At 72.4% G+C, this 226,796-nt stretch carries 207 protein-coding genes, 3 tRNA genes, 4 pseudogenes and 1 riboswitch (2 of these 215 cut by a window edge); of the genes and pseudogenes, 128 read left to right on the top strand and 86 right to left on the bottom strand.

Features of this window, described 5'->3' with window-relative positions:
* Positions 1-347: the 5' end (the start) of an SIS domain-containing protein gene (locus OIE51_RS11345; RefSeq protein WP_326597418.1), read on the bottom strand. Its footprint begins 409 nt before the window's first position; 347 of the gene's 756 nt are visible here — the first part of the coding sequence; its start codon is at positions 345-347; its stop codon lies beyond the left edge, outside the window.
* A 182-nt stretch (positions 348-529) separates the two neighbouring features.
* Here OIE51_RS11345 and OIE51_RS11340 point away from each other — a divergent pair, with 182 nt between their 5' ends.
* Positions 530-1,222 (top strand): metal-dependent transcriptional regulator, encoded by a 693-nt coding sequence (locus OIE51_RS11340; protein WP_326597416.1) that lies wholly within the window; start codon positions 530-532, stop codon positions 1,220-1,222.
* A 280-nt stretch (positions 1,223-1,502) separates the two neighbouring features.
* Entirely contained in the window at positions 1,503-2,372 is an 870-nt protein-coding gene (locus OIE51_RS11335; protein WP_326597414.1) for an alpha/beta fold hydrolase, read from the top strand.
* A 171-nt stretch (positions 2,373-2,543) separates the two neighbouring features.
* On the opposite strand, the gene OIE51_RS11330 is transcribed toward OIE51_RS11335, so the two are convergent.
* Positions 2,544-3,212 (bottom strand): bifunctional DNA primase/polymerase, encoded by a 669-nt coding sequence (locus OIE51_RS11330; protein WP_326597412.1) that lies wholly within the window; start codon positions 3,210-3,212, stop codon positions 2,544-2,546.
* Positions 3,213-3,384: 172 nt separating this feature from the next.
* Here OIE51_RS11330 and OIE51_RS11325 point away from each other — a divergent pair, with 172 nt between their 5' ends.
* Positions 3,385-4,791 (top strand): transcriptional regulator, encoded by a 1,407-nt coding sequence (locus OIE51_RS11325; protein WP_326597411.1) that lies wholly within the window; start codon positions 3,385-3,387, stop codon positions 4,789-4,791.
* A 12-nt stretch (positions 4,792-4,803) separates the two neighbouring features.
* Here OIE51_RS11325 and OIE51_RS11320 read toward each other — a convergent pair whose 3' ends face one another.
* Positions 4,804-5,055 carry a hypothetical protein gene (locus OIE51_RS11320; protein WP_326597410.1) on the bottom strand — a complete coding sequence of 84 codons (252 nt, stop codon included), beginning with the start codon at positions 5,053-5,055 and terminating at the stop codon, positions 4,804-4,806.
* Between the two features lie 4 nt (positions 5,056-5,059).
* On the bottom strand, positions 5,060-5,473 hold the full coding sequence (locus tag OIE51_RS11315; RefSeq protein WP_326597409.1) for a hypothetical protein: 414 nt from the start codon (positions 5,471-5,473) through the stop codon (positions 5,060-5,062).
* Between the two features lie 129 nt (positions 5,474-5,602).
* Between OIE51_RS11315 and OIE51_RS11310 the strand changes: the two genes are divergently transcribed.
* From OIE51_RS11310 to purU, 6 genes are all read left to right on the top strand, one after another.
* Positions 5,603-6,451: a helix-turn-helix domain-containing protein gene (locus tag OIE51_RS11310; protein ID WP_326597407.1), complete on the top strand. Its 849-nt coding sequence runs from the start codon at positions 5,603-5,605 to the stop codon at positions 6,449-6,451.
* Complete coding sequence (locus tag OIE51_RS11305) at positions 6,448-6,792, top strand: DUF397 domain-containing protein (RefSeq protein ID WP_326597405.1); 345 nt, start codon at positions 6,448-6,450, stop codon at positions 6,790-6,792. The genes OIE51_RS11310 and OIE51_RS11305 overlap by 4 nt, the downstream gene beginning before the upstream one ends.
* A gap of 165 nt (positions 6,793-6,957) precedes the next feature.
* Complete coding sequence (locus OIE51_RS11300) at positions 6,958-7,992, top strand: DUF1259 domain-containing protein (protein ID WP_326597403.1); 1,035 nt, start codon at positions 6,958-6,960, stop codon at positions 7,990-7,992.
* 386 nt (positions 7,993-8,378) lie between these two features.
* A complete protein-coding gene (locus OIE51_RS11295) occupies positions 8,379-9,890 on the top strand; it encodes a hypothetical protein (protein WP_326597402.1) in 1,512 nt (503 codons plus the stop codon).
* 50 nt (positions 9,891-9,940) lie between these two features.
* Entirely contained in the window at positions 9,941-10,387 is a 447-nt protein-coding gene (locus OIE51_RS11290) for an SCO4402 family protein (protein ID WP_326597400.1), read from the top strand.
* Positions 10,388-10,412: 25 nt separating this feature from the next.
* Entirely contained in the window at positions 10,413-11,285 is an 873-nt protein-coding gene (purU, locus tag OIE51_RS11285) for a formyltetrahydrofolate deformylase (protein WP_326597398.1), read from the top strand.
* 64 nt (positions 11,286-11,349) lie between these two features.
* Here the strand turns inward: purU and OIE51_RS11280 are convergent, their stop codons facing one another.
* Both OIE51_RS11280 and OIE51_RS11275 read right to left on the bottom strand, forming a co-directional pair.
* On the bottom strand, positions 11,350-12,558 hold the full coding sequence (locus OIE51_RS11280; RefSeq protein WP_326597396.1) for a zf-HC2 domain-containing protein: 1,209 nt from the start codon (positions 12,556-12,558) through the stop codon (positions 11,350-11,352).
* Positions 12,559-12,728: 170 nt separating this feature from the next.
* A complete protein-coding gene (locus OIE51_RS11275; protein WP_442811906.1) occupies positions 12,729-13,274 on the bottom strand; it encodes a sigma-70 family RNA polymerase sigma factor in 546 nt (181 codons plus the stop codon).
* 339 nt (positions 13,275-13,613) lie between these two features.
* On the opposite strand from OIE51_RS11275, the gene OIE51_RS11270 reads away from it, so the two are divergent.
* Positions 13,614-13,988 (top strand): STAS domain-containing protein, encoded by a 375-nt coding sequence (locus OIE51_RS11270; RefSeq protein ID WP_326597395.1) that lies wholly within the window; start codon positions 13,614-13,616, stop codon positions 13,986-13,988.
* A 185-nt stretch (positions 13,989-14,173) separates the two neighbouring features.
* A complete protein-coding gene (locus OIE51_RS11265) occupies positions 14,174-14,659 on the top strand; it encodes an ATP-binding protein (protein WP_326597393.1) in 486 nt (161 codons plus the stop codon).
* Between the two features lie 206 nt (positions 14,660-14,865).
* Here OIE51_RS11265 and OIE51_RS11260 read toward each other — a convergent pair whose 3' ends face one another.
* Positions 14,866-16,014: a flavin-containing monooxygenase gene (locus OIE51_RS11260; protein WP_326597392.1), complete on the bottom strand. Its 1,149-nt coding sequence runs from the start codon at positions 16,012-16,014 to the stop codon at positions 14,866-14,868.
* Between the two features lie 112 nt (positions 16,015-16,126).
* A complete protein-coding gene (locus tag OIE51_RS11255) occupies positions 16,127-16,777 on the bottom strand; it encodes a TetR/AcrR family transcriptional regulator (RefSeq protein WP_326597390.1) in 651 nt (216 codons plus the stop codon).
* A gap of 228 nt (positions 16,778-17,005) precedes the next feature.
* Here OIE51_RS11255 and OIE51_RS11250 point away from each other — a divergent pair, with 228 nt between their 5' ends.
* Positions 17,006-19,453, top strand: a complete 2,448-nt coding sequence (locus tag OIE51_RS11250) for a serine/threonine-protein kinase (protein ID WP_326597389.1) — start codon at positions 17,006-17,008, stop codon at positions 19,451-19,453.
* Between the two features lie 383 nt (positions 19,454-19,836).
* Here OIE51_RS11250 and OIE51_RS11245 read toward each other — a convergent pair whose 3' ends face one another.
* Positions 19,837-20,457, bottom strand: a complete 621-nt coding sequence (locus OIE51_RS11245; protein ID WP_326597387.1) for a hypothetical protein — start codon at positions 20,455-20,457, stop codon at positions 19,837-19,839.
* Between the two features lie 31 nt (positions 20,458-20,488).
* Here OIE51_RS11245 and OIE51_RS11240 point away from each other — a divergent pair, with 31 nt between their 5' ends.
* A complete protein-coding gene (locus tag OIE51_RS11240; protein WP_326597386.1) occupies positions 20,489-20,755 on the top strand; it encodes a hypothetical protein in 267 nt (88 codons plus the stop codon).
* A gap of 112 nt (positions 20,756-20,867) precedes the next feature.
* On the opposite strand, the gene OIE51_RS11235 is transcribed toward OIE51_RS11240, so the two are convergent.
* Entirely contained in the window at positions 20,868-21,611 is a 744-nt protein-coding gene (locus tag OIE51_RS11235) for a glucose 1-dehydrogenase (RefSeq protein WP_326597384.1), read from the bottom strand.
* 110 nt (positions 21,612-21,721) lie between these two features.
* Between OIE51_RS11235 and OIE51_RS11230 the strand changes: the two genes are divergently transcribed.
* Positions 21,722-22,750, top strand: a complete 1,029-nt coding sequence (locus OIE51_RS11230; protein WP_326597383.1) for a hypothetical protein — start codon at positions 21,722-21,724, stop codon at positions 22,748-22,750.
* 30 nt (positions 22,751-22,780) lie between these two features.
* Here the strand turns inward: OIE51_RS11230 and OIE51_RS11225 are convergent, their stop codons facing one another.
* The 5 genes and pseudogenes from OIE51_RS11225 to OIE51_RS11205 all read right to left on the bottom strand — a co-directional run.
* Positions 22,781-23,422 (bottom strand): NADPH-dependent F420 reductase, encoded by a 642-nt coding sequence (locus OIE51_RS11225; RefSeq protein WP_326597382.1) that lies wholly within the window; start codon positions 23,420-23,422, stop codon positions 22,781-22,783.
* 428 nt (positions 23,423-23,850) lie between these two features.
* Positions 23,851-24,030 carry a hypothetical protein gene (locus tag OIE51_RS11220; RefSeq protein WP_326597381.1) on the bottom strand — a complete coding sequence of 60 codons (180 nt, stop codon included), beginning with the start codon at positions 24,028-24,030 and terminating at the stop codon, positions 23,851-23,853.
* 196 nt (positions 24,031-24,226) lie between these two features.
* Complete coding sequence (locus tag OIE51_RS11215; RefSeq protein WP_326597380.1) at positions 24,227-24,595, bottom strand: hypothetical protein; 369 nt, start codon at positions 24,593-24,595, stop codon at positions 24,227-24,229.
* 174 nt (positions 24,596-24,769) lie between these two features.
* Complete coding sequence (locus tag OIE51_RS11210; RefSeq protein WP_326597378.1) at positions 24,770-27,706, bottom strand: AfsR/SARP family transcriptional regulator; 2,937 nt, start codon at positions 27,704-27,706, stop codon at positions 24,770-24,772.
* A 47-nt stretch (positions 27,707-27,753) separates the two neighbouring features.
* A pseudogene (locus OIE51_RS11205) lies at positions 27,754-28,715 on the bottom strand (CehA/McbA family metallohydrolase); the annotation flags it as partial.
* Between the two features lie 11 nt (positions 28,716-28,726).
* On the opposite strand from OIE51_RS11205, the gene OIE51_RS11200 reads away from it, so the two are divergent.
* Together OIE51_RS11200 and OIE51_RS11195 are read left to right on the top strand one after the other, a co-directional pair.
* Positions 28,727-31,327 (top strand): bifunctional FO biosynthesis protein CofGH, encoded by a 2,601-nt coding sequence (locus tag OIE51_RS11200; protein ID WP_326597376.1) that lies wholly within the window; start codon positions 28,727-28,729, stop codon positions 31,325-31,327.
* A 20-nt stretch (positions 31,328-31,347) separates the two neighbouring features.
* Complete coding sequence (locus tag OIE51_RS11195) at positions 31,348-32,442, top strand: ADP-ribosylglycohydrolase family protein (RefSeq protein ID WP_326600597.1); 1,095 nt, start codon at positions 31,348-31,350, stop codon at positions 32,440-32,442.
* A gap of 674 nt (positions 32,443-33,116) precedes the next feature.
* Here OIE51_RS11195 and OIE51_RS11190 read toward each other — a convergent pair.
* Positions 33,117-33,335 carry a hypothetical protein gene (locus tag OIE51_RS11190; protein WP_326597375.1) on the bottom strand — a complete coding sequence of 73 codons (219 nt, stop codon included), beginning with the start codon at positions 33,333-33,335 and terminating at the stop codon, positions 33,117-33,119.
* 122 nt (positions 33,336-33,457) lie between these two features.
* Here OIE51_RS11190 and OIE51_RS11185 point away from each other — a divergent pair, with 122 nt between their 5' ends.
* The 6 genes from OIE51_RS11185 (at position 33,458) to OIE51_RS26930 (ending at position 36,938) form a co-directional block, all read left to right on the top strand.
* Positions 33,458-33,946 (top strand): LOG family protein, encoded by a 489-nt coding sequence (locus OIE51_RS11185; protein WP_326597374.1) that lies wholly within the window; start codon positions 33,458-33,460, stop codon positions 33,944-33,946.
* Between the two features lie 597 nt (positions 33,947-34,543).
* Entirely contained in the window at positions 34,544-34,723 is a 180-nt protein-coding gene (locus tag OIE51_RS11180) for a TM2 domain-containing protein (protein WP_326597373.1), read from the top strand.
* Between the two features lie 10 nt (positions 34,724-34,733).
* Complete coding sequence (locus OIE51_RS11175; protein WP_326597372.1) at positions 34,734-35,132, top strand: DUF2752 domain-containing protein; 399 nt, start codon at positions 34,734-34,736, stop codon at positions 35,130-35,132.
* 197 nt (positions 35,133-35,329) lie between these two features.
* On the top strand, positions 35,330-36,268 hold the full coding sequence (locus OIE51_RS11170) for a S1 family peptidase (RefSeq protein ID WP_326597370.1): 939 nt from the start codon (positions 35,330-35,332) through the stop codon (positions 36,266-36,268).
* Between the two features lie 63 nt (positions 36,269-36,331).
* Positions 36,332-36,610, top strand: coding sequence for a SelT/SelW/SelH family protein (locus OIE51_RS11165; RefSeq protein ID WP_326597368.1), 279 nt, complete (start codon positions 36,332-36,334; stop codon positions 36,608-36,610).
* A 10-nt stretch (positions 36,611-36,620) separates the two neighbouring features.
* Positions 36,621-36,938, top strand: a complete 318-nt coding sequence (locus tag OIE51_RS26930) for a response regulator transcription factor (protein ID WP_442811905.1) — start codon at positions 36,621-36,623, stop codon at positions 36,936-36,938.
* A gap of 916 nt (positions 36,939-37,854) precedes the next feature.
* On the opposite strand, the gene OIE51_RS11155 is transcribed toward OIE51_RS26930, so the two are convergent.
* The 3 genes from OIE51_RS11155 to OIE51_RS26925 all read right to left on the bottom strand — a co-directional run bounded on the left by OIE51_RS11155 (position 37,855) and on the right by OIE51_RS26925 (position 41,385).
* Positions 37,855-38,304 (bottom strand): MarR family winged helix-turn-helix transcriptional regulator, encoded by a 450-nt coding sequence (locus OIE51_RS11155; RefSeq protein ID WP_326597367.1) that lies wholly within the window; start codon positions 38,302-38,304, stop codon positions 37,855-37,857.
* Between the two features lie 428 nt (positions 38,305-38,732).
* A complete protein-coding gene (locus OIE51_RS11150; RefSeq protein WP_442811904.1) occupies positions 38,733-40,616 on the bottom strand; it encodes a multicopper oxidase family protein in 1,884 nt (627 codons plus the stop codon).
* A gap of 262 nt (positions 40,617-40,878) precedes the next feature.
* Positions 40,879-41,385, bottom strand: coding sequence for an SGNH hydrolase domain-containing protein (locus tag OIE51_RS26925; RefSeq protein ID WP_442811903.1), 507 nt, complete (start codon positions 41,383-41,385; stop codon positions 40,879-40,881).
* Here OIE51_RS26925 and OIE51_RS11140 point away from each other — a divergent pair.
* Entirely contained in the window at positions 41,384-42,367 is a 984-nt protein-coding gene (locus tag OIE51_RS11140; RefSeq protein ID WP_326597363.1) for a glycosyltransferase family 2 protein, read from the top strand. The two genes, OIE51_RS26925 and OIE51_RS11140, sit on opposite strands and share 2 nt — an antisense overlap.
* On the top strand, positions 42,364-43,707 hold the full coding sequence (locus tag OIE51_RS11135) for a polysialyltransferase family glycosyltransferase (protein WP_326597361.1): 1,344 nt from the start codon (positions 42,364-42,366) through the stop codon (positions 43,705-43,707). The genes OIE51_RS11140 and OIE51_RS11135 overlap by 4 nt, the downstream gene beginning before the upstream one ends.
* A 13-nt stretch (positions 43,708-43,720) precedes the next feature.
* On the opposite strand, the gene OIE51_RS11130 is transcribed toward OIE51_RS11135, so the two are convergent.
* From OIE51_RS11130 to OIE51_RS11120, 3 genes are all read right to left on the bottom strand, one after another.
* On the bottom strand, positions 43,721-44,188 hold the full coding sequence (locus OIE51_RS11130; protein ID WP_326597359.1) for a Pycsar system effector family protein: 468 nt from the start codon (positions 44,186-44,188) through the stop codon (positions 43,721-43,723).
* A 636-nt stretch (positions 44,189-44,824) separates the two neighbouring features.
* Positions 44,825-46,009, bottom strand: coding sequence for a GDSL-type esterase/lipase family protein (locus OIE51_RS11125; protein ID WP_326597357.1), 1,185 nt, complete (start codon positions 46,007-46,009; stop codon positions 44,825-44,827).
* Between the two features lie 99 nt (positions 46,010-46,108).
* Positions 46,109-46,678: a TetR/AcrR family transcriptional regulator gene (locus tag OIE51_RS11120; RefSeq protein ID WP_326597355.1), complete on the bottom strand. Its 570-nt coding sequence runs from the start codon at positions 46,676-46,678 to the stop codon at positions 46,109-46,111.
* A 461-nt stretch (positions 46,679-47,139) separates the two neighbouring features.
* Between OIE51_RS11120 and OIE51_RS11115 the strand changes: the two genes are divergently transcribed.
* The gene (locus OIE51_RS11115; RefSeq protein ID WP_326597354.1) at positions 47,140-47,370 is read left to right on the top strand and encodes a FitA-like ribbon-helix-helix domain-containing protein; all 231 of its coding nucleotides are present in this window, start codon (positions 47,140-47,142) and stop codon (positions 47,368-47,370) included.
* Positions 47,367-47,771 (top strand): type II toxin-antitoxin system VapC family toxin, encoded by a 405-nt coding sequence (locus tag OIE51_RS11110; RefSeq protein WP_326597352.1) that lies wholly within the window; start codon positions 47,367-47,369, stop codon positions 47,769-47,771. Before OIE51_RS11115 ends, OIE51_RS11110 begins: the two co-directional genes overlap by 4 nt.
* Positions 47,772-48,258: 487 nt before the next feature.
* Here the strand turns inward: OIE51_RS11110 and OIE51_RS11105 are convergent, their stop codons facing one another.
* The 5 genes from OIE51_RS11105 to OIE51_RS11085 form a co-directional block, all read right to left on the bottom strand.
* Positions 48,259-48,786, bottom strand: a complete 528-nt coding sequence (locus OIE51_RS11105; RefSeq protein ID WP_326597351.1) for a RipA family octameric membrane protein — start codon at positions 48,784-48,786, stop codon at positions 48,259-48,261.
* A gap of 57 nt (positions 48,787-48,843) precedes the next feature.
* Positions 48,844-51,225: a P-loop ATPase, Sll1717 family gene (locus OIE51_RS11100; protein WP_326597350.1), complete on the bottom strand. Its 2,382-nt coding sequence runs from the start codon at positions 51,223-51,225 to the stop codon at positions 48,844-48,846.
* A 486-nt stretch (positions 51,226-51,711) separates the two neighbouring features.
* A complete protein-coding gene (locus OIE51_RS11095) occupies positions 51,712-52,002 on the bottom strand; it encodes a hypothetical protein (RefSeq protein WP_326597348.1) in 291 nt (96 codons plus the stop codon).
* Positions 51,999-52,406, bottom strand: coding sequence for an ATP-binding protein (locus OIE51_RS11090; protein ID WP_326597347.1), 408 nt, complete (start codon positions 52,404-52,406; stop codon positions 51,999-52,001). Before OIE51_RS11090 ends, OIE51_RS11095 begins: the two co-directional genes overlap by 4 nt.
* 58 nt (positions 52,407-52,464) lie before the next feature.
* Entirely contained in the window at positions 52,465-52,872 is a 408-nt protein-coding gene (locus OIE51_RS11085; protein WP_326600595.1) for an NUDIX hydrolase, read from the bottom strand.
* A gap of 114 nt (positions 52,873-52,986) precedes the next feature.
* Here OIE51_RS11085 and OIE51_RS11080 point away from each other — a divergent pair, with 114 nt between their 5' ends.
* The 10 genes and pseudogenes from OIE51_RS11080 to OIE51_RS11035 all read left to right on the top strand — a co-directional run bounded on the left by OIE51_RS11080 (position 52,987) and on the right by OIE51_RS11035 (position 59,866).
* On the top strand, positions 52,987-53,775 hold the full coding sequence (locus tag OIE51_RS11080; protein ID WP_326597346.1) for a GntR family transcriptional regulator: 789 nt from the start codon (positions 52,987-52,989) through the stop codon (positions 53,773-53,775).
* Between the two features lie 203 nt (positions 53,776-53,978).
* A complete protein-coding gene (locus OIE51_RS11075; protein ID WP_326597344.1) occupies positions 53,979-54,329 on the top strand; it encodes an SCO3933 family regulatory protein in 351 nt (116 codons plus the stop codon).
* Positions 54,330-54,334: 5 nt separating this feature from the next.
* Positions 54,335-55,672: an FtsK/SpoIIIE domain-containing protein gene (locus tag OIE51_RS11070; RefSeq protein ID WP_326597343.1), complete on the top strand. Its 1,338-nt coding sequence runs from the start codon at positions 54,335-54,337 to the stop codon at positions 55,670-55,672.
* Between the two features lie 94 nt (positions 55,673-55,766).
* Positions 55,767-56,357: a DUF2637 domain-containing protein gene (locus OIE51_RS11065; protein ID WP_326597342.1), complete on the top strand. Its 591-nt coding sequence runs from the start codon at positions 55,767-55,769 to the stop codon at positions 56,355-56,357.
* Positions 56,358-56,372: 15 nt separating this feature from the next.
* Positions 56,373-56,564, top strand: coding sequence for a hypothetical protein (locus OIE51_RS11060; protein ID WP_326597340.1), 192 nt, complete (start codon positions 56,373-56,375; stop codon positions 56,562-56,564).
* Positions 56,564-56,755 (top strand): mobile element transfer protein, encoded by a 192-nt coding sequence (locus OIE51_RS11055; RefSeq protein WP_326597339.1) that lies wholly within the window; start codon positions 56,564-56,566, stop codon positions 56,753-56,755. The genes OIE51_RS11060 and OIE51_RS11055 overlap by 1 nt, the downstream gene beginning before the upstream one ends.
* A 16-nt stretch (positions 56,756-56,771) precedes the next feature.
* A complete protein-coding gene (locus tag OIE51_RS11050; RefSeq protein ID WP_326597338.1) occupies positions 56,772-56,966 on the top strand; it encodes a hypothetical protein in 195 nt (64 codons plus the stop codon).
* Between the two features lie 139 nt (positions 56,967-57,105).
* Positions 57,106-58,419, top strand: a pseudogene (locus OIE51_RS11045) (replication initiator).
* On the top strand, positions 58,416-58,628 hold the full coding sequence (locus OIE51_RS11040; RefSeq protein WP_326597336.1) for an excisionase family DNA-binding protein: 213 nt from the start codon (positions 58,416-58,418) through the stop codon (positions 58,626-58,628). Before OIE51_RS11045 ends, OIE51_RS11040 begins: the two are co-directional and overlap by 4 nt.
* Positions 58,625-59,866, top strand: a complete 1,242-nt coding sequence (locus tag OIE51_RS11035; RefSeq protein ID WP_326597335.1) for a site-specific integrase — start codon at positions 58,625-58,627, stop codon at positions 59,864-59,866. Before OIE51_RS11040 ends, OIE51_RS11035 begins: the two co-directional genes overlap by 4 nt.
* A 110-nt stretch (positions 59,867-59,976) precedes the next feature.
* Here OIE51_RS11035 and OIE51_RS11030 read toward each other — a convergent pair.
* The 7 genes from OIE51_RS11030 to galU form a co-directional block, all read right to left on the bottom strand.
* A tRNA-Ala gene (locus OIE51_RS11030) sits at positions 59,977-60,050 on the bottom strand.
* Between the two features lie 57 nt (positions 60,051-60,107).
* The gene (gene sepX, locus OIE51_RS11025; RefSeq protein ID WP_326597333.1) at positions 60,108-61,022 is read right to left on the bottom strand and encodes a divisome protein SepX/GlpR; all 915 of its coding nucleotides are present in this window, start codon (positions 61,020-61,022) and stop codon (positions 60,108-60,110) included.
* Between the two features lie 112 nt (positions 61,023-61,134).
* Entirely contained in the window at positions 61,135-61,761 is a 627-nt protein-coding gene (locus OIE51_RS11020; RefSeq protein WP_326597332.1) for a GNAT family N-acetyltransferase, read from the bottom strand.
* Entirely contained in the window at positions 61,758-62,261 is a 504-nt protein-coding gene (locus OIE51_RS11015; RefSeq protein ID WP_326597331.1) for a MogA/MoaB family molybdenum cofactor biosynthesis protein, read from the bottom strand. The genes OIE51_RS11020 and OIE51_RS11015 overlap by 4 nt, the downstream gene beginning before the upstream one ends.
* Positions 62,258-62,737, bottom strand: a complete 480-nt coding sequence (moaC, locus tag OIE51_RS11010; RefSeq protein ID WP_326597329.1) for a cyclic pyranopterin monophosphate synthase MoaC — start codon at positions 62,735-62,737, stop codon at positions 62,258-62,260. Before moaC ends, OIE51_RS11015 begins: the two co-directional genes overlap by 4 nt.
* A gap of 22 nt (positions 62,738-62,759) precedes the next feature.
* Positions 62,760-64,034: a molybdotransferase-like divisome protein Glp gene (gene glp / locus OIE51_RS11005; RefSeq protein ID WP_326597328.1), complete on the bottom strand. Its 1,275-nt coding sequence runs from the start codon at positions 64,032-64,034 to the stop codon at positions 62,760-62,762.
* Positions 64,027-64,938 (bottom strand): UTP--glucose-1-phosphate uridylyltransferase GalU, encoded by a 912-nt coding sequence (gene galU / locus OIE51_RS11000; protein ID WP_326597327.1) that lies wholly within the window; start codon positions 64,936-64,938, stop codon positions 64,027-64,029. Before galU ends, glp begins: the two co-directional genes overlap by 8 nt.
* A 131-nt stretch (positions 64,939-65,069) precedes the next feature.
* Between galU and OIE51_RS10995 the strand changes: the two genes are divergently transcribed.
* The gene (locus OIE51_RS10995; RefSeq protein ID WP_326597326.1) at positions 65,070-65,681 is read left to right on the top strand and encodes a 5-formyltetrahydrofolate cyclo-ligase; all 612 of its coding nucleotides are present in this window, start codon (positions 65,070-65,072) and stop codon (positions 65,679-65,681) included.
* Between the two features lie 125 nt (positions 65,682-65,806).
* Here OIE51_RS10995 and OIE51_RS10990 read toward each other — a convergent pair whose 3' ends face one another.
* Positions 65,807-68,593, bottom strand: coding sequence for a penicillin acylase family protein (locus OIE51_RS10990; protein WP_326597325.1), 2,787 nt, complete (start codon positions 68,591-68,593; stop codon positions 65,807-65,809).
* Between the two features lie 208 nt (positions 68,594-68,801).
* On the opposite strand from OIE51_RS10990, the gene OIE51_RS10985 reads away from it, so the two are divergent.
* The 5 genes from OIE51_RS10985 (at position 68,802) to OIE51_RS10965 (ending at position 73,124) form a co-directional block, all read left to right on the top strand.
* Positions 68,802-70,280, top strand: a complete 1,479-nt coding sequence (locus OIE51_RS10985) for a potassium/proton antiporter (RefSeq protein WP_326600594.1) — start codon at positions 68,802-68,804, stop codon at positions 70,278-70,280.
* A gap of 97 nt (positions 70,281-70,377) precedes the next feature.
* Positions 70,378-70,755: an FmdB family zinc ribbon protein gene (locus tag OIE51_RS10980; RefSeq protein ID WP_326597324.1), complete on the top strand. Its 378-nt coding sequence runs from the start codon at positions 70,378-70,380 to the stop codon at positions 70,753-70,755.
* Positions 70,752-71,600 (top strand): S-methyl-5'-thioadenosine phosphorylase, encoded by an 849-nt coding sequence (locus tag OIE51_RS10975; protein WP_326597322.1) that lies wholly within the window; start codon positions 70,752-70,754, stop codon positions 71,598-71,600. Before OIE51_RS10980 ends, OIE51_RS10975 begins: the two co-directional genes overlap by 4 nt.
* A gap of 180 nt (positions 71,601-71,780) precedes the next feature.
* Positions 71,781-72,392, top strand: coding sequence for an RcpC/CpaB family pilus assembly protein (locus OIE51_RS10970; protein WP_326597320.1), 612 nt, complete (start codon positions 71,781-71,783; stop codon positions 72,390-72,392).
* Positions 72,393-72,545: 153 nt separating this feature from the next.
* Positions 72,546-73,124, top strand: a complete 579-nt coding sequence (locus OIE51_RS10965) for an MscL family protein (RefSeq protein WP_326597318.1) — start codon at positions 72,546-72,548, stop codon at positions 73,122-73,124.
* A gap of 10 nt (positions 73,125-73,134) precedes the next feature.
* Here the strand turns inward: OIE51_RS10965 and OIE51_RS10960 are convergent, their stop codons facing one another.
* Positions 73,135-73,824 carry an AMP-binding protein gene (locus tag OIE51_RS10960; RefSeq protein ID WP_326597316.1) on the bottom strand — a complete coding sequence of 230 codons (690 nt, stop codon included), beginning with the start codon at positions 73,822-73,824 and terminating at the stop codon, positions 73,135-73,137.
* A 90-nt stretch (positions 73,825-73,914) separates the two neighbouring features.
* Between OIE51_RS10960 and OIE51_RS10955 the strand changes: the two genes are divergently transcribed.
* Positions 73,915-75,012: a P1 family peptidase gene (locus OIE51_RS10955; protein ID WP_326597315.1), complete on the top strand. Its 1,098-nt coding sequence runs from the start codon at positions 73,915-73,917 to the stop codon at positions 75,010-75,012.
* 355 nt (positions 75,013-75,367) lie between these two features.
* Here OIE51_RS10955 and OIE51_RS10950 read toward each other — a convergent pair whose 3' ends face one another.
* From OIE51_RS10950 to OIE51_RS10925, 6 genes are all read right to left on the bottom strand, one after another.
* Complete coding sequence (locus tag OIE51_RS10950; RefSeq protein ID WP_326597313.1) at positions 75,368-77,395, bottom strand: PTS fructose transporter subunit IIABC; 2,028 nt, start codon at positions 77,393-77,395, stop codon at positions 75,368-75,370.
* Positions 77,392-78,387 (bottom strand): 1-phosphofructokinase, encoded by a 996-nt coding sequence (gene pfkB / locus OIE51_RS10945; RefSeq protein WP_326597311.1) that lies wholly within the window; start codon positions 78,385-78,387, stop codon positions 77,392-77,394. Before pfkB ends, OIE51_RS10950 begins: the two co-directional genes overlap by 4 nt.
* The gene (locus tag OIE51_RS10940) at positions 78,384-79,145 is read right to left on the bottom strand and encodes a DeoR/GlpR family DNA-binding transcription regulator (RefSeq protein ID WP_326597310.1); all 762 of its coding nucleotides are present in this window, start codon (positions 79,143-79,145) and stop codon (positions 78,384-78,386) included. The genes pfkB and OIE51_RS10940 overlap by 4 nt, the downstream gene beginning before the upstream one ends.
* Before the next feature lie 165 nt (positions 79,146-79,310).
* Complete coding sequence (locus tag OIE51_RS10935) at positions 79,311-80,840, bottom strand: MFS transporter (RefSeq protein WP_326597308.1); 1,530 nt, start codon at positions 80,838-80,840, stop codon at positions 79,311-79,313.
* An 83-nt stretch (positions 80,841-80,923) separates the two neighbouring features.
* Positions 80,924-81,604 (bottom strand): TetR/AcrR family transcriptional regulator, encoded by a 681-nt coding sequence (locus tag OIE51_RS10930; RefSeq protein ID WP_442812051.1) that lies wholly within the window; start codon positions 81,602-81,604, stop codon positions 80,924-80,926.
* Positions 81,605-81,845: 241 nt separating this feature from the next.
* Complete coding sequence (locus OIE51_RS10925; RefSeq protein ID WP_326597305.1) at positions 81,846-82,859, bottom strand: sigma-70 family RNA polymerase sigma factor; 1,014 nt, start codon at positions 82,857-82,859, stop codon at positions 81,846-81,848.
* Positions 82,860-83,403: 544 nt separating this feature from the next.
* Here OIE51_RS10925 and OIE51_RS10920 point away from each other — a divergent pair.
* The 16 genes from OIE51_RS10920 (at position 83,404) to OIE51_RS10845 (ending at position 99,322) form a co-directional block, all read left to right on the top strand.
* Positions 83,404-85,062 (top strand): FtsW/RodA/SpoVE family cell cycle protein, encoded by a 1,659-nt coding sequence (locus OIE51_RS10920; RefSeq protein WP_442811902.1) that lies wholly within the window; start codon positions 83,404-83,406, stop codon positions 85,060-85,062.
* Between the two features lie 19 nt (positions 85,063-85,081).
* Positions 85,082-86,269, top strand: coding sequence for a M20 metallopeptidase family protein (locus OIE51_RS10915; RefSeq protein ID WP_326597301.1), 1,188 nt, complete (start codon positions 85,082-85,084; stop codon positions 86,267-86,269).
* A gap of 102 nt (positions 86,270-86,371) precedes the next feature.
* The gene (gene egtA, locus OIE51_RS10910) at positions 86,372-87,769 is read left to right on the top strand and encodes an ergothioneine biosynthesis glutamate--cysteine ligase EgtA (protein WP_326597299.1); all 1,398 of its coding nucleotides are present in this window, start codon (positions 86,372-86,374) and stop codon (positions 87,767-87,769) included.
* Positions 87,766-89,091: an ergothioneine biosynthesis protein EgtB gene (gene egtB, locus OIE51_RS10905; protein ID WP_326597297.1), complete on the top strand. Its 1,326-nt coding sequence runs from the start codon at positions 87,766-87,768 to the stop codon at positions 89,089-89,091. Before egtA ends, egtB begins: the two co-directional genes overlap by 4 nt.
* Entirely contained in the window at positions 89,091-89,813 is a 723-nt protein-coding gene (gene egtC / locus OIE51_RS10900) for an ergothioneine biosynthesis protein EgtC (protein ID WP_326597296.1), read from the top strand. The genes egtB and egtC overlap by 1 nt, the downstream gene beginning before the upstream one ends.
* Positions 89,814-89,825: 12 nt before the next feature.
* A complete protein-coding gene (gene egtD / locus OIE51_RS10895; protein WP_326597294.1) occupies positions 89,826-90,800 on the top strand; it encodes an L-histidine N(alpha)-methyltransferase in 975 nt (324 codons plus the stop codon).
* Between the two features lie 60 nt (positions 90,801-90,860).
* Positions 90,861-90,933, top strand: a tRNA-Arg gene (locus tag OIE51_RS10890).
* Between the two features lie 313 nt (positions 90,934-91,246).
* Positions 91,247-91,780, top strand: a complete 534-nt coding sequence (locus OIE51_RS10885; RefSeq protein ID WP_442811901.1) for a lamin tail domain-containing protein — start codon at positions 91,247-91,249, stop codon at positions 91,778-91,780.
* 266 nt (positions 91,781-92,046) lie between these two features.
* Positions 92,047-92,175 carry an LPFR motif small protein gene (locus OIE51_RS10880; protein ID WP_326597292.1) on the top strand — a complete coding sequence of 43 codons (129 nt, stop codon included), beginning with the start codon at positions 92,047-92,049 and terminating at the stop codon, positions 92,173-92,175.
* Between the two features lie 195 nt (positions 92,176-92,370).
* Positions 92,371-93,405 carry a LacI family DNA-binding transcriptional regulator gene (locus tag OIE51_RS10875; RefSeq protein ID WP_326597291.1) on the top strand — a complete coding sequence of 345 codons (1,035 nt, stop codon included), beginning with the start codon at positions 92,371-92,373 and terminating at the stop codon, positions 93,403-93,405.
* 52 nt (positions 93,406-93,457) lie between these two features.
* Complete coding sequence (locus OIE51_RS10870; RefSeq protein WP_326597289.1) at positions 93,458-93,868, top strand: hypothetical protein; 411 nt, start codon at positions 93,458-93,460, stop codon at positions 93,866-93,868.
* Between the two features lie 144 nt (positions 93,869-94,012).
* Positions 94,013-95,320, top strand: coding sequence for an ABC transporter substrate-binding protein (locus OIE51_RS10865; RefSeq protein WP_326597288.1), 1,308 nt, complete (start codon positions 94,013-94,015; stop codon positions 95,318-95,320).
* A 79-nt stretch (positions 95,321-95,399) separates the two neighbouring features.
* The gene (locus OIE51_RS10860; protein WP_326597287.1) at positions 95,400-96,281 is read left to right on the top strand and encodes a carbohydrate ABC transporter permease; all 882 of its coding nucleotides are present in this window, start codon (positions 95,400-95,402) and stop codon (positions 96,279-96,281) included.
* Entirely contained in the window at positions 96,278-97,123 is an 846-nt protein-coding gene (locus tag OIE51_RS10855) for a carbohydrate ABC transporter permease (RefSeq protein WP_326597285.1), read from the top strand. Before OIE51_RS10860 ends, OIE51_RS10855 begins: the two co-directional genes overlap by 4 nt.
* An 80-nt stretch (positions 97,124-97,203) precedes the next feature.
* Entirely contained in the window at positions 97,204-98,325 is a 1,122-nt protein-coding gene (locus tag OIE51_RS10850; protein WP_326597284.1) for a glycoside hydrolase family 172 protein, read from the top strand.
* 28 nt (positions 98,326-98,353) lie between these two features.
* Positions 98,354-99,322, top strand: coding sequence for a glycosyl hydrolase family 32 (locus OIE51_RS10845; protein WP_326597282.1), 969 nt, complete (start codon positions 98,354-98,356; stop codon positions 99,320-99,322).
* 48 nt (positions 99,323-99,370) lie between these two features.
* Here OIE51_RS10845 and OIE51_RS10840 read toward each other — a convergent pair whose 3' ends face one another.
* Both OIE51_RS10840 and OIE51_RS10835 read right to left on the bottom strand, forming a co-directional pair.
* Entirely contained in the window at positions 99,371-99,733 is a 363-nt protein-coding gene (locus OIE51_RS10840) for a hypothetical protein (protein WP_326597280.1), read from the bottom strand.
* The gene (locus OIE51_RS10835) at positions 99,730-100,164 is read right to left on the bottom strand and encodes a hypothetical protein (protein ID WP_326597278.1); all 435 of its coding nucleotides are present in this window, start codon (positions 100,162-100,164) and stop codon (positions 99,730-99,732) included. Before OIE51_RS10835 ends, OIE51_RS10840 begins: the two co-directional genes overlap by 4 nt.
* A 144-nt stretch (positions 100,165-100,308) precedes the next feature.
* Here OIE51_RS10835 and OIE51_RS10830 point away from each other — a divergent pair, with 144 nt between their 5' ends.
* Positions 100,309-101,205 (top strand): DUF72 domain-containing protein, encoded by an 897-nt coding sequence (locus OIE51_RS10830; RefSeq protein WP_326597277.1) that lies wholly within the window; start codon positions 100,309-100,311, stop codon positions 101,203-101,205.
* Here OIE51_RS10830 and OIE51_RS10825 read toward each other — a convergent pair.
* Positions 101,186-102,121 (bottom strand): lysylphosphatidylglycerol synthase transmembrane domain-containing protein, encoded by a 936-nt coding sequence (locus tag OIE51_RS10825; RefSeq protein ID WP_326597276.1) that lies wholly within the window; start codon positions 102,119-102,121, stop codon positions 101,186-101,188. The genes OIE51_RS10830 and OIE51_RS10825 overlap by 20 nt on opposite strands.
* A 328-nt stretch (positions 102,122-102,449) precedes the next feature.
* Here OIE51_RS10825 and OIE51_RS10820 point away from each other — a divergent pair, with 328 nt between their 5' ends.
* The 6 genes from OIE51_RS10820 (at position 102,450) to OIE51_RS10795 (ending at position 115,054) form a co-directional block, all read left to right on the top strand.
* The gene (locus OIE51_RS10820) at positions 102,450-103,448 is read left to right on the top strand and encodes a purine-nucleoside phosphorylase (RefSeq protein WP_326597275.1); all 999 of its coding nucleotides are present in this window, start codon (positions 102,450-102,452) and stop codon (positions 103,446-103,448) included.
* Positions 103,445-104,884 (top strand): NCS2 family permease, encoded by a 1,440-nt coding sequence (locus tag OIE51_RS10815; protein ID WP_326597273.1) that lies wholly within the window; start codon positions 103,445-103,447, stop codon positions 104,882-104,884. The genes OIE51_RS10820 and OIE51_RS10815 overlap by 4 nt, the downstream gene beginning before the upstream one ends.
* Before the next feature lie 132 nt (positions 104,885-105,016).
* Positions 105,017-106,558 (top strand): MFS transporter, encoded by a 1,542-nt coding sequence (locus OIE51_RS10810; protein ID WP_326597272.1) that lies wholly within the window; start codon positions 105,017-105,019, stop codon positions 106,556-106,558.
* A gap of 330 nt (positions 106,559-106,888) precedes the next feature.
* Positions 106,889-112,780 carry a type I polyketide synthase gene (locus OIE51_RS10805; protein ID WP_326597270.1) on the top strand — a complete coding sequence of 1,964 codons (5,892 nt, stop codon included), beginning with the start codon at positions 106,889-106,891 and terminating at the stop codon, positions 112,778-112,780.
* A gap of 99 nt (positions 112,781-112,879) precedes the next feature.
* Positions 112,880-114,436 carry an MFS transporter gene (locus OIE51_RS10800; RefSeq protein WP_442811900.1) on the top strand — a complete coding sequence of 519 codons (1,557 nt, stop codon included), beginning with the start codon at positions 112,880-112,882 and terminating at the stop codon, positions 114,434-114,436.
* Between the two features lie 465 nt (positions 114,437-114,901).
* Positions 114,902-115,054 carry a hypothetical protein gene (locus OIE51_RS10795; RefSeq protein WP_326597269.1) on the top strand — a complete coding sequence of 51 codons (153 nt, stop codon included), beginning with the start codon at positions 114,902-114,904 and terminating at the stop codon, positions 115,052-115,054.
* A 36-nt stretch (positions 115,055-115,090) separates the two neighbouring features.
* On the opposite strand, the gene OIE51_RS10790 is transcribed toward OIE51_RS10795, so the two are convergent.
* The 3 genes from OIE51_RS10790 to OIE51_RS10780 all read right to left on the bottom strand — a co-directional run bounded on the left by OIE51_RS10790 (position 115,091) and on the right by OIE51_RS10780 (position 119,136).
* Positions 115,091-115,822 (bottom strand): phosphatase domain-containing putative toxin, encoded by a 732-nt coding sequence (locus OIE51_RS10790; protein WP_326597268.1) that lies wholly within the window; start codon positions 115,820-115,822, stop codon positions 115,091-115,093.
* A 166-nt stretch (positions 115,823-115,988) separates the two neighbouring features.
* Positions 115,989-116,930: a hypothetical protein gene (locus OIE51_RS10785; RefSeq protein WP_326597266.1), complete on the bottom strand. Its 942-nt coding sequence runs from the start codon at positions 116,928-116,930 to the stop codon at positions 115,989-115,991.
* A gap of 4 nt (positions 116,931-116,934) precedes the next feature.
* The gene (locus tag OIE51_RS10780; protein ID WP_326597264.1) at positions 116,935-119,136 is read right to left on the bottom strand and encodes a PEP/pyruvate-binding domain-containing protein; all 2,202 of its coding nucleotides are present in this window, start codon (positions 119,134-119,136) and stop codon (positions 116,935-116,937) included.
* A gap of 161 nt (positions 119,137-119,297) precedes the next feature.
* Between OIE51_RS10780 and OIE51_RS26920 the strand changes: the two genes are divergently transcribed.
* Complete coding sequence (locus OIE51_RS26920) at positions 119,298-119,756, top strand: zinc-binding dehydrogenase (RefSeq protein ID WP_442812050.1); 459 nt, start codon at positions 119,298-119,300, stop codon at positions 119,754-119,756.
* Here the strand turns inward: OIE51_RS26920 and OIE51_RS10775 are convergent.
* On the bottom strand, positions 119,744-119,956 hold the full coding sequence (locus OIE51_RS10775; RefSeq protein ID WP_326597263.1) for a hypothetical protein: 213 nt from the start codon (positions 119,954-119,956) through the stop codon (positions 119,744-119,746). The two genes, OIE51_RS26920 and OIE51_RS10775, sit on opposite strands and share 13 nt — an antisense overlap.
* Positions 119,957-120,161: 205 nt before the next feature.
* On the opposite strand from OIE51_RS10775, the gene OIE51_RS10770 reads away from it, so the two are divergent.
* From OIE51_RS10770 to OIE51_RS10760, 3 genes are all read left to right on the top strand, one after another.
* Positions 120,162-120,788 carry an HNH endonuclease family protein gene (locus OIE51_RS10770; RefSeq protein ID WP_326597262.1) on the top strand — a complete coding sequence of 209 codons (627 nt, stop codon included), beginning with the start codon at positions 120,162-120,164 and terminating at the stop codon, positions 120,786-120,788.
* 217 nt (positions 120,789-121,005) lie between these two features.
* Positions 121,006-121,386: a VOC family protein gene (locus tag OIE51_RS10765; RefSeq protein WP_326597260.1), complete on the top strand. Its 381-nt coding sequence runs from the start codon at positions 121,006-121,008 to the stop codon at positions 121,384-121,386.
* 211 nt (positions 121,387-121,597) lie between these two features.
* Positions 121,598-121,996 (top strand): transposase, encoded by a 399-nt coding sequence (locus tag OIE51_RS10760; protein WP_326597258.1) that lies wholly within the window; start codon positions 121,598-121,600, stop codon positions 121,994-121,996.
* Here the strand turns inward: OIE51_RS10760 and OIE51_RS10755 are convergent.
* Positions 121,878-122,123, bottom strand: coding sequence for a hypothetical protein (locus OIE51_RS10755; protein WP_326597256.1), 246 nt, complete (start codon positions 122,121-122,123; stop codon positions 121,878-121,880). The genes OIE51_RS10760 and OIE51_RS10755 overlap by 119 nt on opposite strands.
* A 117-nt stretch (positions 122,124-122,240) precedes the next feature.
* Here OIE51_RS10755 and OIE51_RS10750 point away from each other — a divergent pair, with 117 nt between their 5' ends.
* Positions 122,241-123,080 (top strand): helix-turn-helix domain-containing protein, encoded by an 840-nt coding sequence (locus tag OIE51_RS10750; protein ID WP_326597255.1) that lies wholly within the window; start codon positions 122,241-122,243, stop codon positions 123,078-123,080.
* A gap of 65 nt (positions 123,081-123,145) precedes the next feature.
* Here the strand turns inward: OIE51_RS10750 and OIE51_RS10745 are convergent, their stop codons facing one another.
* The gene (locus OIE51_RS10745; protein ID WP_326597253.1) at positions 123,146-123,640 is read right to left on the bottom strand and encodes a GNAT family N-acetyltransferase; all 495 of its coding nucleotides are present in this window, start codon (positions 123,638-123,640) and stop codon (positions 123,146-123,148) included.
* Positions 123,641-123,698: 58 nt separating this feature from the next.
* Here OIE51_RS10745 and OIE51_RS10740 point away from each other — a divergent pair, with 58 nt between their 5' ends.
* Together OIE51_RS10740 and OIE51_RS10735 are read left to right on the top strand one after the other, a co-directional pair.
* A complete protein-coding gene (locus tag OIE51_RS10740) occupies positions 123,699-124,505 on the top strand; it encodes an exodeoxyribonuclease III (RefSeq protein WP_326597252.1) in 807 nt (268 codons plus the stop codon).
* A gap of 99 nt (positions 124,506-124,604) precedes the next feature.
* Complete coding sequence (locus tag OIE51_RS10735; protein WP_326597251.1) at positions 124,605-125,105, top strand: DUF3224 domain-containing protein; 501 nt, start codon at positions 124,605-124,607, stop codon at positions 125,103-125,105.
* On the opposite strand, the gene OIE51_RS10730 is transcribed toward OIE51_RS10735, so the two are convergent.
* Both OIE51_RS10730 and OIE51_RS10725 read right to left on the bottom strand, forming a co-directional pair.
* Positions 125,072-126,199: an LLM class flavin-dependent oxidoreductase gene (locus OIE51_RS10730; protein ID WP_326597250.1), complete on the bottom strand. Its 1,128-nt coding sequence runs from the start codon at positions 126,197-126,199 to the stop codon at positions 125,072-125,074. The two genes, OIE51_RS10735 and OIE51_RS10730, sit on opposite strands and share 34 nt — an antisense overlap.
* 85 nt (positions 126,200-126,284) lie before the next feature.
* A complete protein-coding gene (locus tag OIE51_RS10725) occupies positions 126,285-126,491 on the bottom strand; it encodes a hypothetical protein (protein WP_326597249.1) in 207 nt (68 codons plus the stop codon).
* Positions 126,492-126,567: 76 nt separating this feature from the next.
* Here OIE51_RS10725 and OIE51_RS10720 point away from each other — a divergent pair, with 76 nt between their 5' ends.
* The gene (locus OIE51_RS10720) at positions 126,568-127,320 is read left to right on the top strand and encodes a Mut7-C RNAse domain-containing protein (RefSeq protein ID WP_442811899.1); all 753 of its coding nucleotides are present in this window, start codon (positions 126,568-126,570) and stop codon (positions 127,318-127,320) included.
* A 193-nt stretch (positions 127,321-127,513) separates the two neighbouring features.
* Here OIE51_RS10720 and OIE51_RS10715 read toward each other — a convergent pair whose 3' ends face one another.
* From OIE51_RS10715 to OIE51_RS10705, 3 genes are all read right to left on the bottom strand, one after another.
* Positions 127,514-127,723 (bottom strand): DUF397 domain-containing protein, encoded by a 210-nt coding sequence (locus OIE51_RS10715; RefSeq protein ID WP_326597245.1) that lies wholly within the window; start codon positions 127,721-127,723, stop codon positions 127,514-127,516.
* A gap of 179 nt (positions 127,724-127,902) precedes the next feature.
* Positions 127,903-128,775, bottom strand: a complete 873-nt coding sequence (locus OIE51_RS10710) for a helix-turn-helix domain-containing protein (protein ID WP_326597243.1) — start codon at positions 128,773-128,775, stop codon at positions 127,903-127,905.
* A gap of 209 nt (positions 128,776-128,984) precedes the next feature.
* A complete protein-coding gene (locus tag OIE51_RS10705) occupies positions 128,985-129,791 on the bottom strand; it encodes a GOLPH3/VPS74 family protein (protein WP_326597241.1) in 807 nt (268 codons plus the stop codon).
* 410 nt (positions 129,792-130,201) lie between these two features.
* Here OIE51_RS10705 and OIE51_RS10700 point away from each other — a divergent pair, with 410 nt between their 5' ends.
* The 5 genes and pseudogenes from OIE51_RS10700 (at position 130,202) to OIE51_RS10685 (ending at position 134,608) form a co-directional block, all read left to right on the top strand.
* Positions 130,202-132,289, top strand: a complete 2,088-nt coding sequence (locus OIE51_RS10700; RefSeq protein ID WP_326597240.1) for a D-alanyl-D-alanine carboxypeptidase — start codon at positions 130,202-130,204, stop codon at positions 132,287-132,289.
* A 125-nt stretch (positions 132,290-132,414) separates the two neighbouring features.
* A complete protein-coding gene (locus OIE51_RS26915) occupies positions 132,415-132,507 on the top strand; it encodes a hypothetical protein (protein WP_436747949.1) in 93 nt (30 codons plus the stop codon).
* Positions 132,485-132,667, top strand: a complete 183-nt coding sequence (locus OIE51_RS10695; protein WP_326597238.1) for a hypothetical protein — start codon at positions 132,485-132,487, stop codon at positions 132,665-132,667. Before OIE51_RS26915 ends, OIE51_RS10695 begins: the two co-directional genes overlap by 23 nt.
* 152 nt (positions 132,668-132,819) lie before the next feature.
* The gene (locus OIE51_RS10690) at positions 132,820-134,211 is read left to right on the top strand and encodes a GH1 family beta-glucosidase (protein WP_326597237.1); all 1,392 of its coding nucleotides are present in this window, start codon (positions 132,820-132,822) and stop codon (positions 134,209-134,211) included.
* A gap of 16 nt (positions 134,212-134,227) precedes the next feature.
* Positions 134,228-134,608: pseudogene (locus OIE51_RS10685) on the top strand (hypothetical protein).
* 262 nt (positions 134,609-134,870) lie between these two features.
* Here OIE51_RS10685 and OIE51_RS10680 read toward each other — a convergent pair.
* Complete coding sequence (locus OIE51_RS10680; protein WP_326597236.1) at positions 134,871-135,800, bottom strand: ABC transporter permease; 930 nt, start codon at positions 135,798-135,800, stop codon at positions 134,871-134,873.
* A 260-nt stretch (positions 135,801-136,060) separates the two neighbouring features.
* Between OIE51_RS10680 and OIE51_RS10675 the strand changes: the two are divergent.
* Positions 136,061-136,645, top strand: a pseudogene (locus tag OIE51_RS10675) (TetR/AcrR family transcriptional regulator); the annotation flags it as partial.
* A gap of 268 nt (positions 136,646-136,913) precedes the next feature.
* Here the strand turns inward: OIE51_RS10675 and OIE51_RS10670 are convergent.
* Positions 136,914-137,702, bottom strand: coding sequence for a MerR family transcriptional regulator (locus OIE51_RS10670; protein ID WP_326597235.1), 789 nt, complete (start codon positions 137,700-137,702; stop codon positions 136,914-136,916).
* Positions 137,703-137,824: 122 nt separating this feature from the next.
* Between OIE51_RS10670 and OIE51_RS10665 the strand changes: the two genes are divergently transcribed.
* The 3 genes from OIE51_RS10665 to OIE51_RS10655 all read left to right on the top strand — a co-directional run bounded on the left by OIE51_RS10665 (position 137,825) and on the right by OIE51_RS10655 (position 141,123).
* On the top strand, positions 137,825-139,291 hold the full coding sequence (locus OIE51_RS10665) for a flavin-containing monooxygenase (RefSeq protein ID WP_326597233.1): 1,467 nt from the start codon (positions 137,825-137,827) through the stop codon (positions 139,289-139,291).
* A complete protein-coding gene (locus OIE51_RS10660; RefSeq protein ID WP_326597232.1) occupies positions 139,284-140,150 on the top strand; it encodes an alpha/beta fold hydrolase in 867 nt (288 codons plus the stop codon). Before OIE51_RS10665 ends, OIE51_RS10660 begins: the two co-directional genes overlap by 8 nt.
* Before the next feature lie 85 nt (positions 140,151-140,235).
* Positions 140,236-141,123 (top strand): SDR family oxidoreductase, encoded by an 888-nt coding sequence (locus OIE51_RS10655; protein WP_326597231.1) that lies wholly within the window; start codon positions 140,236-140,238, stop codon positions 141,121-141,123.
* Between the two features lie 354 nt (positions 141,124-141,477).
* Here the strand turns inward: OIE51_RS10655 and OIE51_RS10650 are convergent, their stop codons facing one another.
* The 4 genes from OIE51_RS10650 to OIE51_RS10635 all read right to left on the bottom strand — a co-directional run bounded on the left by OIE51_RS10650 (position 141,478) and on the right by OIE51_RS10635 (position 147,371).
* Complete coding sequence (locus tag OIE51_RS10650) at positions 141,478-142,845, bottom strand: HEAT repeat domain-containing protein (protein ID WP_326597230.1); 1,368 nt, start codon at positions 142,843-142,845, stop codon at positions 141,478-141,480.
* Positions 142,846-142,881: 36 nt separating this feature from the next.
* Positions 142,882-143,394: a pyridoxamine 5'-phosphate oxidase family protein gene (locus tag OIE51_RS10645; protein ID WP_326597228.1), complete on the bottom strand. Its 513-nt coding sequence runs from the start codon at positions 143,392-143,394 to the stop codon at positions 142,882-142,884.
* A 149-nt stretch (positions 143,395-143,543) separates the two neighbouring features.
* Positions 143,544-143,720, bottom strand: coding sequence for a hypothetical protein (locus OIE51_RS10640; protein WP_326597227.1), 177 nt, complete (start codon positions 143,718-143,720; stop codon positions 143,544-143,546).
* 132 nt (positions 143,721-143,852) lie between these two features.
* Positions 143,853-147,371, bottom strand: a complete 3,519-nt coding sequence (locus OIE51_RS10635) for a S41 family peptidase (protein WP_326597225.1) — start codon at positions 147,369-147,371, stop codon at positions 143,853-143,855.
* Between the two features lie 187 nt (positions 147,372-147,558).
* Between OIE51_RS10635 and OIE51_RS10630 the strand changes: the two genes are divergently transcribed.
* The 5 genes from OIE51_RS10630 (at position 147,559) to OIE51_RS10610 (ending at position 153,651) form a co-directional block, all read left to right on the top strand.
* Positions 147,559-149,811 carry an MMPL family transporter gene (locus OIE51_RS10630; protein WP_326597224.1) on the top strand — a complete coding sequence of 751 codons (2,253 nt, stop codon included), beginning with the start codon at positions 147,559-147,561 and terminating at the stop codon, positions 149,809-149,811.
* A gap of 246 nt (positions 149,812-150,057) precedes the next feature.
* A complete protein-coding gene (locus OIE51_RS10625) occupies positions 150,058-151,146 on the top strand; it encodes an energy-coupling factor ABC transporter permease (protein WP_326597223.1) in 1,089 nt (362 codons plus the stop codon).
* A 184-nt stretch (positions 151,147-151,330) separates the two neighbouring features.
* Complete coding sequence (gene cbiQ, locus OIE51_RS10620; RefSeq protein ID WP_326600591.1) at positions 151,331-152,089, top strand: cobalt ECF transporter T component CbiQ; 759 nt, start codon at positions 151,331-151,333, stop codon at positions 152,087-152,089.
* Positions 152,086-152,844 (top strand): energy-coupling factor ABC transporter ATP-binding protein, encoded by a 759-nt coding sequence (locus OIE51_RS10615; protein ID WP_326597222.1) that lies wholly within the window; start codon positions 152,086-152,088, stop codon positions 152,842-152,844. Before cbiQ ends, OIE51_RS10615 begins: the two co-directional genes overlap by 4 nt.
* A 75-nt stretch (positions 152,845-152,919) precedes the next feature.
* Positions 152,920-153,651, top strand: a complete 732-nt coding sequence (locus tag OIE51_RS10610) for a hypothetical protein (protein WP_326597221.1) — start codon at positions 152,920-152,922, stop codon at positions 153,649-153,651.
* A gap of 74 nt (positions 153,652-153,725) precedes the next feature.
* Here the strand turns inward: OIE51_RS10610 and OIE51_RS10605 are convergent, their stop codons facing one another.
* The 3 genes from OIE51_RS10605 to OIE51_RS10595 all read right to left on the bottom strand — a co-directional run bounded on the left by OIE51_RS10605 (position 153,726) and on the right by OIE51_RS10595 (position 157,766).
* Entirely contained in the window at positions 153,726-154,676 is a 951-nt protein-coding gene (locus OIE51_RS10605; protein WP_326597220.1) for a ribose-phosphate diphosphokinase, read from the bottom strand.
* A gap of 59 nt (positions 154,677-154,735) precedes the next feature.
* Complete coding sequence (locus OIE51_RS10600) at positions 154,736-156,388, bottom strand: penicillin-binding transpeptidase domain-containing protein (RefSeq protein ID WP_326597219.1); 1,653 nt, start codon at positions 156,386-156,388, stop codon at positions 154,736-154,738.
* 151 nt (positions 156,389-156,539) lie between these two features.
* Positions 156,540-157,766 carry a helix-turn-helix transcriptional regulator gene (locus OIE51_RS10595; protein ID WP_326597218.1) on the bottom strand — a complete coding sequence of 409 codons (1,227 nt, stop codon included), beginning with the start codon at positions 157,764-157,766 and terminating at the stop codon, positions 156,540-156,542.
* 199 nt (positions 157,767-157,965) lie between these two features.
* On the opposite strand from OIE51_RS10595, the gene OIE51_RS10590 reads away from it, so the two are divergent.
* The gene (locus OIE51_RS10590) at positions 157,966-158,235 is read left to right on the top strand and encodes a hypothetical protein (protein WP_326597217.1); all 270 of its coding nucleotides are present in this window, start codon (positions 157,966-157,968) and stop codon (positions 158,233-158,235) included.
* A 528-nt stretch (positions 158,236-158,763) separates the two neighbouring features.
* Here OIE51_RS10590 and OIE51_RS10585 read toward each other — a convergent pair.
* On the bottom strand, positions 158,764-159,282 hold the full coding sequence (locus tag OIE51_RS10585; RefSeq protein ID WP_326597216.1) for a DUF6879 family protein: 519 nt from the start codon (positions 159,280-159,282) through the stop codon (positions 158,764-158,766).
* 49 nt (positions 159,283-159,331) lie between these two features.
* Complete coding sequence (locus OIE51_RS10580) at positions 159,332-159,637, bottom strand: hypothetical protein (RefSeq protein WP_326597214.1); 306 nt, start codon at positions 159,635-159,637, stop codon at positions 159,332-159,334.
* A gap of 808 nt (positions 159,638-160,445) precedes the next feature.
* Here OIE51_RS10580 and OIE51_RS10575 point away from each other — a divergent pair.
* Entirely contained in the window at positions 160,446-160,964 is a 519-nt protein-coding gene (locus tag OIE51_RS10575; protein ID WP_326597213.1) for a DUF6879 family protein, read from the top strand.
* Between the two features lie 5 nt (positions 160,965-160,969).
* Positions 160,970-161,839: a helix-turn-helix domain-containing protein gene (locus OIE51_RS10570; protein WP_326597212.1), complete on the top strand. Its 870-nt coding sequence runs from the start codon at positions 160,970-160,972 to the stop codon at positions 161,837-161,839.
* Between the two features lie 267 nt (positions 161,840-162,106).
* Here the strand turns inward: OIE51_RS10570 and OIE51_RS10565 are convergent, their stop codons facing one another.
* Positions 162,107-163,822, bottom strand: coding sequence for a dolichyl-phosphate-mannose--protein mannosyltransferase (locus OIE51_RS10565; RefSeq protein ID WP_442811898.1), 1,716 nt, complete (start codon positions 163,820-163,822; stop codon positions 162,107-162,109).
* Between the two features lie 78 nt (positions 163,823-163,900).
* On the opposite strand from OIE51_RS10565, the gene rsmI reads away from it, so the two are divergent.
* The 15 genes from rsmI to OIE51_RS10490 all read left to right on the top strand — a co-directional run bounded on the left by rsmI (position 163,901) and on the right by OIE51_RS10490 (position 179,592).
* The gene (rsmI, locus tag OIE51_RS10560; protein WP_326597211.1) at positions 163,901-164,758 is read left to right on the top strand and encodes a 16S rRNA (cytidine(1402)-2'-O)-methyltransferase; all 858 of its coding nucleotides are present in this window, start codon (positions 163,901-163,903) and stop codon (positions 164,756-164,758) included.
* 428 nt (positions 164,759-165,186) lie between these two features.
* The gene (locus OIE51_RS10555) at positions 165,187-166,035 is read left to right on the top strand and encodes a TatD family hydrolase (RefSeq protein ID WP_326597210.1); all 849 of its coding nucleotides are present in this window, start codon (positions 165,187-165,189) and stop codon (positions 166,033-166,035) included.
* Positions 166,036-166,049: 14 nt separating this feature from the next.
* Positions 166,050-166,901, top strand: a complete 852-nt coding sequence (gene rsmA / locus OIE51_RS10550; RefSeq protein ID WP_326597209.1) for a 16S rRNA (adenine(1518)-N(6)/adenine(1519)-N(6))-dimethyltransferase RsmA — start codon at positions 166,050-166,052, stop codon at positions 166,899-166,901.
* 116 nt (positions 166,902-167,017) lie between these two features.
* A complete protein-coding gene (locus OIE51_RS10545) occupies positions 167,018-167,974 on the top strand; it encodes a 4-(cytidine 5'-diphospho)-2-C-methyl-D-erythritol kinase (RefSeq protein ID WP_326597208.1) in 957 nt (318 codons plus the stop codon).
* Positions 167,967-169,766, top strand: a complete 1,800-nt coding sequence (locus OIE51_RS10540; protein ID WP_326597207.1) for an ABC-F family ATP-binding cassette domain-containing protein — start codon at positions 167,967-167,969, stop codon at positions 169,764-169,766. Before OIE51_RS10545 ends, OIE51_RS10540 begins: the two co-directional genes overlap by 8 nt.
* 261 nt (positions 169,767-170,027) lie before the next feature.
* Positions 170,028-171,593 (top strand): outer membrane protein assembly factor BamB family protein, encoded by a 1,566-nt coding sequence (locus OIE51_RS10535; RefSeq protein WP_326597204.1) that lies wholly within the window; start codon positions 170,028-170,030, stop codon positions 171,591-171,593.
* Positions 171,594-171,677: 84 nt separating this feature from the next.
* Positions 171,678-172,355: a response regulator transcription factor gene (locus tag OIE51_RS10530; protein ID WP_326597203.1), complete on the top strand. Its 678-nt coding sequence runs from the start codon at positions 171,678-171,680 to the stop codon at positions 172,353-172,355.
* A 292-nt stretch (positions 172,356-172,647) separates the two neighbouring features.
* Complete coding sequence (gene galE / locus OIE51_RS10525) at positions 172,648-173,637, top strand: UDP-glucose 4-epimerase GalE (protein WP_326597202.1); 990 nt, start codon at positions 172,648-172,650, stop codon at positions 173,635-173,637.
* A complete protein-coding gene (gene galK / locus OIE51_RS10520) occupies positions 173,634-174,779 on the top strand; it encodes a galactokinase (protein ID WP_326597201.1) in 1,146 nt (381 codons plus the stop codon). Before galE ends, galK begins: the two co-directional genes overlap by 4 nt.
* A gap of 240 nt (positions 174,780-175,019) precedes the next feature.
* Positions 175,020-175,670, top strand: a complete 651-nt coding sequence (locus tag OIE51_RS10515) for a response regulator transcription factor (RefSeq protein WP_326597199.1) — start codon at positions 175,020-175,022, stop codon at positions 175,668-175,670.
* 119 nt (positions 175,671-175,789) lie between these two features.
* Positions 175,790-176,617 carry an SAM-dependent methyltransferase gene (locus OIE51_RS10510; RefSeq protein WP_326597197.1) on the top strand — a complete coding sequence of 276 codons (828 nt, stop codon included), beginning with the start codon at positions 175,790-175,792 and terminating at the stop codon, positions 176,615-176,617.
* Positions 176,618-176,750: 133 nt separating this feature from the next.
* Positions 176,751-176,993: a hypothetical protein gene (locus tag OIE51_RS10505; protein ID WP_326597196.1), complete on the top strand. Its 243-nt coding sequence runs from the start codon at positions 176,751-176,753 to the stop codon at positions 176,991-176,993.
* Positions 176,965-177,489 (top strand): DUF6879 family protein, encoded by a 525-nt coding sequence (locus tag OIE51_RS10500; RefSeq protein WP_326597195.1) that lies wholly within the window; start codon positions 176,965-176,967, stop codon positions 177,487-177,489. The genes OIE51_RS10505 and OIE51_RS10500 overlap by 29 nt, the downstream gene beginning before the upstream one ends.
* A gap of 21 nt (positions 177,490-177,510) precedes the next feature.
* Positions 177,511-178,362, top strand: coding sequence for a helix-turn-helix domain-containing protein (locus OIE51_RS10495; RefSeq protein WP_326597193.1), 852 nt, complete (start codon positions 177,511-177,513; stop codon positions 178,360-178,362).
* 96 nt (positions 178,363-178,458) lie between these two features.
* The gene (locus OIE51_RS10490; RefSeq protein ID WP_326597191.1) at positions 178,459-179,592 is read left to right on the top strand and encodes a methyltransferase domain-containing protein; all 1,134 of its coding nucleotides are present in this window, start codon (positions 178,459-178,461) and stop codon (positions 179,590-179,592) included.
* Positions 179,593-179,629: 37 nt separating this feature from the next.
* On the opposite strand, the gene OIE51_RS10485 is transcribed toward OIE51_RS10490, so the two are convergent.
* Positions 179,630-180,127, bottom strand: a complete 498-nt coding sequence (locus OIE51_RS10485; protein WP_326600589.1) for a MarR family winged helix-turn-helix transcriptional regulator — start codon at positions 180,125-180,127, stop codon at positions 179,630-179,632.
* A gap of 103 nt (positions 180,128-180,230) precedes the next feature.
* On the opposite strand from OIE51_RS10485, the gene OIE51_RS10480 reads away from it, so the two are divergent.
* From OIE51_RS10480 to OIE51_RS10470, 3 genes are all read left to right on the top strand, one after another.
* Positions 180,231-181,058 (top strand): trans-aconitate 2-methyltransferase, encoded by an 828-nt coding sequence (locus OIE51_RS10480; RefSeq protein ID WP_326597190.1) that lies wholly within the window; start codon positions 180,231-180,233, stop codon positions 181,056-181,058.
* Complete coding sequence (locus tag OIE51_RS10475) at positions 181,055-181,453, top strand: glyoxalase (RefSeq protein WP_326597189.1); 399 nt, start codon at positions 181,055-181,057, stop codon at positions 181,451-181,453. Before OIE51_RS10480 ends, OIE51_RS10475 begins: the two co-directional genes overlap by 4 nt.
* 107 nt (positions 181,454-181,560) lie before the next feature.
* A complete protein-coding gene (locus tag OIE51_RS10470; RefSeq protein WP_326597188.1) occupies positions 181,561-181,962 on the top strand; it encodes a rodlin in 402 nt (133 codons plus the stop codon).
* Between the two features lie 153 nt (positions 181,963-182,115).
* Here the strand turns inward: OIE51_RS10470 and OIE51_RS10465 are convergent, their stop codons facing one another.
* Complete coding sequence (locus OIE51_RS10465) at positions 182,116-182,793, bottom strand: TetR/AcrR family transcriptional regulator (RefSeq protein ID WP_326597187.1); 678 nt, start codon at positions 182,791-182,793, stop codon at positions 182,116-182,118.
* A gap of 7 nt (positions 182,794-182,800) precedes the next feature.
* Positions 182,801-183,829 (bottom strand): acyl-CoA desaturase, encoded by a 1,029-nt coding sequence (locus OIE51_RS10460; protein WP_326597186.1) that lies wholly within the window; start codon positions 183,827-183,829, stop codon positions 182,801-182,803.
* A 245-nt stretch (positions 183,830-184,074) separates the two neighbouring features.
* Here OIE51_RS10460 and ppc point away from each other — a divergent pair, with 245 nt between their 5' ends.
* Positions 184,075-186,825, top strand: a complete 2,751-nt coding sequence (gene ppc, locus OIE51_RS10455; protein ID WP_442812049.1) for a phosphoenolpyruvate carboxylase — start codon at positions 184,075-184,077, stop codon at positions 186,823-186,825.
* A gap of 215 nt (positions 186,826-187,040) precedes the next feature.
* Here ppc and OIE51_RS10450 read toward each other — a convergent pair whose 3' ends face one another.
* A complete protein-coding gene (locus OIE51_RS10450; RefSeq protein ID WP_326597183.1) occupies positions 187,041-188,057 on the bottom strand; it encodes a GlxA family transcriptional regulator in 1,017 nt (338 codons plus the stop codon).
* A gap of 44 nt (positions 188,058-188,101) precedes the next feature.
* On the opposite strand from OIE51_RS10450, the gene OIE51_RS10445 reads away from it, so the two are divergent.
* Positions 188,102-189,454, top strand: coding sequence for an MFS transporter (locus tag OIE51_RS10445; protein ID WP_442811897.1), 1,353 nt, complete (start codon positions 188,102-188,104; stop codon positions 189,452-189,454).
* 57 nt (positions 189,455-189,511) lie between these two features.
* On the opposite strand, the gene OIE51_RS10440 is transcribed toward OIE51_RS10445, so the two are convergent.
* The 8 genes from OIE51_RS10440 to OIE51_RS10405 all read right to left on the bottom strand — a co-directional run bounded on the left by OIE51_RS10440 (position 189,512) and on the right by OIE51_RS10405 (position 198,636).
* The gene (locus tag OIE51_RS10440; protein ID WP_326597181.1) at positions 189,512-190,261 is read right to left on the bottom strand and encodes an LPXTG cell wall anchor domain-containing protein; all 750 of its coding nucleotides are present in this window, start codon (positions 190,259-190,261) and stop codon (positions 189,512-189,514) included.
* 181 nt (positions 190,262-190,442) lie between these two features.
* Positions 190,443-191,030 carry an aminoacyl-tRNA hydrolase gene (gene pth, locus OIE51_RS10435; protein WP_326597180.1) on the bottom strand — a complete coding sequence of 196 codons (588 nt, stop codon included), beginning with the start codon at positions 191,028-191,030 and terminating at the stop codon, positions 190,443-190,445.
* A gap of 22 nt (positions 191,031-191,052) precedes the next feature.
* The gene (locus tag OIE51_RS10430) at positions 191,053-191,667 is read right to left on the bottom strand and encodes a 50S ribosomal protein L25/general stress protein Ctc (protein ID WP_326597178.1); all 615 of its coding nucleotides are present in this window, start codon (positions 191,665-191,667) and stop codon (positions 191,053-191,055) included.
* 201 nt (positions 191,668-191,868) lie between these two features.
* Positions 191,869-192,846, bottom strand: coding sequence for a ribose-phosphate diphosphokinase (locus tag OIE51_RS10425; protein ID WP_326597177.1), 978 nt, complete (start codon positions 192,844-192,846; stop codon positions 191,869-191,871).
* Positions 192,847-192,915: 69 nt separating this feature from the next.
* Positions 192,916-194,379: a bifunctional UDP-N-acetylglucosamine diphosphorylase/glucosamine-1-phosphate N-acetyltransferase GlmU gene (gene glmU, locus OIE51_RS10420; protein ID WP_326597175.1), complete on the bottom strand. Its 1,464-nt coding sequence runs from the start codon at positions 194,377-194,379 to the stop codon at positions 192,916-192,918.
* 73 nt (positions 194,380-194,452) lie between these two features.
* Positions 194,453-195,358, bottom strand: coding sequence for a cellulose-binding protein (locus tag OIE51_RS10415; protein ID WP_326597174.1), 906 nt, complete (start codon positions 195,356-195,358; stop codon positions 194,453-194,455).
* Positions 195,359-195,520: 162 nt separating this feature from the next.
* Positions 195,521-197,656, bottom strand: a complete 2,136-nt coding sequence (locus OIE51_RS10410) for an SUKH-4 family immunity protein (RefSeq protein WP_326597172.1) — start codon at positions 197,654-197,656, stop codon at positions 195,521-195,523.
* 5 nt (positions 197,657-197,661) lie between these two features.
* On the bottom strand, positions 197,662-198,636 hold the full coding sequence (locus OIE51_RS10405) for an SMI1/KNR4 family protein (protein WP_326597171.1): 975 nt from the start codon (positions 198,634-198,636) through the stop codon (positions 197,662-197,664).
* Between the two features lie 80 nt (positions 198,637-198,716).
* Here OIE51_RS10405 and OIE51_RS10400 point away from each other — a divergent pair, with 80 nt between their 5' ends.
* Complete coding sequence (locus OIE51_RS10400; RefSeq protein ID WP_326597170.1) at positions 198,717-199,670, top strand: SUKH-3 domain-containing protein; 954 nt, start codon at positions 198,717-198,719, stop codon at positions 199,668-199,670.
* 63 nt (positions 199,671-199,733) lie between these two features.
* On the opposite strand, the gene OIE51_RS10395 is transcribed toward OIE51_RS10400, so the two are convergent.
* From OIE51_RS10395 to OIE51_RS10385, 3 genes are all read right to left on the bottom strand, one after another.
* On the bottom strand, positions 199,734-200,783 hold the full coding sequence (locus OIE51_RS10395) for a nucleoside triphosphate pyrophosphohydrolase (RefSeq protein ID WP_326597168.1): 1,050 nt from the start codon (positions 200,781-200,783) through the stop codon (positions 199,734-199,736).
* Positions 200,780-201,451, bottom strand: coding sequence for a SurA N-terminal domain-containing protein (locus OIE51_RS10390; protein ID WP_326597166.1), 672 nt, complete (start codon positions 201,449-201,451; stop codon positions 200,780-200,782). The genes OIE51_RS10395 and OIE51_RS10390 overlap by 4 nt, the downstream gene beginning before the upstream one ends.
* 78 nt (positions 201,452-201,529) lie before the next feature.
* A complete protein-coding gene (locus OIE51_RS10385) occupies positions 201,530-202,831 on the bottom strand; it encodes a DUF6716 putative glycosyltransferase (protein WP_326597165.1) in 1,302 nt (433 codons plus the stop codon).
* 297 nt (positions 202,832-203,128) lie between these two features.
* Here OIE51_RS10385 and OIE51_RS10380 point away from each other — a divergent pair, with 297 nt between their 5' ends.
* The 3 genes from OIE51_RS10380 (at position 203,129) to hemC (ending at position 207,668) form a co-directional block, all read left to right on the top strand.
* On the top strand, positions 203,129-203,863 hold the full coding sequence (locus OIE51_RS10380) for an ABC transporter ATP-binding protein (protein ID WP_442812048.1): 735 nt from the start codon (positions 203,129-203,131) through the stop codon (positions 203,861-203,863).
* On the top strand, positions 203,860-206,451 hold the full coding sequence (locus OIE51_RS10375) for an ABC transporter permease (protein ID WP_326597163.1): 2,592 nt from the start codon (positions 203,860-203,862) through the stop codon (positions 206,449-206,451). The genes OIE51_RS10380 and OIE51_RS10375 overlap by 4 nt, the downstream gene beginning before the upstream one ends.
* A gap of 278 nt (positions 206,452-206,729) precedes the next feature.
* Entirely contained in the window at positions 206,730-207,668 is a 939-nt protein-coding gene (hemC, locus tag OIE51_RS10370) for a hydroxymethylbilane synthase (protein WP_326597161.1), read from the top strand.
* Between the two features lie 281 nt (positions 207,669-207,949).
* Here the strand turns inward: hemC and OIE51_RS10365 are convergent, their stop codons facing one another.
* Complete coding sequence (locus OIE51_RS10365) at positions 207,950-208,624, bottom strand: HNH endonuclease family protein (RefSeq protein WP_326597160.1); 675 nt, start codon at positions 208,622-208,624, stop codon at positions 207,950-207,952.
* 402 nt (positions 208,625-209,026) lie between these two features.
* On the opposite strand from OIE51_RS10365, the gene OIE51_RS10360 reads away from it, so the two are divergent.
* Positions 209,027-209,518: an OsmC family protein gene (locus OIE51_RS10360; RefSeq protein WP_326597158.1), complete on the top strand. Its 492-nt coding sequence runs from the start codon at positions 209,027-209,029 to the stop codon at positions 209,516-209,518.
* Between the two features lie 55 nt (positions 209,519-209,573).
* On the opposite strand, the gene OIE51_RS10355 is transcribed toward OIE51_RS10360, so the two are convergent.
* Entirely contained in the window at positions 209,574-210,218 is a 645-nt protein-coding gene (locus OIE51_RS10355) for a peroxiredoxin-like family protein (protein ID WP_326597156.1), read from the bottom strand.
* Between the two features lie 72 nt (positions 210,219-210,290).
* Here OIE51_RS10355 and OIE51_RS10350 point away from each other — a divergent pair, with 72 nt between their 5' ends.
* Positions 210,291-210,890, top strand: a complete 600-nt coding sequence (locus tag OIE51_RS10350) for a TetR/AcrR family transcriptional regulator (RefSeq protein WP_326597154.1) — start codon at positions 210,291-210,293, stop codon at positions 210,888-210,890.
* Positions 210,891-211,085: 195 nt separating this feature from the next.
* Positions 211,086-214,649 carry a transcription-repair coupling factor gene (gene mfd, locus OIE51_RS10345; protein ID WP_326597153.1) on the top strand — a complete coding sequence of 1,188 codons (3,564 nt, stop codon included), beginning with the start codon at positions 211,086-211,088 and terminating at the stop codon, positions 214,647-214,649.
* A 283-nt stretch (positions 214,650-214,932) separates the two neighbouring features.
* On the opposite strand, the gene OIE51_RS10340 is transcribed toward mfd, so the two are convergent.
* Positions 214,933-215,004, bottom strand: a tRNA-Gln gene (locus tag OIE51_RS10340).
* A 177-nt stretch (positions 215,005-215,181) separates the two neighbouring features.
* On the opposite strand from OIE51_RS10340, the gene OIE51_RS10335 reads away from it, so the two are divergent.
* The 10 genes from OIE51_RS10335 to OIE51_RS10290 all read left to right on the top strand — a co-directional run.
* Positions 215,182-216,495: a sensor histidine kinase gene (locus OIE51_RS10335; RefSeq protein ID WP_326597151.1), complete on the top strand. Its 1,314-nt coding sequence runs from the start codon at positions 215,182-215,184 to the stop codon at positions 216,493-216,495.
* Positions 216,488-217,744 carry a cytochrome P450 family protein gene (locus OIE51_RS10330; RefSeq protein WP_326597149.1) on the top strand — a complete coding sequence of 419 codons (1,257 nt, stop codon included), beginning with the start codon at positions 216,488-216,490 and terminating at the stop codon, positions 217,742-217,744. Before OIE51_RS10335 ends, OIE51_RS10330 begins: the two co-directional genes overlap by 8 nt.
* A 96-nt stretch (positions 217,745-217,840) precedes the next feature.
* A complete protein-coding gene (locus OIE51_RS10325; RefSeq protein ID WP_326597148.1) occupies positions 217,841-218,773 on the top strand; it encodes a transglycosylase family protein in 933 nt (310 codons plus the stop codon).
* Positions 218,774-219,100: 327 nt separating this feature from the next.
* Positions 219,101-219,234: riboswitch (cyclic di-AMP (ydaO/yuaA leader) on the top strand.
* Positions 219,235-219,237: 3 nt separating this feature from the next.
* Entirely contained in the window at positions 219,238-219,915 is a 678-nt protein-coding gene (locus tag OIE51_RS10320; protein WP_326597146.1) for a transglycosylase family protein, read from the top strand.
* A gap of 228 nt (positions 219,916-220,143) precedes the next feature.
* Positions 220,144-221,424: a phosphopyruvate hydratase gene (gene eno / locus OIE51_RS10315; protein ID WP_326597145.1), complete on the top strand. Its 1,281-nt coding sequence runs from the start codon at positions 220,144-220,146 to the stop codon at positions 221,422-221,424.
* A gap of 133 nt (positions 221,425-221,557) precedes the next feature.
* Complete coding sequence (locus tag OIE51_RS10310; protein ID WP_326597144.1) at positions 221,558-222,070, top strand: FtsB family cell division protein; 513 nt, start codon at positions 221,558-221,560, stop codon at positions 222,068-222,070.
* 39 nt (positions 222,071-222,109) lie between these two features.
* Positions 222,110-222,631, top strand: a complete 522-nt coding sequence (locus OIE51_RS10305; RefSeq protein WP_326597143.1) for a DUF501 domain-containing protein — start codon at positions 222,110-222,112, stop codon at positions 222,629-222,631.
* Entirely contained in the window at positions 222,628-223,605 is a 978-nt protein-coding gene (locus tag OIE51_RS10300) for a Ppx/GppA phosphatase family protein (RefSeq protein WP_326597141.1), read from the top strand. The genes OIE51_RS10305 and OIE51_RS10300 overlap by 4 nt, the downstream gene beginning before the upstream one ends.
* Positions 223,606-223,920: 315 nt before the next feature.
* Positions 223,921-225,312, top strand: coding sequence for an NAD(P)/FAD-dependent oxidoreductase (locus OIE51_RS10295; RefSeq protein WP_326597139.1), 1,392 nt, complete (start codon positions 223,921-223,923; stop codon positions 225,310-225,312).
* Between the two features lie 210 nt (positions 225,313-225,522).
* On the top strand, positions 225,523-226,796 hold the 5' portion of the coding sequence (locus OIE51_RS10290; protein ID WP_326597138.1) for a cyclopropane-fatty-acyl-phospholipid synthase family protein. 28 nt of this gene lie beyond the right edge of the window; the window shows 1,274 of its 1,302 coding nt (coding positions 1-1,274); its start codon is at positions 225,523-225,525; the stop codon falls past the right edge of the window.

Below are 226,796 nucleotides of genomic sequence, written 5' to 3'. Positions count from 1 at the left end.
ATCAGCAGGTCGCCCGCGTCGGCCGGGCTGGCGTCGAGGGTGGCGGGGGCGAGGCCGGCGACGTGTTCGAGGGCGCTGCCGAGGGTGGCGGGAGAGATGTCGACGCCGGTGGTGCCGGGCACGGAGAGCAGGTTGACCAGAGCCAGGCCGCCCGCCCGGTAGACCAGGTCCTGGGCGGGGAGCGCGGAGTGGCCGGCGCCGTGGGCGAAGAGCTTGCCGCCCGCCGCCACGGTGTCCGCGATCAGGGCGGCGGCCTCCGCGATGCGCGGCGCCTGCCGCTCCCGGGCCGTCCGCAGCAGGCCGATGGCCGCGTCGAAGAAGCGGTCGGCCAGCGTGATCTCGCTCATGTGCTTCTGGATCCCCTTGCTGGCCGCGGCGGGCCGGTGGCGGTTGCGCCCGGCCCACCGTAGTGGTCTGGACCAATGTGGTGTCAATACGCGAGTGCTTGGTTACACGGAACGGGATCGGTTGTCACTGGCGTGCGTCAGAATTGGATCCGGGCCACCGCACGAGACATCGAGGGGCACTTATGTCCGGACTCATCGACACCACCGAGATGTACCTCCGCACCATTCTGGAGCTGGAGGAGGAAGGCGTGGTCCCGATGCGTGCCCGGATCGCCGAGCGGCTGGAGCAGAGCGGCCCGACGGTGAGCCAGACCGTGGCGAGGATGGAGCGGGACGGCCTGCTGAGCATCGCGGGCGACCGGCACCTGGAGCTGACGGACGAGGGGCGCAGGCTGGCGCAGCGGGTGATGCGCAAGCACCGTCTCGCGGAGTGTCTGCTGGTGGATGTGATCGGCCTGGAGTGGGAGCAGGTCCACGCGGAGGCGTGCCGGTGGGAGCACGTCATGAGCGACGCGGTCGAGCGCCGCGTGCTGGAGCTGCTGAACCATCCGACGGAGTCCCCCTACGGGAATCCGATCCCCGGCCTGGCCGAGCTGGGGGAGACGGGCGAGGCGGACCCGTTCATCGGTGAGGGCATGGTCGCGCTCACGGATCTGGACACCGACGGCGGCAAGACGGTCATCGTCCGCCGCATCGGCGAGCCCATCCAGACCGACTCGCAGGTGATGCACACGCTGCGCCGCGCGGGCGTGCAGCCGGGGGCCTCGGTCAGCGTGACCGCGGGCGCGGGTGGCGGGGTGCAGGTCGGCAGCGGTGGGGAGGCGGCGGAGCTCGCCCATCACATCGCGATGCACGTCTTCGTGGCGAAGGGCTGAAACGGGAGGGGTCCGGGCTGAGACGGGAGGGCCGGCCACCCGTGGCGGCCGGCCCACACCCACCCCGGGAGGCTGACGTGGAGCCCCGAGCTCCCCGGGTCGGTCTCCCTGTCCTGTCACGGGTTTTCCCGGGGGTGGAGCGGGTGACTCTCTGACACAACATCACTCAAACGAGCGTTCTTGGGCAGTAATCGCGCGGTGTTCGAATATCTATTCGATATCGTGGTCTCTGGTAGGGGCGGGGGCCGTGACTGGGGCCGGAGAAAGGGGGACGGAGCGCATGGCGCGTCGCGTCCACGTTGTTGGGCAGGGCGGAGTGCGGCTGGCCGCCTGGGAGTTCGGCGAGCCGCCGAGGGAGAAGCGGGCGGACGGCCGGGCGGAGCGGCCGGGTGTCCTGCTGCTGCACGGATTGCTGGGCCGCGCCTCGCACTGGGCGGACACCGCCCGCTGGCTGTCGGCCCGCTGGCGCGCGGTCGCCCTGGACCAGCGCGGCCACGGCCGCAGCGACAAGCCGGCCGCGGGTCCGTTCGACCGGGACGCCTTCGTGGCGGACGCGGAGGCCGCCGTCGAGCAGCTCGGCCTGGGCCCGGCCGTGCTGATCGGGCACGCCATGGGCGCGCTGACGGCATGGCAGCTCGCCGCCCGCCGCCCGGATCTGGTGCGCGCGGTGGTGATCTGCGACATGCGGGCGGCGGCGCTCGGCGTCCGCTCGCGGCAGGAGTGGAGCGCGTGGCTGGCCTCGTGGCCGGTGCCGTTCGCCACGCTGGCGGACGTGCGGCGCTGGTTCGGCGAGGAGGATCCGGCGCTGGACCGCCCGCGCCCCGCCCGGGGGGACTTCTTCGCGGAGGTGATGGCCGAGCGGGCCGACGGCTGGCGGCCGGGCTTCTCGCGCCCGCAGATGCTGGCCGCCCGAGAGGGCTGGGTCCGTGAGGCGCACTGGGACGAGCTGGCCCTCGTCCAGAGCCCGACCCTGGTCGTGCGCGGCCTCGACGGCGAGCTGGGCCGTGCCGAGGCGCACGAGATGGTCCGCGTGCTGCCGCGGGGCCGCTATGCCGACATCCCCGACGCCGGCCACCTGGTCCATCTCGAACGCCCGGCGGAGTGGCGGGAGATAGTCGAGGGCTTCCTGAGAGACGAGGGCCTGTGGTGACACATCCCTGACCCCTGCCCCTCTGTCGCCCCGGCCCGCCCCCATGGCTCAGGCCCGGCTGACCGCCGCCAGGATCTCCGGGAGTCGGCGGGCGGTCAGCGGCGCGGCCAGGGGCAGGGCCCTACGAGCGGAAGTGTCACGGCGGGGAGAGCGCGGTGCGCCCGGCGCCCTTCAACGCTCCTGGGCGCAGGCGTAGGCGAGTGTGGGCAGGAGCTGTTCGGCGTCGGGCAGCCAGCGGTTCGTCGTGGTCGGCCGCCGCGCCCACTGCACCGAGCCGCGCGTCCCGATCCGCGTCGGCGGCGCGGCCACGAAGTCGCCCTCGCCGCGCGGGACCAGGTCCATGGTGGCCGGCTCCCAGCCGAGCCGCCGCAGCGTCCCCGGCACCTTGGTCGCGCCGCCCGGCAGCACGAAGAACTGCAGCCGCCCGGTCGGCGTCCCCGCGACCGGCCCCAGCTCCGTGCCGGTCCGCTCCATCCGCGCCAGGGCCAGACAGCCGGCCGTCTCCGGCACGTCCAGCACGTCGAACGTCCGCCCGGTCGGCAGCAGGATCGCCGCGCGCGGCTCCCGCTCCCACAGCCGCCGTGCCTCGACGGCACTGCCCGTCGCGTGCGCCGGCCAGTCCATGCGGGTCGGATGCGCGCCGGGCGCGTAGCACGTCTCGACCGCGCACGAGCAGCGGGCCACGCCCTTGTCGTATGCCAGCCACGTGCCGGGCAGCACGTCCCAGTGCCGCTCCTCGGCGTATCGGACGGCGTGTTCGAGCAGCGGATCGTCGTGCTGCCGAGGGTTCGTCTGGGTGGTCACGGCTGAGGTGACGGCGATGGTCTCATCCACATCCATGACAACTCGATTCCACCAAACGGGTTACGGGCCGGTGCGCCCCGGTGTGCGGAAGGACGCCCGCACGCGGGGCGCATCGGAGCATCGGCCGGTGCACACGGGATGGACCCGTCAGCGGCCGGGCATTGATCTGCGGGGATCTTCCCGGGCCCGTCAGCAAGGGAGCCGCTTGATGACTGCCAGACCACTGATCGCCCGCCAGCCCAACGAGCGCCTGCTGTCCCTCATCCGCGAGGCCGGCTGCTCCAACGCGGGTCTGGCCCGGCGCGTCAACTTGTGTGCCGCCGAGCACGGCTTCGACTTCCGGTACGACAAAACGTCCGTCGCCCGCTGGATCCGTGGCCAGCAGCCGCGCGGCCGGGCGCCCGAGGTCATCGCCGAGGCGCTCGGCCGCAAGCTGGGCCGCCCGGTGACCGTGGACGAGATCGGCATGGGCACCACCCGCCAGCTCACCTCTTCGGTGGGCCTGCACTTCGCGGCCGGGCTCGCGGAGAGCCTGGAGCAGGCGACCGAGCTGTGGCGCTCCGACGTGGCCCGCAGGGAGAGCGGTGACGGCCAGAACCCGTACGCCCCCGGCGGCTCCAGCGTGGCCCCGGCCGCGCTGGTCGAGCCCAGCCGCGACTGGCTGATCACCCCGGCCGACACCGAGGTGGCCCGCGCGACGGGGGCGCGCGTCGGCACGGCGGACGTGGGGGCCGTCGTCGCGACCACGGCCGCGCTGGTCGCTCTCGACCGCCGCTGGGGCTCCGGCCACGTGCGCCCGGTCGTCGTCCACTACCTCAACAGCGTCGTCGCCGGCCTCCTGGACGGCTCGTACCGGGAAACGATCGGCCGCGAGCTGTTCGCCGCCGCCGCCCGGCTCACCGAGCTGGCCGGGTACATGGCGGTGGACAGCGGCCTGCCCGGCCTGGCCCAGCGGTACTACATCCAGGCCCTGCGCCTCGCCCAGGCGGCCGGCGACCGGGGCTTCGGCGGCTATGTGCTGGCGGCGGGCATGAGCCACCTCGCCGCCGAGCTGGGGAACCCGCGCGAGGTGATCCAGCTCGCCCGCGCCGCCCAGGAGGGCTCCCGGGGCCGCGTCACGCCGCGCGCGCAGGCGCTCTTCCTGGCCGCCGAGGCACGTGGCTACGCTCAGCTCGGCGACCAGGAAGGCTGCCGCCGGACGGCGTCCGAGGCCCTGGCCGCGCTGGAGCGCTCGGACGCCGACTCGGGCGACGAGCCCGCGTGGATCGCCCACTTCGACGCGGCCTACCTCGCGGACGAGCTGGCCCACTGCCACCGCGACCTGGGCCAGGGCCGGGCGGCACAACAGCGCGCGATCGAAGCCCTGTCGGGCCACCCGGAGACCCGGGCGCGGCGCCGCGCGATAGGTCTTCTCATCCTGGCCACCGGCCAGTTGCAGGAAGGCGAGCTGGACGCCGCCTGCCACACGGCTTCTGAGGCGGGCACCCTGCTGGACGGCCTGCGCTCGGGCCGGGGCGGCGACTACTTCGAGGACTTCCGCTCCCGCCTGGCCCCCCACCGCAACGAACCGACGGTCCGCGAATTCGCCGCCCGCTGGCCCCAGCGCGCGGCGTGAGCGCCTCGCGCCTCACCGGTTGAACCGCTGCACCGGCCGGATCACCTGGGCCGCCTCGGGGGCGTCGCGCGTATCGATCCCCCATTCCGTGAACCGACGCCGGACCGTCGTCTGCGACACCTGGAAGGACCGGGCGAGCGAGGCGAGCGATTCGCCTTCCTCGTAACGGGCGATGGCGGCGGCCTTCGGAATCGCCACCCGGCGCGACGGCAAATAGATCTGCGCCCCGCGGAACGCGCAGAACTTGGCGCCGTGCCGTTCCACGAGTTCAGGGTGCCTGCACCGTGTCATGGCCTGCCTTTCCCTCTCTGGCGTCCTCGATTTCCCCGATGCGAGCCGTTCGCAGCCGGTGCGGAGTGGAGAGCCACTCGTACGGGGTGTGCAGCGAACGCAGCCGGACGTTGGGGCCCACGGCTGAAATCACCTCGCCGACTCGGCGTTCACCGCCGTCCCATACGGCGATTCCCGCCGAGGGCCACGGCACGATGCCCTTGACCATGAGATCCGCGATCAGCGAGGGGAGTTCGGCCGATGTCGCGGTGACGCGCACGACGGTTCGCCCCTCGTCGTCCCTTTCCAGCCGGACCTCGACCTGCCCGGCCCCCACCAGCTCCAGGACATCCCGTATGCGGTCACGGGCATGCCGCGCCGTCAGATCTCGCTCGTCCTGAGGAACCGTCATCAGAATTCCGCTCCCTTGTCCCGGCCCATCCGGCCCACTTACACCCCGAGGGAACGCGCAGTAGTGTCGCCAGAGCAGAGAGCGATACAAGCAGCGTTGTTGTGCTGGGGAGTTACAGGGAGCAAGGCAATGGGCAAGGCCATTCGCAGGAGCCAGTTCGCGCAGTTCCGTGGCGGTTGGAAGTTCTTCGGCGCCGAGTTGAAGCGCCGCAGGGAGGTCGCCGGGATGACGCAGGCGGACTTGGGGCTCCTGGTCTTCTGCTCGGCCGGTTACATCGGCCTGTTCGAGCAAGGCATCCGCAGGCCCAAGCAGGACCACGCGCAGCGGTTCGATGCCGCCCTACAAACCGATGGTTTTTTCGAGCGGATGTGGAAAGAGCTGATCAAACAGCAGCCGTTCGCCGAGTTCTTCAGCGACGCGGCGGAGCATGAGCCGCTGGCCCTGACCATCTGCGACTGGGCGCCGCTCCTCGTCCCCGGTCTGCTCCAGACCGAGGGATATGCCCGCGCGGTCTTCGGCGCCCACAGCCCGCTGATGCCCGAGGAGGAGATCAAGAACCGCGTCGCCAACCGCCTGGCGCGCGCCGACATCCTGAAGCCCGCCGAGGGCACTACAGCGCCCCTGTATTGGTCGGTCCTGGACGAGAACATCCTGCGTCGCCCGGTCGGTGGCCGGGCCGCGATGGGCGAACAGCTCACTCACATCGCGCGGACCGTCAAAGAGCGCCGCGCCCTGGTCCAAATCCTTCCCTACGCGGTGGGCGCGCACGCGCTCATGGAAGGGTTCGTCACACTGATGACGTTCGGGGAGGCCCCGCCGCTGGCCTACGTCGAAGGCCCGCACATCGGCCAGTTGATCGATGATCCGGCGCTGTTTGCCCAGTACCAGATGTCCTACGATCTGCTTAGGGCTTCGGCGTTGCCGCATGAAGAGTCCCTATCCCTGATCGAATCGGCGGCAGAGGACTTCATGAAATGACCACTTACGACCTCAGCACGGCCCGGTGGCGGAAGAGCAGCTACAGCGGCGGCAGCAACGGATCGTGCGTCGAGGTGGCGGACAACATCCCCGGCGTCGTCCCCGTCCGTGACTCCAAGGTGCCCGGCGGCCCGGCGCTGGTGATCCCGGCGGCGAGCTGGTCGTCGTTCATCGCGGGGGGCTGGCGGAAGAGCAGCTACAGCGGCGGCAGCAATGGGGACTGCGTCGAGGTGGCGGACGGCGTTCCCGGCGTCGTCCCCGTCCGTGATTCCAAGGCCCCGGAGGGTCCGGCGCTGGTGATCCCGGCGGCGAGCTGGTCGTCGTTCATCGCCACGCTCTAGCAACCGGGGACGGCGCTCGCCACTCCGAAGCGGCGGCCGGAGTACCCGTTGATCGGCTGATGCGCCTATCGGATGTAGCTCTAACGAGTGGCCCTGACGCTCACGATTCGTTCGTCGGGCCGAAATGTCCGGAATAAGCCGATTTTTCATGCTCAGATTCCAGGCATGACTGTAGACCGAGAGCGGGACACGCTCACACGGGGTACCACGCCGCGACGGCAGCTGATGGCCGCGGCGGCGCTGGCGCCGGTGCTGGCCGGAGCGGGCGCGGGCATCGCCCGCGCGGACTCCGGCGGGATGTCCAGCGGGGGCGGGCTGCTCCAGCCGCTGCCCACCGTCGAGTCGGACTGGAGCGATGTCGCGACGGCCCTGGGCCGACCGGGCGGCATCCGCCGCAAGATGCTCTACCACACGGACTTCACCCGAAGAGACCTGCGCGTCGTCTCCTACGGCATCACCATCACCCCGGCCTTCGCGCTGGGCACGCACGTGGCCTTCGTCCGTTACTCCGACGACAGCACACTGCTCATGGGCGACCTGGTGGTCACCGAGAGGGAACTCCAGCGGGTCAGCGACGCCCTCCACTCGCACGGGATCGCCCAGACGGCGATCCACAAGCACCTCCTTTCCCAGACTCCCGACATCTGGTGGACCCACGTCCACGCCCACGGCCACGACCCGGTCGCCCTCGCGCGCGGCATCAAGGCGGCCATCGACTGCACCACGACACCGCCCCCGCCCCCGGAGTCGGAGCCGGATGAGCCGGCGGTCGACCTCGACACGGCGGCCATCGACGACGCGATGGGCACCCCCGGGATCGACTCGGAGGGCGTCTACAAGTGCATCTTCCTCCGCCGCGAGACGATGAACCACGACGGCCGTGTCCTTCCCCCGGGCCTCGGCGCCACGACGGCCCTCAACTTCCAGCCCCTGGGCGGTGGCAAGGCCGTCCTGAACGGCGACATCGCCATGATCGGATCGGAGGTCCAGAACGTCCTGGTGGCCCTGCGCAAGGGCGGTATCGGCCTCGTCACCCTCCACAACCACGGCCTGATGGACGAACCGCGCCTGTTCTTCTTCCACGTCTGGGCGGTGGGCGACGCGGTCCAGATCGCCAAGGCCCTCCGCCCGGCCGTGGACGCGACGGACGCGGTCGCGGTCGGCAGCCAGGGAAGCGGCGGCCCTCAGCGGGAGGTGTGACCGTCCCCAACCGGTGACCAGCCGACCAGGGCCGGGCCCTCCCGCCCCGGCCCTGGTCGGCTCCCTGACACCCGCCGACCTGACGTTCGGTGTGGCCGCGCGCACGCCGCGCGGAGCCGAGGGGGGACACAGAGATGACACGGGCCCGGGAAGCCGACCCGGCCACCTCGTTCGTCAGGAGGCCGGGCACGTCGGCGGGCCGCGCGGACGCGGGAGGCGGGAGGCCGGAGGCGGGCGAACGGCGGATGGCCGGGCCTGGGGCCGCGAGGCGGGGTTGGGGGTTGGCGCTGACCTGGGGGGCTTGACGGGTGGGAGGCGGCGCGGCGAACCTCCTGGGGAGCGGGTAGCGTGGCCCGGCGAATGGCGAGCAGTAACGAGGAGCCTCGGTGACCAGCCACAGCGGACGCGACGACGAGCCCCGCGAGGGCGTGATTCTGCCGTCGGGTGAGGGCGGTCCGAACGCGGATCCGGCGATCGGTGTTCCGGCCCCGGGCCAGCCCTGGGGGCAGCCGTGGGGGCCGGAGGCGACGCCTGCTCAGCCACCGGGGCCACCGCAGTCGCCCCCGCCCGCGCAGCCGCCCGCCGAGCCTCCCGTTGTTCGCCGGGGGCGGCACTCGCTGCCGCCGGAGCCCACGCCGCCTCGGCCCCAGGCGCCGCCGCAGGTGTCGGTGGACGAGGACGCCACCGCCTACATACCAGCCGTGGAGGCCACCGCCCAGATCCGGCGGCTGCCCAGTCGGCCCACCCCGGAGCGGCCCTCGACGCCGCCCGTGGACAGTGAGGGCGCCACGCAGCTCATCCCGCCGGTGCGCCCGGGCGACGATGAGGCGGCCACGCGGTTCATCCCACCCGTGCCGGCTGTGGACGATGAGGCGGCCACGCGGTTCATCCCACCCGTGCCGGCTGTGGACGACGCGGCGGCCACGCGGTTCATCCCACCCGTGCCGGCTGTGGACGACGAGGCGGCCACGCGGTTCATCCCACCCGTGCCGCCTGTGGACGACGAGGCGGCCACCCGGGTCATGCCGCCCGTACCGGACGCCGGCCGGGACCCGGAGGCGACCACGCGGTTGCGCGCGGTCCGGCCCGGCCCGCCCCGGCGGTCCGCCCCGGCGCCGACGCCGCCGCCCGGGTTCGACAACCTCTTCCGTTCCGCCGCCACGCACACGCCGCAGGACGACCTGCCGCCGCCGTACTACGACGAGGACCGCGAGCCGAGGCGGCGTAACCCCGCGCTCGTCGTCATGGCCGTCGTCGTCGGCTGCGCCATCGTCGGCCTCGGCGCCGGCGCCGCCCTCAGCGGCGGAGGAGGCGGGGACGGTGGCGGGCCCGCCGAGGTCTCCCAGGGCGTGACGCCCGAAGAGACGGAGGGCGAGGCCGAGGACGGACAGAACGAGACGGAGCCCGAAGCCGCGCCGCGGGAGGCAGAGAACGACGCCGAGGCCGCCGCCCAGGCACAGGACCTCTCCTCGCTGCTGGACGACAGCAACGACAGCCGGGACAGCGTCATCGCGGCCGTCGCCGACATCCGCCAGTGCAAGCACCTGAACCGCGCCGCCACCGACCTGCGCGCCGCCGCCCAGCAGCGCAACGGCCTCGTCACCCGGCTCGAGGGGCTCCCGATCGACGCCCTGCCGCAGGGCGACGCCCTCGTCCAGTCCCTCACCGAGGCGTGGCGTGCCTCGGCCGAGGCCGACGAGCACTACGCGGCGTGGGCCGACCAGGCCAGCCAGGACCGGCAGGTCTGCGACGGCGGCCAGGCCCAGCACACCGACCGGGCCACGCAGGGCGACAGCGCCAGCGGCCGGGCCACGCAGGCCAAGGAGCAGGCGGCCGGGCTGTGGAATCCGGTCGCCCGGGATCACGGCCTTCCCGAGCGGGCGGCGACCGAGCTGTGACGGCGGAGATGCCCGGTACCCCTTCCCGTCAGACCCGCCGGTCCTCCACCATGGCAGGCATGCCGCTCAACGACATGCCCTGGTGGCGCTGGCGAGCCAACGTGCGCTCGGCCCTGCACATGCTCTCCGATCCCGCGTTCCATCAGAACTGCTGGGCGGCCGGTGCGCCCGGCTACGGGGACGTGACCGACGCCGTCTACCGCCTGGTCGAGGACACCTGGCTGGACAACTGGTCGGCCGAGAAGTACGTCGGGACCGTCTTCCGGGACAGCCAGGAGGCGGCCCTGGTGGACGTCGTCGTGCTGCGGGTGCTGCGGATCATGCACCAGGTCGGCGCCGACGCGCCCGTCACCGCCTACCTCCAGCACCACGGCTGGCCGGAGGCCGTCCGCGCGGCGCGCGAGGCGCACACCCGGCTCGCGTTCAACGACGGTGACGACCCTGACACCCGCCCGCGCACCCTGGACGAGCTGGCTGCGGCGCTGCACACGATCTGACGGGGATGTGCCACCCTAGAGCACCATGACCCCCGAGCAGTCCGCCCAGACCGACGACTACGTGCTGACCCTGTCCTGCCCGGACAAGCCCGGAATCGTGCACGCGGTCTCCAGCTTCCTCTTCATGACCGGCTGCAACATCGTGGACAGCCAGCAGTTCGGCGATCGCGACACCGGACTCTTCTTCATGCGGGTGCACTTCTCGGCCGTCGAGCCGGTCACCCTGGAGAAGCTGCGGGCCAGCTTCGCGGCCATCGGGGACACCTTCCAGATGGACTGGCAGCTTCACCCGGCCGACCGGAAGACGCGCGTTCTGCTGATGGTCAGCAAGTTCGGCCACTGCCTCAACGACCTCCTCTTCCGCTCCCGGATCGGCGCGCTGCCGGTCGAGGTCGCGGCCGTCGTCTCCAACCACACCGACTTCGCCGAGCTGTCCGCGTCGTACGGCATCCCGTTCCACCACATCCCGGTCACCGCCGACACCAAGGCGGAGGCCGAGGCGCGGCTGCTGCGGATCGTCGAGGACGAGGAGGTCGAGCTCGTGGTGCTGGCCCGCTACATGCAGGTCATCTCGGACGATCTGTGCAAGCGGCTGCCGGGCCGGATCATCAACATCCACCACTCCTTCCTGCCGAGCTTCAAGGGCGCGCGCCCCTACCACCAGGCGCACGCGCGGGGCGTGAAGGTCATCGGGGCGACGGCGCACTATGTGACGGCCGAGCTGGACGAGGGCCCGATCATCGAGCAGGAGGTGGAGCGGGTCGGGCACGAGCTGACCCCGCAGCAGCTGGTGGCGGTCGGCCGTGACGTCGAGTGCCAGGCGTTGGCCCGTGCGGTGAAGTGGCACAGCGAGCGCCGGGTGCTCCTCAACGGGCGCCGCACCGTCATCTTCGCCTGAGCCCGGCAGGGCCGGCGAGAGCCCGGCACGGGGCTCGGCACGGGGCCCGGCACGGGGCCCGGGATCACAGCCGGGAGAGGGCCGCCGCCGCGAAGAGCACATCCCTTATCACCGCGGGATCGCCCTCGCCGCCCGAGGCCGCCTCCTCCGGGGTTATTCGACCCGCGGCGAGCTGGCAGAAGACCACGTCGTCCAGCGCCACATGGGCCACCGCGCTCCGCGTCTCGGTGCGGGCGACGGCGGCGGTCGGCGAGTCGAGCGGTATGTACCAGTGGCCGCCGCCCGCGCCCTCCACCTCCAGATGGATCGTGCGGCCCGTCGCGCCGGCCGTCGTCAGCCGCCCGGGCGAGGTGGCGAGCCCGGCCCGCCGCCGTCCGGCGATGCTGCCGGGCAGCCGCCGCGCGGCCAGATCGACCAGCAGCCGCAGGTGGGCGCCGTACGGCGGCCCGTACGGATATTCGACGGCCGCCGCGATGTCCCCGGCGTGCACCCAGCAGGCGAACGCCCGGCCCAGGTAGTCGTCGGGGAGGGCCGTCTCGCGCCGCCCGGCCGCCGCGCGTACCAGCGCGCGGGTCTGCTCCCGCCACGGCAGCCAGGGGGCGCGCGGCTCGGCGCGCGGCTCGGGAGCCGCGCGCCAGCGGGCCAGGGTGCGGGCGACCGGGTCGTGACCGGGAACGGGAACGGGAAGCGGACCGGGAACGGGCCCGTCGTCATCGCCGTCACCGGCGAGCGGGTCCGGCAGGCCGACCGTCCTGGCCAGCAGCCCGTCCACGGCCAGCAGGTGGTCCAGCACACCGGCCACCGTCGTCGCCCGGACGTGCCACCGGTCGTCCTCGAACCAGCGCAGCTCGACGGTCGCGCGCCACTCGTCCTCGGCCATGTCGTTCAGCAGCGCGTCCAGGCGGGCGGCCTCCGCGTCGAGCGGCGCGGCCCAGGGCGGCACCGGCACCGCGGCGGGGCGGCGGGTGAGGCAGCCCTCCAGCACGCGCACCCGCAGCCGGGGGTCGAGATCGAGGCTGCGCTGCGGTTCGAGGAAGGTGACGGCCTCGCGTAGCCGCAGCGCCTCCTCGGCGCACCGGCCGCAGTCGGTGAGATGGGCCTCGACGCGCTCAGCCTCCTCGGGGGAGCAGGCCGACAGCGCCCAGGCGCCGAGCAGGGACATGAGGTCGTGGTGGGTGGACATCGGCTCGCTCGCCTCCGGCTGCCGGGTGGGGGCCGTCGCGGTGTCCTCCGCGCCCGGCGGCGGCAGGCCCGCCCGCGCGAACGACTCCACGAAGTGCGTGAACCTGTTCCGGGGGCGCGGCACACGTGGATCGCCACCGGAACGCGTCCCGTCCGGACCGGGAACGTCCGGCGTCCGGTCCTCGGGGCCGGAACCGGGACCGCGAGCGTGATGGGGACCGGGGTCATCCGGTCCCCATCCGTCGTGCGCGTGCGGCGTGGTCACAGGTCCTCCGCGTCGTACTGGGTGGCGGTGGACAGCAGTTGCAGACCCAGGCGCAGTCGGCGGCGGGCCTCCGCCTCGGTGATGCCGAGCCGTTTCGCCATCCGCCGGTAGTCCCGCCGCTGGAACCGGGTGAGTTCGAGCGCCTCGCGCAGCGGCGCGGGCATCGCGGTGACGATGTAGTCGGCCCTGGCGGCCGTGGACGCCGCACGCGCCTGCTCGGCCGCCTCCGCCCGTTCGGCCGCGCTCGCCCGGCCGTCGAGGTCGGCGCGCAGCCGCTGGACGGCGAGCCGGTGGGCGAGGCCGGCGATCCAGGAGCGCATCGGTCCGGTGTCCGGGGCGAAGTCCCGCGGCGATTCCCAGATGACGGCGAACACCTCGCGGGTCACCCGCGCGGTGGCGTTCTCGTCGTTGAGCACCCGCTGGGCGATGCCGTAGACCAGCGACGCGAAACGGTCGTACAGCTCGGCGAGCGCGGCGGCCTCTCCGCGCTCAAGCCGCTGAGCCGTGCTCCGGTCCCAGCACGGCGGTGTCTCGTGCGCCATCAGGCCCCCAATTCCCGCTCCCCGCCCGCCTTGCGACAACCTTCGGCCCCGTGCGTAGCGTCAAATGTAGTGCGCGGCGCCGTTCGTGCGCGCCCCGTGTGGTGATTGCGCCCCCGGAACGCGACCGGGCGCGCCTGAGGAGAGGTGATGCGTGGCGACGAGGAAAGTGGGCAGGTCGCTCGGAGAGAAGCGGTTTTTCCGGCGGAGAGTGAGCACCGGCGGACAACAGAGCGCACGAAGTCGACAGATCAGCGACAACAATGACAACAATGACAACAACGACGACGACAACAACGACGACAACAACGACAACGACGACGGCAGAAGGGTCCCAGCGACGTGGCGTTGAGGGTGCACGGAGAGCAGCGAGGGGAGTGGGCCGTCCTGCGGGTCGTCGGTGAGCTGGACCTGGCGACCTCGCCGGCCGTCCGCCATCAGGTGCACGACGCGGTCGCGGACGGCCGCAGGCAGGTCGTGCTCGATCTGTCCGAGGTGATGTTCTGCGACTCCAGCGGGGTCGGAGTCCTCGTGGCCGCGCGCCGGTTGATGCGCTCGTGCGCCGGAGAGCTCCGGCTGATCCTGCCCGCGCGCGGCGCGGAGGACGGCTCGCACGTCAACCGGGTGCTGGCCGCGCTCGGTGTGCGGCGGCTGTTCGACTGCTATCCCGACCTTGAGTCGGCCGCGGGCGGCGCCGGGACGCCGCTGTCCGCCTGAGCCCTGCCTAAGTAATGTTCGAGTGAGCCGCTCGGCGTTCGCACAGGTCAGCGTGCGCTTACTCCTTTGCGCCGGAATATTCCTGAAGCACTTGTTGTCCGACTCGCCCGTCAATCATGCTGGCCCCCACCGAGATTGTGCTCGGTGTGAGGGGATTTGTCCGCCCGGTTCGGATGGTGTGAACGGTGCAGGAGCTGGAAAAGCAGTTGGATGTCGCCCCCGAGCCCTCGGAAGTGGGCCGTGCCCGGCGGTGGGTTCGGGCGCAGCTCGGGAGGGGGCAGCCCTGTCCGGCCCGTCCTGACGAGTCGCAGACGGACACGTTGGTGCTGCTCGTCTCCGAGCTGGTGACGAACGCGGTGGTGCACACGGGCCGTCCGGCCGTGCTGCGGCTGGCCGTCCGACGGGTGGCGGCCGGGCGGGACGTGCCGGTCCGGCTGGAGGTGGTGGACGACAGCAGCCGCGCGCCCCGGCCCAGACATGCCGAGGGCGAGGACACCGGCGGGCGCGGACTGGAGTTGGTGGAGGTGCTCGCCGACCGCTGGGGCTGGCAGCGCGAGGAGCAGGGCAAGCGGGTCTGGTGCGAGCTCGATTGCTCGCCGGCCGGTTCGCCCAGGGGTGAAGAGGCTTCAGAGCCGTCGGAGCCGGGCAGAAGAGTTCCGGCCGGCTATTGACGTTCCGTGCCTATCTGATCACCTAGAGAGAGGATTCCGCTCAGTCCGTTGGAGGCCGGGTTGGGCGGGATGGGGTGATGCGCTGCGAGGGGACGTCGAGGCCCCGCCCCCGTGGCGGGCGTGCTCGGCGAGTGCGGATCACCCTGCCGGGCCCCCTCCCCTTATGGGGAGGGGTGTCCCTTCGGACGACGATCGCTCGTTTCGGATCATGGCCTCCGACCGCCGACGGCGTGCCGTTGGGCGATGGCGGCGGCGATCTTCGGGGCGTCGCGCGCCAGTTCGCGCAGGTTGCCGCTGATCGGATTCGTGTAGCCGATGAAGTACAGCCCGGCGGCGGCCGGATGGGTCTCGGCGCCGTGCACCAGCGGACGGCCGTCGCCGTCCAGCACCCCGAGATAGCCGACGAGCGGGCCGAGCCCGCTGCGGTAGCCGGTGGCCGCTATGACGACATCGGGACCGATGGTCTCGCCGTTCGCCAGCACCACCTTGCAGCCGTCGAACGACTCGACCGCGGCGACGGGTTGGACCAGGCCGCGGCGCACCGCGCGGACAAGTCCCGCATCCAGCACCGGGATCGACCCCTCGCGGGCCCGCGAGTACAGTCCCTGCTCCGGCCGGGGCAGGCCGTACCGGGCCAGGTTGGGCAGCTGCCGCGCACCGAGCCGGATCAGCCGGTCCGTCAGGACGACCGGCAGTCCGCGGCACAGGATCGCGTTGGCCTGCGTGGGCCAGCCCAGCGTCGCGCGCCGCAGGATGTGCGGCGCGGTCCGCACCGCCAGCCGCACCCGCCCGGCACCACCGGACGCCAGGTCCGCGGCTATCTCGGCGCCGCTGTTGCCGCTGCCGACGACCAGCACGTCCCGGCCCCGGAACGGCTCGGGGGTGCGGTACGCGCTCGCGTGCAGCAGCTCGCCCGCGTAGTCGTCCAGGCCGGGCCAGTCCGGCAGCTTCGGCGTGTGGCCGGTCGCCACCACGACGGCGGCGGCGCGCAGCCGGCGCCCGCCGGTCGCGTGCAACAGCCAGTCGCCGGTCCCCGGTTCAGGCCGCTCGACGCCGAACACCTCGACCCCGGCGGCCAGATCGATTCGGTGGTGCCGCGCGTAGGTCTCCAGGTAGCGCACGAAGTCGTCCCGACGCACCCAGCGTCCGGCCGACCTCGGGATCGGCAGTCCGGGCAGCGAGGACCAGCGGCGGGTGGTGTGCAGCCGCAGCCGGTCGTAGTGCGCGCGCCAGGACGCCCCCACATCACTGGACTTCTCCACCACGACGGCCCGGACCCCCCGGCGCGCGAGCGAAGCGGCGACGGCGAGCCCGGCCGGACCGGCCCCGATGACGTGTACAGGGGACGTAGGCATGTCCATGAGCATACGCAGACGACCCGCCTCCCTCACAGAGGGTGGCGGGTCGTGAACGCGACGGAGCGCGCGCCGTGCCAGGGACAGGAACCGGGCGGCGGCGCCCGTCCTGTTACTTCGCGGGCTTGCGGCCGGTGACGCCCAGATGCACCAGCAGCGCCAGCGTCGGCTTCAGCTCGGCCTGCTTGGCGCCCAGCGCCTGCAGGCTCTTCGGCTGCGCCGAGACCGCCGCCAGCATGGTGACCAGGGAGCCCGCCAGCGCGGCCGGGGTGACCTCCTCGTTGGCCGCCCGGCCCTTGCTCCGGAGGCTCTCGATGGCCTCGGCCAGCGGCTTCACCACCGCGCCCTGCACGCGCGTCCGCATCCGCACGAACCGCCGGTCGCCCTCGGCCGCGCCGAGGTCGATCACGCGCAGGATGGCGTCGTGTTTCCGCCAGAACGCGAGGAAGCCGTCGACCAGCTCCTCGGCGGTCTGCCGCCCCGCCTTCCCCGCCCAGGAGCGCCCGGCGACCAGCGCGGAGAGCTCGGCGCTCTCCCGGACGGTCCCCTCGGCGATCTCCAGGACGGCGGCTTCCACATCCGGGAAGTATTGATAAAACGTCGCAGGTGAGGTGCCTGCTTTACGGGCCACGTCGATGACTCTCACGTCGCGGTACGGCGAGGTGCCCAGCATCTTTCCGAGGCAGTCGAGCAGCTTCTGCCGCGTGGCCTGCCCGCGCCGCCCGGCGACGCGGCCGTCGACGGTCGTTACCTGTCCTGTCATGCCAGTCAGCTTATCGACGGGTGATCAAGGCGCGATTTGATCGCATCCAAATGGATGGACTTGTGATAGGCGCCTCGGGGCATACCGCACATCTCGCTCAATCCAGACCCGGGTTCGCCACTGTCGGTCGCGGGGGGAAGAATCGTCCTGAAGGTCCGCCGCGCCGTCTGGTGATGAGATGCTGCTCGGGGGCGGAGAAGCAGCGCCCGTACGGGGAGGTGTCAGCACATGGTGGAGCAACTAACCCAGCACGATCCGAGGCGGATCGGGCCGTTCGAGGTGCTCGGCCGACTCGGCGCCGGGGGCATGGGACTCGTGTACCTGGCCCGTTCGGCCTCCGGGCGCCGCGTCGCGATCAAGACGGTGCGCAGCGAGCTCGCCGAGGATCATCTCTTCCGGGTGCGTTTCACGCGCGAGGTCGAGGCCGCCCGCGCCGTCAGCGGCTTCTACACGGCGGCCGTCGTGGACGCCGATCCGCGCGCCGCCGTCCCCTGGCTGGCCACCGCCTATGTGCCCGCGCCCTCCCTGGAGGAGATCGTCACCGAGTGCGGCCCGCTGCCGCCCGCCGCCGTGCGCTGGCTGGCCGCCGGCATCGCCGAGGCGCTCCAGTCCATCCACGGCGCGGGCCTCGTGCACCGGGACATGAAGCCGTCGAACGTGCTGGTCGTCGAGGACGGGCCGCGCGTCATCGACTTCGGCATCGCCTCCGGGGTGTCCAACACCCGCCTCACCATGACGAACGTGGCCGTCGGCACCCCGGCGTACATGTCGCCCGAGCAGGCCAGGGACTCGCGCAGCGTCAGCGGCTCCAGCGACATCTTCTCGCTCGCCTCCACCCTCGTCTTCGCCGCCACCGGCCACCCGCCCTACCACGGGGCGAACCCGGTGGAGACCGTCTTCATGCTGCTGCGCGAGCGGCCCGACCTGTCCGGGCTGCCGGACGAGCTGCGCCCGCTGATCGAGTCGCTCATGGTCCACAAGGCCGAGGAGCGCCCCAGCCCGGCCGAGTTGCAGGCGCAGCTCGCCCCCCACCTGTTCGCCGCCAGCGACGACACCGGCAGCGCCTCGGCCTGGCTGCAGCCCGGCGCGGTCGCGCTGATCGAGCGGCGCCGCGGGCGCACCACGCAGGTGCCGGTGCCTTCCCGCGAGGCCCAGCCCGCCGGGTCGGTGTCGGCGCCGCCGTCCGCGCCGCCGTCCGCGCCTTCCTCCGCGCCTTCCTCCGCGCCGCCCGCCCGGCCGCCGATGCCGACGGGCCCGCCCTCGCCCGTTCCGCCGCTCCCGGCCGTGCCCCCGTCGCCGTCGGGAGTGCCGTCCGGTCCGCCATCGTCGGCGCCGTCGGGTGAGGAGCCCGTGCGGCTGGCGGGCTCGCGGATGCCGATCGGCCCGGGGCCGCAGCGCGGCGAGCCCGCCGCGCCCGGCGCCCATCTCGTGCCGCACTCCCCGGACTGGGCCCGCCCGCCCACCGGCGCCCCGGCCGCCTCCATGCCCAGCCCGTCCACGGCCCACCCCGGCCAGGTGCATGCCACGGGCGCCACCACCGAGGCCGCCGCTCCGGCGCGCTGGCGGCCCTGGCGCTTCCGGATGAACAACGACCTGTGGGGCTCGCCCGTCGTCCGCGACGGCCTGCTGTACGTCACCTCCTTCGAGGTGCACGCGCTCGACGTGGCCAGCGGGCGGCGGCAGTTCAAGACGCGGGAGGTCGCCTGGTCGATGGCGGTCACCGGTGGCCGGGTGCTCGCCTCCGACGGCCCGAGTCTGTACGCGCTGGACGCCACGGACGGCTCCGACCGCTGGCGGATCCAGACCGACACCTGGATCTACGCCCTGCGCGCCGAGCGCGGCACGGTCGTCACCGCCACCCGGGGCGGCGGCGTTCAGGCGTGGGAGCCGGGGACCGGCGAGCAGCTGTGGGAGCTGTCCGGCGCGCAGTCCGACTTCGAGACGCACGACACCGCGCCCGTGATGCGCGACGGGGTGGTCTACGCCTGGGGCGAGGGCCAGTTGTACGTGCTGGAGGCGCGCACCGGCTCGGAGATGTGGCGGTACCCGGTCGGGGACACCTCGGTGACCGGGGGAGTGCCGGTCCGGGTCACGCCCACGGACGACGGTGTGGTGTTCGTGTGCGCCGGCTCCCGGGTGCTGGCGCTGGACGCCGCGACCGGCGCGGAGCGCTGGCGGTTCGACGCCCCGGCCCCGATCCTGTGCCCGGCGGCGTACCAGTCCCCGTCCTCCCGCTCCGCCGGGGTGTATTTCACGGACTACCTCGGCATGGTCTACGCGCTGGATCCGGCCACCGGGGACGACCGCTGGCGGATCGCGACCGAGGCCAGGCAGTCCCTGGAGCCGGTGGTGGTCGCGGACGGGCTGGTGCACCTGGGCAGCGGCACGGCGATGTACACGCTGGACGCGGTCAGTGGCACCCCGCGCTGGCGGTTCGCGGCGGGCGACTCGATCGTCGGCTCGCCGGTCGTCAGTGACGGCAGGCTGCACTTCGGCTCGGAGGACCACTGCCTGTACACGCTGGACGCGGTGAGCGGGCGGCTGAGCTGGAAGCTCGAAACCGGCGGCGCCATCACCGGCACCCCGGCCGCCGCCGACGGCATGATCTTCGCGTGCAGCAAGGACCACTGCGTCTACGCCCTGGACGCGGCACGTGGCACACGCCAGTCCACGTAGCCCTGACCAGCCCTGACAGGTAGCGCTGCCCGGGTGGGCGGGGCGGAGCCCCGGGCGGGGTTCGGCGCGACGCGCCGGGCGTCGGTGTCCCGGAGTCCGGGGTTCCCGCTTTCGGTCTACCGGGCTACCGGTCTACCAGTTCGGCTGGGCGGACCGCCCGGTTGCGTCGTGCTGCCGGGCCGATGTCCCCGCGTCGCCGGGTGCCCGGCCGCGTACGGCCCCCGCGCCGGGATTTCCTGTCCCGTCCCGTCCCGTCCCGTCCTGTCCCGGTCCGGCCGGGACGGTCGCGGTCCGTCCTGTCCTGTCCTGTCCTGTCCCGGACCGGTCCGGCCGGGACGGTCGCGGGCGCCCCGGTCCCAGGAAGGGCCGGGGCGGCCGGTCGCTCAGGCCGCGTGGCGGCGGCGGCCTCGCCTGCCGGTCTCGTGTTCCGGCTCGCCCGGCTGCGGCTCGGGTGCCTCCGTGTCACGCGGCCACGGGCCCTGGTGGACCCGGCCGGTCTCGTCCGGGTACGGCTGGGCGGCCTCCGGGCCACGGCCGTAACGCTGATACGCACGCGGCTGCGGTTCGGCGGCGGGTACGCGGTGCTCGCGCACGTGCCGTCCCGCCATGCCGGCGGCGCCGAACAGCATCAGCAGACCCGAGCCCAGCGCGGCGGCGACGGGCCACTTCAGCCCGTTGGCGCCGATGGTGAGGCTGTCGGTCACCTGGTACTGCCGCACCATCCACAGGATCGTGATGCCCAGCGCGGTGATCCCTCCGAGCAGCATCAGCAGCCGCGATCGGAGCAGGATTCCGGCCACCGCGAGCGCGGCGGCGATCAGCATGGGCAGGAACAATCCCTCGAACAGGCTGGCGTTCTCGGCCGAGACGCCGTCCGCCGTGAACAGCTCGGTCCACTTGAAGTGCCGGCCGTCGCGTGCGCCGTACCAGTCGAAGAAAACGCTGACCAGCGCGGCCGCGGCGGCGATGGCGGCGAGCACGAAGCTGAGCGTGTTGCGCCACATGACGAGCCTCCCTCGGTTGTGGAGTCACCTGATGGCTCGTATTTCGACGCTACGCGCCCGCCGCCGAGCCCGCACCCCGAAGGGCGGCGGCTCGAACGGCGGCGGCCCGCTTGCGGCGCTCACCCTCACCGGCCATGACCTCTGCCGCGCCGACGCTCCCCCGCTCACCGCCGTGACCACCCTGATCACACTCGCATCGCTGCGGCTCTCGGGCACCACGGGAACGGTGGCGGCGGCCGTCCTGGCGCTGTGCGCCGCCGCTTCGGCCGGGCCGCTCGCCTGGTGGCGCGGCGCGTGATGGCGCTGCGCGTGGTGGTGGGCGCGCCGGCGTTGCCCGGCGGGTTGTGAGGCCGGCCGCCGGGTTCGGTGCGGGGCGTGGGCCCGGGGCTCCCGGTCTGTCCGGGCGGGGCTCAGGCGAGGCCGCCCGTCGCGTGGAGGTTCTGGCCAGTCAGCCAGCGGGCGTCGGGGCCGGCCAGGAAGGCCACCACGTCCGCCACATCGGCGGGCTCGCCCAGGCGGCCGAGAGGGGTGAGGGCGGGGACCCGGGCCAGGGCCTCGGGTGTGTTCGCGCTGCGCAGCAGGTCGGTGTCGGTGGCACCGGGGGAGACCACGTTCACCGTGATGCCGCGTCCGGCCAGCTCCAACGCGGCCACCGCGCAGAGCTGTTCGAGCGCGCCCTTGCTCGCCGCATACGTGCCGACGCCGGGCGCCGGGCGGGTGGTGTTGAGCGAGGAGATCCCGATGATCCGTCCGCCGTCGCGCATGTGGCGGGCCGCGTACCGCAGGGTCAGGAAGGCCGCCTTGGCGTTGGCCCCCATCACCTCGTCGTACTGCTTCTCGTCCGTGTCGGCGAGTCTCGTCGGGGTGAACGTCAGGGCCGCGTTGTTGACCAGCACGTCCAGGCCGCCGAGCAGCTCCTCCGCGCGCTCCATCAGCCAGTCGGCGGCGGCGGGATCGGTGAAGTCGGCCGCTACCGCGTGCGCCCGGCCGCCGGCGCGCGCGACCGCGCGCTCCACGTCCGCGGCCCGCTCCGCGCGCGCCGCGTAACTGAACACCACGTGCGCGCCGTCGCGCGCCAGCCGCTCCACGATCCCGCGCCCGATGCCGCGTGAACCCCCGGTCACAACCGCCGCCTTACCGTCCAGTACTCCCATGCGCCTCACCCTAGTCCGGGCCCCCGGCACGCCGGAGAGGTGTCGCGGCCGTTCCCCCAGACGACTGAATCCATGGGGCAGGACACCGCCCTTTCCCGTTCCATGGCCGTATGGACAAGGGCGCGGTCAGAGGCAGGTCCCGGCGCCGGGAGCGCCGGGAGCGCCGCGACCGGGCGTCGTGGCGCGAACGGGCGCTCGCCGAGGTCGCCAGCCTCGAATACGCGCTGGAACGCATCAGGAACCGCAGATTCGTCGCGTCCGCCAAGCGGATCAAGCTGGACGGCGTGGAACGGCAGCTCGCGCGGGCCAAGGAGGCCGCCGCCGACCGGAGCACGTGGAAGGCGGCCTGGTACGGCTCCGACGTCGACGCCACCTGGGCCAACATCCACCAGGTCGAGGTCGAGCTGCTCCAGGTCGCCCCCGCCGCCGAGCTCATGTGGTGGTCGGCCGACGTGCTCGCCCGGGTCCGGCAGCATCTGGGGGCGCAGGACCCGCGCCGCCGGGCGCTGGAGGAGCGGCTGATGTCGGCCGGCCAGAAGCTGCTGCCCGAGTTCCGCGAGCTGGCGGTCAGGGCGCTGAAGGCGGCGAACGGCGCGGAGGAGTCCGAGCGGGCGCGGGTGCGGTCGTTCCGGAACTGCCTGTTCGGCGCCACGATGATGATGACGTGCATCGCGGTCGCCTTCGCCATCTGGGGAGCGGCGCAGCCGAACGTCTTCGATCTGTGCTTCCACGACGCCCGGCAGAACGAGCCCGCCTGTCCCACCGGCGGCAGGCTGTCGAGCTGGGACGTGCTCACGGTGGAGGCCGTCGGTCTCGCGACGGCGGCGCTGGCCGGGGCCGCCTCGCTGCGGAAGATCCAGGGGACGACGACCCCCTACATGGTCCCGATGTCCCTGATGATGCTGAAGCTGCCGGCCGGCGCGGTGGCGTCCGTCATCGGCCTGCTCCTGGTGCGCGGCAGCGTGGTGCCGGGGCTGTCCGACCTCGACACCCCGGGCCAGATCCTGGCCTGGGCGGCCATCTTCGGCGCGGCGCAGGAGGCCGTCACCCATCAGGTGGACCGCAGGGGGCAGGAGGTCCTGGAGAAGGTACGCGGCGGCGGCCGTTCGTTCCACGACACATCCTCGACCGCCGCCTGAGGCCGCCGCGGCCTGAGGCCGTCGTCGGCGCTAGCTCGCCGCCGCCCGGGAGACCGGGACGACCCGGACGTTGAACCGGTGCGTGCCCAGGGCCCCGGCCACGCCGAGGAACAGCAGCGCGAAGTGTTCCTGGCCCCGGGCGGTCGCGATGTCGCCCAGGTCGAGCAGGGACGTCTCGGGCCAGCCGAGATCGGTGAGCAGGCCGCCGGCCGTGCGCTTGGCCGCCTCGTCGTCGCCGGAGAGGAATACGGTGCTCGGCCCGTCCAGCAGCCCGGGGGCGACCATCACGGCGGCGGTGATGGTGCACAGCGACTTCACCACGCGCAGCTCGGGGTAGGCGGCCTGGATCTCCTCGCCGAGCGAGACGCCCGGATGTGAGAGCCGCATGTCCTGGGTCAGGCCGACCGCCACGTCGATCAGCACCTTGCCGGCCAAGGCCGGGGCGCCGATCACCTCCAGGACGTCCAGGGACGCCGTGCCGGGAGTGGCGTTGACCAGCACGTCGGCGTGGGCCGCCGCCTCGGCCAGGCCGGTGACGGTATGGCCGCCGTCGGGCCTGCCCTCCCTGTCCTCGGGCTTGCGCGAGCCGAGGACCACGTCATGTCCGGCGGCGGCCCAGCCGGTGGCGAGGGCACGGGCGACATTGCCGGTGCCGAGAAATCCGATCTTCATGCCACGACGCTAACGGGACGGCGACCACTCGGGATCGGACCGGAGAACGAGAAAGATCATGGCGAGGGATGAGATCCGCATGGGTCGCGCGACGAGGCGTGACAGAAACCCGCCCCGGGTGCCCGCGGATCGCGGGAACGGGGCGGGTCGCCGTGATGGTTCCGGCCGCCGGCCCCCACCGGCGACCGGCCGAATCGGTCCGGGCCGGTCGCGGCCCGGACGACGCCCCCTCCGCGCCGTCCGAACCGGCTCTCCAGCACCGGACCTGTTCGGCGGCTCCCCCGTTACCGCCGAACAGGTCCGGGGAGCCCCCCAACCGCGCACCCCGTGCGGTCGGTTGCTAAGAGAATGGCAGGGGGCAATAAACGTGCGATAAACGCCGGAGGGCGGGCCTTCCGGGCCCGCCCACCGCCGCCGACCGGACGTCGCTACTGTTCCTCGACGCTCGTGTCCGCCGCGGTCCCGGCGACGGTGTCGGCTCTGAGCGGGTGGTGGTCCGCGAGGGTCGCGGTGCCCGCCGGCTGTGCGACGAGCGCCGGACCGGCGAGGGCGGCGGCCAGCGCCGCGGCGGTGGCGCACACGGACATGATTCGCTGCTTGCGGGTCATGCGAACTCCTTGACGGGAGACGGGAGACGGGAGACGGGAGACGGCAGGTGGGCGACGGAAGAGGGAACGGGCGCGGAGCGGGGCACGTGCGGATGGAGCCGTCCTCTGAAGCATGCTCCGAGCCCGCACAGAAGAACCGGCCGCTCCGCAACCGAGTGCTGAGCGGCCGGTCATGTGCACGGCGGGTGAGTGCCGGTCAGGCGGCATCGCCGCCGGTCGGGCCGTCGGTGTCGGTCGGCCTGACGGGCACCGCGGCCCCCGCCGCCGGTGCCCCGGTCGGGTGATGGTCCGTCGTGACGACGTTCCGGCGCCCCGGCTTGGGCCTGGTGATCGGTACGGGCTTGGCCGCGGCCTTGCCGCCCTTGGCGGTGTCCACCTCGGCGGTGTCCCCCTCGGCCACCTCCGCGCCTTCCGGCTCGGTCTCGACCTCGGTCTCCGGCGCCTCGGTGACGCGGTCCTCCGGCCGCACGGGCGGGCTGGTGAGGCCCGTCGCGGGCTCGCTGGTCGGGTGGTGGTCGACTATCTGGATCTCGGCCAAGTCCGGCTTGGTCGTGATGTCGGTCACGGTCTACTCCCCGGTGATCGTGGACTCGATGTGCAGGGCCGCCCGCGGAACTCCCCCGTGGTGCGCGGACGACCCTGCCCTGGCAACCGCCACCCCCCATCGGCGGTTGTGGACATGAGCGTGTCAGTGCGCGATAAACATTCAATGAATGCTCGCGAGCGGCGTGTCAGATGATCAGACGGTGAGGGACGCCAGAAGGTTGCGGACTTCCACGGAATCCTTGCTGCCGAGCTTCTCGAAGACCGCGAGTGCCTGTTCCCAGCAGGCGCGGGCCCGTCCGGCCTGGCCGATGCCACTGAGCGCGCGGCCCAGCACGGTGAGCACCTGGGCGCGCCGCCAGCCGCCGCCGATGTCGCGGAGCGTCGCGAGGGCCTGCTCGGCGAAGGGCGCCGCCTGTGCCGGGTCGGCGAGGGCGAGGTGGGCCTCGGCGAGCCGGAAGAGCGTCATGCCCTCCCACAGGCGCTGCCGCTTGTCGCGGAAGGTGGTGAGCGCCTGGCGGAGGCGGGCGAGCGCGTCGTCGGCCTGGCCGGCCTGGGCGAGGGCCATGCCCAGCGCGTAGTTGGCGTTGGCCAGGCGCAGGGTGGCGCCGAGCTCCACGAAGATGGGGGGTGCCTGCTGGGCCAGCGAGACGGCGGACTCGATGCGTCCGGTGGCGAGGTGGACCCGGGAGATGTTGCTCAGCGCGGTGGCCTCGCAGGAGCGGTTGCCGTCCTCGCGGAAGGATTCGAGGGCCCGGGTGAAGTACGCCTCGGCGTCGTCGTACCGCTCCTGGTAGAGCGCGAGGATGCCCCGGTCGTTGACCGTGTACCCGTAGGGCATGGGGTCCTCCGCCGCCCGCGCCAGCAGGATCGCGCGGACCGCCTCGGCGTCCGACTCCTCGAACCGGCCGCCGACGCTGTGCACGTGCGACAGCAGCATCCGGGCCCGTCCCTCGACCAGGGTCGCGCCGGTGGCCTCGGCCGTGTCCAGCACCACCTGGGTGGCCCGCTTGTACTGCCGGGAGAAGGCGCCGGATTCGGCGAGGTCCTGGGTGGCGAGCAGGATGTCGACGGCCCGGCGCAGCGCGCCCGGTCCGGCGGCGGCCGACTGCCGGACGCAGGTCAGCAGGCATTCGCCCTCGGAGAAGACCCACTCCAGCCCGTCCTCCTCGCTGCCGAAGGCGAGCCCGGGGTACTTGGTGGGCGCGAGGTGGGCGACCAGCCGGTCACCGGGCCGCTCCAGACCGCGGACTCTGGCCGTGGTCGCGAGGTAGAAGTCGAGCAGCCGGGCGAGGGCGGCGTCCCGTTCGGCCGGGGGCTGCTCGTCGCGCTCGGCGCACGCCCGCGCGAAGAGGCGCACCAGGTCGTGGAAGCGGTAGCGGCCGGGCGCCGCCGACTCCAGCAGCGAGGTGTCGACCAGACCTTCGAGGATGGCCTCGGCGGCCTCCTCGTCGCGGTCGAGGACGGCCGCGGCGGCGGCCAGCGAGATGTCGGGGCCGTCGGCCAGTCCCAGCAGGCGGAAGGCGCGGGCCTGCTCGCGCTCCAGCTGGCCGTAGCCGAGCTCGAAGGTGGCCTTCACGGCCTGGTCGCCGGCCTGGAGCTCGTCCAGGCGGCGGCGCTCGTCGGACAGCTTGCGGGCCAGGACGGACACCGTCCAGGTACGGCGCGCGGCCAGGCGGCTGGCGGCGATGCGAATGGCCAGCGGCAGGAAGCCGCAGGCGGCGACCACGTCCATGGCGGCCTTGCGCTCGGTGGTGACGCGCTCGGTGCCGACGATCCGGGTGAAGAGGGTCAGCGCCTCCTCCGGGCTCATCACGTCCAGGTCCACCAGATGCGCCCCGGCCAGGTCCACCATCCGCACCCGGCTGGTGATCAGCGTGGCGCAGCCCGGGGTCCCCGGCAGCAGATGCCGCACCTGGGCCGCGTCGCGCGCGTTGTCCAGCAGCGTCAGCACCCGCTTGCCGTCGAGAAGTGAACGGTAGAGCGCGGCGCGTTCGGCCACGCCATCCGGAATGGCCGCGTCCTGGGCGCCCAGGGCCCGCAGGAACGCGCCGAGCACCGCCTCCGGGTCGGCCGGACCCGCGCCCGCGCCCTGGAGGTCGACGTAGAGCTGGCCGTCGGGGAAGTGGTCGCGGGCGGCGTGGGCGACCTGCACGGCCAGCGTCGTCTTGCCGACGCCGCCGATCCCGGCCACCGCCGAGACGGCCATCACCCGTCCGCCGGCCGTCGCCAGCTGGGCGCCCAGCTCGTCGACGAACGCGGCTCGTCCCGTGAAGTCCGGAACGGCCGCCGGGAGCTGGGCGGGACGGACCGTGGCCACCGGGGCGGACGAGGGCGCCGCGACGAGGGTCAGCGACTCGTCGCGGTTGAGAATGCGCTGCTGCAAATCGGCGAGCTCGGCGCGGGGTTCGACGCCCAGCTCGTCGATCAGCAGCCGGCGCGCGTCGTTGTACACGGCCAGCGCCTCCGCCTGCCGGCCGCTGCGGTACAGCGCCAGCATCAACAGCTCGCGCAGCCGCTCCCGCATGGGATACGTGGTGGTCAGCGCGGTCAGCTCGGAGACGGACTCCGCGTGCAGCCCGGCCTGGAGGCCGACGTCGAGCCGCTGCTCGATCAGCGACAGCCGCTGCTCCTCCAGCCGCGCCCGCTGGATCTCCGCCTCGGGGCCGGGGAGTCCGCCCAGCGCCTCGCCGTCCCACAGCGCCAGGGCCCGCCCGTACAGCTCGTGCGCGCCGATCAGGTCCCCGGCCGCCGCGCACTTCTCGGCGGCCGAGGTGAGCCTGCCGACCGTGTCCACGTCCAGCTCGTCCCCCTCGGCCAGCCGCAGGGCGTAGCCGCCCAGCTCGGTCACCAGGACCCCGGAGCGGGGCACCAGCGACTTGCGCAGCCGGGCGGCATACGTGCGCAGCGCGGCCACGGCCTCGCGCGGCGGCTCCTCGCCCCACAGGGCGTTCACCAGCTCCTGCGCGGTGGCCGTCCGGCCGCGCCGCAGCAACAGCGTGGCCAGCAAAGCCCGTTGCTGAGGTGAACCGGACGGCAGGGGCCGATCACCCTGCCGTGCGTGGACCGGTCCCAGCACAGCGAAGTGCAAGGCAGCCGTATGACCCCCCGTGGTCCCCTCAGCCTTGACCATGGCGTCCTCTGCTTTACCTTCTCAACTTATGGGGCGAACCTAAGACTTTATCCGGATGTGCCGCTCTGCAGAAAGACCGGATTGGTCAACGCCGCCATCGGTCCGGGAATTCCGGAAGCACCGCCGTCGGCCGGTGCGCGCCGGATCTCCGCGCGCAGGTGCCCGACATTAGCGACAGTGGTCTGCCACGTCACTGCCCCGTCGCCACCCGACGGAAGCGTGTGACCACACATCAATCCCTGATCGGTGATCAGCCGCACGATGCCGGCCGGCACGCCGGACGCCTCGGCCCGCACCGTGACCTGGGTGTCGGCGGGCGCGACGAGTCGCTCCCCGATGCCCGAGTGGCGCCCGCGTTCGTCGCTCACGGTCAGCGTGAGGTGGACGGCGGAGGATTCCGCGAGATAGCTGCGCCCGGCCCTGATGCCGTCCAGGATGGCGTGCCGGGTCAGGTCCTCGGCCAGCACCACGGTCTGCGGCAGGCCGACGACCTGCGGCTCGCGGTGCGCGTCGCTGTTGCCCATCGCGGGCAGCCACTCGTCGCTCTCCCGCAGCAGCGTCTCCCAACCGGCCAGTGTCAGCTCGTCGTCGGCGGTCCACGGCCCGTTCCACAGCTCGACCGCGTCGGCCTCGTGGAAGCCGAACCGCCAGGAGCAGCCGATGCACGTGGCGTGCGCGTAGGCGGGCGCGGCCAGGCCGTCCGCCTGGTGGATACGGCGCGCGAACCGGGCGTAGGCGCCGTCGCGCGCGCGGTAGCGCCCGTCGATGAATGTGCCGGGGTCGATGCCGAGCGCCAGGTAGTGGTCCGTTGCGGGTGGTGACCTCCTCGCCGCACAGGATCAGCAGGTCGTCGTCCGGCAGGCCCTGCGAGGCGCCGTGCGCCGAGCTGGTGTTGTGCTCGGTGGTGACGATGAAGTCCAGGCCGGCGGCGCGCGCCGCCGTCGCCCATCTCGGCGGGGGTACGGCGGCCGTCCGAAAGGCGCCATGCCCGACGCCTGTTTTCGCTCTTATGCTCAGAGGATGACAACTAGCGCGCAGGTACCGACGGTGAACTCGATGCGGCGCGCGCTGCGCCGGGCTCGCGACGGGGTGGCCCTCGACGTGGGCGAGACGGCCGTGCTGCTCCAGGCCCGGGGCCCCGACCTGGAGGAGCTGGCCGCGGCGGCGGCCCGGGTCAGGGACGCCGGCCTGGAGGCCGCCGGGCGGCCCGGCGTGATCACTTACTCCAAGAAGGTGTTCATCCCGCTGACCCGCCTGTGCCGGGACCGCTGCCACTACTGCACGTTCGTGACCGTGCCCGGCAAGCTGCGGCGGGCCGGGCACGGCATGTTCCTGTCGCCGGACGAGGTCCTCGACATCGCCCGCCGGGGTGCGGAGACGGGCTGCAAGGAAGCCCTGTTCACGCTCGGCGACAAGCCCGAGGACCGTTGGCCGGAGGCCCGCGCCTGGCTGGAAGCCGAGGGGTACGACGACACCCTCGCCTATGTGCGGGCCATGGCCGTGCGGGTGCTGGAGGAGACCGGCCTGCTGCCGCACCTCAACCCCGGTGTGCTGTCGTGGACCGACTTCCAGCGGCTCAAGCCCGTCGCGCCCTCGATGGGCATGATGCTGGAGACGACCGCCACCCGGCTGTGGTCCGAGCCGGACGGGCCGCACTTCGGCTCGCCGGACAAGGAGCCGGCCGTGCGGCTGCGGGTGCTGGAAGACGCCGGCCGGTCCAACGTGCCGTTCACCACGGGCGTGTTGATCGGCATCGGGGAGGATTTCACCGAGCGCGCCGAGTCGTTGTTCGCGATACGCAAGGTCGCCCGCGCCTACCGGGGCATCCAGGAAGTCATCATCCAGAACTTCCGGGCCAAGCCCGACACGGCGATGCGCGCCATGCCCGACGCCGAGCTGGCCGAGCTGGCCGCCACCGTCGCCGTGACCCGGCTGCTCCTGGGCCCGGCCGCCCGCGTCCAGGCCCCGCCGAACCTGGTGGACGAGGAGTACGCGCTGCTCATCCGGGCCGGCATCGACGACTGGGGCGGCGTCTCCCCGCTGACCCCGGACCACGTCAACCCCGAGCGCCCCTGGCCGCACATCGACGACCTCGCCGCCCGCACCGCCACGGCCGGTTTCACGCTGCGCGAACGTCTCACCATCTACCCCGAGTTCGTCAAGCGCGGCGAGCCCTGGCTGGACCCGCGGCTGCTGCCGCACGTGACCGCCCTCGCCGACCCGGAGACCGGCCTCGCCCGCGAGGACGCCATCCCGCGCGGCCTGCCCTGGCAGGAGCCGGACGAGCCGCTGACCGCCGCCGGGCGCACGGACCTGCACCGTTCCATCGACACCGAGGGCCGCACCGCCGACCGGCGGGACGACTTCGACGAGGTCTACGGGGACTGGGCCGAGCTCAAGGAGATGGCCGCGCCGGGCATGCTGGCGGAGCGGATCGACACCGACGTCCGCGCGGCCCTGGCCGTCGCGGCCGACGACCCGGTGAGGCTCACCGACGACCAGGCCCTCGCCCTGCTGCACGCAGACGGCCCCGCCCTGGACGCGCTCACCCGCATCGCCGACGATCTGCGCCGCGACACCGTCGGGGACGAGGTGACGTACATCGTCACCCGCAACATCAACTTCACCAACGTCTGTTACACCGGCTGCCGGTTCTGCGCGTTCGCCCAGCGCCGCACCGACGCCGACGCCTACACCCTCTCCCTGGACCAGGTCGCCGACCGCGCCGAGCAGGCATGGGAGGTCGGCGCGGTCGAGGTCTGCATGCAGGGCGGCATCCACCCCGACCTGCCCGGCAGCGCCTACTTCGACATCGCCCGCGCGGTGAAGGAGCGTGTCCCGGGCATGCACGTCCACGCCTTCTCGCCGATGGAGGTCGTCAACGGCGCCTCCCGCACCGGCATGTCGATCCGTGACTGGCTGATCGCCGCCAAGGAGGCCGGACTCGACACCATCCCCGGCACCGCCGCCGAGATCCTCGACGACGAGGTGCGCTGGATTCTCACCAAGGGCAAGCTGCCCACCGAGACCTGGATCGAGGTCATCTCCACCGCCCACGAGCTCGGCCTGCGCTCCTCCTCCACCATGATGTACGGGCACGTGGACCAGCCCCGGCACTGGCTCGGCCACCTGCGCACCCTCGCCCGCATCCAGCAAGCCAACGAGGAGAAGGGCGTTCCCGGCTTCACCGAGTTCGTCACGCTCCCGTTCATCCATACCAACGCCCCGGTCTACCTGGCCGGCATCGCCCGCCCCGGCCCCAGCCCCCGCGACAACCGCGCGGTCACCGCCATGGCCCGGCTCCTGCTCCACCCGCACATCACCAACATCCAGACCAGCTGGGTCAAGCTCGGCACCGAGGGCGCCGCCGAGATGCTGCGCTCCGGCGCCAACGACCTCGGCGGCACGCTGATGGAGGAGACCATCTCCCGGATGGCGGGCTCGACCTACGGCTCCTACCGCTCGGTCGCGGACCTGCGTGCCATCGCGGAGGCGGCGGGTCGCCCGTCGCGGCTGCGCACCACCACCTACGGCGAGGTCCCGGCCGAGCGGGTGGAACGGGCCCTGGCCGCCGACGGTCATCTGCCGCGCCTGCTGCCGGTCGTCGGGGGTGAGGCGTGACGACACCGGTCGGCGGCGCCATGTGGGGGCGCCCGGAGCAGCAGGACTTCCGCAGCCGGGTGCGCGGGTGCCTGCTCGGCGGCGCGATCGGCGACGCGCTCGGCGCGGGCGTCGAGTTCGAGTCGCTGAGCGCGATCCGCGAGAAGCACGGGCCCGACGGCGTCACGGACTACGTACCCGCGTACGGCCGGCGCGGGGCCATCACGGACGACACGCAGATGACGCTGTTCACCGTCGACGGCCTGATCCGCGCCCACGTCCGGCGCGACACCGGCGCCTGGCACCCGCCCACCGACGTGCACGCCGCCTACCGCCGCTGGTACACCACTCAGCGCGAGTGGGGCCCGGACGAACGGCGGTCGGGCGACGGCTGGTTGGCCAGGCAGGAGTGGCTGTACTCCCAACGTGCGCCCGGGCGGGCCTGCTTGAGCGGCCTGGCCGACGAGGCGATGGGGACGGCGGACAAGCCGAAGAACCCGGACTCCAAGGGCTGCGGCACGGTGATGCGTTCGGCACCGTTCGGCCTGCTGGTCGGCTGGGAGCCGCAGTTGGTGTTCCAGCTCGGCGTCGAGTGCGCCGCGCAGACCCACGGCCATCCCACCGGCGTGCTGGCGGCGGGCGCGTTCGCGGCGATCGTGCACGGCCTGGTGCGCGGGGACGGGCTGGACGCGGCCGTGCAGAAGGCGCTGGCCCAGCTCGCGACCCGGCCGGGGCACGAGGAGACGAGCGAGGCGTTGAAGAAGGCGCTGGGCATGGTCCGTCAGGGCATGCCGACCCCCGAGCGGGTCGAGGCGCTGGGGGAGGGCTGGACGGCGGAAGAGGCGCTGGCCATCGGCGTGTATTGCGCGCTGGTCGCCCAGGACCTGCGTCACGGACTGCTGTTGGCGGTCAACCATGGCGGCGACTCGGACTCCACCGGCTCGGTCTGCGGCAATCTGCTGGGCGCCCTGCACGGCGAGACGGCCCTGCCACCGGCCTGGCTGGTGGAGCTGGAGGGCCGGTCCACGATCCTGGAGCTCGCCGACGACTTCGCGATGGAGATGACCCAGGGGCCGGCCCTGCATGGCCCGGCCGATTCGGCGCGGGTGTGGCTGGACCGGTACCCCAGGGGATAGGACGGACCCGTGGCCCGGATCCGAACGGGCACCGCCTGCCCGTTCGGACACCTCCGGCCACCGCCACGGCACGCCTCCACCGCCACGGCCCGGCGTCGGGCACCGCGCCCGGCGTCGGGTACCGCCATGGTGGGTCGCCCGTCCGAGGCGATGTCGCCGATCCTGGCCGGCCCGCGGTTGCACTCGGCCGCCGACGCGAAGTCGGGCATAGAGACCAGGTGATGCACCTCGCGGGTGCGGTCCCCGCGCTTGTAGATCGTCGAGATCTCCACCGACAGCATGAACCGCACGGGAGCCGCCGCCAGACTCGGGGGCAGCCGCCGCGCGATGTCCCGGTCCAGCTCCTCGCGCAGCCGGAACAGCCCCGGCTCGGCCGGGACAGAGTCTCCGTCAGGTGGGCGAACCAGGCCGGGTGCGTGAAGTCCCCGGTGCCGACCAGGGAGACGTCCTTGTGCCGGGCCCCTCAGGTCAGATGCTCCAGGGCGCAGTCCTTGCTGCCGGCCCCGGGAGAACTCCGCGTGGATACGCGGGTCAGCGTGGAAGCGCACCCGCGGCGTCATTCCACCGGGAAACGAGGCCCGAACGCCGCCCGAACGCCGCCCGCCCGCCCCGTCCCCTGGCTGAACACCGGGGGCGGAGCGGGCGGTGGGGGTGATGTGTCCGATGCGGCGCGGTCAGCGGCGGTGCTTGCCGATCTCGCCGTGGATCAGGGCCTCCACGGAGTACGTTCCGATCTCCAGCTCCTCCTCGCCCATCTCGATGTACTTGCCGTGCGCGGCGTACTCGCCGTGCACGAAACCCGACGGGACGCCGTAGGCGCTGGCGCCCGAAGCCCCGGCGAACAGGCCCGCGGTGGCCAGGCCGACTGCGGCCAGAACCGTACGAATGCGCATGAATCCTCCCGATCCATGGGATAGCAACATGAACGGCCACACCGTGACAGCTCCGGGCGGCCCGCGTCCGGATTGCCCCAAACGCGGGCGTGGCCGGTCCGGCGAGCGACGAGGAGGAACCGATGCCCTGTCAGGTGGCCGTCTGCGGCCCGGGGGAGTGCACGCCAGAGGAGGCCGCCGCCGCCCGCGCGGTGGGCCGGTTGCTCGCCGAGCGCGGCGCGCTGGTGATCTGTGGCGGCGGCGGCGGGGTGATGGCCGCAGCCGCGGCGGGAGCGCGCGCCGCCGGCGGTCTGGTGATCGGTGTCCGGCCGAACGCCACCCGCGTGGGTGCCTCTCCCGACCTGTCCGTCGTCCTGGTGACCGGCATGGGCGAGGCCCGCAACGCGATCATCGCGGGCAGCGCGGACGCGGTCGTCGTGGTCGGCGGCTCGTGGGGCACGCTCAGCGAGATCGCCCTCGCCAGGCGCCGGGAGGACGCCGTCGTGCCGGTGGTCTCCCTCGGCGGCTGGCGGGTGCTGGACGGGGACGGACGGGAGGTCCCGGGCATCGACCACGCGCCGACCCCGGAGGCAGCCGTGGCGCGGGCCCTGGGCGCGGGCGGCGACGGCTGACGGGCGCCGGGCGTGCCGGACGCCGGGCGCCGGACGCGCCGGACGCCGGGCGCGGCTGGCAGTATGGCAGGGGGCGATCCGGTGCGGCGTGCGGTTCGCGACCGGTCACCCGTTCGCCCGTACATCCGTTCCCTGGGGGGAAAATGTCCGATCCGCAGGAGCGTGACCCGTTCGCCTACCGACCGGGCTCCCAGCCGCGCCCCGGCGGTCCGGGCGGTCCCGGCGGTCCCGGCGGCCCGGGCGGCTCCGGTTACGCCTGGGGGCCCGACGACGGTGAGGACCGGAAGCAGGGCCAGCCCCCGGGGCCAGGGCGGGCCTCAGCCCCGCCTCCCGCGCCCGGCCCGCACTCCGGCGGTTACGCGCCCCCGCCCGGCCCGTACCCGCCACCGGGCCCGTTCCCCGGCGCCTATCCGCCACCCGGCCCGTACCCGCCACCGGGCCCGTTCCCCGGCGCCTATCCGCCACCCGGCCCGTACCCGCCACCGGGCCCGTTCCCCGGCGCCTATCCGGCGGCGTACCCGTTCGACCCGACCGCCCCCTACGGCTACGACCGGTACGGCCGGCGGTACTCCACCCAAGTCCAAGATCCTCGCGGGCGTGCTCCAACTCCTCCTCGGCACCTTCGGCGTGGGGCGCTTCTACACCGGCCACGTCGGCATCGCCATCGCCCAGCTCCTGACCTGCGGCGGCCTGGGCATCTGGGCCATCGTCGACGGCGCGATCTTCCTGGCGAGCGAGGACCGGACCGACTCCAACGGCCTCGTCCTGCGGAGCTGACGGGTCGGCCATGAGGGTGAACCGGTGGCCGTCCCACCCGGCGGCCCCACCGCTGGCGGCGCTCACGTCGGGGCTGGTGGCCGCCGGGTATCTGTGGCGCGTCAACCCGCACGAGGGCGGCCGGCTCCTGCCGCGCTGCCCGGTGAACTGGGCCACCGGCCTGCTCTGTCCGGCTTGCGGCGGCACCCGGATGGCCTACGACCTCCTGCACGGCGACCTCGCGGCGGCCCTGCACGACAACGCGGCGCTGCTGCTTCTCGGTCTGCCGCTGGGCGCGTGGTTCGGGGGCCGCTGGCTGTACGAGGGCCTGCGGGGCCGCCGTTACCGCCCGCGCCTCGGGCGTCGCGGGATCGCCGCCGTGCTCGGCACGGCGCTGCTGTGGGTCGTGCTGCGCAACGCCGTCGGCTGACCCCCGGGTGCGACCCGGGGGCGGTGCGCGGTCGGCCGAGTGCTGAGCGTGGCTGAAAGACCTCCTTGGCAAATGCGGCGACGGTGGGAACACTCTGTGTAGCGCTTGTCGTGGACATGACTCATCTGGGTGTCCGCGGCCACGCCTCACACGTCCGCACACCCAACGGACCGAAGAAATCCTCCGGGAGGAAATCCGTGAGATCGAAGCGCACCAACCCCCACCACCGGGTCGTCCGGGGCTTACGGCTGACCGCCGTGGCGTCGGGCCTGCTGGCCCTGGCGGCCTTCGTCACGCCGGGCATCGCCGCGGCCGACGCGGGCGGGGCGACGACGTACAGCTCGTCGGAGCTCGACCGCGCGGCCGAGGCCGTCGACGCGGCCGACGTCAGCGGGACGGCGTGGGCCGTCGACGCGGAGTCCGGCACGGTCGTCGTGCTGGCCGACGAGTCGGTCTCCCGCTCCGAGACAGCGCGGATCAAGCGCGGCGCCGGTGCCCTCTCCGGCGCCCTCACCATCGAGCGCACCGAGGGCAGGTTCCAGCAGTACCTGCAGGGTGGCGACGCCATCTACGCGGACCTGGGCTGGCGTTGCTCGCTCGGGTTCAACGTCAAGGCCGGCGGCGTCTTCTACTTCCTGACCGCCGGGCACTGCACCGACGACCCGTACGGCCCCACGCCCCCGTACCCGCTGTGGAACGACGGCGTGAACTGGATCGGCTACACGCAGGCGTCCTCGTTCCCCGGCAACGACTACGGCTTGGTGCGGTACGACCCGCAGCCGGCCGGCGTCCCCAGCACGGTGAACCTGTACAACGGCGGCTCGCAGACGATCACTTCGCTGCAGAACCCGTTCGTCGGGCAGTCCGCCTGCCGCAGCGGCAGCACCACCGGCGTGCGTTGCGGCTCGGTCAACGGGCTCAACTACACCGTGGACTACGGCAACGGTGACATCGTCTCCGGCCTGATCAGGACCAACATCTGCGCCGAGCCCGGCGACAGCGGCGGCCCGCTGTACTCCGGCACCATCGGCCTCGGCCTGACCTCCGGCGGCAGCGGGAACTGCACCTCCGGCGGCACCACGTTCTTCCAGCCGGTCGTCGAAGCGGCACAGGCGTACGGGGTCATGCTCCCCTGACACGACCCCCGGCCCGGCCCCGCCCCCGTCCGCGCGCGCGGACGGGGGCACACAATGGTCGTCATGACCGTGAAGCACGAAGTCCGGATCGAGTACTGCACCCAGTGCCGCTGGCTGCCGAGGGCGGCCTGGCTGGCGCAGGAGTTGCTGAGCACCTTCGAGACCGACCTCACCGAGGTCGCCCTCGTCCCCGGCACCGGCGGTGTCTTCGCGGTCCGCGTCGACGGGGAGACCGTATGGGACCGCAAGACGCAGGGCTTCCCCGAACCCACGGCGGTCAAGCGCCTGGTCCGCGACCGCGTCGCCCCCGGCCGCTCCCTCGGCCACGCGGACGCGCCCTGAAGGCTGTCCCGTGATCCCGGCCCCGCCCTGCCGACGCCCGTCCTGCCCCCATGTGCGGCTTCCGCTTCAACCGACAAACCTGTGTGCATCGGGTCGCGTTGATCACCCAGGCAGGGCCGAGGAACGGGGCCGGCGGATCGCGGGACTGCTGCGCCTGATCGGGCGGGGCCTGTCCAGCGCCGAGATCGCCGCCCGCCTCGTCGTCGGCGGGGAGACGGTCAAGACCCGTGTGAGCAGGCTGCCGCGCGAACTGGAGGTGCGCGACCGCGCCCAGGCTGTGGTGACGGCTTATGGATCCGGGCCCGCCGTTCCGCGCCGGATATCCTGACCTCGCGATATTTCGGCACAGTATTCCCACTCTCGCCACGAGTGGGCCACAAAGGGATTCCCGGTGCCGAGGGCAAGCGTGAACAGGCTGAACACCGTTTTATTCATCGGAGGTTGAGCAGATCTTTATGCCAGGGGCGCGGACACGCGGAGCCGCTGATGAATCTGCCCGAGGAGGATGGAGGGGGCGTAGGCGGCGTGCTAAACCAGTCGCGTCCGGTCACATGGGTTCACACTCGTGACATCCGTCTACCCCTCCGGGAGTCGTTATGCTCACCGAACTGCTTGCTGAAGCCGTCCTCTTCCTCGGCTGCCTCGTCTGAGTCGGGAAAGCCCCCGAACGCGGCGTCGGCCTTCGTCCACAGATGTGGATGTCAAGGCCGGCGTTTCCGTTCGTGCGGCTCCGGTGTGGATTACGGGCGTTGGCGCGCTGAGCCGACGGTTTCCTCGACAGGTGCGGCCCGTCGCGATGTTCAGCGACATGAGCGTCAAGTCGGTGGGCCCGGCGAGAAGTTCCACGGCCTGAACGAAGGTGTAAGCGGCGTCGAAGTCATCACGCGCCGTCGCGGCGGCCGGATAGCGGACCGCGGGCGTCAGCACCAGCAGACCCAGCCCCGGTGATCACGGGCATCCGGCGCTTCGTGGCGACCTCCCGCGGATCGGCCGAACGCCCGTCAGACGGAACCCGATCGCCCCGGTGGCGGCCAACGCCGGTACGAGCGCGAGGAGTCCCCAGGCGATGGCTCGCCTCACCGCCGCCACGTCGTCGGCCGACCCGAAGAGCTCGACGGCGCCGTGCTGGTCCAGAACGTCAGAATGAGCGGAAAGCCGATGAGTCCCGCGGTGAGATGCGCTCGCCGCGGGAGAAGTCGCCGGGACATCCCTGTGCCTCCCTCCTTCTGCTCCTCCTACTCCTCCTACGCCTCAAGATTCCGGATCAGCCGGGCGACGACGTCCATGAGCGCCGCCACCTCGCTGTCGCCGAGCCCCTCGGTGGCGGTGGCGTTCACCTCCAGCGCGGCCCGCACCAGCGCCGGCCGCACCTCCCAGGCCCGGTCCGAGAGCGTGATGATGGCCCGCCGCCGGTCGTCCGGATCGGGTGCGCGATGGATCAGGCCGTCGCGCTCCATGCGCTTGAGCGTGTGTGCCATGGTCGACTGGTCGACGCGCACCCGCGCGCACAACTCCTGCTGGGTGAGCCCGTCTTCCTCATACAGAGCGAGAAGCTGCGCGAACTGCCCCGGCACGATCCCGTGCGGCTCGATCCGGGCCCGCAGCGCCTGGGCGAGCAGCCTCGCGAGGTGGTTGACCTGATACCCGAGCGACTCCCGCCGCTCGAAGTCCCGTCGGACTTCCACCTTCTCCACCGCGCGGCTCCTTTGTATGGCTTGTGCATTGCTTGCCATATGTTGTCCGTGGCAAGCCATGGAATGGCAACCCCCCGCGCGGTCCGGCCATTCCCGCCGCCGACGAGTCCGTCACGTCGGTGTGGTGAACGGCCACGGGCGGACTGTTCTCCGAACCGAGCGACGCCGGCCAAGGGCGCCGGTGTCCGCGCGCGGTGACCGGCTCATCGACGCCACCTGGCCTGGGGCGACGAGCCACCGTGGCCGCCCGCCCGCGCGAGCACCTGGCCGGTCGGAGCCGACCACGTGCTGCCGCACCCCCTGGCGGCCGACCCGCCCGCCACCGTGGACCGACTGGAACGGCTCGCGCCCCGACTTCTTCCCTGACACATGCGGTCCCGCCCGATCGCGACGACCGGACGGGACCCGCCCGTTCCGGGGCTCGCGGCTCAGTGCCCGCCGTGCCCCGGATTGTGGTCGAACTTCAGGACCTCACGCGGCATGACGACGAACGGTCGCATCATGCCCATGTCCTCGTGCTCCAACAGGTGGCAGTGGTACATGAACCGCCCGTGCGCCCCCGCGAACTGGCCCATGACCCGCACCATCTGCCCGGCCGGGACCTGCACGACATCCTTCCCGCCGCGCTCGTTCGGCGCGAGCGGGATCGCGACACCCGGGTCGAACGCGATCGGCTCGCGCGTGCCGCCCAGCACGGGATCGAACCCGGTCACCTGGTAGGCGTCGCGCCCCATGAGCTGGAACGTGGTCAGGTGGATGTGCATCGGGTGCGGCGGACCGCCCAGGTTCAGGAAGCTCCACTGCTCGTAAGCGCCATGCGCGATCTTGAAGTTGAGCGCGTCGTCGAACGTCCGGGCTATCCGGCGGTAGGTCCGCGTCCGGCCGCCCCCGTCCGTCACCTGGATCACGCCGTTGGACGGCACCTCGACCGAGCCCTCGGGGACCTCCGCCATCTCCCACATCTCCTGGTGCCCCCGGCCGCCCGTGGTGCCGGGCGGCGTGAGCACGACGAGCCGGTGTCCGTGCGGCGTGTCGTGGGCCAGCCGACGGAAGGAGGAGGAGACGACACCGGGCAGCACGAACCGGTCCGGCACCGCCTTGGCCCCCACCCGGAACTCCATGACTTGCGGGAAGGGCACGTTGCCCACCGGGTCCGCGTCGCCGGGCGCGACGTTCGGGCCGACGTTCACCAGCCGCAGCGTCTTGCCGCGCAGCGCCCTGAAGTCGATGAGCAGATCCATGCGTTCGGCCGGCGCCACGCTCAACCGGGGGAGGGCGGCGTCGAAGTCCACCGGGACCGCGCGGGGCAACAGCCCGCCGTCGGAGCCGATCTGCTTGATCGCGCCCCGCACCGGCTGCCCCGTCTCGTCGAGCAGCACGAGGTCGAACGTCCGCGCGCTCGCGCCGTTCAGCAGCCGGAACCGGTACCAGCGCGGCTCGACCTCCAGATGCGGCCACACCACGCCGTTGACCAGCGTGTAGGGGCCGGTGAAGGGAATGGTGATGCTCTCGCCCGACTCCGGGTCCGGGAAGGGCAGGCTCGGCACCTTGTAGAGCAGCTCGCCGGTGGGCTGTCCGTCGCCGCCCAACTCGAAGTTGCGGTCGGCCAGCACCAGCGGGATCTCGTGCTTCCCGCTCGGCAGGTTCAGTGCCTCTTCCTCCTCGTCCCGGACCAGGTACATGCCGGCCAGCCCCGCGAAGACGGTCCAGCGTGTCACGTTCAGCACGTGGTCGTGGTACCAAAGGGCCGTGGCGGGCTGGTCGTTCGGATACTCCGACAGCTGCGCGTCGCCGCGCGGGACCCCGTTCTCCGTCCAGCCGTCGTTGCCCCCGCCCGTGACCGCGCCGTGCAGGTGGGTGACGATCCAGGCCGGGAGGTCGGCGACCTCCTTCGTCTCCGTGAAGTCGGTGCCCCGGCCGGGCACGGCGCTGGCCGGCAGCCCGCCGTCGACCAGCGGAGCCACCCCCGCCGCCGCGGGATACGGGCCGTCGATGAGGTTGGTCCAGGCGACCCGGATCCGCTGCCCGCGTCGCACCTCGATGGTCGGCCCGGGGAAGTACCCCTCGTACGTCCAGACATGGGTCGGCGCCATTTCCGAGTGGAGCCGCACCCAGGTCGATCGCAGCGCGATCTCCATCTGCTCGCGCCCGGGGCGCAGCGTCGGCGGAATCCGCAGCGCGTCCAGGAACGGGGTGAGTCCGCCCACCTGGTCCACTAACGCTTCCTGAACGGTCGCCCCGCTCTCCGGCGAGCTGCTCTCCTCGCCGGTTTCCGGTCCTTCGACAGCCGTGTGGTCGATGATGTCGGTCACGTTCGATCCCCGTGTAAGTCCCCCATGCCGTCACCGACCGAATTCGGCGGCAGCTTCACCCCCTACGACCCCCCACCCGCCCCCGCGGTTGCCGGGGAGCGGGCGCGCGGGCGTGTCTCCCGTCATTCCCGGCCAGTCCGGGGCCACTTGTCCCAGCCGCCCCAACCGCCCCCACCTCGCGCTCTCCACACGACCCGACCCCATTCCGCACGTCACCCGCACGCCAGGAATTGGCCAGAACCTCACCGACGGTCTCAAGCCATCAACCGTCCCCAGGGCGGGAGTTCACGATCCCCGGGGCGAGGAGCCCGGAGATCCGGTCACCCAGCACGGGCGCGACGGCCTCCGCGTACGCCGCGCTCACATGGTTGTCGTCGCGGTAGACGAAGGTGTTCCCCACGACCACGGGACATTCGCCCGCCGCCGTGCACAGCCAGGCAGGGGATCGATCACCAGCACCCCGGTCGAGCCCGCGGCGCCCCCGTCGGCCACCGCCACCGCCACCGCCACCGCCACCGCCGCCACCACCATCGCGCCCCTGCCCCCCGCCGTGCACGGCCAGGGCAGGGGATCGATCACCGGCACCCCGGTCGAGCCCGCGGCGCCCCCGTCGGCCACCGCCACCGCCGCCACCGGCACCGGCACCGGCACCACCATCGCGCCCCGCCGACCCCCACCCGTGGGTCGGCCGGCTGGCGACGGACGGCGGGCCGTGGTCAGCTACAAGGGCGAGCCCGGAGAGTTTCCCGCACACCCAGTGGTGACCCATGGCTACACAACTGTCGCTTTCCGTCATCATCCTCTGCTGCAACGTCCGCCCCTTCCTGGCCGACGCGGTGACCAGCCTGGCCAACAACGCGCGGGACGACTTCGAATTCCTCTTCGTCGACGACGCCTCCACGGACGGCACCGCCGAAGCCCTCCGCGCCTCGGCGCACCGGCTCGGCAAGCGCGCGACGGTGCTCCGGCAGGAGGACAACGAGGGCCCCGCCTCGGCCCGGAACAGGGGGCTCGACGAGGCCGGCGGGCGCTACATCACCTTCCTCGACGGGGACGACTGGCTGGGCCGCGGCTACCTGCCGAAGCTGCTCGACGTCATCCAGCGCCACGACGTGGACTTCGTGCGCACCGACCACGTGCGGGTCACCGGCCTGCGGCGGAAGCTCTGGCGTGCCCCGGCCGCGCGGCGCAACGTTCCGCTCAGCCCGCGCGAGTCCATCCTCCCCGTGCACAGAGCCACCATGGTGGACTACCCCTACTCCTGGGCGGGCGTCTACCACCGCCGACTGCTCGACCGCGGCCTGCTGCGTTTCCCCGACGGGCTGCACACCGCCGAGGACCGCCCCTGGATCTGGAACCTGCACCGGCGCGCCGACTCCTACCTGGTCCCCAGCCTCTACGGCGTCTTCTACCGCCGCGGCATCACCACCTCCCTCACCCAGGTGGGCGATATGCGGCAGCTCGACTTCCTCCGGGCCTTCGACCAGGTCCTGGCCGAGCTGGAGCACGACCACGAGGCCGACCTGCTGCGCCCCAAGGCCATCCGTAACTACTGCGCCGTGATCCTCCACCACCTGGCGAACACCCAGCGGCTGGAGCGGTCCGTGAAGCGCAGCCTCAAAGAGCTCAGCGCCCAGGCACTGCGCCGCATCCCCCACGAACACCTCAACGCCGTTCTCGCCGGCATGAACGCGGACCGGGCCCACACCCTGCGCAGGCTGCACGGCGGCAGGCGGAGCGTCATCGGATGACGCAGATCTTCCTCGCGACCACCCAGTACGGCGCCGCCACCCTGGCCGCCGCGATCCGTTCCGGACTTTTCGGCGCCCCCCGCGCCCACCGCCGCCTGCTGGTGGTCGGCAACACCGCCCGCATCCCCGAACTGACCGTGCCCCTGGACCGGATCACCGGATTCGAGGCGATAGCCGGCGAGTTCGACGCGCTCCACTCCTGGAACGCGATCATCGCCCCCCATCACCCCGCCGACTGGTCACCGCGCCCCGAGGACGCCGGGATGTGGGAACAGATGCTGCGCTCCGCCTGGGAATTGGGCGAGAAGCCGGTCGCCATCGCCTGCGAGTCCATCCAGGTCAACCCGTCCCGCGCGTTCGCCACGATCTTCGCCGACGCCCCGATCGACATCTACGCCGACGGCCTGATGAGCTACGGGCCGACCCGCGACACGCTTCCGCCCGCCGTGAGCGGCCGGATCCGCCGGCTCCTCCACCCCGTCCTGGTGCCCGGACTGCGCCCGCTGCTGCTGAGCGAGTACGACGTCGAGCCGGTCGCCATCCCCGGCGACTCCTTCCGGCGCGTGCTGACCGCGATCGGCGAGGCCGGCACCGCCGCCGTCGACCGGGCCCTGCCCCCCGGCCCGCCGCCCACCGCGATCCTCCTCGGCCAGTACCTCTCCGCGCTCGGCCTCATCACCGAGGCGGAGGAGGAGGACCTGCACGCGCGCATGCTGCGCGGCGCCACCGCCCGCGGCCACACATCGGTCCTGTTCAAACCGCACCCCACGGCCCCCGCCCGGATCGCGGACACCCTGGAACGGACGGCGGACGAACTCGGCGTCCACCTGACCGTCCTGGAGACCCCGCTCCTCGCCGAGACCCTCTTCGCCCACCTGCGCCCCCGCCTGGTCGTCGGCTGCTTCTCCACGGCCCTGATGACCGCGTCCGCCCTGTTCGGCATCCCGACGGCCCGCGTCGGCACCGAACTGCTCCTTGAGCGCGTCGCCCCCTACGAGAACAGCAACCGCGTCCCCCTGACGATCGTCGACGCCCTCCTCCCCGACCTGGAACTCCCCGGCACCACCGCGCCCCCGCCGGAATTCACCTCCCTGATCCGGACGGTGGGCTACTGCATGCAGCCCACGCGCTATCCGGCCCTCCGCCCCGAGGCCACCGCCTGGCTGCGATCCCATCTCGCCGAGAACCACCGCTACTTCAAACGACGCCGCCTCACCGCCCTCGACCTGCCCGGCGGCGCCCCCCTCAAGGCCCCCTCCCTCCGCCGCAACCGCGCGATCCGAAAGGCGGTCCGGACCGCCCGTGTTCTCCACCGGATGACGAAATTCCGAACGCCATAGTCCCGTTCGCCGGTCAGTCCGTCACGGCGAGGAACGAGGTGAGGGCGAGCAGCGCGAGCCCGACGAGCATGCAGTCGACCGCCGCGCGGATGCGGCGGAACTTCCGCACCGCCAGCGTGGCCATGTGCCGTGCGTGCTCCACCAGATGGCCCGTCGCCAGCCGGTCGTGCAGTTGCTCGTCGCTCAGCCCGGGCCAGGTCGTCCAGCCGGTGCCGCTGAGATCCGGGCGCACCGCGATCAGGAGGATCGCGATCGCGGTCAGCAGCGCGACGGCGCTGAGGGCTCCGGCGACGACGGCGGGAGCGGACAGGTCGAGGCTCGCGACCGCCGAGACCAGCGCCGCGAGCGCGGCCCCGGTCAGGGCCAGCAGCAGGCTGGCCTGGCTGTCCGAACGGGCCAGATCGCCCTGGAGGATCGCGATGGCACCGCGTACACGGTCCTGGGCATCGTCCCGCGGGGGGCCGGACGGAGTGGTGGCCATGATGGGTCCTCCCTGTCGCTGACCGCCGCCGCTCATGCGGGAACGACCCCATTCCAGCAGCCCGGTGGCCACCAGGCGCCGCCGGCGGCACGATCCCGTCGCCCCTGTCGAGCACCGTACCGTGGAGCACGAGCGAGGCCCGCCGACTGCTCCAGGGAGGGGACGGCGGGACACCTCGGGGCAAGGCGACCGCGAGTTCGGGCGGAGTGCGGGGTCGAAGCGCGGGCCCGCCCCCGAGCGCCGGTATCCGCCGTCGTGCGCGTGACCGAGCCCGCGCGCGGTGGGCACTTCGCGCCGTTCGAGGAGTCCGAGCCCTGCGCGGAGGAGCCGCGCTCGTTCTTCCGCCCCTACCGGGCGGCGGCGGGCTGAGGACGCCACCGCCCGCGGACGCGGCTCCGCGCACCTCACCACGATGATCCGGACGACCGCTCCTCCGGGGCCGGCGACACCGCCCACCCGGACACCGAACCGGGTCCACCCACCGAGGGCGGCATCGCCACCCGGCCTCGCTGATGGACGTCCGTGGTCCGCCGCCTTCGTCCGTCCGGTACGGCGGCCCGCCCGACGGCTGATCGTGTGCCCCTCCCACGGCCGTCGGCTCCGCTCCTCCCGGGGGCAACTCAGGACGTGGGTGTCTCAGGCGGACGCGGTAGTGAACGGGCCGCCGGGAGCGAAGGCCAGGGCGGCGAATCGTTCGCCGATGCGGCGGTGGGCGGCGGCGTCCGGGTGGAGCTGGTCGGGCAGCGGCAGCTCGGCGAAGTCCGCCTCTCCGTAGAGGTCGCGACCGTCGAGGTAGTGCAGGTTCGGGTCGTCCGCCGCCCGCTGCTTCACGACGCGTGCCAGCTCGTCCCGGATGAGGCTGAGGGTCAGCTTCCCGGCGGCCCGTTCCGCGGGATCGCCCGCCGCGCGGAACGTGAGCTCGCCCGCGCTGAGGCTGCCGAGATCCGGGGCGCTGGGGCCGGGGGTGTCCTCATGGATGGGGCACAGGAGGGGTGAGACGACCAGGAGCGGCGTGGCGGGGTGTCCCTCGCGGATGGTGTCGAGAAAGCCGTGCACGGCCGGTGTGAAGGCTCGCAGGCGCATCAGGTCGGCGTTGACGAGGTTGATGCCGAGCTTGACGCTGATCAGGTCCGCCGGGGTGTCACGCAGGGTGCGGGCGGTGAAGGGGTCGAGCAGGGCGCTGCCGCCCAGGCCCAGGTTGATCAGCTCCACGCCTCCGAGGGCGCCGGCCAGCGCGGGCCACGTGTGTGTGGGGCTTGCCGCGTTGGAGCCGTGGCTGATCGAACTGCCGTGGTGCAGCCACACCCTGCGGCCCCCAGCCGGTGTGGGCTCGACGGGGGCGTTGGTGCGCAGTTCGACGAGCTCGGTGGTCTCGTTGTGCGGCAGCCAGACCTCAACGTCCTTGACACGGTCGGGCAGGCCGGTGAATCGGAGGGTGCCGACCGGTCCCGGCTGATGCTCGGCGGTCCCGGTGGTCATGTCGATGACCAGGGTGTTGCCGCCCGTCACGCCGGCCTGGCCGGTCAGGTGGCCGTCGACGAGCAGGTCGTACACGCCGTCCGGGCGCGGCGGGACACCCACGTAGACCCGTTTGGTGGGCAGCGTGTCCAGTTCGACAGCGGTGGCCCGGGTGCGGAAGACCAGCCGCACGCCCGACGGCTGGGACTCCGCCATGGCCAGCTGCCAGTCCGGGCACTGGGCGCGGGCCCACGCGGGCAGCCGATGCGGCAGCACACCGCGCTCGGTGCGCTCCAGTGCGAGGGCACCGCGCAGGAAGTCCTCGGTGACGGGTGTGGCGATCCAGTGGTGCTTGGTGTCCATGGTCTCAACCTGTTGATCAATGGTCTGGTGTGTGCGGCTTCGCCGGTGCGCGCCCAGGCGGGGGCCTCCGGCCGGTCAGGGCGCGGGTCAGGGCCCCGGTCAGGGCGCGGGCCACTTCCGCAGCAGGATGTCGAGGGCGTCCAGGACTCGTGACCAGGTTTCCTGTGTGTCCGGGGTGCTGTGGCTGAACCCGCCCCCCATTTCCAAGCTGACGTAGCCATGGAAGACACTGCCCAGCAGACGGACCGCGTGCGTCTGGTCCGGCTCCGAAAGGTCGTAGCCGCGCAGGATCGCCCGGGTCATCTGTGCGTGCCTGCCGCCGGCGCTGGCGGCGGCCGTCTCCGGGGCGAGCCTCATCTGGGCCGCGGCGTAGCGGCCGGGGTGCTCCCGGGCGTAGTCGCGGTAGACGTTCGCGAAGGCGGTCAGGGCATCCTTGCCGGCCCGCCCGGCCAGGGCGGCAGCGCCCCGGTCGGCGAGTTCCTCCAGAGCGAGCAGGGCGATCTTTGTCCTGAGGTCCTGGGAGTTCCGCAGGTGCGAGTACAGACTCGCGACCTTGACATCGAACCGCCTGGCGAGGGCCGAGACCGTGACCTGGTCGAAGCCGACCTCGTCAGCCAGTTCGGCTCCCGCCTGTGCCAGGCGTTGCGTGGTCAGTCCTACACGTGCCATACCCTTCCTCTCCCTCTGCCCTAGCCTATTCTGATTTGCCTAAAGCTTATAGGCAAATAGTACATCCCTTCGGTAAGCCGCTGAACTGACATCAGGAGCGAGGCGAGGCGAGGCGGGCAGCCACAGCGGACCGGGACACCACCTCGCACACGCCCCGGAAACGCCAAGATCCCGCCCGATCAATCCGATCGGACGGGATCTCGTCAACCGCTCACCCCTGGATTCGTGAACGGCCCTGCCGGTGGGGTGTTCACGAGTGGGTCTGACCAGCGCCATGCCGGGGGTTTCAAGATCGCTTCCCATCTCTTCCTTGATCGTTTCCCACGCTCGGCTGCGACCTGAATCGGGTAGGCGCTGTGTGATGAGCTCTCCGTGGGTCCCGTTGTCTGCTTCTCGGCGGGCACGGCCGCGCAGGCTGTAGTTTGCTGGCATTTTGCAAGCAATGCGACTAGATTTATCGCATGGCTACTCTCTACGTCCGGGACCTGTCCGACGACGCGCTCGCCGAGCTCAAGATAAGAGCCGCCCGGAACCGGCAGTCTCTTCAGGCATACGCCCGGACACTGCTGGAGCAGGAGGCGGCCACCCCGGCTACCGAGGACGTCATTGCCCGCATCAGGGAGCGGGTGACCGCGCGGCTGTCTACGAGCGAGGTGCTGGCCGATATCGAGTCGGGACGTGAGCGCACGTGATCGTGGTGGACGCGGGCGCTGTCGTGCACCTCGTGGCAGACGCCGGTCCCGTGGGGGAGGCGGTGCGCAAGCGTGCCGAATCGGAGCGTCTGGCCGCGCCGTACCTGCTGGATGTCGAGGTCGCCTCGGCGCTGCGTGGGCGTCACCGCGGCGGAAAGCTGACTGCAACCCAACTCGACGTGGCCTGGGACTCCTTCACCCTCCTGCCCATCAGAAGGATGGAGCACATGCCGGTGCTGCCGCGTGTTCGCGAATTGTGGAGCAACCTGTCGCCGTACGACGCCACCTATGTGGCCCTGGCCGAAGGACTCGGAGTTCCACTGATCACCAGCGATGCCAGAATCGAACGTGCCGGCCGGGCCCGGTGCCCTATCGAGGTCTTCACCGAGCCGCACCGCTGAGCACGCGCCCACGCGAGCCCCGTCCACTCCTCGCACACGCCCTGGAAACGCCAAGATCCCGCCCGATCAATCCGATCGGACGGGATCTCGTCAACCGCTCACACCTGGATTCGTGAACGGCCCTGCCGGTGGACCTGAGGGGATTTGAACCCCTGACCCCCTCGTTGCGAACTACGGGCGTGGCGGTCGCTGAGGTCTGCCGGACCGGTCAGCGAGCCGCCTGGAGCCGATGTGGGACGGTGACCGTCGCGCTGGTTGCTGTACTCCACTGCTGTACTGCGAGCCACGTCGGGTCGCCATCATGAGTTTGCGGCTTGTGTGCTCCGGCGATGACTCCCAGGCTGACCTGGGCTTGGGAAGCTTGGGTTGTCGACGGACTGGCGCTCGGATCGCCTGAGGTGGAGCGGCTACGGGTCCTACCTGAATCGGTGACCTGGTTCCCGCCGTTCCCCCGTGGTTCCCGCTCAATAGGGAGATGGACGGCTCATCACTTGTTCGACAAATAAAAAAGGGTGGCCAAGTAGCTGATACCGAAGATTAGCGGCATCATCTGTTCTGCGCTTGTCAGGCGAAAGTACTTCCCTTGTTTCCCTGATCTGATGTATGCGCCCCATTCCCCCTTCGAGTATGGGCGAGAGGGAAGTTTCTCCTCAAGAACTTCAATCACCGTGTACTTAGCCTTGCTTAGCTGCCTGTAGGAGCGAAGTGTATAGAACCACACAAAGCACTCAGCTATCAGGGCAAGTGCAGCGGTAACCGCAACGATTTCACTCCAATCTCTTGGATACTTGGCGGCTAGTGAACCCACAGCCCCTAGTGCAGCCAAGTTAATCGTTAGGAAGAAGGAATTGGTCAAAGCGCGACGGGCACTCATCCTGTCCGTCATTTCCACGTAGAGTTTGTACTGCTCCAACAGGACCTGGTGGCTTAAATCCTGACTCCCTGTCAGGGGAGAGCCGAGGGGGAATTCCGGGTTCCATACAGCACTACGGAGCTCATCAAGGGCGTCCGACATGTTCTCTCCGCGCTCGCGCTCGCTAACGACTACGACAGTCCAATAAACAGCCCCTTCCTAGGCCGAGCGTTCCACCTCCAGGAAGTTCCTATAAGCGGGGTGGATCTGATAGCGCTCTTCTCTCATTCTGCGGCGCGAGGTTTTGCCTGCCAGTATCTTCGCCTTACGCAACTGATCGGCTCTTTCCGGGTACCAAATCTCACCATCGCGAACTTCGATGCCCAGGAAGGAAATCTTCAGGAGACCTTCTAGGCACTCCTCTGCAGCTCGGCTGTCGCCTCCGTCTAGACCGTTAGAGATGAGCTCAAGAACCGTGGAGTGAGACAGGGTATCTTCGCTGCCAGTAAATTCATAGATAACATCTTCAAGGTGTCCTATGGTAGAGCCATACTCGACTAGAAGAGCGTCGACGGCGAATTTGCTGTACGTCTTCTCTGCCTCATGAATATCGCTCTCGTCGACCATAGAATGTCGCGCATTGGCGGCATTCTGTACGGCTGCCTTGCAGAAGTAGACTAGATCCCGGGGACGAGGCAGGATGGTTGCAAGGATATGCTCCAGGGTTGGCGTGCCATCGACTTCAGCGCAGAAAAACCTCTGCCACAGCTCGTCAGGAGAAGTACCCGCAGGCCTTGCTGAAAGGTACCTCTCATCAATCACTCGCTTCAGGAGCTCCGGCTGATTCCAGTCGATTCTCTTAGTGTTGATCTTGTCCGGTTCGCGCGCCTCTCTAATCACCTCGTCATAAATGTCTGAGCGCAGGAAAACGCTGATCGTGACGTTGACGGACTGAAGGCGATTATTCTCTTTCCGGAAGTCTTCTGCGATGCGACTTACAGCACCAAGCAATCCAACTAGCAGCACTGCTTGAGATTGCAATTGTCCTGACCTCGTCCAAGCGCTGTCGAGATTATCCAAAAGCAGTGCTACACGGTGACGATCCCTTAGAGCTTCTCCGAGGAGTCGCCTAAGGTTGCCAACGATATTGCCGTGTAGGACTTGAGCGATGCGCTCCCTTTGCTTCTGGATGGTGCTACCCGGCTCCTCCTTCAGCTCTGCGAGTGCACCATCGATTACCTTCTCCAGGCGGACAGAGAATTCATCGGAGATATCATTCTGGGCCAGATAGTCACGCAGATGGGCAATAGAGGTGCCGGCGCTGATGCCAGCCGGAAGCCTCTCCGCGGCGGCCACAGCGGTAATCGCGATCTCCGAGTAGAGCAGGAATCGCCAAAAACTGTCAACTAGAAAGGATTGATTTCCGTCACCGCCTATCGACTGAAAGACATCGACCAGGCCATCTAGGTCATAGTTGGTGGGCCGTATCAAGCAAACCAAATTTCGCCTGTCATCCCCCAATACCTGAGAGGCTCGAATCATGTTCGCCGACTTGCCCATTCCCTTCCGGCCGACAAAAACGACGCTATTTTCACGCAATACTGCTTCGTATTCTGCTGTCTCTACGAAATACTCGTCGAGCGTATCACTCTCATTTTCTGCGACGTAGTCACCGAACTTTAGTTCCCTTAGCTCGGTGGCGATCTCCACCTTAGGGATTTCGAGTGAGGTGGCCTGCGTATTTTCACGTTTCCAGATTTCGAAAGCCTTGCCGAGCCACTCGTTGAATTTTTCTGAAAGCTTCTTTTTGTTGTGGTAAGTGTAGAGAATATCCTTATAGTCAACCGGGCCCTGATACTCCTCGTCCACGATAATTAGGAGGGGGCGGTTTAGGCCTCGCGCCAGTCCGGCGATGAATGCGGTGCGAGCGTTATGTAGTCGATTCCGATCGTGTCCCTCACCCGAAATCTGCAGCAAGGTGGCAGAAGATGAATAGACGGCGTTTACGTACCACGCCAATGGTGCAAATCCTTGTTCTGCGGGGTCTGCAATAGTTACCTTGGTTCCTAGATCCCTTTCCTTTCCCACCATCCTTCGGAGGTTCCGTTCGGCTTCCGACGTGTGATAGGTAGGCACATAGAATAGTGAATTTCGATTATGCCCGTCCAGTGCTTGTGAGACGTCATCCCATAGCGTCTTTTCGCTGGCGGCTGCCATTCCTGTCATGAACTTAGAGGCGAGCTCGCCGCCTGTCTCATAGAAAATACAGCCAATGGTGGAGAAAATGTCAAATGAGCGCCAAGTATGCTGGGCTTTGGGTGTTTTATGGACGGAAAGCATGAGGTGCTTTCGCTGGCTGAAGGCATAGCCCACTTCAAAGAGCACATTCTCGCTGAGGGTGGTGACATCGAAAAGGCAGATTGTGCTGTCATCAATGGCGCGAAGGACCGTTTCGATGATCAGGCGCCCGGTTGCTGGAATCGCTTCCCAGGTTTGGGCTTCAGCAAATCCGGACTTGTTGATCACATCGGAGGCGTGCAGAATTTCTTGACGGACTTCCGCAGGGTTCTTTGAGTAACCGAGAAAAACGTTGTGCTCCACACATCCCCCTGGTCGCAGCGATCGCGTGGTCACGGGAACTAGGTTCCCGCACCCTGTCCAGCTCAGTGAACAGATCCTACGCACTGTGCTCGTGATGGCGGGTAGCTTTGGGATGTTTCCGTGGGCGGGCATCTACGAGGTCGGTGGAGCGGGTTTGGGCGGTGTCCTGTCGGGGTTGGGGTCGGGCATGGTCAGGGGGCCGTACGCTGGTCGGCGACTCGGGCAGGATGGTCCTGCCCGCGTTTGTGCCCGAGTGGCCCCCTGGCCTTGCCCGACGCGGGTCCCGGGCCTGACAGGTGCGTAAAGCCGCGGAGCCGACCCCCAGCCACGACGAACCCCCTTCGCCGCAGCCAGGGGCGCGCCTGAGTGCTGCGCGGCCGGTGGGCCTGGGGCGGAGCGGGGCGGAGACAGGAGCGGCGGCCCGGGGCCGCCGCTGCCGCGCGTGCCGCGCGGATGCGCGGCGCCTTGAAGTCGTAGAGAAGGTTGTTACTCGCTTCGGCGTCGTGGTCGTGGCCGTTCGGGGCTGGCGTCGATGATTCGTGCGATGGCTTCGGCCTGGTCTATGGCGGTTTGGAGCTTGCTGAGTACGTCGTAGCGGGCGGTGGAGACCAGTTGGGTCGCGGTCGCGCCTCGGTCGGGTGGGGCCCAGGTGTTTGCGTAGGCGCTGGTGTTGAGGATGTGGCGGCAGGCGCGGATCACGGTGTTCATGGCTGAGGTGATCTCGTAGCGGTAGCGCCGTTCGGCTTCGTCGGCCAGGTGGCGGGTGTCATCGGTCATGGCGTCGGTGGAGTCCTGTCGCTGATGTCGAGTTCGGCGGTGACGGTGTGGCCGGTGTGGTCGCGGCGGATGTGGACCGTGGTGGCGTGGGCGGTGACGAGTGCGAGGCCGCGTCCGTGCTGGGCGTCGGGGGCGGGGTGTTGGACGTGGGGTGTGGTGGCGGTGCCTCCGTTGTCGGTGACGGAGATGGTGACCGTCTGGGGGCTGCGGGTGATCTGGAGGCGGAAGGTGGTCTTGGCGCTGTCGGTGTGGGTGATGGCGTTGGCGCCGAGTTCGGTGACGATCAGGGCCGCGTCGTCCGCCCAAGGCTCGCTGTGGAAGATCTCGCGGACGAAGCGGCGGGCGCGGGCGAGTTCTTGGGGGATGCCGGGACAGGTGACTACCCAGACTCGCACCCTGCTCATATACTCGTGCATACAAGTTCCTTTCTGCTGGTAGGCGGCTATGGACAGTCGGCTTGTGTTAGACGAGTTTCACGCCGTCATGGGCGCGGACGGCCGGCGGAAAGGCTGCGTCCATGGCGTCCAGGACGCGCACGGCGTACGCCTCGTCGGCCAGCTCGTTCACCTCGTCGCGGGTAACCCACCGCACGGCCTTGGTCTCCGGCCCGGTGGCGGGATGGCCGTCCGCTGCTTCGCAGCGGAAGACGAGCGCGACGATCAGGCCGGTCATGTTCTTGTAGACCCCGGTCAGAACGGGGGACTGGGCGATCTTGATGCCGGTCTCTTCGAGGACTTCACGCGCCAGGGCGTCGGGGATCGTCTCGCCCGGTTCGATGACGCCGCCGGGCGGCTCCCAGTGGCCGTTGTCGCGGCGCTGGATGAGCAGGGCGCGGCCCTGGCCGTCGATGATGACTCCGGCGACGCTCACGGAGTGCGGGCGATGGGTACTCACGCGCTTCTCGATCCCTCGGGATGGCTAGGCTCTCTCACCGTAGCAACTCCAGTCAGCTTCTCGTCTAGATACCTAAAGGAGTAACCGGATATGGCAGGTCTTCCCTCCGGCGTGCTGGGCGCGCTGGACTCCACGAGTGACCGGGCGGTGTTCCGGCAGATCGCGGACCAACTGCGCGAGGCGATCGACAAGGGCCGGTTCAAGGAGGGTGCCAAGCTGCCCTCGGAGTCGGAGCTGGTGGAGCACTACGGCGTCTCGCGGATGACCGTCCGCAACGCGCTGTCGGTCCTCCAGGGTGAGGGCCTGGTGCACTCCGAGCACGGGAAGGGCGTCTTCGTCCGGCCGCGCCCGCCAGTGCGTCGGCTGGCCTCCGACCGGTTCGCCCGGCGCCACCGCGAGCAGGGCAAGTCCGCGTTCACCGTGGAGGCCGAAGCCGCGGGAAGCCGCCCCGAGGTGGACAGCCTGGAAGTGAAGGAGGAGCGGCCCACACAGGATATCTCCGCGCGACTGGGCGGGCCGCGCAAGGTGCTGGCCCGGCGCCGCCGGTACCTGCTGGACGGCCGGCCGGTGGAGTTCGCCGCCTCCTTCCTGCCGCTGGACCTGGCCCGCAACACCCCCATCGCCCAGCCGAACCCCGGACCGGGCGGCATCTACGCCCGGCTGGAAGAGCTGGGGCACCGGCTCGACCACTTCGAGGAGGAGATCCGCGCCCGGATGCCGTCCCCGCTGGAGGTCAAGACCTTGCGGCTCGCCGCCGGTGTCCCCGTGATCCACCTCATCAGGACGGCCTATGACACGGAGGGGCGGCCGGTGGAGGTCTGCGACACGGTGATGGCGGCCGATGCCTACGTGCTCGCCTACCAGCTTCCCGCGACCTGACAGGTCGGGCCTGGCCGGGTGAGAACGGGTGTCCCAGATCGCGACTCGTACGCACCTTCTCTCCTACTCGTATAGACGAGTGTTCGAGTAGTGTGGCACACTGAAGCCGTCACCACTCACGCCGAACCGTCGTGACGAATCTTGTCTAGATGACTAGCTGGCTCGTTGCGGCGGTTCGCAACCTCACCGAGGGAGAAGTTCCGTTGCGTTCCATTCGAGTTGAGACCTCCACCGCCACCATCCTCCTCACCGAGGAACCGGCGCCGAAGGTGCGTGATCGGCAGACCGGCGAGATCGCCAAGGATGCCGTGAGCGGCGAGGCGCTGATGCGGATCAGCGTGGTCTACATCCAGGACGGCGAATCCTCGCTCGTCCAGGTCACCATCCCCGAGTCCGGCGTCTCCGAAGGACTCGTGCTCGGCGCCCCTGTGGCCCTGCCGGGCCTGGTCGCCCGGCCGTGGGAGTCGGTGTTCAACGGGCAGCAGCGCCACGGCATCGCGTTCCGGGCCGCTGCCGTGACCACGGCCGCGTTCCCCGTCACGGCGGGGGCCTGACACTGATGTCCGAGCTGCTGAACCTGCTGGGCGCGGGCGGTTCACTGGCCGCTGCGGGAGGCGGCGCCGTGTACGCCCGGCACCGCTACCCGAACGTGTTCTGGTCGGCGGTCGGCCTCCCGGTGTCCGCCGCGCGGCTGCTGGGGTCGTACGGGTCGGTGATGGAGGCGTGCGGGCTGACCGTGCCTCCATCCCGGTTGCGGGCGCTGGCCGTGCGTGCGGCGACGCGGCGTGAGGTGCGGCCGGTTCCGCCCCGCCGGGGCATGGTCCGTCCCACCTCGACCGGCCTGCGGGTCCGGCTGCGGCTGGCTCCGGGGCAGGAGGTCGCGGACGTTGCGGCCTCGACCGAGCGGTTGCGGCATGCCTGGGGTGTGCACGCCGTGTATGTGTCGGAGGTGAAGCCGGGTGTGGTGGAGCTGCGGTTGGTCGGCTTCGACGTCCTCAACCGCGTACGGATGCCGCGCAAGACCGGTGGCGGGTTCCTGCGGGTACCGGTCGCTCTTCGTGAAGACGCCACCGCGTTCGTCCGCGACTACCGAACCGTCCCGCATGCACTGACGCTGGGGGCGACGCTGTCGGGCAAGTCCATGTACCTGCGGCACCTGCTCTCCGGTCTGGCCGGGCAACGGGTGGCCCTGGTCGGGATCGACTGCAAGCGGGGGGTGGAGCTGGCGCCGTTCGCCCCGCGCTTGTCCGCCCTGGCCACCGACCCGCAACAGGCGGGGGAGCTGCTGCCGGTGCTGGTCGGGCTGATGGAGGAGCGCTACGACCTGATACGCGCCCGCCAGAACATCCCACCGGAGGTGGCGGACGGCGAGATCACCTCCGATGTGTGGGGCCTGCCGGAGGATGAACGGCCGGTGCCGGTCGTGGTGTTCATCGACGAAGTGGCCGAACTGTTCCTGACCGCCACACGCAAGGACGAAGAGAAGCGGGACGAGATGGTCACCCAACTCGTGCGCCTGGCACAGCTCGGCCGCGCCGCTGGCATCTATCTGGAGGTGTGCGGGCAGCGGTTCGGCGCCGAACTCGGCAAAGGCGCCACCATGCTCCGCGCCCAGTTGACCGGCCGCGTCTGCCACCGCGTCAACGACGAAGCCTCCGCGAAGATGGCCCTGGGCGACATCGCCCCCGAAGCCGTCACCGCCGCCTGCGCCATCCCACCCGAACGACCCGGTCTCGCGGTCGCAGGGGATACCTCCGGCGGCTGGTCCCGCATCCGTACCCCCTACCTCTCCCTGGCCCAAGCTGCGGCACGCTGCCGGGAGTTCGCCCACCTCGCGCCGGACATCCCCGCGCTCAAGCCCTTCCAGCCCATGGCCCCGGCCGTCTCGGCGGACTGAACCGCGTTCCCCCTTCGCACCGGTCGGCGTGACCGTCTTCGCGCCGTGTCCCTACCCCTGCCATGCCTGCAACAAGAAGGAGGTGCTCCGAGCCGTGCGCATGCTTCTGGCTCGTGTGGATGCGGTGCTGGTCCAGGCGGTCATCGCCGCCGCGTTGTCCTTCGCCCACATCCACGACCTTGCCGCCGCTGCCGGACAGGACGGCTGGAAAGCCTGGGCCTACCCCGTCTCGGTGGACCTGCTGATGGTCGCCGCCTGGCGACGCCTCCGCACCGGCGAGACCAAGGCCGCCGGGTGGTGCTGGTTCCTCATCGCCCTCGCGGCCTCGCTCGGCGCCAACATCGCCACCGCCGGACTCCTTGACCTGGAAGCGGTGCCGGTGTGGCTGCGCATCCTCGTCGCCGGATGGCCGGCCATCGCCTTCCTCGGCGGCACCCTCCTCGCCCACACACCCCAACCCGCCCAACAGACCCGGGCCGTAGAGACCGGGGACCAGGTGCAAGCCGCCGTGCCAACTCCGATCCCGCCCGCGCTGCCCGTACCGGATGGCCTGGTCGCGCACGCCCGCAAAGTCGCCGCCGAACACCACGCCCGCACCGGAACCCCCATCGACACCCCCACCCTCCGCGCCCGGCTCAGCATCCCCGCACCGCTGGCCGAAGCCATCGCCGCCCGCCTCACCTGACATGGAGAACCGACCATGCGCCCGTCCACCCTCCGCGCACTCCAGCGCGCCGCCCAGCTCACCCGCGCCAACCGGCTCAGCGAAGCCATCAGTGTCGCTGAGCCCGTCATCCGCACCGCAGACACCGAAGAGGCCGCCGAGATACGGCGCTGGCTGACCGACCACACCGACGACTTCACCGGCACGAACACCAAGGAGACCGACTGATGCCCCTGCTGCGCCGCTTCCGCAACCTCGCCCGGATCGGCCCGGTCAAGGTCGGCACCGCCAACGACCGGCGCGGACGGGAAAAGCACACCGCCGCGTGCACCGCACCGCGCTGCGGCTTCTCCGCCGAGTACCACACCCGCTCCGCCGCCGAACTCGCCGCCCGCACCCACCGCTGCCCCATCGCCTGAAACGGAGCCCTGCGCCGTGACCGTCAGCCTGCCCCTGGTCGTCGTCCTGGGCCTGATCGCCTGGGCCGTCGTGAAGTTCCTCGGCGTCCGCCCCTGGATCGTCGTCGTCATCGCCCTGTTCGGCTTCTACCTCGCCGACACCATCGCCGCACCCCTCATCGACTCCGGCACACGCAACGGCGTCGACATCATCAACAACCAACACGACTAGACAACTAGCTGAGCAAGTCCCCAACGGCCCCGGGGCGGCGTCGATACCGCCAAGCATCCACCGCCCCGGGACCCAACCCCTTCCACGACCACAGCCGCGAAGGAGAAGTCCCATCATCCCCCGCACCACCCCGCCCCCGCTGCCCGAACTCGGCCAACTCGCCACGACGGGCGCTCTTCCCGGCCTGGCCCGGCAACTCTCCGGGCTCGGGGGCTGCACCAGACCCATACGCCTGGCCGGACACCGCACCGAACACCACCTCGACACCGCAACCGGCGAGATCGGCGCCGCACTCCGGCACCTGGACTCCGCCGAGCTGCCCGCCGGTCACCTGCTGACCCGCTGCAACAACCGCCGCGCCACCCGCTGCCCCGCCTGCGCCGAGACCTACCGCCGCGACACCTACCACCTCATCACCGCCGGACTCCGAGGTGGTAAAACCGTCCCCGACCAGGTGGCCAACCACCCGAGGGTGTTCGCCACGTTCACCGCGCCCAGCTTCGGCCCGGTTCACAACCGGCCCAGCGGGCGCCCGGCCTGCCGCTGCGGCACCGCCCACGACCAGGACGACGCCCGGCTCGGCACACCCCTGGACCCCGAGACGTACGACTACGACGCGGCCGTGCTGTGGAACGCCCACGCGGGCGCCCTGTGGCGGCGCTTCACCATCTACCTGCGTCGCGAGATCGCCAAGCGCGCCGGACTCACCCAGCGGACGTTCCGCCGCCACGCGCGGGTCTCGTTCGCCAAGGTCGCGGAGTACCAGCGGCGCGGGGCCGTCCACTTCCACGCCGTCATCCGCCTCGACGGCCCGGAAGGTGCCCACACCCCGCCCCCACGCTGGGCCTCGGCCGAGCTGCTGACCGACGCCATCCGCGCCGCTGCCGCCTCGGCGGTCGTCGCCGGGCCGGTCATCGACGGGCGTGCACACGCCTTCGCCTTCGGGCGTCAGCTCGATGTCCGCACCATCAAGTCGGCCGACCTGGACGGCGGGACCGAGCTGACCGACCGGGCCGTTGCCGCCTACATCGCCAAGTACGCCACCAAGGGCGCCGAAACCGCCACCGGCACCCTCGACCGCCCGCTTCGTTTCCTGGCCAAACTCGCGCCCCTGGACATCACCGACCACGCACGCCGACTGATCCGCACCGCCTGGACCCTCGGCGCCCGCGAAGACCTCGAACACCTCCGACTGCGCCCCTGGGCACACATGCTCGGCTTCCGCGGCCACTTCTCCACCAAGTCCCGCGCCTACTCCACCACCCTCGGCGCCCTCCGCGACGCCCGCACCGAATAGCGACGCGTACAAGCCGGAGAGACGCACGGCCCGGAAGAAACCACGCTCGTCCTCGCCCACTGGGCCTACGCCGGAACCGGACTCACCCCGGTCGAGGAATGGCTCACGGCCTCGCTCGCCCCCGCACCCGGAACGGAAGGAGAACCAACCGCATGAACGCGGCGACCCCCATCACCCCCAAGTGGCACACCACCGCCGAGGTCGCCGCCATGCTCGGCTTCGGACTGTCCAAGACCAAAATGCTCGTCCTGACCGGCGAGATCCGCTCGGTCAAGGTCGGCCGCAACCGCCGCATCCTCCCGGCTTGGGTGGACGAATACGTCGAGCGCTGCACCACCGAAGACGCCGGGGAGCGTGCGGCATGAGCGGCAAACGCGGGAACAGAGAAGGCTCCATCTACCCCTACCGGAACGGCTTCGCTGCCTACGTCTGGGTCACCACCCCGGAGGGGAACAGGAAGCGCAAGTACGTCTACGGGCCGACGAGAGCCGCCGTTCACGAGAAGTGGGTCAAGCTCCACGCCGAAGCCAGCAAGGGGCCTGTCGCAACCACTGTGCCGACGCTCGGGCAGTACCTCGCGTACTGGCTGCGGGAAGTGGTGCAGCCGGAGTTGAAGCCGAAGACCGCCGAGACGTACGCGATGCACGTCCGGCTCTACATCACTCCCGGGCTCGGAGCGAAGCGGCTCGACAAGCTGACCGTCCGGGACGTGCGGAAGTGGATCAACGACCTGATGGCCCAGTGCCAATGCTGCGCCCAGGGCAAGGACGCCAAGCGGCCGGAGAAGCACCGGAACCCGCTCCAGCGGCGGCACTGCTGCGCGGTCGGCCAGTGCTGCCGGCAGTTCCCGTCACGGCGGACCGTCCAGGACGCCCGGACCGTGCTGCGGTCGGCGCTCACGCATGCCATGACCGAGGAGGTGATCTCGAAGAACGTGGCCGGGCTGGTCAAGGTCCGGTCGGTCCGGCGGACGAAGCCGCAGCCCTGGTCCGTGGAGGAGGCGCGGACCTTCCTGGAGGCTGCCAGGGCCGCCGGTGATCCGCTCTACCCGGCGTACGTGCTGACGCTGGTCCTCGGGCTCCGCCGTGGGGAAGTGCTCGGGCTGACCTGGGGCAGCGTGGACTTGGACGCGGGGGAGCTGAGCGTCGAGCACTCGTTGCAGCGCATCCAGCGGCGCCTGGTGCACGACGAGACCAAGACCGAGGCGTCCACGGCCGTGCTGCCGCTGCCCGACATCTGCCGGGCCGCGCTGATGCTCCGGCGGGAGGCGCAGGACTCCGCGCGGAAGTCCGCGGGCGAGCTGTGGACCGAGACCGGGTTCGTGTTCACCACCCGCTACGGCACGCCGATCGAGCCGAGGAACTTCAACCGGCAGTTCGCCGGTCGGGCCGACAGGGCGGGGGTGCGGCGTATCCGGCTGCACGACACCCGGCACACCTGCGGGTCGCTCCTGGCGGCCCTCGACGTCCACCCCAGGGTGGCCATGCAGATTCTCCGGCACAGCAAAATCGCGGTCACGATGGAGGTCTACACGCACGTGCCGTCCGAGGCGACGCGGAAGGCGTTGCGCAGGCTCGGCAAGCATCTCGGCAGCGCCGAGTAGCCCCGTTGCTGTACTTCGCTGCTTGCACGCACGCGAAAGCCCCCGCTGATCGGAATCAGCGGGGGCTTTCGTCTGTCCGTTCTACCTGGTCTAGTGAACGGCCCTGCCGGTGGACCTGAGGGGATTTGAACCCCTGACCCCCTCGTTGCGAACGAGATGCGCTACCAGGCTGCGCTACAGGCCCTTGCGACGTAGAAACACTAGCACCTACGCCGCGCCGGACCGAAATCCGTTCGTCGTGCTATTCGCCCGCCACCCTGCGGTGGTCCTCGTCCGCGTACTGGTCGAACAGCGGGGTTCGTTGGGGGGGCTGGGCCTCCGTGCGGGGGGCCGGGGGGGACTGGGGGGTGGTGCCGGCCGTGGTGGAGCGGGCGGCGCTCCAGGTGTCGGGGGCGTCCAGGTTCACGCCGCGCGTCGTGCGCGGGGCCACCGGGGCGTTCACGTACGTCGGGAGGGGGACCGGGGCCGGGTCCCAGCTTTCTGGTTCGTGTTCCGGGGCCGGGGTGCGGCGGCGCTGCTGGTCCTCCCATTCCGCGTGGTCGGTCTGCTCCACGATCGCCTGGGCGGGCTGCTCGGGGACCGGGGGTTTGGCGGTGCGCTCGCGCAGGCGGCGGGCGGCCTCCTCGGCGCGGCGGCGGTCCAGGGCGACCGCGTAGCGGCGCTGCTCGTGCCGACGCACGTGCGCGAGGTACGCGATCAGCAGTACGCCGGGGAGCAGGGGGATCCACAGGTGGCCGGGGCCGGCCGAGAGGGCGTAGATCCCGCCCAGGGTGAAGGCCAGGAAGAGGATCATCGTGGTCCGGCGGCGCCGGATCAGGACCTTCGCGCGCGCGCTCGACGGCGGAGCGGCCTTGGCCGACGGTGATGACGGTGATGACGACGGTGATGACGACGATGGCGAGGCCGGTGCAGGCACGGGCACGACGGGCTCGGCGAAGGCACGGAGGTCGGCGGCGGGGTCCGGGGCCGGAACCGGGGCGGCCGTCTCGGTCGCCGGCGCGCCGCGTCTGCCGCGCGTCAGCAGCCGGAGGGCGGTGCTGAAGCGCTCCGTGGGGCGGGCTTCGTTGAGCTCGTCCTGCCGGCGGAGCCACATCGGCACCAGATACGCGGCCCAGGCCCCGACGATCATTGCGAAGATGAGGCCACTGCTGCTCACGCTCACACCGTAGAGGGGTTTGTGAGAGTCCAACTGCCAAATCGAGCGGCGTGTCGCGCGTTCAGGACGTCCTCCTGGGCATTTCTTCGGATTGTTATCTAAATTCGAACACCTATTTTATTTTCGGGGGCGTCCGCTGCCGGTGCCATCGCGTCAGCAGCCCCTGCGGCACCTCCTCGGACGTCATGGCGAACACGAGATGGTCCCGCCAGGCGCCGTCGATGTGGAGATAACGTGGCCGGACGCCTTCCTCGCGGAAACCCAGTTTCTCGACCACCCGCCGGCTCGGACCGTTCTCCGGACGGATGCAGATCTCGATCCGGTGCAGCCCCAGCGCGCCGAAGCAGTGGTCGACGGCCAGCGCCACCGCCGTCGGCATCACCCCGCGCCCCGCCACCGCGCGGTCCACCCAATACCCGATGTGCGCCGAGCACATGGACCCCCACGTGATCCCCGCGACCGTCAACTGCCCTGCCAGCCGCCCCTGATACGTGATCACCAGCGGCAGCATCCGCCCGGCCTGCGCCTCGCCCCGCAGATGTCTGACCATCTGCCGGAACGTCGGCCGACGGGGCGCCAGATGACCCGGTGGAGTCGGCGGGATGGTGGCCTCCCAGGGACGGAGCCAGTCGCGATTGCGCTGGTTGACCTCCCGCCAGGCGCGGTGGTCGCGCTGCCGGATGGGGCGGAGGCCGATGTCCCCGTCGACGAGCTCGACGGACCAGGTGTTCGCGTTCACTGCGGGTGGTCGCCGCCCCTGAGCTGGTCCACCGCGTGTCGCAGCAGCGGTCTCAGCACGGCGAGGCCGTCCTTGACGCCGCCGCGCGAACCGGGGAGGTTGACGATGAGAGTGCGCCCCGCGACGCCCGCCACACCGCGCGAGAGCGCGGCCGTCGGCACCTTCGCCTGGCCGGCCGCGCGGATCGCCTCCGGGATGCCGGGCACCTCGTAGTCGAGGACCCGGCGCGTCATCTCGGGCGTGCGATCGGTGGGGGAGATGCCGGTGCCGCCCGTTGTCAGGACTATGTCGTAGCGGGCGGCGACGGCCGCCCGCAGCGCCGCCTCGACCGGCTCGCCGTCCGGCACCACCTCCGGGCCGGAGGCCGCGAAGTCCAGTGAGGCGAGCGCTTCGACGAGCAGCGGGCCGGTGGTGTCGTCGTAGACACCGGCGGCGGCGCGGTTCGAGGCGGTGATCGCCAGCGCGCGATAGACGGGACGGGAAGGCGGAGGCGAACTCATCGGCCGCGGCTCCACGTGCCGGACTTGCCCCCGGTCTTCTCCTCCACCCGCACATCGGAGATGACCGCGCCCTTGTCCACGGCCTTCACCATGTCGACCACGGTCAGCGCGGCGACGCTCACGGCCGTCAGCGCCTCCATCTCCACACCCGTGCGGTCCGTGGTCCGCACCGTGGCCGTGATCTCCACCGCGTCGTCGGCGACCGACAGATCCACCGTCACCCCCGAGACGGCCAGCGGATGGCAGAGCGGGATGAGATCCGGAGTGCGCTTGGCGCCCATGATCCCGGCGATCCTGGCCGTCGCCAGCGCGTCGCCCTTCGGTACGCCCTCGCCGCGCAGCAGCGCGACCACGGCCGGGGCGACGAGCACCCGGCCGCTGGCCGTGGCGGTGCGCGTGGTGACGTCCTTGCCGGACACGTCGACCATGCGGGCGGCTCCCGAGCCGTCGAGATGGGTGAGGTGCGGGGTGCTCATGAGCAGCTACGGTACCCCTCGCTCAGCCGAGCAGCACCACCGTCAGCTCCACGCCCGAGGCGGCCTCCGTCACGTTCTCCGGGATCTCGATCAGCGCGTCGGCCGTGGCGAGCGCCGCGATCAGATGGGAGCCGGCGCCGCCGACCGGCCGGACGGTGCCGTCCCCGGCCGTGTACGCGCCGCGCAGGAACTGCCGCCGCCCGGCGGGCGAGGACAGCGGCGCGTCCGTGATCAGCCGGGCCGTCACGCGCGGCCGGTGCAGCGTGCTCTCGTCGTGACCGGCCATCACGCGCAACGCCGGGCGGACGAACAGCTCGAACGAGACGTACGCGCTGACCGGGTTGCCCGGCAGGGCGAAGAGCGGCGTGCGGGCGGCACCGATCAGACCGAAGCCCTGCGGCTTGCCCGGCTGCATGGCCAGCCGGCGGAAGTCGACCTCCCCGGTCAGCGCCTCCTTGACCACGTCGTACGCGCCGACGCTGACGCCGCCGCTGGTGACGACGAGGTCGGCGCGGATCAACTGGTCCTCCAGCGCCGCCCGCAGCGTCGGCGCGTCGTCCGCGACCGCCGCGCCGCGGAAGGCGTCCGCGCCGGCGGCCTGGGCGGCGGCGGTGAGCATGTAGCTGTTGGAGTCGTGGATCTGGCCCGGGCGGAGCGGCTCGCCGGGGGCGGCCAGCTCGCTGCCCGTGGACAGCACGACGACCCGCGGCCGGGGGCGTACCGGAACGGTCGCGCGCCCCAGGGCCGCGAGCAGGCCGGTCTGGGGCGGGCCGAGGAACGTGCCGGCCGGGAGCGCGACACCTCCGGCGAGCGCGTCGCTGCCGCGCCCCCGGATGTGCGCGCCCTCGGCGGCCGGCCGGAAGACGCGCACCTCACCGCCGCCGCCCCGGACGGCGGAGGCGGCGTGCATCGAGTCGACGGGCCCGCCGCCCGTGCCGCCGTCGGTCCACTCGACCGGAACGACGGCCTGGGCGCCGGGCGGCAGCGGCGCGCCGGTCATGATGCGGGCGGCCTGCCCGGGGAAGAGGGTGGGCAGGTCGCCGCTGCCCGCCGCGATGTCCGCGACGACGCTCAGCACGGACGGGTAGGTGCGGGTGGCGCCGTCGACGTCCGCCGCCCGCACCGCGTAGCCGTCCATCGAGCTGTTGTCGAACGGCGGCAGCGGGGCGGGCACGATCACGTCCTCGGTGAGCACGCAGCCGGTCGCGTCGAGCAGCGGGAGCTCGATGGCGTCCAGCGGCCGGACCGTCCGCAGGATGTCGGCGAGGTGCTCGTCCACCGACCAGATGTCAGTCAACGTGCGGCATCTCCTCGGCGACGTACTGTCGCAGCCAGGACCTGAACTCCGGGCCGAGGTCTGGGCGTTCGCAGGCGAGCCGGACGATCGAGCGCAGGTAGTCGGCGCGGTCGCCGGTGTCGTACCGGCGGCCCTTGAAGACCACGCCGTGCACCGGGCCGCCGAGGGCGGAGTCGCCCGCCATGGCCTGGAGGGCGTCGGTGAGCTGGATCTCGCCGCCGCGGCCGGGCGGGGTCTTGCCGAGCACCTCGAAGATCCCGGCGTCCAGGACATAGCGGCCGATGATGGCCAGGTTGCTGGGGGCGTCGGCGGGGTCCGGCTTCTCGACCAGGCCGGTCACCCGGAACACGCCGTCCGTGACCGGGGCGACGGAGGCGGCGCCGTAGAGGTGGATCTGCTCGGGGTCGACCTCCATCAGCGCGATGACGGAGCCGCCCTGCTCGGTCTGGACGTCGATCATCTTGGTGAGCAGCGGGTCGCGGGGGTCGATCAGGTCGTCGCCGAGCAGGACGGCGAACGGCTGGTCGCCGACGTGCGGCGCCGCGCACAGGACGGCGTGGCCCAGGCCCCTGGGGTCGCCCTGGCGGACGTAGTGCATGGTGGCCAGGGCGGTCGACTGCTGGACGCGGGAGAGCCGCTCCGAGTCGCCCTTGCGGCGCAGGGCGTCCTCCAGCTCGTAGTTGCGGTCGAAGTGGTCTTCGAGGGGACGCTTGTTGCGCCCGGTGATCATGAGCACGTCGGTGAGCCCCGCTGCGGTGGCTTCCTCCACCACATACTGGATCGCGGGTTGGTCGACAACCGGCAGCATCTCCTTGGGAGTGGCCTTCGTGGCGGGCAGAAACCGTGTGCCGAGCCCGGCTGCGGGAATGACAGCCTTGCTGATCCGGGGGCGAGGTGTCGTCATGCGGTCACTTTATCCACCTGATCTGCGGCGACGGAGCACTTTGGAGTTGTGCGTCGCGTTATGAGCGGGTTTGATCTGGCGGAGGGTATGACCCTGCGTGTGCGTGTGTGTGAAGGGAGCGGGCGGGCGGCGTGGAGGACGGAACGGCGCTGAAGCGCGAGGTCAGGCGGGATTTGCTGGCGGTGCGGGCCGCCATGGCGGACGACGAGGTGGCCCAGGCGGCCGAGGCGCTCGCCCGGCGCGCGCTGGAGCTGCCGGAGCTGGCCGCGGCGGGGACGGTCGCGGCGTACGTGTCGATGGGGCACGAGCCGGGCACCACCGGCCTGCTGAGCGCGCTGCGCGAGCGCGGCACGCGCGTGCTGCTGCCGGTGCTGCTGGCGGACGACGACCTGGACTGGGCGGAGTACGAGGGGCCGGGTCGGCTGGTCGAGGCCGAGCACGGCGGCGGGCGGATCCGGCTGCTGGAGCCCGCCGGGCCGCGGCTGGGCCCGGCGGCGGTGACCGAGGCGGACGTGGTGCTGCTGCCGGGGCTGGCGGTGGACCGGCGCGGGGTGCGGATGGGCCGGGGCGGCGGCAGCTTCGACCGGGTGCTGGCCCGGCTGGCGGCCTCGGGCGCCCAGTCGGCGCTGGTGGCGCTGGTGTACGGGCACGAGGTGGTGGAGGAGCTGCCGCGCGAGCCGCACGACCGGCCGGTGCACGCCGTCGTGACGCCGGAGGACGTGCGCCGGTTCTCCCGGGATTGAGCCGCGCGGCCGACTGAGCCGCGCGGTCGGCCGCGCGGCTCAGTCCCGGTGGCGAGCCGTACAGTCCCGGGCCGGGGCCGGGCCACCACGCGGCGGGCCGCGGGCCGGGGCCGGGCCGCCCGGGGCTACGGCGTGAGCGTGAGCGTGTGCTCGGCCCGCTCCCGGACCGCCTCCTCGCCGTGCGCCCACGGCAGGTACTCACCGGCGGCCCACAGATCGGTCTGGTCGGTGTAGTTGGCGTGGTAGGTGTGGCCGGAGGCGCCGGTGAGGTTGATCCACAGCGACTCCTCGAAGTCCGCCAGGCTGACGATCATCCGCATGGACGGCACCCAGGTGATGTCATAGCCGCCGGCCGCGTTCCATCCGGTGGCGTCGACGGCGTCGCTGCCGCCGGCCAGATTCCACGGGCCGCGGTTGAGCAGCCACTGGACGGGGCCGGGGCCCTCCGTGCCGAGCGTCTCGTTGTTGAGCATCAGCCGGTGCAGGCGGCCCCAGCTCCAGGTGTCGATGTCCTTGCCCAGCTCGGCGGTCAGCTCCCAGCGGGCGTCCCGCAGGGCGCGGGCGAGCAGCTCGTCGCGGGTGTCGGCGGCGGCCTGGGCGTCGGCGGCGGGCGTGGACCACCACTCGTTGTCCGGGTCCTCCAGCAGCCCCCTCACCACCTCGAACCACCGGTCGCCGCCGTCGGGCTGCGCGGTGTCGGGAGAGCGCTCGCCGCACTCGGTGATCAGCCGGTCCTCACCGTCCGGGTTCTCCAGCGGCTGCGAGTCATCGGCCGGGCGCACCCGCAGGCACTGGCCCTCGACGCGCAGTTCCTTGGGCATCTTGTTGCCGAACGCGAGCTGGAGCAGGTTGCGCCAGACCGCGTTGTAGTAGGCGGCGGCCGGGGAGTCGGCGTCCTGGCTGTAGTCCCAGCCCACCAGCAGCTCCTGGGCCTCGCGGACGTAGGGGTCGGAGACCTCGATATTGAGCAGGTGCGGGACGAGGACCTCGGCCATCTCGTTGCGGTTGTCGAGCTGGATGGACTGCATGTCGCCCATCGAGATCTTGCCGCCGTCCTCGATCGTGCCCTGGATCAGCTCCTCGATGCGTGCGCTGCGCGTGCCGTAACTCCAGTCGTCGGTGAGGGTGTACGGGTACTGGCCCTCCTCGATAACGGCCTGATTGGCCGTCACGATATAACCGCGCTCGGGGTTGAGCTCCCAGGGGAGCTGGTCCTGCGGGATGTAACCGGTCCAGTCGTAGGCCGAGTCCCAGCCGGGGGCGGGGTATCGGCCGTCGCCCTCGCCGCGGATGGGGATGAGGCCGGGGGCCTGGTAGCCGATGTTGCCCGCGGTGTCGGCGTAGATCAGGTTCTGCGAGGGGACGGCGAAGTCCTGGGCCGCCGCGCGGAATTCCTCCCAGCCGTCGGCCGCGCCGATGCCGAAGATGGCGTCCATGGTGCGGGACGGCTCCAGCGCGGTCCAGGTGAGTGAGACGGCATAGCCCTCGCCCCGGTCCGGGGCGGAGGAGTCGACCGGGGCGCTGTCGCCGACGTTGGCGAACTCCTCCTCGCGGTCAGAGATGATCGGGCCGTTCCCGGTCGCGCGCACGGTGATCTCGCGCGGCTCGCCGCCCGCGACGTCGATGGTCTCCGTCCGTGTCTCGTACGGCACTTGCTCGCCGTCGCGGAGATAGTTGCCGTCGTCCAGCTTCTCCAGCCGCAGGTCGGTCACGTCGGCGCCGAGGTTGGTCAGGCCCCAGGCGATGTCCTGGTTGTGGCCGATGACGACGCCGGGCACTCCGGAGAACGTGAATCCGGAGACGTCGAACGGGCAGGCCGCGGTGACCTCGTTGCAGTGCAGGCCCATCTGGTACCAGACGCCGGGCAACGAGGGCGACAGATGTGGGTCGTTGGCCAGCAGCGGCTCGCCGGTGGTCGTGTAGTCGCCGGAGATCACCCAGGAGTTGGAGCCGATGCCGCTGCCGTTGGTGCCGAGCAGGGCGGGGATCTCGTCCAGGGTCTCGGCGACGGAGGCGAGGTGGGACGAGACGTCGTCGAACGCGCCCTCGACGCCTTCCGTTGCCGCCGTTCCGGTGCCGCCGGTCTCCCCGGTCTCCGCGGTGCCGCCCGTTTCGCCGGTGCCCCCCGTTTCGCCGGTGCCGTCCGTTTCACCGCTCTCGCCCGCCATGGCCTGGCCGGGTGGCAGCAGGGTGCCGGTGCCGTTCTCCCGCACGATCGGCGCGTTGCGGTCGTAGGGGTACGGCGGGTACAGCGCCTCGATCTCCTCCGCGCTCAGCCGCTCGGCGAGCAGCGAACGGTCGATCTCCTCCTGCATGTTGCCGCGCAGGTCCCAGGCCATGGCCTTCAGCCAGGCCACGGAGTCGACCGGGTGCCACTCCTCCGGCTCGTAGTCGTTGGCGAAGCCGAGCGCGGCGTACTCGACCGACAGCTCCTCGCCGCTGTGGTCGGCGAGGTAGGCGTTGACGCCGTCGGTGTACGCCTGGAGGTACGCCCTGGTCTCGTCGGACAGCAGCTCGTCGTACTCCTCCTGGGCCACGTCGTGCCAGCCGAGGGTGCGCAGGAAGGCGTCGGTCTCGACGTGGTCCTCGCCGAACATCTCCGACAGCCGGCCGGCCGTCATGTGCCGGCGCACGTCCATCTCCCAGAAGCGGTCCTGGGCCTGCACATAGCCCTGGGCGCGGAAGAGGTCCTCCGCCGAGTCCGCGTAGAGCTGCGGGATCCCGTTGCCGTCCCGCAGGACGGTGACCGGCGCGGACATGCCCGCGACCGCGATCTCCCCGGAGACCTGCGGGAAGGAGGCCCGCACGGTGCTGATGCTCCAGTAGGCGCCGTAGCCGAGACCGGCCACGAGCAGCAATACGAGCGAGATCACGATCAGACGACCGCGTCGCCTGGTCTTCTTGGCGGGCATCTGCGTCCTTCACAGGGCAGCTTGGAGGTTGGAGGCAACCATAGACATACGGCCACTGAGGTGAGCCTACGGGGAGTCACGCGCCCGGGCCGCAGCGTTCATATGATGGTAAATTCGCCGCAAACGCCGTGAATTGCCCTACCTGTACGCTGCAACAATTTCCCCCGGAGAGGACCCCTCGCTGACTGTCGACCGTCTCAACGAGCTGATGCTCGCCGGCGCCCTCGTCCTGCTGGTGGCGGTCGCCGCCGTCCGGCTGACCTCGCGCACCGGGCTGCCGTCGCTGCTGCTCTACCTGGCCATCGGCATGGTGCTGGGCCGGGACGGACTCGGCATCGAGTTCAGCGACGTGGAGCTGACGCAGGTGCTGGGTTACGCGGCCCTGGTCGTCATTCTCGCCGAAGGCGGTCTCGGCACGCGATGGCGGGAGATCCGCCCGGCCATCCCGACCGCGGCCGTCCTGGCCACCGTGGGCGTCGCCATCAGCGTCGGGGTCACCGCGACGGCGGCCCACTACCTGGTCGGGCTCTCCTGGCAGTCGGCCCTGGTGATGGGCGCGGTGCTGTCCTCGACCGACGCGGCGGCCGTCTTCTCGGTGCTGCGCCGGGTGCCGCTGCCGCGTCGGCTGAGCGGGGTGCTGGAGGCGGAGTCCGGCTTCAACGACGCGCCCGTGGTCATCCTCGTCGTCGCCTTCTCCGAGACCGCCCACCCGATGGAGCACTGGTACACGCTGCTCGGCGAGATGGCGCTCGAACTCGCCATCGGGCTGGCCGTCGGGCTCGCCGTCGGCAAGCTCGGCGCGCTGGCGCTGCGGCACGTCGCGCTGCCCGCCTCCGGCCTCTACCCGATCGCGGTCCTGGCGCTGGCGGTGCTGGCGTACGCCGGGGGCGCGCTGCTGCACGGCAGCGGCTTCCTCGCGGTCTACGTGGCGGCCGTCGTCCTCGGCAACGCCCGGTTGCCGCACCGGCCCGCGACGCGCGGCTTCGCGGACGCGGTGGCGTGGCTGGCGCAGATCGGCCTGTTCGTGCTGCTCGGGCTGCTGGTGGACCCGGGCGACCTGTGGAACGACCTCGGGCCGGCACTGGTCGTGGGCGGCGCGCTCACGCTGGTGGCCAGGCCACTGGCGGTGGTGCTGTGCCTGCTGCCGTTCCGCCGGCCCTGGCGGGAGCACGTGCTGCTGTCCTGGGCGGGGCTGCGCGGCGCCGTGCCGATCGTGCTGGCCATCATCCCGGTGGTGGCCGACATCGAGGACAGTGACCGCATCTTCAGCGTCGTCTTCGTGCTCGTCGTCGTCTTCACGCTGGCGCAGGGCCCGACCCTGCCCTGGCTGGCCGGACGGCTGCGGCTCGGGGACGGGGAGAAGGCCGTCGACGTGGACATCGAGTCCGCGCCGCTCGACCGGCTGCGCGGACACCTGCTGTCCGTGTCGATCCCGGCGGCGTCGCGGATGCACGGCGTGGAGGTGCGCGAGCTGCGGCTGCCGCCGCAGGCCGCCGTCACACTGGTGGTTAGGGACGGCACCAGCTTCGTGCCCGATCCCGCCACGGTGCTGCGGCGCGGGGACGAGCTGCTGGTGGTGACGACGGACGAGGTGCGGGACGCGGTGGAACGGCGGCTGATCGCCATCGGGCGGGGCGGGAAGCTGGCGGAATGGCTCCGGCCGCATGCCCGGGGCGGACGTACGTGACGCGGTGGGTGGGGGGGAGCAGTGGACTTCCGGCCCCGGAATGTTGCACGATGGACCGTCGTTAGCACTCCATGACGATGAGTGCCAGGAGGATGTCGTGCCGACGTATCAGTATCAGTGCACCGCGTGCCACGAGGGCCTCGAAGTGGTGCAGAAGTTCACCGACGACGCGCTGACGGTGTGCCCCAGCTGCGATGGGCGCCTGAAGAAGGTCTTCTCGGCGGTCGGCATCGTCTTCAAGGGCTCCGGGTTCTACCGCAACGACAGCCGGAGCACCTCGACCTCCACCAGCCCGGCGGGGTCCTCCTCGTCCGGCAAGGCGGGTGAGAAGAGCGGGAAGAGCGAGAAGAAGAGCGACGCGGGCTCGTCGTCCTCGTCCGCGGCCTCCTCCTCCGGGTCCTCGTCGTCCTCGTCGCCCTCGGGGTCCTCCTCGTCCTCCTCGGCGAGCACCGGTTCGGCCGCGTCCGCCGCATGAGCGTGAGCGGCGCGCCCGCCGGGCGGGCCGAGATAGGCGTGATCGGCGGGTCCGGGTTCTACTCGTTCCTGGACGATGTGACGGAGATCACTGTCACTACGCCCTACGGTTCGCCCAGCGATTCGCTGTTCCTCGGTGAGATGGGCGGACGGCGCGTCGCGTTCGTCCCCCGGCACGGCCGTGGACACCACCTGCCACCGCACCGCATCAACTACCGCGCCAACCTCTGGGCGCTGCGCTCCCTCGGCGTGCGCCAGGTCCTGGGCCCGTGCGCGGTCGGCGGGCTGCGTCCCGACTACGGGCCGGGCACGCTGGTGATTCCCGACCAGCTCGTGGACCGCACCAAGAGCAGGCCGCAGAGCTTCTTCGACGGCGTGCCCCTGCCGGACGGGCGGCAGCCCAAGGTCGTGCATGTCTCGTTCGCCGATCCGTACTGCCCGGCCGGGCGCGCCGTCGCGCTGGCCACCGCGCGGGAGCGCGGTTGGGACGCGGTGGACGGCGGCACGATGTGCGTCATTGAGGGACCGCGCTTCTCCACCCGCGCCGAGTCCCGGTGGCACGCCGCGCAGGGCTGGGCCGTGGTCGGCATGACCGGGCACCCGGAGGCGATCCTCGCCCGTGAGCTGGAGCTCTGCTACACCTCGCTGGCCCTGGTCACGGACCTGGACGCGGGGGCCGAGGTGGGCGAGGGCGTCTCGCACGCCGAGGTGCTCAAGGTCTTCGCGGAGAACATCGGCCGACTGCGCGACGTGCTCTTCGACGTGGTGCGTGGGCTGCCCGAGGACCGCGACTGCCTGTGCGCGACCGCGCTGGCCGGGCAGGCGCTGGGGATCGAGCTGCCGTAGCCGGTGTGCCGTGGCCGGTGCGTCGGGGAGGGTGCGTTGTGGCCGGTGTGCCGTCGCGGGTGTGCCGTGGCAGGTGCGTCGGGGAGGGTGCCCGGCGCGTCCGGGTGACCGCGTTGTCCACAGGCGCCGGGTTGTCCACAGGCCCGGGCGGGATTCCGCGAGAACGGGCACGGTGGTGCCATGAACGTCGCCTCCTCCGCCCCCATCGGCTCGCGGTCCCGACCGCCGTCCCATCCCTCCGTTCCCGACTTCTCCCCGGTGTGCCCACGCGGCGGGCGGTTCCGGCTGCGCCGCTTCGTGCGTCGACGGCGCCGGGGCTTGGCCGTCGCGCTCGCCGCCGCCGCGCTCGCCCTGGCCCTCGCCGTGCCCGGCGGCGGGTCGGCGGGCGAGCCCGGTCCCGGGCGGACGGAGCGCGTCGAGACGGCCGTCGCGGCCGGCGCGCGGGAGGGGCCCGGGACGGCAGAGGCGGCGGCCGGTTCCGGCGAGACCGTCTCGGCGCCGGTCCGGATCGCCGACGCGGCGGCCGTGCGGCTGCTGCGTCCCGGGGACCGGGTGGACGTCCTGGCCGCCGCCGCGCCGCCGGGCGGTGAGGCCGCCGGGCCCGCCCGGGTCGTCGCGCGGCGGGCGCGGGTGGCCGAGGTGCCCGGCACGTCCGGTGCCTCCGAGGTGTCTGGTGCCGTCGGCCCGGAGGATGGCGGCGGCGCCCTGCTCGTGCTGACTGTCTCCCCTGCCACCGCCGCCGAGCTGGCCGGTGCCGCCGCCGTCGCGGACCTGGCGGTCGTCCGATGGTGACCGGCGCCCTCGCGGCGCCCACCGGGAAGTCGGGCGAGAAGCCGGGCGGAAAGTCCACCGCAGAGGGGCCATCGGATTGGACAGCCCGCCGTGCCCTGTTGCAGCGTGGGCGGCTCAGAGAGTGCCGCGACTGCGGCAGCGAGAGGCGGAGCGGTGAGTGTGGAGAGCAAGGGCGTCGTGGCGGGAGCCAGGGAGACGCTGGCCGGATTCAGGGAGTTCCTGACCCGGGGGAACGTGGTGGAGCTGGCCGTCGCGGTGGTGGTCGGCACAGCCTTCACCAACATCGTGAACTCGGTGGTGCAGGGCATGATCAACCCGGTGGTGGGCGCCTTCGGCACACAGAACCTGGACGCCTACTCGTCCTGCCTGCGCGGCCCCTGCAAGGACAACCCCGACGGCGAGGCGGACCTCGGCATCCTGCTCCACTGGGGCTCGGTGCTGAGCGCCACGCTGACCTTCCTGATCACCGCGGGCGTGGTGTATTTCCTGATGATCCTGCCCCTGACCCGGTATATGGCCCGGCGCCGGGCCAAGGACGCTGTGGAGCCGCAGCCGCCCGCCAAGACCGAGCTGGACGTGCTGGCCGAGATCCGCGACGAGCTGATCGCCCAGCGTGCCGACCGGGCGGACCGGGCCGGTCGTGCCGGGGAAGCGGCGACCGTCGGGGCGCCGCGCTCCGGGGACGCGGAGGCGGACGGGCGGCGGCTCGACAAGGAGCGCGACAGCGGCTAGACGCGCGGGCTCAGAGGTGGTGCGGCGGCTTCTCGCTGATGAAGCGGGCCAGGTCACCGACGCTTCCGTCGTCGGCGGGCCGCTCACCCCAGCCGTGGTCGGCGTCGTCCGCCGACCGGCGCTCCAGCGGGTCGTCGAAGACCAGCCGGGCGAGGAGATCCGGCCGCTCTGGGCCGGGCTGCGCGGTGTCGCTCATAGAGTCAGGATACGGCCGGGCCGGGGGCGCGAGCGGGGCGAGCGGAGTCAGCGGGGCCAGCACCTCGTGCCACCAGCGGTCCCGGCCGGGCACCCAGGGCACGGGCCGGGGCAGCTGCCGTATCACGAGCACGTCACGCACCGCCGGGCAGTCGGCCAGCGCCCGGTCGAGTACGGACTTGGCGGCGTACGTCTGCCCGTCGAGGCGGCAGGCGTCGGCGGTGACGACCACGGTCGCGCCGGATTCGTTGACACACTGGCGGACGAAGGCTCGGTGGTTGCCCAGGGGCAGAGTGATCCGTGTCGCCGACAGCCGGAGGCAGGCGAGCGTCACGACCACGGACTCCAGGGACATCGGCAGCAGCACGGGCACCGAGTCGCCGGGACGCACGCCGAGCCTGGCCAGGACCTCGCTCGCGCGGTCGGACTGGCGCAGCAGTTGCGTGTGGCTGAGCACATCGGCCGGGCTGCCGTAGCCGCTTCCCCAGCCGCGTTGTTCGGACATGCCGTGCACTCTTGCCGCTGGCGATTGACAACGGATAAACGTCCGCTGGACGCCGCAGGCCAGGGGTGCCGCGCGTGATACGCATGGGGCATGGACGAGGAGATGACGGCCATACCCGGGCCGCTGGACGCCTTGACGGATGTGGCCGGGCTCGCGGTCGGCCACGCGCAGCGGATCGGGGACGGCTGGCTGACCGGGGCGACTGTGGTGCTGACCCCGGCGGGCGGGGCGGTGGGAGCGGTCGACGTGCGCGGCGGAGGCCCCGGCACCCGGGAGACGGACGTGCTCGACCCGAGGAATCTGGTGGAGCGCGTCGACGCCATCCTGCTGAGCGGCGGGAGCGCGTTCGGGCTGGACGCGGCCGGCGGCGTGGTGGGCTGGCTGGAGGACCGGGGGCGCGGCTTCCAGCCGGGACCCGATCCCTCCCAGGTGGTGCCGATCGTGCCGGCCGCCGTCCTGTTCGACCTGGGCCGTGGCGGTGACTGGCGGGCGCGCCCGGGGGCCGGCCTCGGGCGGGCGGCGGCCGAGGACGCGGCCCGTCGCGGCCCGGGGGCGGCCGTTCCCGAGGGGAACGTCGGCGCGGGCGCGGGCGCGGTGATCGGCGGGCTCAAGGGCGGTATGGGCACGGCCAGCCTGGTGCTGTCCTCCGGCGTCACGGTGGCGGCGCTGGCGGCGGTGAACGCGAGCGGCTCGCCCGCCGATCCGGCCACCGGCGCGCTGTTCGGGGAGCCGGGGCGGGTGCCCGACCCGGCGCGGCACGCCGAGGCCGCCGGGCGGCTGGCCGCCGCGCGGCGGGAGACGGTGCGGAGGTTCGGCGGCGGGGAGCGGGTCCCGCTGAACACCACGATCGCCGTGGTGGCCACGGATGCCGCGCTCGTCCCGGCGCAGACCCAGAAGCTCGCCGGGACGGCGCACGACGGGTTGGCCCGCGCGGTGCGGCCGGTGCATCTGATGACGGATGGCGACACGGTGTTCGCCCTGGCCACCGGCGAACGGCCGGCGCCGTCCGGGGCCACGCCGATCGAGGCGGCCGTGGCGTTCAACGAGGTGCTCGCGGCGGGTGCCGACGTGCTCAGCCGGGCAGTGGTCAAGGCCGTGCTGGCGGCGGACAGCGTGGACGCGCCGGGCGGGCTCTTCCCGTCGTACTCCGACCTGTACGGACCGCGGAGCGCCGCCGCCGACCGGTGATTCCCGATCGGTGATTCCCGATCGGTGGTCCTCGACGGGTGGACTCTCGGCCGGTGGTCCTCGACGGGTGGTCCTCGGCCGGTGGACTCTCGGCCGGTGACTCTCGGCCGGTGGTCCTCGACGGGTGGCCACCGGATCGGTGGGTCCTCGACGGGTGGCCACCCGATCGGTGACTCTCGGCCGGTGGCCACCCGATCGGTGACCCTCGACAGGCGGCCTCGGCCGGTGGCCCTGATCGGTGACTCCCGACCGGGTGGGCCCTCGATCGGTGACCCTCAACCGGTGGCCGGGTGGGATGGAAGCCGGTGCCCCCGGGGGCAAATGGGGGAGTACCCGAGGGCACCGGCGGCTTTTCTCAGGCGGCGGCAGCCGTCGGTGCGCGCCGCGCGGCCCGCCCGCCGGACCCGCCCGGCTCACCGGTCTCGCCGGACGCGGCGGGCACGGCCTCGCGGCTGCCCTTGAGGGCCACGACCAAGCCGGCGGTGACGACCGTCCCGGCCGCGATCGCGAGGAGGTACGGCAGCGCCCCGCCGATGAGCGGCACCACGAACACCCCGCCGTGCGGCGCGCGCAGCGTGCTGCCGAACGCCATGGTCAGCGCGCCGGTCACCGCGCCGCCCGCCATGGCGGAGGGGATGACGCGCAGCGGGTCGGCGGCGGCGAACGGGATGGCGCCCTCGGTGATGAACGAGGCGCCCAGCACCCAGGCCGCCTTGCCGTTCTCCTTCTCGGTCGGCGTGAAGAGCCTGCCGCGCACGGTCGTGGCGAGTGCCATGCCCAGCGGCGGCACCATGCCCGCGGCCATCACCGTGGCCATGATCTCCAGGCTGGTCCCGTTGGGGTCCGCCACGGCGATGCCGCCGGTGGCGAAGGCATAGGCGACCTTGTTCACCGGACCGCCCAGGTCGAAGCACATCATCAGGCCGAGCAGCATGCCGAGCAGGATGGCGTTGGAGCCGCTCAGGCCGCTGAGCCAGTCCGTCAGCCCGGACTGCGCCTCCGCGATCGGCTTCCCGACCACGATGTACATCAGGAAGCCGACGACGGTGGCCGACAGCAGCGGGATCACCAGGACCGGCATGATGCCGCGCAGCACCGGCGGGATGGCCACCCGCTGGACGGCCATCACCACCGCGCCCGCCAGCAGGCCGGCCACCAGGCCGCCGAGGAAGCCGGCTTCGATGGTCACGGCGATGGCGCCGCCCACGAAGCCGGGCACCAGACCGGGCCGGTCGGCCATGCCGTAGGCGATGTAGCCGGCCAGGACGGGGATCAGGAAGCCGAAGGAGGTGCCGCCGATCTGGAACATCAGCGCGGCCCAGCTGTCGCCCTCTGTCCACACGAAGTGATCGGCGACGGGCGTGGCCTGGTTGATCTCGTAGCCGCCGATCGCGAAGGCGAGCGCGATGAGCAGGCCGCCGGCCGCGACGAACGGGACCATGTAGCTGACACCCGTCATCAGCCAGGTGCGCAGCCGCGTGCCGAAGTGGTCACCGGGCTGGCCGGCGCGGTTCATCGGCGCCCCGGCGCCGGCCGGGGCCGTGCCCGCGACCTCGCCGCGCTCCGCCTTGCCGCGCGCCTCCGCGATCAGCTCGGCGGGCCGGTTGATGGCGGCCTTCACCCCGACGTCCACCGTCGGCTTGCCGCCGAACCTGTCCTTCTCCCGGACCTCCACGTCGTGCGCGAGGATCACCGCGTCCGCCGCGGCGATCAGCTCCGGGCGCAGCCGTTCGAACCCGGCCGACCCCTGGGTCTCGACCGTGATCTCGACGCCTTCGTCGCGCGCCGCCCGCTCCAGCGACTCGGCCGCCATATAGGTGTGCGCGATGCCGGTGGGACAGGAGGTGACGGCGACGACGCGGAACGGTCCGGCCGGCGCCCCGCCCGGGTCCGCGCCCTTGCCGGTCTCCGCGGTCACGTCCGGCTGTTCGCCCTCGTCCGGTTGTTCGCCCCGGATCAGGGCGGCCGTGCGGCCCGGATCCGTCGCCGTGCGCAGGGCCTGGGCGAACTCGGGGTCCATCAGGCTCCGGGCCAGCCTGGAGAGGATCGTCAGATGGTCGTCGTCCGCGCCCGCCGGGGCGGCTATCAGGAAGATCAGATCGGCCGGCCCGTCGGCGGCGCCGAAGTCGATGCCCGCCGCGCTGCGCCCGAAGGCGAGCGTCGGCTCGGTGACATGCGCGCTACGGCAGTGCGGAATACCGATCCCGCCCTCCAGGCCGGTGGGCATCTGCGCCTCACGGGCCGCCACATCGGCGAGGAACCCGTCGAGGTCGGTGACGCGGTCGGCGGCGGCCATCCGTTCGGCCAGCGAACGGGCCGCCGTTTCCTTGGTGGTGGCGGCCAGGTCGAGGTCGACCAGGTCCGCGGTGATCAACTGGCTCATCGCACGGCTCCATCGGCGGTACGGGGGTGGGGACGGGATCGGGGAGAGGGAGGGAGGTGGAGGGGTTGGTCGAGCGGCACGTCGGGGGTCACAGTGACCGCCTCCGGCCGCAGGTCGGCGGGGGTGGGCATGGCGCTGCCCGGCAGTTGCACGGCGGCGGCGCCGTGGGCGAGGGCGGCGGCCAGGGCCCCCGGCCCCGTGCCGCCCGCGGTGACGAAGCCCGCGAGGGACGCGTCGCCCGCCCCGACGTCGCTGCGCACGGCCGCGACCGGCGCGCTGCCGAAGTACATCCCGGTGCGGTCCACGAGCAGCTGCCCGGCCGGGCCGAGGCTGGCCAGCACGGCCTGGGCCCCGGCCGCCCGCAGCTCCTCGGCCGCCTCGGCGGCGTCGCGGACCGTGACGAGGGCGCGGCCCACGGCATCGGCGAGCTCGTCGGCGTTCGGCTTGATCACGTCGGGCCGCTCGGCCAGCGCCCTGATCAGCGCGGGCCCCGAGGTGTCCAGGGCGATCCGGGCGCCCGCCCGGTGGGTGCGCGCGACCAGCTCGGCGTACCAGTCGTCGCCCAGCCCGCGCGGCAGGCTGCCGCAGCACACCGTCCACGCGGCGCCCGCCGCCGCGTGCCGTCCCGCCGCGGTCAGCAGCGCCTCGGACTCGGCGGCGGTCAGCTCGGGACCGGCGGCGTTGAGCTTGGTGAGGGTGCCGTCCGGTTCGACGGCCGAGATGTTGACCCGGGTGCGGCCCGCCACCGGGACGGCGGCCACCTCGATGCCCTGCCCGGTCAGCAGCCGCGACAGCAGCGCGCCCTCGGGACCGCCCAGCGGCAGCACGGCCGTCGTGCGGTGTCCGGCGGCGGCGACCGCGCGGGAGACGTTGACCCCCTTGCCGCCGGGGTCGACGCGGTCGGCGCCCGCCCGCAGCACGGCGCCGCGCTCCAGCGCGGGGATCTCGTAGGTGCGGTCGAGGCTGGGGTTGGGCGTCACAGTGAGGATCACGCGCGTTCTACCTCCGTGCCGGCCGCCTCCACCGCGCGGGCGTCGGCGGCGGTGAGCCCGTCGTCGGTGATCAGCAGGTCCACCTGGGACAGGGAGCCGAAGCGGGCGAAGTGCTCCTGCTCGAACTTGCGGGAGTCGGCCAGCAGCACCACCCGGCGGGCGGCGGAGATCAGCGCGCGCTTGACCGCCGCCTCGGCCAGGTCGGGGGTGGTCAGCCCGGAGCCGGGACCGAATCCGTTGGTGGCGAGGAAGACGACGTCGGCGGTGATCTCGCCGTAGGTGCGCAGCGCCCAGGCGTCCACGGCGGCCCGGGTCCGGTGCCGGACCCGGCCGCCGATGACGTGCAGCTCGATGCCGGGGCGGTCGACCAGCCGCGCGGCCAGCGGCAGGGCGTGGGTGAGCACGGTCAGCCGGGCGTCCAGGGGCAGCGCGGCGGCGAGGGCGGCCGTGGTGGTGCCGGCGTCGAGGATGACGCTGCCCTCCTCGGGGAGCTGGGTGAGCGCGGCGCGCGCGATCCGCTCCTTCTGCGCGACGGCGGTGCCCTCGCGCTCGCTGAGGTCGGGCTCGAAGTCGAGGCGGCCCACCGGGATGCCGCCGCCGTGCACCCGGCGCAGGACGCCGGCCCTGGCCAGCGCCTTCAGGTCGCGGCGGACGGTCTCGGCCGTGACCGCGAACTCGTCGGCGAGCGCGAGGACCTCGACGCGCCCCCGCTCGCGGGCGAGCCGGAGGATCGTCTGCTGCCGCTCAGGTGCGTACATCTGTGTTTCAGCCCGTTCCATGCCCGAATCTGTGATTCCAGTCCGGATGCTACGACCGTGTGGCGGATAAGTAAACACATCCGGAAACACTTCGGCCCCCGCAGCCGTGAAGCAGCGGGGGCCGGAAGGCCGGAGGCGCGGCGCCGGGGCGCCGGCCGCCCGGGGTCAGTGGGCGAACGCCGGGACCGGCGCGCCCTTCTCCAGGTCGCCGTCCTCACCGTCCGCGAGGGACTGGCCGACGTGGCTGCCCTTGCTGGTGATCAGGAAGAAGGCGAGGGCCGCCGAGATCAGCAGGGCGGCGAAGCCCCACCAGATGGCGGTGGTGTAGCCGTGCACCATCGACTCGAACTCCAGCTGCACACCGGAGAGCGACCCGGAGTGGGAGTTGAAGTACGAGGTGGTGGCGCCCGCCGCGATCGTGTTCAGCAGGGCCGTGCCGATGGCGCCGCCGACCTGCTGCGACACGTTCACCATGGCGGAGGCGACGCCCGCGTCGGTCGGACGGACCCGCTCGGTGGCCACGCTCATCGCCGGCATGAACGCGGTGCCCATACCGAGGCCGAGCAGCACCTGCGCCGGCAGGATCAGCCCGAGGTAGGAGGAGTCCACGCTCAGCTGGGTCAGCATCAGCATGCCGACCGCGCCGATCAGGAAGCCCGGCACCATCAGCGTCCGGGGCGCGACCCGGGTCACCAGGCGGGTGCCGATCTGGGTCGAGCCGGTGATCATGCCCGCCACCATCGGCAGGAAGGCCAGGCCGGTCTTCACCGGCGAGTATCCGCGGATGATCTGGAAGTAGTAGGTCAGGAAGAGGAACAGACCGAACATCGCGATGATCGCCACGCCCAGCGAGGCGTAGGACCCGCCGCGGTTCCGGTCGGTGATCACGCGCAGCGGCAGCAGCGGCGACTTCACGCGGGACTCGACGAAGCCGAACAGCCCCAGCAGCACCACGGCCGAGACGAACATGGCCACGGTCACCGGCTCGGTCCAGTCCTCCTGCTCGGCACGGGCGAAGCCGTAGACCAGGGCGACCAGACCCGAGGACGCGAGCAGCACGCCCGGGACATCCAGGGTCGAGCGGTTACGGGCGTTCTCGGGCTCCTTGATCACCAGGATGGCGCCGACGGCGGCCACGGCGGCGAACGGGATGTTGACGAAGAAGGTCCAGCGCCAGTCGAGGTAGTCCGTCAGGGCGCCGCCGAGCAGCAGCCCCACGGCGGCACCGGCACCGGCGATGGCGCCGTAGACGCCGAACGCCTTCGCCCGCTCCTTGACGTCGGTGAACAGAACGGTCAGCAGGGACAGCGCGGCCGGGGCCAGCAGCGCGCCGAAGACGCCCTGGAGGCCGCGGGAGGCGAAGAGCATCGCCTCGTTCTGCGCGGCACCACCGAGGGCGGAGGCGGCGGCGAAGCCGATCAGGCCGATGACGAAGGCCCGGTTCCGCCCCCACAGGTCGGCCACCCGGCCACCGAAGAGGAGCAGGCCACCGAAGGCCAGGGCATAGGCGGTGATGACCCACTGCCGGTTGCCGTCGGATATGCCGAGGTCGGTCTGGGCCGAGGGCAGCGCGATGTTCACGATGGTGGCGTCGAGCACCACCATCAACTGGGCGATGGCGATGAAGGCAAGCGCTGTCCAGCGCTTGGGGTCCGGGGTGCCCTGAGCCTGGCTCACGGCATGTTCCGCTGGCATAGGTGTGACTACCTCACGTTGCATTTCGGGCTGAGTAAGCGATTGGGGTTCGCTCGGAGTAAGACTCGGGAGAGCGGGGAAACTCAGCGCCGCTCTCGTCCGGCTGGCGGCGGCAGTTGGAAGAGCTCGTCTTTGAGCTCTGCCAAACTGGTCGCGTGACCCGGTAGTTCGCTGTGGGCCGGCGTCCGCAGGCCATCGAGGAAAATCTGCAGATGACGCCGGGCGAGAAGCACGTCATTCCGGCGACGCACCCCCGGCATCGGGAGAGTGAGCCTGGCGATGGCGACAAGCAGGTCCCCGGCACCGACATCCCGGCGGAGCTGACCGGACTCGTGCGCCCGGTCGACCAGCTTCTGTGTCACCTTCTGCATGCGCCCACGGCTGGCTACGAGCTGCGGATCTTCCGGATCGATGTCGGAACCCAGCATGGGACAGAGAGCGCCCACCCGCTCGTCCGCGCTGTCGAGGACGACGCGGCGCAGGGCTTCGAAGGGATCATGCTCCGTCTCCAGTGCCTGTCGGGCCCGCTCGATGATCCGCTGGTTCACATAGAGCAGCACGTGGAACAGCAAGGACTTGCGATCGGGAAAGTGCCGGTACAGCGTGGCATTTCCGACCCCGGCCCGTCGAGCGATTTCATCCAGGGGCGCGTCCGCCCCGTACTCAACGAGCGCTTCACGGGCAGCGGCGAGGATCCGCTCGCGATTACGCACGGCGTCGGCGCGCAGCCGCGGACGGGTCGTCGTGGAGGTGGTGCTCACGATGCCGCTCCCCTTGTCTGGACGCCTCACGACGCCCGGATGAACAACCGGGGACTCCCTCCCCGCTTGCGTGGACAGTCATCAAAACGGAGAAACCGTCCCCACTTATTTCGCGACATCCTGTGTTCTGCGTCACAAGCCGCCCGGGGTTCACCCAAACCCTCCCCGCCCCGGACAGGGGCGAGCCCCGGGGCCCGCCAACGGGCGCCGGGGCTCGGCTTCTTCACAGGGGCCGACCGACCGGTCAGGCGGCGGCGTCGAAGCCCGAATCGCTCGCCATCCGCTTCAGCTCCAGCAGCGCGTGCTTCTCGATCTGCCGGATCCGCTCACGGGTCAGCCCGTGCTGCTTGCCCACCTCGGTGAGCGTGCGCTCACGGCCGTCCTCGATGCCGTAGCGCGCGCGGATGATCGCCGCGGTGCGCTGGTCGAGGCGGCCGATCAGGTCCTCCAGACCCTCGCGGCGCAGCATCACCAGCACCGACTGCTCGGGCGACGCGGCCGAGGTGTCCTCCAGCAGGTCGCCGAACTGCGTCTCGCCCTCGTCGTCGACCGCCATGTTCAGACTGACCGGGTCGCGCGCCCAGTCGAGCACGTCCTGGATCCGCTCCGGGCTCGAACCGAGCTCCCCCGCGATCTCGCCGGGCTCGGGGTCCCGGCCGTTCTCCCGGTTGAACTCGCGCTGCACGCGCCGGATCCGGCCCAGCTCCTCCACGAGGTGGACGGGCAGCCGGATGGTGCGCGACTGGTCGGCGATGGACCGGGTGATGGCCTGCCGGATCCACCAGGTCGCGTACGTCGAGAACTTGAAGCCCTTGGTGTAGTCGAACTTCTCGACCGCCCGGACCAGGCCGGCGTTCCCCTCCTGGATCAGGTCCAGCAGCGGCAGACCGCTGCGCGGATACCTCCGGGCGACGGCGACGACCAGCCGCAGGTTGGACCGGATGAAGATGTCCTTCGCCCGCTCCCCGGCGGCGACGAGCGCCCGCAGCTCCTCGGGCGTGGCCGAGGCCGCGGCGCCGTCCGCGGCCGGCTCCTCCTCGCCCTCCAGGATGCGCTCCGCGTACAGCCCCGCCTCGATCGCGAGAGACAGCTCGACTTCCTTCGCCGCGTCCAGCAGCGGGGTCCGCGCTATCTCGTCGAGGTACATCCCGACGAGGTCGCGCTCCGTGGCATCGCTGCTCGCGCTGGACCGGACACTGCCCGTCGCTGCGACACTGTCATCGGTGTCCGGACGCCGGGCGACGGCACGGGTGGCCATGCGTGCACTCCCCTTCGACATGATCAAAACTGATCGAACTGATCAACTTGGCCCTCTGGGCCCGGACCGGGCTGCCCCCTTGCCTCCCGCATCCGTAACGAATCAACGACGGGAATCCGGACAGAATTCCCAGACAGCTCATCTTTTTCCCAGTGGTGCGGTACCCTGCGCGGTCGCATACGAGACGGCGGCGTCGCTCGCGTCGTGCGCCTGGTGCGCCTCGTGCGCGCGACATCTCTTCCACATCTCTCCCACATCCCTGAAGACGAACAAGACGCTCGGTTAGTTGCCTCCGGGTACCCCCGACCCCCGCGCGCCATTCGACCGCCTTCGCCGGGTCCGGCGGGGCCCCGGCAGGGCCCCGGCAAGGTCCGCCGGGGGCGCGGCGGGCGCGGCGGGCGCGGTCGGACCGGCCGCGCCGGACCCGCCGCGACCGCCCTCGATGTCCCGCCCGCCCGGGAACACCCTGATGACGCACGGACCCGGGCACGGGTAGGTTGCCCGCAGCGCGGACAGCGCGTCGGGACAGGGGGGCGGGGCACGCATGATCAGGGGCAGGCAGGGCGGCGCTCAGCTCCCGCCAGCGGTGAGAAGCTGGATCGCGCACCGCCGCAACACCGAGCTGGCCCTGATCGTCTTCGCCGTCGCCATCGCCGCGTTCGGTCACGCCGCCGCCGGTCTCGCCATGGACGACGACGTGCCGTCCGGCCTCCTCACCCACGTCGCCGGCCTCGGCGCCCTGGCCCTCACCGCCCATCTGGCCGTGCGCCGTTTCGCCCGCCACGCCGACCCGTTGATCCTGCCCGTCACCGTTCTGCTCAGCGGCATCGGGCTGGTCCTCCTCGACCGGCTCGACCACGCCTACGCCGAGCACTACCCGCCGGACAACTACCAGTCGGCCGCCGCCGCACCCGATCAGGTGATCTGGAGCGTCGTCGGCGTCGGGCTCTTCGTCGCCACCATCGTCCTGCTCCGCCACCACCGGGTGCTCCAGCGCTACACCTACCTCGGCATGGCCGTGGCGATGCTGCTGCTGATGGCCCCGGCGTTCTTCGGCGCCGACCAGTTCGGCGCGAAGCGGTGGATCACGCTCGGGCCGCTGTCCGTGCAGCCGGGCGAGTTCGTCAAGGTCATGATCGTCGTCTTCTTCGCCAGCTATCTGATGACGAACCGGGACGCCCTCGCCCTCGTCGGCCGCCGCATCCTCGGCCTGGCCCTGCCGCGCGGCCGGAACGCGGGCCCGGTGCTGCTGGTGTGGGCCGTCAGCCTCGTCGTCCTCTTCTACGAGCGCGACCTCGGCACCTCGCTCCTCTTCTTCTGCGTCTTCATCGTGATGCTCTACATCGCCACCGAGCGCACGAGTTGGGTCGTCCTCGGCGGCCTGATGGCGGCGCTCGGCACGGTCGTCGTCGCCTCCACCCAGCAGCACGTCAAGGGCCGCGTCCAGGCGTGGCTGGACCCGATGGCGATCTTCCTTCCGCCCGACCAGCGCCCGCCGGGGCTGATCTCGGACCAGTCGGCGCAGGCGCTGTTCAGCTTCGGCGCCGGCGGCCTCACCGGTACGGGCCTGGGCGAGGGCCATTCGTACCTGGTCGGCTTCGCCGGGCGCAGCGACTTCATCCTCGCCACGGTGGGGGAGGAGCTGGGCCTGGCCGGGGTGACGCTCGTCATCCTGCTGTACGTGCTGCTCATCCAGCGCGGGCTGAGCGCCGCCATGGCGGCCACCGACCCGTTCGGGAAGCTGCTTGCCGCCGGGCTGTCGACGGTGCTCGCGATCCAGGTGTTCATCGTCTCCGGCGGCGTGACCGGGCTGATCCCGCTGACGGGCAAGGCGTTGCCGTTCCTCGCCCAGGGCGGCTCGTCCACCGTCGCCAACTGGCTGCTGGTCGCCCTGCTGATCCGGGTCAGCGACGGCGCCGGCAAGGCCGCCACCGAGCCCGAGGGGAACGCCACGATCCTCGTCCCCGTGATCCGGGACACGGCCCCGGCCCCCGACCCGCTCAGCGGGCCGGATCGGCGTGCCGGCACGTATCCGGATCGGCGCTCGGCCACGTACCCGGATCGGCGTGCCGGCACGTATCCGGATCGGCGCTCCGACACGTACCCGGATCGGCGTTCCGGCACGGATCCGGACCCTGGCGCCGGTCGCCCCGGCCCGGACCTGGGCGACTCGCCGGGCGCGCCGGTGCGCCGCACCCCCTGAGTGAAGGGAGCGCTCCACGATGAACCTTCTCGACGACGCCCACACCCTCGCCGACGACCTCATGCGCCTCCGCCGCCGGCTGCACGCCATCCCCGAGGTGGGGCTCGACCTGCCGCGCACCCAGGAAGCCGTCCTCACCGCCCTCGACGGCCTGCCACTGGAGGTGTCGACCGGCCACGGTCTCACCTCCGTCACCGCCGTCCTGCGCGGCGCCCGCCCCGGCCGCACCGTGCTGCTGCGCGGTGACATGGACGCGCTGCCGGTCGCCGAGCGCACCGGCCTGCCGTTCGCCGCCGGGGCGGAACGGATGCACGCCTGCGGCCACGACCTGCACACCGCGATGCTGGTCGGCGCCGCCCGGCTGCTGGCCGCGCACCGCGACCGGCTGGCGGGGAACGTGCTGTTCATGTTCCAGCCCGGCGAGGAGGGCTGGGACGGCGCCGGGCACATGCTCGCCGAGGGCCTGCTCGACGCGGCGGGGGAGCGCCCGGTCGCCGCGTACGCCCTCCACGTGAGCTCGCACACCTGGCCGTCCGGCGTGTTCTCGACGCGCGGCGGCCCGATGATGGCCGCCTCCAACGTGCTGGAGGTGACTGTCAGGGGCGCGGGCGGCCACGGCTCGGCCCCGCACCGCGCGAAGGACCCGATTCCGGCGGCGTGCGAGATGGTGACCGCGCTCCAGACATGGATCACGCGCTCGTTCGATGTCTTCGACCCCGTGGTCCTGACCGTCGGCAGCTTCCACGCGGGCACCCAGTCGAACATCATCCCGGACACGGCGACGTTCCACGCAACCGTCCGCAGCTTCTCCGCCGAGGTCCGCGCCCGGCTGCGCGAGGGCACGGTCGCCGTGTGCGAGGGGATCGCGGCGGCGCACGGGCTGGCGGTGGACGCCGAGTTCGTCGAGCAGTACCCGGTCACGGTCAACGACGGCGCCGAGACCGCGTTCGCCGCCGACGCGGTGCGCGAGCTGCACGGCGAGGAGCGGTACGCCCCGATGGAGAACCCGATCCTCGGGTCCGAGGACTTCTCCCGGGTGATCGACGCGGTGCCGGGCGCGATGCTCTTCCTCGGCGCCACGATGCCCGGCCTGGACCCCGACACCGCCCCGGCGAACCACTCCCCGCTGGCCGCGTTCGACGAGGCGGTGTTGCCCGATGGCGCCGCGCTCTACGCGGAGCTGGCCGTGCGCCGACTGGCGGCATAGCCGGAGCGCGCCGCCGCCCGCCGCCTTACGGTGATCCCATCGGCCGGATATATCCGGCTGAATCGGATTCGTGAGCGCGTCGTGAGGAGGGTGGTGGCGACGATGACGGTGAAGGCGGTCATAGCCCAGGAGCCCGGGGAGCCGGAGGACCCGGGCGCGCGCACCGGACCACTGGGGGAGCGGGCGGCCGAAGCCCACGTCGCGCGCTCCGGCTTCGCCCTCGGGGCCCCCGCGCTCACCGGAGTGGAGCTGGAGTGGCTGGTCCGCGAGGCCCGTGACGGCCACTACGGCCGTGACGCCCCTGGCAGCCGTGACGCCCGCGATGCTCGTGACGCTTCTGCTCCCGGGCGGGCCGTTCCGGCCGGGAGCGTGGACGCCGCGCTGGCCTCGCTCGGGCCGCTGCCGGGGGGCGGGCGCCTCACCCGGGAGCCGGGCGGCCAGGTCGAGCTGAGCAGCCTGCCCGCGCCCTCCCTGGCCCGGTGCGTCGCCGCCGCGACCGCCGACCTCGCCGCGATCCGGGCGGCCCTGGCCGCCGTCGGCCTCGTCCTCGCCGGCTACGGCCTCGACCCGTACCGCGCACCGCCCCCGGTGGCCGGCCAGCCGCGCTACCGGGCGATGGCGGCGCACTTCGACCGTTTCTCGCCGGGCGGACGGGCCGTGATGTGCGCCACCGCCTCCGTCCAGGTCTGCCTGGACGCGGGCGACGACACCGACGGTCCCGCCGGCTACCGCTTCCGCTGGCTCCTGGCCCACCGCCTCGGCCCGGTGCTGATCGCGGCCTTCGCCAACTCGCCGCTGTGGCACGGCCGTCCCACCGGCTGGGTCTCCACCCGGCAGGCCCTGTGGGCGCGTGTCGACCCCGGCCGCACCCGGCCGCCCGAGGGGCACGGCCCGCTCCAGCCGGTGGACGATCCGCGCGACGCCTGGGCCCGTTATGCTCTCGACGCGCCGCTGCTGTGCGTGCGCCGCCCCGCTCCCGCCGCCTGGACCGCGCCGGCCGGCTGGACGTTCCGGTCCTGGCTGCGCGACGCGGCCGGGGACGCGCCCCGCGAACGCCCGCCGGGGCCCGACGACCTCGACTACCACCTCGGCACCCTCTTCCCGCCCGTACGGCCGCGCGGCTGGCTGGAGTTGAGGATGATCGACGCCCAGCCGGGCGACGACGGCTGGATCGTTCCGCTCGCCGTCGCCGCCGCCCTGATGGACGATCCGGTGGCGGCCGGGGCCGCGTTCGACGCGACCGAGCCGTTGACCGGGCGCGGCGGGCCGTTCCCCCGCCCGGACCTGTGGCTGCGTGCCGCCCGCGCCGGTCCCGCCGACCCCGCGCTGGGCCCGGCGGTCCGCACGTGCCTCGCCGCCGCCGAGGCCGCCCTCGCCCGTGACCCGGCCTGCGCGGAAGTTCGGCGCGCGGTCGGTGACTTCGCCGACCGGTACGCCGCGCGCGGCCGTTGTCCCGCCGACGATCTGCTCGACCGGTTCCCCCAAGGAGTGAGGCGATGACCGAAGACACCCTCATCCCCGAAGTGACCGCCGCGCCCAGCCCCCGCGAACGGGCCCGGATCGCCCTGTCCACCGCGCGCCGCCGCACGCTGGCACTCGCCGACTGCCTGAGCGACGCCGAACTGATCGCCCAGCACTCCTCGTTGATGTCACCGCTGGTCTGGGACCTCGCCCACATTGCCAACCAGGAGGACATCTGGCTGGTCCGCCGCGTGGGCAGCCGGCCGGCCGTGCGGCCCGATCTCGACGACCTGTACGACGCCTTCCGCCATCCCCGCGCCGACCGCCCGGCGTTGCCGCTCCTCGACCCGGTGCGCGCCCGTCGCTACCTCGCCGTCACCCGCGACCAGGCGCTCGACGTGCTGGCGGCGCTCCCGCCGGGCGACGGCTTCGTCTTCGGCATGGTCGCGCAGCATGAGCAGCAGCACGACGAGACGATGCTCGCCACGCACCAACTGCGCGCCGGGTGCCCGGTGCTGAGTGCGCCGGCGCCGCCTCGGGCGTCCGCCGCCGAGCGGCTGCCGCGCGAAGTCCTTGTGCCCGGCGGCCCGTTCACGATGGGCACCTCGACGGATCCGTGGGCGCTGGACAACGAGCGGCCCGCGCACGCGGTGGACGTTCCGGCGTTCTGGCTGGACACCGTGCCGGTGACCAACGCCGCGTACGAGGAGTTCATCGCGGACGGCGGCTACGACGACCCGCGCTGGTGGACACCCGGGGGCTGGGAGCACCGGCGGTCGGCGGAGCTGGCCGCGCCGGGGTTCTGGTTCCGTGACGGTGGACCGGCGTGGTTGCGGCGGCGGTTCGGGCAGGTGGAGGAGGTGCCGGCGGACGAGCCGGTGCTGCATGTGTGCTGGTACGAGGCGGACGCCTACGCCCGATGGGCCGGCCGGCGGCTGCCGACCGAGGCCGAGTGGGAGAAGGCCGCCCGCCACGACCCCGCCACCGGTGAGTCCAGGCGCCACCCCTGGGGCGACACCCCACCCGGCCCCGAGCACGCCAACCTCGGCCAGCACCACCTCCAGCCCGCCCCCGCCGGCTCCTACCCCGAGGGCGCCGCGCCCTGCGGCGCGCGCCAACTCCTGGGCGACGTATGGGAGTGGACCGCCAGCGACTTCCAGCCGTACCCGGGATTCGCGGCGCACCCGTATCGCGAGTACAGCGAGGTGTTCTTCGGCTCCTCCCACAAGGTGCTGCGCGGCGGCTCGTTCGGCACCGACCCGGTCGCCTGCCGGGGGACGTTCCGCAACTGGGACCGCCCCATCCGCCGCCAGATCTTCTGCGGCTTCCGCACCTGCCGCACGGCGGAGGAGGCGCGCTGATGTGCCGCCACCTCGCGTACATCGGGCCGCCGCGCCCGCTCGCGGAGCTGATCAGCGGCGCGCCGCACAGCCTCTACGAACAGTCCTACACCCCGACGGTCAACGCGGATGGCTTCGGCGTCGGCTGGTATCCGGTGAACGATGGTGCTGGGCCGGTGCGTTACCGCCGTGCCGTGCCGATCTGGGCCGATGCCAACCTGCCCGGCCTGGCCGCCGCCATCAGCAGCGGCGCCGTCCTGGCGGCGGTCCGTTCCGCCACGCCGGGCAACAGCTACGAGGAGTCCGCCGTCGCGCCCTACGCCCTGGGCCACTGGCTGTTCAGCCACCACGGCCGGGTCGACGACTGGGAGTTGCTGCCCGAGGACGCGGGCGAGCCGCTGTCCTCCGCCGAACTCCTCGACGCGGAGGCCCGTTGCGACGCCGCTCTGCTGTGGATCATGACGATCAGACGCCTGGCCGACGGCACGTCGCCGGGCGACGCCCTGGCCGACGTGGTCCGCCAGACGGCCGGCGCCCGGCCCGGCGCCCGCCTCAACTTCCTCCTCACCGACGGGCATACCATCGCCGCCACCCGCCACGGCGGCCCGCTCTGGTACCACCCGGCCCCCGGCGAGTTGACCGTCGCCACCGCCCCCACCTCGGACGACGACGGCTGGCGGGAAGTCCCCGACCACTCCCTGCTGTTGGCCACCGAGCGCACGACCGAAATCGAACCCCTCTGAAGGAGAGACCTCATGCCGAATCGCATCTCGGTCGAAAACCGCCTGCCCGCCGACCACTTCGCCCGCACCCTGCGCGCCGACGTGGCCGAGGGACTGACCGCGCAGCCCAAGAAGCTGCCACCGAAGTGGTTCTACGATGCCCACGGCAGCGTCCTGTTCGACCGCATCACGCGCCTGCCCGAGTACTACCCCACCCGCGCCGAACGGATGGTCCTGCGCGCCCGCGCCGACGAGATCGCCCAGCTCACCGGCGCCCGCACCTTGATCGAACTCGGCTCGGGCTCCTCCGAGAAGACTCGCTTGCTGATCGACGCCCTGACCGCCGGCGGCACACTGAAGCTCTACGCGCCCCTGGACGTCAGCGCGTCGGCCCTGGAGAACGCCGCCGAGTCACTGTGCCGCGACTACCCCGACCTGCGCGTCGCGGCGACGGTCGCCGACTTCGAGACGGACCTCCAACTCCCCGACTCAGGTCCCCGCCTGGTGGCCTTCCTCGGCTCCACCATCGGCAACTTCGACACGGACCAGCGCGCCGCGTTCCTCAACAGGACGCGCGCCACCCTGACCCGGGAGGACGACGCGCTGCTGCTCGGCGTCGACCTGGTCAAGGACCCCAAGACCCTGATCCGCGCCTACGACGACGACCAGGGCGTGACGGCGGCGTTCAACAAGAACCTGCTGCGCGTGCTGAACCGCGAACTCGACGCCGACTTCGACGCCGGCGCCTTCGACCACCGAGCGGTGTGGAACGCGGAAGCCGAACAGATGGAGATGCGCCTGCGCGCCCGCGTCACCCACACGGCCAAGATTCCGCCCCTGGACCTGACGGTCGACTTCACCCGCGGCGAGGACCTGTGCACGGAGATCTCCGTCAAGTTCCGCCACGAGCGGATGATGGAAGAACTGACGGCCTCCGGCTTCACCCTCACCCACTGGTGGCCGGACCCCCAATCCCGCTTCGCGATCCTCCTCGCCACCCCTGCCTGACCCCCCACCGGCGACGGCAACGGTCGGAGACCACCCGCTACACTGAGCCAGACATGCCCCGCCTCAGTAGCTCAGGGGATAGAGCACCGCTCTCCTAAAGCGGGTGTCGGCAGTTCGAATCTGCCCTGGGGCACTCCCCGAATGCCCCGGACCGCACGAGGTCCGGGGCGTCGCGTGTGCGTCCTCACCATCCCCGCGCGACGACTTCGCGGGGAACTGGTTCCGGCGACGGGACGCCCGCCGACCCGGCCCGCATCGACCGGGGCGTCTGCGCCGCGTTGTCCCAGTCAGGCGTCAACCCCACCACCGCGCGACCGGCTTCGCCGCCACCGGCGCCGTGGTCCCGCACGCTCAGGGACGCGTGAGACCAGCCTCGATAACGGATTGGCAACCCACCGTAGGGGTGTGGTCACTCCCCCGGTAGCCTTTGCCTCCGCCGCACACGGATGGTGCGCGGTCTCGTTACATGTGGGGAGATTTCGTTGAGGAAGCCTGTCCGTGCCGCCGTCGCGGCTGTCGCCGCGGCGTGTGCCGTCGTGCTGATACCGGCCCAGTCCGAGGCCGCCGAGTACAGCTCGGCGCTGAAACTCCGGGGGGTCCAGTACGACGCGCCCGGCCGGGACTCCAACAGTTGCTCCTCCGGCAACACCGACGAAGAGTACGTGACGATCAAGAACTACTCGTCCTCGGTGACCGTCAACCTCAGGAACTACGTCGTCAGGGACGCCGCCGGCAACCGCTTCGTGTTCTCCGCCGACCACTACCTTCAGCCCGGCGACTACGTGCGGCTGCGCGGCGGCAACGGCACGGACTCCGACAAGTACAACGTGGTCTACCGCGACAACTGCAACTTCATGTGGAACAACGACCGCGACACGATCTATCTCTACAAGTCCTCGGGCAGCGCGGCGGATTCCCACTCCTACACCAAGAGCGGATCCGACCCCGACGGCAACGGCTACGTGAGCTTCCACGGCTGACCCCCGGGGCCCGCTCCCTCGGCGAGGGGCACCGCGATATTCAGCGGTGTCTGGCAAATCCCTTGGCTGTACGTGGGCTTGCGGCGGACGGACCATCGGTGGTCGACCCCGTCGGCCGAGATGAGCCGGAGCCCTTTCCTGGCGCTGGTGACCATCCACGCCGTCCGTGGCGCGGGGGCTGTGGCGGGGGACCGGGGTCGTAGCGGGTTTGGCCGACGGCGGGCGCGGAACTCGTGGCGGTGCGAACGGACAAGGGAGGTCCAGCCATGCTCAAAGCTGTCGCAGACGTCCTCCGGGCGATCGGTGGCGCGCTCGCCACGGTCGTCTCGTTGCCCTTCCGTGCCGTCGCCCGGCTCTTCGGTGGGGCGTCGGACACCGCGCGCGGGCGTCACTGACCCTGCCGGAACGGGCGGGTCGCACCTGGTGACGGGGTGCGGCCCGCCCTCTTCGCGCGCCGGGCCCGGGTAACGAAAAGATAACGCGCGCGCCCCCTCTGGACGGTGGGGGGGAACGGGTCTACGTTTCCGTCAATCGATTGACACGGCAAACGATTGACGTGACCGGTGGAGGTCCTTGTGGGCAGGGTGACGATGCGCGATGTCGCAGCTCGGGCGCGGGTTTCCGTGTCCACCGTGTCGCTCGTCCTCAACGGCCGCGACGGCGGCCGGGTGAAGCCCGCGATCAGCAAGCGGGTGCGCCGGGCGGCCGAGGAGCTGGAGTACGCGCCCAACCTCGTCGCCCGCGGTCTGCGGACCAACCAGACGCACACCATCGGTCTCATCTCCGACCGCGTCGCCAGCACGCCGTTCGCCGGGCGCATGCTCGCCGGGGCGCACGACACGGCCTGGGAGAGCGGGCGGTTGCTGCTGCTGGTCGACTCGGGCGGTGACGCGGACGTCGAACGGGCGGCGATCCGCACGCTGGTGCAGCGGAACGTGGACGCGCTGATCTACGCGTCGATGTACCACCGGGTGGTCGAACTGCCCACCGTGCCCGACGACTTGCCGCTCGTCCTGCTCGACGCGCGGCCCGCGGACGAGGAACGGCCCGATGTGGCCTGGGTCGTTCCCGACGAGGCCGGCGGCGTCAGGGCCGCCGTCACCGAGCTGCTGGAAGCCGGACACCGGCGGATCGCGTACTGCACGGACGCGGTCGACGTGCCCGCCGTGCACGAGCGGATGCGGAGCTTCGAGGACACCATGGCCGCCGCCGGCGTTCCCGTCGATCCGCGGTACATCGCGCGGATGCCCGACAGCAACGCGGCCGACGGGCGGGAGGGCGCGGCCCGGTTGCTGGCCCTGCCCGAACCGCCGACCGCCATCTTCTGCTTCAACGACCGTATGGCGATGGGTGCGTACCGGGCCGCGCGAGAGCTGGGCCTGCGCATTCCCGACGACATCTCGATCGTGGGCTTCGACGACCAGGAGCACGTCGCCGACGGACTGGCGCCCGGTCTGACCACGGTCGCCCTGCTCCACTACGACATGGGCGTGTGGGCCGCCCGGCAGGTCCTGTCCCTGCTCTCGGGCGAGGAGCCGGACGGGCCGAGGCAGCGGCGGATGCCGTGCCCGCTCGTCCGCCGCCAGTCCGTCGCCCCGCCGGCGATCCCCGCTGACCCCGGCTGATCCCCACCCCTCCCTCCACGACCACCGACGCGAGGATGCAAGGAGGCATCGCGTGCGCGAGAACGAGTCAGGAAACGTCACCGGACGAAGAGCCCTGCTGAGGGCGTCCGCCATGGGAGCGACCGCGACGGTCGGAGCGGTCGCGCTCTCCACGCTGAACGCCACGCCGGCGAGCGCGGACCCGCGGCCGCCGACCGTGTACGACGTCACGACGTGGACCCATTCGACCAACCCCGCCCTCACCCGCTCCACGGACATCGGCGCGCTGATCAACGACATCATCGCCGACATCACGCCGTCCGGCGCGACCCCGACGATCATTCTCGTCGCCTCCGGTACCGGCCATCAGATCACCAACAACCACGCCGTCAGCAACGTCGCCGCCATGCACGTGGTCCTCGACGCCGCCACGCACGCGCCCCGGGTGCTCGACAGCGCCACCTCGGCGCAATTTCTGAACTAGACCGCGGACCACACGTTCCGCGCCACCCCCTGAAGACGGGGGAATCCGTCCCCGGCGATTCACGGGGACCGGCGAATTCCAGGAAGCCGGCGCATGTTCCCCCTTCCCCGGGCGGGCGCGTCTCCCTGAGCAAGGAGTAAGAAAATGGAAGGCATTCACAGACAGTTCCCCCGGCTCTCCCGGCGCGGATTCCTCCAGGCCACCGGCGCCGCCGGCGCGGCGGCGGCCCTCTCCTCCGCGTGCGGCGCGGGCGGGTCGGGCGGCGGCGGGTCCGACACGCTCAGGCTCCTCTGCGAGGCGGGCGGCAAAGCGGAACTGACCAGGATCGCCCAGCTCTTCACCGAGGAGACCGGCACCAAGGTCACCTTCATCGAGCTGCCCTACGACGGCTTGTTCAACCGGCTCAGCAGCGAACTCCCCGCCGACAGCCTCTCGTTCGACATCGCCGCCCTCGACGCGATCTGGCTGCCGACGTTCGCCGAGGTGCTGCGCCCACTGGACGAACTGTTCACTCAGGCGGTCCAGGACGACCTGTTTCCCGCGCTGGTCGCCGAGGCCCAGGTCGGTGGCTCCTTCGTCGGGATGCCCGCGTGGACCAACGCGGAGATTCTCTTCTACCGCACCGACCTCTTCGAGGACGCGCGCGAACAGCGGGAATTCGAGGACCGGTTCGGCTACCCACTCGCTCCGCCCACCACCTGGGAGCAATTCCAGGACACGGCCGAGTTCTTCACCCGGGGCACCGACCTGTACGGCACCGACGTCAAGGGTGCGGTGGAGACCGAGTGGCTGGCCCACGTGCTCCAGGCCGGCTCGCCCGGCGTCGTGCTCGACGCGGACAACGGCGTCATCATCGACAACGACGAGCACCTGGCCGCCCTCCGCTTCTCCAGCGACCTCAACAACAGGCTGCGGGTCAGCCCGCCGGGCGCGGCCCAACTCGACTGGGGCGGCGCGCAGAACCTCTTCCACCAGGGCAAGACCGCGATGATGCGGTTCTGGGCGCACGCCTACCCGATGGTGCCCGAGGACTCCCCGGTGCACGGCAAGGTGGGCGTGGCGCCGATGATCGGCGGCGAGGCGGGCATCGGCGCGATCCCCGGCCCCTGGTACCTGTCGATACCCGAGGCCGGGGGAAACGGCGACGTCGCCGCCGACTTCATCCGGTTCGCCTACGAGCACAACGAGCTGGCCGTCGACTCCGACCTCGGCCTCGCCGCCCGCAAGTCCGTCGTCTCCGACTTCGCCGCCCGGCCCGGCTACGAGCACTTCGCCGCCCTGCTGCCCACGCTCGACGCGCGGGCGACCCGGCCGCGGCCCGCCAGCCCCAAGTGGCAGCAGATCGTGGACGACGTCCTGATCCCGACGCTTCAGCAGTCCCTCGCCTCGGGAGCCGACTACGCGGCTCTGCTAGCCACCGCCCGGGAGGACGTGGAGCGCCTTGTCCAGTAGTCGTGTCAGCCTTGTCGGCCGTGCCGGCCCTGTCCGCCCCGGCGGCCACTCCGGTTCCGCCGGCGGGCGCCGCCGGCCGATGCCGGAGGGGCGGTTCGCGCTGCTGCTGATGCTGCCCGCCGCGCTGTTCCTCGGTGTCTTCGTGGCCTGGCCGCTGGTCAGGCTGGTGGCCGACAGCTTCTACGAGATCGCGCCGCTGGCCGGCACCCGGGAGTTCGTCGGGCTCGGCAACTACGCGGACGCGCTGGGGAGTCCGGAGTTCGGCGACGCGGCCTGGCGCACGGCCCTGTACACCGTGATCGTCGTCTCCATGGAGTTCCTGCTGGGGCTGGCGACGGCCCTGCTGTTCAACTCCCTCGGGCAGCGCTCCCGGTGGCTGCGCACGCTGTTCCTCTACCCCTTGATGATCGCGCCCGTGGTGGCCGGTCTGCTCTGGCGGTTCCTGCTGATCGACAACTTCGGGATCGTCAACGAACTGCTCACCCGGGCCAGGATCATCGACGACCCGGCCGACATCGGCTGGCTGTCGGACCCGGACATCGTGCTGTTCTCGGTGGCGCTGCCGGACATCTGGCTGACCACCTCGTTCATGACGCTGGTGATCTTCGCCGGACTGCAGAACGTGCCGGCCGACGTCCTGGAGGCGGCACGGCTCGACGGCGCCACGTTCCGGCAGCAGTTGACGCGCATCATCCTGCCGCTGCTGCGGCCGGTGATCGCCGTGGCGCTGATCGTCCGGGGCATCGACGCCGTGCGGGCCTTCGACATCATCGCGATCCAGACCAACGGCGGCCCGCAGCGGGCGTCCGAGACTTTGAGCCTGCTCATCTACCGCACCATGGTGCGCTCCGGCGAGCCGGGGCTCGCTTCCGCCATGGCCACGCTCTACCTGCTGGCGATGCTTGCCGTCGCCTTCGTCGCGGTCGCCACGATCTGGCGCCCGGGGAAGGAGCCGGCATGACCGCGATGCCGACCGACCGCGCCCGGCGCACCCGACGCGGCCTGCTGTGGGCGCTGTTGATCTCGGTCATCGTGCTGTACGCGTTCCCCTTCGGCTACTTGGTGCTCACGTCGTTCAAGACGCCGGGCGAGGCGATCGCCGTGCCGCCGTCGATCCTGCCCGGCACGTGGAGCGTCGAGAACTACGAGCAGGCCCTGAACACCCGGGGCGTGCGGCCCGCGTTCCTGAACAGCGTCAGTGCCGCCGTGCTGAGCACGGGGCTCTCGCTGCTCCTCGCGGTGCCCGCCGCCTACGGCGTCACTCGGTTCGGCACCGTCAGCGGACGGGTGTTCGTCATGGCGGCGCTGGTGACCAGGATGGTGCCGCCCGTCGCGCTGGGCGTCCCGCTGGTCGACATGATGGGCGACCTGGCCCTGACTGACACGCCGACCGGGCTGGCGCTCGCACACACCACCATCTCCCTCCCGCTCTCCATCTGGCTGATGGTGAGCTTCTTCGAGGCCGTGCCGCGGGAGTTGGAGGAAGCCGCTCTCGTGGACGGCTGCGGCCGGGTCGGCGCGCTGATCCGCGTCGTGCTGCCCGTCGTCTCCGGCGGGATGGCGGTCACCGCCATCTTCGCGTTCCTGGCCTCCTGGAACGAATACCTGTTCTCCCTGCTGCTGACCGCCGTCAACGCGCAGACGACGCCCATCGTCATCGCGAACTTCCAGACCCAGTACGGCCTGCAGTGGGGCCCGATGACGGCCCTCGCGACCCTCTACTCGATCCCCGTCGTCCTCCTCACCCTCGCCCTGCAACGCCGCATCGTCGCCGGGCTGACCCTCGGCGCGGTCAAGGGCTGACCGCGCCGCCGCACCACACCGGGCACGACCGCATCACGTACCGAGCACCACCAGCACCATCACGGAGAGGTATCCGCACCATGCGTTTCTGGCAGCCCAACAGCCCGCTCAGCGGCCTGCCGTATATCAAGCAGGGCCGGTCCAAAAGGTTTTCGAGCTGGGACCGCACCGGTGGCAACCGTGACTTCGCCAGGGTCCTCCCCGGCGAGACCTACGTCATGGCCGAGATCGAGGGCACCGGCGTCATCGAGCACATCTGGATGACAACCCGCTGCTACTCGCCGCAGTACCTGCGCAAGCTGGTCCTGGAGATGTACTGGGACGGCGAGGAGAACCCCAGCGTCCGCACGCCGCTGGGCGACTTTTTCGGCGTCGGCCACGCCACCTGCACGCACTACGTGTCACTGCCGCTGAGCATGGTCTTCGGCCCGCGGCGCGGCCCCAAGGGTCCGTTCGCCGCGGCGATGAACTCGTACTTCCCGATGCCCTTCGCCAGCGGCGCCCGCATCCAGCTCCGCAACGAGAGCGATGAGCCCGTCGAGAACCTCTTCTTCTACGTCGACTACGAACTGACCGACGAGGAGCCGCCGGACGACCTGGGCCGCTTCCACGCCTGCTACCGGCAGGAGATGCCCACCAAGAAGCTCGTGCACGCCTCGGACATCAAGGACCCCAAGCCCTGGGACCTGCCCGGCAAGAACCTGACGGGCGAGGACAACTACGTGCTGCTGGACGCCGTCGGCACCGGCCACTACGTGGGATGCGTGCTGAGCATCGACAACTTCGACGTGGGCAACCAGGAGTACACCTGGCCCGGCGAGGGCGACGACATGATCTTCATCGACGGCGAGGCTTGGCCGCCGTCGCTGCACGGCACCGGGACGGAGGACTACTTCAACGCCGCCTGGGGCTTCCCCAGCGGCCCCTACGCGGGCCCGTACCACGGCATCACGCTCGGCAGCAGCGTGCAGGAGCACTTCGGGCTGTGGAGCATGTACCGCTTCCACTTCGAGGACCCGGTCCGCTTCAGCAAGTCCATCAAGGTCACCATCGAGCACGGCCACGCCAACGGGCAGGGCAACGACTATTCGAGTGTCGCGTACTGGTACCAGCTCGAACCGCACGCGCCGCAGCCCGAGTTGCCGCCGGTCGAGACCCGCCTGCCGCGCCGCTGGCCCGAGCACGGGCTGTGGGACGAGTGACCGGCCCCACCACCGGGGAGGGCCGGCCGTGCTGAGGCTTCCGGACGTCTGGGTCTGGGACTTCTGGCTCGCCGACGACGGCGCCCGCCACCACCTGTACTACCTCAAGGCATCCCGCGCGCTCGGCGATCCCGACCGCCGGCACTGGAACGTGACGGTGGGGCACGCCGTTTCGGAGGATCTGGTCACCTGGGAGGAGGTCGCGGACGCGCTGGCCCCGGGCCCGCCGGGGGCGTTCGACGACAAGACCACCTGGACCGGGTCGGTGGTGCGCGCCGACGACGGCACCTGGCGCATGTTCTACACGGGCGCGAGCGCGGCCGACGGCGGCCTCAAACAGCGCGTCGGCGTGGCCACGTCGACCGACCTGTACACGTGGCACAAGCGCGACGGGCCGGTGCTGGAGAGCGACCCGCGCTGGTACGAGAGGCTGCCGGACGCCCAGTGGCCGGACGAGGCGTGGCGCGATCCCTGGGTCTTCCGCGACCCCGCCGGGGACGGCTGGCACATGCTGATCACCGCTCGCGCCGCCGCAGGCCCCGCCGACCAGCGCGGGGTGATCGGACACGCCCGCTCGGCCGACCTGCTGCGGTGGGAGGCCGGGCCGCCGCTCAGCCGGCCGGGCGCGGGCTTCGGCCACCTGGAGGTCCCGCAGATCGAGACCGTCGACGGCCGGCACGTGCTGCTGTTCTCGTGCATGGCCCCTGAACTCTCGGCCGGGCGGCGGGAGCGCGGGGCGCGGGGCGGCGTGTGGTGCGTCCCGGCCGACGACCTCCTCGGCCCGTACGACACGGCCCGCGCGACGCGGCTGACCGACGAATCGCTCTACAGCGGGCGGCTGGTGCGGGACCGGTCGGGGCGCTGGGTGCTGCTGGCCTTCCGCCACACCGGCCCGGACGGCGGGTTCGTCGGGGAGATCACCGATCCGCTGCCGGTGTCCTGGGCGCCGGACGGATCGGGACTCCGCGTGGACGGCGGTGAGCCCATGGCCCTCTGACGGGGGGCGACCCGGCCGGGGGCGGCGGCGCGCGCCGCCGCCCCCGGCTCACACCCCGGTGCGGTTGTACTCCTCGACGCGGGGCGGTGGTTCGGCCGGGTCGAGGCCGTGGGCGCGCATCTGGGTGGTGAGGTGGGTGACATAGCGGGCGAAGGCGCGGATCAGGGTTTCCATGCCGAACAGGCGCTGTCTCAACTGGGCGTTCTCCGCGTCGAGTCTGTCCACGCTGGCCTGGATGACCGCGAGGTCGGCCCGGCGTTCCTCGGGGGCCGCGGCCGCCTCCGCCGCCCTGCGCTGGGCCTCGGCCGTGATGGTCGCCGCCATGCGCGTAGCGCGGGCGGCGTACCAGCCGCCGGCGATCGCGCCGACCGGGCCGCCGACCGCGGCCACCGTTGTCCAGAACTCGCTCATCTCTCCCCGCCTTTGTGCTGCGGAACCGGGAACTCGGGTGTGGCGCTGGCCCAGAGCAGCACGCCGACGTGGATCGTCGCGTAGTACCCGGCGACCCACAGGCCCCGGGAGTAGTCCCCGGAGACGGCGGCGGTCAGATAGGCGCCCAGCCACACGATGGGCGGTGCCAGGGCCGCGGCGAAACCGGCCCAGTCGCGGCCGGCCTTGACGAGCGAGGAGAGGACCGCCGCGGCGCCGGCGGCGACCCACAGCCAGGACCAGGCGTGCAGCGGCGCCGCGTCGGTCAGCAGCGCCAGCCCCCGGGCGTTGGGCGCGGGGTCCAGCATGAACTGGAGCCCCCACAGCAGCTCGCCCGCGCCGACGATGAACAGGAACCCCCCGCGCCGCCCGAGATGGGCCCGCAGCCACCGAACGGACGGCCGACCGGCCATCGCGCACCTCCCCACCCACGGCACCTGACGTCATAGCCGCAATACCCCAGGGCCCGGCGCAACTCGCCCATGAGCGCCGGGATTAGCCCGAACGTGTGCCGAGCGGGCCGTTCGGCGCGGCCGGTGCGGGGCACTCGGGCGGGCATGGGCGGCATCCTGATCGGCACGTGTTCGTGGACGGACCGCGCGCTGCTGGCCAGCGGCTGGTACCCGCCGGGGGCGCGCAGCGCGGAGGCGCGGCTGCGGTACTACGCCTCGCGTTTCCCCGTCGTCGAGGTCGACGCCACGTACTACTCCCTGCCCACCGCGCGCAACAGCCGCCTGTGGACCGAACGCACCCCGGACGGCTTCGTGTTCGACATCAAGGCGTTCTCGCTGCTCACCGGCCATCCCACACGGGCCGGCGCGCTGCCGCCCGGACTGAGACCGGAGGGACCGCCGGAGCGCTCGCTGCGCGCGGCCCAACTGCCGGGCGCCGTGCTGGAGGAGGTGTGGCGGGCTTTCCTGGACGGCATCGCGCCGCTGCGCGAAGCGGGCCGACTGGGCAGCGTCCTGCTCCAGTTCCCGCCGTGGTTCGGGCCGGGCGAGCGGGAGCGGGTGCGGCTGGCGGACTGCCGCCGGCGGGTGCCGGACGACGTGCGGCTGGCCGTCGAGTTCCGGCATCCGGGCTGGCTCGCGCCGGGACACCGGGCCGCCACGCTGGAGTTCCTGCGGAGCCGGGGGCTGGCGCTGGTCGCCGTGGACACCGCGAGCGGGCTGCCCGCGTCGATGCCGCCGGTCGCGGAGGTCACCTGCCCGGAGGTGGCGGTGGCGCGGTTCCACGGGCGCAGTCCGGCGTGGGGATCGGGGAGCAAGGAGGAACGGTTCCGCCACCGTTACGCGCCCGGCGAGCTGGCCGCCTGGATCCCGCGCGTGCGGCAGCTGGCCGCGGGCGCCAAGGAGGTGCACGTCCTGTTCAACAACTGCTGCGGCGACGCGGCCGTTTCCGCCGCCGCGACGATGGCCGGGCTGCTGCGCTCGGTCACACCACCCGGCGCTTGACCAGGGCGCCCAGCACCAGCGCGCCCGGCAGCAGCGGCAGCCACACGGTGATCACGCGGTAGGCGAGGACGGTGGAGGTCGCCGTCGTGGCCGGGGCACCGGTGGCGACCAGCGCGAGGACCAGCGCGGCGTCCACCGAGCCGATGCCGCCGGGGCTGGGCACCATGGCGGCGATCACAGAGGCGGCCATGTAGGCGAGCACGATGTGCGCCACCGGGACGGGCAGGTCGAGGGAGAGCGCGACCGCGACCAGCCCGGCGGCCTGGAGCACCGGGAAGGCGAAGGAGCCGCCCCACAGGGCCAGCACCCGGCGCGGCCGGGTGTGCAGGGAGCGGATGTCGGTGAGCGCGGTGCGCAGGAAGCCGCCGACGGTGCGGCGCAGCGGGCGGATCGCGCAGACGGTCAGCACCGCGGCGAGGGCGGCGGCCACGCCGACCGTCGCGAGGAGCCCGAGGCCGATCCGCTCCGGCAGCAGGGCCTGGAGACGCAGCGCCTCGGGGAACGCGAGGAGCAGCGCGCCGAGCAGCGCCACGCGCGAGACCCCCTCGGCGAGGAAGTACAGGGCGAGCGCGGCGGAGTAGCGGGCGGGCGGGATGCCGCAGCGGTTCATGAAACGGATGTTGACCGCGCTGGCGCCGATCCCGGACGGCAGCAGGTGGTTGGCGGCGCCGGCGGCGAACTGGGTGGCGAACAGGCGTCCGGCGGGGAGCCGTTCGTGGACCGTGCCCTGCCGCGCGAAGGACACGGCGACCCAGCCCAGCAGGGTCGTCCCGATGGCCGCGAGCAGCCAGGATCCGTCGGCGGCGAGGACTTCGTGGGCGCCGGAGGTCAGCACCTCGTGGTGCAGACCGGCCCAGATGGCCACGGCGATGAGGGGAAGCAGGCAGAGGGCCTGGCGCAGCGGCAGCCATCGCATGGCGCCAGGATGCCCGCGCCGGGCGACGTCCCGGCGTCCCGCGGCCGACCGGCGGGGGAAGAGGAGGGGAGCACGACAGGGGCGGAAGGTGAATTTCACGTAGCGGAAACGTGGATGTTATCGGCCTCCCCAAGGCTTCAACAAAACGTTGAACTCCTGCGGCCGATCCCGCGGACCGACGGTTCCGCCGTGTGACGTTACCTCCCGTCGGCGCGGCGGAGAAGGGCGAACGTTCCCCCGCTCCCCACCGCAACGCAACGCAGCGCAACGCCAACCGACCGCAACGCAGCGCCAACCCACCGCAAGCCACTGCCCCGGAGCCTTCACCATGTCGCGCACCACCACTACCCGCCGCCGGCGGCTGTCCCTGGGCGCCGCCGCCTCCGCCGCCTCCCTCGCCACCGTCATCGCCCTGGCCGGCGTCGCCCCGTCGTCCACCGCCGCCACCCCCGACCGGTCCGACAGCCACCGCAAGGTGGACGTCGAGGTGCTCGTCATCACCATGTTCGAGCCTGAGACCGCGCCCTGGCTGCGCGAGGAGAGCCTGCCCCTCACCGTCGACGTGCCCGGCGCCTACAGCCCGGTCCGCTGCGACAGCCAGGGCCTGTGCGTCCTGACCACCGGCATGGGCAAGTCCAACGCCGCCGCCACCATGAGCGCCGTCCTCGACAGCCCCCGGTTCGACTTCGACGACGCGTACTTCCTCTCCGCCGGCATAGCGGGCACCCCGCCGGACAACGGCACCCTCGGCTTCGCCGCCTGGGCCCGCTGGGTCGTGGACTACGACCTCGGCCACCACCTGCTGCCCGAGGAGGCCCCCGACATCCCGCACGCCTACCAGGAGTTCGGCGGCGAGACCACCGTCTTCCGGCTGAACGACGACCTGGTCGACATGGCCTACGACCTCACCCAGGACCTCGAACTCACCGACAGCGCCGTCTCCCAGGAGGTCAGGAGCCACTACCCGGGCCAGGAGGGCGTCGAACCCTACGTCGCCGTCTGCGACACGCTCACCGGCGACAACTACTGGTCCGGAGCCGGGCAGTCGGCCCGCGCGGACTACATCACCGCGCTGCGCACCGACGACCAGGGCGACTACTGCACCACGCAGATGGAGGACAACGCCACCGCCACCACCCTCGAACGCCGCGGCTACCTCGACCGCTACCTCAATCTCCGCACCGCCAGCAACTTCGACCAGCCCTACCCCGGCCAGACTGTCTCGGAGCATCTCGCGTCCGACTCCGGCGCGTTCCGGCCGTCCCTGGAGAACGCCTACCTCGTCGGCTCCGTTGTGGTCGACCACCTGCTGGAGACGACGCCATGACGAACGCGATCGACCGCTGGTTCAAGCTGACCGAGCGCGGGTCCACCTGGTCCCGTGAAGTCCGGGGCGGTGTCGCCACGTTCTTCACCATGGCCTACATCGTGGTGCTCAACCCGCTGATCGTCGGCACCGCCCCCGACGCGACCGGCGCGGTCCTCGGCATCCCGGCCGTGGCCGCCGTGACCGCCCTCGTCGCCGGGGTGATGACGATCGCGATGGGCGTGATCGGGCGCTATCCGTTCGCCATCGCCACCGGGCTCGGCCTCAACGCGTTCGTCGCCACGAGCCTGGCCTCCGAGATGACCTGGGCCGACGCGATGGGCCTGGTGGTGCTGGAGGGCCTGATCATCACCGTCCTGGTGGTGACCGGCTTCCGCACCGCCGTCTTCCACGCCATCCCCACCCAGCTCAAGACCGCGATCGGCGTCGGCATCGGGCTGTTCATCGCGCTCATCGGCCTGGTCGACGCGGGGTTCGTCCGCCGCGTCCCGGACGCGGCCGGCACCCCGGTGCCCGTTCAGCTGGGCTCCGGGGGCACCCTCCACAGCTGGCCCGTCCTCGTCTTCGCCGCGGGCGTGCTGCTGCTGGCCGTCCTCGTCGTGCGCAGAGTGCCGGGCGCGATCCTGATCGGCATCGTGGCGACGACGGCGCTGGCCATCGTGGTCGAGGCCGTCGCCGGGCCGGGCCCGGTGTTCGGCGCGGACGGATCGGTGAACCCCGGCGGCTGGAGCCTGATCGTGCCGGAGATGCCCGACAAGGTGGTCGACACCCCGGACTTCGGGCTGCTCGGCGAGTTCAGCCTGCTCGGCTCGTTCGAACGGGTCGGCGCGGTGGCCGCGCTCCTCTTCGTCTTCACGCTCCTCCTCGCCGACTTCTTCGACACCATGGGCACCGTCGTGGGCGTCGGCGCCGAGGCGGAGCTGCTGGACAAGGACGGCCGGCTGCCCGGCATCGGGCCCGTGCTGTTCGTGGACTCGCTGGCCGCCGTCGCGGGCGGCGCCGCCTCCACCTCCTCCAACACCACCTACATCGAGTCGGCGGCGGGCGTCGGGGAGGGCGCGCGCACCGGCCTGGCCAGCGTCGTCACCGGCGTGCTCTTCCTGCTGGCCACGCTGTTCACCCCGCTGGTGTCGGTGGTACCGTCCGAGGCGGCCGGTGCCGCGCTCGTCGTCGTCGGGTTCCTGATGCTCACCCAGATCAGGACCATCGACTTCGAGGACTACGGGGTCGCGATCCCGGCGTTCCTGACCATGGTCGTCATGCCGTTCACGTACTCCGTGACCAACGGCATCGGCGCGGGCCTCGTCAGCTACGTGGTGATCAAGGTGTGCCAGGGTCGCGCGCGGCAGATCCACCCGCTCCTGTGGATCGTCGCCGCCCTCTTCCTGGCGTACTTCGCGATCGTCCCGCTGGAGGACCTGCTCGGCGTCGACTGACCTCCCGCACCCACCGGACGCGCCCGGTTCCGAGTCTCCCCGGCTCCGGGGCCGGGCGCGCGATCATGGCCGGGAACGACGATCAGCTCCGCCCCGCCGGGACCCGCCGCCAGGACCCCCATAGGAGCCCGCATGTCCCCTCACGACACCCCGCGCCCCGACCCGGCCGACCGCCCCGACCCGGCCGACCCGGCCGACGCCCCCGACGACGCCGGGCGGCTGACCACCCGGTCCCCGGGCGGGCGCCGCGTCCTGGCCTGCGCGATCCTCGGCTCCGGCATGGCCATGCTGGACGGCACCATCGTCACCGTCGCGCTCCCGCGCATCGGCGCCGACCTCGACGTTCCGCTCTCCGACCTGCAGTGGACCCTCAACGCCTACCTGCTGACCCTCGCCGGGCTGATCCTGCTCGGCGGCGGCCTGGGGGACCGCTTCGGGCGGCGGCGCGTCTTCGTCTGGGGTGTCGCCTGGTTCACCGTCGCCTCGCTGCTGTGCGGGCTGGCCCCCACCTCCCCGGTCCTGATCGCCGCCCGCGCGCTCCAGGGTGTGGGCGGCGCGCTGCTGACGCCGGGCTCGCTGGCGCTGATCCAGTCCTCGTTCCGGCCGGAGGAACGGGCCAAGGCGGTCGGCCTGTGGTCCGGGCTCGGCGGGGTGGCGACGGCGCTGGGGCCGTTCCTCGGCGGCTGGCTGGTGGACGGTCCCGGCTGGCGCTGGATCTTCTACCTCAACGTGCCCTTCGCCGTGGCGATCCTGGTGCTGGCCCGCGAGGTGCCGGAGAGCCGCGACTGGGAGGCGACCGGCCGGTTCGACATCCCGGGCGCGGCGCTGGCCGCGCTGTCGCTGGGCGGGATCACCTACGCGCTGATCAACGCCCCGGCGCTGTGGGCGCTGGCCGGCGGCGCGGCGCTGGGCGCGCTGTTCGTGTGGCGGGAACGCCGCACACCGCGGCCGATACTGCCGCTCGGGGTCTTCCGCTCCCGGCTGTTCACCGCGGCCAATCTGGTGACGCTCTGCCTGTACGCGGCGATCGGCGGCGTGTTCTTCCTGCTGCCGACCCAGCTCCAGAACGGCCTGGGTTACAACGCGCTCACCGCCGGCGTCGCCACGATGCCCGTGACGGTGCTGCTGATCGTGCTGTCCGGGCCGGCCGGCGAGCTGGCCCAGCGCATCGGTCCGCGGGTGCCGCTGACGCTGGGTCCGCTGGTGGCCGCCGCCGGTCTGCTGCTGCTGCGCCGGGTCCACCCCGGCGGGTCCTACTGGACGGACGTCTTCCCGGCCGTCGTCGTGCAGGGACTGGGGATAAGCCTGTTCGTGGCGCCGCTCACCGCGACCGTGCTGGCCTCCCTGGAGACCCGGCGGGCGGGTGTGGCCAGCGGTGTCAACAACGCCGCCGCGCGCGTCGCGCAGCTCGTCGCCGTGGCCGCGCTGCCGCTGGCGATCGGCCTGTCCACCGACGAATACCGCTCGGCGGACGCGGTGGACACGGCGTTCGGCAAGGCGGTGCTGATCTGCGCGGGGCTGATGGCGCTGGGAGCGGTGATCGCGTGGTTCACCGTGCCGCACACGCTGACGCCGCCCGACGGCCGGGAGAAGGTCCCGTCCCCGCAGTGCGCCCACCACTGCGCGGTCAGTGCGCCGCCACTCGAACCGGGCAATCACACTTCATCCCCCTGAGTGAAACTGTCGTACCCACGACGCAGCGCGTCGGGTGCGATTGCTTCACGTCCGGTGTCCGAATCAGTGAATTCTTTGAATAAGTCTCACAAGTGGCGTCCCGTCTCCGTCGGAGTAACATTCACGCCGTTTTAACTCGACAATGGGAACCCCCTGGGCCTAGGCTGCGAAGGCCGCTGGCCATCAGCTCAGCCGCTGCATCGTCGCAGGTCATCGGGTTGCCATCGGGTCGGTGTGTCACATGTGTCCGTCTCGGACCGAAAGAGGGCCAACTCTGATCGAGTTGAGTTCTTCGTCATTTCGTCGGCAAACGCCAGGGAATTGGGTGCAATGACAAACGACTCCGGGGAATTCGAGCAGCGGCGACCCGGTGATGTGTGCGAGGACGTGTGCGAGGTGTGGCGGAGCAGGCTCACCGCCCTTCCCGTCCCCGCGCAGCACGAAGTCCTGCTCGATCTGATAACCGGTCAGGTCGCCGCCGTCACCGGCCAGGGCGGCGGCGCGTCCGTCGAGAAGCGCGCCCCCTGGCGCCGCCTCGGCATCTACCGGCACCTCGCCGACCGGCTGCGCGCCGAGCTGTCCGCGGCCACCGGAGTCCGCCTGCCCGCCACGCTGTTCTTCGACCAGCCCACGCCCGAGGCCGTCGCCGCCTATCTGCGCGCCGAGGTGCTCGGCATCGACGGCGAGGTCGTCGCCCCCGAGGCCCAGGGACTCGGCACGGACGCCGTCGGCGACCCCATCGCGATCGTCGGCATGGCCTGTCGGCTGCCCGGCGGCGTCGACTCGCCCGAGGCGCTGTGGGAGCTGGTGCGCGAGGGCCGCGACGCCATCGGCGGCCTGCCCGAGGGGCGCGGCTGGGATCTGGACGCGCTCTACGACCCGGACCCCGAGCGGTCCGGCACCGCCTACACACGGCACGGTGGATTCCTGCCCGCCATCGACGAGTTCGACCCCGGCTTCTTCGGTATCGGCCCGCGCGAGGCCACCGCCCTGGATCCGCAGCAGCGGCTGATGCTGGAGGTCTCCTGGGAGGCGCTGGAGCGCGCCGGCATCGACCCGCACTCGCTGCGCGGCAGCCGCACCGGCGTCTTCGCGGGCGTCTCCCTCCAGGACTACGGCCCCGCCTGGCACGAGGCGCCGCACGAGGCCCAGGGCCAGCTGCTGACCGGCAACGCGCTGGGCGTCGTCGCCGGCCGCATCGCCTACACGTTCGGCTTCGAGGGACCCGCCCTCACCGTCGACACCCAGTGCTCCTCGTCCCTGGTGGCCATGCACCTGGCCGGCCAGGCGCTCCGCTCCGGCGAGTGCGACCTCGCGGTGGCCGGTGGCGTCACCCTGATGTCGACGCCCGGCATGCTCCTGGAGTTCAGTCGCAAGCGCGGCCTGGCGCCGGACGGGCGGTGCAAGGCGTTCTCCGCCGACGCCGACGGCACCGGCTGGGCCGAGGGCGCGGGCGTCGTGCTGCTGGAGCGGCTCTCCACCGCCCGCCGCCGCGGCCACCGCGTCTACGGTGTGCTGCGGAGCACCGCGCTCAACCAGGACGGCGCCAGCAATGGCCTGACCGCGCCCAACGGCCCCTCCCAGCAGCGGCTGATCCGCCAGGCCCTGGCCAACGCCGGGCTGCGCCCCGCCGACGTGGACGCGGTCGAGGCCCACGGCACCGGCACCGCGCTCGGCGATCCCATCGAGGCCCAGGCCCTGATCGCCACCTACGGCCAGGACCGGCCCGCCGGCCGGCCGCTCTACCTGGGCTCGCTCAAGTCCAACATCGGGCACACCCAGGCCGCCGCGGGCGTCGCCGGGGTCATCAAGATGGTGCAGGCGATGCGGCACGGCCTGCTGCCCAGGACGCTGCACGTCACCGAGGCGTCCCCGCACGTGGACTGGTCGGCCGGGGACGTCGTCCTGCTGACCGAGAGCACCCGCTGGGAGCGCCCCGACGGCCGGCCGCGCCGCGCGGCGGTCTCGGCGTTCGGCGTGAGCGGCACCAACGCCCACGCGGTCGTGGAGGAGGCGCCGGCCGAGGAGCCGCGCACCGAGCCCGCGCCGCTGCCCGTCGTGCTGAGCGCCCGCACCGAGGCCGCGCTGCGCGCCCAGGCGGCCCGGCTCGGCGCCCACCTGGCCGAGCACCCGGACCTCGCCGCGCTCGACGCGGGCTTCTCGCTGGCCGGCCGCACCCGTTTCGAGCACCGCGCCGTCGCGGTCGTCAGCGGCCGGACCGACGGGCATGGCGGTGAACGGGCCGATGGGCGCGCCGAGTTGACCCGAGCCCTGGCCGCGCTGGCCGAGGGCCGGACCGCCCCCGGAACGGTGCGTGGCGCGGTCCGGCCCGGAGTCGAACCGAGCAGAACGGCCTTCCTGTTCACCGGCCAGGGCAGCCAGCGCCCGGGCATGGGCCGCGAACTGCACACCGCCTACCCGGTCTTCGCGCAGACGCTGGACGAGATCTGCGTCCGCTTCGCACCGCACCTCGAACGCCCGCTGCGCGACGTGATGTTCGCGCCCCCCGGCACCCCGGCCGCGGCCGAGCTGGACCGCACCGCGTACACGCAGTGCGCGCTGTTCGCCTTCGAGACCGCGCTGTTCCGGCTCGTGGAGTCCTGGGGTGTCACCCCCGGCATCCTCATCGGGCACTCCATCGGCGAGCTGACCGCGGCCCACGTCGCCGGGGTGCTCACGCTGGACGACGCCTGCGAGCTGGTCGCCGCGCGCGGCCGGCTGATGCAGTCCTGCCGCCCCGGCGGAGCGATGACCGCGCTCCAGGCCACCGAGGCCGAGGTCCTCGAATCACTCGCCACGTTCGCCGCTCCCGCCGACCAGGTCGGGATCGCCGCCCTCAACGGCCCGGCCGCCACCGTGATCGCCGGGGACGCCGCCGCCGTCGAACGGATCGCCGCCGAATGGGCCGGACGCGGCCGGAAGACGAAGCGCCTCACCGTCAGCCACGCCTTCCACTCCCCGCACATGGACGACATGCTCGACGCCTTCCGCAAGGTCGCCGAGCGCGTCACGCTCCGGCCGCCCGCGCTGCCGATCGTCTCCACCCTGACCGGGCGGCCCGCCACCGACGCCGAGCTGTCCTCGCCCGCGTACTGGGCGCGGCACGTGCGCGAGCCGGTGCGTTTCCTCGACGGCATGCGCCGTCTGCACCAGGAGGGCGCCACCGCCTGCCTGGAGATCGGCCCCGACGCGGTGCTGACCGCGCTGGCCCCGGCCTGCCTGCCCGAGGAGGCCGCCGCCGCGGCCGACGCCGGGGACCTGGTGCTCGCCGCCGCCTCCCGCGCCGGCCGCCCCGAGGCCACCACCCTGCTGACCGCGCTGGCCGAGCTGAACGTCCGGGGCATCCCCGTCGACTGGCCCGCCGTCTACGAGGAACGCGGCGCCACCCACGTCGAGCTGCCCACCTACGCCTTCCAGCGCAAGCGGTACTGGATCGAGCAGGCCGCCGCCGCGCAGGCCCCGGCGGCGCCGGTCCCGGCCGCCGCCGTACCCGCCGTTCCCGCCGCGCGCCGCCCCGCCGACCCGGACCAGTGGCGGTACCGGACCGAGTGGCGCCCGCTGCCCGCCGACCACGCCGCCGCCGCCGCGCTCGCCGCGGGCGCCACCGCCACGCCCGTGCTGTCCGGCGTCTGGCCGCTGCTGACGCCGCCCGCCGGAGCCGACGACGAGCTGGTCTCCCGCGTCTCCTGGATCATGGAGCGCCTCGGTGGCGAGGTCGTCCACCTGCCGCTGACCGGCGACGACGCGCGCGCCGACCGCGCCCGCCTCGGCGAGCTGCTGGAGAAGTGCGGCATCCCCGAGGGCCGCGCCATCGGCGGCGTCCTGTCGCTCCTGGCCCTCGACACCACCCCGCACCGCGACCACCCGGCACTCAGCGACGGCCTCGCCCTCACCTGCGCCCTCGCCCAGGCCCTCGGGGACCTCGACGTGGCCGCGCCCCTGTGGTGCGCCACGCGCGGCGCGGTCACCACCGGCGCCGCCGACCCGGTCACCGACCCGGCCCAGGCGATGGTGTGGGGCCTGGGCCGCGCCCTCGCCCTGGAACGCCCGGGCGGCTGGGGCGGCCTGGTGGACATCCCCGCCGACCTGGACGACCAGACGCTCGCTTGGTTCGGCGTCGCCCTCACCGCGCCCGGCGGCGAGGACCAGCTCGCCGCCCGCGCCGGCGGGCTGCTCGCGCCGCGCCTGGTGGAGGCCGGGCCCGCCGCCGCGCCCGCCGGTCCCTGGCGCCCGCGCGGCACCGTCCTGATCACCGGCGGCACCGGCGCCCTCGGCGCGCACGCCGCCCGCCGCCTCGCCCGCGACGGCGCGCGGCGGCTCGTCCTGACCAGCCGCCGGGGCATGGCCGCGCCCGGCGCCGAGGAGCTGGTCGAGGAGCTGGCCGCGCTCGGCACCGAGGCCACGGTCGAAGCCTGCGACATCGCGGACCCCGGACAGCTCACCGGGCTGCTGGTCGCGCTCACGGACGGCGAGGAGCCGTTGACCGCCGTCGTGCACGCGGCGGGTGTCAGCGGCCGGATCGCGCCGCTGGGCGATCTGGAGCTGGGTGAGTTCGCGGACGTGGTGGCGGGCAAGGTGGTCGGCGCCGCGCATCTGGACGCGCTGCTGGACAACCTCGGCGGCACCGAGCTGGAGGCGTTCGTCCTGCTCTCCTCCATCTCCGCGACCTGGGGCAGCGGCGGCCAGACCGCCTACAGCGCGGGCAACGCCTTCCTCGACGCCCTCGCCTCGCACCGGCGCGCGCGCGGCCTGGCCGCCACCGCCGTCGCCTTCGGTCCCTGGGCCGAGGCCGGGATGGGCGCCGAGCCCGGGTTGCGCGCGCACCTGGACCGGCGCGGCCTGATCCCGCTGGCCCCCGGCGCGGCCGTCGCCGCCCTGACCGGGGCCGTGGCCGCCGACGAGACGGCCGTCACGGTGGCGGACGTCGACTGGGACCGTTTCCTGCCGCTGCTCACCTCCGCCCGCCCGGGCCGTTTCTTCGACGCGCTGCGCCGCCCGGCGGCCGGGCCGGACACGGCCGGGGCCGGGGCCGGAGGGGCCGGGGACGCGGACCGGGCCGCCGGCTCGGGCGCCGTGGACTACGCGGCCCTGCCGCAGACCGAGCGCGCCCGCGCCCTGCTCGACCTGGTCCGGTCCGAGGCCGCCGCCGTCCTCGGCCACGCCTCGCCGGACGACGTGGACCCCGAGCGCCGTTTCCTGGAGCTGGGCTTCGACTCCCTCGCCTCGGTGGAGCTGCGCCGCCGCCTCGTCACCGCCACCGGCCTGACGCTGGCGACGCCCGTCGTCTTCGAGCACCCGACCGCCGCTGAGCTGGCCCGCCACCTCGGCACGCTGATCGCCGCCCGGCGCCCGGCCGCCACCGAGGCGGCCCCCGGGCCGATCGGGGTCCGGGACCTGTACCGGCAGGCGTGCGCGATCGGCAAGTTCACGGAGGGCATCGGCGTGCTCCAGGCCGCCGCCAAGCTCCGGCCCGTTTTCCACAGCCCCGCCGAGTTCGGCAAGCCCGCCGAGCCGGTGAAGCTGGCATCGGGACCGGCGGCGCCCACCCTCGTCTGCCTGCCGTCGATGGTCGCCCCCTCCGGCCCGCACAACTTCGCCCGGCTCGCCCTCCACCTGCACGGCCTGCGGGACGTCTACGCGCTGCCGCACCCCGGCTTCGGCGACGGCGAGCTGCTGCCCGCCACCGGCGACATGGTGGTGGACATGCACGCCGACGCCGTGGCCAGGGAGTTCGCCGGTCAGCCCGTGGCGCTCGCGGGGTACTCGTCGGGCGGCTGGCTGGCGCACGCCATCGCGGCCCGGCTGGAGGCGCGCGGCCTGGCGCCGGAGGGGGTCGTGCTGCTGGACACCTGGTTCCCGAAGGACGAGATCCCCGAGGAGCAGATCCAGGGCCAGCTGCGCGGTATCGCGGTCAACGACCAGGCGTTCGCGCTGATGACCGAGGCCCAGGTGACGGCGCAGGGCGCGTATCTGGAGCTGTTCGAGGGCTGGCAGCCCGTGGCCGTCGACGTGCCGGTCGCGCTCGTCCGGGCCACCGAACGGATGCCGCAGCAGGCGTCCGCCGAGGAGGCGGCCGGCGCGGGCCGGCGCTGGACGACCGCGTGGGAAATAGAGCACGAGACATTGGACGCGACGGGCAACCACCAGACGATGATGAACGAGCACGCCGAGACCACCGCGCGGGTCGTTCACCTGTGGCTTCAGGAGCTGGAAGGGCAGTAGGGGCACCAGGGGCGGCGGAGGTGACAGGGGCGGCAGGGGCGGCAGGGGCTCGCGCGGTCCTGGCGGGCGGGCGTCACCGGACCGGGTGATAGTGGAGGGGTGACGTCGTCGGCCCTGCCGCAGCGGTCCCGTGACGCCGCCGCCAGGGGCGTGCGGGTCGCCCCGCCGGGGCTGTGGTCGCGGGACTTCGGGCTCTTCTTCACGGCCAGGACAGTCGCCAAGTTCGGCGACATGATGCTCCCCGTCGCGCTGGCGGCGGGCCTGATCCGGCACGGTGGCGGAGTGGCGGCCGTCGGCGCGTCGCTGGCGTCGTTCACGGCCTGCTTCGCCGGGTCCGTGCTTCTCGGTGGGGTCATCGCGGACCGGTTCGACGCCAGGACGCTGATGATCGGCGCCGACCTCGCCCGGGTGGGCCTGGAGTCGGTGGCCGCCGCGCTGTTCCTCACCGGCCATGTGGTGCTCTGGCAGGTGTGCGCGGTCAGCGCGGTCAACGGGGCGTGCGCGGGCATGTTCCAGCCGGGCGTGGTGAGCACCGTGCCGCGCGTGGCGCGCGACGTGCGGGGCGCCAACGGCGCCATCCGGACGGCCGAGTCCTGCATGGCGATCCTGGCCCCGGCCGTGGCGGGCGTCCTGGTCGGGCTGGCCGCCGTCTGGACGGTCTTCGCCGCGCACGCCGCGACGTATCTGGTGAGCGCGGTGTGCCTGCTCCTGCTGCGGCTGCCGCCCGCGCACGGTGCCGATGGCGATGGCGGCGGCGCCGATGGCGATGGCAGCGGCGCCGATGGCGATGGCGGCGGCGCCGATGGTGATGCCGGTGCCGGTGCCGGTGCCGCACCGGGCACGTTCCGGGCGGAGCTGGCCGAGGGGTGGCGGGAGGTGCGGGGCCGTCCCTGGCTGTGGGGCGGGATCGCGATCTGGATGGTGTTCGTGCTGGCGGTCTGGGGCCCGGCGGTCCCGCTGGCCGCGACCGAGATCATCACCGCGCACGGCGAGCGGGCGTACGGCGCCGTCAGCTCGGCGCTCGGCGTCGGCATGGCCACCGGCGGCCTGCTGGCGATGCGCTTGCGCCCCCGCCGCCCGCTGCGCGCGGGGGCGGTGGCCCTGTTCGGCTTCTGCCTCCATCCGGCCGCGATCGGCGGCGGGCTCCCGGTGGGAATGATCATGGCGGGCTGTGTGGTCGCGGGCGCGGCGCTGGCGTTCTGGAGCGTGATGTGGGCCACGAGCGTCCAGACCGGGGTCCCGGGCCCGGTCCTCAACCGCATCCACGCCTACGAGATGGCCGGCTCCGTCTCGATGATGCCGATCGGCCAGGGACTGGCCGGGCCCGCCTCGGCGGCGTTCGGCGCCCACGAGATCCTGCTGACCGGCGCCGTGGTCTCCGTCGCGACCAGCGGCTCCCTCCTGGCCGTCCCCGCGATCCGCGACCTCCTCGGCACGGACCCGGCCGGAGCCCCGCCGGGAGCTCCGCCGGGGCTCGCGTCCGCCGCCCCGGTCAGGGGTGAAGGGGGCTGGGGCGGCGCAGTGGGCAGGGGAGCGCGGGGTCGGTGTGATTGGGGGAGCAGCCGATCGTGTCCAGGGTCAGGAAGCCGGTGCCGCGCAGGTACCAGGCGGCGTGGACGTCCCGGCCCCGGGCCAGGGTGTCGGCGGCGGAGCTGATCCTGCGGGCCGCCGTCTCCCGGTCGTGGTCGACGGCGAACGCGGGGGAGGCCCGCTCCGTCTCGCGGCGGAACCAGTCCGCCGCCTCCGCCGCGTCGGCGCAGGTCCGGGTGACCGCGGAGGCGGGGCGGAGCAGCCAGTGGCAGATCCGGAGCGGCGTGCACGGGTTGGTGAGGAAGCCGGGGGAGGGCGGCGCCCCGGGCCTGCGGTCGGCCTCCTGGTCGAACAGGCGGCGTTCGCCCTGCCAGTGGTAGGCGTGAAAGTGCGCGGGCATGCCTCAGGGTTCGTCGCCCGCGCGGGCGCGCTGGAGAGCCGGTGCGGTGACGTCAGCGCGCCGCCGCGTCCAGGGTCCGGGCAGCCGGGTGAGCCGGTCGCGCGGATCGGTGACCCCCGCCAGTGTCAGCCCGGTGGCCTCCGCGATGCGGAGCGGGACGGTCTCGGCCCCGCGCGCGGCGCGGCGCCCGCGTGCGTGAGGTGGACGGTGAGGGAGCGCTCGTCGTTGGCGGCGTGCTCCTGGCGCACGAGCCTGGTCGCCGGTTCGTCGAGTGGGCCCGCCGGGCGTGCTCGTATGCCATGGCGATCCGGGGGAACGTGCTGGTCACCCTCGTCGTGGAGTGACCCCACGCCGCCGCGCGCGCCGTCCCCGGGTCGGGGTCAGAAGAGCGACAGCGAGGCGTTGATCCGGCGCGGGGCGTCCATCAGGCGGCTGACGGCCCGCACGGCCGACGGCGGCTGGTTCGCTTCCTCCGGGTCCGCCGTCAGGACGTAATACACCTGCTCCAGCGACGGCGGGCCCACGGCCAGCGTCCGTAGCGCCGCCTCGCCCGAGTCCGCCTGGTCCGTCCGGACCAGGTACGCGGCGGTGATCGAGCCGGTGCGGCCGACACCCGCGCCGCAGTGCACGAAGACCGGCCCCGGCGAGGACTCGACCGTCGCCGTGAACAGAGCGACCTCCTCCGAAGTCGGCGTCTGCCCGTCCCGGATCGGCATCCGGACCACATCGAGACCCGCCTCCCCCGGCAGCGCGAGCTGCCGCTCGGACAGGTCCTCCGCCCGCAGGTCGATCACGGTGGCGACGCCGCGGTCGGCCAGCTCCTCGTATCCGTCGGGGCCCGGGGCCGAGCCGCGCCACAGCCTGTCGTCCACCTGGAGGAAGTGGTTGATCCCGGCGACGCGCTCGCCGGACGAGTACTGCTGCTTGGCCAGGAACGACACGCCGAGCGTGCCGAGCACGGCGAGGAGCCACAGGGCGACGTAGCCGATGGCGCAGATGGCCACGGCCTTGCCCGCCCGGCGGGCCACGAGCCGGGGGGTCAGCCGCGGGCGCTCGGGAGGAGCGGGGGCCAGCACCGGGGTCGGGGCGGGTGGAGCGGACAGAACGGGCACAAGATCACCACCGGGGACATCGGGGACGAATAGACACGTTAACCCGGCACCTCAGCACGACATCGAGTGATGTGTCCAATCCAACTGGTCATCACATGATCGACCTCCGGCCCTCCGGCCCTCCGCGGTCCACCCGTCCTCCGGCCCGCCTGTCCCCGCGGCCCGCTCAGCCCGCCTGGCCGTCGCCCAGCACCTCGGCCCGCACCCGGTCCGCCCGGGCGTCGCTCAGACAGCCGCGCAGCCGATGGAGGTCGTGCTCGCTGAGCGCGGGCCGCAGCACGCCCACGAAGACGCCGGAGTCCAGGTCCGCCAGCGGCGCGTGCTCGCGCAGCACGGACGTGGAGCGGCGGCAGCCCTCCCACAGCGCGCGGGCCGCCTGGTCCCGGGCGGCGCCGGAGCCGCTGTCCCTATCCCGTAGCTCGACCCGGAACACCACCGTGCTGGCCGCCGCGTCCGGCGTGTCGGAGCGGCGCGTCTGTGTGGCGTCCGACAGCACGTCCACCAGCAGCGCCGCGCCCACCGTCGTGCCCGCCAGCAGCGCGGCCACCACCACGACCCGCCGGGGTCTGGCGGGCGGCACCGGCGGGCGCTCGCCGAGCGTCGAGGGCCCGTTCCCGCGCACCCCGTCCGGCGGGGCGGCCAGGCTCGCCAGTCGGCCCGCCAGCCGCCGTTCCGCGCCGGGCCTGGCCGTCACGCCGGCGAGCTTCTGCACCAGCAGCGCCACCCCGGCCAGCGCCGCGCCCGCCGCCATCAGCACCGGCACGAAGACGAACGTCCGCCCGCCGCCCCCGGCCGGGCCGCCCCCCGCCGGGCCGTTCCCCTCCAGCCAGCGGAAACGGTGCCCGGCCGGGTCCGGCTCCCGGGACTGCTCCAGCCGCCGCAGTACCGCCTCGGTCCGCGCGTCGGCGTCGGTCATCCGTCGGTTCAGCTGTCCCATCCGGCCCAGCAGCACCGACGCGATCAGCAGCATTTCCAGCACCAGCAGCAGCACCCCGCACATCAGTGCCCGCTGCCACTCCCACCGGTAGAGGTAGACGACCATGTACAGCGCCGCGCCCCCGGCCGACAGCCCGCCGAGGAGATAGCCGAGGTAGGTCGCGGGCCGCATGGCGTCAGGTCACCGCGCCCGTGGTGCCGTCGACCGAGACCTCGGCGCCGGCCGGGAAACGTTCCAGCGCGCCCGCCACGCCCACCACGGTCGGCACCCGGTATTCGCGGGCCAGCACCGCCAGATGCGACAGCACGTTGCCGGTCTCGGCCACCAGGCCCGCCAGGCCGGGGAGTTCGGGCGCGAGCGCCGGATCGAGGGATCGCACCACCAGCACCGCGCCGGGCGGGCGTTCGCCCGTGCCGTGCCACGCCGTCCCGGTGCCGAGGCCGCCGCCCGCCGCCTGCCCCCCGCCGTCCGGCGCGCCGCGCCCGAGCCGCTCGGGCACCGGCCGGCCGTCCGCCCCGAGCCGGAAGACGGCGGGCAGCTCCGGCGCGGGCGGGCGCGGCTCCCGGCCCGGCGGCGGATCGGGCGGCAGTCCGCCGTCGTCCAGCGCCGCCGTCAGCTCCTCCCAGCGCAGCACGGACAGCCGGGCGAGCGCGTCCGGCCGCCCGGCCACCGTCAGCCGCGCCGCGAACTCCCGCACCAGCCGCGCCTGCATCTCCTGCACCCACCGGACGCGCAGCCGCAGGCCCTCCCGCGTCGGCAGCGCCCCGACCCCGCGCGGCGCGCCGGTCCAACCGGTGCGCTCCGGCAGCCGGGGCGTCCCGGTCAGCGAGGGCGGCAGCAGCGCGAGCAGCACGGGATGCCGGGCGATCAGCTCCGCGTCGCCGGGCCCGCCGTCGCCCGCGAGCGCTCGGACCTCGGCCAGCAGGGCGAGCGCCTCCCCGGCGGCCGAGGCCCCCGGGCCGGGGCCGAGCAGCGCCCCGGCCAGCGACTCCTGGGCGTGCAGCGCGGACAGCACCGAACGCCCCCAGGCCAGCGCCGTCAGCAGCTGTCCGCTCAGCATCGCCCCCGGCACCGGCAGCCCGGCCAGCTCCCGGTCCACGTCGGCCATCAGATCGAGCGCGAGCATCGGCAGCGCCGTGCGCAGCCGCCCGACCCGCCACGCGGCCGAGGCGCGGCGGGCGCCGGGGACGGGGTTGATGAAGTCGAGCACCGGATGGGCTGACGGGATCGCGCCCAGCATCCGCAGATCGGCGGCGGCCCGCCCGTCGACCGTCGTCACCGGGGAGAACGCGCGCAGCGTGCGGCGCGGCGCGCCGCCGGCGATGTCCAGTGCCAGGGTCAGCCCGTGCGCCATCGGCTTCACCCACAGGTCCTCCTCCAGCGGCTGGAGGACGTCGGGGAACGTCTCGGTCACCGGGCCCGGCCCCAGCAGCCGCGCGCCGCGCGGCGCCCGGACGGCCATCGCGGTGATGGGCCGGGCCTGGAACAGCCACAGCCGGTCCTCGCCGTCGAAGCCGAACTCCATGTCCTGCGGCGCGCCGAGCGCCCGCTCGGTCCGCCGCGCGAGCTGCACCAGCCGCGCCAGCCGGCGGCGCCCGAGCACGCGGCGGCGGTGCCGGTGCGGCTCCGGCGGCTCGACGGACACCAGGCGGCCGAGCCGGGTGAGCCGGTAACGGACGCCCTGCGCCGATCCGTCGACCAGCCGGTCGGGTCCGCCGCGCACCGCGCTGACCAGCATCCGGTCGCGCCGCCCCGACACCGGGTCGGCGCCGAACATGACGCCGCCCACCACCGCGCGCGCCATCGGCTGGACCAGCACGGACATGTCCTCGTCCGCCGCCGAGTCCAGGACGGTCCGCACGGCGGCGGTGAAGTCCGCCCAGCCGCGCACGTCCAGCACCGAGGCGAAGCGGCCCGCCATTGAGGAGTCGGCCGCGTCCTCGACGGCCGAGGAGGACCGGACGGCCAGCGGCCGGCCGTCCGCCGCCAGCTCCCGCCACGCCCGCCGCAGCGCGGCCTCGCCGCCGTCGCCGCCCGGCGCGCGGATGATCACGAAGCCGGGCAGCACCGGGAGTCCGGCCGCGCGGACCCGAGCCAGATTGGCGGCCTTGCCGCCGGCCAGCGTCGGGTCACGGGCCCGCTCGCCGTCCAGCGGCACCACACCGAGCCGGTCCGTGTCGAGACCGCTAGCGATACCCACGGCGTACGCACCTCCCTCGTACGCCCAGGGTTCGCGCCCTCGCGTGCCCCCGCCACCGGACGTGGCGTCCGGGTGAGGGAGGTGCCGCCGGGCGAACTGGCCGTCGTGCCGTTCCAGGAACGCGGCGACCGCGTCCGCGTTCTCGAACGGCAGTGGGTACAGCAGCAGCCGGTCCACGCCCAGCTCCGGGCCACCGCCGCGGCGGTGGTCGTCGTCGGGCTGATCTACCTCTCCGTCGCCTTCGCCGTCATCGCGGCCCTGGGAGGACGCGGCGGACTCCGACGCGCCGCTGGGGGAGTTGATGGCGCGACCCCGCGACGCGGCGGCGGCTCCGGGACCTGGGCGCCGCCCAGGTCATCGACATCTCCACCACCCCCGTCGCGGACGGTCTCGCCGCCGCCACCGGACGGCCCGGCGGGCGGGCCGCCGACCTGGTCATCGACCCCGATCGGCGGCCCCGGCCCCGGCCCCGGCCTCGCCGGACTGGCCCACGCGGTCGTGCCCGGCGGCCCGTTGATCTGCCTACGGCTTTCTCGACCCGCGAGCCGCGCCGCTGCCGATGTCCACCACCTACCCGCTCTCGCTCACCATCCGCGTCGACGAGGTCTTCAGCCTCGCCCGCGTCCTGCCCCGGCCGCGCCGCGCCGAACGCTTCATCAACGCCGGGCCGCGCGCCGGGGTGTTCACCCCCCGTCGTCGACCGCGTCGTCGCGCTCGACGAGATCGCCGCCGCGCACCGCCACCTGGAGCCGGGGGCGCGGATGGGGAAGGTGGTGGTGACGGCTCAGTCGTACTGAACGGTGTCGCCGCCGAGGATGGAGGCGTGCTCCAGCACGTCCTCCAGCGGGTCGTCGATCTGTCCGGTCTGGATCAGCCCGAACCGCGGCCCGATGGTGGTGTTCCCCGAGTAGTGCTCGTCCGCCTGGGCCACGCCGCCCGCGAGCGCCGAGATCCCTACCGTCACTGCCGCCGCGAAGGGCCACCGTGCGCGCTTCATCCTGTCGCATCCTTTCTCTGGTGAGTGTTCGTTCTGCTAATCCGGCGGGCATCCAAAAGGTTACGGTTTCACCTGCTGGTACTACGGTGCGTTAGGAGGGGCGGGGCTTATGCGCGGTATGCCTGCCCGGGGGATGACAGTGACGACGGCGGCGGTCACGGCGACGACGGTGCTGATACTGGGGGGGTGTGACACCGAGTCCACGGTGTCCGATCCCCCGGCAACGGAGAGCGGCGGCGAGCAGGGCGGTGACGCCGAAGTCCCGCCGGACGGCGCCGAGTCCACCCTTCCCGGGCTGCCGACCCCCGACGAGGCCCGTGACCAGCTCGCCGCCCTCACCGTCGCCGAACCACGGCCGATGACCGGGTACTCACGGGACCACTTCCCGCACTGGGCCGACCAGGACGGCTGCACCGTTCGCCAGCTCGTGTTGCGGCGCGACGGCGAGAACGTGGAGGTGGACGACGACTGCCAGCCCGTGTCCGGGACATGGTTCAGTCCGTACGAGGAGCAGGAGTACTCGGACCCGGCCGACATCGACATCGACCACATGGTCCCGCTGGCCAACGCCTGGCGCTCCGGGGCCGACAGCTGGACCGACGACGAGCGCGAGACGTTCGCCAACGACCTCACCCACCCGCAGCTCATCGCGGTCAACGACCGCGTCAACAGCGACAAGGGCGACCAGTCCCCGGACGAGTGGCTGCCCCCGGCCGAGGCGTTCCACTGCACCTACGCGCTCGCCTGGACCTCCGTGAAGCACACCTACGAGCTCACGATCACCGAGGCCGAACACGAGGAGTTGACCGCGCTGCTCGACACCTGCGCGTAGCGCTCCGGCGCCACTGTCCCCAGGTCGTGTCTCCGCGTCAGCTTCCCTCCCGCATGGCCAACGGCCTTGCCCGGCTGCCCGGACAGGGGCGGCCCCGAAATCATTTCGCCAAGCTCGCCTCGTCCGGTACGGTCGCGGGATTGTTTTCACTGCTGGGAGCCCACGACGTTCGCGTGGGGCTTCTTCGGCGGTTCCCAGGCTGAGAGCGGGTTTCGTCATGGCATGTCGTATCAGTGAGCTTGTGCTCGGTTGCCGCGACCCTGAGGCGCTGGCGCGGTTCTGGTGCGAGGTCCTGGACTTCGTCGTGCTCGATCGCGAGGACGACGGCACGGTGGAGATCGGGCCGCGCGAAGGGTTCGGCGGTCCGCAGCCGACGATCATCCTCAGCCGCAGGGATGAGCCGGAGAAGGGGAAATCCCGGCTGCACATCGACGTCAACGCCACCGACCGCGATCAGGACGCCGAGCTCGAACGCCTTCTGAAGCTCGGTGCTCGCCCGGCCGACATCGGCCAGACAGGGGAGGAGCAGTGGCACGTCCTGGCTGACCCCGAAGGCAATGAGTTCTGCCTGCTCAAGGCCCGCCTCGACCCACTCTGATGCTCATCGGTCACGCCTCGGCACCAGGTGCCCAGGGTCTGCCTCTAAGTCCGGTGTGGCGGGGGCGTCGTGATCGTGAGGTGAGTGAGGTCTCCGGTAGAGGGTTCATCGATCAAGAAGAACCTGAACACCGGAGACCTCGTGGCCACCCCAGCGGTGACGAGAACGGCCCGACCTGACGGATGAGCAGTGGGCGCGGCTGGAACCGCTGTTGCCGGGACCCACGGGGTCGGGTCGGCCGTCGGCGCGGACGAAACGGCGGCTCATCGACGGGATCAGGTGGCGGGTGCGGGTCGGTGCGCCCTGGCGGGACGTTCCGGACCGCTACGGCTCCTGGCGGGCGGTGTATGCGCTGTTCCGGCGGTGGCGGCCGGCCGGGGCAGGGGCGCGGATCGTCACCGCCCCGCGAACCCGGCGGACCCGGCCGGACGGATCACCTGGGACGTCGCCGCGGACTCAACGATCGCCCGGGCACACCAGCACGCCGCCGGCTACGCCAGCCCGCCCGCGCTGCGGCGGTTCACCTGGCGGACCTTCTCGCGCAGCAAGTCGCTGGCGTTCAGCGGCTGGACGGCCTCGGGTCGCACGTTCCACGCCGTGCCGCCCCTGATCGGCCTGAGCTGGTAATGGGCGCCTGCCCGGCCCATGACGACGCCGACGCGGTCGAGATCGGTGTCACGCGCCAGCGCGCCGACCTCGATCTCCTCACTGTGCGGCTCCTGGCTGCTGGCCGTCATCCGGCGTGACCTCTCTAGGCTCTCCATAAGGGGCGGTTACCAGCATCCGCATGGCGTCCGGACGTTGACCAGTGTCCGCCCGTGTCCCGTACCGCAGCGCCCACAAAGGAGTTGTCGATGGCCGTACGCAAGTCCGACCCCGACCGCAGGCCGAACGCCAGGAAGATGCTGATGCGCGAGCTGGCGCGGCTGCGGGAGGAGGCCGGCTGGTCGCTGGCCCAACTCGCCGAGAAGGTGCGCTTCGACCGGAGCTATCTGCACAAGCTGGAGACGGGCGCGCGGCTGGGCGACCTGCCGACGGTCAAGGCGCTGGACGAGGTGTACGGCACGGGCACCCTGCTCCAACTGCTGTGGACCCTGGCCCGCCAGGACGCCTTCGCGGACAAGTACAAACGCTTCATGCAGTTGGAGGGCCAGGCCAACGTCCGCTACGAGTACACCCCCAGCACCGTGCCCGGCCTGCTCCAGACCGAGGAGTACGCCCGCGAGCTGCTGGCCGCCGGTCGCCCCGAGGACGAGCACGAGCTGGAGGAGAAGGTCTCCGTCCGCATCAGCCGCCAGGACATCCTGCGCCAGGACGATCCGCCCTACTACCGCGCGATCCTGGACGAGGCGGTCCTGCGCAGACCCACCACCGACCCGGCGGCCTGGCACCGCCAGCTGACCCACCTGGCCGACCAGGCGGCCCAGCCCCGGACCACGATCCAGGTCCTCCCCCTGTCGGCGGGTCTGCACGACCTGCTGGGCGGCTCGCTCACGATCCTGTGGATGCCGAACGGCACGTCGATCGCCTACATCGAAAGCAGCAGGAACGGCGACCTGTACGAGAACGCGACGGACGTCGAGAAGCTGAAGCTCTCCTTCGACCTGCTCCGCGACATGGCTCTGTCCCCCGAGGAGTCCCTCCAGTTCATCCGCGCCCTGCTGGCGGAGACCGCCGAGCCGCCCCCGGCCTGAGCCGCCTCTGCTCAGCCGAACTCAGCTCGGCTCGGCTCAGTTCGGCTCGGCTCAGCTCGCTCGGCTCAGAGGAGCTTGGTGAAGCAGCGGCTGTTCGCGGCGTGGCGGTAGTGGCCGAACTTCCCGCCGTCCGGGACCGGGAGGTAGCCGCTGCTCTCGTAGAGGGCGATCGCCTCGGGCTGCATCAAGCCGGTCTCCAGCACCATGCGGACGCGGCCCGCCGCGCGGGCCGTCTCCTCCAGCCGGGCCAGGACGCGGCGGGCCAGTCCCTGACCCCGCGCCTCGCGGACCACGAACATCCGCTTGACCTCGGCATCGCCGTCCGCGTAGCCCTCACCCGCCGCGCTCCGGGCCCGCCAGCCGCCGGTGGCCACCGGGCGGCCGGCCGCGTCGTAGGCCATCAGGTACAGGCCGTGCGGCGGATCGAACATCGCCGGGTCGAGGGGGGTGGCGTCGCCGTCGCCATAGCGCTCCACGTACTCGGCCTGGACGATGTCGTTGAGCTTGACCGCGTCCGGATGGTCGAAGCGCGCGATCACGAGGGTCGTGCCGAGATTCATGGCGTTCATCCTAGGAAAGAGGGGCAACCCATTTTTGCCCCTGGGGTACGGTCATGCCGTGCTGACCGTGACAAGCGTGAACGTCAATGGCCTGCGGGCCGCCGCCAAGAAGGGCTACCTGGGCTGGCTGGCCGGCGCGCAGGCCGATGTCGTGTGCCTGCAGGAGGTGCGGGCCGAGGAGGACCAACTCCCGGACGAGGTGCGCGCCCCGGGCGGCTGGCACGCGGTCTACGCGCCGGCCGCCGCGCGGGGGCGGGCGGGCGTGGCGTTGCTCACCCGGCGGGCGCCGGAGGCGGTCCGGGTCGGGTTCGGCACGGCCGAGTTCGACGGCGCGGGCCGGTACCTGGAGGCGGATCTGCCCGGGGTGACCGTGGCCAGCCTCTACCTCCCGTCCGGTGAGGTGGGCACCGAGCGGCAGGCCGAGAAGGAGCGTTTCATGGCCGCCTTCCTCCCCTACCTGACGGACCTGCGCCGCCGGGCCGCCGCGGGCGGCCGGGAGGTGCTGGTCTGCGGCGACTGGAACATCGCCCACCGCGAGGCCGACCTGAAGAACTGGCGGGCCAACCGCGGCAGCTCCGGCTTCCTCCCGGAGGAGCGCGCCTGGCTGACCCGGGCCTTCGACCCGGCGGACGGCGGCTACCGGGACGTGGTCCGCTCCCTGTATCCCGCCGACGAGTACGGCCCCTACACGTGGTGGTCCTACCGGGGCCGCGCGTTCGACAACGACACGGGCTGGCGCATCGACTACCACGTGGCGACGCCCGGCCTCGCGGACCGCGCCCTGAAGGCCGAGGTCGAGCGGGCCCCGAGCCACCCGGAGCGCTGGTCCGACCACGCGCCGGTGACCGTGGTCTACGACCTGTGACGGTCGGTGCCGCTCGCTGGGGTGCCCACCTGAGCGAGCCTGAGCGAGAGCACCCACGCCGACGGCACCTTCGAGATCGCCTCCTGGGACCAGACGCCCATGCCCGGCTCCGGGCCGTCCGACGGGCCGTCCGACGGCCCCCGGCTGCTGCGCGCCGAGATCACCCGCTCGTTCGCCGGGGGCTTCACCACGGTCGACGGCTCGGCGGCCAGCCGGTTGCCGTCCGTACCGGCTGAGCCTCCAGACCGAGGTGCGTACCGCGTACCACCACGATCCGTCGCTCTCCTGGCAGCGCTGGGCGAGGCCGGGAAGAGCACGGCGGTCCTGCTGATGTGCCAGTCCGACGACGAGAACGCGGGCTCTGTCGCCTCGGACCACCTGACCGGCACCCTCGACGGCCGCACCGGCGGCTTCGCCGTCCACCGCGCCGGGGTGGTCGACGACGGCGTCCCGCGCATCACCCTAGGCGCCATCGTCCCGGGCTCCGGGAGCGGCGAGCCGGCCGGGACACGGGGCGCGTTCGTCCTGACCCGCGAGGAGAGCGGGCAGCACGTCTTCAGCGTCGCCTACACGCTGCCCGAGTCCGCCGGGAGCGCGTAGGCGTCCGCGATCAGCTCGTAGCTGCGCAGCCGCGCCGCCGGGGTGTGGGCGTTCGTCGTGATCATCAGCTCGTCGGCGCCGGTGCGCTTGGCCAGGGCGTCCAGGCCGTCGCGGACCGTGCCGGGCGTGCCGTAGACGACGTTCGACAGCCAGCTGTCCACGAAGTCCGTCTCCAGCGGGCCGAAGCTGTACGCCTCGGCCTCCTCCGGCGTCGGGACCAGGCCGGGGCGGCCGGAGCGCAGGCGGATCATCGACAGGGCGCCGGTGAGAACCTGGCGGTGGGCCTCCCGCTCGTCGTCGGCGGCCAGCGCCGAGACGCCGATCAGCGTGTAGGGGGCGTCCAGCACGGCGGACGGGCGGAAGGTGTGCCGGTACAGCTCCAGGGCCGGGACGGTGTTGGCGGCGGAGAAGTGGTTGGCGAAGGCGAACGGCAGGCCGAGGCGGCCCGCCAGCTCCGCGCTGAAGCCGGAGGAGCCGAGCAGCCAGACCGGCGGCCGGGCGGATGACTGGACGCCGCCGGGCGCGCTGCCCTGCACCGGCCCCGGCACGGCGTGGATGGCCGCGTACGGGTGGCCGGCCGGGAAGTCGTCATCGAGGAACCGGACCAGCTCGGCCAGCTGCTGGGGGAACTCGTCGGCGCCGTCCGTCCGCCCGCGCCGCAGGGCCGCCGCCGTGGCGCCGTCCGTGCCGGGGGCGCGGCCGAGGCCGAGATCGACGCGGCCGGGCGCGAGCGCCTGGAGCGTGCCGAACTGCTCGGCCACCACCAGCGGCGGGTGGTTGGGCAGCATCACGCCGCCGGAGCCGAGCCGGATCCGCTCGGTCCGCCCCGCGAGGTGGCCCAGGATCACGGCCGGGGCCGAGCTGGCGACGCCGGGCATCGAGTGGTGCTCGGCGACCCAGAAGCGGTGAAAGCCGCGCCGCTCGGCCAGTCGCGCGATCGCGGTCGTGGTGCGGAGCGCGTCGGCGGCCGTCAGGCCGCTGCCCACGGTCGCCAGGTCCAGCACGGACAGCGGCACCGGCGCCGAGCCCCGCCGCACTCCCCTGATCCCGTCGGTCGCGTCGTTCCCATCGACGCCGTGGGTCTCGTCGCTCACCCGGGGCCGCCTTCCTGTCCGTGCTCCAGCCACCACTTGCTGCCTGGAGCACCAACCAGAACGCCCGCCGGATCATTCCGGCCGCTTACGGCAAATAGCGCTCCACGGCGGCCGGGCCCTCTTCCTCCAGCACACGGCGGGCCTCCTCGACCCGCTCGGGCGTCGGCTCCCGGCCGCTGAGCCGCACCAGGTCCTCGGGGTCGATCGGCCGGTCACCGCCGCTGTGCAGCAGGCGGTCGGGCGTCGGGCGATCGGTGGAGCGCTGCTCGTCTGATTCGAACGATTCGGACATTGCGACACCTCCCAGTCCGCCAGCCTAGGCGCTGCCGGGCGGGCGCGCGATCGGGCGGGGGAGGAGCATGGAAGGCATGGAGCACCGGCCCGAGATCACCATCGACTTCGCGCCCGAGTTGCGGTTCTTCGCGGCCCGGGAGCGCCGCCGGGGCCGCACGCGCCTCACCGTGGACGGCACCTCCAGCCTTCAGCACGTGGTCGAGTCGCTCGGAGTCCCGCGCACCGAGGTCGGCCGACTGCTGGTGAACGGCCGCGAGGTGCCCGCCTCGCACCCGCCGCGCGCCGGCGACGACGTGGAGGTGCGCGCGGTCGCGCGCCCCCAGCGGGTCCCGGGCGGCCCGCCGCGTTTCCTCCTCGACGTGCACCTGGGCACGCTGGCCCGGCGGCTGCGCCTCCTCGGCGTGGACGCCGCCTACGACAGCGAGGACCCGGGCGACGCCGCCCTGGCCGCCCGCTCGGCGGCCGAGCGGCGGGTGCTCCTCTCGCGCGACCGGGGTCTGCTCCGCCGCCGCGAGATCCGGGCCGGGGCGTTCGTCCGCGGCGACCGGCCGGAGGAGCAGCTGCGGGACGTCCTGGACCGGTTCGCCCCGGAGCTGGCGCCGTGGACCCGGTGCATCGCCTGCAACGGACGGCTGCGCCACGCCGACAAGGAGTCGGTCGTCACCCGTCTCGAAGGCGGCACCCGCCGCACCTACGACGTGTTCGCCCAGTGCGTGACCTGCGAGCGCGTCTACTGGCGGGGCGCCCACCACGCGCGTCTGGCGGCCATCGTGGCCAGCGCGGTCGACTACGCGGGCAGGCCGCCGGCCCGCGCCGGCAGCACATAGGGCTCGTCGTCCACCGGGTCGCCCCACAGGTCCGCCCCACAGGTCCGCCTCCCCGGCGAGCGACTCCACCCGCACCTCCCCGGCCAGCGCTCCGTCGCCGCCGCCACCCGCGCGGGCCCGGTCGCACCGCGGCGCCGCCCGAGGCATCGCGTGGTGTCTCAAACGGCGCTCGGCGCGGGCCACATCCCGGGCGTCAGACGCCGGTGAAGTCCTCCCGGTCCACCGTGCCGAGGAAGGCCGCCCAGGAACCGACCGGGAACCCGAGGAGCGGCCCGGTGGGGGTCTTGGAGTCGCGTACGGCCAGAACGTCCCGCAGCGGCGACATCACCTCCACACAGGCCCCGTTCCCCCCTGAATACGACGACTTCGTCCATGTGTGCGTGCTGTCTCGCTCAACGGCCATGTCCGCTCCGGATCTTGTCGGTCGGGTGTGATTGCCGTGACCGTACTAGTCCGGATCGCCATATGATGTCCCGCTTCACTCGACCGGATGGACCGTTTGGTACTTCCCTTCCCGCGGTTGTCACCGCGGTGTATATTCCCCGCCCTTTGAGCTGGTCAGGGCACGGGTCGGGGCGCGGGTCAGGGCATCGAATCCCGGTATTCCTCCGACAGCTTGACCATGAAGCGGCGCGTCGCCTCGGGGCTGAGCGCCTGGGCCCGCAGGTGCTCGTACATGACGCTGTAGTGCTGGACGTCGTGCGGTTTCTCCAGATAGAGATCGCTCGTCCCGCCCTCCAGGTAGATCACCGTGGAGTCGGTCGCCTCAGGGAACTCCAGGATCGCGTACTGCCCGTTCACGCCGGGGTGCGCTCCCGCCGAGAACGGCATCACCTGGAGCGTGACGTGCGGCAGCCGCGAGCACTCCACGAGCCGGTGCAACTGCTCCACCATCGCGCGTGGCCCACCCACCGAGCGGCGCAGGGCCGCCTCGTCCACCACGGCCCACAGCCGCAGCGGGTTCTTCTCGTCCCAGATCCGCTGCTGGCGCCGCAGCCGCACCTGGACCCGGCTGTCGACCTCGTCCTGGCCGACCTCGGGCAGCGCGCCGGATATGACGGCCACGGCGTACGCCTGGGTCTGGAGCAGTCCCGGCACCACCTGTGGTTCGTACACACGTAACGAGGAGGCGTCCGTCTCCAGCCCGATGTAGACGCTGTAACTGGGCGACAGCTCGGCGAAGGCGTGCCACCAGCCCTGTTGGCGGGACTCCCTGGCCATCTGCATCAAGGACTCGACCAGCTTCGCGTCCTCGACCTCGTAGACCCCGCACAGGTCCCGGACGTCGCGCGGGCTGATGCTGCGGCGGCCGTTCTCCAGCCTGCTGATCTTCGACTGCGAGACCAGCAGTCTGTCCGCGACCTCCTCCGCGGTCATACCGCGCTCCTCACGGAGCCGCCTGAGCTCCTGGCCGAGCCTGCGCCGCCGGACAGTGGGATTGACGTTTCCCGCCACGGACCTGTGCACCTCCGTCGATCTGGAAAGACCGCTGCTGCTGTGAGCAGAGTGCCATCCGGCACGGGGCGTCCGCTGGGAAATAGCGTCACGGAGTGGCCAATCACAAGCATGGGGTGCGGCGGCGGCCTGTCTCGACCGACACCACACCCCTTGCCTGAATGCGGCTCCCGGTTGGTCAAAAGTGCCGTTGTGTCCGCGCCGTGCGTCTAGTGCGACAGCGAGGTACGAACCGTGGCTCTCGTCACTCCTCTCCGCCGTGACGTTTCGGCGACTTGCTGAGACTGTCCGACCACAGCCATAGCCGTGGACACCGGCATACGCCCCGTCTTGCGCGTCCCGCTCTGCTGTTGCTGTTGCTGCTGCGGGCGTCGCGCCGCGGCTGCCTGGCCCGCCACACCGTTCTGCACGTCCATCACGGCGTGTGCGACCAGACCGCCCATCGGGTCGTGCCTGATCAGATCCCGCAGCCGGGAACGGGAGGACCGCCCCTCGTTGCCGGGATACAGATGCTTGCCCAGGCCCACCGCGTGGGCCAGTGCCGCCAGGGCCGCGGTCCGTGCGTCCGGTGGAGTGCCGGTACGGATCGCGGTGTCCAGCCGAGCCCGGATCTGCCTGCTGACCGTGGTTTCCGTCGCTTGGTACCGGGTCGTCGGCAGCACTCCGCACATCTGGCTCTCCACCGCGTGCACCATGCCGCAGCGTTCCAGATGCGAGAGATACGTCTGGCGGAGCCCGAGTCTGGGTCCGCCGATCCAGTTGACCGCCCGCACCGGACTGCCACGCCTGCGCAGCAGCTCCAGAGCGGAGTCCAACGTGGGATCTCCGGTCGGCCGTGGCAGCACCACGGCTATTCGGTCCCCATCAGGGGCTATCCGTCCTGCCAGTGCCAGCTCGACGAGCTGGGCCCCGGCAAGGCCGAGGTCGAGCGACTGTGGCTGCGCCGTGGTGCCCGTGGCCGGGTCCAGAGCGAGCAGCAGCAGCTCTTCCGGAATGGTTCTACGACTCCTGCCCATCCATGCCTCCCCGCGTGGATGAAAGACAGGGTGACGCCTCTCACATGTTCTGTCGAGGGCGCGTGGTTGATTTAAGAGGGAACCCGTAGATATGTCGTTGTCGTCCCCAGGGGTGGGCGGCAGGTTCTTGCCACGACCGGCATGGCGTACCGAGGTGCACAGGACCCGGCAAACTGGTAGGGCCAGCGGCCAGTTCTGGAACGATGAGCAGGGAGGTACGGGTGGCGGGCGAGTCCCCGGATATTTCGGACCGGGATCGGGAGCAGGAGTCATCGGAGAAGACGCCTGGGAACCCCGGAAGGGTTCCCCAGGGCGCGAAGGTTCCCGGGGACGAGGAAGCAGCGGGCGGCGAGGACGGGGAGGGGGCGTCGGAGACGCCGGAACGGCCTGTGGACCCAAGAAGGATGGCGATGCGGATTCCGGACCAGACCGACCGGTCCAGCGCCGGCGAGCCGCCCGCGCCGGGGGACGACGTTCCGGCCGGTGATGACGCGACGAGTGTGTTGCGGTTGCCGGACGCCCCGGACAGGGCGGGTGACCGGGGGACGACGTCGCTGCGGGTGCCCGCCGAGGAGCCGGAGGGCGAGCCGGAGGACGTCGAGGACGCGGAGGACGACGTTCCGGCTGGTGATGACGCGACGAGTGTGTTGCGGTTGCCGGAGGCTCCGGACAGGGCGGGTGACCGGGGGACGACGTCGCTGCGGGTGCCCGCCGAGGATGGGGTGGGCGAGCCGGAGGACGTCGAGGACGCGGAGGACGACGTTCCGGCTGGTGATGACGCGACGAGTGTGTTGCGGTTGCCGGAGGCTCCGGACAGGGCGGGTGACCGGGGGACGACGTCGCTGCGGGTGCCCGCCGAGGAGCCGGAGGATGACGTTCCGGCCGGTGACCGGGGGACGACGTCGCTGCGGGTGCCCGCCGAGGATGGGGTGGGCGAGCCGGAGGACGCCGAGGACGCGGAGGACGACGTTCCGGCCGGTGACCGGGGGACGACGTCGCTGCGGGTGCCCGCCGAGGAGCCGGAGGACGAGCCGGAGGACAAGAAGCCGGTGGGCGGCGGGGGCGACTCGGCCGGCCTGATTCCGTCGCCGGTGGGCGCCAAGGCCAAGGACGTCGAACAGCCGACCGGTGTGCTGCCGTTGCCGCCCGCCGTCGAGCCTCCCGCCGCCCCGCCGAAGCCAGTCGCGGCGCCGCCCGTGCCGGACGCGCAGCGCGATCCGCTCGACCTGCTGGCCCAGCTGACCAACCGGCCCGCGCCGCCGCCGACTCCGCTGCGGACATTCGGACGCCGTGTCAAAATCTGGACTCCGCTGGTCGTCCTGCTCGTGGTCGCGTTCGTCATCGCCCAGTCGCTTCGCCCGTTGCCCGAGCCAACGTTGGAGATGACGGCCACTCAGACCTACACGTTCGACGGCGAGTCGCCGACCGCGCCCTGGCCGGACTCAGGGCAGGCGGTGCTCGATGTCGAGGGGCTGGGCACGTTCGGCTCCTCCGGTGAGCAGGAGCCCGTGCCCATCGCGTCCGTGGCCAAGGTGATGACGGCCTACGTCATCCTGGAGAACCACCCGATGGCCGAGGATGGCGACGGCGAGAGCGTTCCGGTCGACCAACTGGCCGAGGACGAGGCAGCGTTGAGTGACGACGGCGAGTCGACCGTCGAGGTGGAGGCCGGGGGATCGATCACCCAACGCGAGGCGCTGCAAGCGATACTGATCGCGTCCGCGAACAACGTGGCGCGCCTGCTGGCGCGTTGGGACGCGGGTTCGGAGGAGGACTTCGTCGCCGAGATGAACGAGACCGCCGCCGAGCTGGGCATGGAGAACACCACCTACACCGACCCCAGCGGCCTGAACGAGGACACCGTCTCCACCGCCGAGGATCAAGTGATCCTGGCCAAGGCGGCGATGGACGACCCGGTGTTCCGCGCCATCGTGGCCATGCCCAGCTATGAGGACAGTAACGGTGACGTCCACGGCAACTGGAACCATCTGGTCCCGGTCAACGGCGTCATCGGCATCAAGACCGGCACCACCTCGGCCGCGGGCGGCAACCTGCTGTTCGCCGCCGAACAGGAGGTCGGCGGCACCCGGCAGCTGATCATCGGGGCCGTGCTCGACCAGCCGCCGCATCCCTCGGACAATTCCATCCTGACCGGTGCGCTGACCGCCAGCGACGCGCTGATCCGGTTCGGGCAGGGGGAGTTGAGAGACGAGACCGTACTGAGCGAAGGGGATGTCGTCGGGTATGTGGACGACGGGCTCGGCGGCCGGACACCGGTCGTGGCCACCGAGGACGTCCAGGCGGTCGGCTGGGCCGGTCTGGAGGTGGAGATGGAGCTGTCGACGGGCGAGGGCGGCCTGCCCGGCTCCGCCGACGCCGGCACCCAGGTCGGTGTCCTCACCGTGGGAGGCGGCCCCGACCGGGTGACCGTGCCGGTCGCGCTGGCCGAGGATCTCGGCGAGCCCGGCTTCGCCGACCGCCTCACCCGCGTGGGCTGAGCCGCCGCCGCCCCCCCCGCCGCGCCCCGGGTACCGTCCCGTCGGCGCGGCGGGGGCTGCCGTGCCCGGTCGGCGCACGCTACAGTCGGTGCCCCACAGCTAGGGATGCGTGAGGGGGCAGCCCTGTGGAGTGTCCATCATGCGGGTCGAGTGAGGGCCGCAGGCTTAACAACGGCAACTGGGTGTGCGACGACTGTGGCTCGGTCACCGCAGGATGAGGCCGCGTGGCGGGACCTGGACCCGGCCACGCGCGAGCGACTGGACTTCCTGGATCCGGAGGACTTCACCGTGGGGCCCACGGCGGAGGCGGCGGCACAGTGGGAGCGCTTCACGGCGATCCTCGACAAGGCGGAGAACTACCGCCCACCCCACTACTGAGGCCCACTACTGAGCCCCACCGCTGATCGTTATCACTGAGCCCGCCCGCCCGCTGAGCGCCCGCACCGCTGAGCGCGCGCCGGGCGGCGGGTCCCCGGGATCTGTCTTACGCTCGACGGGTTGATCCGCTCATCACCCAGGGTGGCGATGACATGACAGATCCCCACAGCCACGACCCGAGCACGGCCCGGTTCCCCGAGGAGTTCGTCTGGGGAGCGGCGACCTCCAGCTATCAGATCGAGGGCGCCGTGCGCGCCGACGGGCGGCTGCCCTCCATCTGGGACACCTTCTCCCACACGCCGGGCAGGATCCACCGCGACCAGACCGGCGATCTGGCCGACGACCACTACCACCGCTACCCCGAGGACGTCTCCCTGCTGGCCGATCTCGGCGTGACGCACTACCGCTTCTCGCTCGCCTGGCCGCGCCTCCAGCCCGACGGCTACGGGCTGCTCAACGGCGCCGGCCTGGACTTCTACAGCCGCCTGCTGGACAGCCTGCTCGGCCACGGCATCCAACCCTGGGTAACGCTTTACCACTGGGATCTGCCGCAGTCCCTGGAGGACGCGGGCGGCTGGCCGCGCCGCGAGACCGCCGAGCACTTCGCCGCGTACGCGGCTCTCGTCCACCAGCGGCTCGGCGACCGGGTGCGGCACTGGACGACGCTCAACGAGCCGTGGTGCTCCGCCTTCCTCGGCTATGCGGCCGGGGTCCACGCGCCCGGCCGCACCGACGGCGCGGCGGCCGTGCGCGCCGCCCATCACCTGATGCTCGGGCACGGCCTCGCCGCCCGTGCGCTGCGGGAGCAGGGGGCCGAGCAGGTCGGCGTGACGCTCAACCTGGCCCCGGTGGAGGCCGCCACGCCGGACAGCGAGGCCGACCGGGACGCGGCCCGCCGGGTCGACGGGCTGATGAACCGCATCTTCCTCGACCCGCTGCTGCGCGGCGCCTATCCGGCCGATGTGCTCGCGGACGTGGCGGACGTCATCGGCGGCGAGCACGTGCGCGACGGCGATCTCGCCGTCATCAGCGCCCCGTTGGACTTCCTGGGCGTCAACTACTACACGCGCCTGGTGGTGCGGCGGGGCGACGCCCCCGGGTCCGGCGGGCCGTCGCCGTGGGTGGGCGCGGCCGGTGTCGAGAGCGTCGGGCGTGGTCTGCCGGAAACCGGGCTCGGCTGGGAGATCGCCCCGGACGGCCTGTACCGGACGCTGACGCGGGTGTGGCGGGAGTACGGGCCGCTGCCGCTGTACGTGACGGAGAACGGCGCCGCGTTCGAGGACCGGGTCACGCCGGAGGGCCGGGTGCACGACGAGCGGCGGCGGGCGTACCTGGAGAGCCATATCGCCGCCGCGCACAGGGCGTTGGCCGAGGGCGTCGACGTGCGGGGCTTCTTCGTGTGGTCGCTGCTGGACAACTTCGAGTGGTCGCACGGGTATGCGCAGCGGTTCGGCCTGGTGCACGTCGATTTCGAGACGCAGCGGCGGACGTTGAAGGACAGCGGACGCTGGTACGCGGAGATCACCCGCGCCAACGCGCTGTAGGCGGCACCCTGGCGCGGTGGGCGAGTACATACGTTTCCAGAGCCCGGTGCCGCATCAACGGGGGGTGCGCACCGGCGTCTTCGGGTCTCGTCAACGGCCTGGCCCGGAAGGGCGTGCTGAGCGAGGAGCAGGAGCGGTTCCGGCGGGCCAACAACGACTGGTACGACGCCGCGTACCGCGACCCGTCCACGGTGGATCCGGCCGTCTACGACCCCGAGGTGAACCCGGGCGCGGTCGCCTGGTTCAAGGTGACCGCCACCCATCTGATCGAGCGCGTCGACGGCTGTCTGGCGATCCTGGCCGCGCACGGGGTGCCCGTCGAGTGCGTCCGCTCGGCCGATCCGGGCCGGGGGTCTACAAGGACGAGCGGCAGATCGTCGTCGTGCCGCGCCCGTAGCCCGCTCACCCTCCGGGGTGCGGCCGGGGCCGGCCCGCCTCCCGGCGGTTGCCGCCGGCCTGGCATCGCTCCGTCTCGTACCGAGGCGGCTCCGGCCTCGGTGTGAGCGGATCGGTCGCTTCGCGCGTCCCGTCCGGTCGGTGGCGGAGCCGTTCCGTATCGCTTGCCGGGTGCGGCGGGTGCGGCGGGTGCGGCGCCCGGTGGGTGGCGGGGTGGGCGGCGGTCGGTGCCCGAGGGGGGTGGCACCGACCGCCGCGGTGTGTCAGTTGGCTGGTTGGGGCTTGCCGCGGCCGCGCAGGGCCAGGGAGGTCAGGCCGAGCACGGTCCAGGTCGCCAGCACGGTGAAGGCGAGGGCGGCGCCCGCTCCGTCGAAGTACGCCACCGAGCGGAGCGCCGTCGCGCCGGCGCCGGTCGGGAGGTACTGGCCGATCGTGCCGACCGGGTCGGGCAGCATCTCGGGGGCCGAGCCCGCGCCGGACCATGGGTTGCCCAGCAGCATCACGAACAGCGCGCCGAGGCCGATCCCGGGCGGGCCGATCAGGGCCGCCGCGCCGGCCACCGTGGCGCTTCCGGCCAGCGCGATCAGCGCCAGGACCCCGGCCACCTCCAGCCAGGAACCTTCGAAGATCCCCAGCCAGCTGTGCCCGATCAGGGCACCTCCGAGGCCGGCCAGCAGGGCGGCGCCGATCACGGCCGCGACAGCCCGGCCGCCGCGCAGTCCCGTCAGGGTGACGATCGCGCCGACGGCGATCCCGGCCAGGGCCAGGGGCAGCATCGTGGTGTTGAACACCGAGCCGCGCGGGTCGCCCGCCGAGGGGGGCACGACGTCCGTCACCGGGACCGTGGCGCCCTCCGGCGCGGCCTCCTCGGCGACGTGCGCCAGCAGGTCGGCCACCGCCGCGCTCGCCGCCCGCGCCGTGAGCAGCTCGGTGTCGCCGGACTCCCCGACGACGAACGCGCCGTAGATGTCGCGGTCCTCGATGGCAGCCCGGGCGGCGCCCGCGTCCGGGTAGACGTGCACGTCGAACGCGCCGTCCTCGGCGCGCAGATGGCCGGCGACCTGCTCGGCCGCGGCGGGCGGACCCGCGACGCCGACCGGCAGGTCGTTGGGCGCGCTCCGCGCGGCCGGCCAGGCGAAGGCCCACAGGGCGAACGCCACGAACGCCGGGATCGCCAGCATCACGATGGCCATGGCGCGGGTCGGCGGAAGCCCAGAGGGGCGCGCGGCCCGCCCGGGCTCGGGCGCCGCCTCGGGGGTCGGAGCCGGCGCCGGTGCCGACCGCGGCGCCGCCGTGCGGGCGGACGACGAGTGGCGAAGAATGGACATGACGGGACTTGACCTCCGGAGATTGATGCCGGTCAAAGAGAAGGATCGTTCGTTTTATCTCTTGACCACCGTGCTCCCGCGGCCCTCCCTTGTCAAGAGAGAACGTTCGTTTTACGCTCCGCTCCATGGCCCGCGTTTCCCAGGAACACCTCGAAGCCCGAAGACGCCAGATCATCCAGGGCGCCGCTCGCTGCTTCGCCCGCGACGGCTTCCACGGCACGTCGATGCAGGACATCTTCAAGGAGACCGGCCTATCCGCAGGCGCTGTCTACCGGTACTTCCCGAGCAAGGAGGCGATCATCGCCGCCCTGGCGAACGAGGTGCTGACCACCGTCAGGGGCGCGTTCGACGACGCCCTCGCCGGGTCACGCCCGGCGTGGCCCGACGAGATCATCGCGGAGGCGCTGCGCCGGGTGGACGACATGCTGCTCTTCCCGCCGCCGCTGGTGATCCAGGTGTGGTCCGAGACGTTCCGCGACCCCCGGCTCGCCGGCATCCTGCACGGCGCCCTGATGGCCATGGCGGATTCGTGGGCCAAGGTCGTGGCGTCGTACCAGGAGAAGGGCCTGATGCGCGCCGACGTGCCGCCCGCGCACGTGGCCCGCGTCCTGCTGGCCTGCGCCCAGGGCTTCCTCATCCAGCGCGCCCTGCTCGGCCCGCTCGAAGTCGAGGTCCTGAGGGACGGGTTGCGCGGTCTGATGTCCATGAACCGGGACCGCCCCCAGGCGGTGGACGGCCCCGATCCGGGGTCCGTCCCCGAGTCTCCTTCCGGTCAGGCCCCAGACCAGACCCTCGGTCAGGCCCCAGACCAGGCCGTCGGCCAGACCCCTGGCCAGGCTCCCGATCAGGCCGTCGGCCAGACCCCTGGCCAGGCTCCCGATCAGGCTCCCGATCAGGCTCCCGATCAGGCCGCCGGCCAGGCTCCCGGCCAGGCCCCCGATCAGGCCGTCGGCCCGGCGGCCGGCGCCTGAGCCGTTCTCACCCGTCCTCGGCCGGCTCCGAAAGGTGCAGCTCCGCGCGTAGCTTCCGGTCGAAGGCGAGCGAGATCTCCGCGTACACCGCCTTCTTCACCAGCGGGCGCAGCCGGCCCAGCGTCTCGCCGAGCCGTTTCATGTCCTCCTCGGACACGGGCCCGTCCGCCCCGGCGGCCGGCCCGAGCGCCTCCGGCAGCACGTGCCGCCGCATCAGCTCGGTGAACGCCTCGGCCGCCGTGTCCACTTGGTCGCGCAGCTCGTGGCCCACCCGGAGGATGGCCGACAGCGGGATGCCCTCGCGGACCATGGCCGAGGACGACTCCAGCAGGTCCCGGCTGAGGTGCACGATCTCGTCGCCGTCCACCGCGATATAGCCGATGTCCAGCGCGGCGGCCAGGTTGTCCGCGTCCGACTCGCTGCCGTAGTACGCGGCCAGGTCCTCGGGGGTCAGCCGGACCGGCTCCTCCTCGCTCCAGGGGTGGGGTTCGGACAGGCCCAGCAGTTCGGCGGCCTGCCCCGCGTCCCGGCCGGCGGAGAACGCGGAGATCAGCTCGGCGATCCCGCCCAGCGTGTGACCGCGCGCGAGCAGCTCGGTGATGGTCCGGATGCGGGCCAGGTGGTGTTCGTCGTACCAGACGATCCGGCCCTCCCGGCGGGGCGGCGAGAAGAGCTTGCGCTCCTGGTAGAACCGCAGGGTCCGGACGGTGATCCCGGCCGCCTCGGCCAGCTCGGCGGCGCGGTACTCGCGCGGCCGGTCGGCGGATCTCTCCGTGCCTTCTCCCTGTATTCCCACACCCGCAGTTTAGGAGTGCCTACCCCCTACCCATGAGTAGGCTTCTCCTCTACTCTCCAATCATGCCAGTGAACGCTGGCAGGGTTAACGGCTTTGGATCGGGTCGGTTTCGGGAGGCTGGCATGCATGTGAGAGTGGCGGTGATCGGCGCGGGATTCGGCGGGCTCGGCGCCGCCGCGCGGCTGCGCCGTATGGGCATCACGGATTTCGTCGTACTGGAGAGGGCGGAATCGGTCGGCGGCGCCTGGCGGGACAACACGTACCCGGGCTGTGCCTGCGACGTGCCGTCCCACCTCTACTCGTTCTCCTTCGCGCCCAACGCGCGGTGGCCGCGGAACTTCTCGGGCCAGCCGCACATCCGGGCCTACCTGGAGTGGGTGACCGACACCTTCGGCCTGCGCCCGCACATCCGGTTCAACTCCGAGGTCGAGTCGGCCCGCTGGGACGACGAGGAGCTGCACTGGGTCGTCGAGTCGGCGAGCGGCACCTACACCGCCGACGTCGTCGTCTCCGCCTGCGGGCCGCTGTCCGACCCCAGGCTGCCGGACATCCCCGGGCTCGACCAGTTCCCCGGGCACGTCTTCCACTCCGCCCGCTGGGACCACGACTACTCGCTGCGCGGCAAGCGCGTCGCCGTCGTCGGCACCGGTGCCTCGGCGATCCAGTTCGTGCCCGAGATCGTCAAGGAGGTCGAGCACCTCACGGTCTTCCAGCGCACCGCGCCCTGGGTTCTGCCCCGGGCCGACCGGAAGATCACCGGCGTGGAGAGGTGGCTGCACGACAAGCTGCCGGTCACCCGCACCATGCGCCGCCAAGTTCTTTGGGGCCTCCGGGAGTTGCAGGTCGGCGCGTTCGCCAAGCGGCCCGACCTGATGCGCCCTGTCGAGGTGGTCGGCAAGCTCAACATGCGGCGCGCCATCAAGGACCCCGCGCTGCGGCGCCGGCTCACCCCCGACTACCGCGTCGGCTGCAAGCGCATCCTGCTCTCCAACGACTGGTACCCGGCGCTCGCCAGGCCGCACGTCGACGTCGTCGACGCCGGGCTGCGCGAGATACGCGGCTCCACGCTGATCTCCGCCGACGGCCGGGAGACCGAGGCCGACGTGATCGTCTTCGGCACCGGGTTCCAGGTCACCGACATGCCGATCGCCAGCCGGGTCAAGGGCAGTCGCGGCACCACGCTTGCCGAGGAGTGGCAGGGCGGAATGGTCGGGCTGCGCGGCACGACCACCACCGGATTCCCCAACCTCCTGACGATCATCGGTCCCAACACCGGCCTGGGCAACAGCTCGATGATCCTGATCATCGAGGCCCAGCTCAACTACCTGGCCGACTTCATGACCAAGCTGGACTCCCTCGGCGAGCCCGGCCGGGCGGCCCTGGCCGCGCGCCCCGAGGCGGTCAGCGCCTGGGACGACGAGATGCAGCGCCGGCTGAGCCGTTCGGTGTGGAACACCGGCGGCTGCGACAGCTGGTACCTGGGTCCCAACGGCCGCAACAGCACGGTGTGGCCCGGTACCACCGGCGAGTTCCGCCGCGTCACCCAAAACGTCGAGCTCAACGAATACGAGGTGCTGCGCCATGCCTGAACCGACCGCCAGCGAGCTGACCGTGACCTCCACGGGCGGCGCCCGTCTGCACACCGAGATCTTCGGCCCGGAGGAGGCGCCGACCGTGGTGCTCGCCCACGGCTGGACCTGTAACACCACGTTCTGGTACCCGGTGTTGCGCCACCTCGTCCCCGACTACCGCGTGGTCCTCTACGATCAGCGCGGCCACGGCCGGACGCCCGCCACCCCGGGCGCGAACGGCACCGCGGCGCTCGTCGACGACCTGGCCGCCGTGCTGGACGCCACCCTCAGGCCGGGTCGGCGCGCCGTCATCGCCGGCCACTCCATGGGCGCGATGACCATAGTCGCCGCCGCGGACCGCCCCGAGTTCCGCGACCGGGCCGTCGCCGCCGTGCTGTGCAGCACCGGCACCGACCGGCTGGCCGGCGAGGCGACCGCGCTGCCGCTGCGGCCGGGCAGCCTGCGCAAGCGGGGCAGCCGGACCTTCCTCACCACCAAGCTCTCCTACGGACCGGTCACGCCGGTCACCAAGGCGGTCATCCGCTACATCACGATGGGCAAGGGCGCCACCGCCGAGCAGCGCACCGAGGTGGCCCGCATCGTCGTCGCCGCGCCGCGCAAGGCGCGCGCCGAGTGGGGCGGAGTGCTCTACGAGCTCAACATCTCCGAGAGCCTGGGCCGCCTCGACATCCCCGTCACGATCATCCACGGCACCGCCGACCGGCTCACCCCGGTCGTGCACGCCCACCGCATGGCCGGCCGGCTGCCGAACCTCAAGGAGTTCGCCGAGCTGCCCGGCATAGGCCACATGACCCCGATAGAGGCCACGGACAAGGTCGCCGAGACGATCCGCGGCCTGGCCAAGGAATACCTGTGAGCGACGCCCGCGCGGCTGCCGGGCCGTACACGCCAACGATGGCCGCGTGCCGCCGCGCGAGCGGAGAAGAGAGCGGAGAGGCACTGTGAGCAACCGGAGAAGTCTGGTCGGACAGGTCGTCGTCGTCACCGGCGCCGCCCGGGGCATCGGGGAGTCGCTGACCAGGAAGCTGTCCGCCCGGGGCGCGAAGGTCGCCCTGGTCGGTCTGGAGCCGACCGCGCTGAAGGACGTCAGCGAGTCGCTGACCGGCGAGTCCGCGTACTGGCACGCCGACATCACCGACGCGGCGGCCATGGCCGAGGTCGCCGGCCAGGTGGCAGACCGCTTCGGCAAGGTCGATGTCGTGGTCGCCAACGCGGGTGTCGCGACGGGCGGTCCGTTCATCGACTCCGACGACGCCACCTGGCGGCGGGTCATCGAGGTCAATCTCATCGGCTCCGCCGTCACCTGCCGCGCGTTCCTGCCCGCGCTGAAGGACAGCCGGGGGTACTTCCTCCAGGTCGCCTCCTTCGCCGCGATGACCCCGGCGCCGATGATGAGCGCCTACTGCGCCTCCAAGTCGGGCGTCGAGGCGTTCGCCCACAGCCTGCGGCCCGAGGTCGGGCCGCTGGGCGTGCGGGTCGGCGTCGCGTACCTGACCTGGACCGACACCGACATGGTGCGCGGCGCGGACGAGGACGCGGTGATGCGGGACATGCGCAAGCGGCTGCCCTGGCCGGCCAACCGCACCTACCCGCTGGACCCGGCCGTCGAGCGGATCGTGTCGGGGATCGAGCGCCGCTCGGTCCACGTCTACGCCCAGCCCTGGGTGCGCGGCGTGGTGCCGCTGCGCGGCTACCTACCGTCCGTCATCGGCGGGTACTTCGGGCAGCGCGAGATCCGGCGCCTCATGCCCCGGTTCTCCGAGCTGTCCCGGCGTGGCCTCGTCGGCGCCGGCGGCGAGGCGGCCGAGCGGGAGAAGACCGGACACTGAACGGTCCGGACGGCGAACCCGCGCCCGGCCCGCCCCCCGCCCGGGCACCGCGCCGGGCCGGCGCCGCCGGGCCTGTGTTGCTGGGCCCGCGTTGCTCACCCGTGTCTGCTGGGCCTGTGTTGCTCGGCCGGCGTCGCTGGGCCTGTGTTGCTGGGCCTGTGTTGCTCGGCCGGCGTCGCTCGGCCCGTGTCGCTGGGCCGGTGTTGCTCGGCCCGCGCCGCTGGCCCGCGCCGCTGGGCCGGTGTTGCTCACCCGCGCGGGCTCGTCCGGCTCACCCGCGCGGGCTCGTCCGGCTCACCCGCGTCCGGCCACGGCCCGGCCCCGGCCCGGGCGGGGGCCGCTCACCCGCGCCGCTCATACGCACAGCGCGCCGCGTGGGTGCCCGTGCTCCCGGCCGCACGCGGTGAGCGCGAGCACCGCCCGGCCCGTCACCCGTGTCTGCGGCCCGATCGACGCCGGATCGACCGACGCCTGCCCGGCGACCTCCACGGCGGTGCGCTGCCCCGGCAGCCACAGCTCTCGCCGGATCTGCTCGTAGCAGGCGAGGAACGCCTCGGCGTCCGCCGCGTCGATGCCCTCCAGCAGGCGACGGGAGAACTCGCTCTCGTACGGCAGCCAGCACCTCGCCTCCGCCGGGTGCTCGGTCCCGATCTCGGCCTCCGGCTCGGCCGCGTCGTAGAACCGGACGACCTTGCCGCGCTCCCCGAAACACCAGGCGGTCCACTCGTCGCCGCACCGCATGCCGTACCAGTGGGTCACCCCGAAACGCCGGCTGAGCGCCGCGCACCGGCGGCGGACCCGGTGCCCCAGGGGCCGCCCGTCGGCCGGGTGGGCGTCCCCGGACGGGATGCCGAACACCAGCGTCCACCCGTCCAGCACCGGGCTGACATACACCCGCGCGCAGGTGCCGTGCCGCGCGCGCGGCCCGTTTCCCGTGTGCAGGTCGTGGCACCACGCGGAGGCGCCCAGACGCATCGTCACCGGCACCGGATCGGTCAGCCCGAAGGCGTCGAGCACGGCCTCCTGATCGCTGGTCGGCAGCGCGAACCAGGGCCCGCACGTGTGCATCGGCTCGGGGATCTCGCTCCGCGACTTGACGCTGATCAGCCGCCGCACCGCCGCCAGGTCCGTCTCGTCCAGCGCCGCCGGACCGCCCACCGCCGCCAGCACCTCCAGCGCGCCCGCGCGCGAGCGCGCGAACCCCGGCCACCGGCCGCGCCGCACCGCGTGCAGCAGCGGCACCACCCCGGGGCCGACCTCGCGCAACGCCCACACCGCGCCCTCCCGGACCTCGGGGACGGGATCGGCCAGCAACGGCAACAGCAGGTGCGCCTCGGACAGCGCGTCCCGGCCACGGCCCTGGAAGACGAACGCCGCGCTCTGCCTGACCTGCGGATGCGGATGCCGCAGCGCCGCGGCATAGACCCCGAGGCCCGGCACGTCCAGACCGGTGAACGCCCACCGGGCGCGCCGCAGCGCCGTCGGCGTCGGGGCGGCGGAGATGGCGTCCGCCAGCGGATCGAGGGCGGGCTGCCCGATCTTGCGCAGCAGCCACGCCGCGTCCGACCAGGCGACGGGCGCCTCGTCGTCCCACAGGGCGGCGAGCAGCGGCCCCACCGCCGTGGCGCCCAGGGCGATCAGCTCGCCGCGCGCCGTCTCCCTGACCGAGGCGTCATCACTGGACGCCTCGGCGATCAACCCCAGCAGTCGCCGGCTCTCCATGCTTTCGGAGCATAACGACCCCTACTGACATCTGGTTCAAAAACGCCAACGAGTCTGGCTGTAGGTGCCCTTACGGAACCCGAAGACTGTTTCCGGCTCGATCCGGAACGCGAGGACCGCGCCCCCCTCGGCGAGGTGCAGGGCGGCGTCGCGCGCGGTGAACGACCACTCCTCGCCGTACTTCGCCAGGTACGCCTTCGCGACGGCCGTCAGCGTCGTGTGGTCCGTCACCCGCCGGGCGCTGCCCCGCACCACGATGTCCAGGCCGTGCCCGAGGGTGTCCGTCCCGGTGGTCAGCGCGACCCGCCCACTCGCCTCCAGATTCCGCGCCTTCCGCTCCCCGGCGCCCGTCGTGAAGTGCGGCGCGCCGTCCAGCCAGACGGACAGCAGGGGCGTGACGTGCGGGCCGCCGTCCGGCAGGACGGTGGACAGCCAGAACACCTCCGCCGTCGTCAGCCGCTCGACCGCCTCCGCCCAGGGCGTCGCCGCCGCCCCCGGCTCGCTGTACCGCTCGTCCAGATCCGTCGTCAACGGCTCGTCGCCGACCATCGCTTCTCCTGGTGTGCTCTCGTTTCCCGCTTCATGAGGACTGACCGCTTTTCATGAGGACTGACCGCCGGGTGAGCAAAAGCTCATCGGAGCACGGAACGCGGAGGGGGCGCGCCCGCGTTCGGACGCGCCCCGCCGCGGGGTCGGACTCAGTCGTTCTCGCGGCGCTGCTTGGCCCGGTCCATGGCCTTCTGGCCGGCCTCCTTGCCCCGCTTCTTCATCTCGTCGGGGCTCTGTCCCTTCTCCTTCTGGTCGCCCTTGTTGCTCATGGCGTCCCGGGCGCGCTCCTGAAGCTCCTGGGCCTTCTCCCTGAACTGGTCTGCCATGCCCATGTGCACTCCTGACGTGTGAGACCGGTGAGCCGTGTCGGCCGGGTGGGCCGCCTCGGCCGGGTGGGCCACGTGGGCCGTGACCAGCGTGGCACGGCCCCGCGTTCTTCGCATTCCGGACTTTCCGCGCTAGGTCGCCGTGCGCGGCGGCAGCGGCGGACGGGAGCGGTCCGGGATGTCGCGGTACCCGGGCGGCGAGGACGCCGGGTGCTTCTCCAGCAGATCGACGGCCACCCGCACCGCCGTCTCCAGCACCGCCGGGCGGCCCTCCGCCCAGTCCACGGGCGAGCGCAGCGTCTCGATGTCGGGCGCCACGCCGTGGTTCTCCACGTCCCACCCGTAGGCGTCGAACCAGGCGGCGTTCATCGGAACGGTGATGCGCGAGCCGTCCACGAGCCGGTGGTTCCCGGTGATCCCGACCACCCCGCCCCAGGTGCGGCAGCCGACCACGGGCCCGAGGCCGAGCACCCGGAAGGCCGCTGTGATCATGTCCCCGTCGGACGACGTCGCCTCGTCGGCCACCGCGACGACCGGCCCGCGCGGCGCGTTCGACGTGTAGCTGACGGGCTGCGCGTTGCGGGTGAGGTCCCAGCCCATGATCGTGCGGCTCAGCTTCTCGATCACCAGCTCGCTGATGTGCCCGCCCGCGTTGCCGCGCACGTCCACGATCAGTGCCTCGCGCGAGAACTCCATCCGCAGGTCCCGGTTGAACTGGGCCCACCCCGAGCCACCCATATCCGGGATGTGCACATACCCGCACCGGCCCTCGCTCAGCTCCCGCACCACCTCGCGCCGCCTGGTCACCCAGTCCTGGTAGCGCAGCGGCCGGTCGTCCACCAGCGGCACCACCGCGATCCGGCGCCGCCGCCCGTCCTCCTCGGCGAACGTCAGCTCCACGCTGGTGCCCCCGGTGCCCGCCAGCAGCGGCCATGGCCCGGCGTCCGGGTCAACGGGCCGCCCGCCGACGTGCGTCAGTACCGCGCCCTCGCGAACGCCGCTGCCGGCCAGCGGAGATCGCGCTTTGGTGTCCGAGGAGTCACCCGGCAGCACCCGCGCGACCTGCCAGGAACGGTCCTTGGTGCGGGCGAAGTTGACGCCCAGCAGGCCCTGCGCCCGCTGATAGTGCGGCGGGCCCTCGTCGCGGCGCGCGGAGTACACGTAGGCGTGCGACGTGCCCAGCTCGCCCAGCGTTTCCCAGAGCAGATCGGCGAACTCGTCGGGGCTGGCGACCCGTTCGACCAGCGGCCGGTACTGGGCGAGCACCGTCGGCCAGTCCACGCCGCACATCCCCGGCTCCCAGAAGTAGTCCCGGACGATCCGGCCCGCCTCGTCGAACGCCTGCCGCCACTCGGCGGCCGGGTCCGCGACATGCACGATCCGCCGCAGGTCGACATGGACCGTCGAGTCGCTGTCGCCGCTCTCGGCGGCCGGCACCGCCCGCAGGTTCTCGTCCTCGCACACCACCAGCCGCGTCCCGTCACCGCTGGGCGCGAACCAGTCCACGTCGTCGGTGAGTTCGGTCCGTTTGGCCTTGGCCAGGTCGAAGTGCTCCAGCGTCGGCTTCCCCGAGGTGTCGTCGGGATTGACGAACGTCTCGCCCAGCGCGCCCGAGATCGGCCAGCGCAGCCACACCAGGCCGCCACCGCTGACCGGTTGGAGCGAGGAGTACTTCGAGGCCGCCACCGGGAACGGCGTCACGCGGCTGCTCAGCCCCTCGGCCTCCACCAGCACCGCGCCCTCCTCCCCGCCCGTGTCGGCCGGATCCAGCCCGCCGGCCGCCGGCCGGCCCTCGGGCGTGATGGCGAACGGTGAGCGGGTCGCGGAGGAGAGCGGGACCAGATACGGCCGGCAGCCCAGCGGGAACGACAGGTCGCCGGTGTGCACGTCGTAGACCGGGTCGAAGCCGCGCCAGGACAAGAACGCCAGATACCGGCCGTCCCGGGTGAACACCGGCTCCTCGTCCTCGAAACGGCCGTCCGTGACATCGAGGATCACCGGTTCGGCGGACGTCAGGCGCGCGATCTTGATCTGGCTGAGCGACCGCCCGATGCCCGGGTGCGCCCAGGTCAGCCAGGCGGAGTCGGGCGAGAACGCGAGATCCCGCACCGGCCCGTTCACCGACCGGATCAGCTCCCGGACCTCACCCTCGGCGGACACCGCACCGTCCCCGGCCCCCTCGGTCTGCCGGGTCTCCCCGGCTTCCCCGGCTTCCCCGGCCCCCTCGGTCTCCCGGGTCTCCTCTTCAGGCCCCTCGGTCTCCTCGGCCTCTCCCTCTCCGGCCGCCTCCTCCGGCTCGCCCCCCGGCTCGTCCTCCGGCCCGTCCTCCGGCTCGTCCTCCGGCAGCGCCGGGGTCTCCGGCACGCCGATGACGAGCAGCCGTCCGTCGTGCGTGGCCACCGCCAGCGTCTGGCCGTCCGGCGACGCGGTCAGCTCCAGCACCCGGCCCAGCGCCCCGGGGGACAGCCCGAGCCGGCGCGGGTCCTGTCCGCCGCTGGCCCGGGGCAGGTAGGCGATCTCGATGCTGTCCTCGCCCGCCGCGTCCGTGACGTACGCGATCCGCCCGGTGTCCCCGAGCATCTCCGGCGACCGCACCCGCACGCCCGGCGTGGCGGCGAGGGCACGCGCCGGCCCGTCGCGGTGGGTGAGCCAGTACAGCGCGCCCCGCACGCTCAGCGCGCTGGCCCGGCCGGTGGCGTCCACGGTGAGCGCGTCGATGGTGCCCGAGGTCCGCACCTGGTACGGGCGGCGGCCGGTGCGCGGCCCGCCGAGCCGCACGTTGAGCCGACGGGGGACGGAACCGGGCGCGAGGTTCTCCGCGAGCCACAGATCCCCGCCGCACTGGTAGATCACCCGCCGCCCGTCCGTCGCGGCGTGCCGGGCGTAGAAGGCGTCGTGATCGCTGTGCCGCCACAGCTCCGAACCGTCCGGGCGGCAGGAATAGAGGTTCCCCACTCCCTCGTGGTCGGAAAGGAAGGCGATCCGGTCACCGACGAACATCGGGCTGTCGAGGTGGCCCTTCAGGTCCGGCAGCAGCCGCTGCCCGTGCAGCCACAGCTTGCCCATCGCGCCACCGCGGTAGCGCTTCCAGTCGGCCGGCTCGTGCGGCGCCTTCCCGGTCAGCAGCAGCGTGCGCCGCTCGCCGCCGCAGCCGTTGACCGCGATGTCGGCCACCGGCCCCCACGGGAGCTGCTCGCCGGGACCGCCCTCGACCGGCACCGTGTAGGCCCAGGTGAAGTGCGAGAACGGCTGATTGTGCGACCCCACGGCCAGGACGCGGCTGACGCCGGGGCCGTCGTCCGGTGTCCAGCCGCAGACCCTGGTGTCGTAGGAACCCCAGTGGCTGAGCTGGCGGACCGGGCCGCCGTCCACCGGGGCGAGGTGAATCTCCGGATCCAGCGTCCGCCAGCTGGTGAACGCGATGTGGCGCCCGTCCGGGGAAAAGCGCGGCGGACCGACCCGGGTACGATCGGCCGTGAGCCGCCAGGCCCGTGGGACGTCACGGTCGGCGGTGGGCAGCGGTGCCAGCCAGAGATCGTCCTCGGCGACAAAACACAGCAGTTCACCATGAAGATGCGGGAAACGCAGATATCCGTCACACTCCTCGGATTGTTTCGGGGGGACGGCGGATGAGTTGGATTCGTCGCTCACGGTTCCATGCTTCGGTTCGCCGATAGCCCCGGCAAGTCACAAAGAGGCGGCGGGTGTGATCTGGGTCACATTTGGCCCTGTCCGCTCATCCTGCGGTGCTGGTGGCGCGTCTCGTGCCATGAGCTGACACCTCTTTTCTGCTCTTTGCTTTGTTGATCCACGACACCCGGACAGGAGAACCTGCCCCGTGGCTACGTTTCTGTACAAACTCGGCCGCCTGTGCTTCAGACGCCGCTGGTGGGTGGTGCTGCTGTGGGTGGCGCTGCTCTTCGGCATCGGCGCCGGCGCGGCCTCGTCCAGCGGGGCGGTAGCGGAAGACTTCGCACTGCCCGGCACCGAGTCGCAAGAAGCCCTCGACCTGATGGAGGAGGAGTTCCCCGAAGCGAACGCGGACGCGCTCGAAAGCACCGTCGTCTTCGAGGTCCCCGAAGGTCAGGACATCGCCGGCGCGCAGTACGCGGAGGCCGTGCGCTCCGTGCTCGCCGAGCTGGAGTCCGGCGACAAGGTGGTCGGCGTCACCGACCCCTACGCCGACGACAACGCCAATGTCAGCGAAGACGGGACCATCGCCTACGCGACGGTGGACTACGACGCGGGCTTCGGCGACATCACCGATGAGATGCACGAGCAGCTCATGGCCGCCCTCGAAACCGGCCGTGACGCGGGGATGACCGTCGAGGCCGGCGGTCAGGTGGCCCTCGGCGAGGAGGAGATGGGCAGCGCCGCCGAGATGATCGGCCTGGGCGTCGCCCTGGTGGTCCTCTTCATCACCTTCGGCTCGCTGATCGCCGCCGGGCTGCCCGTCATCACGGCCTTCATCGGCGTGATGGCCGGCACGCTGGGCATCACCGCGCTGAGCACGGTCTTCGACCTGACCGAGACCACCGGCATCCTGGCCAGCATGATCGGCCTGGCGGTCGGCATCGACTACGCGCTGTTCATCGTCTCCCGGTACCGGGCGGAGCTGATCGAGGGGCACGAGCGCGACGAGGCGGTCGGCCGTGCCGTGGGCACCGCCGGTTCCGCGGTCGTCTTCGCGGGCCTCACGGTCGTCATCGCGCTGGGCGGTCTGGCGATCGTCAACGTCCCGCTGCTGACCAAGATGGGTCTGGCCGCCGCCGCCACCGTGGCGCTGGCCGTCCTCATCGCGCTGACCCTGGTCCCCGCCGCGCTGGCCCTCACCGGCAAGCGCATCTTCGGCCGCCGGGTCCGCCAGGCCAACCCGGGGACCGGCGTCCCCACCGGCCTGACGAAGAACGGCAAGGAGAACCGCGGCGTGCGCTACGCCCGCGGGATACTGCGCCGTCCGGCCCTCGTGCTGGCGGTCTCGATCATCGGCCTGGGCGTGCTCGCCGCGCCGGTCGCCGGGATGGAGCTGGGCCTGCCGGACGACGGCACCCAGCCCGAGGAGTCCACGCAGCGCAAGGCGTACGACATGCTGAGCGAGGGCTTCGGCCCGGGCTTCAACGGCCCGCTCATGCTGTCGCTGGAGGCCGGGGACGGCACGGACCTGGCCAGTGCCGCCGACACCGTGTCGGCGGAGCTGGACGGCACCGAGGGCATCGTGGGCACGGCGCCCGCCATGTTCAACAGCGACGGCACGATGGCGACGGTGCTCGTCTTCCCGTCCACCGGCCCCTCCGACCACGACACCGCCGACCTGGTCCACCACCTGCGCGACGTCGTCGTGCCCGGACTGGAGTCGGACACCGGCACGGACATCCTGGTCACCGGCGCCGCCGCGATCAACATCGACTTCTCGCAGGTGATGACCGACGCGCTGGTGCCGTACCTGGCCCTGGTGGTCGGCCTGGCGTTCCTCCTGCTGATCCTGGTCTTCCGTTCGATCGTGGTGCCGCTGAAGGCCGCCCTCGGCTTCCTGCTGTCCGTCCTGGCCGCGCTCGGCGCGGTGGTGGCGGTCTTCCAGTGGGGCTGGGGTGCCGGGCTCATCGGGGTCGAGGAGACCGGCCCGATCATGAGCATGATGCCGATCTTCATGGTCGGCGTGATCTTCGGTCTCGCCATGGACTACGAGGTCTTCCTCGTGACCCGCATGCGCGAGGCGCATGTGCACGGCGAGGACGCCCACCAGTCGGTGGTCACGGGCTTCAACCTGAACGCCCGGGTGGTCACGGCCGCCGCCATCATCATGATCAGCGTCTTCGCGGGCTTCGCGATCCCGACCGACGACTCCATGGTCAAGATGATCGGCTTCGGTCTGGCCGTCGCCGTTCTGCTGGACGCCTTCGTGGTCCGGATGACGATCGTTCCGGCCGTCATGGGCCTGATCGGCGAGCGGGCGTGGTGGCTGCCGAAGTGGATCGACCGCGTCATGCCGAACGTGGACGTCGAGGGCGATTCGCTGGAGAAGTACCTGAAGGCCAACGGCAAGGGCCGGGACGCCGTCAAGCGCGATCGGGAGCCCGCTTCCGTGAGCTGACCGGTCCCTCGCGCTGACCGGGTCTTGTGACGAAGCCCGGCACCGGAGCCCCCGTGGCGTCCCGGTGCCGGGCTTCGACACATCTTCGTATCTTCATTCCGTCATCAGATGTGTGACGGACGCTCTTGCAAGGAGTTCGCAACAGGGCTTTATTATCAAGGAGTGGTGGCCGCCGGGCGGTCCCGCCGCGCCCGCGCCCCCCCACTGACCCACTGACCGCCCCGTGCCACGGAGAGCGAGACCGCCATGCACGTCCCCGACGGATTCCTCAACGCACCGGTCTCGTTGGCCACCGGCGCGGTCGCCGCCGCCGCGGTCGCCATCTCGCTGCGCGGGGCCCGCCGCGAGCTGGAGGAGCGCGCCGCGCCGCTGGCCGGCCTGGTCGCCGCGTTCGTCTTCGCCGTCCAGATGCTCAACTTCCCGGTGGGCGCCGGGACCAGCGGACACCTGCTGGGCGGCGCGCTCGCCGCCATCCTGGTCGGACCGTTCACCGCCGTGCTCTGCCTGTCCGTCGTGCTGCTGACACAGGCCCTGCTCTTCGCCGACGGCGGCCTCACCGCGCTCGGCACCAACATCACGCTCATGGGCGTGGTCACCGTCGTCGTCGCGCACGCCGTCTTCCACGGCCTGGCGCGCGTGCTGCCGCGCGGTCGCCGCTCGGCCGGGATCGCCGCGTTCACCGCCGCGTTCCTCTCGGTGCCGTGCTCCGCCATCGCGTTCACCGGCCTCTACGCGATCGGCGGCACGGCCGACGTCTCGCTGGGCCGGGTCTTCGCCGCGATGACGGGCGTGCACCTGCTGATCGGGCTCGGCGAGGCCGCGATCACCACGGCCACGGTCGGCGCCGTGCTGGCCGTCCGCCCCGACCTGGTGCGCGCCGCGTCCGGCCTGGTCCGCCCGGCCCTGGAGATCCGCGGCGGCGGCGCCCCCGCCCCCGCCCCCGCCGCCGTGCCGGTCGCGGTGGCCCCGGCCGCGGCCCCGCGTCGTTCGCCGCGCCCGCTGTGGCTGGCCGGCGTCGCGGTGACGCTGGTCTGCGCCGCGTTCGTCAGCTTCTACGCCTCCGCCGCCCCGGACGGCCTGGAGCGGGTCGCCACCGACGAGGGCATAGCCGAGCGGGCGGAGGAACACGACCTCGCCGACTCACCCCTGGCCGACTACGGCGTCGAGGACATCGACGACGAACGCCTCTCGGTCGGCCTGGCCGGCGCGGCGGGCGTCGCCCTCACCCTGGCCGCCGGCACCGGGATCTTCCTCGTGGTCCGCCGCCGCACCACCGTCCCGGCCCCCACCCCCGAGCACGGGGCCGAGCCCCGGCCCGAGCCGGAAAGGGTCTGACCGGGTGCCGCCACGCGACGATCCGGCCGCGCTCCCGGGCGGGAGCGCCGCCACGACCGCCATGGACGTCCCGCCCGCCCGATCGGTGAGCGCTTCGGGGGCGTCGTCGGCCGACGCCACGTCCCGGCCCGCCTCCGCCGACCCGGGCCGGCGCGTCGTTCTGTCCGCTCCCACCAAGCGGCGGGTGCCCGCCGGGGCGCGGGGTCTCTACCGGCCCGGTGACTCCCCGGTGCACGCCCTGCCCGCGCACTGCAAGCTCGTCGCCGTCTTCGGCTTCGTCCTCGTCGTCGTCGCCACGCCCCGCGAGGCGGTCTGGGCGTTCGGCGCGCACGCCGCGCTGCTCGCCGCCGTCGCCGCGACCGCGCGCCTCACGCCGGGCTTCGTCCTGCGGCGGATGCTCATCGAGCTGCCGTTCGTCACCTTCGCGCTGCTCCTGCCGTTCCTCGCCGAGGGCTCCCGGGTCACCTGGCTCGGGCTCTCGCTGAGCGAGTCCGGGCTGTGGAGCGCGTGGAACATCCTCGCCAAGGGCACCATCGGCGTCGCCGCCTCCGTGCTGCTCGCCGCCACCACCGAGCTGCGCGACGTTCTCCTCGGGCTCCAGCGCCTGCGGCTGCCACCGCTCCTGGTGCAGATCGCCGCGTTCATGCTCCGCTACGCCGACGTGATCTCCGACGAGCTGCGCCGGATGCGCGTCGCCCGCGAATCGCGGGGCTTCACCGCGCGCGGCGTCCGGCAGTGGGGCGTGCTCGCCAAGACCGCCGGCGCGCTGTTCATCCGCTGCTACGAGCGCGGCGAGCGCGTCCATCTCGCCATGCTCAGCCGGGGATACACCGGGACCGCGCCCGTCATCGACCGGCTCACGGCCGGCCGCGCCACCTGGGCCCGCGCCGCCGCCCTCCCCGCGACGGCGCTCGTGGCCTGTGTGCTGGGATGGACCCTATGACCCAGCCCGCCGACAGCCCCGTGCTCGCGGTGGCCGGCCTCGCCTACGCCTACCCGGACGGGCATCAGGCCCTGTTCGGCGTCGACCTCACCCTCGCGCGCGGCGAGCGCGTCGCGCTCCTCGGCCCCAACGGCGCGGGTAAGACGACCCTCGTGCTCCACCTCAACGGCATCCTCACGGCCGGCGCGGGCAGCGTCCACGTCGCCGGGCTGCCGGTCCGCGCGGACACCATGGGGGAGATCCGCCGCCGTGTCGGCGTCGTCTTCCAGGACCCCGACGACCAGCTCTTCATGCCGACCGTCCGGGACGACGTGGCGTTCGGCCCGGCCAACGCGGGCGTGCGCGGTGCCGAGTTGGACGCCCGGGTGACGCGGGCGCTCGATCGCGTCGGCATGGTCGGCTTCGCCGACCGGCCGCCGCACCACCTCTCGTTCGGGCAGCGGCGGCGGGTCGCCGTCGCCACTGTGCTCGCCATGGACCCGGAGATCCTGGTGCTCGACGAGCCCTCGGCCAACCTGGACCCGGCCGCCCGCCGGGAACTGGCCGACATCCTGCTCTCGTTGGACCTCACGGTCCTCATGGTCACCCATGACCTGCCGTACGCGCTGGAGTTGTGCCCGCGGTCGGTCATCCTCAGCGAGGGCGTGCTCGCCGCCGATGGCCCGACGCACGAACTCCTGTCCAACGACGAGCTGTTGAAGCGTCACCGACTTGAGCTCCCGTTCGGCTTCGATCCCTCGGCGGCCCGTCGCTGACGCCGCCCGGCGGCCTGCTAGTATGCGACGCCATTCCCGGCGGGGGGCTGGGGAAGCGGATCTCTGGAGGCGGCGGTGCGGCGCAGATCAACGGCGGCTCTCAGCCTCGCGGCCGTCCTCACTCTGGCGGCCTCGGTCGGCCCGCCCGCGCGGGCCGGGGACGAGGGCTGCGGACCCGACATCCCGGCCGCCGGCGCGGCCCCGGAGACGCTGAGCAGCGCCACGTTGAGCACCGATGAGACGCTGGTCGGGCTCGGCTGCCTGATCATGGTCAGCGATCCCCTTCTCCCGGCCGCCGACGGCGTGTACGTGTCCCCGCCGGACGTCCATGTGATCGGCATCGTCAACGGCCGCGAGCGCTGGGTCGCGATCGTCGACTGGAAGTGGGACACCATGCCCGGCTACCCGATGCCGGGCGCGCAGTCCGTGGCCACCTGGTTCAACGTGCCGGTGACCCCGATCCTCCAGGTCGTCCACTACAGCGGCAGCACCTCCCGGTTCCCCAACGCCAGCCGTGAGGACGCCGCCGAAGTGGGCCCGTACGGCGTCGCGTTCCTGCTCCAGCCGCGCAAGTCCGGCTCCGACATGAACGTCGCGACCGGCCGCGCGGCCGTCGTCTTCGAGACCGCGGCGGGCACCTGCCGTGAGCTGACGGCGCGCGGCGCGTTCGCCCACGCCTGGGGCGGCTCGGCCGTCACGGGGATCGATGTGCACGCCTCGGGCGCGACGTTCGACTGGTCCGGCAGGATGTCCGACCGCGCGCTGACGATCGGCGAGTCGACGAGCGTGAGCGGCTTCTGCCCCTAGCCCCCAGTCCCCAGCCCCGGCCCCCCGGCTCTCAGCCCCCGGCCCTTCGGCCGCGGTTCCTCAGCCCCCGGCTCTCAGGACTGGTTCTGGTCGAAGAGGGCGCTGACCGATTCGCCGTTGTGGATGCGGCGCATCGCCTCGGCCAGCGCGGGGGCGATGGACAGCACCCGCAGCTTGCCGGTGTGCTCCTCGGTCGGGATCGGGACCGTGTTGGTGCACACGATCTCCAGCACGCCGGGCTCCTCGCTCAGCCGCTTGAGCGCGCCGTTCGAGAACAGCCCGTGCGTGCAGGCGATCCGGATCGACCCGACGCCGAACTCGCGCAGCCGCTGGAGCAGTTCGATGACGGTACTGCCCTTGGCGATCTCGTCGTCCAGCACGATCACGTCGCGCCCGGCGACCTCGCCGATGACCGAGCTGATTTGCACCCGGTCGTCGCTGAACCGCTGCTTGGCGCCCGCCGCCACCGGCACACCCAGCATCCGCGCGAACGCCGCGGCTTCCTTGGCGTTGCCCAGGTCGGGGGAGACCACCACCGTGTTGGCCAGGTCCTGGCCCCGGAAGTGCGCGGCCAGCTCCCGCAGCGCGTGCAGGTGGTCCACCGGGATGTTGAAGAAGCCGTGCACCTGCGGCGAGTGCAGCGTCATGGCCAGCACCCGGCTCGCCCCGGCCGTCACCATCAGATCCGCCATCAGTCGCCCGCCGATCGAGATGCGCGGCGCGTCCTTCTTGTCGGAACGGGCGTACGAGTAGTGCGGCATGACCACGGTCGTCCGTGCCGCCGAGGCGCCGCGCGCGGCGTCCAGCATCAACAGCAGCTCCACCAGGTGCTCCTGCACCGGCCGGACCAGCGGCTGGATGAGATACACGTCCCGCTCCCGGCAGTTGGCCTGGAGCTGCACCTGAAGGCAGTCGTTGGCGAAACGGTCCACCCGGGTCGGCAGCAACGGCACACCGAGATGCGCGCAGACCTCGGCGGCCAGCTGGGGATGGGCGCTGCCACTGAATACGGCTATCTCGCGCACGGTCCGGTACCTCCTCATGGGCCCGGAGCAACCCTACTGTGCCGCCGGAACCGCCCGTTTCAGGAGCCCGCCCGCAGCACGTCCGCCACCACCGGCCCGGCGAACTCGCCGCCGTGCCCGGAGTTCGGCACCACGGCCGCCACCGCCAGGTCGTTGCGGTACGCGGTGAACCAGGCGTTCGGCTTGTCCTGCCCGTCCACCTCGGCCGAACCGGTCTTGGCGCCGACATCGCCGCCGAGACCCGCCATCGCGCCGGCGGCCGTCCCGTTGACGGCGGTCCGGTTCATCAGCGACCTCAACTCCTGCGCGGTGGCGCCGGACAGCCCCCCCGACGCCTGCGCGAGCTGCCGCCCGTCGAACTCCGCCGGCACCAGATACGGCTGGCGGAAGCCGCCGTTCTTCACGGTCGCCGAAACGGAGGCCATGGTCAGCGGGCTCATCCGCACGCCGCCCTGGCCGATGAGTGAGGCGGCCATCTGCGCGTCCGACTGGGTGGGCACCGCGCCGTCCATCGTCGTCACGCCCACCTGCCAGTCGAGGCCGAGCCCGAAGGCGTCCCGGGCCTGGTTGCCGAGGTCGGCGTCGCCCAACTCCGGTGCCTGGCTGATGAAGGCGGTGTTGCAGGACCGGGCGAAGCTGTCCGCGAAAGTGCCGTTCGGGATCTCGAACTCGTCGTCGTTCTGGAACCGCCAGCCGCCGTACTCGAAGTGCTTGGGACAGGGGTGCGCCCTGCCGGCCGAGGCCAGGCCCCGGTCGATGAGCAGCGACGAGCTCACGATCTTGAACGTCGAGCCGGGCGCCCAACTGCCTTCCAGCGCGCCGTTGAAGCCGTCGGCCGGGTTGTTGGCGACCGCCTGGACCGCGCCGGTGCTGGGCTGGATCGCGACGACCGAGGCCCGGCTACTGGCCGCGACCGCCTCCTCGGCGGCCCGCTGGATCGCCGGGTCGATGGTGGTCGGCACCTGCCCCGGGGACGGCTCGGCGATCTCCAGCAGGGAGGCGACGGTCTCGCCCTCCCCGTCCACGATCCGCGTCTCGGCCCCGGCGCTGCCGCCCGCCTGCTCGCCGTACCGCTCCTGGAGATCGGCGAGTATGGGGACCAGCGACGGATACTCCTCGCCGTCGATCACCTCGCCGTTCTTGTCCAGCACCTCGACCGGCGGTACCTCACTGACCGGTCCGGTCTGGATGGACTGACCCTCGGCGAGGTCGGGGTGCAGGACGGTCGGCGCCCAGGCCACGACGGCCTCGCCGCTCACGCTGTCCCGGACGACGGTCAGCGCGGAGTCGTAGGCCAGCTCGCCCCGCTCGCCCTCGTACGCGACGGCGGCGTTGACGGAGAACGGCACCTCGCCGTCGCTGGGCGTCCCCGCCTCAAGCGTCAGCTCCTCGATCCCGGCGTCGGCGGCGAGCGCGGTCAGCGCGGCCTCCGCCTTGTCGGGCGCGTCGGTGAGGGCGGCGGCCGTGGCGGCGTCACCTCCCGCCCAGGCGTCGAGGAAGGCCCCGGCGGTGGCCAGCACCTCGTCGGCGGTCGGCGGCCCGGTCTCGACCTCCGGCCCGGTCTCGCCCGGCAGCTCGTCCGAGGTCGCGGCGACGGTGCCCGCCTTGTCGGCGTCGTCACCCCCGATGAGGGCGTACGCCCCGAACCCCACAGCCGACACGACGGCCACACAGACCCCCGAAACGACCGCGACCCGCTGCCCGTTGCGCATGTTCGCCCTGCCCTGCCCTAAATGAAGACCCCTCCGGGAAGCGCAGCCTACCCGCTACGCGCCCCGGGCCTTCACGCGCGCCGCGACATGGACAGGGCGGTCGCCACGGGGCGGCGGAGTGTGCGCCGGACGGCCCGCCGAGCCCGGCCGGTCAGCGGGGAAGCTGTTGCATCTGCTGGTACGCGTCACGCAGGTCGGACGCTCCCCGGAGGGCTCTGGCCTCGATGGCCCGGACCACCTCCAGGGCCCGCCAGTAGTTGGAGGGGGCCACCCGGCCGGAGAGTATGGCCTGCGCCGCGGCGTCGGACGCCTCATCGACACGGTCGTTCCCCAGCAAGGCCAAGGCGAGATCGATATGAGCGGAGGCCACTCTGCGTGGCCATCGGCTCACATCGCCCGGCGGCGAGAGTCGGGCGATGACCTCGCGTGCATACCGCTCTGCCGCCGGGTCCTCCACCCAGGCCAGCGTCGTAGCCGTGTAAGCGAGGGACTTCCGGGGGTCGTACTGGTAGTGGTGCTCCGGGCGATTGAGCACTTCGAGCTTGGCGGACATGTGCTGAACTCGGCCGATGGCCGCGTAGGTCTCCTGCGTCTGCCCGAGCCGTGCTCGCGCCCGTCCCTCCTGGGCGACGGCCTGTATCGCCACGGAACTTCCCCGAGGGGCGTATCGCTGGGCTCGTTGGGACAGTTCCAGGGCTCGGTTGTACTCGCCATCCGTCAGCACCCGCCAGGCGTCCGTCTCGAAGCACCACGCTTGGATCTCCGAGTGCTCGGCCTGCCGCGCCAGGGAGATCGAGGTACGCAATCGGGCTGTGGCGGCACTCTGTTGGTTGAGATCGATATGCAGGGTGGCTCCGAGGAGAGAGAACCATCCCCCGATGACCAGCAGGTGGCGCTGCTCACGAAGGGTTTTCCGAGCATCCATGAGATGGGCCACATAGCGCAGGTGACGGCGAACGTCGTTCAGTAGATCCTGAGGCGGTGCCTTTGGATAGGCGATGGCCAGGTCATCGAAGGCGCTCGCCAGGCGGTCCAGGGTCTCTCGTCCTACATCGCTGGCCTCGACTCGCCGTGCCAATTCCAGTGCGTCCAGCTCGTCGTGCTCGTGCTCGTGCTCGTGGTCGTGGTGGCAGGCGGTGGCACTCTCGGAAAGCCGCTTCAGCGTTGCTTCGTCGCCCGCGAGGAGAGAGTCGAGTTCGGTGGCGGTGATCTCAAGCAGTTCGGAGATGCGGGGGCGGAGCCATGGCTGCGGTTCGTTGGAGCCGTTCTCCCAGCGCTGCACCGTGGTGCGATCCGTCCCGAGCGCTTCCGCGAATCTTTCTTGCGTGAAGCCGCACGCCTTCCGGCGCTTGGCCAGTCCGGGACGCTTGATCGCCATGCCGGTCCTCCGTCCGAGTGCCGTCTGCCCAGCTCAGCGTATCCGCTGCGGCTTTCCCGCGGCAGTGATGCCGCTTGTCTGCCGTGGCTTGGAAAGGCGCGGCCCGGTTTCCTTGCTGAACGGCCACTCCGCCGACACTCCGGTGCCGCCGGGCTATCGGCCCGGAGGCGCAGATCACCTGAACGAAGGACAGGCAGCCATGGCAGAGACAGCACCGGGACGAGCGGCGGCCGACGAAGTGGCGTTCCTGCACCGTGTCTACGGCAGCGAGTGGCCCCGGCTCGGCCCCTTCCACCGACGGAGAGTCCGTGACCGCGTGACCGGTGAGGAAGGCACGTTGCGTGACGTGATGGTCTGGTGGAACGGAGAGAAAAGGGAACGGACCGAGATCTTCATCCGGCCCCCCGGTGGCGGGTACGAGTGGCCTACGGCTCCGGAGAACGTGGAATTCCTGCGGGAGACGACGTGAAGCACTCGTTATCGCCGATCCTGATAAGGCGCCCTTCCGGAATTTTCGGCCAGAGCCAGTCGCAGAGGTGTGAGGGGCAAAACATGGGAAGCGAGTGCAGGCATCCCGGGGAGCTCAGGGATTCGCCGGAGGGCAAACGGTGCCCGGTCTGTGATCAGCTCATCTATCTACCGAGGAAGCGCCCCATGCCGGCGGGCACGGGGCAGCCTGGGGGCAGTGAGAAGGGGGAGAAGTGAATCAGGGACTGAACGGAAAGGCGGCGCGGAACTGGGTGGTCGCCAACCGAGAAACGGTCGTGGCGCGTTATGTGCTCGGCAAGGTGCCGATGAGTAGCCTCGCTCGAAGTCTCGGCGTTTCCGCCACGTGGCTCACCAGCCAATTCGACGCCTGGAGCGTGCCCCGACGGGGAAGAGCCGAGGCGTCGGCGCTCCGTGGTCCCGGGGTCGATCCGTACGCACCCGGCTAGAGAGCGCCGCTGCGAACGGCGAAGGCGGGCAAGCCCCGCCCGTGCCAGGGGATGACCCGGTCTCAGGCGGGGTCGTACTCCTCGTGTGGGATGGCCCGTTGCCAGATCTGTTCGAAGGCGGCGGCGCAGTGGGTGATCAGCGCTTGATCGTTGGTGAAGTCGTACCCCACGAAATCGCCGTTGCCCGCAAAATGGTGGATGCGCGCGGTGTGGTCATCGAAGACCCAGAAATCGTTTCCCGGCAGGCTGAGGTCGGTCGCCATGCGCCGAGGCAGCCAGCGGACTTGCTCTCCGGCCAGCAGGTTCGCCGTGGTGACGTAGTGCTCCCAGCGGATGTACGGGGTGACCGGCTCCGAGACGATCCGGGCACGCCGCACCTCGACGCCCCGGGCGACCGCGTCCTCGATCGTTTGGTGGAAGGAACGCCTCCAGGAATCACGGTCGTTCCAGTCGGTGAGGTGTCCCTGCTGCCAGCTTTCGAAGCGCTCGTTGCTGTAGTAGACATCGCGCATCTCCAGATGGATGGCGGTCGTACGGCAATCAGCCAGCAGTTCGGCGAACGTCGGCTCGCTCGATGACATGGTGCGTCCTCTCATGAAATAGGCACCCGGCGGATCGGTATGCGTGAACTTACGTCCTCAACGGGCAGGGAAGGTTCGGATCGGTGCGGTTGGTGCTGCAGCCGATGATGTCCAGGGTGAAGAAGGCGGTGCCGCGCAGGTACCAGCCGGCGTGGGTGTCGCCGCCCCAGGTGAGTGTGCGTCCGACGTAGTCGGCCTTGGCGTCGAGCCGTTCGGGATGACGTTCGTGTTCGGCGGCGAAGTCGGGGGCGGCCCGGCGTAGTTCGTGGCAGAACCAGTCGGTCGCCTCCTCGGGACTGCGGAATGTGCGGGTGATGGCCTGCGCCGGGCGCAGCAGCCAGTGACTGATGGCCATCGGCGACAGGGGTTGGCGGCGAACGCGGGGGAGGCCGGCCGCCGGTCGGCCTCCCTGTCGAGCGTCCGGCGTTCACCCTGCCAGCGGTAGGCGTGGAAATGAGTTGGCGGGTTCATGGTCCTCGGTGGGCACAGGTGGGGGCCGCCCCCGAGCGGGGGCGGCCGAGTGGCTACTTGCGTCCGCAGCCGTCGCCGTCCCCACAACCGCCGGACTGACCACCCTCGGTCGGCTCGTCGTCACCGGGGTCGGCGGCGCCCGGAATCCATGGCGGGATGAGGTGCATGGGCGTCTCCTTCGTGTGCCGAGGCAGGCGCGGGTCCGTTTCGCGCCGGTGATGCACCACCCGTTCCGGGCGGGGGAGGGCCAATCCATCCGCCCGGAGAACGGGACTTCGACGGAGGCGACAGCGCGGGCTCCGGCCCGCTCCGCTCCGCAATCGAGACGCTACGGAGGGGTGGTGCCCTATGTCAGAAAACTTGCAGACACTTGCATCAGAACTGAGACGTTTTTGCGCCCTTGACGGAGCAAGTACACAGTCAGCAAGGTTGTGACAACGACTGCAAGCGACAAGACCGGAGGCCGCTATGTCCTTAGAGTTCGTTGGATCGACCCCCATACGACCTACGAGAACTGCGTTACCGTGTGGACGGACACGGACGCCATGGAGCTCTGATCCAGGGGTGGAACGCTGACGCCGAGACTCAAGCAGCCTGCGAGGCGATCAGTCCTGCCTTCGAGTCCGTTCCGGAGGGTGAGACGATCATCCGCATCCCGGCCCGCATGGTGCCGATGCTGAGGGAGGCGTGCGATGTCATCGAGCGAGCCGACGTTCGCCGAGCTGCTGGCTGACTGCAAGACGTCCGCTGTCCACTTGGAGATGCGGGACGTTTACTACAGCACTGAGCGATTTGAGAGCTGGCAGCAGGGTCACCTCACCGACTGGGACGACCGTGACTCCTGGTGGCACCCGTTCCATCAGATGGTCGCTGATGCGGTGGCCCGGGGAGTCGAAGTGCGGCGAGCCCGCATCGTCTCGGAGCCGGTGACCTCGTACATCCGCTGGGAGCACTACGTCACCATTGCGAACGTGCGCGCCGGTGAACGGGTCCGCTGGCTGCCGCGCCGGAACGCGACTGACCTGAGCCTGCCGGGCAATGACTTCTGGGTGTTCGATGACCACATGGCGCGCATCCATCACTTCGCGGGCAACGGAGAGCTCGTCGGGTACGACTTCACCGACGACCAGGGGCTGATCGCCCACTGCACGATCGCCTTCGAGCAAGTCTGGGACCGGGCGATCCCGCACGAGGAGTACGTGATTCGCTAGTCGCCGTGCCCGCCCCCTCTCTGTCCGGTGCCCAGAAAGCACGCGCAGCTCTCGCGGAACGCCTGCGAGAGCTGCGCATGGACGCCGAAATCACCGGACGTGAGCTGGCCGGCAGATGCGGCTGGAGCGAGTCCAAGTCGTCCCGGATCGAGAACGCCAAGACTGCCCCCACCGACGCCGACATCCGGGCGTGGTGCACGGCGTGCGGGACACCAGAACGCGCGGCGGACCTCATCGCCGCCAACCGCCAGGTCACCTCCATGTATGTGGAGTGGCGACGGCTGGAACGCGCCGGGCTCCGGCACCTTCAGCAGTCGAGCGTGGACCTGTACCAGCGCACACGGCGATTTCACGTGTACTGCTCGAATCTGATCCCGGGTCTCTTCCAGACCACCGCCTACGCCACGGCCCTACTGGAGACCATCGCCGGCTTCCGCCGCATCCCCAACGACGCCGCCGAGGCGGCGGGGGTGCGTGTGCGACGTGCACGTTCGGTCCAGGAGGGGAATCACCGACTGGCTGCCCTGGTCGAGGAAACGGTCCTCCACTACCGCATCGGCGATGTCGGCGTCATGGCAGGCCAGCTCGGTCAGTTGCTCTCTCTTATGTCACTGCCCTCCGTCTCGCTCGGCGTCATTCCCGCCGCCGCCGAGCGCCGGGGCATCATGTGGCCGTTGGAAACCTTCACTATGTTCGACCAGCGACTCGTTCGCGTGGAACTTCTCTCGGCCTCGGTGAAGATCACCGCGCCCAGCGAAGTCGCCCTCTACCTCCGCGCCTTCGAGCAACTCTCCACCCTCGCCGTCCACGGCGCCCAGGCGCGCGCCCTCATCGTCGCCGCCATTGAGAAGCTGACGACCGCCGAGAACGGCTGAGGGTCAGCCGTTCTGGCGTAGCTCGCCCCGGAGCGACGGGCGGTGTGGGGGCCAGCCGAGGTCGGTGTGGGCACGGGTGGCGGTGGCGGTCTGGTCGAGGAGGAAGGGTTCGACCATCGCCCCAGCGCTGGGCCCCAGCGCCGGGCCGCGTCGGCCGGTCCCAGGGCTCGGCCCGGGCGCCGTGGCGGGCGGCGACGGCCCGGGCGATCCGCCGCCCGTCCGCGTCCGCCCACGAACTCGATGGCGCGCGACGATCGTTCGGAGTGTCTACACCCAGGTGCCGAGCCACATCCGGGCGCGCCAGCCGTCCAGGGGGATCTCCATGCCGGTGTAGATCGGGTAGAAGTAGATGAAGTTCCACACGATCAGCAGCACCAGCACCCCCACCGCCACGATGCCGATGACGCGCCGCTGTTCGCCGCAGCCCGGGGGGCCGAGGAGGGCGCCGAGCATCATCGTCACCGCCAGGCACAGGAACGGAACCAGGACCACCGCGTAGAAGTAGAAGATCGTCCGCTCCTGGTACATGAACCAGGGCAGGTACCCCGCCGCCACCGCGCACAGGATCGCGCCCGCGCGCCAGTCGCGGCGGAACAGCCAGCGGTACAGCGCGTAGGCCAGCGCGAAGCACGCCGACCACCACAGCAGCGGGGTGCCCAGGGCCAGCACCTCGCGGGCGCAGCCGCTCGCGTAGGCGCAGCCGCCCTCGCCCGGATCGCGGGAGTTGTAGAAGTAGGTCACCGGGCGGCCCGCGACGAGCCAGCTCCACGGGTTCGACTGGTAGTCGTGCTCCGAGGTGAGGCCGACGTGGAACTGGTAGACCTCCGACGTGTAGTGCCACAGGCCGCGCAGCGGCGCGGGCAGCCAGGCGTACGAGTCGTCCTCCGTCGACTGCGCGGCCCACTGGCGGTAGTACCCGTCGGAGGTCAGGAACCAGCCGGTCCAGGACGCCAGATAGGTGACGAACGCGACCGGCACCATCGACAGGAACGCGGGTGCCGCGTCCCGCCGCAGCGTCGCCCGGGGCGCGTGCGGGGCGCCGGCCGTGCGGCGGGACGCGGCGTCCCACAGGACGGTCAGAATGCCGAACGCGGCCAGCACGTACAGCGCGTTCCACTTCGTCGCGCACGCCAGGCCCAGGCAGACCCCGGCCGCGATCCGCCAGGGGCGCCAGGCGAGCCGGAGCCGTTCCCCGACCGCCGCGTCCGAACGGAGCAGCCCGTCCGCCCCCTCCGGCAGCGCGGCGGCCAGCCGGGCGCGGGCCGCGTCGCGGTCCACGAGCAGGCAGCCGAACGCGGCCAGCAGCCAGAACATCAGCACCAGGTCCAGCAGCGCCGTGCGGCTCATCACGAAGTGCAGCCCGTCGACCGCCATCAGCAGCCCGGCGACGCACCCCAGCACCGTGGAGCGGAACAGCCGGCGGCCGATGCGGCAGAGCATCAGCACCGACAGCGTGCCGAGCAGCGCCACCATGAAGCGCCAACCGAACGGCGTCAGCCCGAAGATCCACTCGCCCAGCGCGATGACCCACTTACCGCCCGGTGGGTGCACGACGTACGACGCGGTGTCGTCGAACGGGATGTCGCCCGCGATGATGCGGTCGTTGGCGTCCTCGGGCCACTCGGTCTCGTAGCCCCTCTTCAGGAGCGACCAGGCGTCCTTGGCGTAGTACGTCTCGTCGAATATCACGGCGTTCGGCGAGCCGAGGTTGACGAAGCGCAGCACGCCGGCGAAGAGCGCGACCAGCAGCGGGCCGCCCCAGCCGCTCCAGCGGGCCAGCCGGGCGGCGGCCGTCGGCGCGAACCCGAAGTACCGCCACAGCCGGGTCCCCGGCTCGGGGTAGGGCGGAACCAGCCGCTCCCGCACCCCGGCTGCCCGGCCGGGGGCGTACCCGAACCGGCGCAGCCGATGCTCCCAGGTGGGAGGGCGGGCGTGGGCCGGTTCGGGCGGGGTCTCCGTCATCACGGTCTGGCTGCTGCTCATCACCGGCCATCTTGGCATCCGGGCGGTGGGTTCCCGGTGAGGTTCGGCGATCCTCGGGGATCGGCGAGGATGAGGGGCATGACAGGCACGCTCGTACTGGCGGGAACCCCGATCGGTGATCTGGCGGACGCCCCGCCCCGGCTGGGCGAGGAGCTGTCCTCGGCGGACATCGTGGCCGCCGAGGACACACGGCGGCTGCGGCGGCTGGCCCAGGGGCTCGGCGTGCGGGTGGGCGGCCGGGTCGTGTCGTACTTCGAGGGCAACGAGGCCGCGCGCACCCCCGAGCTCGCCGACGAACTGGCGGGCGGGGCCCGCGTGCTGCTGGTGACGGACGCGGGCATGCCGTCGGTGTCGGACCCGGGGTACCGGCTGGTGGCGGCGGCGGTGGAACGCGGGGTGCGGGTGACGGCCGTGCCCGGCCCCTCAGCGGTGCTCACCGCGCTGGCGCTGTCGGGGCTGCCGGTGGACCGGTTCTGCTTCGAGGGCTTCCCGCCGCGCAAGGCGGGGGAGCGGGCGGCCCGGCTGCGCGAGGCGGCGGGCGAGCGGCGGACGCTGGTGTACTTCGAGTCCCCGCACCGCCTGGCCGCGACGCTCGCGGCGATGGCGGAGGCGTTCGGGCCGGACCGGCGGGCGGCGGTGTGCCGGGAGCTGACCAAGACGTACGAGGAGGTCAGGCGCGGGCCGCTGGCCGAGCTGGCGGCCTGGGCGGCGGAGGGCGTGCGCGGCGAGATCACGGTGGTGGTCGCGGGCGCGGAGCCGTCGGCGCCGGGGGCGGCGGACGCCGCCTCGCTGGCCCGGCTGGTCGCGGAGCGCGAGGCGGCGGGGCAGCACCGCAAGGAGGCGATCGCGGAGGTGGCGCGGGCGGCCGGGCTGCCGAAGCGGGAGGTCTTCGACGCCGTGGTCGCCGCCCGGGGAGCCGCCGTCCGCCCGGGCTGACCACCGGCCAGCCCGGGCACCCCGGCGCAGAGGCCCGGCCCGGCGGCACCCCGGCCTCGGCGGCCTCGGCGGCGCGGCCCAGCGACCCGGCGCGGCCCGGCGGCCCCGGCGCGGCCCGGCGGCCCCGGCTCGGCGCGGCGGCCCCGACCCGGCCCGGCGGCTCCGGCGGCGCGGCCCAGCGGCACCTTGCGGTGTGTCGGAATCGGGCCCTGTCGCGGCCTTAGGGTCTTCGACGCCGTGGTCGCCGCCCGGGGAGCCGCCGTCCGCCCGGGTGACCACCGGCCAGCCCGGGCACCCCGGCGGCCTCGACCCGGCCCGGCGGCCCCGGCGGCGCGGCCCAGCGGCCCCGGCTCGGCGCGACGGCCCGGCCCAGCGGCACCTTGCGGTGTGTCGGAATCGGGCCATGTCGCGGCCGTAGGATCGTGGGCATGCCCAAGTCCGCCAAGGCCAAGGCCGAGCAGCACCTGCCGCCACCGCTGCCCGAGCCGCTCGCCGTGCCCGTCACCGATTCGCACACGCATCTCGACATGCAGGACACCACCGTCGAGGAGGCCCTGACCAAGGCCGCCGCCGTCGGCGTCACGCGCGTCGTGCAGATCGGCTGCGACGTGGCGCGCGCCCGGTGGGCCGCCAAGACCGCGGCCGAGCACGAGGCCGTGTGGGCCGCCGTGGCCCTGCACCCCAACGAGGCCGCGCGCATCGACGGCGTCGAGGGCGCCGCCGCCCTCGACGCCGCGCTGGCGGAGATCGCCGAGCTGGCCGGGCTGCACCAGGTCAGGGCGCTCGGCGAGACCGGCCTCGACTACTACCGCACCGGCCCCGAGGGCACCGCCGCGCAGCAGCGCTCCTTCCGCCGTCACATCGCGCTCGCCAAGGAGCTGGACAAGACGCTGGTCATCCACGACCGCGACGCCCACGACGACGTGCTGCGGATCCTGCGCGAGGAGGGCGCCCCCCGGCGGACCGTCTTCCACTGCTACTCGGGCGACGTCGCCATGGCCGAACTCTGCGCCGCCGAGGGGTACTTCATGTCCTTCGCCGGCAATGTCACCTTCGGCAGCGCGCAGCCCCTGCGCGACGCGCTGGCCGCCGCCCCGCCCGAGCTGCTGCTCGTGGAGACCGACGCGCCGTTCCTCACGCCCACCCCCTTCCGCGGCCGGCCCAACGCCTCCTACCTCATCCCGGTGACCCTGCGCGCCATGGCCGAGGTCAAGGGGCTGAGCGAGGAAGAGCTGTCCCGCCACATCGCCGCCAACACCGTCCGGGCCTTCGGGTGAAGGGCGCGGAGCACGTGGAGCACGGTGACGCCCTGCTCGGACCGGCCGACGTCCGTGAGTTGGCCGCCGCCCTCGGCCTGCGCCCGACCAAGCAGCGCGGGCAGAACTTCGTCATCGACGCGAACACCGTCCGCCGCATCGTGCGCGCCGCCGGCGTCGGCGAGAACGACACGGTGGTCGAGATCGGCCCCGGGCTCGGCTCGCTGACCCTCGCCCTCCTCGACGCCGCCGGGCATGTCACCGCCGTCGAGATCGACGACGTGCTGGCCGCCGCCCTGCCCGCCACGGTCGCCGCGCGGCTTCCGGAGCGCGTCGGCCGGTTCTCCCTCGTGCACGCGGACGCCATGCGCGTCACCGAGCTGCCCGGACCGCCCCCCGGCGCCCTCGTCGCCAACCTCCCCTACAACGTCGCCGTCCCCGTGCTCCTGCACATGCTCGCCACCTTCCCCAGCATCGACCGGGCCCTGGTGATGGTGCAGTCCGAGGTCGCCGACCGGCTTGCCGCCGCGCCCGGCTCCAAGGTCTACGGGGTGCCGTCCGTCAAGGCCGCCTGGTACGCCGAGGCCCGGCGCGCCGGGGCCATCGGCCGGACCGTGTTCTGGCCGGCGCCCAACGTCGACTCCGGGCTCGTCGCCCTCACCCGCCGCGAGCCGCCGCGCACCACGGCCGGCCGGGAGGAGGTCTTCGCGGTGGTCGACGCGGCGTTCGCCCAGCGCCGCAAGATGCTGCGCTCGGCGCTGGCGTCCTGGGCCGGCTCCCCGGCCGCCGCCGAGGCGGCCTGCGTGGCGGCCGGCGTCTCGCCGGGCGCCCGCGGCGAGGCCCTGTCCGTCGAGGACTTCGCCCGCCTCGCCGAACACCGCCCGTAGCCCGCACCGGCCGCCCCAGGACCGTACCGACCGGCCGACCGCACCGGCCGCACCGGCCGCACCGGCCTTACCGACCGGCCCAACCGCACCGTTGTCCCGTCTCCGAGATTGATCGCATGCCCACACCCTCCCCGTCCGTCACGGTTCGCGTCCCGGCCAAGGTGAACGTGCAGCTCGCCGTCGGGCCGCCGCGCCCGGACGGCTTCCACGACCTGGCCAACGTCTTCCTCGCCGTCGGCCTCCACGACCACGTCACGGCGACCCTCACCAGCCCGGCCGGCCCCGCCGCGCCCGGCCCCGCCGCGCCCGGCGTCACCGTCACCTGCACCGGCCCCGGCAGCGAGCACGTACCGCTGGACCGCTCCAATCTCGCCGTCCGGGCCGCCGAGCTGCTCGCCGCCCGGCACGGGATCGAGCCCGCCGTCCGGCTGGACATCGTCAAGGACATCCCCGTCGCGGGCGGCATGGCGGGCGGTAGCGCGGACGCCGCCGGTGCCCTGCTCGCCTGCGACACCCTCTGGGGCACGGCCACCCCCCGCGCCGAGCTCCTTCGGCTGTGTGCCGAGCTGGGCTCCGACGTGCCGTTCAGTCTGGTCGGCGGCGCGGCCCTGGGCCGGGGGCGCGGTGAGCGGCTGACCGCTCTGGCCGTGTCCGGGCCGTTCCACTGGGTCTTCGCCCTCGCGGACGGCGGCCTGTCCACCCCCGAGGTCTACCGCGAGTGCGACCGTCTGCGCGGTGACCGGCCGGTCACCGCGCCCGAGCCCGACCCCGCCCTCCTCGAAGCCCTCCGCACCGGCGACGCGCCCGCGCTCGCCGCCGCGCTCGCCAACGACCTCCAGCCCGCGGCCGTTTCGCTGCGCCCCTCGCTGGCCGCCACCCTGGCGGCGGGCATGGCGGCCGGCGCGCTGGGCGGCCTGGTCTCCGGCTCGGGGCCGAGCTGCGCGTTCCTCGCCGCCGACGCCGGGTCCGCCGCCAAGATCACCAAGTCGCTGGCCGACAGCGGCACCTGCCGCGCGGCCCGGGCCACGACCGCGCCCGCTCCCGGCGCGACTACCATCGAGTCCTATGCCTGAAGCCGTCAAGAACCTCGTCAACCTGGAGTCCGTCCGCAAGGTCTATGGCACCAGGACCATCCTCGACGGTGTCTCGCTCGGCGTCGGCCAGGGCGACCGCGTCGGCGTCGTCGGCCGCAACGGCGACGGCAAGACCACCCTCATCCGCGTCCTGGCCCGCCTGGAGGAGGTCGACGACGGCCGCGTCACCCACTCGGGAGACCTGCGGCTCGGCGTCCTCACCCAGCACGATTCCCTCGACTCGGCCGCCACGGTGCGCCAGGAGGTCATCGGGGACGTGCCCGCCCACGAGTGGGCGGGCGACGCCCGGGTCCGTTCCGTGCTCACCGGCCTCTTCGGCGGCCTCGACCTGCCGGGTTTCCCGGACGGCCTGGACACGGTCGTCGGCCCGCTGTCCGGCGGCGAACGGCGTCGCGTCGCGCTCGCCAAGCTGCTGATCGCGGAGCAGGACGTGATCGTGCTGGACGAGCCGACGAACCACCTCGACGTCGAGGGCATCGCCTGGCTCGCCGCCCACCTGCGCGAGCGCCGCTCGGCGCTGGTGGTGGTCACCCACGACCGGTGGTTCCTCGACCAGGTCTGCACCCGGATGTGGGACGTGCAGCGCGGCACCGTCCACACCTACGACGGCGGCTACAGCGACTACGTCTTCGCCCGTGCCGAGCGCGAGCGTGTCGCGGCCGGCGAGGAGGCCCGGCGGCAGAACCTGATGCGCAAGGAGCTCGCGTGGCTGCGGCGCGGTGCCCCGGCCAGGACCAGCAAGCCGCGCTTCCGCGTGGAGGCGGCCAACGCCCTGATCGCGGACGTGCCGCCGCCGCGCGACAGCGCCGAGCTGTCGCGCTTCGCCTCCGCCCGGCTCGGCAGGACGGTCTTCGACCTGGAGGACGTCACCCTGCGCGTCGGCGGCCGGGACCTGCTGACGCATCTGACCTGGCAGGTCGGTCCCGGCGACCGCGTCGGCCTGGTCGGGGTGAACGGCGCGGGCAAGACCACCCTGCTGCGCGCCCTGGCCGACCCCGAGGGGTCGAAGGTCATCGCGGGTGGGCGGGTGACCGTGGGCAAGACGGTCCGGCTGGCCTATCTCTCGCAGGACGTGGCCGAGTTGGACCCGACCGAGCGGGTGCTCCAGGCCGTGGAGCAGGTGCGCGCCCGCGTCGACCTGGGCAAGGGCCGGGAGATGACGGCCTCGCAGCTCTGCGAGCAGTTCGGCTTCGGCAAGGAACGTCAGTGGACCCCGGTCGGGGACCTGTCGGGCGGCGAACGGCGGCGGTTGCAGATCCTGCGGCTGCTGATGGACGAGCCCAACGTGCTGTTCCTGGATGAGCCGACCAACGACCTGGACATCGAGACGCTGACCCAGCTCGAAGACCTCCTCGACGGCTGGCCGGGCTCGCTGGTGGTCGTCAGCCACGACCGCTTCTTCGTGGAGCGCGTGACCGACCGGGTGTTCGCGCTGCTGGGCGACGGCGATCTGCGGATGCTGCCGCGCGGCCTCGACGAGTATCTGGAACGCCGCGCCACCGTCCGCGACACGCCCTCCGCCGGCGCCCCGGCCGCCGCGCCGCCCGCCGCGAAATCGGCCCAGCTCTCCCGCGCGACCCAGAAGGAGATCCAGCGGATCGAGCGCCAGTTGGAGCGCCTGGACGAGAAGGAAGCCGCCCTGCACGGTGAGATGGCCGAGCACGCGACGAACTTCGAACGTATCGCGGGCCTCGACGCCCAGCTCCGCGAACTGGCCCGGGAGCGCGACGAGCTGGAAACCCGCTGGCTCGACCTCGCGGACGGCGACTAGGCGACCGGCGCCGGGCGGGGCGTGTGACGGCGGGCGGTCAGGAACCATGGCGGGCGGGCGGAAGTCCGATGGTAGAAAGAGTTCCGCTCGCAGGACGTTCGACCGGGACCGGGACCCGACCGGAACCGGCCAGGGGGATACATGTCACAGCCGCCACCGCCACCGCATCAGCCACCGCATCAGCCGCCGCCGGGTGAGTTCGGGCCGTCGGCCGGCGCGCCCGGGACCCCGCCGATCGCGCCGCCCGCGGTCCCGGGCGGGGTGCCAGGACAGCCCGGTTACGGATACCCGCAGCCGTACCGGTCCCCGACCATCGGTGGTCCCCCCGCCGTCGGCGGCGGCTTCGGCGCGCCCACCGCGCCCGGACCGTACGGGCCGCCCACGGGCGGCTGGGCGGCGCCCCCGGCGCCCCCCGCGCCGCGGCCACCGGCCTCCCGGCCGCGCGGGCCGCTGATCGTGATCGCCGTCTCCGCCGTGCTCGCCCTGCTGCTCGCGGGCGGCGGGGCCGTCTGGCTGCTCACCGGTGACGACGACCAGGAGACCGCCGCCGACCAGCCGAGCGGTCCCGAGGGCGGCGAGGGCGGCGAGGGCGACGGTGGGGGTGACGGCGGCCTGCCCGCCGAGCCGATTCAGGCCACGCTCGCCTGGGACCTGCCCTCGCCCCGGGTCACCGCGGAGCAGATCCTCATCGACGCCAAGGGCGCCTGGTTCGTGGACGACGCCTTCGTGCGCGTCATGCCCGACGCCCTCGTCTCCTACGACCTGGCGACCGGCGAGGAGAACTGGAGCCTGCCCTTCGAGTCCTCCGAGGGCAACTGCCTGACCTCGCCGAACGTCTCGGAGAACCGCGTCGCCCTCCTCCAGGGCCGCGACTGCGAGGTGCTGACGGTGGTCGACATCGCCACCGGCCAGGAGGTCATGAGCATGCCGCTCGACTCCGAGTGGCCGACCTCGTCGACCTCCTACCCCGCGATCCTCGGCGACGTGGTGGCCGTCGGAACCGGCGTCGGCGGCATGGGCTACAGCGTCTCCGGCGAGGAGAAGCTGTGGGAGTCCCGGGCGAACGACCGGTGCCGCGAGGGCGAGTACATGGTCGTTGACGACATGTTCATCTCCAAGCTCACCTGCGGCTCCCTCGGCGACGAGGGCGGCAGCGTGCGCGCCACCGACGAGGCGGGCACCGAGCTGTGGGAGTGGGAGTACGAGGGGACGTACGAGAACGAGGCGCTGTCGGTCGACTCCGTCGTCTCCGTGGACCCGCTGGTGGTCACCGCCACCGTGGGCGACGACATCTCCGCCCCCGGGGGTTCGCGCGTCTTCGTCGTGGACGAGCGCCACCGGGAGGTCGCGCACGACCTCGACTACGACATCGACCGGTACCTGAACCCGTGCGAGGTCAGCACCCTGCACAACTGCTGGCCCGGCGTGGTCCACGACGGCTTCCTCTACCTGCCGACCAACGTCCCCTACGGCGACAACGCGGTGGCCGCGTTCGACCTCACCACCGGCCAGGCCCTGTACGAGGTCGAGGCCATCAACGGCGGCCAGATCTGGCCGTTCGGCACGCAGGACGGCAAGATCCTCGCCTACCAGCCGGCGAGCGACACCCTGGAGGGCATGGTCGTCGCCATCGACCCGGAAACGGAGGGCGTCTCGCCGGTCATGGCGCTGGACCGGGCAGCCCGCGCCCAGGAGTTCGCCCTGATGTCGGGGTACATGGTTCATAATCAGCAGCCCATGTGGCACGACAACACCCTGGTGCTGGTCAACCGGGCGTTCTACGACGGCGACGACGCGCGCAGGCCGGCGCTCCTCGTCTACCGGTGACGGAACGGCCGGCCCGTCGTCGGCGACCGTGACCGTGACCGTGACCGTGACCGCCGGCGCGGCGAGAGCGAGCGGAGGAGACGTATGAGCGTTCGGGTCGTGGTCGTTGACGACAGGAGACTGGTCGCCGAGGCCCTCGCCTCCGCCCTGCGGGTGCGCGGCCACCGGGTGCTGGGCGCCGGGGCGCCCATCGCCCGGGGCGCGGACCTGGTGGTCGGCAAACAGCCGGACGTGTGTCTGCTCGGCTCGCTGGAGCCCGAAGTGCCGGGCGCGCTCGACCCGTTGCAGCGCCTGCGGCGCGAATGCCCGCGCGTGGCCGTCGTCGTGCTTGGTCCGGTGCCCAACCCGCGTGGCGTGGCGGCGGCCTTCGCGGCGGGCGCGCGCGGCTATGTGCGGCACGACGAGCGCATCGAGGGCGTGGAGCGCGCGATGCTGAAGGCCAAGGCGGGGGAGGCGGCGGTGACGCCGCAGCTGCTGCGCGACGCCTTCGCGGAGCTGCTGCACCCCCGGGTGGCCGGCCAGGAGGAGGGCGCGCGGCTGGCGGCGCTGCTGACCGACCGCGAGGCCGACGTGCTGGTGCGCATAGTCGAGGGCGAGGACACTCGACGTATCGCCGCCGGCCTCGGAGTCGCGCCCAGCACCGCCCGCACGCACGTCCAGCGGCTGCTCACCAAGCTCGGCACGGCCTCGCGCCTGGAGGCCGCCGCCCTGGCCGTCCGCACCGGACTCCTCGACCACCTCGCCGCCTCCCGGGGGCTCTGATCCCCTGCGGTCGGGCCCCGGCCGCGCTATGCTCGTGTTCCTTCATGTTCGACTCTGTGTGAACGTGCTCGATCCTCCGGCCTCCTGCCGGAGGGGCTGGTGAAGAAGACCACGCCCCGCTTGCCCGGGGACTTCGCGCCGAGCCCGGAACTCCTCACCGTCCGGTGCGGTCCCGGCAAGCTGGAAACACCCGGCCGGATCGGACTCCGGCCGGGATGCGTTCATCAGTGACGTACCGCACTGACGTACTGCCGGAGGCGGCGGCCGACCGGCTTCGAGAGGTGGTGACAGCGTGAGCGGGACGAGCGAGACCGCCAAGTACCTGGTGACCGGGGGCGCGGGTTACGTCGGCGGCACCGTGGCGGCGCACCTGCTGGCGGCGGGCCACCGGGTGACCGTGCTGGACGACCTGTCCACCGGCTTCCGCGAAGGGGTCCCGGCGGGCGCGGAGTTCGTGGAGGGCCGGATCCAGGAGGCCGGGAAGGTGCTGGACTCCTCCTACACCGGGGTGCTGCACTTCGCCGCGTGCTCCCAGGTGGGCGAGTCGGTGGCCGACCCCGAGAAGTACTGGCGGAACAACGTGGGCGGCACGATGGAGCTGCTGCGGTCCATGCGCGAGGCGGGCGTGCGCACCCTGGTCTTCTCCTCCACCGCCGCCGTCTACGGCGAGCCGGACGTCACCCCGATCACCGAGGACGCCCCGACCGCGCCGGGCAATCCGTACGGCGCGACCAAGCTCGCCGTCGACCACATGCTCACCGGCGAGTGCGCGGCGCACGGTCTGGCCGCCGTCTCGCTGCGGTACTTCAATGTGGCCGGCGCGCACCCGGGCGGGATACTGGGTGAACGGCACGACCCCGAGAGCCACTTGATCCCGATCATCCTCCAGGTGGCGCTGGGACGCCGGGAGTCGATCGCCGTCTACGGCACGGACTACCCGACCCCGGACGGCACCTGCGTGCGCGACTACATCCACGTGGACGACCTCGCCGAGGCCCATCTGCTGGCCCTGACGGCCGCCACGGCGGGCGAGCACCTGATCTGCAACCTCGGCAACGGCAACGGCTTCTCCGTCCGCGAGGTCATCGACACCGCCCGCCGCGTCACCGGCCACGCCATCCCCGCGGTCCCGGCCGCCCGCCGCCCCGGCGACCCGGCCGTCCTGGTCGCCTCCGCCGACCACGCCCGCCACCGGCTCGGCTGGCGCCCCAGCCGCCCCGACCTCGCCGGAATCATCGGTGACGCCTGGGAGTTCGCCCGGCGAGCGGACACGCGGCCATGACTCACGAGCAATTGTTCGGCGCCACCCCGGAGGGCCACTGGTCGGCCCCCGGCCGGGTCAACCTGATCGGCGAACACACCGACTACAACGACGGCTTGGCGCTGCCCATGGCCCTGCCACACACCGCCAAGGCCGCCGTCTCGCGCCGCGCCGACCGCCGACTGCTCCTGTTCTCCGGCTGGATGCCGGAAGCGGGCCCGGTCGACCTGGACCTGGACGCCCTCGCCCCGGGCACGGTCACCGGCTGGGCCGCCTACCCCGCCGGAGTGGCCTGGGCGCTGCGCGAGGCGGGCCACGACCTCGGCGGCCTCCACATCTCCTTCGAGTCCGATGTCCCCGTCGGCGCGGGCCTGTCCTCCTCCGCCGCGCTGGAGGTCGTCACCGCCCTGGCGCTGAGCGACCTCTTCGACCTGGGCCTCGCTCCCGCCGCCCTGGCCCGCCTCGCGCGGCGCGCGGAGAACGACTTCGCCGGCGTCCCCAGCGGCATCCTCGACCAGATGGCCTCCGCCTGCTGCACCGCCGGACACGTCCTGCGGCTCGACACCCGCGACCTCGGCCTCCGGCAGATCCCGTTCGCCATGGCCCTGGAGGGCCTGCGGCTGCTGGTGGTCGACACCCGCGTCCGGCACGCCCACGCCGACGGCGCCTACGCCGCCCGCCGCGCCGAATGCGAGGCGGGCGCCACGGCCCTGGGCGTGCCCGCGCTGCGCGACATCCCGATCGAGGGCCTGGCCGGGGCCCTGGCCCGCCTCCCCGACGACACCCTCCGCCGCCGCGTGCGCCACGTGGTCACCGAGAACGACCGCGTCGAGCGGGTCGTCGCGCTCCTCGACGTCGGCCGTGCCCGCGAGATCGGCCCGCTGCTCACCGCCGGACACGCCTCGCTCCGCGACGACTTCGAGGTCTCCTGCGCCGAACTCGACCTGGCTGTCTCGGCGTCGGTCGCGGCCGGCGCGCTCGGCGCCCGCATGACCGGCGGCGGCTTCGGCGGCTCGGCCCTCGTGCTGGTGGCCGAGGACACCGCCGACGCCACCGGCACCGTCCGCGCGGCGATCGAGGATGCCTTCGCCGCGGCCGGTCATCACCCGCCGCGTGTCTTCGAGGCGATCCCCTCATCCGGCGCGCAACGCCTCCCGGTGTGACGCCTGCGATACGCGCACTTCGGTGAAACCACTTCCGCCTCAGGCTGTCACCCGTAACCTGAGGAGGAGCATCGGTGGGGGCCGGTGCCGCTTCAGGGGGCGAGACAGGTGGGCGCGACGCTCATGGCCCGGCACCGGTGCCGTGCGGCGGCGGCCGTGCGGAGTCTCCCGGAGCCGGGACACCGGCGTCGCGCCCGCCGACCCCCGCCTTTCCGCTGCCGAGGCGACCGAGGGGCCGCTGTGGATCGAATTCGGGTGCTCGTGGTGGACGGGCACCGGATCTTCGCCGAGTCACTGGCCACCGCGCTCACCGCGGAGCAGGACGTGGACGCGATGGCCGTCGGGAGCGTGCCGGCCGCCCTGCACCAGCTCGAACGGGCGCCGTTCGACGTCCTGTTGCTCGACGTCGACCTCGACGGCGAGAGTGCGCTGCTCATCGCGGCGCGGGAACGTCACCCCGGCCTCCGGGCTGTCATGCTCGCGGCATGCGATGACCCGGCGCGGGCCGCCGTCGCCCTGACCGCCGGTGCCAACGGCTGGGTGGCCAAGGACAGTTCCCTGGCGAGACTCCTCCAGGTCCTCCGCGGCGTGCTGCGCGAGGAAACCCACATCGCGCCCGCGCTGCTCACCGGAGTCCTCCACGAACTGCACCGTGACCGCCGTCACCGCAGCGAACACGAGCGCCTGGTCGAGTCGTTGACCCCCCGCGAGCTGGAGGTGCTGCGCTGCATGCTGGCGGGCCTCGGCCGCAAGGCGGTCGCCGAACGGCTGTATCTGTCCCCGCATACGGTCCGCACCCACATGCAGAACGTCCTCGGCAAGCTCGGCGTCCACTCCACCCTCGCCGCCGTCGCCCTGGCCCGCCGCGCGGGCGTCCCCCCGGCGGAGTAGTCCCTGCCCTCGCCTGCCTCCGGGTGCGGCGGCCGGGGTGGCATATGCCGGATGCGTGTGTGAGAGATAAGTTGTCAGCGAGCAGATATCTCATGCACACATCGGCAGGAGTCGAGGCAGTGACGGACAACCAGCCAGCCAACAGCGGACCTTCGGGAATCCCCGACAGGATCGACACGTCCGTCCCGCACTCGGCCCGGTTCTGGAACTATCTGCTGGGCGGCAAAGACAACTACGAGCCGGACCGCCAGGTCGGCGACTACATCAAGGAGCACATGCCGGGACTGGTGGATGTCGCCCGGACCTCCCGGCACTTCCTCGCCCGCGCCATCCGGTACCTGGTGCTGGAGGAGGGCATCCGGCAGTTCCTCGACATCGGCACCGGGCTGCCCACCGCGGACAACACGCACGAGGTCGCCCAACGAGCCGCCGCCGACTCCCGGATCGTCTATGTCGACAACGATCCGCTGGTCCTGGCCCACGCCCGCGCCCTGCTGACCAGCACCCCCGAGGGCGTCACCGCCTATATCGACGCCGACGTGCGCGATCCGGAGGGCATCCTCACCGCCGCTGAGAAGACCCTGGACCTCGGCAAGCCGGTCGCGCTGGTCCTGATGGGCATCATGGGCCACATCAAGGACTTCGACGAGGCCAAGTCCCTGATCCAGCGCCTGCTGGCGCCCCTGGCGCCCGGCAGCTTCCTCGTCCACTACGACGGCACCAACACCACCGAGCAGATGGTGGCGGCCGAGGAGGAGTACACCGCCAGCGGCGCCGTGCCGTACTACGTCCGCGGCCCAGAGCAGATCGAGGCGGCCTTCGAGGGGCTGGAGGTGGTGGCCCCCGGGGTGGTGCGACTGCCCGAGTGGCGGCCGGAGTTCGACGGATTCGGCGGCCCCGCCGCGGTCGACGCCTTCGGCGGAGTCGGACGCAAGCCCCTCGCCTGACCGGCGCCCGACCCGTGCCCACCCGAGCCTGACCCGCGCTCCGTCACGCACTGTGCCGCCCTCTTGACGCTGCACAATCGCGTGGGCGATGGTCGTGCGATCCGGCACAAACCGCGGAGCGTGGGAGGCAGTCATGGCACTACGGTTCATCGCGAAGGACCCGAACACCAACGGGACCCAGTGCCCCACCGTGCTGGTGGACGAGCACAACGCCGATCTCGTGCTCCAGGGCTGGAAGGCCGACCCGGACACCGAGGAGGAGTGCGAGAAGTTCGGTCCGCTTCCCGAGACCGAGGCGGTGATCCGGATTCCCGCCCGCATGGTCCCCGCCCTCAGGGAGGCGTGTGATGTCGCAGAGCGATCGGCTGTTCGTTGACCTTCTGGCGAACTGCCGTCGTTCCGCCGTCCACCTGGAAATGAGAGACGTCTACGGGATCGAGGAGGAGGACGCGGCCTTCGCCGCATGGAAGGCCGGTCACCGGCCCGATCCCGGCGATCCGGACTCGTGGTGGACGGACTTCCACACCTGGGTGCGGGACGCCGTGGCCCGGGGGGTGACATTCCGCCGGGCCCGCATCGTCTCCGAGCCGGTCACGGACTACATCCGGTACGAACACGCCTGCACGTTCCAGAACATCGCCGCGGGAGAAGAGGTCCGCTGGCTCCCGCGGCGCCGGGCGTCCGACATCGCCCTGCCGGGAAACGACTTCTGGTTGTTCGATGACACCACTGTCATGTTCAATTATTTCACTGGTAAGGGGGGTTCAGCGGGCGCCGAGTTGAATCAGACCTCGCCCGTCGGGAAGCTGTGTTCTGCGGCGTTCGCCGCTGTGTGGGAGCGAGCTGTCCCGCATCAGGAGTACCAGGTCTGACGTACCACCGAGAGCAACCGCATGTCCGTATCGCCGTCCTCCAGCGCCCAGGCTGCGCGCGAGGCCGTCGCCGCGCGCCTCAGGGACATCCGCCTGGACGCGGGGCTGACCGGGCGCGGGCTGGCCATCCGCTGCCGCTGGAGCGAGGCCAAGACCTCCCGCATAGAGAACGCCAGGACGCCGCCCTCGGACGCCGACCTCCGCGCGTGGTGCGAGGCGTGCGGCGTTCCGGAAGAGATCCCCGATCTCATAGCCGCCTCGCGCAACGCCGAGTCGCTGTACGTGGAATGGCGGCGGTTGCAGCGCACCGGGCTGCGCAGGCTCCAGGAGTCCTATGTCCCGCTGTACGAGCGGACCCGCAAGTTCCGCGTCTACTGCTCGACGGTGATCCCCGGCGTGCTCCAGACCCGGGAGTACGCGGCGGCCCTGCTCGGCTCGATAACGCAGTTCCACGGCGCGCCGGACGACGTGACCGAGGCCGTCGACGCCAGGCTGGCCCGGTCCCGCGTCGTGCACGAGGGCGGTCGCCACTTCGCGCTGCTGGTCGAAGAGGCCGTGCTGCGCTACCAGATCGGCGACGCGGAGACGATGGCGGGCCAACTCGGCCATTTGCTCTCCGTCATGGCGCTGCCGTCGGTGTCCCTCGGCGTGATCCCGTTCAACGCGGGCGCGCGCCGGCTGTGGACGCTGGAGACCTTCAGCCTCTACGACTCGAAGCAGGCGTTCGTGGAATTGCTGACGGCCCAGGTCACCATCACGTCGCCCAGCGAAATGGCCATGTACGAGCGGGCGTTCAGCCAGATGTCGCGACTGGCGGTCTACGGGCCCGAAGCGCGCGCGCTCATCGGAGCGGCTGCGGCCTCACTTAGTTGACTGGTGCGAAAACCGGTGCAAGTTCGTGGCCGGTTCTCGCCAACCGTTCTTACCTTCCTCCTGTGAAACGAAGCTTGCGAGGCCGCGGAGTGGCACGTGTGCGTTGACGTAGACATGGAGGCGCCGCGCCGACGGCTGATGGAGGCGCTGGCGCACGGGGGGCACTTCCAGTCGGGGTGGATGGAGGCGGTCTTCGAACGCGTTCCCCGCCACCTGTTCGCGCCCGAGACGGTGTGGCGCCGCAACCCCAACGGGCCCGGCTGGACGCCGGTCCGCTGGACGGATGACCCCGACCGGTGGACGGAGATGGTGTTCTCCGAGGAGGGCGTCGTCACCCAGCTCGACCCCAGCGGCCGGGAGCCGACCAGCTCGATCAGCCCGCCCGCCGCCGTGCTGAACATGCTGGCCTCGCTCGAACCCCGGCCCGGCGAACGGGTCCTGGAGGTGGGCACCGGCAGTGGATACCACGCGGCGCTGCTGTGCGAGAGGGTCGGAACCGGCCAGGTCACCAGCGTGGAGATCGACGCCGCACTCGTCCGCCGTTCCGTGCGGGTGCTGGCGGACGCCGGGTACCGGCCGCATGTGGTGTGGGGCGACGGGGAGTTGGGATGGCCCGACGGCGCCCCCTACGACCGGCTGATCTCCACGGCCGCCGTTCGGCGCGTCCCGCCCGCCTGGCTGGAGCAAGTGCGGCCCGGCGGCGAGATCGTCACCCCCTGGTACCCCAACTACCACGGGCGCGGTCTGATCTGGCTGCGGAGGAACGAGGACGGCACGGCACGCGGCTGGTTCCACGGCGGCGAGTCGTTCATGCCGGTGCGCGGCCAGTGCGTGGCGGGGCGGGACCCACGGGGGATATGGGCGGCGACGTATCGCGAGGCGGAACGGTTCAGCGGCCCGGCGGTCGATCTGTCGGACGTGGACTCGCACGGCGAGTTCGCGCTGAGCGTGCTGCTGCCCGGCGTCGCGTACTGCCGGCAGGCGGGCGACGACGACTGGTTCTTCCTGGACGGGGAGGGCGGCACCGTCTCCTGGGCGCGGGTCACGCCCAGCGCCTCCTACCGGCACGGCCCGCGCGACCTGCTGGCGGATGTCGACTGGGCCCTGGACTGGTGGCGCGCCCGCGACCGGCCGCGCCTTTTCGACTTCGGGATCACGGTCACCAAGGACCAGCAGGACATCTGGCTCCGCACCCCCGATCGGGTGGTCAGCACTCCGGGCGACCGCTGAGCGAGAGCCCCGGCGTCCCGGCCGGGGCCGCCGGGGCTCAGACCGGGGTGTTGTCGAACGGCGCGGTCAGGACGCGCAGCAGGGCCGCCAGGTCGCGGCGCTGCGCGGTGGTCAGGTCGCCGAGCAGGGCGCGTTCCTGGGTGAGCAGGTCCGCCAGCGCCTCGTCGGCGTGATGCTGGCCCGACGTGGTCAGCCGCACCAGCACGCCACGCCGGTCGTTGGGGTCGGGCAGCCGCTCGACCAGGCCGCGCTTGGCCAGCCGGTCGATGCGGTTGGTCATGGTGCCGGAGGTGACCAGGGTCTGGGTCAGGAGCTGGCCGGGGGAGAGCTGGTACGGGTCGCCCGCGCGGCGCAGCGCGGTGAGCACGTCGAACTCCCACGGCTCCAGGTGGTGCTCGGAGAAGACCAGGCGCCGCGCCCGGTCCAGGTGGCGGGCCAGTCTGCTGACGCGGCTGAGCACTTCGAGCGGCTCCACGTCGAGATCGGGGCGCTCGCGCCGCCAGGCCGCCACCAGCCGGTCCACCTCGTCCTCCATGGCGTCCAGTCTAGTAGTTCTGTCGATGTGAAGTCTCACGACCTGAAGTTTCATGGTATAGAGCTTCTTGACATCAAGATAAAGCGCGGGCAGGCTCCCTCCCATGTCACACGCACCGCGGACCCGGTGGGACCCCGCCCAGTACCAGCGGCACAGCGGACACCGCGGGCGCCCCCTGCTCGATCTCCTCGTCCGCGTCCCGCCCCTGCCCTCGCCCGCCGCCCCGCGCGTCGCCGACCTCGGCTGCGGACCGGGCCGCCCCAGCCTCCCGCTGACCGAACGCTGGCCCGACGCCCACGTCACCGGCTACGACAACTCCCCGGCGATGCTGGCCGAGGCCGCCGCGCACGCCGGGCCGACCCCCGGCGGCGGCTCGCTCGACTTCGCCCACGCCGACCTGGTCGACTGGCGGCCCACCGAGCCGTTCGACCTGATCCTGTCCAACGCCGCCCTCCAGTGGGTGCCGGACCACGCCGACCGCTTCCCCTCGTGGGTGGCGGGCCTCACGCCCGGCGGGGTGTTCGCCTTCCAGGTCCCGGGGAACTTCTCGGCCCCCAGCCACGTGCTGATGCGCGAGCTGTGCGAGAGCCCGCGCTGGCGCGGCCGGCTCGGCGGCGTGCCGCCCCACCCCGACATGGTGCTCACCCCCGAGGCGTACGTCGGGATCCTGGCCGGCCTCGGCTGCGCGCCCGATGTCTGGGAGACCACCTACCTCCACGTGCTGCGCGGCGAGGACCCGGTGCTGGACTGGGTCTCCGGGACCGGCCTGCGGCCCGTCCTGACCGCCCTGGAGGGCGATCCCGAAGCCCGCGAGGCGTTCCTCGCCGAGTACCGCGGCGCCTTGCGCGCCGCCTATCCGCCCGGCGGCCATGGCACGCTCTTCCCGTTCCGCCGGGTCTTCGTCGTGGCCCAGCGGACGGAGGCGCGATGATCACCGGACTCGACCACGTCCCGCTGGCCGCGCCGCCCGGCGGCGAGCAGCGGCTGCGCGCCTCCTGCGCCGGGGTCCTGGGCATGGCCGAGCCGCCCAAGCCGCCCGCCTTGGCCGCGCGTGGCGGCTGCTGGTTCGCCGCGGGCGACCGCGTGCTCCACCTCGGCATCGAGGCCGGGTACCGGCCGCCGGGCAAGGCCCACCCCGGCATCCTCGTCGCCGGCATCGACGCCTTCGCCGCCCGCCTCGCCGCGCACGGCGCCCGGGTCGAAGGGGACGGCGCCCGGGTCGAAGGGGACGGTGACCTTCCGGGCCACCGGTGGTTCTTCAGCGAGGCCCCGGTCGGCAACCGGCTGGAGTTCCTCATGCCCAAACCGCCAAGACAGTGCCATTGAGGCACAACGTTGGGCGAATCGGGTGAACAGCGGCAACCGAATCCCCCCAGGCGCGTTGTGCAGGGCGCTCCAACACAGGGCATTCCAGAACCCGGAAGGACAAGCTAGTGATCAAGAAGACGCTTGCCACGGTCGCGGTCGCGGCCTCGGTCGTCGGCGCGACGGGCCTCGCCGCCGCCCCCGCCATGGCGATCGGCGGCGACGACGAGTCGGGCAACGCCGCCACGGTGAACGGCAACGGGTCGAAGAAGGTGTACGGAAACACCACGACCGGCGGCTACATGAGCCCGAACGTCGCCCTGGTCAGTGGCTCGCTCAACGATGTCTGCGTCCCGATCGATGACATCAGCAGCGCCGTCCCGATCGTCGCCATCCCCGACGACATCCTCAGCGGCCAGCCCGACCAGGAGTGCGCCGAGAACTCCACGCAGGTCAAGGGCGACGACCCGCTGTCGAGGCTCCTGTCGGACATCTCGTTGCTCTCCGAGAACGGTGTGAGCAGGCGCTGACCCGCCGGCGTTGCCGCCCGGCCCGCGGACTCCGGGTTCTTCGGCCTTCTGACCGGTGCTCCGCAACGCACGACTCCCCCTCCGAAGCGCTCAGCTCCGGAGGGGGAGTCGTGCTGTCGTCCCGGACGCGGCTCGATGAGACTCGGACGCGGCTCAGGTGCGGCGGCGGCCGATCAGCCGCGGGTGGTGCTCCAGCCCCTGGAGGCCGTGCCAGGCCAGATTGACCAGGTGCGAGGCGACCTCCGCCTTCTTCGGCCGGCGCACGTTCAGCCACCACTGGCCGGTCAGCGCCACCATCCCGACCAGCGCCTGCGCGTACATCGGCGCCAGCTTCGGGTCGTACCCGCGGCTCTTGAACTCGTGCCCCAGGATGTCCTCGACCTGCGTGGCGATGTCCCCGATGAGCGACGCGAACGTGCCTGTGGACTGGGCCACCGGCGAATCGCGCACCAGGATGTGGAAGCCGTCCGTGTACTGCTCGATGTAGTCGAGCAGGGCGAACGCCGCCTGCTCCAGCAGCTCTCGCGGATGCCCCGCGGTCAGCGCGCCGGTCACCATGGACAGCAGACGGCTCATCTCGCGGTCGACCACGACCGCGTAGAGCCCTTCCTTGCCGCCGAAATGCTCGTAGACCACCGGCTTGGAGACCCCCGCCTTCGCCGCGATCTCCTCCACCGACGTGCCCTCGAAGCCGCGCTCGGCGAAGAGCGTGCGCCCGATGTCCAGCAACTGCTCCCGGCGCTCCGTGCCGGTCATTCGCCGACGGGCCCGCCGCGCGGGGCGGGCGGGCCTGTCCTTGCCACTGTCATTGATGCTGATTTCGGTCGCCACGCCCTCATCATGCCGCGTTGGCAGCGGCGTTTTCTTTCCGGTTTTCGTCCCCGTTCGTCTCGCGCGGGGTGCGCTTGGCGTCGAGTCGCGACTGCTTCGGCCAGCGGACGTCATAGGCCCAGCCGGCTTTCTCGAACCAGCGGATCAGCCGGGCACTGGAATCGACCTGCCCGCGGTCCACGCCGTGCCGGGCGGATGTCGGGTCGGCGTGATGCAGGTTGTGCCAGGACTCGCCGCAGGACAGTACGGCCAGCCACCACACGTTCCCCGACCGGTCGCGCGAGCGGAACGGCCGCTTGCCGGTGGCGTGGCAGATCGAGTTGATCGACCAGGTGACGTGGTGCAGCAGCGCGACCCGCACCAGCGAGCCCCAGAAGAACGCGCTCAGCGCGCCTCCCCAGGACCAGGTGACCAGGCCGCCGACGGCGGCCGGAGCGGCCAGCGAGAGCGCGGTCCACAGCACGAACTGCCGCGAGACGCGCACGATGTCGGGGTCCTTGAGCAGATCCGGCGCGTACGCGCGCTGGTCGGTCCGCTCGCTGTCGAACATCCACGCCATGTGCGCCCACCACAGGCCCTTCAGCAGGGCGGGCACGGTCTCGCCGTACCGCCAGGGGGAGTGCGGGTCGCCGTCGGCGTCCGAGTGCTGGTGATGCTTGCGGTGGTCGGCCACCCAGCGGACGACCGGCCCCTCGACGGCCATCGAGCCGGCGATGGCGAGCGCGATCCGCAGCGGGCGCCTGGCCTTGAACGAGCCGTGGGTGAAGTACCGGTGGAAGCCGATCGTGATGCCGTGACAGCCGAGGAAGTAGAACGCCCCCAGGAGGCCGAGGTCGAGCCAGCTCACGCCCCGGCCCCAGGCCAGCGGCACGGCGACCACCAGGGCGAGGAAGGGAACGACGATGAACAGCAGCAGCGCGATCTGCTCCATCGAACGGCGCCGCTCGCCGCCCAGCGTGCCGGACGGAAGTGGCTCGCCGGGGGATCGTTCCCCTGATGTGGGCGACGGCACGAGATCTTGGTCAGTGGACGACATGGGCGGTTCCTCGGGAGAGAGGGCACAATCGAGAAGTTCCAGCCACCTACGGGACCGTAACCTACGGCATCGTCAGTATGGCGGTTCGCCGTGTGGTCACAAGCCCCTCTACCCCCGGCGACCGCTATGTATCGGTTCTGTGGAGAATCCTCATTACGATGGCTCTGCCGGACAGCGCGGTCCGCCGCCACACCTTCCTCCGTCAGCCGCCACGAGGAGCCGCAACCGTGACCGAATCCGACACCGTGAGCAGTCCCGAGATTCCCGACGCCGCTGGTGCCCCGGAGAGCAACAGCGCCCTGCGGGCCGACATCCGCCGGCTCGGCGATCTCCTTGGCGAGACACTGGTGCGTCAGGACGGGCCCGAGCTGCTGGAGCTGGTCGAGCGGGTGCGGGCGCTGACGCGCAGCGACGGCGAGGCCGCCGCCGACCTGCTCGGCCGCACCGATCTGGTGACCGCCGCCAAGCTGGTCCGCGCCTTCTCCACCTATTTCCACCTGGCCAACGTCGCCGAGCAGGTGCACCGGGGCCGTGAGCTGCGCGAGCGGCGGGCGGCCGAGGGCGGCGAGCTGTCGCGGTCGGCCGACATGCTCAAGGACGCCGACCCCGCGCACCTGCGGCAGACCGTCGCCAACCTGGGCGTGCGGCCGGTGTTCACCGCGCACCCGACCGAGGCGGCCCGCCGTTCGGTGCTCACCAAGCTCCGCAAGATCGCCGAGCTGCTCGACCACCCCGAGGTGGAGCACGGCGGCGACCGGCGCCGCACCGACCTGCGGCTGGCGGAGAACATCGACCTCATCTGGCAGACCGACGAGTTGCGCGTGGCCCGCCCCGAGCCCGCCGACGAGGCCAGGAACGCGGTGTACTACCTGGACGAGCTGCACACGGGCGCCGTCGGGGACGTGCTGGAGGACCTGGCCGCCGAGCTGGAGCGCGCCGGAGCGCCGCTGCCCTCCCTCGGCCGGCCCCTGACGTTCGGCACCTGGATCGGCGGCGACCGCGACGGCAACCCCAACGTCACCCCGGCCGTCACCTGGGACGTGCTGCTGCTCCAGCACGAGCACGGCGTCAACGGCGCGCTGCGCCACATCGACGAGCTGCGCGGCGCGCTCTCCGGCTCCATCCGCAACTGCGGGGTCAGCCAGGAGCTGCTGGACTCCCTGCGGCGGGACCTGGAGCGGCTGCCCGAGATCACCCCCCGGTACAAGCGGCTCAACGCCGAGGAGCCCTACCGGATGAAGGTCACCTGCATCCGGCAGAAGCTGCTCAACACCAAGGCCCGACTGAAGGAGGACACCCCGCACGTCCCGGGCCGCGACTATCTGGGCACCGGCGAGCTGCTGGACGAGCTGCTGTTGGTGCGCACGTCCCTGCGGGAGAACCGCGGGGAGCTGATCGCGGACGGGCGGATGGAGCGCGTGATGCGGACGCTGGGCGCGTTCGGCCTCCAGCTCGCCACCATGGACGTGCGTGAGCACGCCGACGCCCACCACCACGCGCTGGGTCAGCTCTTCGACCGGCTCGGCGAGGAGTCCTGGCGGTACGCGGACATGCCGCGCGAGTACCGCACCAAGCTGCTGGCGAAGGAGCTGCGCTCGCGCCGCCCGCTGGCCCCGACCCCGGCGCCGCTGGACGACGCCGGTGCCAGGACGCTCGGCGTCTTCGAGACGGTCCGCCGGGCGTTGGCGACGTTCGGGCCCGAGGTCATCGAGTCGTACATCATCTCCATGTGCCAGGGCGCGGACGATGTCTTCGCCGCCGCCGTACTGGCCCGCGAGGCCGGGCTGATCGACCTGTACGCGGGCTGGGCGAAGATCGGCATCGTGCCGCTGCTGGAGACGACGGACGAGCTGCGGATCGCGGACGAGCTGCTGGACTCGATGCTCTCCGATCCGTCCTACCGCCGCCTGGTCTCGCTCCGGGACGACGTGCAGGAGGTCATGCTCGGCTATTCGGACTCCTCCAAGTTCGGCGGTATCACCACCTCCCAGTGGGAGATCCACCGCGCGCAGCGGCGGCTGCGCGACGTCGCGCACCGGCACGGGGTGCGGCTGCGGCTCTTCCACGGCCGCGGCGGCACGGTGGGCCGCGGCGGCGGCCCCACGCACGACGCGATTCTCGCCCAGCCGTGGGGCACGCTGGAGGGCGAGATCAAGGTGACCGAGCAGGGCGAGGTCATCTCCGACAAGTACCTGGTGCCGTCGCTGGCCAGGGAGAACCTGGAGCTGACGGTCGCCGCCACGCTCCAGGCGTCCGCCCTGCACACCGCGCCGCGTCAGTCGCAGGAGGCGCTGGCCCGCTGGGACGCGGCGATGGACACCGTCTCGCAGGTCGCGCACACCGCCTACCGGCGGCTGGTGGAGGATCCGGACCTGCCGGCGTACTTCTTCGCCTCCACGCCCGTCGACCAGCTCGCCGAGCTGCACCTCGGCTCCCGGCCCTCGCGCCGCCCGGACAGCGGCGCCGGGCTCGACGGGCTGCGGGCCATCCCGTGGGTCTTCGGCTGGACGCAGAGCCGGCAGATCGTGCCCGGCTGGTACGGCGTCGGCTCCGGCCTGAAGGCCGCCCGCGAGGCGGGCCTGGAGGACGTGCTGGCCGAGGCGTTCGCGCAGTGGCACTTCTTCAGGAACTTCCTGGCCAACGTCGAGATGACGCTCGCCAAGACCGACCTGCGCGTCGCCCGGCACTACGTGGACACGCTCGTCCCGCAGGAGCTGCGGCACGTCTTCGCCACCATCGAGGCCGAGCACCGGCTGACCGTGGACGAGGTGCTGCGCATCACCGGGGAGAGCGCGTTGCTGGACGCCCACCCGGGGCTTCAACGCACGCTCCGCATCCGCGACGCCTACCTGGACCCGATCTCCTACCTCCAGGTGACGCTGCTGCACCGGCAGCGGGAGGCGGCGGCGCGCGGCGAGGAGCCCGACCAGCTCTTGACCCGGGCGCTGCTGCTGACGGTCAACGGTGTGGCGGCCGGCCTGCGTAACACCGGCTGAGTCCCGGGCGGTTCCTTTTCGCCCGGCGCGCGCACGGCCGCCGGACCGCTCATCGCCAGGCGAGCTCGCCGGTCGCGGCCCTGGCGCCCGGGTGGAGGGCGTAGCGGAGTGCGGGCACGGCATCAGGAGACCACGGACCGTCACCATGCGCATGCGGACAGCGTCGTTACGGGACGGCCGCCACGGGACGGCGTCGCTACGGGACGGCGCGCCGGTCAGGTGCGGAACGTTCGTCGGTACCCGGTGGGGGAGACGCCCAGCGCCGCCTGCAGGTGCTGGCGCATCGAGGCGGCCGTGCCGAAGCCGGCCTCGCGGGCGATCCGGTCCACGGGCAGGTCGCTCTCCTCCAGCAACTGCCGGGCCCGCTCCACACGCTGATGCGTGAGCCAGCGCTGCGGCGACAGCCCGGTCTCCTCGCGGAAGCGGCGGGTGAACGTCCGCACGCTCATCGCCTCCCGCTCCGCCAGCTCGCGCAGGGTCAGCGGCCGGTCGAGATGGGCCAGCGCGAACGAGCGGGCCCGGCCCGTGGAGTGGACGCGGGGCGTGGGGACGAGCCGTTCGACGAACTGCGCCTGCCCGCCGTCCCGGTGCGGCGGGACCACCGTCCGGCGGGCCACCGAATTGGCCACCGCGGCGCCGAAGTCGGAGCGGACCATGTGCAGGCACAGATCGATGCCGGAGGCGACCCCGGCGGAGGTGAGCACGTGCCCGTCCTCGGTGTAGAGGATGTCCGGGTCGAGCAGGACCCGCGGGTACAGGGCCTTGAAGTGGTCGCAGGAGGCCCAGTGCGTGGTGGCCCGGCGGCCGTCCAGCAGCCCGGCGGCGGCCAGGACGAACGCGCCCGTGCAGATTGACGCGATCCGGGTGCCGGGGCGGACGCGGGCCAGGGCGGCGGCCAGCGGCGCGGGCAGCCGCCCCTCGCTGTATGTCTCGTCCGTCTCGTGCGAGGCCGGGACGATCACGGTGTCGGCCTCGGCCAGCGCCTCCGGGCCGTGCGCCACATTGACCGTGATGTCCGCGTCGGTGCGGATCACGCCGGGGACCGGCGCGCAGGTCACGACCTCGTAGAGCCGTTTGCCGTCCGCCGACTTGGCCCGGCCCAGGATGCGGTGCGCGATGCCCAGCTCGATCGGGAGCAGGCCGTGCCGGACCAGGACGGCGACGCGGTGGCGGCCCGGCCGGGTGAAGGCGCTCGTCTCGCTCATGGCCCGATCCTTGCACATCCTGGCCATCGGGCCACTCGCTCGCCGCGGTGCCCGGGCCGCAGGATCATCGGGTGACGCAGACTGCCCGCCCCGAGACCTCGTCGTCCCCGACCCCGTCGACCCCGTCGACCCCGTCGTCCCCCGCCCCGGCCGTCGCCGCCGTCGTGCCGCCGAGGGTGCATCCCGCCTGGTGGGTGGCGCTGGTCGCGTTCCTGGTCCTCATCGGCGCGGCCGGCTTCCGGGCCACGCCCGGGGTGCTGATCGACCCGCTGCATGAGGAGTTCGGCTGGTCGCGCGGCAGCATCTCGTTCGCCGTCTCGGTCAACCTGCTGCTCTACGGCTTCACCGCGCCGTTCGCCACCGCGCTGATGGAGCGGTACGGCATCCGCCGGGTCGTGCTGGGCTCGCTGCTCCTGATATCGGCGGGCAGCGGGCTGACCGTCTTCATGACCGCGCGGTGGCAGCTCGTGCTGTGCTGGGGCGTCCTGGTCGGGCTCGGCGCCGGGTCGATGGCACTGGCCTTCGCCGGAACGATCGCCGGCCGCTGGTTCGTGGCCCGCCGGGGACTGGTGACCGGCATCCTCACGGCGGGCGGCGCGGCCGGGAACCTCGTCTTCCTGCCGCTGGTCGGCCTCCTCGCCGAGGGCCCCGGCTGGCGCACCGCCGCGCTGGCCGTCGCGCTGTGCGCGCTCGCCGTCGTGCCGCTGGTGGTGTGGCTGCTGCGCGACCGGCCCGAGGATCTGGGCCTGCGGCCGTACGGCGCGGGCGACGACTACGTCACCCCGCCGCCCGCCCCGCCCGGCGCGGCACGCCGGACGCTCACCGCGCTGGCCGCCGCCGCCCGCACCAGGGTCTTCTGGCTGCTCGCCGCCTCGTTCGCCGTCTGCGGCGCCTCCACCAACGGCCTGATCGGCACCCACTTCGTGCCCGGCGCCCACGATCACGGCATGCCCGTGCCGGTCGCCGCCTCGCTGCTCGCGGTCATCGGGATCTTCGACGTGCTGGGCACCATCTGCTCCGGCTGGCTGACCGACCGGTACGACGCGCGCCGGCTGCTCGCCGTCTACTACGCCCTGCGCGGCGCGTCCCTGCTCTTCCTGCCGGTGCTGCTGGCGGAGAACGTCCACCCGCCGATGCTGCTGTTCATCGTCTTCTACGGACTGGACTGGGTGGCCACCGTGCCGCCCACGATCGCGCTGTGCCGCGAGCACTTCGGCGCGGACGCCGGAGTGGTCTTCGGCTGGGTGCTGGCCTCGCACCAACTGGGCGCGGCGGTGGTCGCGTTCGGCGCCGGAATGATCCGCGACGCGACCGGCTCCTACGATCTGGCCTGGACGTCGGCGGGCGTGCTGTGCGCGGTGGCGACCGTGCTGGTCATGGTGATCCGCAGGGGCGCCCCGGCGGCGGTCCCGGCCCGGACATGACGGCGGCCCCGGCGCGCGGGGTGCGCGCCGGGGCCGTTCGTCGTCGGGCGGAGGCCGTCAGCCCTGGGCGGCGTTCCGGCGCCGCAGCGCCAGGTACCCGCCGGCCGCGACCAGCGCCGCCGCCCCGGCGGACAGCGCGATCACCGGCACACTGGACCCGGTCTCGGCCAAGTCGCCGCCGGCGTCCTCGCCGGCGGCCGGAGCCTCTTCCCCGCCGGCCTGGCCGATCGGCTCGTCACCGCCGGAGGTGCCCTCCGAGGTAGTGCCCTCCGAAGCGCCGGCCTCCTCGCCGCCCTCCGAGGTGCCGCCGTCGCCACCCGTGGCGGACGACGACTCCTCGCCGCCGCCACTGGCCGCCTCTTCACCGCCGCCGGTCGCGTCCTCGCCGCCGGTGGTGCCCGTCTCGGTGGCCGGGCAGGTGTGCGACAGGCGGAAGTCGACCGCCTCGCCGTGCACGGTCGCCTCGGCCGCGACCAGCTCCGCGCCGGGCTCGGAGGCCACGTAGGCGTGCTTGTCGGACGGCGGGCCGAAGTCGGTCACGACCTGCTCGCCGCCAGGCTCGAAGGTGACGCGCAGCTCGACGAAGGTCGTGCTGTTGCCGGGCAGCACGAAGTGCCAGCCGTCCTGGTCAGCACCTATCGGCGGGCAGTCCTCGCCCTGCGAGAACTCGGGATCGGACGCGCTGATGGGCAGTTGATCGTCCTGGTGCAGCCCGACCTCGTGGTCGGTGACGACGGAAGGCGGGGCACCCGCGACCAGCACCGTCGCCGCGGCGGCGACCGCGCCCAGGATGGACAGCTTGCGCATAGTGCATTCAACTCCGGGGAAGAGAAATGAAGGTTGTGAGGCCGGGACAGCATTATGTGTGCGGCTGGGCATGACAAGGGCGAGTTGTCCTCATCGGTCCCCTTGGCTCCCGGTCGCCCCAAAAATCCCCGATAACGATCCGGTAGTGGCCCGTTTCACGTCCCCGGGACGTGCCCCGGCGTCAGCCGTTGTAGGTGCTCTGCGCCTTCTCCAGACCCACCGTGATCAGCGCCTCCACGGCGTCCGCGGCCCGGTCCACGAGGAAGTCCAGCTCCTTGCGCTCGGCCGCCGAGAAGTCGCGCAGCACGAACGCCGCCACGTCCATCCGGCCCGGCGGGCGGCCGACGCCGAAGCGGACGCGGAAGTAGTCACGGCCGAGCGAGGCGGTGAGGGACTTCAGGCCGTTGTGCCCGTTGTCCCCACCGCCCCGCTTCAGCCTCAGCACTCCGTAGCCGATGTCCAGCTCGTCGTGGACGACGACCAGGCGGGAGACGGGAATCCGGTAGAACGTGGCGAGCGCCGTGACCGGACCGCCCGACAGGTTCATGAACGAGAGCGGCTTGGCGAGCACCACGCGCGGCCCGCCCGCGCCGGGCGCGCCGAGGCGCCCTTCGAGCACGGCGGCGCGGGACTTGTGCGCCTTGAAGGCGCCGCCCATCCGCTCGGCGAGCAGATCCGCCACCATGAAGCCGACGTTGTGCCGGTTGGCGGCGTATTGGGGCCCGGGGTTACCGAGCCCCGCGATCAGCCAGGGTTCGTCCACGGTCACATCCTCCCACCGATGGGCGGGGTCACTCGGCGGCGGACTCCCCGGTGACCTGCTGCGCGCTCTCGGCCCCGGCGCCCTCCGCGGCGGGCTCCTCGGCCTGCGGCTGGAGCACCTGGAGGACGATGTCCTCGCCGTCGATGGCGAGCGAGGTGCCGGTGGGCAGCGGCACGTCCTTGGCGAGCACGGAGTCGCCGGGCCGGAGGCCATCGATGGAGATGGTGACCGACTCGGGGATGTGGGTGGCCTCGGTCTCGACCGGCAGCGCGTTGAGCACGTGCTCCAGCAGACCGCCGGCGCCCGGGGCCAGCTCGCCCTCGACCTGGATCGGGATCTCGACGGTGACCTTCTCGCCGCGCTTGACGATCAGCAGGTCGAGGTGGACCAGGAAGCCGCGGATGGCCTCGCGCTGCACGGCCTTGGGGATCACCATCTCCTGGCGGCCCTCGATGTCGAGGGTGATCAGGACGTTCGCCGCCTTCAGGGCCAGCATCAGCTCGTGGCCCGGCAGCGTGATGTGCACGGGCTCGGTGCCGTGTCCGTAGATGACGGCGGGGACGCGCCCGGTGGCGCGGACCCGGCGGGCGGCGCCCTTGCCGAACTCGTCGCGGACCTGGGCGTTCAGCTTCACATCGGCCATGGGGCACTCCTCGTAGGGGACCGGAACAGAAACGGTCACCCGGCCCAGGGCGGGCCCTCCACGAAGAGCGCGTCGATAACGGATGACCCCTGCGGGCCTCCCTCGCCGAGCAACGCCGCGAGTCTACCCGCCCCCGGCGGAGGGGACGAATCGCACCCGACGGCCCCCGGCCCGTGTGCGGCCGGGGGCGTCCGGCGAGGGCTAGGCGTCGCCCTCGAAGAGGCTGGTGACCGAGCCGTCCTCGAAGACCTCGCGGACCGCGCGGGCGATCGTCGGGGCCATCGACAGGACGGTGATCTTGTCGAGGGTCACCTCGCTCGGCGTGGGCAGGGAGTTCGTGAAGATGAACTCGCTGACCTTCGAGTTCTTCAGGCGGTCCGCCGCCGGGCCGGACAGCACGCCGTGGGTCGCCGCCACGATCACGTCCTGCGCGCCGTTGGCGAACAGCGCGTCCGCCGCCGCGCAGATCGTGCCACCGGTGTCGATCATGTCGTCCACCAGCACGCACACCCGGCCGCGCACGTCGCCGACGACCTCGTGCACCGTGACCTGGTTCGCCACGTTGGGGTCGCGCCGCTTGTGCACGATCGCCAGCGGGGCGGCCAGCCGGTCCGCCCAGCGGTCCGCGACCCGCACCCGGCCCGCGTCCGGGGAGACGACGGTCAGCATCGCGCGGTCCACCCGGCTGCCGATGTAGTCCGTGAGCACCGGCAGCGCGAACAGATGGTCCACCGGGCCGTCGAAGTACCCCTGCACCTGGTCCGCGTGGAGATCCATCGTGATGATCCGGTCCGCGCCCGCGGTCTTCAGCAGATCCGCCATCAGCCGGGCCGAAATCGGCTCCCGGCCACGGTGCTTCTTGTCCTGCCGGGCATAACCGTAGAAGGGAATGATCACGGAGATGCTCCGCGCCGAAGCCCGCTTCAGCGCGTCGAGCATGATCAGCTGCTCCATGATCCATTTATTGATCGGGGCGGTGTGGCTCTGCATCAGAAAGCAGTCGGCGCCGCGCACCGACTCCTGGAAGCGCACGTAAATCTCGCCGTTGGCGAAGTCGAGGGCCTTTGTCGGAACCAGTCCCACGCCCAATTGCGCGGCGACCTCCTTCGCCAACTCGGGGTGGGCGCGGCCGGAGAAGAGCATCAGCTTCTTCTCGCCGGTCGTCTTGATCCCGGTCACAGTACGTCTCCTTGGCATCCGCGTCAGCGCTCGTTCACCCCATGGGGGCACCTCTACGGTACGCCCCCGTCAATCCTCCTCCGACTTGTGTTCCGCCGCAGCTAGAGCGGCGTCGGCGGCCCGCGCCGCCGCCGATCCCGGGCGCTCGCGGACCACCCAGCCCTCGATGTTCCGCTGGCGGGAGCGCGCTACGGCGAGTGATCCCGGCGGTACGTCCTGCGTGATGACCGACCCCGCCGCGGTATAGACCCCGTCCCCGACCGTGACCGGCGCCACAAACATATTGTCGGAACCGGTGCGGCAGTGGGAGCCGATGGTCGTGTGGTGCTTCTGTTCACCGTCGTAGTTCACGAAGACGCTCGCCGCGCCGATGTTCGTGTGGTCACCGATCGTGGCGTCACCGACATAGGAGAGGTGCGGCACCTTCGATCCCTCGCCGATCGCGGAGTTCTTCATCTCCACGAAAGTCCCGGCCTTCGCGCCCGTGCCCAGGATCGTTCCGCCGCGCAGATAGGCGTACGGGCCGACGTTCGCGCCCGCGCCGATCCGGGCGTTGTCCGCGACCGTGTGGGTGACCACGGCGCCCTCGCCGACCGAGGTGTCGCGCAGCCGGCAGCCCGGGCCGACCTCCGCGTCGGCGGCCAGGTGGGTGGCGCCCAGGAGCTGTGTGCCGGGGTGGACCACGGCGTCCGGCTCGTACGTCACGGTCACGTCCAGCCAGGTCGTCGCCGGGTCCACGACGGTGACCCCGGCGAGCATGGCCTCCTCCAGCAGGCGGTCGTTGAGCGTCCGGCGGGCCTGGGCGAGCTGCACCCGGTTGTTCACGCCGGCCAGCTCACCGTGGTCGGCGGCCCGTTCGGCGCCGACCCGGTGTCCGGCGTCGCGCAGGATGCCCAGCACGTCCGGCAGGTACTCCTCGCCCTGGCTGTTGTCCGTGCCGACCCGGCCCAGCGCCTCGGCCAGCAGCCGCCCGTCGAACGCGAACACCCCCGAGCTGACCTCGCGCACGGCGAGCTGCGCGGGCGAGGCGTCCCGGTGCTCCACGATCGCCGTCACCTCGCCGCCCGCGCCGCGCAGCACCCGGCCGTAGCCGGTGGCGTCCGGCAGCTCCATGGTCAGCACCGTCACCGCGTTGCCCTGCTCCGTGTGGGCGGCGGCCAGCGCGCGCAGCGTCGCGGGCCGCTGCATCGGGATGTCGCCGCAGGTCACCAGGACCGTGCCGGAGGTGTCGGCGCCGTGCGCGGCCAACTCGTCCAGGCCCGCCCGGACGGCGTGCGCGGTGCCGCGCTGCTCGCGCTGCACGGCGATCCGCGCCCCGGCGTCGAAGTCGGCCAGGTGCGCGGCGACCCGCTCGCGGCCGTGGCCCACCACGACGACGAGCTCCTCGGGCGCCAGCTCGCGGCAGGCGGCGACCACATGGCCGACCAGCGAACGGCCGCAGAGCTCGTGGAGCACCTTGGGGGTCGCGGACTTCATGCGGGTCCCCTCACCCGCTGCGAGAACGATGACGGCTGCCGGGCGAATGGGGCTCACGAAGATCGCGTCCTTCGGTCGGTCGGTCCTGGTCGGTCCTGGGGAACGGGATTCCCGAGGATACCGACGGCACCTACCCGCGTCCCGCCGAGTCGGCGGGCGGCTCGGTGCCGGGCCGGCGCGGGGCGCGGCCGGTCAGGGCGGCCAGGGTGGCGCGGATGTGCGCCAGGTGGGCACGCACATGGTCGGCCTGTTCCTCCAGCTCGCGCAGGACGCGCTCGGTCTCCCGGTCGACGCGCTGGCGCCGCACGCGGGCGTCCGAGAGCAACTGGCCGCGCCGCGCGTCGGCCGCCTCCTCGCGGGCCTTCGCCTCCGCCTCGGCGTCGGCCAGCTCCCGCTCGGCGCGGGCCAGCGCGGTGTCGCCGCGCGCCGCCAGCTCCGCGAGGCGCGCGTCGGTCTCCGCCTGGCGGGCCGTCAGCTCCTCGTGCAGGGCGCGTGCCGCCTTGGCCTGACTCCGGCTCTGCTCGGCCACCATCGCCTCGCAGCGCCGGGTCGCCTCGGCGAGCGTCGCGTCGGCCTCCCGCCGGACCGTGGTGGCCCGGCGGCGGGCCTCGGTCAGCACCCGGGTCGCGAACGCCTCCGCCGCGGCGAGCGTGCTCTCGGCCGCCGCGTCCGCCGCGCCGCGCCGCCCGGCCGCCGCCGCCCTGGCGTCGTCGCGCAGCCCGCGTGCCGCCCGTTCGGCCGCCTCCAGCAGCTCGCCCGCCCGGGCCTCGGCGGCGGCGCGCAACTCGGCCGCCTCCGTCTCGACCTCGGTGAGCAAATCGCCCGCCCGCTCGCCCAGCGAGTCGAACGACGGTGGCGGCAGCGCGGCCAGGGCGGTGGCCAGCCGTTCGGCCTCGCGGGTCATCTCCTCGACCCGGAGGCTCAACCGGGCCAGCCGCCGCCACGCGAGGTCGCGCTCCGCGGCCAGCTCTGCCAGCCGTTGATCCACCTGCGAGGGCCGGTAGCCCCGGCCGCGTGCCATGCCGAAGCCCGTCATACGGCAATGATCCCCGCTCGAACGGAACTCAGGCCACGCGGACCCCACCAAACCGGCCGGTAAACCGTCAACTCCCGTGCTACAGAGGCACTTGAGGGCGCGACCGAGCGCGGACCCGGCCACCGTCGCGACGGGGCTCGTCCGTTGGGCGCCTCCCGCCGCCTACAGCAGACCGTCCCACATCTGTTCGAGCAGCACGGACCACCAGCTCTCCGGGTCGGCCACCGCCACCGGGTCCAGCGAGGCGAGCTGGGCCTGGAAGTCGGTCGTCCAGCGGCCCGCCTGCTCGGAGTTGAGGCCCAGCCGCAGCCGCCACATCCGGCCCAGCAGCGCCATGCAGCGCGCGAACTGCGGCAGCGACGCGTTCACGAACTGCGGCGGCACCGGCGCTCCGCCGGGCGCGGCCTCCAGCGGCACGGCGACGATGTGCGCCGTGCCGTACTGCACGCACAACTGGCGGCCGAAGTCGGTGCCCATCACCAGGTAGGAGCCGGCGTCGGGGGCGGGCTGGACACCGCGCTCCATCGCCAGCTCGGCCAGGGTCGGGACCGGGCGGCCCGGTTGGGCCTGCGCCCAGAAGAACGGGCTGATCTCCAACGGGAGTCCGGCCCACACGAGGGTCTGCGCCACGATCTCCGGCACGCCCTGGCGCGAGACGGCCTGCGCGGTGTACCGGAAGACGCCCTGCGGGCCGAAGGCGTGCGCCAGCTCCTGGCCGATCACGTCGAGGCCGACGGCGGGCGCGGGCTGCTGCTGCGGCAACGGCACGCGGACCGGGGCGGAACGGGCCGGGCCGTCCGCGAACTGCTGGAGCTCGTCCTGGTGTTCCACCAGATGCCTGACCCCGGCCTGCCGGGAGGCGAAGTCCCGGCCGTACGCGGCGGTGTGCGTGATCCGCACCTGCGGCCAGGTCTCGCGGATCATGCGCGCGCAGTACCCGCCGGGCACTTCGCACGACTGGAGCTCGGTGTGCAACTCCAGCACCTGCTGCGGCGGCACGTTCATGGCGTGCAGCTCGTGCAGCAACTGCCATTCGGGGTGCGGCATCCCGGGCGCGGAGCGGCGGATGAGCTGCTGCTCCGAGCCGTCCGGGGCGCGGTAGCGCAGTACCGCCATGTAGCCGGAGCCGACCATCGGCAGGCCGGGCGGCGGATAGCCGTAGCCCGGGCCACCGGGCGGGGGCGGCGGCGCGGGCACGGGTGCCGGTGCCGGAACGGGGGAGGGCGCGGGGGGTGGTGCGGGCGCCGGGGGTCGGCCGGAACGACCCGGGTCGCGCAGGGACTTCACGAACTCGGGGTCGACGGCCTGCGTCGGCAGGTAGTCGGCGGTCGCGTTGTTCCCGGTGGGCCTGGGCGGCGGCGGTGCCGCGCCCGGCCTGGCACCGGGCGGCGCGGGGGGCGGCACCGGGAGGGCGCCGCGCGTGCCGCCGCCGGAGGGCCCGGCCGGCGGTCCGGTCACCGATTTGGCGGTGTCCGCGTTGGCGAGGTCGGCCGCGCCGCCGCCGGCACGGGGCGGCGGGCCCACGGGCGTTCCGGCCGGGGCGGCGGGCGCGGCAGGCGGGTCCGCGCGGTGGATGGCGGTGGGCGGCAGGGCGCTGCCCTGCGGCAGGATCGCGGTCCGCGCCTCGGAGGGGACGACGACGGACGGCGGGCCGCCCGGGTCGGCCACCACGGGCGGCGAGAACACGGTCGCCGGGGGCGCTATGGACTCGGCGTCGGCGCCGCTGCCCGAGGTGTCGGCGCCCGCCCATGGCGAGCCGCCCGCGACGGGCGCGGGCCGTTCGATGTCCTTGCCGGACCACGGGCTGTCGGACGCGGGCGGCGGTGGCGGTGGGGCGATCGGCTCCGGCTCCGGCTCCGGTTCGGGCAGCGGCTCCGGTTCGGGCTCTGGCTCCGGTTCGGCCTCGGCCACCGGCGGGACCGGCTCGGGTCCGTCGCCGCTCGCGCGGTCGGCCGCGTCCTGGAGCCACTGCGGCGGCGTCAGCAGGAACGAGGTGACGTTCAGATCGATCCGCTGCTCCTCGGGCTCGGCGGGCGCCGCCGTGGCGGGGGTGCCGTACTCCTCCTCGTAGGCGCGGATGACGTCGCCGACCGGCAGGGCCGGCCACAGCGTCGTGTCACCGCTGTCCCGCGCGATCACCAGCTTGCCGCCGCCGACCGGGCCCGCTTCCGGCTCCTCGGCCCAGGCCACGAAACCGAGACCGAACTCCCGCACCCGGACCTCGCGGCGCGGATCGCCGCCCCCGGGGCCGTTCACCCAGTGCTCCGCGCGCTCCTGCGCCTGTGCGAACGTGACCATCGCGCTCATCCCTCCACCGGGACGGCGCGCGCGAATCCGCCGTCGACCATCAGATTCGCCACCGTGTCCAGCTCCGGCGGGTTCCCCGCCAGCCGCAGCAGGAAGTCGTCGAAGTCCGAGCCGCAGGGCAGCAGCAGATCGGCGACCCGCTGCTGGAGAGTCAGGCCGTCCCGGTCCCGCGCGTCGTCGTACGGGCACAGCCAGACGGAGCCCAGGTCCTCGCCCTTGACCTTCACCGCGAGGATGCCGCCGTGGGCGAACGCGACGCCCAGGTAGTCCTTGGTGAGGTGGTCGCGCAGGCATTTGTTGATGTAGACCACGTCGTTGACCGCGGCCTCCTCGCGCAGCGTGAAGAACGGCTGGTCGATCAGCAGCCCCAGCTCCGCGTCGAGCGCCACGCCGACCGGCGCGCAGCCGCCGGCCGCCTTGAGGAACGAGCGGTACGCCTCCGGCAGCCGGTATCCGAGCCGGTCCTCCGCGGCGCGCAGCCGGTCCTCCGGCACGGCGACCGAGCGCGGCACGGCGAAGTGCACGGGCTTGGTCTCGGCCAGCGGGCGGGTGCCGCGCTTGGTCTGGTCGACGTTCGCCGTCGCCAGGCCACCGTGGTGCCGCAGCAGCGCCTTCACCTCGACCGGCACCAGCTCCAGCCGCCGCGAGTTCGCCACGTGGTGCCAGGTCCAGCCGTGCGGCGTGGCGACGGGCGGCAGGTTGGCCCACAGCTCGTGGCCCCCGGCGTGCAGCGCGGCGTTGGCCGACACGTAGTCGGTCAGCCGCAGCTCGTCCACGCCGAAGCCCTCCGGCGGATCAGCGATCTCGGCGGCGGCTCTGGCGTAGGGTGAGAAATCGGGCAAACCGTCCGCGTCCACGCGGACTCCGTGCGGGAATCGGGCGGCCCGCACCGGGTCGGGGAATTGCACGACCTGTCCGGCATAGGCCCTGTTCGGTGGCGCGGCCTGTTGCCCGAGCCGACCTGTCGTCATGGCGGTACGCCCCCTGCTGTTACATCACGCTGTCGGCGGACAGCCTATGGGTTCCGTGTGTCGGTGGCACGATCGTGCACGTGATATCGGATACCCACGGCCCGGTGCCTCCCGTGCTCCGGCACCGCCGCGACGGCATTCTGCCGACCACGGCCGCCGCGCTGTCCGTTCCCGCCCGCGCCCAGGCGCTCACCGGGACCGCGAGCCGCGCCGCCGCCGCCCCCGACCTCCACCCGGTGGTCGCGGACATCCTCGACGGGCTCGGCACGGGGCAGCGCGAGCGCCACCTCGGCCGCTGCCCCGAGCCGTTCCTGCTCTCCCGCTGCCTCACCGAGGCGGCAGCCCACGACCTCACCGCCGCCCGGATCGCCCTGGCGGACGCCGGGATCACCACGCGGCACATCCGCGAGGACGGCGACCCGCAGCACGGCGAGTACGCCCCGCACTGCCGCTCCTGCGCCGTGCTGCTCGCGCGCCTCGGCGTGCGCAGCGTCAGCGCCGCGCCGGACGTGGCGGTGGCGATGTCGGCCGACGCGCCCGCCGCGGGCGGCCCGTGGTCGGCGGGCAGCGCCGACCAGGCCCTGACCGCCGGGGGCTGGAGCCCGGGTCGGCGGCACGCGGCCCGCGCCGAGCGGTGGGCGGACGTGCTCAGCGGCCACCGTTCGCCGCAGGGCCACCCGCACACGCTGTTCCCGGCCGCCTTCGAGACGTGGGCCGAGCTCGGCGCGCTGACGCTGTCGCCGCAGGGCCCCGGGCAGGCGTACGCGGCGACCGGCGTCGTCATCGACCCGCTGCGCGGCCTGCACTGGGCCCGCACCCTGGGCGAACTCGGCCGCGCGCTGGGCACCGAGCTGTGCCCGCTGGGCGAGGAGGCCGGCGGCACGGCGTTGCTCGTGGTGGACCGCGACGGACGGCTGTACTGCGTGGACCACACGGGCGACTGGTATCTGGGCCCGGACGTGCTCAGCGGTCTCACGACGCTGCTGACCGGCGCCGCGCCGCACCGCCTGGTGGCCGCCGCGGCGGCGTTCTGACGCCCATGACGCCACGGCCGCACGGCCTCATCACGCCCGCTGCCGCCCGGCGGGCGGGCGCGGTCACTCCTGCCGGGCGGGCCGCGCCTCCGCCGCGCGGATCGCGTCGCGGTAGGCGCGGGCCGCGGTGCGCAGGGCCGTTTCGGGGTCGGTGCCGGCGGCTTCCGCCTCGGTGGCCAGGGCCAGCAGGCGGTAGCCGAAGTCGCCGGCCGGGGCGGGGGGCAGCGGCACGTCGACGCCGGCCGTCCGGGCGCGGGCGGAGAGCTTCGCCGCGAGCGCCAGGCCGGGCTGGCCCAGCGGGATGCCGTCCGTGACCGAGGTCCGGCCCTTCTCCGCCGCCTTCGCGCGCAGCCACAGCGCCTTCACGTCGTCCGCCGTCTCGGCCCGCTCGTCGCCGAACACGTGCGGGTGGCGGTGGATCAGCTTCGCCACGATGCCGCCCGCCACGTCGTCGATGTCGAACGGCTCCTCGGTGTCCTCGGCCGCGATCCTGGCGTGGAAGACGACCTGGAGCAGCACGTCCCCCAGCTCCTCGCGCAGCTCCGCCCGGTCGCCCGCCTCGATGGCCTCGATCAGCTCGTACATCTCCTCCACGCCGTACGGCGCGAGGTCCTCACTCGTCTGTGTCGACGCCCAGGGGCACACGGCGCGGATGCGGTCCATCACCTGCACCAGGTCGAGCAGCCGCGCGCCCGGCAGGTCATAGGAGCCGGGCAGCAGCTCCAGCTCGGGCAGGGTCGTGGCCCGGCCGGAGCCGGCCAGTGCAGCCAGCCCGTCGGTCAGGCGCGGCTCGCCCTCGGCCGAGGTCAGCACCACGACCAGGCGCCCGCCCGCGCCCGCGCCCACCACCCGGTCCGCGTCGATGGTGGCGACGGCCTCCACCGCGATCCCGGCCTCCTTCAGATAAGGAAGCTGCGGGTGCGCCGTGTCCCGGCACAGCACCAGGTCGGCGTCGCGCAGGGCCTGCCAGGCGGGCCAGGACAGCAGCCCGGGGGCCACCCGGTGGGTGGTGGTCAGCAGCACGATCCGGCCGGCCGGAGCGGACGGCGCGGGGGAGGCGGCGGAAACGGGGGATGCGGGGGAGGGGGACGAATCAGACGGGGAAGTGGTCACCCGCCGAGCGTAACGGCGGCCTGCTCGCCGCTCGCCGCCCGCAGCCAGGGCTCGGTGGCGTCGGTCAGCATGACCTGCTCCGCGTCCCACTCGCCGAAGCGCGGGTTCACGTCGACACCGATCTCCTCGGCGGTGGTGGCCAGCACGGTGGCGATCCGCTGCACGCCCGCCGCGTCCGGCGTGACGCCGAGCCGCTCCGCCAGGCCCTGGAACAGAAGCTGGCTGCGCAGCATCTGGTCGATCTGCTCGTCCCCGGCGAGCGGGGTGGCGCCGCTGGCCGGCATCAGCGCGGCCTGGGCCAGCGCGTCGGCGCCCCCCAGGTTCCGTTCGGCCTCCGCGCGGGCGGTCTGCACATCGCGGCGTGAGACGTTCACCCCGGCGTCGTCCGCCGCGCGCTCCAGCACCTCCAGGTACACCAGGAACTCGACGCGCTCCTGGGTGAGCCCGCTGCTGGCGGCGATGAGCTGGTCGGCCTCCGGCCGGTCGCGCTGCGCGTCGCGGACGGCCTCGACCTCGGACTGGACCGTGGCCAGGGCGATCCGCTCGCCGCCCACGACGGCCGCCGCGCCCGGGTGGGCGTCGGTGGAGCATCCGGTGAGCAGCAGAGGAGCCGCGGCGGCCAGCACGGCTGCGGCGGAGACGGACAGTGCGGAGCTGCGGCGCTTCACTGAGGCACTCCCGTGGATGGTCCGTTGGGTCGATCGATCTTATGCAGCGGGCCACCCGATGTCAGCACCGCTGCGTGTTCACTGTCCTTGTGCCAGGCGGCGGATGACGGGTGCGACACGGGCCCGCCCGACGCGGTAGAGGCCGTCGGCGCCGCGCTGGATCAGCTTGCGCATCGCGGTCGGACCGCCCGCGCCCGCCGCGCCGCCGGGCAGCGGGCGTCCGCTGAGGCCGAGGCCGTGGCGCATCAGCAGCGTCTCCAGATAGTCCGAGGCGTTCCGCGGTGTGTAGTACGGCCGCATGCGCGGCAGCGAGGAGCGCGCCGTCAGCTGGGCGAACCGGGTGCGGGCGGCGGCGTACGGGTCGCGCGGGCCGATGCCCTGGCGGGCCGCCCACTCGTGGCTGACCCGGGGGACGAGCCCTTCGTCGAGCTGGGCCCACGAGGCGAGCGCGCCGGAGTGCAGGAAGAAGTGGTTGCCGTGCGCCTCGCGGATCCCGTAGTCGGTGAGGATCGCGGTCGGGATGCCGCGGTGGACAGCCTCCAGGGCGGCGGTCGAGCTGACGGTGACCAGCAGGTCGGTGCGGTCCAGCACCTGGCCCATGTCGCCGTGCGCGACCTTGAGGTTGGGCGGCGGGTCGGGCAGCTCGTCGTACAGCTCCTGGTACGGGAAGCGCTCGATCCGGCTGGTCGTCTCGCCCTCCCGGACGCGCAATTTGAGCAGCACTTCGCGGTCGGGGAAGCGGCGGGCGTGCCGCTGGAGCTTGTCCAGCAGCCCGGCGCGCGCCGCGCGGGAGGCGGGGACGGTCGGCTGGACGGCGAAGCAGACGGTGAACGGGCGGTCGCCGCGGCCGACCGCCGAGGGGTCGTAGCGGCGTCCGCCGAGGAACGGCAGTGCCGCCTCGACCACGCTGAACGGGTCGGCGCCGATGCCCCGGTAGATGTCGCGGAAGCGGGTGGCGTCGTCCGGGCCGTTGGCCAGCAGGATGTCGGAGCCGACCCGCAGCAGCAGGCCGTCCACCAGGTTCTCGTAGAGCGCGCCCACGTAGCCGGAGGCGACGACGGGCCGCCGGGAGGCGCCGTCCCAGGCCATCCCCAGGCTGTGGATGAGCGCGAGCACGGTGCCGCCGATGGTCCCGACGACGATCAGCTCGGCCTCGGCCAGCGCGGGGTCGTCCAGCAGCTCGGCGCAGGTGACGAAGCGGCTGGTGTCCGGGGCCACGTCGACCTCGGCGATCTGGCGCTCGGTGGGGGTGGTCGAGGTGAGCAGGAAGCGGGCGTCGATGGCGTGCCGGGGCGCGAGCTTCCGGGCGGCATGGGCGGCCCACTTCCACCGGCTGTCCGAGTCCGCGAGCACGACGGCACGGGGAACTGCGCTTCCCATCGCTCGACTTCCCTCCGACGGAACGTGAAGTCCCGGTTGTTCATGGGGCGTCAGGTTACAGCCTGCACGGGACCGCGTTCGAACCGTTGCGCGGACGGCGCCGTCCCCTAGGGGCGGCTGCGACGTGGCGCCGATCCCGCCGCCGCGAGGTTCGTCCTGCCGGGCGATGAGCGGGCCGGGTGGCGTCCCTAGGCTTTCCTTGTGGCTTCCATGGCCAAGCTTCACTCACTGGAGGAGATCACCGTGACAACGGCTGTTGTGAATCCCGCGACCGGGGGCGGCGGAGGGCACTCAGCCGTGGCCGCGCGGGCCGAGGGTGTGGTCAAGGCGTACGGAACGGGTGAGACGCGGGTTGTGGCGCTGGATGGCGTGTCGGTGGATGTCGAGCGTGGGGTGTTCACGGCGATCATGGGTCCGTCGGGGTCGGGGAAGTCGACGCTGATGCACTGCCTGGCGGGGCTGGACACGGTCACGAGCGGCCGGATCTGGGTGGGGGAGACCGAGATCACCGGGCTGGGGGACAAGAAGCTGACGAGGCTGCGGCGGGACGGCATCGGCTTCGTCTTCCAGGCGTTCAACCTGCTGCCCACGCTCAGCGCCGGCGAGAACATCACCCTCCCGATGGACATCGCCGGCCGCACACCCGACCCCGACTGGCTGCGGCGGGTCGTGGAGACCGTCGGTCTCACCGACCGCCTGCGCCACCGGCCCGGCGAGCTGTCCGGCGGCCAGCAGCAGCGCGTCGCCGTCGCCCGCGCCCTCGCCGCCCGCCCCGGGATCATCTTCGCCGACGAACCCACCGGCAACCTCGACTCCCGCACCGGCGCCGAGATCCTCGGCTTCCTGCGCCGCTCCGTCGACGACCTCGGCCAGACCATCGTCATGGTCACCCACGACCCCGTCGCCGCCGCCCACGCCGACCGCATCGTCTTCCTCGCCGACGGCCGCGTCGTGGACGAGATGCGCGAGCCGACGGCCGACCGGGTGCTGGACCGCATGCGTGGCTTCGACGCCAAGGGACGGGTCTCATGACCGTCCTGAGAACGTCCCTGCGGAGCCTCCTCGCCCACAAGGGGCGCATGCTCCTGTCCGGGGCGGCGGTGGTCCTCTCGGTCGCGTTCGTCTGCGGAACGCTGGTCTTCACCGCCACCATGAACACGACGTTCGACCAGCTCTTCGCCGAGACGGCGTCCAACGTGATGATCGCCGCGGTGGAGGAGGACGACGACCAGAGCGCCTTCGAGGAGGGCCCCACCACCGGCGTCCCCGAGACCCTGCCCGTCTCGGTGCTCGACCGGGTCGCCGCCGTCGACGGCGTGGAGCGCGTGACCGGCACGGTCACCTCCACCACCGCGGTCGCCGTGGACGCCGCGAACGAGAACATAGGCCCGACCGGCGGCGCCCCCACCGTCGTCGCCAACTGGTCGGACATCGAGTCGCGGTCCATGGAGATCGCGGAGGGCGAGCCGCCGGCCGGGCCGGACCAGGTCATGATCGACGGTGACACCGCTGACAAGAAGGACCTCGCCCTCGGGGACGAGCTCCGCCTCGTGACCGCCTTCGGGGACTACCCCGTCACCATCACCGGCATCGCGGACTTCACGGTCACCAACCCCGGCGCGGCCGTCCTCTACATCGACCTGCCCACCGCCCAGCGGATTCTGCTGGACGCCGAGGACCGGGTCACCACGGTCTACGTGGACTCCACGGGCACGGTCACCGACGAGGAGTTGAAGGCCGCCGTCACCGCCGCCCTCGGCGACGGCACCTACAAGATCCAGACCGCCGACGAGTACATCGAGGAGAACCGCGACGAGATCGGCCAGGCGCTGAGCATCCTGAAGTACGTGCTGCTCGGCTTCGCCGGCGTGGCGCTGCTCGTCGGCGTCTTCCTGATCGTCAACACCTTCTCCATGCTCGTCGCCCAGCGCACCCGCGAGATCGGGCTGATGCGGGCGATCGGCTCCAGCCGGGGGCAGATCAACCGCTCAGTGCTGATCGAGGCGCTGCTGCTGGGCCTGGTCGCCTCGATCACCGGCTTCGGCGTCGGCATCGGTCTCGCCGTCGGCCTGATGGAGGTGATGGGCCTGCTCGGCATGAACCTCAGCACCGAGGAGCTGACCATCGGCTGGAGCGTGCCGGTCGTCGGGATCGTCCTCGGCGTCGCCGTCACCCTCGTCGCCGCCTACATCCCCTCCCGGCGGGCCGGACGGATCAGCCCGATGGCCGCGCTGCGCGACGCGGGCATCCCCGGCGACACGCGGGCCGGACGGATACGGGCGGCCGTGGGCGCGGTGTGCACGGTCGTCGGCCTGGCCGCCCTCGCCGGGACGGCCACGGCGGACGACAGCGCCGCCGACGGCGTGCCGTACCTCGTCCTCGGCGTCCCGCTCAGCCTGATCGGGCTGATCGTCGTCGGGCCGTCCCTGGTCGGACTGGTGGTACGGGGCCTCAGCGCGGTCCTGCTGCGGATGTTCGGCCCGGTCGGTCGGCTGGCCGAGCGCAACGCCCTGCGCAACCCGCGCCGCACCGGCGCCACCGCCGCCGCGCTGATGATCGGGCTGGCGCTGGTGGCCGGCCTGTCGGTGGTCGGCACCTCGATGGTGGCCTCCGCGACCGAGGAGATCGACGACTCGCTGGGCGCCGACTTCGTGGTGTCCGCCACCAACTTCGGCCCGATCCGGCCCGACGAGGCCGAGGCGGTGCGCTCGGTCGCGGAGCTGGACCACGTGACCGAGGTGCGGCAGATCGAGTCCGCGGTGACGTTCCCCGGCGGCGGGCGCAGTGACATCACCTTCAGCGTGACGCCGCTCAGCTATGTGGACGACTTCACCTCCAGCGTGCTCTCCGGCGACATGACGGAGGCGCTCGGGCCCGGCGCGATCTCCGTCGACGTGGACACGGCCGAACGCCGTGACCTGGAGGTCGGCGACGAGCTGACGGTCGCGTTCCGGGACGGCGAGACCACGACCCTCGCGGTGCGGGCGATCACCTCCACCGACAGCGTGCTGGAGGGCAACGCCTGGTATGTCGGCGTCGACACCGTCCGTCTCCATGTCCCGGACGGCGCGCTGCCGCTGCCGACGATGATGTTCGCCACGGCGGCCGACGGACAGCAGGACGCGGCCCGCGCCGCGCTGGAGGCGGCGCTCGACCGGTACCCGACGATGGAGGTCCGCGACCAGGCCGAGTTCAAGGACCTGATCCAGGGCCAGGTCGGCCAGCTCCTCGTCATGATCTACGGGCTGCTGGCGCTGGCGATCATCGTGGCGGTCCTGGGCGTGGTGAACACCCTGGCCCTGTCGGTCATCGAACGGACCCGGGAGATCGGGCTGATGCGGGCCATCGGCCTCTCGCGCCGCCAACTGCGGCGGATGGTGCGGCTGGAGTCGGTGGTGATCGCCCTCTTCGGCGCGCTGCTCGGCCTCGGCCTCGGCCTGGCCTGGGGAGCGGCGGGTCAACAGCTCCTGGCCGCCGAGAACTTCACGGTCCTGGAGATCCCCTGGCTCACGATCATCGGAGTGTTCATCGGCTCCGCCCTGGTCGGCCTCCTGGCCGCCCTCCTCCCGGCCTTCCGCGCCGGAAGGATGAACATCCTGAACGCGATCGGCACGGACTGATCCCCCCACCCCGGAACACCCCCAACGGGCCGGCGGCCCCGACCGCCGGCCCGTTTCCGTCGCGGTTCGCGGGGAGACGCGCCCACGGCCCCAGCGCCGTGGGCAGGGGGAGTTGGCCAGGGAAGCATCGGTGGGTCTCACGCGACTGACGGGCAAGGGCAAGGGCAAGGGCGAGCGCGGGGCGTGGGAGGTGGGGGAGGGGTGTGTGTGTTTGTGGTGGGGCGTGGAGATGTGAGGCGCGCGCTCGGGAGATGATCGGACGGGCTAGCATCGCTGCTATGGCTGCCACCGCTGACTTGATCCGCGTCGTATCCCGTTCGTCGCCCATGGCGCTCGCCCAGGTCGAGCGGGTCCGGGCCGAACTGGCGGTCCTGTGGCCGGAGATCACGACGGAGGTGGTGCCCGTCACCACCTCGGGCGACCGGTGGATGGGTGACCTCGGGGCGCTGGGCGGGAAGGGCGCGTTCACCAAGGAGGTCGACGCGGCGCTGCTGGCCGGCGAGGCCGATCTCGCCGTGCACTGCCTCAAGGACGTGCCCGCCGACCGGCCGCTGCCGGCTGGGACCGTGTTCGCCGCGTATCTGCGGCGCGACGACATCCGCGACGCCCTCGTCCAGCCCGGCGGCCTCACCCTCGACCAGCTCCCGGCGGGCAGCCGGGTCGGCACCTCGTCCGTGCGGCGTATCGCCCAACTCGCCACCAGCCACCCGCACCTGGAGTGCGTGCCGATGCGGGGCAACGCCAACAGCCGCCTCGCCAAGCTCGACGCGGGCGAGGCCGACGCGCTGCTGCTCGCCGTCTCCGGCCTCGAACGCATCGGGCGGGTCGACCGGATCACCCAGATCCTGGAGCCGGAGACCATGTGCCCGCCGATCGGCGCCGGCATTCTCGCTCTCCAGTGCCGTGAGGACGACACCGCGACCATCGACGCCGTGAGCGGCCTCGGGCACCACGACACGTGGCGGGAGGCCACGGCGGAGCGGATGTTCCTGCACGTTCTCCAGGGACACTGCAACTCGCCCATCGCCGGCTACGCCAAGGCCGAGCCGGACGGCAGGCTCTCCCTGCGCGGCCGGGTCTTCACGCCCGACGGCAAGCGGGTGCTGGACGCCCACGAGTGGGCCGGCGCGCTCAGCCCGGAAGACCTCGGCACCGCCACCGCGCTCGCGCTGAAGCGGCAGGGCGCCGGCGCGCTGATCGCGGACATCCCGCACTGACCGCGCCGACCCGGCGGGGGCGGGCCGACCGCGCCGACCCGGCGGACCAGCCGAAGGCCCGCGGGAACGTCCGGACCGCCGCCCGGCCAGGGCCCGCTGCTCCGCCTCGAGGACCGGGCGGGTGCCCAGGCGTGACCGGGCCTCCATGACCGCCTGGACCTCGTCCCGCCCCGGCTGATCGGCGCCCGCACCGGGGCCGGGTCCCGGGCCCTCCTCCGCCGCCCGCGTGGTGTGAGCACGGTGCGGAACGGCGGAGGAGGGGGTTCGGGGCAGCCGGGAGGCTAGGCGCAGCCGTTGAGGATGCTGGTCAGCGCGCTCTTCTCGGCGGAGTCCACGGCGAGGCCGTAGTAGTACTTCACCTGCACCCACGCGCGCGCGTAAACGCAGTGGTAGCTGGAGCGCGAGGGCATCCAGGTGGCGGGGTCCTGGTCGCCCTTCGCCTGGTTCACGTCGTCCGTGACGGCGATGAGCTGGGGGCGGGTCAGGTCGTTGGCGAACGACTGGCGGCGCGACGTCGTCCAGGAGCCCGCGCCGGAGTCCCACGCCTCGGCCAGCGGAACGAGGTGGTCGATGTCGACATCGGAGGCGGCGTACCAGGTGGCGCCGTCGTACGGCGAGTACCAACTGCCGCTCACCGCGGCGCAGGCTGAATCCTGCACGACGTTGGTGCCATCGCGCTTGAGCACCACCTCACGGGTGTTGCAGGTGCCGCTCTGGGTGATCCAGTGGGGGAACAGGTCGCGGTTGTAGCCCGTCCGGTTCTCGGTGCGGACCGGGAGGGCGGCCAGGTAGCTCCGGGCGGTCGAGGCGCTGACCGGGGTCGGCAGGGCGGCCTGGGCGGAGGGGCCAGTGAAGAGGGCGGCGATGGATATGAGGCCGGTGACGGCGGCTATCAGGGCCAGCCGTCGACGCGCGTAGACAACACGGCGCAGGACGGCGTTGCGCACTCGGATCACGCGGAACTCCCTTGTGGTGGGGGTGGATTCGGCTCAGCAGAGCCGCGTGTGCTCATGCGTTCGACATACTCCCGCCGGAACGTTTCGGCGGGGAGTGCGACAGGTAACGGATTGACGGCATGCACACGTCATTACGGCGCACGGTCACGGCGCGGACCCCGCCCGGCGGGACCACCGTGCCGCCGCCGCGCCCGGCGGCCGGCCGCCGGCTGGTGCTGGTGGCGGCCCGCCCGGAGGCGCCGCTCCCGCCGGCCGTACGCGCGTTCGGAGACATGCTCGCCGGATGCCCGGATGCCCGGATGCCCGGATGCCCGGATGCCCGGACGCCCGGACGCCCGGACGGACCTGCGACAGTGGTGATGCCGGGCACGATCGGTCCGGAACGTCAGAAGGAGCGGCCAGGTGAGCAGGAACAGAGAGCACGGCTACGACGTGACGGTCCGGTGGACGGGCGACACCGGGGAAGGCACCTCGGGATACCGGAAGTACGCCCGTGACCACGAGATCACCGTGGCCGGGAAGCCGACGATGATCCTGGGCAGCGCCGACCCGGCGTTCGTCGGGGACCCCGACCGGTGGAATCCGGAGGAGCTGCTCGTCGCGTCGCTCTCGCAGTGCCACATGCTGTCGTATCTCGCGCTGTGCTCGCTCAAGCGCGTGGTGGTCACCGGCTACGAGGACGCGGCCCAGGGCGCCATGCGCGAAACCCCGGGCGGCGGCGGGGCGTTCACGGAGGTCGTGCTCAACCCGGTGGTCACCGTGGCGGAGGAGGGCATGGTCGGAACGGCCACCGCGCTGCACGAGGAGGCCCACCGGATCTGCTTCATCGCCAACTCGGTCAACTTCCCGGTCCGCCACGCCCCGGTGATCCGGGTGGCCGCGGCCACGGCATAGGCGGGCCGCGGCCACGGCGGGGGCGGAGAGGGCGGGGAGAGGCGCGGGCCGCCGCTCAGACGGACTGGTCCGGCTCCCCGGCCCGGGCGGCGGCGGCCAGCGCCAGGAGCTCGTCCACCGACCACTGGTCGTAGGCGTGGTCGCCGTACTTGGCGGCCAGGACGCGGCCGTCCGGGGCGATCAGGAAGTCCGCCGGCAGGCCGAGCTGGCCGCCGTGCGGCGTGAACTTGGGGGCGGGCCGTTTGCGGCGCACCATCGGCCCGAAGACCACCAGGAAGCCCCGGGCGATCGCTCCCCAGGCGCGCGGCCCCATCGAGCGCAGTCCGGACTCGACGCCGAAGCGTCGGTAGAACGTCTTGTCCGGGTCCGGCACGACGGCGAACGGCAGGTCCTCGACGTACCCGCGCAGGTCGTCCGGCGGCGCGTGGAAGAAGACCACCTCGCGGACGCCGGCCGCGGCGATCTCGTCGTGCCGCTGGACCACCGACCGCAGGTGCAGATTGCAGATGGGGCAGCCGGCGAAGCGGCGGAACTGGAGATGCAGCAGCCCCTCTCCGGCGGGAATCGCGATCCTGTCGCCCGAGATCGTCTCGACCTCGGCCTCGATCACCGTGCCCACGGGAATCCGCGCCGGTTCGGGCGCCGGGTCCCCGGTGGCCTCGGTGGCTCCGGGAGTGGCGTCTGGTGTCGCCTCCGGCATGGTCACCCTCCTCAAAAGAGTGCGCTGTACGCCGACCGACCGTATGGGCGTATCCTGTACGCTGTCAAGGTTATGCCGCGTCCCAAATCCCTTACGCAGTCCCAGGTCACCGATGCCGCCCTGGCCGTCATCGATCGCGACGGCCTCGCCGCGCTCTCCATGCGCGTGGTCGCCGCCGAGCTCGGTATGGCGACCATGTCGCTCTACCGGTATGTCGCCGGCCGCGACGAGCTGGAGAGCCTCGTCGCCGAACGGATGCTCGCCGCCGTTGATGTCGTGCCGCCGCCCGGCGAGCCCTGGCAGGAGCAGGTGGCCGTCCTCCTGGCCCGGCTCCGCGCCGCCGTCGCCGCCCACCCCGAGGCCATGCCGCTGGTGCTCACCCACCGGCACGACTCCCCGGGCGCGTGGCGCTGGGCCGAGGCCGTGCTCAGCGTGCTGCGCGCCGCCGGGTTCACCGGCCGCCAGCGCCTCATCGGTCTGCGCGGCCTGATCAGCTATCTGATCGGCGCGCTCCAGACCGACCGGCTCGGTCCGCCGAGCGGGGCGGCCGGCGGCGACGACTACCCGCTGCTCGCCGATGTCGTCCGGCACGCCAAGGACCTCTCGCCCGACGTCGAGTTCCGCAACGGGATCGATCTGCTGCTGAGCGGCCTCGCCGGTCACCTGGCGTGACTGTCGGGCCGGGCGCGTACTCTGGAAACCCCCGGCCCGCCGCGCGTGCCGGGTGATTCGCGTTGCCCGCGGCGCGCCGCACGCGCCGCCCACCAAGAAGTGCCGCCCACCAGCAAGTGCCGCCCACCAAGAAGTGCACCCCACCAGCAAGTGAAGACCCGCAAGCATTCTCCTCCACCCCCGGACGGACCCCTCATGAGCCTGCACGGCCTGCTCGACGCCGTCGTAGAAGAGCCAGCCCTCGCCGAGGCCGTCGCAGCCGCAGCCGCAGCCGCAGCCGACGGCGGTCGGCGCCATCTCGATCTGGTCGGCCCGCCCGCCGCCCGCCCGTTCGCCGTCGCCGCCCTGGCCCGCGCGGCCCGGCGCCCGGTGCTCGCGGTCACCGCGACCGGCCGCGAGGCCGAGGATCTGGCCGCCGCCCTGCGCTCGCTGCTGCCCCCGGACGGCGTCGTGGAGTATCCCGCATGGGAGACGCTGCCGCACGAACGGCTCTCGCCGCGCGCCGACACGGTCGGCCGGCGGCTGGCCGTGCTGCGCCGCCTGGCCCACCCGCTGGCCGACGACCCGGGCGCCGGCCCGGTCTCGGTCGTCGTCGCGCCCGTCCGGTCCGTGCTCCAGCCGCAGGTCAAGGGCTTGGGCGACCTGGAGCCCGTCAGCCTGCGGGGCGGCCAGAGCGCCGACCTCGCCCGGATCACCGAGGCGCTGGCCGCCGCCGCGTACACGCGCGTGGAGCTGGTCGAGAAGCGCGGCGAGTTCGCCGTGCGCGGCGGCATCCTCGACGTCTTCCCGCCCACCGAGGAGCACCCGCTGCGCGTGGAGTTCTGGGGCGACGACGTGGAGGAGATCCGTTACTTCAAGGTCGCCGACCAGCGTTCCCTCGAAGTGGCCGAGCACGGGCTGTGGGCGCCGCCCTGCCGTGAGCTGCTGCTGACCGAGGACGTGCGCCGCCGCGCCGCCGAGCTGGCCGCGCGCCACCCCGAGCTGGACGAGCTGCTGGGCAAGATCGCCGAGGGCATCGCCGTGGAGGGTATGGAGTCCCTGGCGCCCGTGCTCGTCGACGACATGGAGCTGCTGCTCGACGTGCTGCCCGCGGGCAGCATGGCCGTCGTCTGCGACCCCGAGCGGGTCCGGAGCCGGGCCGCCGATCTGGTGGCCACCAGCCAGGAGTTCCTTCAGGCGTCGTGGGCCGCCGCGGCCATGTCCGACACGGGTGAGGCGCCCATCGACGTCGGCGCCGCCTCGCTGCGCGGCCTGGCCGAGGTCCGCCGGCACGCCGCCGAGCTGGGCCTGCCGTGGTGGTCCGTCTCCCCGTTCTCCCCGGACGAGGAGGCCGACAAGGACACCCTGCGCCTGGGCCTGCGCGCCGCCGAGACGTACCGCGGCGACACCGCGCGGGCGCTGGCCGACACCAAGGGCTGGCTCGCCGGGGGCTGGCGCGTGGTCTATCTGACCGAGGCCCAGGGCCCCGCCGCCCGGACCGCCGAGGTGCTCGCCGGCGAGGGCATCGCCGCGCGCCTCGACGGGACCCTGGCGGGTGAGATCGCCCCGGCCGTCGTCCATGTCTCCTGCGGCGCGATCGAGCACGGCTTCCTGGCCCCCGGGCTGAAGCTCGCCGTGCTCACCGAGACCGACCTCACCGGCCAGCGGGCGGCCGGCCGCGACGGCGTGCGGATGCCGGCCAGGCGCCGCAAGACCCTCGACCCGCTGACCCTGGAGGCCGGGGACTACATCGTCCACGAGCAGCACGGTGTCGGCCGCTACATCGAGATGGTGCAGCGCACGGTGCAGGGCGCCACCCGGGAGTACCTGGTGGTGGAGTACGCCCCCGCCAAGCGCGGCCAGCCGGGCGACCGGCTGTTCGTGCCGACCGACCAGCTGGAGCTGGTCACCAAGTACGTCGGTGGTGAGGCCCCCACGCTGCACCGGCTCGGCGGCGCCGACTGGACCAAGACGAAGGCCAGGGCCCGCAAGGCCGTCAAGGAGATCGCCGCCGACCTGATCAAGCTGTACTCGGCGCGGATGGCCGCCCCCGGCCACGCCTTCGCCCCCGACACCCCGTGGCAGCGGGAGCTGGAGGACGCCTTCGCGTATGTGGAGACGCCCGACCAGCTCACGACCATCGGCGAGGTCAAGGAGGACATGGAGAAGTCGGTCCCGATGGACCGGCTGGTCTGCGGCGACGTCGGCTACGGCAAGACGGAGATCGCGGTCCGCGCCGCGTTCAAGGCGGTGCAGGACGGCAAGCAGGTCGCGGTGCTGGTGCCGACGACGCTGCTGGTGCAGCAGCACTTCGGCACGTTCTCGGAGCGGTACGCCCAGTTCCCCGTCAGCGTCCGGCCGCTGTCCCGCTTCCAGACGGACGGCGAGGCCAGGACGGTGATCGAGGGGCTGCGCGAGGGCAGCGTGGACATCGTGATCGGCACCCACCGGCTGTTCTCGTCGGAGGTCAAGTTCAAGGACCTGGGCCTGGTCATCGTGGACGAGGAGCAGCGCTTCGGCGTCGAGCACAAGGAACAGCTCAAGAAGCTGCGCGCCAACGTGGACGTGCTCACCATGTCGGCCACGCCCATCCCGCGCACCCTGGAGATGGCCGTCACCGGCATCCGGGAGATGTCCACCATCACCACCCCGCCCGAGGAACGGCACCCGGTGCTCACGTTCGTGGGACCGTACGAGGAGCGGCAGATCGGCGCCGCGATCCGCCGGGAGCTGCTGCGCGAGGGTCAGGTCTTCTACATCCACAACCGGGTGGAGTCCATCGACCGGGTCGCCGCCCGGCTGCGGGAGATCGTCCCGGAGGCGCGGATCGCCACCGCGCACGGGCAGATGGGCGAGACGGCGCTGGAGCAGGTGGTCGTGGACTTCTGGGAGAAGAAGTCCGACGTGCTGGTCTCGACGACGATCGTGGAGTCCGGTATCGACATCGCCAACGCCAACACCCTCATCGTCGAGCGCGGCGACACCTTCGGCCTCTCCCAGCTTCACCAGCTGCGCGGCCGGGTCGGCCGGGGCCGGGAGCGCGGCTATGCCTATTTCCTCTATCCGCCGGAGAAGCCGCTGACCGAGACCGCGCACGAGCGGCTGGCCACCATCGCGCAGCACACCGAGATGGGCGCGGGCATGTACGTGGCGATGAAGGACCTGGAGATCCGCGGCGCGGGCAACCTGCTGGGCGGTGAGCAGTCCGGCCACATCGCGGGCGTCGGCTTCGACCTGTACGTGCGGATGGTCGGCGAGGCCGTCGCCGACTTCCGGGCCGCGCTGAGGGAGGACGCGGGCGGGGCCGAGCCGGAGGAGTCGCTGCTGGAGGTCAAGATCGAGCTGCCGGTCGACGCCCACGTGCCGCACGACTACGCGCCGGGGGAGCGGCTGCGCCTCCAGGCGTACCGGGCGATCGCCGCCGCCAACACCGAGGACGACATCCGGGCGGTGCGGGAGGAGCTGGCCGACCGGTACGGGCCGCTGCCCGAGCCGGTGGAGAACCTGCTGCTGGTCGCCGCGCTGCGGATGCTGGCCCGCTCCCACGGGGTCACGGACATCACGCTCCAGGGCAACAAGATCAGGTTCTCGCCCGTGGAGCTGCCCGAGTCGCGGGAGCTGCGGCTGAACCGGGTCTACCCCGGCTCACTGATCAAGCGCACCGCCCGCCAGATCCTGGTCCCCCGCCCGACGACGGCCCGCGTCGGCGGCAAACCGGTGACCGGCCGCGACCTCCTGGCCTGGACCGGCGAATTCCTGACAACGATTCCCGGCGCCTGACGGCCCACCCGTCCCGCGCCGGCGCGTCCCGCGCCTGCCGCGCCCACCCGTCCCGCGCCGACGCGGCTCGCGCCTGCCGCGCCGACGCGGCTCGCGGCGGGGCGGTGTGGCTCGGCGCCGCCGTACACAGGGCAGTACGGGCGGACGCTTCCGGAGATCCAGCGGCCGGCCTTCGAGCGCACGGCCGAACGCGGGCCGTACGACCCGGTGGTGGTGCGGCAGTGGGCCGACGAACAGCTCTGCCCGCGGCAGTTGGGGCGCGCGCGCTGAGCGCTGGAAGAGGCTCCCCCGCCAGGACTCGAACCTGGACATACGGCACCAAAAACCGCAGTGCTGCCAATTACACCACAGGGGATGGCATATCGGGCAAGGCGGCCTGGTTGTCAGGCCGCTGAACCGGCACCCCACACTATCCCAGCCCACCGGCCCCCGGCACGACGTTACGGCGCCCCTCCCACGTCCGGTCCGGCCGCCGGCCCGACCATCCTCACCCTCCTGAAAAGGAGTAGACCGCGCCCTTAGTCTGGTCGTTATGAATGCGACGGGGGCGGGGGAGGCACCGGGGCGGAGGTTCGCGCTCGGGTGGTGGACCCGGCGGCGCAGTGTCGTGCTCGACGGTGGGCTGGCGCTGGCCTCGGCCGCCGAGTGCGCGGGCCAGGGGGTCGGGTTCGCGGACCGGACCGGGCTGCCGGTCGGACTGGTCGTCGTGCCGGGGGCGCTGGCCGGGCTGACGCTGCTGGTGCGCCGCCGCTGGCCGCTCGCGGTGATCCTGGTCTCGGTCGCCGTCCTGCCCGCGAACATGGGCGCCATGCTGGCCCTTGTCGGCCTCTACACCCTGGCGACCACCGACGCGCCGCGCCGGATCATCGGGGCGCTGGCGTGCATGGAGGGCGCCGGGACGGTCATCGTCACCTATCTCCTCATGGACCAGGACGCGGACCTGCGGGAGCAGGGCATGCCGGTGTGGTTCCAGCCGCTGGTGTCCATCCTGTTCGGCGTGGCCTGCGTGGTGCCGCCGGTGCTCCTCGGGCTGTATGTGCGGGCGCGGCGGCGGCTGGTGGAGTCGTTGCGGGACCGGGCGCACGGTCTGGAGCGGGAGCTCGCGCTGCTGGCCGAGCGGGCCGAGGAGCGCGCGGAGTGGGCGCGGGGCGAGGAACGGCGGCGGATCGCGCGGGAGATGCACGACGTGGTGGCGCACCGGGTGAGCCTGATGGTGGTGCACGCGGCGGCGGTGCAGGCGGTGGCGCCGAAGAATCCGGAGAAGGCGGCGAAGAACGCGGCGCTGATCGGCGACATGGGCCGGCAGGCGCTGACCGAGCTGCGGACCATGCTGGGGGTGCTGCGGGCGGGGGACGGCCGGCGGGCGGACGCGCCGTCGCGGCTGGCGGAGATCGCGGTGGCGGTACGGGTGACGGAGGACGCGGGGCCGTCGCTGACGGAGGTCGCGGTGCTCGTGGCCGAGTCGCGGGCGGCGGGGATGACGGTGGACCTGGCCGTGGAGGGGGAGCCGCGCGGGTACGCGGAGCAGGTGGAGTCGACGGCCTACCGGGTGGTGCAGGAGGCGTTGACGAACGTGCACAAGCACGCGGCCGGCGCGGCGGCGCGGGTGCGGCTGGCGCACCGGGACGGCGAGGTGGCGGTGCTGGTGCAGAACGAGGCGCCGGACGGCGGGATCGGGGCGCCGGACGGCGCGCGGCTGCCGAGCGGCGGGAACGGTCTGGTGGGGATGCGCGAGCGGGTGACGGCGCTGGGCGGCGGGTTCGTGTCGGGGCCGACGGACAGCGGGGGCTTCCGGGTCTCGGCGGTGATCCCGGACCAGCGACGGCCGGAGCCGGCGGATGGCTGAGGGCGGGGAGCCGCCGACGCTGTTCGACCAGGGCTTCACGGCGGACCCGTATCCGGCGTACGCGTGGCTGCGCGAGAACGCGCCGGTGCACCGGGCGGTGCTGCCGAGCGGGGTGGCTGCCTGGCTGGTGACGCGGTACGCGGACGCGCGCCGGGCGCTGGCCGATCCCCGGCTGAGCAAGAACCCGGGGCGGCACAGCGCGGCGGACCACGCCTCGGGGCGGGTCGGCATCCCGGGGGAGCGCGGCGCGAACGTGATGACTCATCTGCTGAACATCGACCCGCCGGACCACACGCGGCTGCGGCGGCTGGTGTCGACGGCGTTCACGCCGCGCCGGGTGGCCGAGTTCGAGCCGCGGGTGCGGGAGTTGTCGGAGCGGCTGGTGGACGGGTTCGCGGGCGCCGGATCGGCGGACCTGATCGACGAGTTCGCGTTCCCGCTGCCGATCTACGCGATCTGCGACCTGCTGGGGGTGCCGCCCGAGGACCAGGACGACTTCCGGCGGTGGGCCGGGATGATGCTGCACACGGCGGGCAAGCGCGGCGGGGTGGGGCGCGCGGTGCGGCGGATGCGGACGTATCTGGGGGAGTTGATCCACCGCAAGCGGGGGGAGTTGGGGGACGACCTGATCTCGGGTCTGATCCGGGCGTCGGACCACGGTGAGCAGTTGACGGAGGACGAGGCCGCGTCGATGGCGTTCATCCTGCTCTTCGCGGGCTTCGAGACGACGGTGAACCTGATCGGGAACGGCACCCTGGCGCTGCTGCGGAACCCGGCGGAGCTGGCGCGGCTGCGGGGCGCGGTGGCGGCGGGGGACGAGGCGCTGATGGCCTCGGCGGTCGAGGAGTTGCTGCGGTTCGACGGGCCGGTGGAACTGGCGACGTGGCGGTTCGCGTCGGAGCCGCTGACGCTGGGCGGACAGCGGGTGGAGCGCGGCGATCCGGTGCTGGTCGTGCTGGCGGCGGCGGACCGCGATCCGGCCCGCTTCGCGGCGCCGGACGCGCTGGATCTGGGGCGGCCGGACAATCCGCATCTGGGGTACGGGCACGGCATCCACTACTGCCTGGGCGCGCCGCTGGCACGGCTGGAGGCACGCACGGCGCTGGCGACGCTGCTGCGGCGGCTGCCGGATGTGCGGCTGGCGGCGGAGCCGGCCGATCTGCGCTGGCGGGGCGGGCTGATCATGCGTGGGCTGCGGTCCTTGCCGGTCGCGTTCACGGCGGAAGGTGACAGAGCGTCAGCAGTGTGATGAACACGTTATCCCGGCGGGATCGACTTGTGATCGTGCGGACGGAGGACTAGGTTCCCCTCATCCGTAACAGTGTTCGCATGAGAGGACCGTCAAATGCGCTCCCGGACCGGCCGTCACCGTCGTCCACGACAGGCTCCGGCCTTTCTCGTCACCGCGGGGGTGACGGGCGCGGGCATCGCGTTGCCCCTGATCGGCGCGGGCTCGGCGAACGCGGTGAGTGATGGCACGTGGGACCAGGCCGCCGAGTGCGAGAGCGGCGGGATATGGACGGCGAACACCGGTAACGGCTACTACGGCGGCTTCCAGTTGCCGCTGAGCCTGTGGGAGCGGTACGGCGGGCTCGACCTCGCGCTCCGGCCCGACCTGGCGAGCCGGGCGCAACAGATCACGGTGGCGACGCGGATGCTCGCCGACCAGGGGCAGGAAGCGCTGCCGGGGTGCGCGTTGCTGTCGGGGCTGTGGGAGGAGTTCCGCGCCGAGCACGGGGACGACGTGGACCGGGCGGAGGAGGCCGAGGAGGCCCAGGCCGAGGAGGAGATCGGGGGGCCGGAGGAGTCGGCCGTACCCGGTGAGGAGGGCGGCGAGGTCGAGGGACCGGACACGGAGCCCGGCCTGGAGCCGTCCGAGCCGCCGGTCGAGGGATCGGTCGAGGGATCGGTCGAGGGATCGGTCGAGGAGCCGACGGAGGAGCCCGCGGCGGAGGCGGCCGGAGAGGCGGCCGAGGAGCCCGCCGGTGACGAGCCCGACGCGGCGGAGGCGGCCGGGAGCGCGGACGGCGGCGGGCGGCACCGGGGTGAGCTCGACCCGGCGGAGGCGGAGGCCGGTGCGGAGCCGGCCGCCACGACCGGGCGGCACGCGGACCGTTACGAGGTGCGGCGGGGGGACACCTTGTCCGCCATTGCGGTGGTGTCCGGGGTGTCCGGCGGCTGGCCCGCCCTCTACGAGGCGAATAAAACGGTCATTGGCGACAATCCAGACTTCATACTCCCGGGCCAGGTGCTGGAGTTGGCGGTCGCGGCCCGTTAGGTATCGATTCGCGAGCGCAACTTTGCGATCTGAAAAGTGTGACCATCATCTCCCCGCACTTCGGTGATATCGGACTCTTCCGTCGTTTCGCCTCCCTGGCTGACCTGGGCAAATCCGACTTCTCGCGCGTCAACCCCCGCCACGCCGGTGATCTTCATCGTTCTTGAATCGTTAGTGAGCGTGTGTTTAGTGTCCCTCCGCTCGACGTCTCGCCGGGCACCGAAGCCGAACGCCGAATCCTGCCGCCGGCCTCGGGGACCACCATCGCGCACCACCGCAGGCAGGAGCGGGGGACCCAGGCCGCGACCCGGTAGCCGACACCGGGGCGCGGATGCCGCGCCGGACCGCACTCCCGGCAACGGCTTGGGGTGAAGCCCCGGACGCCGCAAGGCGCCAGGGGCCGGGCAACTCACCAGACCCGAACCCGACAGCTCACCTCGCAGGCGTCGGTGAGAAGGATCGTCATGCTGTTCACAGGCAAGGGCCGTCATCGTCGTCCGTCCAGACCGACCCGCTTCGCCGCCGCGGCCACCGTCACCGGCGCCGCCGCGGTCGCGCTTCCGCTGCTGAGCGCCACCGGCGCCGGCGCCGCCTCCGTCGACACCTGGGACACCGTCGCCCAATGCGAGTCCGGCGGCGACTGGGCCATCAACACCAACAACGGCTATTACGGCGGCCTGCAGTTCTCCCAGTCGAGCTGGGAAGCGGCCGGCGGTTCGCAGTACGCCTCCCGCGCCGACCTGGCCTCCAAGGACCAGCAGATCGCCGCCGCCGAGGTGCTTCTCTCGATGCAGGGCCCCGGCGCCTGGCCGGTCTGCGGCCCGCAGGCGGGTCTGTCCGCCGGCGGCCCGGCCGCCGAGGTGAACCCCGGTGGCGCCGCCCCGGAGCCGGCTCCCGAGCCCGCGCCCGAGCCGCAGCCCGCGGAGGAGATCCCGGCCGAGCCGCAGGCCGCCCCGGCCCGCGAGGAGGAGGTGCCCGCCGACGACAGCAACGGCGGGACCTACACCGTCAAGCGCGGTGACACCCTCTCGGAGATCGCCGAGGAGCACGACACCACCTGGCAGCAGCTCTGGGCCGACAACGCCGATGTGGTCGGGGACAACCCCGACCTGATCCACCCCGGTCAGGAGCTCGGCGTCTGATCCGCCCCGGCCCACGCCGGTGAACCGGAACCCGGTGCGGGGCGACGCCCCCGCACCGGGTTTTCTTCTCCCGTTGAACAAAAAGGTGGCCCCCGCTCTGAGCTGGGCTTTCAGAGGGGTATCGAGTGCTTAGGGCGAGCTGGCGACCAGTGCGGCCTCCCGGGGCGGCTACGCTCAGAGGGCTGAAGACGCCACTGATGACATCCACTCGGACCTAAGGAGAACCTCGTGCCGTCTATCGACGTCGTCGTAGCCCGCGAGATCCTTGACTCGCGAGGCAACCCCACGGTCGAGGTCGAGGTTGGCCTCGACGACGGCAGCACGGGTCGTGCCGCCGTTCCCTCCGGGGCCTCCACCGGGGCCTTCGAGGCGCTGGAGCTGCGCGACGGGGATCAGAGCCGCTACCTGGGCAAGGGCGTGGAGAAGGCCGTCCTCGCCGTCATCGAGCAGATCGGCCCCGAGCTGGTGGGTTACGACGCCACCGAGCAGCGGCTGATCGACCAGGCGATGTTCGACCTGGACGCCACCGCCGACAAGTCCTCGCTCGGCGCCAACGCCATCCTCGGCGTCTCCCTCGCCGTGGCGCACGCCGCCTCCGAATCCCGCGACCTCCCCCTCTTCCGCTACCTCGGCGGGCCCAACGCGCACCTGCTCCCGGTGCCGATGATGAACATCCTGAACGGCGGCGCGCACGCCGACTCGAACGTGGACATCCAGGAGTTCATGATCGCCCCCATCGGCGCGGAGTCCTTCTCCGAGGCCGTCCGCTGGGGTGCCGAGACCTACCACACGCTCAAGAAGGTGCTGAAGGAGCGCGGCCTGGGCACCGGCCTGGGCGACGAGGGCGGCTTCGCGCCGAGCCTCGGCTCCAACCGCGAGGCCCTCGACCTGATCGTCGAGGCCATCCAGAAGGCCGGGTACACCCCGGGTCAGGACATCGCCCTCGCCCTGGACGTGGCCGCCACCGAGTTCTACTCGGACGGCGTCTACACCTTCGAGGGCAAGTCCCGCACCGCCGCCGAGCAGACGGCGTACTACGCCGAGCTGGTCGAGGCGTACCCGCTGGTGTCCATCGAGGACCCGCTGAGCGAGGAGGACTGGGAGGGCTGGCAGGCCCTCACCGCCGAGCTCGGCGGGAAGGTACAGATCGTCGGCGACGACCTCTTCGTCACCAACCCCGAGCGGCTCCAGCGCGGCATCGACGCGGGTGCGGCCAACGCGCTGCTGGTGAAGGTCAACCAGATCGGCTCGCTGACCGAGACCCTGGACGCCGTGGAGCTGGCCCAGCGCAACGGTCTCAAGTGCATGATGTCCCACCGCTCCGGCGAGACGGAGGACGTCACCATCGCGGACCTGGCCGTCGCCACCAACTGCGGTCAGATCAAGACCGGCGCCCCCGCCCGTTCCGAGCGGGTCGCCAAGTACAACCAGCTGATGCGGATCGAGGAGATCCTCGACGACGCGGCTGTCTACGCCGGGCGCAGCGCGTTCCCGCGCTTCCGCGGCTGAGACTCCCGGGGGGCGGACCGGCGGGACCTCCCGTCCTGTCCGTCCCGTCCGCCCGCCCTACGCCCGTCCCCGCCCTCCGTCCCGTACGGTGGCGGGGCACGGGTACGGCGAACTGGGGTGTGAGGGAGGCGACGTGGCCGCGGAGCGGGACCGGTTCTCCACCGCCACCAGACTCAGGGCACTGGGCGAGCAGGCCGCCGCGCGGGTCTACCGCGCGCAGAGCCGTCGGCTGCGCCGCCCGCCGCGCCGCAGCCGCCTCACCGGCCGGGCCGCGATCCTGGCACTCGTGCTGTGCTCCCTGATCGTCGCGCTCGCCTATCCGCTGCGGCAGTACATCCAGCAGCGCACCGAGATCGCCGACCTGCGGCGGCAGGCCCAGGAGGAGCGGCAGCGGGTCGAAGACCTGCGGGACGCCAAGGCCCGCTGGCAGGACCCGGCGTATGTCGAACAACAGGCGCGCGAGCGGTTGCAGTACGTGCGGCCCGGCGAGATCGGGTTTCTCCTCCCGGAGGCCGGTGACGGCGACGGCGAGGCCGGCGGGGACGAGGAGGACGACGAGCGCCTGCGCACCCGTGGTGCCCCCGCCCCCCGCCCCTGGTACGACAATCTGTGGGACGGCGTCGACAAGGCCGACCGGCCGAGCTGACGCCGCGACGTCCCCCAGTTCCCGGACAGAAAGCCACTCGTGGAAACCCCAACCCCGACGGACGCCGCCGCGATCGAGGAGCAGCTCGGCCGGCCGCCGCGCGGTCTGCGCGCGGTCGCGCACCGCTGCCCCTGCGGCAGCCCGGACGTCGTGGAGACGGCGCCCCGTCTGCCGGACGGCACGCCGTTCCCCACCACCTACTACCTGACCTGTCCGCGCGCGGCCTCCGCCATCGGCACCCTGGAGGCCGAGGGCGTCATGAAGGACATGACGGTCCGGCTGGCCGAGGACCCGGAGCTGGCCGCCGCGTACCGGACCGCCCACGAGGACTACCTCGCGCGCCGCGACGCCATCGAGGTGCTGCCCGGCTTCCCCAGCGCGGGCGGGATGCCCGACCGGGTCAAGTGCCTGCACGTGCTGGTCGCCCACTCCCTGGCCGCCGGGCCCGGGGTCAATCCGCTGGGCGACGAGGCGCTGGCCCTGCTGCCCGAGTGGTGGCGCAAGGGCCCGTGTGTCCAGGTCCGTTCCGGCGCGTCCGGTGAAGGAGACGACGAGACATGACGGCAGCCGCCGCGATCGACTGCGGCACCAACTCCATCCGCCTGCTGATCGCCGACGCCGATCCGGCGACCGGGCGGCTGACCGACCTGGACCGGCGGATGGAGATCGTCCGCCTGGGCCAGGGCGTGGACCGCACCGGCCGACTGGCCCCCGAGGCGCTGGACCGCACCTTCGCCGCCTGCCGCCGGTACGCCGCGGCGATGGCGGAGCACGGCGTCACACCGGAGCGGACCCGGTTCGTCGCCACCTCCGCCTCGCGCGACGCGGAGAACCGCGACGACTTCACGCGCGGCGTGCGGGACATCCTGGGCATCACGCCCGAGGTGATCAGCGGCGACGAGGAGGCCGCGCTCTCCTTCACCGGCGCGACCGGGGAGCTGACCGGGCGGCCGGGGATAACGCCGCCGTACCTGGTGCTCGACATCGGTGGCGGCTCCACGGAGTTCGTGCTCGGCGACGACGCGGTGCGAGCTGCCCGCAGCGTCGATATCGGCTGCGTGCGGCTGACCGAGCGGCACCTGCTGCGCGACGGGGCCATCACCGACCCGCCGACGCCGGCGCAGATCGCCGCGATGAGCGCCGACATCGACGCCGCGCTCGCGCTGGCGGCGGAGCGGGTGCCGCTGGACGCCACGCACACCCTCGTCGGGCTGGCCGGCTCGGTGACCACGCTCGCCGCGATCGCCCTGGACCTGCCCGACTACGACTCGGCCGCGATCCACCACTCCCGTCTCACGACCGAGCGCGTCCGGGAGATCACCACCCGCCTGCTCGCCGCCACCCACGCCGAGCGCGCCGCGATCCCGGTGATGCACCCGGGCCGGGTGGACGTGATCGGCGCGGGCGCGCTGGTGCTGCTGAAGGTCCTCGAACGCACCGGCGCGCGGGAGGTCGTGGTCAGTGAACACGACATCCTGGACGGCATCCTGTGGAGCGTCGTGACCCCTGAACGGGGGCCGCGAACAAGTTCGTGAAGTTTTTCACATGGGGTTCCCCGAAATAGTCCCGACCTGGGGCGGGAAGGGCCGGGCAGCGCCGCCCGGCAGGCCCTTCGCGGCCGGATCCGGGGGGTTCCGGGCGGTGTGCGCGGCGCCGCTCGACTGTTCGGGGGAGGCGGTCACGGGGTGGATCACCCCGGCGACCAGCGCTGATCTCTCCACGTGCCCGGCGGCGCGGTGCGGAGACGCTTACGCGCGAGTAACAAAGGGGCGTAGTGTAGCAGAACCCACCGTTCTGCTTGTGAAGCCCCTCACGAGCACCCCCCTCCAGCCGGGTGGATACTCAATGGCATGAGCACCACGGAGCGTCCCCGCATTCTCGTCGTTGGTGGCGGGTACGTCGGTTTGTACGCAGCCCGCCGCATCCTGAAGAAGATGCGTTACAGCGAGGCGACCGTCACCGTCGTTGACCCGCGTTCGTACATGACCTACCAGCCGTTCCTCCCGGAGGCGGCGGCCGGAAGCATCTCCCCCCGACATGTCGTGGTGCCGCTGCGCCGCGTGCTGCCGGGCGCCGAGGTCCTCACCGGCCGGGTCACCTCCATCGATCAGGACCGCAGGGTCGCCTCCGTGTCGCCGCTCGTCGGCCAGCCGTACGAGGTGCCTTTCGACTACCTGGTCGTGGCCCTCGGCGCGGTGTCCCGCACCTTCCCCGTCCCGGGCCTGGCCGAGCAGGGCATCGGCATGAAGGGTGTCGAGGAGGCGATCGGGCTGCGGAACCACGTGCTGGAGCAGTTCGACAAGGCCGACTCCACCACGGACGAGAGCCTCCGCCGCAAGGCCCTCACGTTTGTCTTCGTGGGCGGCGGCTTCGCGGGCGCCGAGACCATCGGCGAGATCGAGGACCTGGCCCGCGACGCGGCCAGGTACTACCCGAGCATCAAGCGTGAGGACATGCGTTTCCTCCTCGTCGACGTCGCGGACAAGATCCTCCCCGAGGTCGGTCCCAAGCTCGGCGAGTGGGGCCTCGAGCACCTGAGGAAGCGCGGCATCGAGGTCCACCTCGGGACGTCGCTGACCTCCTGCGTCGACGGTCACGTGGTGCTGAGCAACGGCGTCGAGGCCGACTCCCACACCATCGTGTGGACGGCGGGCGTCAAGCCCAACCCGGCGCTGGCCCGTTACGGTCTGCCGCTCGGTCCGCGCGGTCACGTGGACACCGAGCCCACGCTCCAGGTCAAGGGCACCGACTACATCTGGTCGGCCGGCGACAACGCCCAGGTCCCCGACCTGGCCGCCCGCGCGGCGGGCCAGGAGAACGCCTGGTGCCCGCCCAACGCCCAGCACGCGCTGCGCCAGGCCAAGTTGCTCGGCGACAACGTGATCTCCGGGATGCGCGGCTTCCCGCAGCACGAGTACAAGCACGCCAGCATGGGCGCGGTGGCCGGCCTCGGCCTGCGCAAGGGCGTGGCCCTGATCAAGCTCGGCAAGCTGACCCTCCGCTTCCGCGGCCGGTTCGGCTGGTATCTGCACCGCGGCTACCACGGCATGGCGGTGCCGACCTGGAACCGCAAGATCCGCGTCTTCGCGGACTGGGCGCTGGGCATGTTCCTGAAGCGCGAGGTCGTATCCCTCGGCGCGATGGAGCACCCGCGCGAGGAGTTCTACGAGGCGGCGGCGCCCGTCACCGCGGCGGCCGAGGCCAAGCGGCGGCAGGACGAGCCGGCGGCCAGGGCGAGCTGACGACGGCACGGAATCCCACGGGAATCCCACGGGAGTTCCTCAGGCGGTCCCGGAAGGGGCGGGCGGCGAGAGCCGAACCCGCCCCTTTTCCGTTCCACTACGCCCGGCGGCGGAATCGACGGCAGGGTGAGGGCGTTTTACGACACCTAGGTGCCAAGGTTGTCCTCTGGCGCCTGTCCCGACTTGTAGAGATTCCTGGAGATGTGTCCCATGGCCGTCGCCCCCCGTCTCACCGCTCTCGCCGGACAGTTCCTCGGAACGCCTTTCCCGCTGCGCCTGCGTGCTTGGGACGGCAGCGAGGCGGGGCCGCCCGCCGAGCCCGTCCTCGTGCTGCGGCACCCGCGAGCGCTGCGCCGCATCCTGTTCCGGCCGGGCGAGCTCGGGATGGCCAGGGCCTGGGTGGCCGGGGAGCTCGATGTCGAGGGCGACCTGTACCGGGCGCTGGAGGGGATGGCGGTCCTGCTGCACGGGCGGCGTCCCCCGATGGCCGGCCGGGCGCGGCTGGCGGCGGTCCGCGAGATGCTCGCGCTGGCCGGCCGGCCGCTGCCCGTTCCCCTGCCGCCGCCCCGCGAGGAGATCCGCCGCCGCGGCGGGCCGACGCACTCGCCGCGCCGCGACCGGCAGGCCATCAGCCACCACTACGACGTGGGCAACGACTTCTACGAGCTGGTCCTCGGCCCCTCGATGGTCTACTCGTGTGCCGTGTGGGACGAGGACACCATGAGCCTGGAGGAGGCGCAGGCCGCCAAGCTCGACCTGATCTGCCGCAAGCTCGCGCTGCGCGAGGGCGACCGCCTGCTCGACGTCGGCTGCGGCTGGGGATCGCTGGTACTGCACGCCGCCCAGCACTACGGGGTGCGGGCCGTGGGCATCACCCTCTCCGCTGAGCAGGCCGCCTACGCCCGCGAGCGGGTGGCCAAGGAGGACCTCGGCGACCGGGTGGAGATCCGGGTCCAGGACTACCGGGAGACGGCCGACGGCCCGTTCGACGCCGTCTCGTCCATCGGCATGGCCGAGCACGTCGGCGCCGTCCGCTACCGGGAGTACGCCGACCGGCTGTTCGGCCTGCTGCGCCCGGGCGGGCGGCTGCTCAACCACCAGATCGCGCGCCGCCCGCTGCCGGACGAATCGGCCTACCGCGCCGACCCGTTCATCGACGCCTATGTCTTCCCCGACGGCGAGCTGGCACCGCTGGGCCGGACCGTCTCCCTGCTGGAGGACGCGGGCTTCGAGGTCCGCGACGTCGAGTCGCTGCGCGAGCACTACGCCCTGACGCTGCGCCGCTGGGTGCGGAACCTGGAGGCCGACTGGGCGGACGCGGTCCGGCTCACCAGCCCGGGGCGGGCCCGGATCTGGCGCCTTTACATGGCGGCCTCCGCCCTCTCCTTCGAGCACGGCCGCATCGGCGTCAACCAGATCCTGGCCACCCGCCCCACCCCGGACGGCGACTCCCCCCTCCCGCTGCGCCCCCGCGCCTGGACGGA

The sequence above is a fragment of the Streptomyces sp. NBC_01803 genome (assembly GCF_035917415.1).
Taxonomy (GTDB): Bacteria; Actinomycetota; Actinomycetes; order Streptomycetales; family Streptomycetaceae; genus Streptomyces.
The sequence above is the reverse complement of the archived record's forward strand: the minus strand, read 5'-3'. Positions and strand labels throughout refer to the sequence as shown.

Excerpts from the sequence above, each read along its gene's own strand:
- OIE51_RS11340 (WP_326597416.1), top strand. The coding sequence starts at position 530 with ATGTCCGGACTCATCGACACCACCGAGATGTACCTCCGCACCATTCTG.
- OIE51_RS11335 (WP_326597414.1), top strand. The coding sequence starts at position 1,503 with ATGGCGCGTCGCGTCCACGTTGTTGGGCAGGGCGGAGTGCGGCTGGCC.
- OIE51_RS11330 (WP_326597412.1), bottom strand. The coding sequence starts at position 3,212 with ATGGATGTGGATGAGACCATCGCCGTCACCTCAGCCGTGACCACCCAG.
- OIE51_RS11325 (WP_326597411.1), top strand. The coding sequence starts at position 3,385 with ATGACTGCCAGACCACTGATCGCCCGCCAGCCCAACGAGCGCCTGCTG.
- OIE51_RS11315 (WP_326597409.1), bottom strand. The coding sequence starts at position 5,473 with ATGACGGTTCCTCAGGACGAGCGAGATCTGACGGCGCGGCATGCCCGT.
- OIE51_RS11310 (WP_326597407.1), top strand. The coding sequence starts at position 5,603 with ATGGGCAAGGCCATTCGCAGGAGCCAGTTCGCGCAGTTCCGTGGCGGT.
- OIE51_RS11305 (WP_326597405.1), top strand. The coding sequence starts at position 6,448 with ATGACCACTTACGACCTCAGCACGGCCCGGTGGCGGAAGAGCAGCTAC.
- OIE51_RS11300 (WP_326597403.1), top strand. The coding sequence starts at position 6,958 with ATGACTGTAGACCGAGAGCGGGACACGCTCACACGGGGTACCACGCCG.
- OIE51_RS11290 (WP_326597400.1), top strand. The coding sequence starts at position 9,941 with ATGGCAGGCATGCCGCTCAACGACATGCCCTGGTGGCGCTGGCGAGCC.
- purU (WP_326597398.1), top strand. The coding sequence starts at position 10,413 with ATGACCCCCGAGCAGTCCGCCCAGACCGACGACTACGTGCTGACCCTG.
- OIE51_RS11275 (WP_442811906.1), bottom strand. The coding sequence starts at position 13,274 with ATGGCGCACGAGACACCGCCGTGCTGGGACCGGAGCACGGCTCAGCGG.
- OIE51_RS11260 (WP_326597392.1), bottom strand. The coding sequence starts at position 16,014 with ATGCCTACGTCCCCTGTACACGTCATCGGGGCCGGTCCGGCCGGGCTC.
- OIE51_RS11255 (WP_326597390.1), bottom strand. The coding sequence starts at position 16,777 with ATGACAGGACAGGTAACGACCGTCGACGGCCGCGTCGCCGGGCGGCGC.
- OIE51_RS11250 (WP_326597389.1), top strand. The coding sequence starts at position 17,006 with ATGGTGGAGCAACTAACCCAGCACGATCCGAGGCGGATCGGGCCGTTC.
- OIE51_RS11245 (WP_326597387.1), bottom strand. The coding sequence starts at position 20,457 with ATGTGGCGCAACACGCTCAGCTTCGTGCTCGCCGCCATCGCCGCCGCG.
- OIE51_RS11240 (WP_326597386.1), top strand. The coding sequence starts at position 20,489 with ATGGCTCGTATTTCGACGCTACGCGCCCGCCGCCGAGCCCGCACCCCG.
- OIE51_RS11235 (WP_326597384.1), bottom strand. The coding sequence starts at position 21,611 with ATGGGAGTACTGGACGGTAAGGCGGCGGTTGTGACCGGGGGTTCACGC.
- OIE51_RS11230 (WP_326597383.1), top strand. The coding sequence starts at position 21,722 with ATGGACAAGGGCGCGGTCAGAGGCAGGTCCCGGCGCCGGGAGCGCCGG.
- OIE51_RS11225 (WP_326597382.1), bottom strand. The coding sequence starts at position 23,422 with ATGAAGATCGGATTTCTCGGCACCGGCAATGTCGCCCGTGCCCTCGCC.
- OIE51_RS11220 (WP_326597381.1), bottom strand. The coding sequence starts at position 24,030 with ATGACCCGCAAGCAGCGAATCATGTCCGTGTGCGCCACCGCCGCGGCG.
- OIE51_RS11210 (WP_326597378.1), bottom strand. The coding sequence starts at position 27,706 with ATGGTCAAGGCTGAGGGGACCACGGGGGGTCATACGGCTGCCTTGCAC.
- OIE51_RS11200 (WP_326597376.1), top strand. The coding sequence starts at position 28,727 with ATGACAACTAGCGCGCAGGTACCGACGGTGAACTCGATGCGGCGCGCG.
- OIE51_RS11195 (WP_326600597.1), top strand. The coding sequence starts at position 31,348 with ATGTGGGGGCGCCCGGAGCAGCAGGACTTCCGCAGCCGGGTGCGCGGG.
- OIE51_RS11190 (WP_326597375.1), bottom strand. The coding sequence starts at position 33,335 with ATGCGCATTCGTACGGTTCTGGCCGCAGTCGGCCTGGCCACCGCGGGC.
- OIE51_RS11185 (WP_326597374.1), top strand. The coding sequence starts at position 33,458 with ATGCCCTGTCAGGTGGCCGTCTGCGGCCCGGGGGAGTGCACGCCAGAG.
- OIE51_RS11175 (WP_326597372.1), top strand. The coding sequence starts at position 34,734 with ATGAGGGTGAACCGGTGGCCGTCCCACCCGGCGGCCCCACCGCTGGCG.
- OIE51_RS11165 (WP_326597368.1), top strand. The coding sequence starts at position 36,332 with ATGACCGTGAAGCACGAAGTCCGGATCGAGTACTGCACCCAGTGCCGC.
- OIE51_RS11140 (WP_326597363.1), top strand. The coding sequence starts at position 41,384 with ATGGCTACACAACTGTCGCTTTCCGTCATCATCCTCTGCTGCAACGTC.
- OIE51_RS26925 (WP_442811903.1), bottom strand. The coding sequence starts at position 41,385 with ATGGGTCACCACTGGGTGTGCGGGAAACTCTCCGGGCTCGCCCTTGTA.
- OIE51_RS11135 (WP_326597361.1), top strand. The coding sequence starts at position 42,364 with ATGACGCAGATCTTCCTCGCGACCACCCAGTACGGCGCCGCCACCCTG.
- OIE51_RS11130 (WP_326597359.1), bottom strand. The coding sequence starts at position 44,188 with ATGGCCACCACTCCGTCCGGCCCCCCGCGGGACGATGCCCAGGACCGT.
- OIE51_RS11125 (WP_326597357.1), bottom strand. The coding sequence starts at position 46,009 with ATGGACACCAAGCACCACTGGATCGCCACACCCGTCACCGAGGACTTC.
- OIE51_RS11120 (WP_326597355.1), bottom strand. The coding sequence starts at position 46,678 with ATGGCACGTGTAGGACTGACCACGCAACGCCTGGCACAGGCGGGAGCC.
- OIE51_RS11115 (WP_326597354.1), top strand. The coding sequence starts at position 47,140 with ATGGCTACTCTCTACGTCCGGGACCTGTCCGACGACGCGCTCGCCGAG.
- OIE51_RS11105 (WP_326597351.1), bottom strand. The coding sequence starts at position 48,786 with ATGTCGGACGCCCTTGATGAGCTCCGTAGTGCTGTATGGAACCCGGAA.
- OIE51_RS11095 (WP_326597348.1), bottom strand. The coding sequence starts at position 52,002 with ATGACCGATGACACCCGCCACCTGGCCGACGAAGCCGAACGGCGCTAC.
- OIE51_RS11090 (WP_326597347.1), bottom strand. The coding sequence starts at position 52,406 with ATGAGCAGGGTGCGAGTCTGGGTAGTCACCTGTCCCGGCATCCCCCAA.
- OIE51_RS11080 (WP_326597346.1), top strand. The coding sequence starts at position 52,987 with ATGGCAGGTCTTCCCTCCGGCGTGCTGGGCGCGCTGGACTCCACGAGT.
- OIE51_RS11070 (WP_326597343.1), top strand. The coding sequence starts at position 54,335 with ATGTCCGAGCTGCTGAACCTGCTGGGCGCGGGCGGTTCACTGGCCGCT.
- OIE51_RS11060 (WP_326597340.1), top strand. The coding sequence starts at position 56,373 with ATGCGCCCGTCCACCCTCCGCGCACTCCAGCGCGCCGCCCAGCTCACC.
- OIE51_RS11055 (WP_326597339.1), top strand. The coding sequence starts at position 56,564 with ATGCCCCTGCTGCGCCGCTTCCGCAACCTCGCCCGGATCGGCCCGGTC.
- OIE51_RS11040 (WP_326597336.1), top strand. The coding sequence starts at position 58,416 with ATGAACGCGGCGACCCCCATCACCCCCAAGTGGCACACCACCGCCGAG.
- OIE51_RS11035 (WP_326597335.1), top strand. The coding sequence starts at position 58,625 with ATGAGCGGCAAACGCGGGAACAGAGAAGGCTCCATCTACCCCTACCGG.
- OIE51_RS11015 (WP_326597331.1), bottom strand. The coding sequence starts at position 62,261 with ATGAGTTCGCCTCCGCCTTCCCGTCCCGTCTATCGCGCGCTGGCGATC.
- moaC (WP_326597329.1), bottom strand. The coding sequence starts at position 62,737 with ATGAGCACCCCGCACCTCACCCATCTCGACGGCTCGGGAGCCGCCCGC.
- galU (WP_326597327.1), bottom strand. The coding sequence starts at position 64,938 with ATGACGACACCTCGCCCCCGGATCAGCAAGGCTGTCATTCCCGCAGCC.
- OIE51_RS10990 (WP_326597325.1), bottom strand. The coding sequence starts at position 68,593 with ATGCCCGCCAAGAAGACCAGGCGACGCGGTCGTCTGATCGTGATCTCG.
- OIE51_RS10985 (WP_326600594.1), top strand. The coding sequence starts at position 68,802 with ATGCTCGCCGGCGCCCTCGTCCTGCTGGTGGCGGTCGCCGCCGTCCGG.
- OIE51_RS10975 (WP_326597322.1), top strand. The coding sequence starts at position 70,752 with ATGAGCGTGAGCGGCGCGCCCGCCGGGCGGGCCGAGATAGGCGTGATC.
- OIE51_RS10970 (WP_326597320.1), top strand. The coding sequence starts at position 71,781 with ATGAACGTCGCCTCCTCCGCCCCCATCGGCTCGCGGTCCCGACCGCCG.
- OIE51_RS10960 (WP_326597316.1), bottom strand. The coding sequence starts at position 73,824 with ATGTCCGAACAACGCGGCTGGGGAAGCGGCTACGGCAGCCCGGCCGAT.
- OIE51_RS10955 (WP_326597315.1), top strand. The coding sequence starts at position 73,915 with ATGGACGAGGAGATGACGGCCATACCCGGGCCGCTGGACGCCTTGACG.
- OIE51_RS10950 (WP_326597313.1), bottom strand. The coding sequence starts at position 77,395 with ATGAGCCAGTTGATCACCGCGGACCTGGTCGACCTCGACCTGGCCGCC.
- OIE51_RS10940 (WP_326597310.1), bottom strand. The coding sequence starts at position 79,145 with ATGTACGCACCTGAGCGGCAGCAGACGATCCTCCGGCTCGCCCGCGAG.
- OIE51_RS10935 (WP_326597308.1), bottom strand. The coding sequence starts at position 80,840 with ATGCCAGCGGAACATGCCGTGAGCCAGGCTCAGGGCACCCCGGACCCC.
- OIE51_RS10925 (WP_326597305.1), bottom strand. The coding sequence starts at position 82,859 with ATGGCCACCCGTGCCGTCGCCCGGCGTCCGGACACCGATGACAGTGTC.
- OIE51_RS10920 (WP_442811902.1), top strand. The coding sequence starts at position 83,404 with ATGATCAGGGGCAGGCAGGGCGGCGCTCAGCTCCCGCCAGCGGTGAGA.
- OIE51_RS10915 (WP_326597301.1), top strand. The coding sequence starts at position 85,082 with ATGAACCTTCTCGACGACGCCCACACCCTCGCCGACGACCTCATGCGC.
- egtA (WP_326597299.1), top strand. The coding sequence starts at position 86,372 with ATGACGGTGAAGGCGGTCATAGCCCAGGAGCCCGGGGAGCCGGAGGAC.
- egtB (WP_326597297.1), top strand. The coding sequence starts at position 87,766 with ATGACCGAAGACACCCTCATCCCCGAAGTGACCGCCGCGCCCAGCCCC.
- egtC (WP_326597296.1), top strand. The coding sequence starts at position 89,091 with ATGTGCCGCCACCTCGCGTACATCGGGCCGCCGCGCCCGCTCGCGGAG.
- egtD (WP_326597294.1), top strand. The coding sequence starts at position 89,826 with ATGCCGAATCGCATCTCGGTCGAAAACCGCCTGCCCGCCGACCACTTC.
- OIE51_RS10885 (WP_442811901.1), top strand. The coding sequence starts at position 91,247 with ATGGTGCGCGGTCTCGTTACATGTGGGGAGATTTCGTTGAGGAAGCCT.
- OIE51_RS10880 (WP_326597292.1), top strand. The coding sequence starts at position 92,047 with ATGCTCAAAGCTGTCGCAGACGTCCTCCGGGCGATCGGTGGCGCGCTC.
- OIE51_RS10875 (WP_326597291.1), top strand. The coding sequence starts at position 92,371 with ATGCGCGATGTCGCAGCTCGGGCGCGGGTTTCCGTGTCCACCGTGTCG.
- OIE51_RS10865 (WP_326597288.1), top strand. The coding sequence starts at position 94,013 with ATGGAAGGCATTCACAGACAGTTCCCCCGGCTCTCCCGGCGCGGATTC.
- OIE51_RS10860 (WP_326597287.1), top strand. The coding sequence starts at position 95,400 with ATGCCGGAGGGGCGGTTCGCGCTGCTGCTGATGCTGCCCGCCGCGCTG.
- OIE51_RS10855 (WP_326597285.1), top strand. The coding sequence starts at position 96,278 with ATGACCGCGATGCCGACCGACCGCGCCCGGCGCACCCGACGCGGCCTG.
- OIE51_RS10850 (WP_326597284.1), top strand. The coding sequence starts at position 97,204 with ATGCGTTTCTGGCAGCCCAACAGCCCGCTCAGCGGCCTGCCGTATATC.
- OIE51_RS10840 (WP_326597280.1), bottom strand. The coding sequence starts at position 99,733 with ATGAGCGAGTTCTGGACAACGGTGGCCGCGGTCGGCGGCCCGGTCGGC.
- OIE51_RS10835 (WP_326597278.1), bottom strand. The coding sequence starts at position 100,164 with ATGGCCGGTCGGCCGTCCGTTCGGTGGCTGCGGGCCCATCTCGGGCGG.
- OIE51_RS10830 (WP_326597277.1), top strand. The coding sequence starts at position 100,309 with ATGGGCGGCATCCTGATCGGCACGTGTTCGTGGACGGACCGCGCGCTG.
- OIE51_RS10825 (WP_326597276.1), bottom strand. The coding sequence starts at position 102,121 with ATGCGATGGCTGCCGCTGCGCCAGGCCCTCTGCCTGCTTCCCCTCATC.
- OIE51_RS10820 (WP_326597275.1), top strand. The coding sequence starts at position 102,450 with ATGTCGCGCACCACCACTACCCGCCGCCGGCGGCTGTCCCTGGGCGCC.
- OIE51_RS10815 (WP_326597273.1), top strand. The coding sequence starts at position 103,445 with ATGACGAACGCGATCGACCGCTGGTTCAAGCTGACCGAGCGCGGGTCC.
- OIE51_RS10810 (WP_326597272.1), top strand. The coding sequence starts at position 105,017 with ATGTCCCCTCACGACACCCCGCGCCCCGACCCGGCCGACCGCCCCGAC.
- OIE51_RS10805 (WP_326597270.1), top strand. The coding sequence starts at position 106,889 with ATGACAAACGACTCCGGGGAATTCGAGCAGCGGCGACCCGGTGATGTG.
- OIE51_RS10785 (WP_326597266.1), bottom strand. The coding sequence starts at position 116,930 with ATGCGGCCCGCGACCTACCTCGGCTATCTCCTCGGCGGGCTGTCGGCC.
- OIE51_RS10775 (WP_326597263.1), bottom strand. The coding sequence starts at position 119,956 with ATGAAGCGCGCACGGTGGCCCTTCGCGGCGGCAGTGACGGTAGGGATC.
- OIE51_RS10765 (WP_326597260.1), top strand. The coding sequence starts at position 121,006 with ATGGCATGTCGTATCAGTGAGCTTGTGCTCGGTTGCCGCGACCCTGAG.
- OIE51_RS10755 (WP_326597256.1), bottom strand. The coding sequence starts at position 122,123 with ATGACGGCCAGCAGCCAGGAGCCGCACAGTGAGGAGATCGAGGTCGGC.
- OIE51_RS10750 (WP_326597255.1), top strand. The coding sequence starts at position 122,241 with ATGGCCGTACGCAAGTCCGACCCCGACCGCAGGCCGAACGCCAGGAAG.
- OIE51_RS10745 (WP_326597253.1), bottom strand. The coding sequence starts at position 123,640 with ATGAATCTCGGCACGACCCTCGTGATCGCGCGCTTCGACCATCCGGAC.
- OIE51_RS10735 (WP_326597251.1), top strand. The coding sequence starts at position 124,605 with ATGCCCGGCTCCGGGCCGTCCGACGGGCCGTCCGACGGCCCCCGGCTG.
- OIE51_RS10725 (WP_326597249.1), bottom strand. The coding sequence starts at position 126,491 with ATGTCCGAATCGTTCGAATCAGACGAGCAGCGCTCCACCGATCGCCCG.
- OIE51_RS10720 (WP_442811899.1), top strand. The coding sequence starts at position 126,568 with ATGGAGCACCGGCCCGAGATCACCATCGACTTCGCGCCCGAGTTGCGG.
- OIE51_RS10715 (WP_326597245.1), bottom strand. The coding sequence starts at position 127,723 with ATGGCCGTTGAGCGAGACAGCACGCACACATGGACGAAGTCGTCGTAT.
- OIE51_RS10705 (WP_326597241.1), bottom strand. The coding sequence starts at position 129,791 with ATGGGCAGGAGTCGTAGAACCATTCCGGAAGAGCTGCTGCTGCTCGCT.
- OIE51_RS10700 (WP_326597240.1), top strand. The coding sequence starts at position 130,202 with ATGCGGATTCCGGACCAGACCGACCGGTCCAGCGCCGGCGAGCCGCCC.
- OIE51_RS10690 (WP_326597237.1), top strand. The coding sequence starts at position 132,820 with ATGACAGATCCCCACAGCCACGACCCGAGCACGGCCCGGTTCCCCGAG.
- OIE51_RS10680 (WP_326597236.1), bottom strand. The coding sequence starts at position 135,800 with ATGGCCATCGTGATGCTGGCGATCCCGGCGTTCGTGGCGTTCGCCCTG.
- OIE51_RS10665 (WP_326597233.1), top strand. The coding sequence starts at position 137,825 with ATGCATGTGAGAGTGGCGGTGATCGGCGCGGGATTCGGCGGGCTCGGC.
- OIE51_RS10660 (WP_326597232.1), top strand. The coding sequence starts at position 139,284 with ATGCCTGAACCGACCGCCAGCGAGCTGACCGTGACCTCCACGGGCGGC.
- OIE51_RS10650 (WP_326597230.1), bottom strand. The coding sequence starts at position 142,845 with ATGGAGAGCCGGCGACTGCTGGGGTTGATCGCCGAGGCGTCCAGTGAT.
- OIE51_RS10645 (WP_326597228.1), bottom strand. The coding sequence starts at position 143,394 with ATGGTCGGCGACGAGCCGTTGACGACGGATCTGGACGAGCGGTACAGC.
- OIE51_RS10640 (WP_326597227.1), bottom strand. The coding sequence starts at position 143,720 with ATGGCAGACCAGTTCAGGGAGAAGGCCCAGGAGCTTCAGGAGCGCGCC.
- OIE51_RS10625 (WP_326597223.1), top strand. The coding sequence starts at position 150,058 with ATGCACGTCCCCGACGGATTCCTCAACGCACCGGTCTCGTTGGCCACC.
- OIE51_RS10615 (WP_326597222.1), top strand. The coding sequence starts at position 152,086 with ATGACCCAGCCCGCCGACAGCCCCGTGCTCGCGGTGGCCGGCCTCGCC.
- OIE51_RS10600 (WP_326597219.1), bottom strand. The coding sequence starts at position 156,388 with ATGCGCAACGGGCAGCGGGTCGCGGTCGTTTCGGGGGTCTGTGTGGCC.
- OIE51_RS10595 (WP_326597218.1), bottom strand. The coding sequence starts at position 157,766 with ATGGCGATCAAGCGTCCCGGACTGGCCAAGCGCCGGAAGGCGTGCGGC.
- OIE51_RS10590 (WP_326597217.1), top strand. The coding sequence starts at position 157,966 with ATGGCAGAGACAGCACCGGGACGAGCGGCGGCCGACGAAGTGGCGTTC.
- OIE51_RS10585 (WP_326597216.1), bottom strand. The coding sequence starts at position 159,282 with ATGTCATCGAGCGAGCCGACGTTCGCCGAACTGCTGGCTGATTGCCGT.
- OIE51_RS10580 (WP_326597214.1), bottom strand. The coding sequence starts at position 159,637 with ATGGCCATCAGTCACTGGCTGCTGCGCCCGGCGCAGGCCATCACCCGC.
- OIE51_RS10575 (WP_326597213.1), top strand. The coding sequence starts at position 160,446 with ATGTCATCGAGCGAGCCGACGTTCGCCGAGCTGCTGGCTGACTGCAAG.
- OIE51_RS10565 (WP_442811898.1), bottom strand. The coding sequence starts at position 163,822 with ATGAGCAGCAGCCAGACCGTGATGACGGAGACCCCGCCCGAACCGGCC.
- rsmI (WP_326597211.1), top strand. The coding sequence starts at position 163,901 with ATGACAGGCACGCTCGTACTGGCGGGAACCCCGATCGGTGATCTGGCG.
- OIE51_RS10555 (WP_326597210.1), top strand. The coding sequence starts at position 165,187 with ATGCCCAAGTCCGCCAAGGCCAAGGCCGAGCAGCACCTGCCGCCACCG.
- OIE51_RS10545 (WP_326597208.1), top strand. The coding sequence starts at position 167,018 with ATGCCCACACCCTCCCCGTCCGTCACGGTTCGCGTCCCGGCCAAGGTG.
- OIE51_RS10540 (WP_326597207.1), top strand. The coding sequence starts at position 167,967 with ATGCCTGAAGCCGTCAAGAACCTCGTCAACCTGGAGTCCGTCCGCAAG.
- OIE51_RS10530 (WP_326597203.1), top strand. The coding sequence starts at position 171,678 with ATGAGCGTTCGGGTCGTGGTCGTTGACGACAGGAGACTGGTCGCCGAG.
- galK (WP_326597201.1), top strand. The coding sequence starts at position 173,634 with ATGACTCACGAGCAATTGTTCGGCGCCACCCCGGAGGGCCACTGGTCG.
- OIE51_RS10505 (WP_326597196.1), top strand. The coding sequence starts at position 176,751 with ATGGCACTACGGTTCATCGCGAAGGACCCGAACACCAACGGGACCCAG.
- OIE51_RS10500 (WP_326597195.1), top strand. The coding sequence starts at position 176,965 with ATGTCGCAGAGCGATCGGCTGTTCGTTGACCTTCTGGCGAACTGCCGT.
- OIE51_RS10495 (WP_326597193.1), top strand. The coding sequence starts at position 177,511 with ATGTCCGTATCGCCGTCCTCCAGCGCCCAGGCTGCGCGCGAGGCCGTC.
- OIE51_RS10485 (WP_326600589.1), bottom strand. The coding sequence starts at position 180,127 with ATGGAGGACGAGGTGGACCGGCTGGTGGCGGCCTGGCGGCGCGAGCGC.
- OIE51_RS10480 (WP_326597190.1), top strand. The coding sequence starts at position 180,231 with ATGTCACACGCACCGCGGACCCGGTGGGACCCCGCCCAGTACCAGCGG.
- OIE51_RS10475 (WP_326597189.1), top strand. The coding sequence starts at position 181,055 with ATGATCACCGGACTCGACCACGTCCCGCTGGCCGCGCCGCCCGGCGGC.
- OIE51_RS10460 (WP_326597186.1), bottom strand. The coding sequence starts at position 183,829 with ATGTCGTCCACTGACCAAGATCTCGTGCCGTCGCCCACATCAGGGGAA.
- OIE51_RS10450 (WP_326597183.1), bottom strand. The coding sequence starts at position 188,057 with ATGGCCAGGATGTGCAAGGATCGGGCCATGAGCGAGACGAGCGCCTTC.
- OIE51_RS10440 (WP_326597181.1), bottom strand. The coding sequence starts at position 190,261 with ATGCGCAAGCTGTCCATCCTGGGCGCGGTCGCCGCCGCGGCGACGGTG.
- OIE51_RS10430 (WP_326597178.1), bottom strand. The coding sequence starts at position 191,667 with ATGGCCGATGTGAAGCTGAACGCCCAGGTCCGCGACGAGTTCGGCAAG.
- OIE51_RS10415 (WP_326597174.1), bottom strand. The coding sequence starts at position 195,358 with ATGACGGGCTTCGGCATGGCACGCGGCCGGGGCTACCGGCCCTCGCAG.
- OIE51_RS10410 (WP_326597172.1), bottom strand. The coding sequence starts at position 197,656 with ATGGTCACGTTCGCACAGGCGCAGGAGCGCGCGGAGCACTGGGTGAAC.
- OIE51_RS10405 (WP_326597171.1), bottom strand. The coding sequence starts at position 198,636 with ATGACGACAGGTCGGCTCGGGCAACAGGCCGCGCCACCGAACAGGGCC.
- OIE51_RS10385 (WP_326597165.1), bottom strand. The coding sequence starts at position 202,831 with ATGGGAAGCGCAGTTCCCCGTGCCGTCGTGCTCGCGGACTCGGACAGC.
- OIE51_RS10375 (WP_326597163.1), top strand. The coding sequence starts at position 203,860 with ATGACCGTCCTGAGAACGTCCCTGCGGAGCCTCCTCGCCCACAAGGGG.
- hemC (WP_326597161.1), top strand. The coding sequence starts at position 206,730 with ATGGCTGCCACCGCTGACTTGATCCGCGTCGTATCCCGTTCGTCGCCC.
- OIE51_RS10355 (WP_326597156.1), bottom strand. The coding sequence starts at position 210,218 with ATGCCGGAGGCGACACCAGACGCCACTCCCGGAGCCACCGAGGCCACC.
- OIE51_RS10350 (WP_326597154.1), top strand. The coding sequence starts at position 210,291 with ATGCCGCGTCCCAAATCCCTTACGCAGTCCCAGGTCACCGATGCCGCC.
- mfd (WP_326597153.1), top strand. The coding sequence starts at position 211,086 with ATGAGCCTGCACGGCCTGCTCGACGCCGTCGTAGAAGAGCCAGCCCTC.
- OIE51_RS10335 (WP_326597151.1), top strand. The coding sequence starts at position 215,182 with ATGAATGCGACGGGGGCGGGGGAGGCACCGGGGCGGAGGTTCGCGCTC.
- OIE51_RS10330 (WP_326597149.1), top strand. The coding sequence starts at position 216,488 with ATGGCTGAGGGCGGGGAGCCGCCGACGCTGTTCGACCAGGGCTTCACG.
- OIE51_RS10325 (WP_326597148.1), top strand. The coding sequence starts at position 217,841 with ATGCGCTCCCGGACCGGCCGTCACCGTCGTCCACGACAGGCTCCGGCC.
- OIE51_RS10320 (WP_326597146.1), top strand. The coding sequence starts at position 219,238 with ATGCTGTTCACAGGCAAGGGCCGTCATCGTCGTCCGTCCAGACCGACC.
- OIE51_RS10300 (WP_326597141.1), top strand. The coding sequence starts at position 222,628 with ATGACGGCAGCCGCCGCGATCGACTGCGGCACCAACTCCATCCGCCTG.
- OIE51_RS10295 (WP_326597139.1), top strand. The coding sequence starts at position 223,921 with ATGAGCACCACGGAGCGTCCCCGCATTCTCGTCGTTGGTGGCGGGTAC.